The organism is Myroides marinus, assembly GCF_900109075.1.
In the GTDB taxonomy this organism is placed as follows: domain Bacteria; phylum Bacteroidota; class Bacteroidia; order Flavobacteriales; family Flavobacteriaceae; genus Flavobacterium; species Flavobacterium marinum_A.
The window spans coordinates 1-171,630 of the sequence record NZ_FNYS01000007.1 but is presented as its reverse complement, the minus strand read 5'-3'; the positions used below and the strand labels follow the sequence as shown (position 1 = coordinate 171,630).

Sequence of the window (171,630 nt, the reverse complement as noted above, 5' to 3'; positions counted from 1 at the left end):
TTGAGATACTTTTTGTAGAAGTTGTCATTTCAAACACAATCATAAATGCTTTTTGCAAACCAAATTTGACTTTGTGAAATAAGGTATTAGCCGTTGAACTCTCAACATGTTCACAATTATAACAATAGTATGAATGATTAGTTTTTAAACAACCTTTTTGGTGACCACATTTTACACATGTAAAACCGTTTGACCACTTTATTTTGCTTAAATAAGCTTTACAAGATTCGTCATCTGGTAGTTCTTTTACTAAGTTCAGAAGGTTTTGACCCTTAAAAATTTCCATACTATTGATTTTAAGATACTAAAATACGGAAGTTAATTTAATAACTCAATGGATTCTTATTGTTTTTACTATTTACAGATCAGTTAAACTCAGAAACCTTCTGGTTGATGTTGTTGTTCGTATATATGGTAGGAGCTACGATGTCATTAGTTTCTATTTCATTTGATGTAATGGTTAAGAAGCAGTACGATTCATATTTCCAATATTTTAAGTTAATCTTCTTATCTGCTTTTGAAGCCATCCTATACCATCCATTTATTGTATTCTTTAGCCTTAGAGGATATTGGCAGTATATGACCAAAAAGAACTTTAAATGGGGAGAAATGACTCGTCAAGGGTTTACACAAGAGACTACTTCCAAGCCAATGGAAACAACTATATCTTAAATTGAAAAATCTTAAGTGAACAAATGAATAGAATTAAAAGACGCATAAGTAACCTAAGTATATTATTAGCTTTTTCATTGGCTTCTAGTTTTAGCTACGCTCAGACTAAAAGTGTTGAACAAGATAAAGGCGATTATGTAACCCTTGCTAATAAAGAGTTTAATAACGGAAAGTGGGAGACAGGAAAGAGTATTCTAGATAAAGGAATAGTGGAGAATCCTAATGATTCTGATCTACATATGTTATTGGGTAAGTATTATCACCATTTAAAACAGTATGATAAAGCTCGTTATGAATTAAATAAAGCTATAGAAATAACACCTGAAAATATAGACGCTAAACATATTCTGGTCAATGTCGAAACAGAGACTAAGCGATATTCAAGTGCTATCTGTTATGTAAATGAAATATTAGAAGTTAGTCCATATTTAAAGAGTCTTTGGAAAAAGAAGATTCATTTATATGAGTTACAAGGAAATCAAGTTGAGGCAGATCGCCTTAGAAAGAGGCTATTTCAGATCTATCCTAATGATCAGGAGTTAAAGAAAGACTATACATATAGTATCGAAGTAGAAGCTTCTAAGAATAGAATTAGCGGAGATATAGATAAAGCTATTTCTTTAAATAAAGAACTAGTTAAGAATTCTCCTGACAATTTAGAATATCATCTTGTTTTAATAAATGATTTTATAAAAGGTGGTGATACTCCAAATGCTTTAATGTATACAGAGAGAGCATTAGCTGTATTTCCACATAATTCAACTCTATTAAACAAGAAAATAGGAATTTTAGCAGATCAGAAAAATTATGATGTACTCCTTTCTTTTTTACAACAGAATAAATTAAGTAAACAGTATGATTACTATGTCTTAGAAGCAGCAAGACATGCTAAGTTAAATGATCCATTTACTTTGTATAGTTCTGTACTTAGTAAAAACCCTCGTAATGAAGAAGCATTTAATTATGTGTTTAATCAGTTAGTCGCTGAACAGCAATATGAAGAAGCGTTAGTGTATCTAAATAAATTCAAAAGTAGTAATGGTAACTCTAAGAAATTAGCTTTAAAAGAACTACAAGTATATACTCGTTTAGGTAATCAAGGGAAGGTTTCACGCTTAGTAAAAGATTTGCATAAAGAGTATCCAGGAGATAAAGATGTACAGGATAACTATTATCGCATCATGCTTGGAGAAGCTAAATCAAGTATGCAGGATCAGCAGTACGATAAGGCTATTGTACTTTGGCAAACTGTTACGCAGTCTTTAGATAGAGAGATTAGTGATTTAGGGTATCTAGGACTTTATAATGCATATTTAGCTAAAGGGGATTACAGTAGTGCGTTACATACTTTAGGAAACTATGAATTAAACTCATATAATACTGAACAAGTAGGATTTAAGAAAGCAGATTTATACTTTAAATTGCATAATTATAACGCAGCTTTGACAGCATATGAAGAGGAACTTATTGCTAGTTCTGCTGATCAACGAGCACATTACATAAGTGGCTATGAGGAGTTATGTACAGCTATCGTTAAGAAATACAATGAAGATTTCATGTACAATGAAAGTTTGCATTATGTGAAGCGTTGGTTAGCTAATGATCCTAATAATAAAACCGCTCTAGTATATGCAGCTAATTTATCTACACAGGTTAATAAGCAGCAGGATGCTATAAAATACTTAGAACAAGGTATTAACGCTTATCCAGATGATATATATTTTAAATTAAAATTAGCTGATTATCAAGGTAAAGTTACTGAGGACTTTGCTGAAATCTATACTAGTGTATTGTCTCAGGTTATAGCTCAACCTTATCATCAATTAGCGTTGTCTACTTATGAAGAGATTAGTGAGAAGTATGCCTTACAATTAATGAAACAGAATCAAACAGATGAAGCTATTTGTATTTTGGATGAGACATTGACCTATTTGCCTAATAGTAAGATAATCAAGTATACTAAAGGGTTGGTATTAGAAAAGCAGAAGAAGTACAACGAAGCACGATATTATCAATCATTCTATGAACCTTCACTATTAGAATTAGATCAGCACAAAAAGCATCTTGAATTTTTAGGGTATAAATCACTTAAGAATGATATTGACTTACAGTATGTACGCAGTCATTTTGACGAAGAGTCAGGCAGAGATTATTCAATAGCTTCAGCTAATTATACTAGACATGCATTAAATAATAGTTATACAGTAGGAATTAACTATACTGGGCGTGAAGCAGGAAGAGGTATTCAGGGACATTTTGACTGGAGTCATCAGTGGAGTGATAAGTGGAGTAGTAAGGCAGATGTAGCTTTAGCAGATGCTTACTTTCCTAAGTTTGTAATTAATGGATCTGTTTTTAGAGACTTTAATGTATTAGGAGGGATGGAATTTGAGTTAGGAGCAGGTTATAGAATTTTTCAGAAGGATAAAGAAGTAGAGAATAGCAGTGATAAGATGTTTAATATAGTAGTTGGTGCTACTAAAGAAACAGAACAATATCGCTTAAACTTGAAACTAAACAACTTTTTCAGTGGAGGAGAGTATATGTATAACGTAGCATTAAATGCTAAGTATTTCTTATCATCCTCTAAACATTATATTTCTGCAATGGCAGGTGTGGGATCTTCTCCTGACATAGAGTTAATAGATTATCAACTATATGATACTTTCTCTGTTTTAAATACAAATGTAGGAGTAGGATACGGCACATTATTGTTTAAGAATGTTACTGGAAGTATAGCAGGAACATGGCATAACTATAAAGCAAATAATGCAGAGTATAAAAACTTCTATAATCTATATTTTAATATTAATGTAGCCTTTTAAGTAGATGAGATTCTTGTTGTTTATATGTTTATTATTTATCACTAGCTGTAAAGCAGAGAATAAAGTTTCTTTAGAATCAGAGAGTTATGTGATATATGTAGATCAGGGAAGTGTAAGTGAGAGATGGGGGCGTTACTTATATAAGCATTTACAAAATCATACTTTAGACAAAACTATAGTCTCTTTGTCTCTTGAGAAGGATAAAGTTAAGATAGAAGGTGTTAAACACATATACATAGAACTAGATATTAAACTAGATAAAGATTTTTGTATTGCTCATAATAAGGAAGAATTGAGAATCAAAACTAGAGATATTGCCTCTACTGAATGGGTTGTTTATCAACTTATAGAGGCGATTTCTCAAGTAGATAAGCGTTTTAAAACAGATGATTTGCCACCTGCCATATTAGATTTTAGCACTTTCTGTGGTACTCATGATTTTGGATATAGAGAACCATATTATCAAGAGAATTTATTAGTTGATCAATCTGGCGTATTAGGCAATAATAACGTTGAACTTGATTGGGGTATTTGGGGACATAATATTTTAAAAGCCTTACCTAAACCAGTTAAGAATTCTATTTATGCTAAAGTCGATGGAGTGATAAATAAAGAACAATTATGTTTTACTTCAGGAGATTTATATGCAGCATTATCTGAATATATAATTGATAATTATGGATATGGGGTAGAAGAAGATGAGCGCTATCGATTTATGATTGCCCCCTTAGATAATAGTATTGTTTGTAATTGTGGAGGTTGTTATGATTTTAATAAGTCAAGTAACAATGCTTCTGAATCAGTTGCATTTCTTATCAATAAACTAGCTAGACGTTTTCCTAAGTATGAGTTTTATACTATTGCTTATTTATCCACTAAGACAATACCGAAGGTAGGGCTAGAAGCCAATGTAGGGGTGTTTATTAGTACTATTGATTTTCCAAAGGGAATAGCTATCGATAGTGATTATTTAAGTAAAAAGGAAGTAAAGAACTTATTGTATGATATAGAACAGTGGCATACTAAAACAAGTAAAATATTGCTATGGGATTACAGTTCTAATTTTGATGATTATTTAAGTCCTATTCCTGTGCTTTATGGAGCACAAAAACAATTTAAGTATTTTAAAGATAAGGGAGTAAGTGGGGTATTTATGAATGCTAGTGGATATGATTATTCTTCTTTTTCAGATGTACATAATTATGTTTTAACTGCACTAATGAAGAATGTAGAGTTAGACGTAGATACTCTTATACAAAGGTATTTTGAAAAGTTCTATCCTAAAAATGCAACTCTACTAACAACTTATTATACTAAACTAGAAAAGACTTATGAGAGTAAAAAGACACCTTATAATCTGTATGGTTCTCCTAGTGAGATATTTAATACTTATCTAGATGAGCAAGAGTTTGTAGTATTCTACGAAGCAGTAGGGAAGAGTCTAAAAACTACTACAGGAGAGGAGTTAAAACGATTAAATAGGCTATATAAAGCCTTAACATTTACTCGTTTACAATTAGCTTATTATAAAGGTATTGAAGCAAATGGGACAGCTTTATTAAAAGGGCACAAAGTGGTATTTAAAAGTGAAATCAAACAATGGGTTGAAATTCTTAAATCATCTAGTAAATCTGGGATATCTAGTTATAAAGAAGCAGATGGAGACTTAAGTGTTTATACCTCTGTTTGGGATGATATGCTATTAAAAGGCGAGTTCGAGAATTTACTTTTGACTGAAAAATTACTTTTTAAAAATGAAAAAGGTCAATTAATCGAACAAAGTAAGCTATTAAACGATGGATTAATAGGTTTTAGATCAGACTATCATTTTGGATGGTATATAAGTAATGCGAAGGAACTTCATGTAGAGTTTAGTACTAAGCATATAGAGGGAATCAAGAGTTTAAACCTTCGCTTCTTAGTTGATAAAAGGCATCGCTTTAAGGCTCCTACACATATCGAAATATGGTCAGATGGATTACTGATTAAGACTGTTAATGCCTCTTCTTATCATTTATTAGGAAAAACAGCTGAAGCTTCTATTAATCTTGATTTTAAAGGAAGTAATAATATGAAACTCATTTTCTTTAAAAGTGTTGGTGATCGCATTACAACTGCTTTAGACGAGGTTCAAATAACAAATTAAACGAACTATGAAAAAACTAAAATATATAATTCTAACAATGTTTGCACTTACCATTTTAATAGGGTGTAAAAAACAGAAGATAGAGAATACAACTATAGAAGTAGTAGATAATAATAGACATTATTATCCCGTGTTACAAGGTCAAGAGAAAACAATGGTTTTTCCTTTAATTAATAAAGGAGAACATCCATTCTTGTTGACAGATATGATTGTTTCTTGTGGATGTATTATCGCTAAAAAAGAGTCTTTAATGCGTATTCCTGCAGGAGGTGAAGGAAAGCTTATTTTAAAGTTTGATACTACTAAGAATGTAGGATTTGTCAAGCATTATGTAACGCTTTATGGCAATTTTGCCAATACTGATAAAATAGAAGTTTCTTTTGATTTAAACGTTGTGCCTGATGCGCATTATACTAAGGATTATGAAGAGCTTTTTGAAGAACATAAAGGAGATAATGTAAAAGACTTGGTCGATGGAAAGATTGATAGAGATTATTACCTAGACCTTAAATAAAATGCTATGAAGAAAATATTAGTTACAGGTGGATTAGGATATATAGGTTCACATACAGTAGTTGAGTTAATTAATAGCAACTATGAAGTAGTTATTATTGATGATTTGTCAAATTCTCAAGTAGAGGTATTGCAGAATATCAAAAAATTGACAGGAGTAGAACCATCATTTTATTGTTCAGATCTAAAAGACAGAGCATTAGTGAGTAAGGTTTTTGAAGAACATGCTATAGCAGGTGTTATTCATTTTGCCGCTTATAAATCAGTAGGCGAGAGTCAGCAGATTCCTTTAGATTATTATGAGAATAATATATGTTCTCTAATTAATCTTTTGCAAGAAATGAAAACAAGATCAGTAGATAACTTTATTTTCAGTTCTTCATGTACTGTTTATGGACAAGCTGACCATATGCCAATAAGTGAAGAAACACCTCTTAAAATGCCAGAGTCATGCTATGGAAAAACGAAGCAGATGGGCGAAGAGATTATTAAGGATTATATCGAAGCAGAACGTAAAAAAGCTACTCTTTTGCGCTATTTTAATCCTATCGGTGCTCATCCTTCAGGTTTGTTAGGAGAGCTTCCTAGAGGTATTCCTAATAACCTAATTCCTTATGTTGTTCAGACAGCTGCAGGAGTAAGAGAGTGCCTTAGTATTTTTGGTGATGATTATCCTACAGAAGATGGTACGGCTATTAGAGATTATATATATGTGATAGATTTAGCTAGAGCACACGTAGCAGCTTTAAATAAGCTATTACAAAGTGAAGAGTTAATGTGTTTAGATATTTACAATCTTGGTACAGGTAAAGGAACTTCGGTTCTAGAAATAGTTAAAAGTTTCCAAAAGATAAATAAACAGGTTGTACCGTTTAAGATGTGTGACAGGAGACCTGGAGATATAGTTGTGGCTTATGCTGATGCTTCTAAGGCTGAGAAAGAATTAAACTGGACAGCAGGTACTTCTATAGAAGAATCATTGAGAACAGCATGGAATTGGCAGCAGACATTAGTCTAGATTATTAGAAAAAGCTGACTAATAAATCGATTGTAATTTTCGTTAAAATGAGTGTGAACGCAGTGTTTGGAGCTGTTAACCCCTTTTTTTTAATGTTAAGTTTAAGTAGTTTTGCGTATTAAACGAAAAAGAAAATAAATAGAGTTTTCTCTTATTAATATTGTTTTTTACAGCGGTTGACATTAGATTATTTAATAGTTTATCAATAGTAGTAAAGATATATGTTAATGACACTAAGTATCAGTAAGCTTTAGGTAAATGTATAGCATTTTGAAATTCCCCCGATTCAACGTGTTGTACCATCTATAGTTTCATCTTTATGATAATCCTCCATAGACTTGAGATATCAAATCTGTAGTATTGTAAGGATCTCACTGGTGGTTGTTAATTTAGAAGTTGACACAACTTAGGTGTATAGAGAAGGAAAAAAGAATAAAAAAATGAGTGTTTTATTGGTATGGTTCTTAAGCATATTTTCAGGGGGAAGTATGAATCTAGAATGCAGTGTTAGTAATCTAAGCGATGTGAGTAATTACATCCAGGTAAGTAAGAGAAAACTGTTAACTAGTGAAGAAGAAATAATGTTAGGTGTGCCTAGTAACTTAAATATAAGTTTGCTAAATGAGAGAGATGAGTCAGATCCTACTTTATTTAAAGTTCTAGTTGCTTTTTACAGTATTGCCTTACTGATTGTTGGTTCTGTGGCGTTATTTTATTTTAAACGATCTAAGGAGTTAAAGCGGGTTATTAGAGAACTGTTTGATTCAGATACTTCCGAAGTAACAGTGGTTCAAGAGGAAGTTGTAGATGAAAAAAGATATATTACGCAGGAAAAGGAAGATGCTATATTAAGTAAACTAACAGACTTCGAAAAAGAAAAGGGATTCTTAGATAAGGGAGTTTCTTTAAATGCTTTAGCTAGTAATATAGGAGTCAATCATAGATATTTATCCTATGTAGTCAATAAGAATAAGAAATGTGATTTTGCATCTTATGTCAATGAATTGAGAATAGGTTATATCGTGGATTGCTTAAAGACTGATTCAAAGTATGCAAAGTATAAGATAAGTTATTTGGCAGACAAGTGTGGTTTTGCCTCACATAGTCGTTTTACAGTTACTTTTAAAAAAGTAACTGGTGATTCTCCTTCTAACTTTATCAATAAATTAAAAAGAAAAAAAGAAGCTGCATAAATAAAACCCTCTACAAGGGAGTTGTAGAGGGTTTGTTGTTTATATAACTGTATTTCCTTGCCAAATCTAGTATTGAGAAAGGGTAACAAATAATTGTGCGCGTTTATTTGTAAGTAGTAAATTACTATTTTTAGTATGGAATCCTTTTATACAGTTACACTGTTAAGCGATTTCTGAAACCATTATTTTGAATATTTATATAAGTATAATATGTATTCTTTTGACTATTTAGTGTGTGTATAAAGTCACCACTTTGACAACTATTATAAGAGTAGTTGTTAGATCATGTACATGTAATCTTGTTAGAAAACTATTGTAGTTTTTATTTGTAGTACAAAATAAGGTATTATAAACGAGGGAAAATATGATAAATAATAGCTTTTGTAGATATATTTAAATGTATATTACTCGACTGTGTAAATGGTTGTAATATAGATTGTTGTTTCTGATTATTTATCATATTCTCATTTTGTGTATATTAAAGATACACGAGTTTTTACTCTATTTGTTTTGCAACAGCTTATCAGCTACAGCATCATAGTCAAGTATGATGTTATTCTCTGGCTTATATACTTGTTGCCAAGGGAAATTAAGAATTGTTATTTTCTGAGTAGCAGTTTGACCCCAGTCTGTTTGTAGTCCATTTTTATTCAAAGTAGCTACTATTGTTTTTCCTACTGCTATTGAATCTTCATCTTTCTCTGAGTGTAAGTCGTGAAAAGAGAGTCTTAGTACAGGTTCTATATCTCTAAATGCACGTTGCAAGTCTTGTTCATGGTAAAAACATACTCCTGTAGATCGTTTGCCTTTGTCTAAAAGTAAGGCTTCTATTTGATCTATTTCATAGTATGCATCATCAGCACTATATCCCGCATAGTGTAGTGCAGTAATATTTTGTTCTATTAACTGATCAAATGCTTTGATAAGTTTCTGCGTAGTAGTAGGAACATGCCAATTCTTACTAGCTTTAAGAAGAATTCTTTGTTCTTTTTCTATCGTTTCTTTCACCCATTTTTCGCTTACTTGGCGCTGTAGTTCGTTTACTTGGATTTCTTCAGCTATAAACTCTTCAATTTCTTCAGTATCCCAAAAGCCCGATTTAACTAAAGCACTAATGGATTCTAGAATGAATTTTTGTTCTTCTGACATGATATGTTATTGTTTTAAATTACTAAATGGATGTGTGTCTTCAGACCATAGTGGAGAGAAGTGACTCTCTACCCATGCTGAGGTAACTTTAGAGATGCTATTAGGAGACCATTTAGGTGATTGATCTTTATCTATTAGTAAAGCTCTCACACCTTCTGAGAAGTCTGGATGTATAGTAAATTGACACGTTAGATTTAATTCTGAACGAAATACTTCCTCTAGACTATAGTGCTTACTATCCATCAACTGTTTAAAAATAACAAATACCGAGGAAGGTGAGCCTTTAGTTAAGAAAGAATAGCCATCTGCTACCCATTGATCCTTCTCTGCTTCTGGAGATATTATATCTAAGAATTCTTGTACAGATTTTACTTCTTCTAGTTTAGATATTAAAGCATGGTGAGCCTTAGCCTTAGATTCAGGTATATCTGCTTTGTTTACACTAGCGTTTGTTAGGATATTAGCAATAATATCTTCTATATTAGCCTTATCATTTTCTTTAGCTAATGCTGATATTATTTCTTCTTTTACAGTAGATGGTAAATAGTAATCTGCTATTCCTAAGAACATAGCATCGGCTCCATCAAATCTAGTTCCAGTCATACCTAAGTATAATCCATATGCAGAAGGCATTTGATTTAAGAAGTAAGACGCTCCCACATCTGGATATAATCCAATACTAATCTCTGGCATTGCTAAGATACTTCTCTCTGTTACAATGCGGTGAGATGCTCCTGCTAGTAGACCTAGACCTCCACCCATAACGATACCATCTCCCCAAACTACAATAGGTTTAGAGTAAGTATGAATTAAGTAATCAACACTATATTCAGTAATAAAGTACTTAGTGCACAATGGGGGAACCTGGTTAGGATCTATGAGTTTTTGTTCTTCTATTGCTTGTCTAACTTGACGAATATCTCCTCCTGCACAGAATGCTTTAGTTCCTGCTCCTTGTAAGAAGATACATTTGATACTATCATTGTTTTGCCACTCGAGTAGAGTTTGTTGTAATGCTTCTACTATTTCTAAAGATAGAGCATTAAGTGACCTTTCTGAGTTAATGGTTATTATACCTAGATGATTGTTTATGTCTGTTAATACTACACTCATAGTTTTATTTTTTAGGATATTAGAGATGTGATTCTGCAAGAATAATAATCGTATAAAAAGTATATAAACGTATTCTTTTCAGATCAAACATAATTTGGGTATAAAGTACGTAATTTTTTTATAATTATACGTTGTACTGGACAAGGATGTTCAGGTGAGAAGAGTTACTTGCTGTAAAATGTAATAGAACACAGAGGTACATATATCAATATAAAACGGCCGTTGGTCAAATTATTTTTACTGCTTCTTTGAGTTGTAGTTTGTTTGTGACAAATTAATAAAGATGAAAACAGTATTTAGCGTTATTATTTTAACCACATTGTTGTTAAGTGTGAGTACAATTCAAGCACAGAAGAAAATTCAAGGAGAGTTTAAAGTAGATTATGTACCGATGTCTAACTATATTAGACCTATTGATAGTTTAAAAACAGACTCTAAGAGTGATTTTAAAAAAGTAGAAATAGCTATAGAAATTCCATTATCTATGAAAATGGATCACAGAGATAAACCTCGTATTTGGTCTATTATTGGATATGGTGGTTATGCAAAGATGCAGCATAAAGATTACGAGGAAAACTTGTTGCCAGAAGAGTTATTAAATGCTTATGTTGGTGTTAAGCACTTTAGGTCTATTAGTGATTCATGGTCGTTATTGCTTATGGGAACAGTAGGCGTTTACACTGATATGACAGATATTAATAAGGACGCAATATTAGGCCAGGGAGGCGTCTTTTTTATTAAACACTTTAATCCTAACTTATCATTAGGAGCAGGGCCAGTATTGACTAATAGTTTTGGTGTACCTATGGTTTTACCAGGTATATATTTAGATTGGGAGACTAGAGGTGATTTTTATGTCAAAGTAACCTTTCCTAAAGGAGCAGAAGCTGGATATAAGTTTACCGAAGCTTTCACACTTAGCGCAGCTATAGATTTACAAGGGATGACAGCTATTGTAAAACAAGACAATCAAAGTAAACTATTAGGGCTACAGCAAATAGTTGCTGGAGTTAGACCAGTTATCAAGTTCTCAGATAATATGGTATTGTCTTTTACAGCAGGTAGTACACTAGTGAGGTCTTTTTCGTACAATGAGCGTAAACTAAAAAATATCTTTAAAGAGAAAAAAGAAGCTGACCCTAGATTCTCTACTACATTTTATGCTGGAGCATCGCTTAAATGGAGTTTATAAAAAATAAAAAGTAGCGATTATGGCTTTAATTAAAGAAGATAATAAAGGGAGTAAGATCTTGTGATTTTACTCCCTTTATTTGTTTTATATTTTGTCTTGTTGACTTTTAAGGTGTTTTCTATTTGCTCAATAAATTTTTAAAGACAATCTCGTTAAGCAGTGATTCTTTTCGCATACGAGAGATTGGTAATTCTACTTTTTTTATTTGCACTCTATTTCCTGTTATAGAGTCTATGTGAGTAATATTAATAAGATAAGATTTATGTATTCTATAAAACTGATCTTTAGGTAGTAATTCTTCTATAGCCACCATTGTCTGATGTATAATTAAGCATCTGTCTTTTAAGTGTAGCTTAATATAGTTTTGCATCGCTTCTATATATACGATATCTGACCATTCTATCTTTACATAGCTATCATCATGTTTTACAAACACGGAGTTATCAGCTACTTCTAATCTAGCGCTATTACGTAGTGTGAAAAGTTCTTTCGCCTTAATAGCAGCCTGATAAAAACGATTAAAAGCAATAGGTTTTAGTAGATAATCAACCACTTGTAATCTATAACCTTCTAAAGCATATTCAGAATAAGCAGTAGTAAAGATAACTAAGGGTGGTTGTTTAATAGATTCTAAGAAATCAATACCAGTTAGATAAGGCATATTAATATCTAGAAACATCAAATCATAAGTATTGTTCTCTATGAGTTCTTGAGCTTCTAAAGCAGAGGCACATGATTCACTAGCTTCTAGAAAATCTACTTTGTTTATATATTCTATTATTGCTCTTCTAGCTAACGGTTCATCGTCAATTACTAAACATTTTAAAGGAGCTGTTTTTTTACTGCTAGTCATTTTTATTCACTTAATTTAATAGACAGTTCTACTATGTGTTTCTCATCTGTATGTGTGATATCGAATATATGTGAATCAGCGTATTGCATAGCTAATCTCTTTCTTACATTTTCAATACCTATTCCACCTTGAGCTTTTTCTATTTTAAATCTAGTACTATATGAATTCTCAATGTATAAAGTTAAGGTATTATCTTTTTCGATACAGTTTATTAAGATATAACCTTTTGTATTAGGAAGCCTAGATACGTGTTTAAAGGCATTCTCTATTAAAGGCACAAGTAGGAGTGGGGTGATCTGTAATTTCTTGTTAGACAGCTCCCAATTGCATTCTACATCTAATTCATCTCCCCATCTTACTTTTTCTATATCTACCAGATCTTGGAGATATTGAATTTCTCGATGCAGTAATACTAATTTATGATTGCATTCATAAAGCTGATATCTAAGGATATCAGAGAATTTTAATAGTACAGTAGAGGCTAACTCTACATTGCTTTGCATAAGGATATGGATGTGATTAAGTACATTAAACATCAGGTGTGGATTGATTTGATCCTGAAGTAATTTAAGATGTGCTTCTAAGTGCTCTTGTTTTAGCTTAGCATTTACTTGTTCTATTCTATGATGTTCTTGAAAAGCTCTAAGCCCACATGTTGTTGTTATAATTGCCATAGCAGATGGTATGTTCTTATAGAGTTGTGTTGCAAACTTTTCTTTGAACATTATAATGTGTTGGGCAGAGAAGTAATCAATATCATTAGGGTAATGAGGAAACAATGTTGATCCCAGTGCTAGTAGTATATCTAGTATTATGATAAATATAAACGCAATAATAACGAAACTCTTGATGTTATTCTTTTTCAGAGCTTTTGGTAGCACATACTCACTTACATATAGAGATATTCCCATAAAGAAAAACATTATGATAAGGGTAGGAATTAAGGATATCCAAGGGCTCTCAGGGACAAGCATACTTGTCCATATTGATAGGGTTAGAGTTGTACCAAAAACAATGTAGAATAGGTTCTTTATTAGTTTAAAGTTTGTAGTCATTATCTTACTGGTGTAATGTTAGTCTATTTATTAATATACAAAGGTTATACTATTAAGTAGATGTAGTGTGAAATATTTGACTAATGGCTATTATTTTTTGACGAACTGTTTAGACTATTGGCGACACTAAAGTATTAGATTGCTGTATACAGGGAATAGAAAGTTTAAAAAAATCCGAGTATTATGGATACTCGGATTTATAAAGCGCTAGTAAGAAAATTAAAATACTCTTTATTGTTAAGATATACTATTTACTATCTGTATTAATAAATAGCGGATCTATGTTTTTTGTTAAAATGTGTGCAACAACAAAAACTACATTAATTACCCAAATATAGTGTAATTAATAATATGTAGATAGAATTATTGTATTCTTAATGAAGAATTATTTTTAAAGTTAAAGAATTAATAATATATATTTTTGTTAAAAGAATGCTTGTTGACTCTATTTGTCATTTAATAGATGCGTTTATTATCTGTAATTTGAGAATCTGATGTATTAATGTAAAAAAAACAGAGGTCAATAAAGTGAAAATGTAACTATACTTAACAATTATATTAAGAAGAAGTAAAAATGTTTCCTTGTTTGATGTGATATGTCTTCTAAAGGGGAGTTTTACTATGTTTTCTCTGTTTTAGGTTATGTCTAGATAAGTGAAAATTATTAAATAAATATTGTAGAAATAAACGTATTGCTTTCTTTTTTTATGCGAAAAGTTAAAGAATAGGGTAATATTGTAATTTTATGAAAAAAGTAAGGTTAGCTGTTGAGTAGTATGTTATTTGTTGTAATTTTAATCAATCAAAATATAAAAAAAAAATAAAGACATGAAAGGAAAAAAAATGTTAGCATTAGCTGTATTAGTTACAGGTATCGCCTTTGTTGGATGTAAAAATGATAAAAAAGAAGAGACTGCTGCACCAACAGAACAAACAGCAACTACTCCAGAAGCTGAAGCTCCAGTATCAGGTGATACATCAGAGACATCTTTAGACTGGGCTGGTACTTATGTAGGAAATCTTCCAGGAGCTAATAGCGACATGGAAACTACTGTAGTTTTAAATGCAGATAAAACATTCGCTATGACAACTGTATACGTTGATAAAGCAAGTGAGAAATTCGAAGAAAAAGGTACATTTACATGGAATGCTGAAGGTACTATCGTTACTTTAAAAAATGAGAAAGGTGATGCTACTCAATTTAAAGTACAAGAAGGAAGTATCTTAAAATTAGATCAAGACGGTAAAGAAATTACTGGTCCTACAGCTAACCTTTATGAACTTAAGAAAAAATAATAAACACTTTTAGTGAATATGGAAAAACCTTTCGGAAGAAAGGTTTTTTTTGTTTATAATAGTTTCTATTCTTTTAGTCTTTTTGATTTGTACAGAAGTACAGAACCAATACTCAGTGTTAGGAGGCTTATAAATATCTCCTTGTTTAACTCTCTTGAATCTATGTGATTGATAGTATTTAATCGGTCATTATAGTTGTACAGTAAACTCCCTAATATTATTAGTGAGGTTAGTATAATCAAGTAGCTTGTAATTTTTAATTTTGTCTTCATAACATCTTTCTTTTTAGTGATTAATGTACTGAACTTGTATTTGTTTAAGAGGTAAAATGTTAAATAGTGGACATGTATTACCTTAATAATAGGTGTTTTATGTATTGTAATCACGTTGTTTATACTAATAATACAAAAGTTAGGCCAAAAAAAAACTCCACTAAGGGAGTTTTAGTATTTAGTAAATGATTTATAATTTATTTTTTCATAGCTTATTTTATAGAGATAAGTTCTATAGATAATAAATCTTTATGTCCTATAGCAGTCAGATATATTTCATTAGGAGTTAACTTATCTATTTTTAAACGTAATGTCTCTTGATTTTCTGTTGATACTAGTGTAAGTATATTTTTGTCTAGACTATAAGTTCCTTTGTCTTTTTTCTCACTATATCTATCATACATAGTATAGTTACCATTATTTAGATCTACTTCAACAGAAGACAATTGATATGCTGTTTTGCTAGCTTGGCTAACACTCGGGGTAAAAGCATAAAAAGTAGTCAACCATTTCTTATCTAGGTTTACTTCATTAATACCTACGTTTTGTGATTTTGGTAGGTTGTTACTATCATCTGTAGAAGAGCAGCTTTGTAGCATTGAAACCGACAGAATCGATAATAAGGAAACGGAAAAAGCGATAATTTTCTTCATAGTTTGTTAGGTTTACTGCAACCATAGTGGTGGGTATGATTGCGATTTGTTATTAAAATTATGATAAAGTTTTGGTAATAACAAATTATATTTCAAAAAATGTTATTAAATAGTAGGCCTAATGTATTATGATGTGGGGAATGTATTTCCGTAGTATTATATAGTGGGGAATCTATAATGTCAAGAAATGACGTCTAAAGATACAAAAAAAGGTTTTTAGAATTTCTAAAAACCTTCTATAATTTATCGCGTTAGGCGACTTTATTAGTGTTATGTCTTCATATAGAGACTATTCTATACAAGGAATATTATCTATAAAAAATCTCGTTGGACTTGTTTTTACATCTACTATTGTAGATTTTAACTCACTTTCTATTACAAATAGTTCTGTACTACCTGCAAATCTAATTTGGACTAGCGAGATAGGAGATTGCTTCAGTAGTGCTAAGTGCTCTTTTTTGATATAGAAATTAGCGTCTAGTATTCTGATGTTTTTTTGTCCCTGCTGATCATACGTGTACGTATCACATTTGTCTTCATCTATGTAATGTGCAGATATGGTAGTACCATTAACTAACTTGATTGATACCATACTTTTTCTCGCCACACAATTAATTGGTATAAAGTCTGGACTTTTCTGTAAGTACTGTATGTTTAAGAATGGTACTCCATTAGTGGTAATTAGCGAAAAGAATAGAGAACTAGTAGAAGATACTCTATCAAATTCATAAACTAGTACATTGTTAGTTTTCTTGATAGAAAGAGAATCTGTCACTTCTTCATAATCAATAGAGCAATTCTTTGTTTGTGCTTGGCTGATAGTTGTGCAAAGCAAAGTGATAAGTAGTAAAAAAGTTAGTTTTTTCATTGTTAATTAGGTTTGCAACCAAATTATAATAATTTTTTAATATACCAATCAAATTATATGAAATACTGATAATAAACTTGAGCCTCTGCTGTGATTATACTAAGTGCTAGTAGAGTATACTAATCTGACTTTTTAAGTTATTCATTCTTGTAATATCTATCTGTAAGTGGTTTTTTATTAAAGTTGTGTTTTTTAGAGATTTAGATGTAGTGTAAGTATAGTGCTAGTATAGTGTAAGTATAGTGCAAGTACCAAAATACCGTAAAATGGTACTTAGACTATACTAGAATTGCTTTAAGAGTTTACTTGTACTAGCATAAAGCTAGGTGTACTAATTATCAATATGCTAGTTAACGAGTAAACTAGAGTAGAGTGATTTTAGAGAATAAAAAAAGCCCAATTACATTGTGTAATTGGGCTTTCATTGTATAATTTTAAGCTTTTGTCGTGACGATTATGATCTTTTCGTTCTTAAGATTGGTTGTAAAGAATAAGTAGGTATCACCTCCATCCTTTATTTTCCATTTTTTTCTTATTTCTTCTACCTTGAGAGGAAAGTTTCGAATGGTTACATTGGCTTTAAGATTAGTTAGATATTCTTTAGCTGTCTGTTTATTATAAGGTAGTATTTGTTTTATCTTAAAGCTTCTTCCTGCGAAAGGAATTAATTGTTCGTTAGTATATAGATGACTATGTGGGTGTAGCTTATACAGCTCATAGTTAGTACTTACCTCATTAAACTTTCCAGTCTTTAAGATAGCAGCATTAGGTTCGTATAGATACTGTAGTGGCTCTGAGAATTTAGCTTCAGAATCACTGTCTAATGTAGTACTGAAGATCTGAGTTTCTTCTTTTGTAATATTAGCAGCTATTAATGATATAGGACCAGTATAGTCTTTCTCTAAATGCCATAATAACTCCTTAACTTCATTTTGAAGCGCAACGATATGAATTGATTTAACGTTAGTTAATTCATTTATACCTGCGTGAATATCTAGTAGAGGAGACGTCTTGATAACAATATTGTTGCTGCGAGAGAATAACAAGTCTAAGTGTTCTGGAACATTAGGAGCACAGTCACTTAAGAAAAACACTTTTTCTTTAGCATCATTTCGTCTATGCGGATCCACATAGATATAGTCCCATGTATGGGCGTTATCTTTTAGGTATACTAAACTATCTCCTGTATGGCATTGAATATTTTGCACCGCTAGTGCCGAATTATTTAGCCTTACTATTTCGCTTAAGTCTTCTTGCATCTCACAATGCAGAACGTGTTTAAAGTTTTTGCCGAAGTAATAGCAGTCGATACCAAATCCCCCTGTAAGATCTATAATAGATTCTCCTCTAAAGAGTGAAGCTTTATAATGAGCACACTGTTCAGAAGAAGTCTGTTCGATAGATAACTTTTTAGGGAATAAGATATTATTAGTGTTAAACCAGGTAGGTAGTTTATCTTTTGATTTCTTTTTGGACTCTATTTGTGTCAAAAGATCAATCATATCTATATCTTCAAAAGGGCTTTTTTTGAAAGCCATTTTAGAGATATCACTATCTAAGTGGTTGTGTATATATTGTTGTACTTCTTGTTGTAAGAATAACTCGGTTTTCAATATAGTTTTTTTGTAAGTAGTTGTACAAATCGATTGTTAGGTAAGAACTCTTTACCAATTACCTTAAGACAAGTATAGATAGGTATAGCTGCAATCATACCAAATATACCTCCAAACATACCACTAGCTAAAATAACAATGAATATCTCAAGCGGATGAGACTTTACACTATTAGAGAAGATGATAGGCTGGTTTATTACATTGTCTATTAGTTGTATCGCTAAGAAGCCTAGCATCACTGTAATGGCTTTAGGAAGAGTTACCTCGCTAAAGTTATCTCCTATAAAGCTAAGCATCGTAAATACTACTGATAGTACATTTCCGATAAGTGGTCCTATATAAGGGATAATATTTAGAATAGCTACTAAGAAGGCTATCATTAGGCTTCCTTTTACACCTACTACTGCTAGTAAGATGAAGGATAGGACAAAAATTATTGTCATCTGGGCTACCAAACCTAAGAAATAACGCGATAATAGTGAGTTAATCTTATCTATAGAGGTTAATACTTTATTCTCATGTTTAGATGGGAACATCTTTTTGAATTGGTATTCTAATAATACTTGATCTTTCAAGAAGAAGAAAGTGATAAATAGAATAGCAAATACTCCCATACCAAATTCACTTAACAGTCCTAAGATTGTATTAAATAAGTTAGGAACAAAGTCTAGCTTTAGGTGTGAGCGAAAGTTAGAACCTTCTATGATTTTGTCTAAACTAAAACCTTTAGTATCTAGGTAAAAATCAATCTTCTGAATAAGTCCATTGAAATCTTCTTGTAAATGAGAAGTGTTTAATACAGAAAGGTTTTGTGCCTGTGTAGTAAACAATGGGATAAACATAAAGATAAAACCTAAGAAAAAGGTTAGGAATAAAAAGACAGTAACAGTTACTGCAATTACTTTAGATAGGCGAAGCTTCTTTCTAAGGAATTCAACAATTGGTTTACCAATTAGGGCTAGTACAAATGCAAATCCTGTGTAAACAAAGATGGAACTAATTTGTAAAAGCATTGAACCTAGTAGTGCTAGTGCAAATAATATCAATACAGCACGTACTATTCCTTTAGAGATTGTCTTAGCATCTATCATAAATATGAGTTTTATTCGTTTGTAAATACGAAACTGTGTACTGCTACTAGAGCAGCTGTCTCTGTTCTTAATCTTGTGTGTCCTAGTGATACTGGGCGATACCCTTTCTCTAAAGCTAAATTGATTTCACTAGTAGAGAAGTCTCCTTCTGGACCTACTAAAAGTAAGTAATTTTTATGAGTGTCAATGCTGTCTTTTAACAATACTTTTTCGGTTTCTTCACAATGAGCTATGTATAATTCTCCTTCGTGATTTTTATTAAGAAAATCCTTTAATGAAATAGGCTCGTTTAAGATAGGTAAATGATATTGTAGCGATTGTTTCATCGCTGACTGAATGATTTTCTCAAAGCGTTCTGTTTTCACTATCTTTCTCTCAGAGTGATCACAGATGATCGGTGTGATCTCGTGTATACCTATTTCTGTTGCTTTCTCTAAGAACCACTCGTAGCGTTCATTCATTTTAGTGGGAGCTACAGCTAGGTGTAGACGAAATGGAGTAGGAGCTTGATCCTCTGAAGATACAATCTCAGTGACACATTTCTTATCAGAGTCTAGTGTAATCTTAGTGGTAAATAGTGTTCCTTTTCCATTAGTAACATGTAAGATATCTCCCATCTTACGTCTTAGTACTTTAATGATATGTTTGCTTTCATCTTTGTCAAAAGTGAAAGTTGGCTGTCCTTTTTCTATCTCAGGTGAATAAAATAATTGCATAGCGAGGTTTTAAAATTCAATACGTGCTTTAGAAACTACTGAAGAATCAGCAAAAAGAGATTCTTTAAATCTATAGTAACCTACTATACCAATCATAGCAGCATTATCAGTAGTATATTCAAATTTAGGAATAAATGCTTTCCACTTGTATTTCTTCTCTCCGTCTTTTAGAGCCTGTCTGATACCTGAGTTAGCAGATACACCTCCTCCGATAACAATCTGTTGTATACCAGTTTCTTTGACAGCTAGTCTAAGCTTATCGATTAGGATTTGTATGATAGTATGCTGTATAGAGGCACAGATATCGGCTTTGTTTTCTTCTATGAAATTAGGGTTAATGGCCACGTTCTTTTGAATGAAATAAAGAATCTGTGTTTTTAATCCACTGAAGCTAAAGTTCAGACCATCTACTTTTGGTTTAGTAAATTGAAAAGCTTTAGGATTACCTTCTTTAGCATATTTGTCTATTAATGGACCTCCTGGGTAAGGAAACCCTAATACTTTAGCTGATTTGTCAAAAGCTTCACCTACAGCATCATCAGTAGTCTCTCCTAAGATTTCTAAGTCAAAGAAGCTATTTACTTTTACGATCTGAGTATGTCCTCCTGATATAGTCATTGCAAGGAATGGGAACTCTGGTTTATCATACCCTTCCTCGTCTATAAAGTGACATAGGATGTGAGCGTGCATGTGATTAACAGCTACCAATGGAATGTCTAATGCTAAAGACAAACTCTTAGCAAAAGAACCACCTACTAATAGTGATCCCATAAGACCAGGACCTTGAGTAAATGCAATAGCACTTAATTGGTCTTTAGTAATACCTGCTTTTTTAAGAGCGATATCTACTACAGGTACAATATTTTGTTGGTGAGCACGAGAAGCTAGTTCTGGTACTACACCTCCATACTCTTCATGAATCTCTTGTCTAGCTACGATATTAGACAATACTTTGTTGTCAGCCATAATTGCTGCAGAAGTATCATCACATGAGCTTTCTATGGCTAAAATATAGTTGGGTTTTGAAGACATTTTTTTATTCTATAATTAGATAATTTATTAGGCGTAATTCTACTCAACCCTATGGAAAATTATTTAAATTTGCTAATTGTTACGTTATTTTACGAACGTATGAGTAGATTGGGGCAAATTTAAAACATAAAACGTTATCAAAAAATTTAATAAAATACTTTTTCGCTTGATTCTAGGTGTGTTTGGCTTGATTATTATAATCATGGGAGCCCTTACTTTACCTATGGTTCAAACGTTTTTAGCTCAACAAGCTGTCGAAAAAATTAACAGTGAGTTTGGAACTAAGCTAGAGATAGAGAAGTTAGCGATAAATATATTCGGACGTATTACTTTAAAAGAGGTTACGGCTAAGGACAATCACGATAATAAATTTATAGAGATACAGGCATTCTCAACTAATATATTAGACTTTAACGAACTAATCCAAGGGCGACTATACTTTGGTAGTGGTACTGTTGATGGTTTATATTTAAGAATACACAAGTACAAAGGGGAAGAGTTGACGACTCTAGATCACTTTATCAACGCTTTTGACGATGGTAAAGAGGGACAGGGGAAGTTTAGATTGAAGTCTTCTAATGTGACGATTAAGAATACTCGATTTACAATCTCAGATGATAATGCAGCAACACCTATAGCTGTTGATTTTAAAGATATTAATGCCGAGGTAAAGGACTTCTTTATCAAAGGGCCAAATATATACGCCAATATCATAAAATCTAGTTTTACGGATAATTGGGGGATGGGTGTTACCAACCTTTCAGGTAACTTTACACATACTAAGACTAGTATCTCTATGGAGAAACTAGATCTTCAAACTAGAAAATCTGCTATAGAGGGGGACTTAGAGTTTACTTATGCTCTAGGTGATATGAAATATTTTACTGATAAAGTAAATTGGAATTTCGAAATACGCAAAGCAGTATTAAACTCTTCTGACTTAAATGCTTTTACAGGGATATTTGCAGAGAATAAGATGGTTTATGTCTCAGGTCATATAGATGGGGTGATGAATGATTTCTATATGAAGAATGTTGGACTAGTAGATCAGAACTCTTCGAATATTAGGGGATTGTTTCACTTTAAAAATGTTTTTGATAAAGAGAAGCCGTTCTGGATGAATGCTAATGTTGATAGATTATATATTACTCGCGATAACATAGTAGGTTTAATGCCTGAGTTGTTATCAGATAAACTGCCTGCTGAGTTGTCTAAGCTTGGTAATGTTGATATAGTAGGGGATATAGAGATGACTAAGCGTACGCTTAATACTAATATCAATATGCTTACTTCTATTGGTAAGGGAAAAGCTGTTATAGAAATAGAGAATTTAGACAATCCTGACTTAGCTGCTTATAAAGGAAATGTAGTATTAGAACAGTTTGATTTAGGAGGATTGATTGGCAATGATAATTTTGGTGTTACTTCACTAGATCTTGATATTGATGGGGTAGGATTTAATCAAAAGTCATTGAATACTTCTATAAAAGGGGATATTTTCTCATTTGTGTTTGCTAAGTATAAATATACTAATATAGCAGTAGACGGATTGATGAAGATGCCGTATTATCGAGGTTTAGTGCATAGTGAGGACCCTAATCTTAAGATGGACTTTAACGGAATGATAGATCTTAGTTCTAAGATTAAGAATTATGACTTCGTTGCTCAGGTTGATTATGCAGATTTACATGCATTGCGTTTAGTAAATGATACTTTATCTAAGTTTAAAGGAGAGTTTGAGTTTAAAGCTACTGGAAATTCATTAGATGATCTAGCTGGAACATTCATAATGAAGAATACAGAGTATATTAACTCTAAGGATACCTATATGTTTGATCACTTTATATTAAACTCTGTGTTTAATGAAAAGAGTGAGAGAGATATCACCTTTAGCTCTAGCGAAGCAATAGATGGGTATGTGAGAGGAAAGTTCTTGTTTAAAGACTTAAAAGCACTCTTTACAAATGCCTTGGGAAGCTTATATACAAACTATTCTCCATATAAGATAAAAGAAGATCAATACTTAGATTTTGATATTACAGTCCACAATAGGCTGATAGAGGTATTCTTGCCTCAGTTAACTGTAAGTGCTTCTACTCATGTGGAAGGAAGTATTGATAATGATAATAATATCTTTAAGCTTAATTTCTCTTCTCCAAGTATAGGTATTGCAGACTTTAATTTCTTTAATATTTTATTAGACGTAAATAATTCTAACCCACTGTACAACGCTTATGTGTCTGTGGATAGTATGAAATCTAAGTTCTATAAAGTATCTGACTTTAATCTTTTAAATGTAACTCATAATGATACTCTTTTTGTTCGTTCAGAGTTTAAAGGAGGGACTCATGGTAAAGACAAGTTTAATTTAAACTTATACCACACTATTAATGAAGAGAATTTATCAGTAGTAGGATTTAAAAAATCGGATGTATTCTTTAAAGATTTCTTGTGGAGCATAAACGAAAAAGAGAATAAAGAGAATAAGATTGTCTTTAATAAAAAATTAGAGGACTTCACAGTTGATAATTTGTCTCTTTCTCACAATGGGCAAGAGGTAAATCTAAAAGGAGCAGTACGCGATTCTACATATAAGCATTTTGACTTAGAGTTTAAGAAAGTTGATTTAGCAAAGTTTACTCCAGATATGAATAATCTTGAGTTTGCTGGTAATATTGACGGGGAGGTTCACTTCTCTCAAGTAAAAGATGTGTTCCAACCTAAGGTAGATTTAGCAATTGAGGATTTAGCTATTAATAAGGTTAGATTAGGTAACCTAGTACTTAATGTAGATGGGGATGATCGATTAGAGAAGTTTAGAGTAAAATCTAATATTGTAGATAATGATAAGGAGAAGTTCTATCTTAATGGAGATCTTGATATCGTTAATAAACAAATGCAGCTTAATCTAGAGTCAGGCTTTAAAGAGTTTGATGTGAAAGCGATTGAACCATTATTGGCTTCAATTGTGTCTAATGTTCGCGGTACCACATCAGGTAAGATAAATATTCAAGGGACGGCTAAAAAACCAGAGGTAAATGGTCGACTGCATTTGAATAATGCCGGTATGAAGTCTAAGTTTACAGGAGTAGATTACAACTTCGAAGAAGATGCTGCTCTTGACTTAACAGAGAGACAGTTTATTCTTCGCAAGGTTCGTATTATTGATTCTAAGTATAAAACAGAGGGAATTATAGATGGTGATATTTCTCATAAGATGTTTAATGATTGGGCTTTAAACCTTTCGTTGTCATCAGCTAATTTACTTGCATTAGATACGCAGTATGAAGAGGGAAGTATTTATTATGGTACAGCTTTCATTAATGGTATGGCTAAGTTAAGTGGGCCTGTGGAGATGCTGGCTATTAGTATTAATGCCACTTCTAATAAAGGGACAGCAATTAAAATACCGTTAAAAGAAGCGCAAGGAACAGGAGAGAATAACTTTATTTATTTCTTATCTCCACAGGAGAAAGCACTTAGACAGAAAGGAACGAATTACGATCCATATAGATATAGAAATAGTGGAATAGAGCTTGACTTTGAATTTGTCTTGACTCCTGATGCTTTGATAGAGATTATCTTAGATAGAGAATCTGGACATGCTATGCGTGGTAGAGGAGCAGGATTTATTACTATGGAGATTAATACTCTAGGTAAGTTTAATATGTGGGGAGATTTCCAAGCATATGAAGGGGAGTATAACTTTAGATATGGAGGACTTATTGATAAGAAATTTGTAGTGAAGAAATACGGTACTATTCGTTGGGATGGAGATCCTATGAATGCGATCTTAGATCTACAAGCAATCTATCATACAGATGCTAATCCAAGTGTAATTATAGATAACTCAATTATCAATAGGAAAGTACCTACAGATGTAGCGATTGTCTTAAATGGTAGTTTAAGCAGTCCTGAGGTTGACTTTGAGATTAACTTCCCAACAGTAAGTTCTGTTGTTAAGTCTGAGTTAGATTATAAGTTAAGTGATAGAGATACTCGTGAGCGTCAGGCTATGGCATTATTAGCCACTGGTGCATTCTTTTCATCAGATAACTCTTCTTCTACATTAGCAGGAAGTTTGTTTGAAAGAGCTAGTAGTATTTTTGACGACTTATTCTCTGATGAGGATGATAAGTTTAAAGTAGGTCTAAACTATGCCCAAGGTGAAAGAAACCCATATACGCAAACAGAGGGACGTGTAGGGGTGACCTTCTCAACTAAAGTAAATGATCGTATCTCTGTCAATGGTAAACTAGGGGTGCCAGTAGGAGGAGTAGAGCAATCTGTTATCGTAGGAGATGTAGAAGTAATGCTTCGATTAAACGAATCTGGTTCGTTAAGTGCGAGAGTATTTAATCGTGAGAATGATATTAACTACATCGGAGAGGGTATCGGTTATACACAAGGTGTAGGATTGTCATATGAGGTAGATTTTGATACATTTAAGGAATTACTGTCAAAAATCTTAAATAAGGCAGAGCAAGATAGCAAAGACAATAGCAAGAAAAACAAACAAGATAACGATCGATCAGAGGAATTGCCAGATTCTGATTTTAATCGCGATTTCATTAAGTTTTATGAGAATAGACGCAAGTCATCAGAAACTTCTACAGAGACATATAATTTAACAAAATAATTGAAATTTTAAAGGTTTCTATTTTTGTTAAAATGGTCTATTATTCGTAAATTTACTCAAAACGATAAAATATGAGTAAGGCGATTAAAAAGATCGGTGTCTTGACTTCTGGGGGAGATGCTCCAGGGATGAATGCAGCAATTAGAGCAATTGTTCGTACTTGTTCTTACCACAACGTGGAGTGTATAGGTATATTTAGAGGATTCCAAGGATTGATAGATGCAGATTTCGAAGTGTTAGGACCTAGAGATGTAAACTATATCATTAATAAAGGAGGTACTATTCTTAAGACAGCACGTTGTGTGGCTTTCCGTACTGAGGAAGGTCGTAAAGTAGCTTATGATAATTTAAAGAAAGCAGGAGTAGATGCTCTTATAGTAATAGGAGGAGATGGAAGCTTTACTGGTGCGATGGTATTGAGTAAAGAATTCGATATTCCTATTATGGGTATCCCTGGAACTATAGATAATGATATTCACGGTACTAGCCATACTATTGGGTTTGATACAGCATTAAATACAGTGGTAGACGCAGTGGATAAAATTAGAGATACTGCAAGTTCACATAAACGTCTATTCTTCGTAGAGGTTATGGGACGTGATGCTGGGCATATTGCTTTAAATGCTGGTATCGGTGCAGGAGCAGAAGAAATCCTTATTCCTGAAGAGAATATGGGGATGGAACGTCTGTTAGAATCACTTAAAAAGAGTAAAAAGTCAGGAAAATCGTCTAGTATTGTTATCGTAGCAGAAGGAGAGAAGTTAGGAAAGAATGTATTCGAATTAGGAGAATACGTAGAGACTAACTTACCAGAATACGAAGTGCGTGTGTCTGTATTAGGACATATGCAGCGTGGAGGTGCTCCATCTTGTTTTGACCGTGTTTTAGCAAGTAGATTAAGTGTTAAAGCAGTAGAAACATTATTAGAAGGTGGTAGTAACTATATGGTTGGATTAATTAATGATCAGGTAGCTCTAACTCCATTAGAGCAAGCGGTTAAAGGTCATTCACCAGTAGACCAAGAGTTGCTAAGAGTTTCTGATATTATCACAATTTAAAGAAATAATAAAATATAAAGATTATGAAAACAAGAATTGGTATTAATGGTTTCGGACGTATCGGACGTTTAATGTTAAGAGAAGCTGCTAAAAATTCTAATGTAGAGATTGTTGCAGTAAATGATTTGATGGCTGTAGAGCACTTAGCATATTTAATTAAATATGATTCTGTGCACGGACGTTTTGACGGAACTGTTGAGGTTAAAGATGGTCATTTAGTGGTTAACGGACAAACTATCCGTGTAACAGCTGAAAAAGACCCTTCTCTTCTAAAATGGGATGAGGTAAAAGTAGATGTAGTTGCTGATTGTACTGGTATCTTTAAAGAATTAGATAGCGCTCAAAAACATATTGATGCTGGTGCAAAAAAAGTATTAATCTCTGCTCCATCAGCTACTGCTCCAATGTTCGTAATGGGAGTAAATGAGAAAAAACTAACTGCTGCAGATACTATTATCTCTAATGCGTCTTGTACAACTAACTGTTTAGCACCTTTAGCTAAAGTTGTTAATGATAACTTCGGTATCGTTGAAGCTTTAATGACAACTATTCACGCTGCTACAGCAACACAGTTCACAGTAGACGGACCATCTAAGAAAGATTATAGAGGAGGACGTTCAGCGTTAAATAATATTATTCCAGCTAGTACTGGTGCTGCTAAAGCAGTAGGTAAAGTTATTCCTGAGTTAAAAGGAAAATTAACTGGTATGTCTATGCGTGTTCCTACAGCTGACGTATCTGTTGTTGACTTAACAGTGAAAGTTGCTAAAGGAACAACTTACGAAGAAATTATGGTTGTGCTTAAAAAAGCAAGCGAGAACGAACTAAAAGGTATTATGGCATTCGTAGAAGACGATGTTGTGTCTCAAGATTTCGTATCTGATACACATACTTGTATTATCGATGCTAAAGCTGGTATTGCTTTAAATGATACTTTCTTTAAGTTAGTTGCTTGGTATGATAACGAGTATGGTTATTCAGCTAAGATGGTTGATATGGCTATCTTATTAAACAGTGTAAAATAATATAGATTTTAATGAAGATAATCGTCGATAGTGGTTCCACTAAGGCTGATTGGATCTTCTTTGACCAAAATAATAATGTTATAACTTCGGTGACTAGTCTTGGGCTAAATCCCGAAGTTATTACTTTAGAAGAGTTCTTTACCCGTGTTAATACAGTGCCAGATATCTGTAAAAACAAAGATGAGGTTAAAGAACTTTATTTTTATGGGTCAGGGTGTGGATCTGATCGAACAAAGAATATTGTAAAAAACTTTGCAGAGGAGTACTTTACTAATTGTACTAATATCAACGTTCATGAGGATACTTATGCTGCTATTTATGCAACTGTAGGTAGAGGTGAGACTGGGATTGTGTGTATCAATGGTACAGGGTCTAATGTCTCTTATTTTGATGGACAGAAAGTGTATCAACGCATTCAATCTTTAGGCTTTATGGCTATGGATGACTGTAGTGGTAGTGCTTTAGGAAGGCTGATGATAAAGAGTCTCTTTTTAAATATGATGCCAAAAGATTTAGCAACATCATTTAAAAGTAAATATGACCTAGATGCTGATGTCGTAAAGTATAACTTCTATAAAAAAGAAAATCCTAATGCCTATATGGCTTCTTTTTTACCATTTTTGATTGAGCATAAGGATAAACCTTTCTTTAAAGAGATGATAAGAGAGCAGGTTACTTTTTTTGCAGAGCATTATATTAAGAATAATCCAGAGTATGATAAAGTGCCTGTGCACTTTGTGGGATCTGTGGCTTATTTTTTACAAGATGAGTTTAGAGAGGTGATGGCGGAACACAATATTCAAGTGGGTAAAATAATACAAAAGCCATTGGATGGTTTAATCGAATATCACAAATAAGATAAATTATGGAGATAGCAATTGTAGCACACGATGCTAAGAAGAAAGAAATGTTGGAGTTTATCAAAAAAAACAGAGATATCCTTTCAGCTGAAGGTATTTCTCTTATTGGTACTGGTACAACTGGTAGTATGGCAGAAGATGCTGGATTTACAGTTAGAAGAATGCTTTCTGGTCCATTAGGAGGGGATGCTCAGATAGCTGGACGTGTAGCTGAAGGTAAAACAGAGATGGTCTTATTCTTTAAAGATCCTCTAGGTAAACATCCACACGAACCAGATATTAATATGTTATTACGTGTATGTGATGTACACAACGTGCCATTAGCAACAAATGAAGCATCAGCTCAGTTGTTGTTAAACGCAATCAAAGCTAATTTTTTAATCAAAGAATAGGTTTTACAGATATATAGAGGTGCTAGTAAGCACCTTTTTTTATGCTCTAAATTGAGATTGTGGATAGTTAGATCTATATTTTGCTCTTTAGAAGTATAAAAACTCTAAATAATCTAGTATGAATAACTCTATAAAGTAGTTTTGTTGCATAAGGAGGATTTAAGCTAGATAATTTATATAGATGGTGTTCTTGGTTTATTTCTGCTCAATCGTTTCTCTAATGGCTTAAAAATACTTTTAAAAACTATGCTGTTTTGTCTTTTACAATCTAATTATATAAAATGAGGTTGTAAAGTATGTTTTCTTCGGAGAGTCATCGGGCAAGTATTTGAAGTTCTTCGCAAAACAGTACTTCGTTCCGAAGAAATACTGAAGTCTTCAAAAGAGCTTCCGATAAAACGAATGTGTTTTATTTGTTATTGTATTGTTTTATAGAGTGTTATGTTTTTAAAAGTGGAAATAAATGGTCTTTTTAAGAACTAAGTGGTAATAAATGGATATTTTAGGTAATAAATGGAAGTAAGTGGAAGGGAGTTAAAAAACATAAATTTATTTGATGTATTTAGGGACTTGGAATGACTTTTGTTTGAATCAATAGGAGTAATAATTCGCAATATTATATTTTATTGAATTATTTTTAATTAGAAGATAAAAAACTTAATTTAGTAGTACTTAAACTTGATAAATTATGAAAAGAATAAAAAGGATATTAACAGGGGCATTTGTTTTCGGTGCGTTTGTTTTAGGAACAAATGATGCTGATGCGTGTACACGTGTAGTTTATAAAGGACCTAACAATACAGTGATTACTGGTAGGTCAATGGATTGGAAAGAGGAGATTATGCCTAATATTTGGGTGTTTCCTAAAGGAATGGAGCGAAATGGAGAAGTAGGAAAAGCATCTATTAAGTGGAAGTCGAAATATGGAAGTGTTATTACTTCTGCTTTTGATATCGCTACTACAGATGGTATGAATGAGAAAGGACTAGTGGCTAATATTCTTTGGTTAGTAGAGTCTAAGTATCCTGAGTATAATCCAGATGGAAAAGATAAGGGGATTAGCTTAGCAGCATGGGCTCAATATGTATTAGATAATTATGCTGATGTGAATGAAGCAGTAACTGATCTTCAAAAGAATCCTTTGATAGTAGTGACAGCTAATACTCCTGGTCGTACGACATTAGCGACTGTTCACTTAACTATTTCTGACGCTAAAGGTGATAATGCTGTTTTTGAATTTATAGATGGAAAACTTAAAGTATATCACGATCCTTCATATACAGTAGTGACTAATTCACCTACTTATGATAAACAGTTAGCGATTAGAGATTATTGGAACTATCTACCAGGTAATAAAGTTCTGCCAGGAACAGGTAGATCAGAAGATCGCTTTGCTCGTGCTTCTTACTATGCTACAGCAGTAGAGCAGAGTGCGGATGAACGCGTTTCTGTAGGATCTGTATTTAGTATTGTTCGTAACGTATCAGTGCCTTATGGTGTGCATATTGATGGAGAACCTAACTTATCTTCTACTAAGTGGAGAACAGTGTCTGATCAAAAGAATTTAGTGTATTACTATGAAGATCCGATTGCTTTAACTCCAATGTGGTTAGATTTAAAAGCAATTGATTTTAGTGAAAAGTCAGGTGTGCGTAAATTGGATGTTTCTAAAAAACAACAACACTCAGGATTAGTTAATAATAAACTAGAAAAAGCTAAAGCATTTCAGTTTTTGGGTATTTAGTGAAATAACAATAAATAAAAAGCGTGGTTATCTTACTTAGATAACCACGCTTTTTTATTTCTGTATTTTAGTTTATTTAGAAGCGATCATAGAGATTTCTACGTTCACATTTCTAGGTAATTTTACTACTTGGATACATTCTCTTGCAGGTGCTGTAGCAGCAGTAAAGAAACTTCCATAGATCTCATTTACTTTAGAGAAGTCATTCATATCAGTTAAAAAGATAGTTGCTTTTACTACATTTTCAAAAGTCATATTAGCTTCTTCTAAGATTGCTTGAAGGTTAGCCATTACTTGTTTTGCTTCATCTTCAATTCCTGTTGTTACAAGAGTTTCTGTAGCTTGGTTAAATGGAATCTGACCAGAGATAAACAATAGGTCACCTGTCATTACAGAGTGGTTATATGGTCCGATAGGAGCAGGAGCTTTGTCTGAGTTGATTATTTTTTTCATCGTATTATGGTTTAAAAAAAGAGGAAGAATATAAATATGCTTCCTCTTTATGATTATTTGTTATCTGTATATTTTGTCTGGAGCTTTTCGTTTTTCCCACTTGATATCGCTCAACATTGAAGAACGGATACCGATAAAGAATCCCCAGCTAGTATATGTTCCGATAGGTACCCATGAGAAGTCCATACGCCAACTCTTTAAATCTCTCTCAAATCTTAATTGAGTGAAGGTAACCCCTTTTTGAACAAAGTCATAACCTGTAGAGAAACCTACTTTCCAGTTAGGGGTAACATCAATATTACCAGAAACCATAACTGAGTTATTGACTATTTCATTTTGCCTTGATGAGTTGTTATAGGTCATCGAATAAGCAAAGGTCAAATCCCACGGGAGCTTGGCGTTAAAGAATCCGCCAAAAGGCTTGTCTTCATCTTCATCTCCTAGTGTACTCTTTTTCTGATTACCTAGTTCAACTGCTCTACCAAAAAGGTCGTCATTACGTCCACCATTGTCTACTGAGTTTTGGTTCTTCTTGTCGTCAGAACCTCCAAACATAGCATCTTTACTAGACATTGACCAGTTAACTGTAAGGTTGGCACTCGTCAAACGGAATAAGCTACCTCCGTTATTAATATTGTAAGTGTCTATACGACGGTTGTTATTGTCTAATGCATAAGGGTCTAATGTAGCTCCTAAGTTAATCTGCATCTTATCTTTAAATAACGCTGTTCCTGTACTAATACGCATTGGAGCCCATTTTAAAGAGTCAGCAGACATATTATAACTAGTAGAGAAGTTTAAGCTATTTAAAAGCATTACTTTCTTAGGTTCGCCTTTCTCATTCTCATCATCTCTTACTTTAGCTTCAAAGGTGTTACTTAAGTTAAAAGACATCATATTAGAATTATACCTACCTGGTGCTCCGAATATACCATTTTGGAATCTAGTATAGTCTTGCATAGTTTGTCCTGTGGCATCTATTGCATAAGTATCATAGTACTGCTCAAAGCTTGGTGTATAAGAGTATCCAACACTTGGTCTCATTACGTGACGAATAGCTTGTAACTTTTTATCTTCACCAAAGTTGAATGTTCCGTATACTGTAGTACCTATACTAGCATTAGCACTATAGGTTCTAAAGCTATCAAAACCGTTAACTCTAATGTCATCAACTTTATTTGTCTGAGCGTTGTATTCTTTCTTGATTGTATTAAAATACCATACTTCATTATATGAAGCTCCTGCTGTAACTGAGAAGTATTTAAATATCTTAAAGTTAGTAGCAATTGGAATACTATGTTGGAAAGCAGTATTTAAACTGTCAAACATTTCTCTTTTAAAGAAGTAATCTTCATGTGTTTTAACACGGTTTTCTCCACGAACAGAGTAAGAGAAGTTTAAGTTTTTGATAATACCTTTTTTAGAACCGTATTTAGGAGCAAAAGGGAATACACGATCTACGTTAACTTGTAAAGTAGGTAAGGTCATGTTGATCTCTTTTGTGTTTGTCGATTGTGAGTGAGTAGCTGTCAGGGAAATATTCACTTGTGGTACACTTTCGAAAGTTCTTTGGTAACTAATAGATGAACTCATTGTGTTGTTCAATGATGAACCAACGTTGTATGAGTTATTCGATTGTCTAAAGTATTGGCTACTACCTAAGTTAACGGATGCAGAGAATCTTGAGTTAGGATTGGCTTTACCGTCTTGACTGTGATTCCACTGAATGTTATATAGTTTACTAGAAGCGTAATCAGGTAATCCTTTTTCTGAGAAGATATTGTTCTCGTAACGGATTAACACGCGCCCATTGTATTTATATCTCTGTGCGTATGAACTGTTAAGGCGTAATCCCCAACTTCCGTTAGTGTAGTAATCCCCTAAAACGTTTAAGTCCATCTTATCACTGATAGCGAAATAATATCCCCCGTTTTGGATATAGTAACCTTGTTGGTTGGTATCTCCGAAACTAGGAATGATAAATCCTGACTCTGCTTTTTCTGACATTGGGAAGAATGCGAAAGGCAATCCAAGAGGAGTAGGTACATCAGCAATAACCATGTTCGTAACTCCAGTTACTACCTTCTTTCCAGGTACTAACTTTACTTTATTTGTGCGGAAGTAGTATTCAGGATCATCTAAGTCTTTGGCAGTAGTAAAGATTACATCTTTCATAAAGTAAACAGAGTCATTCTCTTTTTTACTTATTCCAGCTTTAATTCTAAACTCTCCTTGTGAAGTACGTGATTTAAATACAATTGCTTTTTTAGTTTTAGTATTAAAGCGGATTGAATCTGGTTCTACTACTTGACTCCCTTGTTTAAATACAGGATATTGACTCATATTACCTACGCTGTCTTTAATACCTCCAGCATAGATTTCATTCTTCTCGTAGTTAAATATAATCTTACCAGCAGTTAATTCGTAATCTTGGTAACGAATCTCTGCTTCATTATATAGAGTGATTTCTTTTTTTGCTAAATTAAGTGCTTCGTAATCTTTAGCCTTTCTAAATACCAATCCTTCTAATAAAGGTTTTGTTTTAGGAGCTAAAGTATCTTGAGCTTTTTTTGGGGATTTTAAAGTGTCTCTTACAGGCACAGTTGAGCGTTCTATAGTATCTTTAGGGGTAACTATAGAGTCTTTTTTTATTGTAGTATTTACAGTAGTAAATTTTTTATTGTAGTCTTGTGCAGTACTTTTTTGTGTTAAAGTTGCTCCGAAAACAGATAAAATGAAAACGATATTAAAAATATTTGTTCGCAAACCTATATATATGCTATTTTTGTAAAATTAAGCGCGTTGTTTTTAACGTGTCAAACTTACATATATTTTTTCTGAAAAATGTATTTTTATTTAAATTATAAAACACTATAAATATCTTTTATATGAATTACAGTAGTTCTAAACTATTTGCTTTGTTAGCCATTTTAATGTTGTCTTTTTCTGTGAGTGCGCAGAATGGTAAAAAGTTTAAAGTTGTATTAGACCCTGGACATGGGGGAAAAGACACTGGTACTAATCATAAGAAAAATGTAGAAAAGGATATCGTACTTGCTGTTGCTTTAGAAGTAGGGAAGATATTAGAAAAACAATCGGATATCGAGGTGTTCTATACACGTAAGACGGATGTATTCGTGCCAGTAAAAGAAAGATCAGTATTAGCGAATAATAATAATGGTAACGTATTTGTATCTATTCACTGTAATGGAGTGAATACAGAATCTGCTTCTGGAACAGAAACTTATGTGATGGGTCTTAGTAAGAATAAATCAAACTTAGATGTAGCGAAGACAGAGAACTCGGTTATTATGATGGAGGATGATTATAAAACTAAATACGCTGGTTTTGATCCTAAGTCACCAGAGTCTATTATTGGACTAACATTAATACAAGAAGATTATATTCATCAGAGTATTGATTTAGCTAGTAGAGTACAAGACGGTTTTACAAATGATTTGAGAAGAAAGAATAGAGGAGTGAAACAAGGGCCTTTCTGGGTGCTTCATGGAGCATTTATGCCTAGTATCTTAATTGAGTTAGGATTTGTATCTAATACAGAGGAAGGAAGCTATTTAAGTTCAAGTAGAGGGCAGAAAGAATTAGCAAGCTCGATAGCACAGGGAATTATTAACTATAAAGCTGCTTACTATGGAGGTAGCAAAAATGTAGTAGTAACTGCAAGTGATAAAGCTGTAGCTAAAGATTCAAGTAGTTCTAAATCTAATGTAACAGTAACTCGTACATCAACAAAAGATACAGCTAAAGAAACAAGTTCAGTTTCTACAAAAGCAACTGTTTCATCTAATAAAGGTATCGTATTTAAGGTGCAGATTGCGGCTGGATCATCTATTTTAGCTTTAAAACCACAAAATTTTAAAGGACTTAGAGGTGTGACAAGTATTCGTACTAACGGAACTAGTAGATACTATTATGGAGAGACAAGTGATTATGAGACAGCAAAAGAGAATTTAAGAGTTGCTAAAAGCAGTGGGCACACATCAGCATTTATTGTTGCATTTAAAGATGGTGTTAGCATCAGTGTAGAAGAAGCATTAAAATAATATCAAGCGCTTTAGAAATAAAAGTTTATTTTTGCGTGTTATAAAAAATGAAAGTTTTGAAAATATCAAGAGAAATTAAAACAGCGATTTTAGTATTAGGAGCAATAGCTTTATTCATTTGGGGATATTCATTCTTAAAAGGAAGAAACTTATTTGATAATAGTACTAGATATTATGTAGAATATGATAATGTAGAAGGATTGACTATGTCTTCTACTGTTACGATTAACGGTTTAGTTGTAGGTAAGGTATCTAAAATAGAGTTAGACAATGCTACTGGGAAATTGAAAGTAGAACTTTTAATGACTCAAAAAATAGATATTTCTAAGAATAGTATTGCTAAGATATATTCTCCAGGTCTATTAGGGGCTAAAGGAGTTATGATTGATCCTATGTTTGGGGATACTAATTATGCTGAATCAGGTCAAACATTAAAAGGAGAAGTAGTGAAAGATATGACTGAGAAATTAGCTAGTCAAATCGAACCATTACAAGTTAAAATAGAAGAGGCTTTAGCTAACTTAAATAAAATGTTAGCATCTGTAAATAATATTATGGATGAGAATACTCAAGCTAGTCTTAAAAGTGCAGTAAACCAATTAGATGGTACATTAGCAGGGGCAAACCAGTTGATGAGTTCTACTAATAAATTGGTTGCATCTACTCAACCTAAATTAGATGGTACTTTAACTAACTTAAATACAATGAGTAGCAACTTTGCTTCTCTATCTGCTGATTTAAAAACTTTGGATATCAAATCTACTTTTAGTAACTTAGATAATGCTACTGCAAGTATGGATAAAATGATGAGTGATATTCAAAGTGGAAAAGGTTCTGTAGGTAAGTTATTAAAAGACGAACAATTATACAGTAACTTAGAAGGAGCTAGTAAAGAACTAGAAGGATTATTAAGAGACTTAAAAGAAAACCCTAAACGTTATGTTCACTTCTCTTTATTTGGTAAAAAGGCGACACCTTACCAAGAGACAAAAGAAGAGGTGAAAGAGGTTAGGGAATAATACTATAACAAACAAACCAACTAACAAAAACTAACAATTTACTGAAACAATTATTACAACTATGGAGTATTTAGGCCAAGTATTATTTTTACTTCTATTAGTTGTTGGGTTTGGGTTCTTTATTAAGAATATAAAGAAACTAATACGCAACATCAAATTAGGAAGGGATATTGACAGAACTGATAATTCTTCTGCTCGCTGGAAAAATATGATTCGAGTGGCATTAGGACAATCAAAAATGGTGAAAAGACCTATTCCCGCTATCCTGCATATTTTTGTATATGCTGGTTTTGTGATTATCAATATTGAGATGTTAGAAATCATCGTTGATGGTTTGTTTGGTACTCACCGTGCATTTAGCTTTTTAGGAGCTGGATATAATGCTTTAATTGGAATCTTTGAGGTACTTGCTTTCTTAGTTATCTTTGGAGTAGTAGTATTCTGGATTCGTCGTAATGTGATTAAATTAAAACGTTTTAATCAACCTGAAATGGAAGGTTGGGCTAAACGTGATGCTAATAACATTATCTACATCGAAACTACGTTAATGTGTTTCTTCTTAATTATGAACGCTGCAGATTATTACTTACAGGGTATTAATCATACACATTATACAGCAGTAGGATCTTTTCCTATTTCTAGTTTAATCAGCCCTATTTTTGAAGGAGTTAATCCTGCTACAGTTGCTTTTGTTGAGCGTTTTTGTTGGTGGGCACATATCGCAGGAGTGATGGTGTTTATGAACTACTTATACTATTCTAAACACTTACACATCTTCCTTGCTTTCCCTAATACATATTACGCTAATTTAAAGCCTCAAGGAGAGTTTAATAACTTAGAGTCTGTAAAGAAAGAAGTTTCTTTAATGATGGACCCTAACGCAGATCCTTATGCTGCACCTGTAGAACCTGTAGGTGAGCCAGAGAAATTTGGAGCACAGGATGTAATGGATCTAAACTGGGTACAGTTATTAAATGCTTATTCTTGTACAGAGTGTGGACGTTGTACTTCATCTTGTCCACAGAATACTACTGGGAAGAAACTTTCTCCACGTAAGATTATGATGTCTACACGTGATCGTTTAGAAGATGTAAGCAAAATATTAGATGCTAATAACGGTAAGTTCGTTGATGATGGTAAGACATTGTTAAACGATTATATTACTCCAGAAGAACTTTGGGCTTGTAATACGTGTAATGCGTGTGTAGAAGAATGTCCTATCGACATCAGTCCACTTTCTATTATTATGGATATGCGTCGTTTCTTAGTAATGGAACAAAGTGCTGCTCCTGTTGAATTAAACAACATGATGCAAAACGTAGAGAACAATGCTGCTCCATGGCAATATAACCAAATGGACAGATTGAACTGGAAAGACGAAAACTAACAAACATTAACTATCATAATCCGAATTAGGATTATCTCAATAAACACAAGATTATGTCAGCAAATTTAGTTGTGCCTACCATGGCCGAAATGATGGCAAGAGGAGAACAACCAGAAGTTTTATTCTGGGTTGGTTGTTCAGGAAGTTTTGACGATAGAGCAAAAAAGATTACAAAAGCATTCGTAAAGATATTAAATAGAGCTAACGTTTCATTTGCAGTACTTGGTACAGAAGAAGGATGTACTGGTGATCCAGCAAAAAGAGCAGGTAACGAGTTTGCATTCCAAATGCAAGCAATGATGAATATCCAAGTTTTAGATGGGTATGAAGTAAAGAAAATTGTTACTGCTTGTCCTCACTGTTTTAATACACTGAAAAATGAATACCCTGATTTAGGAGGAAAGTACGAAGTGGTTCACCACACTCAATTCCTTAAATCTTTATTAGACGATGGACGTTTAACTATAGAAGGTGGTCAGTTTAAAGGAAAGAGAATTACTTTCCATGATCCTTGTTATTTAGGACGTGCTAACCAAGTTTACGAAGCACCTCGTCAATTGATTGAAAAGCTAGACGCAGAGCTTGTGGAAATGAAGCGTTCTAGACAAAATGGTTTCTGCTGTGGAGCTGGAGGAGCACAACTTTTTAAAGAACCAGAACACGGAACTAAAGAAGTGCACGTAGAGCGTACAGAAGAAGCTATAGGAACAAATGCAGAGATTATCGCTGCAGGATGTCCATTCTGTAATACAATGCTTACAGATGGAGTTAAATTCAAAGAAAAAGAAAGCTCAGTAAAAGTGTTAGACGTAGCTGAGTTAATTGCAAACGCAGAAGATTTATAAAATTATGTATAAACCATTTGAAGAAATGCCTGATCATTCGAGAGTTTGGATTTACCAATCTAATCGCAAGTTCTCAGATGAAGAGGTTCAAGATATAGATAAGGATCTTTCAGCTTTCGTAGCAGAGTGGGCTGCCCACGCTACACCGTTGGAAGCTTCTTATAAAATATTCTACAACCGTTTTATTGTATTAGCAGTAGATCAAGATATTCATCCTGCTTCAGGATGTTCTATTGATGCATCTGTACGCGTAATACAAGATATAGAACAACGTTATAGCGTTGATCTATTAGATAAGATGAATGTGACTTATAAAACAGGTGAATTCATTGCTTTTAAAACTTTAATTGAATTTAAAGATTTAGTAAAGTCAAAATCTGTATCAGCTAATACTATTGTTTTCAATAATTTAGTTAATGATTTAGGTGAATTTAGAGAATTTTGGGAAGTTCCTGCTTCAGAAAGTTGGCATTCACGCTTTTTTAAATAGAATGTAATAATTACATTTACGATATCAAAATCATCATCAAATAGACTTTTGATGGTGATTTTTTTTTGACCTAAAATGAAACTAATGAAAAGACTGACTGTTGTACTACTTTTAATTGCTTCAAGTGCATTTGGCCAATCTAAGGTAAATGTGACTAGACAAACGCAATGGGTAGATAGTGTATATAATAAATTAAGTGTTGAAGAACGCATTGGGCAGCTGTTTATGGTGGCTGCTTATTCTAATAAGAATGAAGCTCACGTACAGAGTTTAGAAAAGCTAGTACAAGAACAACATATAGGTGGATTGATCTTTTTTCAGGGAGGACCAGTACGCCAAGCGAATATGACTAATCGTCTACAGGCATTAAGTAGTGTACCTATGTTAGTAGGTATTGATGGAGAATGGGGACTTAATATGAGGTTAGATGATACTTATCGCTTCCCTTTTAATATGACTTTAGGTGCTGTTCAAGATTTAGACTTGATCGAACGTGTAGGGGTAGCCATGGCGTTACAGACAAAGCGTCTAGGCATGCAATTTAATTTCGGGCCAGTATTAGATATTAATATTAATCCTAAGAACCCTATTATTGGTGTACGCTCATTTGGAGAGACTAGAGAAATAGTAACAGAACGAGCTAGTGCATTTACTAAAGGATACCAGAGTCAGAATATTTTCGCAACAGGAAAACACTTTCCAGGACACGGAGATACTTCTACTGACTCACATCACAAATTACCAGTTATTGACTTTGATAAAGGTAGATTAAACAGAGTTGAGCTATACCCTTATAAGAAACTATTTGAAGAAGGGTTATCGAGTGTTATGATTGCGCATTTAAACTTGCCTGCATACGAACCTAACGATATACCAACTTCATTGTCTTATAACATTGTTACAAAGCTTTTAAAAGAAGAATTAGGTTTTGAGGGACTTATCTTTACAGACGCTTTAAATATGAAAGCTGCGGCTAATTATTTAAAACCAGGTGAAGTGGATCTAGCAGCTTTTAAAGCAGGAAATGATTTGTTGTTGTTCTCTGAAGATGTACCTACTGCATTGACTAAGATCTTAGAATCTTATAACACAGGCGATATTACAGAAGAGCGTCTATCACATTCAGTAAAGAAAGTATTGGCTTATAAATATAAGTCTGGTCTAACTAAATTTACTCCTATTGAAGTGAATAAGTTAGTAGAAGACCTAAATGCTCCTGTTTATGACGATTTAAATCAGAAGCTTTACCAGGAAGCAATGACTGTTGCTAAAAACGAAGATAGATTGTTGCCATTTAAGAATCTAGAGAAGCAAAAGATAGCTTATATGAGATTAGGTGACGATAGTGGAGCAGACTTTTTAAATATGTTACGCAACTATGCTGAAGTAACTGAATTAACGGATGTGAAACCTGATAGTTTAGGAGATTTATCGCAGTATAGTAGTGTGATTATTGGGTATCATAAAGTTGATAATCCTTGGCGTAAGCACGATATGTCTGATGCAGAAAAAGCAATGGTTAGAAACTTATCCGCTAAAACTAATACGGTATTAGTATCATTTGCCAAACCATATGCTTTAGAGACTGTACCATTAGATAAAGTAAATGCTTTAGTCGTAGGATATCAAAACAATAAGTTTGCTCAAGAGGCAGCAGCACAAGTTATTTTTGGAGCAATTGAAGGGAAAGGAAAATTGCCTGTATCGATTAATAAAAACTTTACAGTAGGAACAGGTATTCATACCAAAGCGATCAATCGTTTAGGATTCTCTACTGCAGCTAACGAAGGAATGGATCCTAATGTATTGTCTAAGATAGACGCTATTGCTCAGCGTGCCATAGATAAGAGATATACACCAGGTATTCAGGTTTTAGTAGCTCGTCACGGTAAAGTAGTTTATCAGAAATCATTTGGATATCATACCTATGATAAGAAGACAACAGTACAGAATACAGATATATATGACTTAGCTTCATTGACTAAAATTTTAGGAACTTTACCTGTATTAGTTAAGATGTATGATGAGCATAAAGTAAGAATGGATTCTAAGCTAGGACAGTTAGTACCAGCTATGAAGCATACAGATAAAGAAGATATTACGTTCAGAGATTTATTGACACATCAATCAGGGTTAACTGCTTGGATTCCTTTTTACAAGAGAACGTTAGCAGATAATAACCGCCCTGATCCTAGTCTGTACAGTTATTTCTATACACCTGAGTATCCTACACAAGTATCAGAGAATTTATATATCAAAAAAGGATATACAGATGAAATGCTAAAACAAATAGGAGAATCTACCTTATCTACTAAGAAAGATTATAAGTATAGTGATTTAGGCTTTATAATGATGAAAGAATTCATTGAAAGCAAATATCACAAACCATTAGATCAAGTAGCAGATAGCGAGTATTTCAGTAAAATAGGAGCTTGGAGAATGACTTATAATCCGTTACGCAAGTTTGATATCAATGTAATTCCACCTACAGAAGAAGACAATTACTATAGATATACTACTGTTCAGGGGTATGTACACGATATGGGAGCAGCTATGCAAGGTGGAGTATCTGGACATGCAGGATTATTCGGTAGTGCTTTAGATGTGGCTAAGATGATGCAGTTATACCTTAACAAAGGAGAATATGGTGGAGATAGATTCTTCTCAGTAAATACTTTTGACGCGTTTAACGAATGTGTTTATTGTACTAAAGGAAGTAGAAGAGGAGTAGGATTTGACAAACCTCAGAAACCTGGATCAGCAGGACCTACTTGTGGTTGTGCTTCTATGTCTAGCTTTGGACATACTGGATTTACAGGTACAATGGCTTGGGCAGATCCAGAGAAAGACTTAGTATATGTATTCTTGTCTAATCGTACTTACCCAGATAGCAATGTAAATAATCTATCTAAGGGAAATACAAGAGAAGATATTCAACAAGTAATTTATGAATCGATTAAGAACTAATACTTAATGGATAAAAATATAAGCGTAGCTGATAAGGCTACGCTTTTTTTATGGAGTAAAATGTAATAGTTCTTCTTGTATAAATTATTTAAAACATTGTTATTGAATAACTTGATATATTCTGTCAATGTAATGATTTGTATTATTCTGTGATTTGTTTGAATTGCTAATGTTTTATAAAACAACCATTTATATATTTTATTAGTCAATTAATTAGACTTGTTAAAAATAAAGTACTGTATTCTTTGGTTTTTATTAACAATGCCAATACCTTTGTTATTTATAACAAATTTAAATAATGAGACCGTTTAAGGAAATATTTTTCTGCTTCTTACTGCTTTTGTTACCTAGTCTTTTAAGTGCTCAAGGTACAGTAGGTAAAGTGAAAGGAATCGTTCTAGATTCACAAAGTACTCCAGTGATAGGAGTTTCTGTTACAATCAAAGGAAGTACAACAGGAGTTCAAACTGATCTAGATGGTAAGTTTGAATTGCAATACAAGGAAGGTCAGCACACACTGATCTTTAGTTATGTTGGCTTGTTAGAAGAAAGCCGCAATGTTCAATTCAATTCTAGTCCTAAATCTTTGACTGTAGTAATGAAAGACGAAGCATCAGTATTAGATGATGTGGTAGTGAGTGTTAAAGGAAAGGTGGACGCACTAAAAGAGCAAGCTTTTGCGGTAAGTGCCGTAGATATGAAGAAGCTAGCGAATAGTACTTTTGATTTAAATCAAATCTTAAACAAAAGTAGTGGTATTAAGGTTAGACAGCAAGGTGGTGTAGGGTCAGATTATAACTTCTCAGTAAACGGAATGTCTGGTAAGGCAGTTAAGTTCTTCATCGATGGTGTACCATTAGAGATGTTAGGAAAAGGAGTAGATATGAACACGCTACCTGTAAATATGGCTCAACGCGTAGAGATATATAAGGGAGTAGTACCAGTGCATTTAAGTACAGATGCTATGGGAGGTGCAGTTGATATTATTACAAGTGGTAACTCTAAAGATTATTTAGATGCTAGTTATACTACAGGTTCTTTTAATACGCATAAGGTTAACCTTAATGGCCAATTAAAAGATAAGAGTACAGGGATTATTATGAGATTAAACTCATTCTATAATTATTCAGACAATGATTATACAATGCGTAATATGAAGATCTATAACCCAAGTGCAGAGAAGTATGAATATAGAGATGTAAAGCGCTTTAACGATCGTTATAAGTCTATGTTTGTGATGGCTGAGTTCGGTATAGAAGATAAGTCTTGGGCTGATATGTTGTTTGTAGGAGTATCACATTCTCTTTTTGATAAGCAAATACAGACAGGGTCTAATCAAGATATCGTTTATGGAGGTGTTAATCAAGACGGATCAGCTAATAACTACTTCTTGAAGTATAAAAAGAAGGATTTGATAAATGGACGTTTTGATGTGAATTACTACGTAGGTTTATCTAAGAGTTTAGATAAGGGGACAGATACTTTAATGCGCAAATATAGTTGGGATGGAAGTTATGTTCCATCAGCAGCGAGTGAGTTGGGAAGCCCTTCATTAAGTAGACAAAACAGAGACCGTGTATTCTCTCAATTAACGACTGAGTTTAGATTAGGAGATTTTCATAAGGTGAACTTTAATCATATGTTAGATTATGTGAAGAACAGATCTTATAACGAACTTCACGAGTCTAAGTATGATGTATATCCAACGAAGATGACTAAACAGATCTTCTCGTTTAACTATCAACAAGATTGGTTTGATAGACGTTGGACTAATGTATTCTTTGCTAAATATTACTTAGTAGATTTAGAAAAGACAGTGTTTAATTCGTCTACTCGTAAAGATAAATTAGTGAGTAGTCAGAGTGGTGATTGGGGATATGGTATAGCAAGTACTTTTAAAATAACTAAAGAGTTTGGTTTAAAAGCCTCTTTTGAGAAATCATATCGTTTATTAGAACCAGAAGAAATCTTCGGTGATGGTATATCAGTGACAAGTAACTTAAACTTACGTCCAGAGAATAGTTATAACTACAACTTTGGAATGTATTACAGTCAGCGTTTTAACGATCATTTCGTACGTGTTGATGCAGCAGGATATATCAGAGACACGAAAGATTATATCTACACTGTACCAAACTTATTCAATAGTACATTTAAGTACGAGAATTTATCTAATATCTTCACTAGAGGAGTAGAGGCGGAGTTTAACTATCAGTATAAGAATATAGTGAATGTAATGGCTAATATTACATATAACTATGCTTATGACAATACGAAGTATGCCAATGGTAGTGATAATGTAGAGTCTGCAACTTATAAAAAAGAAGTGCCTAACCAACCTTGGTTATATGGTAATATAGATGTTAGTATTGGACAAGACAATTTATTCCAAAAAGACTCTCGTATCGAATTAACTTATGGAGTATCTATCACAGAGTGGTTCTATAAAAACTGGCAGTCTTATGGTAATAAAAAGAATATACCTACTATTCCACGTCAGACATTACACGATGTAGGTATTAACTACTCAGTAGCAAAAGGAAAGTACAACTTTGCTTTGAACTGTACTAATATTGGTAATGCTTTAGCTTATGATAACTTTAAGTTACAAAAACAAGGTAGAGCTTTTTATTTCAAATTTAGATATTCTTTAAAATAGACATTTACAGATGAAACTTAAATCATATTCAATTACATCTATTCTTCTATTATTACTAACTGTTGTAGGGTGTAGTAAAGAGCCTTCACAAGGAGGAGGATTTGAAGGAGAAGAAACTTATAAATACTTCTTGTTATCAGCTTTAGGAAGTTGGCCTAATACTGTTCATTATATCACAGCTACTAATGATGTTACACAAGGAGAAATGAACCTTAATAGAGAAGGAGATGAGATCAACTCTAAAGGTACATACTCATACATAGTAAAGAACGGATATATCTATAACTATAAAACAGATCAACGTGTATTTAAGAAAATGAAGTACACGAAAGATAAGTTAGTTACTGAACTAGAAATACCTTTCTCATATATCAATGATATAAGTGCATTTACTTGGGTAGATGATAATACTTTATTAGTATTTGGAGATACTAGTGATGTAGAGCGTATTCGTTATACTGTATTTGATGTTAGAACTCTTAAAGTTATTAAACAAGGAGATGTAACAGGCTTAGAACCTTTCCCACAAGGGTATGAATATTATTCAATTGGTTCTGCAGCATATATAGACGGAGTAGTTTATCTACAATATAGCTTTAGAAGTGCTAAGTGGGTATATCCTAGCTTCTATAACTTCGCTACTATTTCTTATAACGACTTTAAAGTAATTAAGTCAGAACCAGATAATCGCAGTAGCGGTGCTAGTAGTGGATCACCTTATTTTAGAACCTCTTTTATTAAAGATAACAATAGTTTCTACTATTCTTGTTTTACTAGAACTAACTCAGAGAATAATGATATCTACTTGTTTAGAATTATAGCAGGACAAGAGACAATTGATCGATCTTATGAGATTAACCTTACAAAGACTTTAGGAGGATTAAAACCCGAGACGGCAATGGATTATATCGGAGATAATAAGATGATTATTTCATATAGAGATCCAGCTAAAGGAAGTAGCTATAATGCTAGGTATGCTATTATAGACTTAGAGACAAAAAGAGTAGTAAGAGTATTGACAGAGTTACCACTAGATGAGCCTTATGAATTAGGATTCTTTACACAAGATCAAAAGGTATATATGGCAATTAACAGTGCAGAAGAAGGTAACTATGTATGGATCTACGATCTTAAAACAGATAAGGTAACTAAAGGAATGACATTACCTGATAAGATATCTGGGTTCGCACGTTTTGATAAATTCTACGATAAATAATATATCGTTTTAGGATACTAAGATTACTAATCTTAGAAATAACTTTTATAGAAGGACGAAGGTAGTCTTACTATCTCCATCTATTAGTTTGGTTAGATTTTGAGCCACTTCGCAAGGAGTGGCTTTTTTTGTGACAGTAATTCTTGTAATTATAAGTTGTTTTTGTTGCTATATTGATATTATTTGTTAAAAATATGTATATATTTGAGAGTATATAGCTATTCTATTGGTAGCATCATCAATATGTACTTATGAACGAAAACCTTATTAAGGAGATTATAAACAAGGTGCTGAAGTCAGCACAGCTTGTATTAACCTTAGCCTATCTAATGGCTATAGGTGTAGGAATGCTGTTTAATTATCATAAGTATGATGCCTTCGGTATTAATATCTTTGACTATTCTTCTATTTTTGACTTTTTGATAGCGCCATTTGCAGACTTTAAAATAGTTGTTTTTACTGTTGTTACGCTTTGTCTTACTTATTTATTATTTAAAGGAGATGCTTATTGGAAGAAGAAGTTTCCCAATAGTTATAGTAAATCAATATTCAATTTAGAACAATATTCATGGTATAGGAATTTAAGACATATAATGCACTTTGTTATATTTATTTGGTACTTAGTGATGGCAGCTCAGTATTATGGGAGATCAAGCTATAAGAATACCTTAATACAAGAGCCCGTAAAGATAGAGTATGCAGGAGGAGAGATACTAGAAGGTGTCATGATAGGAAAGACAAGTGATATGCTATTTATGTATAGTGATAAAGAAGTAAAAGCTATCCCTATCTCTGCTAACCTAAAGACTATACAGATTAAGTAATTGCTTAACGTTATAAAACAAACAAGGCTGTCGATTGACAGCCTTTGTTATTATTTCTTAGGAGTGTTCTCAGCGAACATCTTTTTTACTTTAGCAGCATCATAGCTCTTACCTGATTCTAAGTCACCAGAAGCGATTACTTTAGTTGTTTGTCCTTTTCCATTAATAACGATAAAGAATGGATATCCTAACTTTTGTCCTTCAGGAGCATATTTTTCGAATGCCTTAGCGTTCTTGTTTTTTGTAGTATAGTTTAAGTGGTAGTACACAAAGTTTTTATCTACTAACGCTTTGATATCTTTATCCTTTTGAACGAAGTCGTTAAAACGTAGACACCAGATACACCAGTTACCACCCGCTTGTACGAATACGTTTTTACCTTCTTTCTTAGCTTTAGCGATCAGCTGCGTAAGTTTAGCATCAGCATCTTCTTCTTCATTATAAGGTTTAGAGAAAGTCTCTTTCTCTTGTTCTACAGCTACTTTACCTGTTGCTGCATTAGACTTAGTGTTGTCCTTTGGCAATGCAAAAGATAAACCTACAGTCAATAATAAGGCAGATAGAATTAATTTCTTCATAAGTTTCAAATTTCAATAATGTTGTTTTGTAGTCGAAATATGGCGAAATGTAGTAAAAAATAATAAGATATTACTCATATAGGTTTACATTTACCATAAATATGGTAGAAGGTATGCTGAATACATTTTTTAAACGTTTCGATTTATTTACAGAAGAGGAGATTACTTCAATAGGCTCTTTATTTGCTAAACGCGTTTTAACTAAGAATAGTTTCTTAGTTAGAGAAGGAGAAGCTTGTGAAGAAATAGCTTTTATTGAGTCAGGAGTGTTCAGATCATTTTACACCAGTGAAGAAGGGAGTGAATTGACATATTGTTTCCGCTTTCCTGACGATTTGATAGGAGCTTATTCAGCATTTATTACAGGAGGTAAGAGCATAGAAAGTATTCAGGCGATTATGAATACAGTAATCTGGACCATACAGAAGAAAGATTTAGATACACTAGCCAAAAAACTACCACAGTGGAACACCTTTTTAAAGATGATAGCAGAGCAACAGTATCTCGAGTTAGAGCAACGCGTTATACAGTTTCAACGCTTGACTGCACAGCAGCGCTATAACAATCTTATTGTCAATCATCCTAACTACATTCAATATCTACCTTTACAATATTTAGCTTCTTATTTAGGAATTACACAGAGGCATCTAAGCCGCATCAGAAAAGAAATTACTTTTTAGACATTTGTCCAGTATTTAAGGATACCCTCTAGATTAGTTTTGTCTGCAAATAAATCAACTATGCAGAACAACATCTTAATTATCGGAGGCAAAGGATTAGTAGGGAGTACTATACACCGCATCCTAAAAGATAGAAATCCTAACTACAATGTATTAGTAGGAACGCGCTCACCTAAAGACTTAAAAAGCGAAATCAAAATAGATGTAAATACCCCTAGTTCATTAGAGGTAGTCTTATCTCATCATATCAGTTTAATTATCTTATCAGTTAATGATACAGATGACAACGTATTGCGCTTTGCCATTGAACATGGTATAGATTATTTAGATATTACCAAACCTACGCCTGCATTAAACAGAGCATTACAAGTAGTAACGAGCTATACAGCCTTTAATAGCCGTATTGTATTTGGTTCAGGTTGGATGGGTGGTATTGTACCAGGCTTAGTTAAGTCTAGCGTATCATCTAAAGATACTATTGACAGTGTGAAGTTAATGGTATATTATTCTATAAAAGACAAAGCAGGCGAGAGTTCAGCCCACTTTATGGCAGAGCACGTAGCCACTCCTTTTGTGAGATATGAAAATAACCAAACAGTAGAGATTAAACACTTTCTAGACAGTGAGAACTATTGTTTTTCATTTGGTTTGCGCAATCGTCAGATGTATAACTTTGATACACCAGATTTATATATCCTAAATCAAATAGAAAAGATACCTACGGTTAGTGTCAAGATGACTTATAATTCAAAAATAGTAACTAAGATATTGGGTTGGATGCAACAGTATGGCATCTTTAAACGTATGTCATTAAAGACTAGACGCAAAGTATTTGGAGGTAGTGGAGATGGAGATGTTTCTGTATTTGAAGTGATTATTAAAGCCACTAGCGGAGCTAAGAGAGTGTTGGTTAAGAGTGATAAAGGCCAAGCTGAATTAACTGCTCTATCCGCTGTATTACACACAGAAGCTTTAATGAATAAGAGTATTGCTACAGGTAAGTATTTTGCACATGAGTTATACCAATCACAAGAGCTATTGAAGGGACTACAGGGCTATCCATCTATAACAATAAAAGAAATCTAATGAAGAAAATAACAATAATCAACGGACATCCCAATAAGGAAGCTTTTAACTTTGGAGTAGTAGAAGCTTATGTGAAAGGAGCTATTTTTAGTGGAGCAGAAATAAGACATATCACATTAGCAGAAATGGAGTTTGACGCTAATCTGAAGTATGGCTATCAGAAGCGAATGAACTTAGAACCAGACTTGCTAAGAGCCATTGATGATATTAAATGGGCAGACCATTTAGTATGGGTTCACCCAGTATGGTGGGGCGGAGCACCAGCTTTGCTTAAAGGATTTATCGATAGAGTATTCCTACCAGGGATCATGTATCGCTATAGAGAGAACAGTATGTTATGGGACAAATTGCTGAAAGGAAAAACAGCACATATTATCACTACTTTAGATCAACCAGGATGGTACTATCGTATGATGTATGGCCGTCCTAGTGTAAATCAGTTAAAGAAGTCTACTTTACAGTTTTGCGGAGTATCTCCTGTAAAGGTAACATATATAGGTATTGTCAGAAACTCTAAAGAAAGTCAGAGAGCGAAGTGGTTGACTAAAGTACATCGTTTAGGAGTAGCACTGAAGTAAAAAATAATTATCTGTATTTTGTCCTATTTTATCTCCTATTAGAATAAGAATATTAAATGAGAACGCTATTAGTTTTGTAATGTCAAAATAATAGCGTTTTTTTATGTTATACAACGTTATTATTAATTTAAACAAGTAATTAGAATATGGAAAGTACAATAGACTTCGACAATTTAGAGAGACCTATACTATTACAGTTTTATGCTGATTGGTGTGCACCGTGTAAGATGCTATCAGGAGTATTAGATCATATAGAAGGTGATATAAGAGAGAATGTCGACTTTGTGAGAGTTAATATTGATCACGATAGAGAGTTAAAAGATGAGTTCTTTGTTCGTTCAGTTCCCACGATGATTTTATTAAATAAGAGGGGAGATATCTATTGGCGTCAGACAGGAGTTGTTCCGCCTCAAGAGATTATGAAACACGTACATCAAGTAGAATAGAATAATAATAAGTAGAATTAATAATGGATAACGTTGTATTGTTACTAGTTTATGCTTTAATACTAGGTATTGGAGCGACTATATTTATGGATATATATGCAGTATTAAATAAGAAGTTGTTTAATATCCCTTCTTTAGATTACGCATTAGTAGGTAGATGGATAGGTTCTTTTCCAAAAGGAGTATTTAGCCATCCTAATATTATGCAGGCTACTCCTGTTAAGTATGAGAGAGCGATAGGATGGATCGCACATTACAGTATTGGTATTACTTTCGCCTTTGTATTATTGATACTTTATGGTTTAGAGTGGGCAAGTGTACCTACGCTTTGGCCAGTATTAATTATCGGAATTGCCACTACAGTATTTCCATTCTTTATGATGCAGCCAGCTTTCGGATTTGGTATTGCAGGAGCTAAGACACCTAAGCCGATGACAGTGAGAATTAGAAGTTTATTGACACATACTATTTTCGGTATAGGACTTTATGTGGCAGGATTAATCTTATCAATGATAATAAGATAGAAGAACAAAAGGATGATTGACAAAGAGAAAGAAATAAGAGAGATAGTAACTATTAAGGAGTTTAAAGAACACTTTTTAGTACCAGAAGACAGTAGTTGTGAGGAGTGTAGTACCCTTCGATATAAAGAAGGTGCAGGCTATATGGAAGTGCTGTCTTTAGCAGATCTGAGACAGAGAGATGATTTGTTTTTAGGAAGTCGTACCCGCAAGCGCTTTTACAGCATGGTCTTAATCACTAAAGGAGAAGTAACCGAAATGATAGGACCTAGAGAGTATCAGTTTAAAGAGCAAACGATGTACTTTATTTCTGACAACCAATTACATCAGATAAAAGAATGGACAGAAGACCTAGAGGGAATTATGTGTCTATTTGATTCAGATTACTTTCTATTATGTCTTAAGCACCAGATAAAGTTAAATAGCTTTCCTTTCTTTCAGATGGATCAGCCTCCTTTTGTCAAGTTAAACGAGAGAGAAGTAGAGATGATGAGACATTTGTTTTGGAAGTTAAACCAAGAACAATGTCAAAAAGAAACATTTAACGATGACTTATTGGTAAGAATGTTCTTAAATATCATTCTTATTGAAGCAGAACGCATCTATAATAAGCAGTCTAGTAGTACACCTTTTGTCTTAACTAGAAAGGAACAATTAGTTGCTAAATATCAGCTTCTCGTAACTCAAAAAGCAATAGAACTCAAGCAAGTTAGTCAATATGCAGACCTTCTAAATGTACATCCACATTATCTAAATGACGTAGTGAAAGAAGTTTCTAATCAACCAGCGAGTTACTTTATTCATAAACATTTGATAGAAGAATCTAAGTCAAGATTAATACAGACTAACGCAACTGTATCTCAGATAGCAATAGACCTGAACTTTACAGAAGAGTCTTACTTTGGTCGTTTCTTTAAAAAGAAAACAGGAGTAACTCCTTTGCAATATAGAAAACAACATAAACAGCATTAGTGTGAAACAAAAATAGAGACCACAAAGGGTCTCTATTTTTTGTTATATAGTAGCTCAGCTTTTACATTTATACTTTTGGAATAAGAACATATTAATGCTATAAAGCAAATTTTTTAATTCTTCAATTCTTTTACTTTTTTGCCTTGATAAAGTCTGCGCGAGCAGAGTATGTGGGAAAGTAACAAAAAAAGTCAAGGCTGTAACCTAGTTAGCGGTCAAATAGACTTTCAATTTTTAAACTAGCCAAATGCCATTACCCCTTCTAGCTCCTTCGTTAAAAATATCCACAGGATATTTTTATACACTCGGCCCTGGTCAAACACTGGCTAGTTTTCAAAAATCTTCAAGTATTTGACGCTCGTTAACTAGCTGATGCCGTTATGTCGCTTCGCAAGGTTATTTCGGTTGAATAGTTCATTAACAAAATGCTTCGAAAGATTAATTTGTTGTATTCATTATAAGGTTGAGTATCTAATTAAAATAAAAGAATAGAGACCACAAAGGGTCTCTATTCTTTTATAATATATTAATGTCCTGCACCTGCTATAATTTTACCTGCACCTTTTTTGATAAGGATCAGGATAAATGGAATACAGATAAGGAATAAAACTCCTAAGAACATAAACACATCCATATAGGTTAATACAGTAGCTTGTTTGGTAACACCTAAATCAAGTAGGGTATAAGCCTTCTGCAATGCCTCATCAGTAGTAAATCCTTTAGCCATAAAACTCTGTTGTAATGTAGCTACTCGGTTTTGTACTTCTAATGATGCAGTATCTAAGTGACTCACTAAACCTAATCTGTGGTTTACTGTCCATCTAGAGATAAACGTCGTAATTAAGGCAATACCAAATGACCCTCCTAACTGACGCATCATACCTGTAAATGCAGCTCCTTCACCAATTTCTCTATTGCGTAGATTAGACAGAGATAATGTAGTAATAGGTACAAATAATAGTCCTAAACCAACTCCACGTACTACTAATGGCCAGAAGAAGTGTTCACTACCTGTATCTGGTGTAAGTATGTTGCGCGCCCAGAAGCTGTATATAAAGAATACTAAGAATCCTGTAGCTACTAAGTACTTCGGAGGAATTCCTCTCTGTAACATTCTAGCGATTAATGGCATCATTAACGCTGTCATTAATGAACTTGGCACTAATAACATCCCAGCATCTGTAGCTGTCCATCCTAAGATAGACTGTGTATAGATAGGAATGATAAAGGTAGAACCGTATAACCCAAAACCAAGTATAAAGGATAATACCGTACCTATAGCTAGATTAGAGTCTTTTAGTACTCGTAAGTTTACAATAGGTTTAGTACAAGTCAATTCTCTCCAGATAAAGAAGAAAAATCCTAATACAGACGAAATGGATAAGGTCAGAATAGTACTGTTCTCAAACCAATCGTCCTGTTGACCGTGTTCTAATACATATTGAAGTGATCCTACTGCTATAGCTAGTAGTATAATTCCCAAGAAATCCACCTCATTTAGCTTGCTCTTCTCTGCGTACTTCGGACTTTTTACATACAGTATTGTTAATACTGTAGCAAGTATACCGATAGGTACATTGATATAGAAGATAAAAGGCCAAGAGTAATTGTCTATTATATAACCTCCTAAAGGAGGTCCAAGTGTAGGTCCCACAATAACACCCATACCATAAATGGCCTGTGCCACACCTCTTTTTTCTACAGGGTAACTCTCTGTTATAATTGTTTGAGAAGTAACAAGTAATGCTCCTCCTCCTAAACCTTGTATAAAACGGAAAAGTATAATCTCCCATAGGGTAGTGGAATATCCACATAAAAAAGAAGCAACAGTAAAGATGATAATAGAAGCCGCAAAGTAATTACGTCTTCCGAATTGTTGTGAGAGCCAGCTAGTCATCGGCACTACTATTACATTGGCAATAGCATAAGCAGTCACTACCCAAGCGATATCGGTAAGTGATACTCCGATACTCCCTTTCATGTCATTCATAGCTACGTTAACGATAGTCGTATCGACAATCTCTAGTAACGCACACAGAATAGCTGTAATGGTAATGATTACTCGACGATAACCATGTTCTACTAAGCTTTCTTCACTCATAGTTATATCGTTTATCGTCCGCTTTTAATATTCACATCGATATCCACATTCATACCAGCTTTAACGTGTACTAACATCTCATCTTTAGGATTAGTGAATGTAATTTTTACAGGGATACGTTGTACAGTCTTAACGAAGTTACCAGAAGCATTATCGGGAGGAAGTAAAGCAAATTTAGCACCAGTAGCAGGAGACATAGAGTTTATTATTCCCTCAAACTCGTGTTTAGGAAATGCATCAACCTTGATTTTTACAGATTGTCCCTCGCGCATATACTGCATTTGTGTCTCTTTAAAGTTAGCCACTACCCAGATATTCCCTTTTTGTACTGTGTTGAATAATCCTTGTCCAGGTTGGATTAATTGTCCTATCTGAAGGTTGATTTTAGAAATCTGACCGTCTTCTTTAGCTGTAATTACAGTGTATGACAAGTATAATTCTGCATTGTCAAGATTAGCCTTAGCCTGATCTACCATTGCCTTAGCAGCATCTATCTGAGAAGTAGAAGCCACGGCCTGAGATCTGCTGATATTTACTTGTTGAGCTACTGCATTAGCTTGTTTTTCTGAAGCTTTCAGTTGTTCTTGTAAGACCACTAATTGCTTTTCAGCAGTTTCTTTAGCAGCTAGAGCTTGCTCATATTGCTGTTTAGTGATAGATTGACTCTCGTAAAGGCGATTGTATCTTTCGTAGTCATTTTTAGCTCTCCACACTTGGGTTTTAGCAGCGTCTATATTAGCCTTAGCTGTAGCTACATTAGCGATTGCTGTAGAAGCTCCAGCTTGAGAAGATACCACAGTAGATTCACTAGTGTTCTGACCAGCTTCGGCTACTCTTAATTGACTTATTGCAGCTTGGTAATTAGCTTTAGCCTGTTCTACTTTGATCACATATTCAGTGTTGTCTAAAGAGATTAGAGTATCTCCTTTTTTTACTGTTTGGTTATCTTGTACATAGATATTCTTGATATATCCAGGTATTTTAGATACGATAGGAGTGATTTTAGTTTCTACTTGTGCATCATCAGTTGTCTCATGAGACATAGAGTGGATATATTTATACACACCATATCCACCTCCGAATAGTATGATAGCCCCTAAAGCAATGATAAATTTTTTGTTTAGCGGTTTTTTATAGTCGTTATTATTTGCTTCCATTTTAGTTTTTTGATTGTAAGTTGTCTAATAATTTACCTGTTTTGTACGCATATTGATACAGTGTCAAAGTCTCATCTGACTGACCTAACATATTGTCTATCTGAGCCTGTAATTGCTGTACATCAGCCTCTAATAGATGGTCTGTGTCTGTTAATCCATTGTCGTACTTATCTTTTACGATGCGGTAGTTCTCATTAGCTTGAACAAGAGCTTTAGCCAATACAGCATTCTTTTTTAGAGATAGTTCATAAGCATTATAAGCTTCTTCTATTTCTACTTTAGCTAGATCTTCTACCAATTGTACTTGATAGTCCATTTCTTCTTTTTTAGCTTTTGCTTTGTGTACTTCAGCTCTGTTTTTGAATATTTGAGTCAAATCGTATTTTAACCCAACACCTACCATAGTAGCATTAGTAATATCTACTACTTTATCTAGTTGAAAAGCAGCATATCCACCTGTAATACCAATAGAAGGGAAGTAATTACCTTGTGCGATTTTTACTGCAGTTTGAGCAATCTCATCCATTGTTTGAACACTCTGTAGATCTTTGCGCGATGAGATATCACCAGACTTAGTTGGCAACACATCTATAGAACTAACTTTCTCAGCAGTGATAAACTCTCCTTCTGGCAAGTCAATCAAAGTGCTAAGACGTGTATTGATGTTTTTTAATGTGTTTTTGATTTCCTCTAGAGATAACTCTACGTTAGCTTCCTGTAGTTGAGTTCTTAGATAGTCGTTACGAGCTATTAACCCATTGTCCAAGAACTGTTTGAAGTCAACAGTGCGTTGATGTGCTCTTTTTAAGTTCTCGTTTAATAATTCGATGGACTGTTGAGTTTTGTACAGTGCAAAGTATAAGTTGATCGTTTGGTAAACTACATCTTCTGTAGTTGATTCTTCTGTTAACTGAGCAAGTGAGTAGTATTGTTTGCTTTGGTTAACAGCGTTTGTGATTTTAAAGCCACTGAATAGAGGAATATTCGCTTTGGCTTGTGCTATAATCAAATGCTCAGGAGTGATTTGAGGCATTTGGTTCTCTCCTTTAGCTGGAGGTAAGGGTACTTTAAGGTTGACATCAGTACCATTAAAAAGGCGATTGTAAGTTGCAGAAACTTCGAGTTCGGGGTAACGCATATTTTTAGCGCTACTGATTTGAAGTCTTGAGGCTTCTGTACTAGCTTTTACTTTTTTTATTTCTTTGCCATTTTTTAAACTTAACTCTATGGCCTGGTCCAAAGTTAGTGCTTTTGAAGAAGGTGTCTGAGCGAATGCTTGACAAATAAATAATGAAGCAAGTAAAATGTAATTACTTCTGTTCATTGTAGATTAATATTGATTTAAAGGATTGTATTAGATAAGGATACACATGTAGTTTGATGTGTTCACTGTATTCTTCACGGTTATTTATATTCCAGTAGTTTGTCAGTGTGCGTTCGTGGTGTATTAGATAACTAATAATACCTAGGGCAAAAATGACAAAAGTGATAGGATCTGGTTTAGCTTGAAACAAGCCACTGCTATATCCTTCTTCTATAAAGCCATTGATATTCTGAAGTATCTCTCGTTGTAGTAGTGTAATACCCTCAGTTATTTCTGGTGCATTTTCTTTCTTAGATAATTGGTTCATTAAGATAATGTGGAAGTCAGCATTCTGTAGCTGAACGGCCATCATATGTTCTACGAATGCTAGTAACTTATCCATAGGGTTTAAGTTAGTATCATCTGTTAACGTCACTAGTTTTTCACGTGTACGTGTAAGCCTAATTTCAAATAAAGCAGAAACCATAGCACTCTTTGACCCAAAGTAATAATTGACCATGGCAACATTGATACCAGCAGCTTTAGAAATTTCACGTATGCTAGTACCATCGATCCCTTTTTGAGAGAACAATTCTTCTGCTATTAGTAGTATTTCTTTCTGTTTGTCACTTAGAGCCATAGCTTTTTTACTTTTTTGAGAGGACAAAATTAAACAAACGTTTAATTAGTTTTTATGTTTTTCGTAATTATTTTACGTTAAAATAGTTTTAATGCAATGATTTAAGTAATTAGATGAGTTTAATGTATTTTATAACTTTTTGATTTACTGTGAATTAGAAGTATAAGGTATATTTGGCGGATAATGTTAGAAAGAGATAGGGTAGCTAATTCTTTTTGAAGTATATGGTAAAGTAGAGAACAATAATGTACTACTACCTTCTCAATGAATACGATAGCTTCTAGTAGTGATAGCTATTTTTAGTATTGTATTATTGTTTGAATACTATAAGAAGTGCAAGAGTTAAATTGTTAAAATAAGTGTTAATTAGAATTATTTACTTCTTGTTAAATTTTTAACAAATAAGTGTTTATTGTGAGTTTTGTGGTCTCTTGAAACGCAGTGATTACGTAGGTTTATAGGGATTTGTTCGAGTGTTGTTCGGGAACGCTTCAGAAACTCTTCGCAAGATAGGGGGTGTTTCCGAACACTTCCCGAACAATGCTTGGACGATACCGCATGAATACTCGGATTTTGTCTTTTTTAGAGCGTTAAAACAACTGTTAAAATGTGATTGTGTTTTTTAAAAAAGTTAGTGTTTTTAACTTTTGAATAGGTAGAAAGTACTACTTTGAATATTAAAAGAATTACTCAATAGAAAGAGTTGATTCAAAGTGAATTACAGTGCAAAGATAACGCTTTTTTTTCGTGATTTTGTTTTTTTGTGATTTCGTGTTTGCCTACGGCATTTGATTACATGATTTGCGTTTATGTAGAGGTGAATTGCAATTGTGGATATACTGTGTATGATAATGGTTATGGATATTAACCATCCTAAAACAATAATTCCATAACAGCAAGAAATGGATTGCAGGAAGTAGTTAGAATGTATTTCTTTGTAATGTTATTTAATACAAGGCAAAGATGGAAGTAAATAGACAATATGAAAAAGCAAGAGAAGCGATAGCCTATATCGTGGCTAATCAATACAGACAACCTAGTCTATCAGAGATCGCTAGTGCTGTGGGATTAAGCGACTTTCACTTTCAACGATTATTTACAGAATGGGTAGGTAGTAGCCCTAAGCAGTTCTTGAGATATATTACACTTAACTATGCCAAGTATCTGTTACAAGAGAAATCAGTAGGTAGTTTATTTGAACTTGCAGATGAGGTAGGACTGAGCAGTAGTAGTCGTTTACACGATATGTTTGTGTCTATAGAGGGGATGACTCCTAATGAATATGCTAATGGAGGTGCAGCCTTGACGATATCTTATAGTTATTGGGATACGTTATTTGGGCGTGTCGTTGTAGCTTCTACTGCTAAGGGAGTTTGTCATATTGCCTTTGTGTCTGAACATACTACAGGATTAGACAGAGTATATCACGATTTTCCTAATGCAACTTTATTAGAAGAAGAAAAAGAGGTACATAGAGCAGTCAGTGAAGTACTCAATAGACAAGGTGATTTAGGTGAGATCAAACTTCACTTAAAGGGTACAGCCTTTCAATTGAAAGTATGGGAAGCCTTGCTACAAGTTCCTATGGGTGAATTAACCACATATGGAAAAATAGCGAATGACTTAGGTAATGCAGGTGCTAGTAGAGCTGTAGGTACAGCTATAGGTCGCAATCCTATTGCGGTACTAATACCATGTCATCGTGTGATACAACAGACCGGGCTACTAGGTGGTTATATGTGGGGACCGGAGAGAAAACAATTGATTGTAGGATGGGAACTTAGTAAAACTCGGGAGTAGTCATTATACTGTAGTCTTATATTATAAATTAAGAGAGCATTGAATTTATAAAACACTTCTTCTTTCAGAGCATTTTATACGTAAACTAATCAATAGAAATAGTCTTTACGAAGCATTTCATAAGTAAACTAATTAATCGAAATAATCTTGCGAAGCGATCTTATGGCATTAGCTAGGTTATAGCCTTGACTTTTTTTTTACTTTCACACATACTCTGCTCGCGCAGACTTTATCAAGACAAAAAAGTAAAAATCAGGCTAAGTACAATTTACTTAGCCTGATTTTTTACATTTTATTCTTACTTATTCTCTAGTTTTAGAGAACTCCAATAAGACAGTCCTAATAGGACACCAGCGAATAGCACAAAGCCTAAAGATGAAATGGGCTCACCTATGGCCAAATGGGCTACAGCAGCTGAAATTATATTAATCGTAAAGCCAGCATAAGCGAAGCCTCTTACTGTCGAAGGTAAGAAAGGGAGTAATAATACTATAGCTCCTAATGTCTTAGCTATGGCTAGTTCGATTCTAAAGTAATCTGGAAAACCTAAATGTACGAAAGCTCCTTTCATCTCTTCTGATGAGATATAGTTATATGCACTAAATAGCATAAATAAAGAGAATAGTACAGTAGATACCCAGAATATAATTTTGTTACTTTTCATTGTTTTATTATTTGAGACAAAGCTACTGCTATTAAATAGGGAGAGAGGTATTGCTTTCCTTTAGGGAACTAGTTCCCTTTTGTACAGTAGGGTAGAAATATGTAACTTTAGGGTACTTAAAAATAGATAAGAGATGAAGAAAAAGGAGGTAATGAATAGTAGTACTCAATGCCAAAGGAGAATAGTAGCTATAAAGGACACGATGAGCCTCTTATCAGGTAAGTGGAAGGTGTATATCATCGGTACACTGCTATATGGAGGTAAGATGAGGTATATGGATTTAATGAGAGAGGTAGATGGGATAGGTACTAAAATGTTGTCTAAAGAACTTCAAGATCTTGAAGCAAATCTTCTGATTAGTCGCACTGTAGTTAACACTAAACCAATTACAGTAGAATATGAGCTGACGGAATATGGAAGAACGCTAGAGAAAGTGATAGATGAGATTATGGTCTGGGGGCAGCAGTATAGAAATACTGTCTTTAATCAGGACAATGAAATTGTCTAATCTTTTTTACAAATTGTTATAAGTATCAGTGTTTTGTATCTAAAAACAATGTAATTTTAGTATAGAAAATAAAGCACAGTAAAATAACAAATAATCCTAGTTATGAGCTACAGTTTATCAGGCATTGCTATAGGGAAGAATTATAAAAACTCCTTTGATCTGTTACAGAAACAGGCCAATATGGAGTTAGAGTTGATTAAGGAGATCTCTTTTGAAGAAGCATCTGCAGGTAATACCGATGAAGGATATTGCGATATATGCTATACGGATAAAGGAACTTTACTATTCATAGCACAAGATAAGTGTGATAAAGCTCTAAAAGTCAAAGAGACTAAAGTACTTACATTTACGCTATCTGAATCTATGAAGACTTATAAGATGATGTACTGTGAGGGAGATGTAGAAAAGCGCACACTGATGACTAGTGGAGGTCGCATATTAGTTGATGAAGGAGAGAAGCTAGCGATAGAAGGAGATATTAGCGATGTTTCAGAATTGATTTGGAAGAAGATAGGAGATATTCTAGGAGATGATATTGAGGAGTTAGAGGAACACGTGAGTTGTTATCGTTATAAACTAAAGAGTAAAGTTGTAGATAAGTCTGCTATTCGCCAAGCGGTAATTAAGGGAAAGAATGAATATTGTCACTTAATTATTGAACCAAGTGAAAAGCTAGTCTTTACTCATGATGGTAATATCACACATAAGAAAGCTATCGTATTAGGTAAAGAGGATGGTTTCTATAAGTGGATTCAGTTTATTGCTGTCTTGATGTTAGGTATCGCTGTCTTGACTTATATTTATGTAAGTGTTTATTACGCGTTAATTCCTATAGCAATCATGTTGTATCTGATCTATAGTAGTTATACAAATAAGGATTTGTCTAATGTCAACGCAATAGATAAAAAGGATATTATAGAAGTAGAATTAGTCAAGCGATCTTATAGTAATACAGTAGGCTTTGATATTCGCTTTAAGGATAGTGAAGGCAAGCGTAAGGTGAGAAGATTTACACTGCCTAATCAATCTGCTAATCAACTAGAATTTTATGAAAAAGCAAAAGAGATATTTAAACATAACGGTTATATGAAATAGAAAAAAGGTATTCGTAAGAATACCTTTTTTGTTTAAATCCGATATAAAGTGTGCTATAAGCTTACTTCCACCAATAGTAATAGTTATGTCCTCCATCATATACAAAACCACAACGAGGGTAAAGTGTATTACCAATATCATTAGTTTTTTCTGTTTCTAACATAAGCCCACAAGCATTTGTTTCATCACACCATTGTTTTGCTCTGTCAATAATAGCTACAGATAATCCAATACCTCTGTACTCTGGATGAACAAATAAGTCACTTAACAACCATTGTTTCTCTAGCTTGATATAGTGGAATAACTCGTATAACTGAACAAACCCAACTGCTTGACCATCTACATATGCTAGGAAGATATGAGACTGATCATTAGATAATCGGTCTTGTAAGAACTTTTTTCCTCTTTCGTAATCAGATTCTTGTCTGTAGAATACGCGGTACATATCGAATAGCATAGAAGCATCTTCTAGGTGTTCTAATGTTGCTTTTACTAATGTTGCTGTTGTGTTTTTAAGCGCTACTTGTTGTTTAGTCACCCCTGTGTTAGTTGTTGTCATAAGTACTTTTGTTTTTTAAAATTATGGGGCAAATGTCTAGTAAAATAGGTATGTACTTATAGACCAGTTTTTAAATAGTTGGGTAGTCCAAAGCGTGTTGTCGTTGCAAGCGATTTAGCGACTAAATATTCTAGGTAGATATATCAATCTCTTTCTATTAGCAAAAGATTAAGAAACTGTGTAGTCATAAGGGGTGTGTAAGTTTCTTAAAAAGTATTAAATCCAAAAATTATACAACAACTATACAAAATGGTATAACAACTCCTATTACTCAGAGTAGTACTTTTGACCCTGAGATTATGAAAAAACTATTCGTCATATTATTCGCACTTTTGTACACAGCACTGGCTTCAGGCTTTAGTACATATCAGCACATCTGTAGAGGATTAGTGCAGCAGACGAGTATGTCTACATCTCAAGCTGATGAAAATAACTGTGGTTTCTGTACTCTAAAAGGAAAGACGGTAAAAGAACCTAAGAAAAACTGCTGCGAAGAAAAAGTAGAAGTTGTAAAGGTAAAGTCAGAAGTTCAAAATAGTTCACTTAAAGTTTTAAAATTAAATTTCTTTACAGATGCGATACTACACCGTTACTTCGGTGCGGTATACGATTTTATTCCTGCTGTAAAAGAGAACAACTATACTACTTATGCAAATTATGTGTACAAGGTCAGACAAGTGCCTCTGTATATAAAGAATTGCGTCTATAGAATATGATTTTTATACCCTATTAATATTCCTATTATTTCAGTAATAGGCCCCATTAATATTGTATAATTAATCACAACATTTCACATGAAAATTAATAGGATAGCACTGTTTGTCCTATTGGGTACAGCGTCTATGTATGGTCAAGAACTAAAATTAGATGCTGCCTTAAAACAGGCTATAGAACGATATGACCTAATCAAGGTCAAAGAAGCGAGACTTGCTGCTTCTCAAGAAAATACTACCAATCAAAAAGGAAATTACTTTCCAGACTTAACATTCGGTGCTCAACAGAGTTATGGTACCATTAACGCGCAGAACGGTCCTTTATACGCCTATGGAGGATTAGGTTCGGCAGCCACATCTATGCCTTTAGCAGAACAGAATTGGAATGCTGCTTTTGGTTCATTGTATTTTGCCAATGTCAATTGGAACATCTTTTCTTTTGGAAAAACAAAGGAGGGAATAACTATGGCAAAGGCTCAACAGGAGGTTAATCTTAAGGATTTAGAACAAGAGGTTTTCCAACAACAAGTAAAAGTAAGTGCTACGTACTTGAACCTATTAGCAACGCAGCGTATTAAATATGTGCAACAAAAGAATTTAGAACGCGCTAAAGTATTCCATGAAGTTACAGCTGCTAAGGCTAAGAGTGGCTTATTACCTCAAGTAGATGAGCGTCTAGCAATGGCTGAGGTAGCTAATGCAGAAGCACTACATATCAAGGCTTATGACAAAGAAATAGAGTTTAATAAACAGTTAGCTGTTTTATTAGACGAGGATACTAAACTGTATCAGTTAGACGATGTCTTTGTATTAGATAAACCACAGATATTAGAGGAGGAGGTAAAGAGTAGAGACCAACATCCTATGTTGTTACTACAAGAGAGTAAAATAGCACAGAGTGAATCAATGGAGCGCTTAGTGACTAAGGGAAGTTTACCTACACTTAACGGCTTCGGAGTATTACAAGGTAGAGGATCTGGCTTTGACTACAACTATGTACAGGATAATAGTGCTTACTCTACTGCTTATGGCAAGGGAGTAGGAATTGATAGAGGAAATTACTTAGTAGGTCTTCAATTAACATGGAATGTATCTAACTTTTTTAGAACGACATATAAGCGTAAACAACAAGAATACATCACAAAGAGCTATGAGCATGAGTTCTTACAAATGGACAAAGAATTGGCTAACCAAATTACTTTGACCAAAGAGAAGTATGCTAATGCTCAGGCTGTATGGACACAGTCTAAGATTCAATTAGAAGCAGCAGAAGTTGCTTTTAAACAGCAGAAAGCTTTATACGATAATGGATTGAGCAACTTAGTTGATTTCACTCAAGCGCTTTATACCCTACAGCGCGCTGAGATAGACTATGAAATCGCTCAAAACAATGTGTGGCAATCTCTATTGCTACAAGCTTCTGCACATGGTGATATTCAATATTTGTTAAACGCTATTCCCCTAAAATAAGATAGTATGAATTTAATTCGTTTTGCCTTGCGCAAGCCGATATCTATTATGGTATTGGTAATAGGACTGCTATTCTTCGGAGTGAAGTCTTCTAAAGAAATTCCAGTAGATATACTTCCAGAGATGAACCTGCCAGTGGTATATATCGCCCATTCTTTTAATGGGTACACACCACAACAAATGGAAGGTTACTTTACAAAGATGTATGTAAATATGATGCTTTTTGCCAATGGTATTAAAAGTATCGACACTAAAAATACACAAGGGTTAACCCTGATGAAAATAGAGTTTTACGAAGGTACAGATATGGGAGAGGCTATTGCGTCTATCTCAGCACTGTCTAACCGTTCGGTAATCTTCTTACCACCAGGAGCACCACCACCGTTTATTATTCGTTTTGACGCTTCTTCTCAACCAGTTGGGCAGTTAGTATTCCGATCAGAAACAAAGACAAATAATGAGCTACAGGATATTGCCAACTTTGCTGCACGTCCGTTCTTGATTAAAATACCAGGATTGACAACAGCACCGCCATTTGGAGGTTCGCCACGTACGATAGAGATCAACATCGATCCTAACAAATTACGTACACACCACATGAGCCCAGAGCAGATTGTAGAAGCAATCAGCAGACAAAACGTGACTATGCCTTCAGGTAACGTATATGTAGGAGATAAAAACTATTTGACACCTACTAATAATACTTTAAAAACAGTAGAAGAGTTTGGAAACATTCCATTGTTTAAAGGACAAGTAGACAACGTATATCTACGCGATGTAGCAACAGTAAAAGATGGAGCTGATATCACGACGGGATATGCATTAGTAGATGGTAAGCGTTCGGTATATATTAATATCGCTAAGTCTGGTAAGGCATCTACTTATGATGTAGTGGAGAAGTTAAAAGAGTCATTGCCAATGATTCAAAATAACTTGCCAGATGATGTAAAGATATCTTATGAGTTTGACCAATCTGTAAACGTAATTAATGCTGTTAAGAGTTTAATTGTAGAAGGAGTATTAGGAGCATTGTTAACAGGATTAATGGTAATGCTATTCTTAAGAGATCCAAGAGGGGCGCTTATCGTAATTATGACTATTCCGATTGCGATTATATCAGCTGTTCTATTCTTAAAAATGTTCGGTCAGACGATCAACATTATGACTTTATCAGGATTAGCATTAGCGATTGGTATTTTAGTAGATGAGAGTACGGTGACCATTGAGAATATACACCAGCACTTTGCCCTCGGTAAGACTAAAGTACAGGCTATATGGGATGCATGTAAGGAGATTGCTTTCCCTAAGTTACTGATCTTATTTAGCATCTTGGCAGTGTTTGCACCAGCCTTTATGATGACAGGAATTCCAGGAGCATTATTTATGCCTTTAGCGATGGCTATTGGATTTGCGATGACAGTTTCATTCTTACTATCTCAGACGTTTGTACCTATTATGGCAAACTGGTTGATGAAGTACAATCCAGAGAAACATGCTATTCCAGATGAAGCAAAGGGATTTGACAAGTTTAAGAATAGAGTAATAGCTGGTATCGAGAAAGTGATGCCAATGAAAAAGATGATTGTGATAGGTTCTATTCTATTAGCTCTTTTATCAGTTGGTTTTATGTACCAAAACATCGGTAAAGACGTATTGCCAACAGTAAACTCAAGCCAAGTACAGATGCGTATTACAGCTCCAGAAGGAACGCGTATAGAGCATACAGAGATGAAGGTTAAGAAGCTGTTAGCGGAGTTAGAAGATTTGTTTGGAAAAGAGAAGATCGCTATTTCTTCTGCCTTTGTAGGACAACACCCTTCTTCGTTTGCAGTAAGCCCAATTTACTTGTATAACGCTGGACCACATGAAGCTTCTATGCAGATAGCATTCAAAGATTTTAGTGGTAATACAGATGAGTTAAAAGACCAGATACGCGAGCGTGTAAAAGAGAAATTACCAGAGTTAAAACTGACGTTTGAGCCAATCGAATTGACAGAGAAAATTCTAAGCCAAGGGACTAATACGCCTATTGAGATTAGAGTATCTGGTATGATGCGTAAGATGAATATGATGACGGCTAATAAGTTATTAGCGAAGTTAAATGAGTTGGACTATATGCGTGATGTGAAGATGCCTATCTCTATGAATTATCCAGCTTACGAAATCAATATAGATAGAGTACGCGCTGCTCAGTTGGGATTAGATGCTATGGATATTGCTAAGTCATTAGTGGCAACTACTGCTTCTTCTCGTTACACCAATAGAAATATGTGGGTAGGAGGTATGATGGGTATCGCTTATGATGTACAGGTACAGATGCCACAAAACCAATTGAATAGCAAAGAGGAATTAGAGAATATTCCATTGAGTAAGAATGCTGATAGACCAGTATTAAGTGATGTTGCTACAGTAACAGAGAGCAAAGCCCTGGCAGAGAGTTATAATGAAGGAACGATGGGATATATAACTGTTATTGCTAATGTGCATAAAACAGATTTGAATAGAGCTAAGGCTGATGTAGAAAAAGCAATTGCTGAATTAGGAGAATTGCCAAAAGGGGTAAATGTAGAGTTACAAGGAATGGCGCCAGTATTAGATGATACGATGAATAGTTTGGCTAATGGTTTATTGGTAGCTGTTATCGTGATCTTCTTGATGTTGACTGCTAATTTCCAATCGTTTAAAGTGTCGTTTGTAATCTTAACTACAGTGCCTTTCGTAATGTTGGGATCGCTATTGTTGTTAAAAGCGACAGGATCTACAGTGAACTTACAGTCTTATATGGGAATTATCATGTCTGTAGGGGTATCCATAGCCAATGCAGTACTGCTGATTAACAATGCAGAAACACTGCGCAAAACGGGTTGGACATCTACAGCTGCGGCAGTAGAAGCAACGAGATTGCGTCTAAGACCAATTGCGATGACTACGATTGCGATGATTGCTGGTATGTTGCCTATGGCGATAGGACACGGAGAGGGAAGTGAGCAAGTAGCTCCTTTAGGACGTGCTGTAATTGGAGGATTATTAGCTTCTACAGTTTCAGTACTTGTCATCTTGCCAATGGTATTCGCATGGGTAATGAATAAAGTTAAGACAGAGTCACCATCGTTAGACCCAGAAGATACAGAGAGCATTCACTATTCACCTATTGAAAACAAATAAGAAAATGAAAAGAATATATATAGCCCTAATTAGCCTTGTAGTATTAACTGCATGTGCAGATAAGAAATCTCCAGAAGTAACAGATAAGAAAGACGAAAAAGGAGGAATGAATATGGCCATGAATAAGATGGAAACAATCTCTTTAGAGTTGATGAATCCTGATGTGCCATTACAATTACCTGGAGAATTAAGAGCAGATCAACGCACAGAGATATTTGCTAAAGTGAACAGTTATGTGACTGATCTAAAAGTAGACATCGGAAGTGTAGTAAAGAAAGGACAAGTGCTAATGATATTAGATGCTCCAGAGATACAAGCACAGGTAGCTTCTGCACAGTCTAAGTGGAAAGCGCAAGAGGCAATCTATGTTTCTACTAAAGCTACTTATGATCGTACGATGAAGGCTAATCAAACAGAGGGAGCTATAGCACCAGACTATTTAGAGCAAGTAACAGCGAGAATGTTAGCAGATAAAGCACAAGTAGCTTCAGCTAAGTCAGCTTATGAAGAGACGAGAAATATAGATCAGTACTTAGTTATCAGAGCTCCTTTTGATGGGGTGGTTACCGATAGACAAGTGGATAAGGGAGCTTATGTAGGGCCGATGAGTAAGCTACCTTTATTGACAGTAGAAGATACGAGAACATTGAGATTAAACTTATCTATTTCTGAAGCGAATACACCTTATGTAAAAGAAGGAGATATAGTGAAGTTTAAAGTGCGTACACTACCACAAAAAGAGTTTACAGGAGTAGTAACACGTAAAGCGGGAAGTTTAGATTTAAAGCTTAGATCAGAGCAGATACAGGCTGATATCAACAATGCAGAGCATTTGCTAAAACCTAATATGATTGCTGATGCAACTGTCAATTTGAAAGGGGCTGAGCCGAGTTTCTTTGTTCCTAAATCTGCATTAGTAGATAGCAATCTTGGGATGTATGTGATAGAAGTAAAGAATGGAACAGCTTATCATCGCAAAGTCGCTAAAGGGCGTGTAAATGGAATGATGATAGAAGTAATAGGTGAGTTAACAGCAGGTAGCAAAATATTAAAAATGGCTACTGAAGAAATAATGAATGAACAAAAATTAATGTAATTAAAAATGATGATTATGAGAACATTTGGAATGAAAAGCTTAGCAGTAGTAGGGGTAAGTTTATTAACTATCGCTTGTGGAGAAGCTAAAAAAGAAACAGTAGAGGCTGCGCCAGCACAAGAGAACCACGCAGACCACGCTAATCACGATATGCATGCTATGCATAATGATACTCCAGCTATGGCTGCTAGTGGAACCTATAAAAAAGGGGATGCTGTACCAAGTGACCTAGTATGTATGGTGAATGATGCTTATATGGGTAATAAACAACTAGAAGTAGAGGTAGAAGGAAAGATGTACTACGGATGTTGCGAAATGTGTAAGACTAGAATTCCACAAGATGCAGCTGTACGTGCCGCAGTAGATCCATATACATTAAAATCTGTAGATAAGGCAACTGCTTATATTGTGATTATTGGAAACAATGGAGAAGTAGCTTACTTCGAAAATGAAGATAACTACAAAAAGTTTGTAGCAGAAGGAAAACAAGGTTAATCTATTGAAGAATTAAGAGTGCCGAGCTATCGGCACTCTACTTAAAAAGGTGATGTATGGAGTACTCAGTTGTGTTGCACGTTAAGAATATGGTTTGTTACAGATGTGTCTTAGTAGTAGAGCAAGAGTTAAAGAAATTAGGAATACTAGAAGCGAAGGTACAATTAGGTAGAATAGCTTTATTGTACACTTTAAATGAACAAACGTTGAGGAGTTTTGAATTAAGGTTAAAACAGTTAGGTTTTGAATTGTTGATAGAAAAACAAGAAATATTAATTGAGAACATAAAACAATTGATAATAGATATCGTACAAAAGGATAGTAGGCTGTCAACAAAGCTATCTTACTTGATATCAGAATCTCTAGCTATAGATTACAGTTATGCAAGTAAGATATTTTCTGAAAGAGAGTCTATAACTATCGAAAAGTATTATATCTATCAACGTATAGAACGCGTGAAGGAATATATCTCTTATGGCGAAATGACCTTATTAGAGATCGCTAGTAAGATGTATTATAATGATTTAAGTCATCTGAGCAAACAGTTTAAAAGTGTAATGGGTGTGTCTCCATCTCAGTATAAAAAAGAACAGAATTATAATAGAAATTATATTGATAAGATTATTACTTAGTTTGATGCGCTATGCAGGTGAGAGTGCATAGTATTTTTTTTCCCCAGAGTATGCGATAGACCGATAAACGAGAGTGAATTATACAAAATAGCTCTGAACTTATGAAAAAAACATACTATAGTATGGTTTTAGAAGAAGTGATAGAGATATAAAGTAGAATTAGCTCGTAGTATTGAGCTAATGCAGAATCTGGGGGTATTTGTACTTGTAAGAGGACGTCGGGAGACTGTCCTCTTTTTTTGTATGTTATATTTCGTGATAAAAACTACTTATTGAAGGGAATTAGACGTCTTCAAGTCATATTTTGTTGTTTAGGAGGAAATTATAAGAGAATTTAAGCTGAAAGAAGAGTAATAAATTAGCTTATTGTGATTAAGTCACTAATTGAGATTATAGCTAGGTAGGTAAAAAACAAGAATTGTGATAATCGCAATTGGTAGTTTTTTTTAATGTAAAGATTAGTTAGATGTGTTTTATTTGATTTTTATAAGGAATATGTGAATAAGGCTTCTGCGTTAAATTATAGTTTTTTATTGATTAAAAACCGATAATATGTTGTTTTTATTGAAAATATAATGCTTATGTATAGTGTGTTGATGATTATTTTATGTTTGTAGGGAGAAAGTTTTAATTCTAGAGTAGTAAGTTTTTACCTGTAGAGTTAGTGTTGTTAAGTGGCCTCTAAATAGCTATGAATAGGAGGTTTAAATTATAATTGTTAGAATGTTTTATCAAGTCCAGTAGGCTAATATGGAGGAGAATTCAGGTATAACATTGTGTTAAATCAGTGATATGATTTATTTCTATGAAATAGGAATAGTGCAATAGTCAATATTGATACGCCTGCCTTATTTGTGAATATAATAAGGAGATAACTTCACTGTACTTTCTTTAAAAAGACGGTGAATTATTTGTTTTTGTAACTTTCTGTTATAAGTTTTTTTAAGTATTTAATTTATTGTTATTTAGGTGGTTGTGTTTTTTTAAGGATGAAAAAACACAGTTTGTTTTGAAAAAAAATAATTACTTTTTAATTATTGGCACAATAGTTGTTTTATTGTCAATATGCGAATAAAGTAGTAAAGAATAGTCGAATTAAAAAAAAATGAGCAAGTATGAAAAATAGTGAAAGTGTAATCAAAAAGTTGAAACAGTTATTAGGTATTAAAACAGATTTAGAATTGGCTAATATTCTAGAAGTAAAACCAAATACAGTTTCGTCATGGAAGTCAAGAGAAACTTTACAGTATGAAAAGATTATGAATTTATGTAAGGAACATAAGATTGATTTAAATGAATTATTCTTTTCTAACACACATAAAGTTTTTAATACTGACTTACAAAAGAGAAAAGTAAAGATGATATCAGTAGATCATCATTTTGAATATTTCTTAAACCCAGAGAGAACATGGGCTACATCACCTAGTTTTGTATTCCCTACAGAAGAAGAGGTAGATACAGCATTTCAGATTTCAGCTGATAATATGTACCCAACTGTAAAAGTGTCTTCTTATGTGTTAACAAAGAAAATAGACCTAGAAGAGATCAAACCATGGGGTATTTATGTGGTTGTGATAGAAGGTAAAGGAGTATTGTGCTATCGTTTTAAACGTTACACAGAGACAGGTGATCTAGCATTTATCTGTGATAATGAGACGTATGAGAATATCGTGGTGAGACCAGAGGATGTTAGAGAGATATTCTGTGTAAGAGGTGCATTCCTTGGTAATATTAAGAATCTTTCATAGTTTTTATATTTTATGAAGAAGGGCTTTCGTATTGCGAAAGCCCTTCTTTTATTTCACCCAGATTTAGAGAAGTACTTCTACAACTCGTGTGAAATGACTTTTCTATGAGAGTGTCTTATTCTACACATTATTTCTTTAATCTTATAATATTGTAAGAAAATCTTTACACTCTATTGCTTTTTATCTTTTACTTTTTTGCTTGATCAAAAAAGTAAAGCAAAAAAATCAAGGCTGTAATTCCTAAACGATCAATTACGACACAAATTCTTAGAACTAAACAAACTCGCTGCGCTCAGACACTGTTTAGTTCTTTAGAATTTGCATCTATTGATGCTCGTTTATCCATTAAGGCCGTCTTGTCGCTTCGCAAGATTATTATAGTTAAATAGTTTACCTATATAGAGTGCTTCGCAAGATTATTATAGTTAAATAGTTTACCTATATAGAGTGCTTCGCAAGATTAAGCCGTTTTTATTAGTTAATTCACTGTGATTACAGTGTTGGTTATTTTATGAATAAATTCAGGAAGAAGGCTAAATTGTTGACTATGCTAAAGATAAGTGGGTAAATTGAAAAGTGGTAAAGGAGATAGTTTTTGATTTAATTCTTTTTTATTAGGGAATAGCCTTGTATTTATTTAGAATGTCCTAAATTTGAAGGAATATTTTGAATAATTAAAGAGATTAAGAATATGAGTCAAGAAGTTAGAGGATTAGAACCTAAGAACTTATGGAACAAGTTCGCTGATCTAAACGCAGTACCACGTCCTTCTAAGAAAGAAGAGCGTGTGATTGAGTTCATGATGAACTTTGGTAAGTCTTTAGGTTTAGAAACTATAAAAGATGAAGTAGGTAACGTGATTATCAAAAAACCTGCTACTAAAGGAATGGAGAACAGAAAGACTATTGTGATGCAATCACACTTAGACATGGTTCACCAAAAAAATAATGATACCGTATTTGACTTTGACACTCAAGGAATTGATATGTATGTTGAGGATGGATGGGTTAGAGCTAGAGGAACTACATTAGGTGCTGATAATGGTATTGGTGTAGCGTCTATTATGGCTATCTTAGAAAGTAATGAAATTCCTCACCCTGCTATCGAAGCATTGTTCACAATCGATGAAGAAACTGGAATGACAGGTGCTAAAGGTCTTCAAGGTGGAATGTTAGAAGGGGAGATCCTTTTAAACTTAGATACAGAAGAAGATGATGAAATCGATATCGGATGTGCTGGTGGTGTAGATGTAACTGCATCTGCTGAATATGATGAAGAAGATACTCCAGAGGGATCTGTAGGATATAGAATTACTGTAAAAGGTCTTAACGGAGGTCACTCTGGTATGGATATCCACAAAGGATTAGGAAATGCAAATAAGATCATGAACAGATTGTTATTTGACGCTTTTGATAACTTCGGATTACAGATTGCTAAGATAAAAGGTGGAAGTTTAAGAAATGCTATTCCTAGAGAAAGTGTTGCTGAGGTAATTATCGCAAGTACTTTTGACGAGGCATTCGTATTTGATATGACTTCTATCGTTGATGAGATTAAAGCTGAGTTACATACTGTAGATCCTAACTTCGAAGTAGTATTCGAAAAATTAGAAGCTGCTGAAACTCCTAAGAAAGTAATGCCATCTATGGCTCAGTACTTCTTCGTGAGATCTATGTACACTGCTCATAATGGTGTATTCCGTATGAGTCCTGACTTTGACGATTTAGTAGAAGCTTCTAACAATATCGCTAAAGTAGATTTAGGAGAAGGTAAATTAGTAGTTAAGTGTTTAACTCGTTCTTCAGTAGAATCATCTAAATTCGATGTAGCGAATAGTCTGCGTTCTGCATTTGAATTAATGGGATGTGAAGTAGAGTTCTCTGGATCTTACCCAGGATGGACACCTAACTCTGAGTCTGAAATCTTAGATGTATTAGTAGATATCTACGAAAAGCAAATAGGTGAGAAACCAAACGTAGTAGCATGTCACGCTGGATTAGAGTGTGGTATCTTAGGAACGAATTATCCTGATATGGATATGATTTCTTTTGGACCTACTATCCGTGGAGCTCACTCTCCTGTAGAGCGTGCTAATATCGCTTCAGTACAGAAATATTGGAAATTCTTATTAGAGATTTTAACTCAGATTCCTGAGAAGAAATAAGCTAATAATTAGATTGTAAATGAAGGGTGTTCAGTTAATGGGCACCCTTTTTTATTATACCTAGTTCCATTATCTTTGACATTGGTGGAATATCAAGAAGAAAAGATATTGAAAAATACAATGGTTTAGCAGTCTATGCGATACCAGTAGCATATTTAATATGAAAAAATTAAAAGATAGATGGAAAGATGTGGAGTTTACCAATACTCTTCAGAAAGAAATAGAATCACTGCATCATAAAAATATAACTGATTTAAGAGATGTTGATTTAGCTGGTATTCATTTAGAAAATCATTCGAAACTAGTAGACCATCCATCGCTAGCTCACTCTAAATTATATAATGTTGATTTATCATATTCTATTATTGAAATTCCAACATTTGAAAGTGAATGGATATTAGTCAATTTTACTAAATCTAAAATTGATCGATCTCTATTAGATAAGTCAATAATTAAACAATGTAATTTTAGAGATTCTAAGTTAGTATTTAATGCAGATGATACAGTTTTTGAAGATTGTTCTTTTGTTAGTACTAAGATAGGTATAGGTACTTATGGGCATGAATATGGTGGACGTAGAACAAAGTTTTATAATTGTGATTTTACTGATGCTGTGTTTAAGAATGTAGAGTTTAGAGCTTCGAAATTTATTAATTGTAATTTTACTAATACCACATTTATTAAGTGTGATTTTAGAGGAGTGAAAATGGAAAATTCTATTCTTCCAAAGCTATCTCAGTTTAAGGATATGGATGTGCCTGATTATATAACAGAATAGAAGATTTTAAAAGAAGACTTAACTATCACAGTTAGGTCTTTTTTTATATCAGATAGAAGTGATCTGTTCTTTAATGGATCTTATGTCATTAGTTTTTGATAAAACTTAGTAGGCTGATATCATCTTTTTTATTTGATTAAGAGGTTTTATAAATAAGCTATAAGTTGTGATAGATAGACACACTCTTGGGAGGTATAGAAAAAATTAATGTTTAATTAAGAATTAAATGTACTGAAAGTAGTACTTTAGACGTTATCAAATTAAAACTCAATATTTATGAAAAAATCCTTTTTGGCTTTAGCTCTAATCGGGGCTTTTGCAATCTCTTGTGGAGAGAAAAAAGATGCTAATACTGAAACTACAACAGAAACAACAACTGAGCAAGTAGAAACTGAAGCTCCTGCAGCTAAAGAGTTAACTTACTCAATGGAGTGGACTGCGTTTAAAACTCCTAAGAAAGTTGGGGTTAAAGGAACTTTCTCTTCTATTAAATTAAATGAAGTGAAAGCTGATGCTGCTACTTTAGAAGAAGCTTTAAAAGGAGCTAGCTTCGTAGTAGAAACTGCTACTGTAAGTACTAATGATGCTGGAAGAGATGAGAAACTTAAAGCTGAGTTCTTCGCTAAGATGGTAGGTAATATCAGTGGATTCTTTGGTGAGTTCAAAGATGGTAAAGTTATCGTAAACTTAACAATGAACGGAATCAGCAAAGAGAAAGAGTTTACTTATACAGTAGAAGGAGATGCTCTTAAATTAAATGGAGCTATCGATATTATCGCTGACTTTACAGCTCAGTCTGCTTTTGATAGTTTACACGCTGCTTGTAAAGATTTACACGAAGGAAAAACTTGGTCTGATGTAGAGATTTCTGCTGAGATTAAAAAATAATAGCTACTTTTGTAGTGTAATTGGAGAGGAATATATTGATATATTCCTCTTTTTTTGTACCTTTGCGAACCAAATAAATTATCTATTTTAGGATATGTTAGATAGACTACAAATTATAAAGCAACGTTTTGACGAAGTTTCTGACTTAATTATTCAGCCAGATGTTATTGCTGATCAAAAACGTTACGTACAATTAAATAAAGAATATAAAGATTTAAAACAATTAGTTGAAAAACGTGCTGAATATGTAAATCTTAGAGGTAATATGGATGAGGCTAATGAAATATTAGCTGATGGAAGTGATGCTGAAATGGTCGAAATGGCTAAAATGCAGTTAGATGAAGCAAAAGGACGTTTACCTGAATTAGAGGAAGAGATTAAATTCTTATTGATACCTAAGGATCCAGAGGATGCTAAAAACGTAATGGTTGAGGTACGTGCTGGTACAGGTGGAGATGAGGCTAGTATCTTCGCAGGAGACTTATTCAGAATGTACACTAAATATTGTGAAGGTAGAGGATGGAGAACTTCTGTGGTAGATGTAAATGAAGGTACTTCAGGTGGATATAAAGAGGTAATCTTTGAAGTTACTGGTGAAGACGTTTATGGTACATTAAAGTATGAGGCTGGTGTGCACCGTGTACAACGTGTTCCTCAGACAGAAACTCAAGGACGTGTACACACGTCTGCGGCTACTGTTATGGTATTGCCAGAAGCTGAAGAGTTTGATGTACAGATTGATATGAATGATGTACGTATTGATTTCTTCTGTTCGTCAGGGCCTGGAGGACAGTCAGTAAATACAACTAAGTCAGCTGTGCGTATGACACACATTCCAACTGGATTAGTGGCTCAATGTCAGGATGAGAAATCTCAACACAAGAATAAAGATAAAGCTTTGACTGTATTGCGTTCTCGTTTATATGAGATGGAATTAGCTAAAAAACAAGCTGAAGATGCTACAAAACGTTCGTCTCAAGTAAGTAGTGGTGATAGATCTGCTAAGATTAGAACTTATAACTACCCACAAGGACGTGTTACTGATCACCGTATCGGACTTACTTTATACGATCTAGATGGTGTTATGAATGGTAACATCCAGAAAGTTATCGATGAATTACAGTTAGTAAGTAATACAGAGAAATTAAAAGAAGGAGACGTTTATTAATCGTCTTTCATAAATATAATAAACCACACTTGCTTTTGTATAGTGTGGTTTTTTTTAAACTACAACTACTAGATATGACTACACAACAATTAATTGAGCAAATCAAACAAAAGAAATCCTTTCTATGCGTAGGGTTGGATGTTGATTTAGATAAGATTCCTACTTTCCTTTTAAAGGAAGAAGATCCTATTTTTAGTTTTAATAAAGCCATAATAGATGCGACACATCAGTATGCTGTAGCTTATAAACCGAATATTGCTTTCTATGAAGCATATGGTATCAAAGGATGGATGTCATTAAAGAAAACGATAGAGTATATCAATGAGAATTATCCAGAGGTATATACAATCGCGGATGCAAAACGTGGAGATATCGGTAATACAGCTTCTATGTACGCTAAAGCATTCTTTGAAGATATGTCTTTTGATAGTGTTACAGTAGCTCCATATATGGGGAAAGATTCAGTAGAACCTTTCTTAGCATTTAAAGACAAACATACTATACTTTTAGCTTTGACTTCTAATCAAGGGGCATTTGACTTCCAAACAAAAGAGGTTGATGGTAAACCATTATATCAACATGTATTAGAAACGTCTCAACAGTATGAGAATGCTGAGAACTTAATGTATGTAGTAGGGGCAACTAAGGCTGAGTATTTTGAAGAAATCAGAAAGATAGTTCCTGATAGTTTCTTGTTAGTACCTGGTGTAGGTGCTCAAGGAGGTAATCTACAAGATGTTTGCAAATATGGTTTAAATAAAAATGTAGGATTGTTAATCAATTCGTCAAGAGGGATTATCTTTGCATCTAAAGCAGAAGACTTTGCTGAGAAAGCAGGTTTAGAAGCTAAGGCCATTCAGATAGAAATGGAGGAGATATTAAATAAAATGGTATGATTGTATTAAAAGATCAAATAGGGCAAGAGCACCGCTTCGAACAAGCACCAAAGAGGATTATTTCACTAGTTCCGTCACAGACAGAAACACTATGTGATTTAGGATTAGAAGATGAGATTAAGGGAATTACTAAGTTCTGTGTTCATCCTTATCACTTAGGTGTTGTGAAGATCAAAGTAGGTGGAACGAAGAAGGTTCATATCGAAAAGATAAAAGCACTTAATCCAGATATTATTATTGCTAATAAAGAAGAAAATACACTAGAGATAGTGGAAAGTCTTAAAGATATCTGTCCAGTATGGGTAACAGATGTTGTTACTTTAGAAGATAATAAGCAAATGATAGAGGACTTCGGTGTGCTGTTTAACAAACGTACTGAAGCAAAGAAATGGAATGATAAGATAGACTTTGCAATTAAGGATTTTATGTCCTTTGTAACGACAAAGGATTCGTATAAAGCAGCTTATTTTATCTGGAGAGAACCTTATATGGTGGCAGGTGATCACACTTTTATCAATACCCTTTTGACTTTAAACAAGTTTACTAATGTATATGCTAATAGAGAAGAGCGTTATCCTGAAGTAGAGATTAGAAAAATAAGAATACAAGGGGATCCAGAATTGGTATTCTTGTCTTCAGAACCTTATCCCTTTAAAGAAGAACATGCTTTCGAATTAGGAAGACATACTCATCATGGTAAAACAATTTTTGTAGATGGAGAGATGTTCTCTTGGCATGGTACCCATTTATTCAATGCCTTTGAATACTTTAAACAGATACATAATAGAATTGCAGACAGCGGAACATTTTAATGTTTTGACATATAGATCTAAGCGATCTCTTGAAAAAGAGGTCGCTTATTTTTTTTGTATTTTTGTTATGAAAAAGATATTTAAAATGAAAAATTGCTTGTTAATGGTACTGCTGATGGTTAGTACTGTGATGATGGCTCAAAAAGTGAGCATGAAAAAAGAGAAGATACTTTATGGTAAAGACCCCATAGGAACTTTAGTAGAAAAGAATAAGAAAATCACTGTTTCTACTATAGAGAATGAGGTTCTGTTTACTGTGGAAGTAAATGCATTGATGTTAGATCTTAAGAAATACATACAGTATTTTAAAGTTACAACTCCTAAAAGTGCTAAGGATGTCTATATAGAAACTCCTTATAGAGGTAGTATTCAATCTAGATCTAAGTTGATATTAAAAGAGTTTTCATCTGTTAGTTATCCTGTATTTACAGAAAAAGGAATAGATAGTGAGGTTGTTAAAAAGATTATGGATACAGATGATGGAAAACTTAGTGCTATAGTTAAGAAGATAACTGATGCAGAAAATGGGTTTAAAGAGAAGTTGAAGTCATTTAACAGTCTGGGCATAAGTATTAATCAAGAAGGGGAGTATGGTACTATAGAGTTAGGCGAATTTAGTACAAAAGGTAAAGTAGAGAGACGTGAAGAAAATGATAGATTGGTGTATGAGTTATTTGATGAATATGATAAACAATTGGCAATATGGAATGAGGAAGGGGATAGTAATCTAGAATTTGCAAATGGAAAAAAGATCTATGTACCTGCTTCAATAGCTTCTCCTTTTCTAGGGGTTAGTACAGATGATCTAGTAGAATTAATGATCGTATTGACACGTAAATAAACTGTCAGTATTTATATAAAAAAGAAAAAGCCGAGTAGAACCACTACTCGGCTTTTTTAACTAACCCTAACTATTATGAAATCAATCATTTTTGATACTACAAATATCAAAAAAATATTTGGATAGGGCAGTTAATTGAATGTTATAATAATGTTATATTTATATTTTTAAATAAAAAACATTTTAATGTTTAAAGAATTTAGGTTTTTATTATTTATTCTTTATTTGTTTCTTCTTAGAATTATTCGATGTGTTATTTTTAGTAGAGTTTGTTAGATTATCTTGAATTGCGAATACATCTTTCAATAACTTCGTATCTCGTGAACCTGTTATATTTTCTCTAATATTTTTCTCCTCTACAGCGATAGCTTTAAATACTCCATCCATCGTCTGAGTAGTGATGTAGTCTGTCAAATCAGTTGTTACTGGCGAAACTAATGGAAGAGAATTGTAAGTACTAGACATTTTTTCCCAGATAACATCTGCACCTACATTTGATAATGATGTGTTAATAACAGGACTAAATTTCTCGTAAAGACTTTTAGTCGTACTTTTCTTTAAGTAATCAGTTGCAGCAGATTTACCACCAATAAGGATGTCTTTAGCATCGCTGAAAGTCATATTCTTTATTGCATCAACAAAAATAGGTGTTGCTTCTTTTACTGCGTTTTCAGCTGCACGGTTAATTAATACTGTACCTTGATCAGCTAAGCTACCCATACCAAGTCTTCTCAAAGCTTTGTCTACTTTTTGGAATTCTTCTGGCATAACAATTTTCACAAGCTCATTCTTTAAGAAACCATCAGGTTTAGCTAATAGATTAACTTGCTCTGTAATTCCTTTGTCAAGGGCTTCTTTTAATCCTTTAGCAACTTTATCTTGAGAGATACTGTTGATTAGATTAGTTGTTTTGCTATTTTGAGCAGTAACGATTGGGGAGTTGGCTAAAGCACAAATCATAAGTGCAGTAGCAATCATTGTTTTATTCATAGTGGTTTTTATTATTCTGTAATTGTATTTGCTTCAAGTTTTATTGCCTTTCTAACTACTTCAAGTTTTTGTTCTATCTGAGTAGTTTGGCTAATTAAAGCTTGTCTTAGTTGTGTAGCGTCTAAGATATTTGGATTGGCACTAGTAATCTGAATTAGTTCAGTAATATCATTTTTAGTTTGCACTAGTATTTGCCATAGTTCGCTACTCACATAAACTTGTTGTGAAACATTGTAATCAAATTCTTGATCTAAATGAGTGATAAGATTAAGTAAATATAAAGTCTTGTCCTCTGAGTTAGGGTTAACTCTTAAAACAAGTTTTTTTAAGTCAATTCTTTCTATTAGTATAATTAGACGCTCGAATGCTTGCAGCTTTAATGCTTGTAAGTCAACAGTAGTCTGAGTTTTTAGTTGTTCTAGTAGATAGAGATCCTTTCTGGTTTGTTTCTCTAAAAGTTTGTTGAAGGACATATAAGCTATAGCTGCTGTAATTAAAGCAGGAATAGTATAAGCGACTAATTGTAAGATGAAATCTGTATTCATTGCGAACTTTTTTTGACAAAAGTAGGGAATATTATGTTTTAAGGGAGAAATTTTTATGGTGGTAAAAAACTTGTTATAAAGGTATAGTAATTGTAATTTTGACACTTTCGAGTAAATTAGATATGCAAAATTATATAGATCAGTTAAATGAGGCTCAGAGAGCCCCTGTGCTTCAAAAAGATGGGCCAATGATAGTAATCGCTGGTGCGGGTTCAGGAAAGACGAGGGTGTTGACGTTACGTATAGCTTACTTGATGCATCAAGGTGTTGATGCATTTAATATTCTATCGTTAACGTTTACGAATAAGGCTGCTCGTGAAATGAAAGTGAGGATTGCTCAAATAGTGGGTAATTCAGAAGCAAAGAATCTATGGATGGGAACATTCCACTCTGTATTTGCTAAAATACTTAGGGCAGAGGCTGATAAACTAGGATATCCTAGTAATTTTACTATTTATGACTCTCAGGATAGTCAGCGACTTATCGGTCAGATTATTAAAGAAATGCAGTTAGATAGAGATATCTATAAGCCTAAAGAAGTATTGGGAAGAATCTCTTCTTATAAAAATAGTTTGATCACTGTAAAGGCTTATTACAATAACCCAGAACTACAAGAAGCAGATGCGATGAGTAAAAGACCTCGTATTGGTGAGATATATAATAATTATGTAGAGCGTTGTTTCAAATCTGGAGCAATGGATTTTGACGATTTATTATTAAAGACAAATGAGTTACTTACTCGTTTTCCTGACGTGTTATCTAAATATCAGAATAGATTTAAATATATTCTAGTGGATGAGTACCAAGATACAAACCACTCGCAATACTTAATCGTTAGGGCTTTATCTGACCGTTTTCAGAATATATGTGTAGTTGGGGATGATGCTCAGAGTATCTATGCATTTAGAGGGGCGAATATCAATAATATCTTGAACTTCCAGAAAGATTATGAAGGAGTGCAAACGTATAGACTAGAACAGAACTATCGTTCTTCTAGAAATATTGTAGAGGCTGCTAACTCTGTTATTGATAATAATAAGGTGAAACTAGAGAAAGTGGTTTGGACTGCTAATGAGTTTGGACCAAAGATTAAAGTACACCGATCTTTAACGGATGGTGAAGAAGGTCGTTTTGTAGCTTCAACCATCTTTGAAGAGAAAATGCAGAATCAAAAAAATAATGGAGATTTTGCTATCTTATATAGAACCAATGCACAATCTCGTGCTATGGAGGATGCCTTACGTAAAAAGGATATTCCATATCGTATTTACGGAGGGTTGTCATTCTATCAACGCAAGGAGATTAAGGATGTATTGTGTTATTTGAGAATGGTAATCAATCCTAAAGATGAAGAAGCGTTAGTACGTGTGATTAATTATCCTGCAAGAGGTATTGGTAATACTACAATGGATAAGTTGACTATTGCTGCTAATCACTATAAGCGTTCTATATTTGAGGTGATAGAGCACATTGATAAGATTGATTTAAAGATTACTGCTGGTACTCGTAATAAGTTGAGTGACTTTAGCAATATGATTAAGGCATTCCAAGCATTAGAATCTACGATGGATGCTTATCAATTAACTGAACATATAGTAAAGAAGACTGGTCTAGTTCAAGAGATGAGAAAAGATACTACTCCAGAGGGTATTACTCGTATGGAGAATATCGAAGAGCTTCTAAATGGTATCAAGGATTTTATCGAAGGACAACGTGAGGTAGATGGTGCTAGAGGTGCACTTAGTGAGTTTATGGAAGATGTGGCATTGGCTACTGACTTAGATAAAGATACTGGAGATGATGATAGAGTAGCACTTATGACTATCCACTTAGCGAAAGGTCTTGAATTCCCTACAGTGTTCTGTGTGGGGATGGAAGAAGATTTATTTCCAAGTGCGATGAGTATGAATACACGTAGTGAGTTAGAGGAGGAGAGAAGGTTGTTTTATGTAGCTTTAACTCGTGCTGAGCATCAAGCTTATTTGACATATGCTCAGTCTAGATATAGATGGGGTAAATTAGTGGATAGTGATCCGTCTCGTTTTATCGAAGAGATTAAAGATGAATATCTAGAGTATCTGACACCTGTAGAGACTAACTATAGATATAAACCGACTATTAATGCTGATATCTTTGGAGATGTAGATAAGAGTAAGTTGAGATTAAATAAGCCTATAGCAGGTACGCCTCCAGCTTATGTTACAGATAATGAAGAACCGAAAGAAAATAGAAATATCAGAAAGCTGAAGCCTGTAGATATGTCTACTTCTAAACCTAGTAGCCTAACAAATGGTAATCAGAATCTAGAAGTAGGAAATACTGTTATGCATGAACGTTTCGGTAAAGGGGTAATTATAAATCTAGAAGGTGTAGGGGCAGATAAAAAGGCTGAAATACGCTTTGATGTTGGTGGAATTAAAAAACTACTTCTAAGATTTGCGAAGCTTCAAGTTTTATAGTAAATTGTATAGTATATAATTATAAGAGTATGGCTCAGTTTATTAAGATCTATCCAGAGAATCCTAACGAGAAAGAGATAGATAAAGTAGTAAAGGTATTGAGAGATGGAGGATTAGTAATCTACCCAACGGATACTGTATATGGGTTAGGGTGTGATATCTCTAATTCAAAAGCGTTAGAGAAGATTGCGAAGATCAAAGGAATAAAACTAGAGAAAGCTAACTTTTCTTTTGTTTGTCATGACTTGAGCAATATCTCACACTATGTAAAACAAATAGATACTTCGACTTTTAAAATATTGAAAAAGGCTTTGCCTGGACCATATACATTTATCTTACCTGGTAATAATGATCTACCAAAGGATTTTAAAAAGAAAAAGACAGTTGGTATACGTGTGCCTGATAATAATATCGCGAGAGAGATTGTGAAGAAGTTGGGTAACCCTATTGTGTCAACTTCTATATATGATGAGGATGAAATACTAGAGTATACTACTGATCCAGAATTAATCTTCGAAAAGTGGCAAAATATTGTAGATGTGGTTATTGATGGTGGATATGGAACTAATGAAGCTTCGACAGTAATTGACTTGTCAGGTGACGAGCCAGAACTTATAAGAGAAGGAAAAGGGGATACTGATATCTTCTAAAAGATTGAAATAAGATTACGAATTAAATAATTAACATGGTTAATTTACAGTTACAAGGGATATAACCTTAATTAAATTAGGGATTTTCAAACTGAATTGTTATTTTTGTAACTGTTTATATTAAAAGCTAAACGTATCACACTATGAATTTACATGAATTTCAAGGTAAAGAAATATTAGCTAGCTACGGTGTAAGAGTACAACGTGGATTAGTAGCTAACAACGCGGAAGAAGCAGTTGAAAAAGCAAAACAACTTACAGAAGAAACTGGAACAAGTTGGTATGTAATTAAAGCTCAAATCCATGCAGGAGGAAGAGGTAAAGGAGGAGGAGTTAAGTTGGCTAAAAACTTAGACGAAGTAAAAACAATCGCTGGTAACATTATCGGTATGGATTTAATTACTCCACAAACTCCACCAGAAGGTAAAAAAGTTAACCGTGTTTTAGTAGCAGAAGATGTTTACTATCCAGGAGAAAGCGAAACTAACGAGTTCTACATGTCTGTATTACTTGATAGAGCTAAAGGACGTAACATGATTATGTATTCTACTGAAGGTGGTATGGATATCGAAGAAGTTGCTGAACACACTCCACACTTAATCTTTAAAGAAGAGATTGATCCTGCTGTAGGATTACAAGGATTCCAAGCTAGAAGAATTGCTTTTAACTTAGGATTATCTGGAAACGCTTTCAAAGAAATGGTTAAGTTCGTAGATGCTTTATACAGAGCATACATTGGAAGTGATTCTTCAATGTTCGAAATCAACCCTGTGTTAAAAACTTCAGATGATAAAATTTTAGCTGTTGATGCAAAAGTTACTTTAGATGACAACGCATTATACAGACAAAAAACTTATGCTGAATACAGAGACGTAACTGAAGAGAGACCAATCGAAGTAGAAGCTAAAGAGGCTGGATTAAACTATGTTGATTTAGATGGTACTGTAGGATGTATGGTTAACGGTGCTGGATTAGCAATGGCTACTATGGATTTAATTAAGTATGCTGGTTTCGAACCTGCAAACTTCTTAGACGTAGGAGGAACTGCTGATGCTAAACGTGTTGAAATCGCTTTCCGTATTATCTTAAAAGATCCTAACGTAAAAGCTATTTTAATTAACATCTTCGGAGGTATCGTTCGTTGTGACCGTGTTGCTCAAGGTGTTGTTGACGCTTACAAAAACATGGGTGACGATATTAAAGTGCCAATCATCGTTCGTTTACAAGGAACTAACGCTGAATTAGCTAAAGAAATTATCGATCAATCAGGTATGCCAATCTTATCTGCTATCGCTTTCCAAGAAGCTGCAGACCAGGTTAAAGTTGCATTATCATAATTGATTTAAAGTCATAAATAAGAAGGCTAGCTCTATATAGAGCTAGCCTTTTTTAATTATAGTTACTTCAGGTATTTCAGTTGCAGGTATAAAAAAAGCTATTCAAAAAGAATAGCTTTTGTTTTATTTTGATTTTTTACCATTGTTGAATTTGATTCCAGCTAATGGTGATTTTGTTACTGTTTTCTTTGTAGTGTTTTTTTTCTTATTATCCACTGCTTTATTGTCTTTAAACTTGCTAACAGGCTTTGTGTTAGGTTTGTTCTTTTTGTCTGCTCCTTGCTCTTTAAAAGGCTTAACATCAGCTTTGTTAGCAGCAAGTACTTCTAATGGGTTTTTAGGAGCTTCTTTTGTTCCTCTTAAATGAATAACTAATCCATTTAGGAAATTTCTCAATACTTGATCACCACATTCTACGAACTTAGGGTGTTCTGCATTTCTAAAGAAATTACCTATTTCTCCTTTTGAAATTCTAAAATCAACTAGTTCTAAAATTTCTACTATTTGATCGTCGCGTAATTGTAAAGCAACTCTCAGTTTCTTTAATATATCGTTATTGTTCATTCTGATTCTTTGTACAAAGGTAATTAAATTTTCTACAGTTTATCTTTTAAAGCTTTTATTTCGTCTCTTAAACGTGCTGCATTAATGAAATCTAAATCTTTAGCAGCCTTTTCCATTTCTTTTCTCTTAGTACGAATGATCTTTTCTATATCACCTTTAGTTTTGTATTTTAATGTTTCTTCAGCTGCTTGCATGATAGATTCTTTCTGTATGTCTTCATAAGATGCTTTGACTAATTCACTAGATATCTTTTTAACGATAGCAGTAGGAGTCATGTTGTGCTTCTTGTTATAGTTCATCTGCTTTTCACGTCTATAGTTTGTTTCGTCAATAGTACGTTGCATACTTGCTGTAATCTTATCAGCATACATGATAGCTTTACCATTAACGTTTCTAGCGGCTCTTCCTACGGTCTGAGTTAAAGATCTATGACTTCTTAAAAAACCTTCTTTATCTGCATCTAAAATCGCTACAAGTGATACTTCAGGTAAGTCTAGTCCTTCTCTTAAAAGGTTTACACCAATTAATACATCAAATAATCCTTTACGCAAGTCTTGCATAATCTCCACACGTTCTAATGTGTCAACATCAGAGTGAATATATCTACAGCGAATACCTACACGAGTAAAGTACTTAGCTAGTTCCTCAGCCATTCTTTTGGTAAGGGTGGTTACTAGTATTCTTTCGTCTTTTTCTACTCGTGAATGAATTTCTTCTATTAAATCGTCTATTTGGTTCTCTGTTGGTTTGATTTCGATGATTGGGTCAAGTAGACCTGTTGGACGTATTAATTGCTCTACATATATACCTTCAGACTTTTGTAATTCGTAGTCAGCTGGCGTTGCAGATACATAAACCACTTGATTTTGCATTGCTTCAAATTCTTCAAATTTTAAAGGTCTATTATCTAGAGCAGCCGGAAGTCTAAAACCGTATTCGACTAAGTTTTCTTTACGAGATCTATCTCCTCCATACATAGCGTGAACTTGAGATACTGTTACATGACTCTCATCAATAACCATAAGATAGTCATCTGGGAAATAATCAATCAGACAGAATGGACGTGTACCTTGTTCTCGACCATCTAAATAACGTGAGTAGTTTTCTATTCCTGAACAATATCCTAGTTCTCTAATCATTTCAAGATCAAAGTTTGTACGTTCTTCAAGACGTTTTGCTTCTAAGTGTTTTCCAATTTCTTTAAAGTAATCCACTTGTTTAACAAGGTCTTGTTGAATCTCCCAAATGGCTCTTTGTAACACATCAGGAGAGGTTACAAACATATTGGCTGGGTATATAGTAAGATTAGTGTACTTTTCAATAACAGCGGATGTAGAAGGGTTAAATACTTCTATATCTTCTATTTCATCACCAAAGAAATGTATTCTAAAAGGATTGTCTGCATAGCTAGGGAATACTTCTACTGTATCGCCTTTAATTCTGAATGTACCAGGAGTAAATTCTACCTCTGTACGTGCATATAAACTTTGTACTAATCGATGTAGTAGTTTAGTTCTACTAATTTGTTGATCAAGTTCTAATGCAATAACGTTCTTTTGAAATTCCACAGGGTTACCAATACCATATAGACATGATACAGATGCTACTACTATGATGTCTCTTCTACCAGATAATAGGGCAGAAGTAGTGCTTAGTCTCATCTTTTCTAATTCTTCATTGATAGATAAGTCTTTTTCAATATAAGTACCCGTTACAGGGATAAAAGCTTCTGGTTGGTAGTAATCATAATAAGAAACAAAATATTCTACAGCATTATTAGGAAAGAAGCTTTTAAACTCAGTATATAACTGCGCTGCTAGGGTTTTATTGTGTGCTAATATAAGGGTAGGTCTGTTAACTTCTTGAATAACATTAGCAACTGTAAATGTTTTTCCAGAACCAGTAACTCCAACTAGTGTTTGATATTTTTCATCTGCATTGATCCCTTCCGCAAGCTTTTTAATAGCTTCTGGCTGATCTCCTGTTGGACTATATTCTGAATTAAGTTTAAATTTCATAGTTGTTTAATAAATAATACAAAGTTACTTATTAAAAACAAAAAAAGCGCAAGAATAATCTTGCGCTTTAATATGATTAGATTGAATTCTAAAATTAGTTAATTTTGAATACAACTTTTCTTGCAATTCTACGAGCTGCAGCTGAATCTTTAGAAACTGCGTCATCGATTCCGTTTCCTTTAGCAGAAACTTTAGAAGCGTCAACACCAGATTTAACTAAGATATCTTTAACTGACTTAGCACGTCTTTCTGATAATTTGTTGTTGTAAGATTTGTTACCTACAGCGTCAGCATATCCGATAACTTCTACAGAAGCACCTGGGTTAGCTTTCATATAGTTAACGATGAAGTTGATTCCGTCAACGTTTGATGGTTGAGATTTATCAAAATCAAAGTAAGCAGCAACGTATCCTTTGTTGATTAATTCTTTAATCATGTTAGAATCTCCAGAAGCAACTGCTTTTTCTGGTTGGTTACCATATTTCTCAGCGATGAAAGCTTCGATGTTATCAGCGATACCGTTGTTGTTTTTATCGATATTTCTACCTCTAGAATCAACTAAAGCACCAGCTGGAGTGTTAGGCTCTAAATCTAAGTAATCAGCTACACCGTCTCCATCAGAGTCAACAAGCATACCTTCGATTTTACCAACTCTTCCTTCTAATTCAGCTAACATTTTGTTATCTTCTTCAGCTTCAACATACCAGTCAGCGTGTTGAGCGTTTTTACCTAAGTAAATAGATACTCCAACAGAAGCATTGAACATAGTTCCTTGAGCAATAGAACGTCCAGTTGTACCTCTACCATCCCAAGTTCTGTTTTGTTCTAAACTTTGAATAACTGTGAAGTCAGCGTTTAAAGCTACACGTGGGTGTACTTTTACTTGACCAGTTAATCCAGCCATTAAGTGTCCCATGTTGTCAGTTCCGTTGAATGCGTCTCCGTTCATCCAAGAGTAACCTCCCCCTGCGTGAGCTTGTACGTTTAATACTTTAGTCCAAGTTTCGAAGTTTAAAAGTCTTCCCACGTTAACAACCCCTTCTAAGCTTGTTCTGTAGTGGTTAGTGTTTAAATCTTGGTCATTAACCCAGTTATCAAGTTTGTCATAACCAAACGAAGCTTTAATACCAAACTTGTTGTTTAAGTTGTAACGAACACCTCCATCTAAGTGTAGGTTTTTGAAAGTTTCTGCAGCGTTTCCATTTCTAGCTGGTTTCGCAAATCCTCCATTTAAGTCAACAGACCATTTGTTGTAAGGACTTTGAGCATGAACAGCACCAAAAGCTAATACAGAAGCCAATAACGGTAATGTTAATTTTTTCATAGTTGTCTTTTTAATTTCCATTAAATGTGATCAAATTAAATCACATTTTTTTACTAATCGCTTATAAAGCAAATATAAGGCAAAGATTTATATTAGAAAGCTAAAATGTTCTTTTTTTGAAAAAAGGTGTATTTTATTTACATTTGTTGACTTAAAGATATATAATATGGGATATATTTCGAAGATATTCGTTACTGTTGATGTGGTTTTGTTTAAAAAATATGCAGACTTTTTGCATATTTTATTAATAAAACGTAAAAATGAACCATTTCGCGATTATTGGGCTTTACCTGGTGGTTTTGTTGATGAAAATGAGGCTTTAGAAGTAGCAGCTAAACGCGAATTAAGTGAAGAAACGTCAATTAGTGTTGAAGAGGTGACTCAAATTAAAGCTTATGGTAAGCCATTTAGAGATCCTAGATCACATATGGTTACTGTTGCTTTTTATGGTGAAGTAGGAGAGGAAGTGGTAGGTCAGGCAGCTGATGATGCTAAAGAGTTAAAGTGGTTTAGGATTGATGAATTACCTCCATTAGCATTTGATCATTTGGATATTGTGCGTGATGCAATCGATTTAAAAACAAAAAAGTAAGTCTATATAGACTTACTTTTTTTATGCTTTACTTTCAAGTAGTTTTTTTTCCATAACAAATGTACCGAATGGGATAACTGAAGCAATACATATTAATCCGTATTTTTTCCAACTCCATTTTTCGTCATTTTTAAGTACTGTTGCCATTACTATATATAGTATAAATAGTACTCCATGAGCCATACCTACTTTACTTACCATTTCTGGTTTGTCTAACCAGTATTTTAAAGGCATAGCGATAAACAAAAGAACAAGAAGTGAAATACCTTCAAGGAGTGCAATAAATTTAAATGTCTTTAGCATCTTGATTTAAATTAGAAGTTTTAAGTATGCTAATATAGTTGTAATATGAAAATAAAAAAAGCCTAACAGTAATTCTGATAGGCTTTTATGTTATGATTAACATTTTCAATTAGAAAGCTAATAAACGAGCATTGTAGTCTCTTAAGTCTTCTAGATTGTGTTTGTTATTAATGTCTTTATATAAAGATAATAAGTACTGTAAGCTTTCGATATCATTTTTAGCTTCTTGCTCTGTTGCAGTAGCTCCTTCTTCATCTTCGATTGGCTCATCAGATGGGATAGCAATTAAAAACGCATTGTTGTTTAGGATGTGTTCGTAAGCTAAACGAATAGACTTAACTAAAACAGGTTTCTCTTCTAATAGAGCAAATTCTCTAAGTTTTTGTAAATCTGCTACAATGTTTTCTACAACAAGACCATCAGAGATTAAATCTGACTGGATCTTTTTAATCAATTTTAAAGCATTTGCGTTTTCCACAGTAAATATCTTTTAAGTATCAAAAAATTATGGTGCAAAAGTAATCTTTTTAGATGATTATAGTGAAATAAAAGATGAATTATTTTGTAATAATTTGCGTAAATAATTGATTTTTAGTTTTTTATTCTGTTTTTAATTCTTGTTTCAGTAAGATTATAGTGAGATAAGAGTAAGGTTAAAATAAAAAACCGCCCTTTTCCGAAGAAAAGAAGCGGTTTTTTTCAAACAAACTAAACCAAATTGTTTGTATCCTTATTAGAATACATATTCGTTAGACTCTACCAATTTCGTTGCAATAGTTTCTCTAAGTGCATTAATATTTGGTAGGTTTACATATTTTGTAAATCTGCGTAGTCCCATTAACATCACACGTTGTTCGTCACCTTCTGCAAAAGAAGCAATACCTTCTTTACCTTTTGCACCGATGATATCTACAGCGTGGTATAAGTATAACTGAGCCATAGCGATTTGTTCTTTAATATTTTCTTCTCCTTTTAACTTCGCTAATTTCTCAGTTCTAAGGATAGCACTTTCTGCCATATAGATTTCGATTAGCATATCAGAAGCAGCCATTAATAATGCTTGGTGTTTTTCTAAGTCTGGTCCGAATTTTTGAACAGCACTACCAGCTACCATTAAGAAAGCTTGTTTTAGTTTACTAACCATTTCTTTTTCTTCAGAGAATAGTTCAGAGTAGTCAGGAACATCAAAGCTTGGAATACTCATTAATTCATCAGCAACCTTCATTGCAGGTCCTAATAAATCTACGTGTCCTTTCATTGCTTTTTTGATTAACATTCCTACTGTAAGCATACGGTTAATCTCATTAGTACCTTCATAGATACGAGAAATACGAGCATCTCTCCATGCACTTTCCATTGGAGTATCTTCTGAGAATCCCATACCACCAAAGATTTGGATACCTTCATCAGCACATGCTTGTACGTCTTCAGATACCGCAACCTTAAGGATAGAACATTCGATAGCGAACTCTTCTACACCTTTTAATTCAGCTTCTTGGTGTGTATTTCCTTCAGCAATACGTTGGTTAATTCTCTCTTCAATAGAAGCAGCAGCTCTGTATGAAGCAGCTTCACCAACATAAGCATTAGTAGCCATCTCAGCTAATTTAGTACGGATAGCACCAAAAGAAGAGATAGGTGTTTTAAACTGGATACGCTCATTAGCATATTTTACTGATTGAGAGATTAAGCGACGTTGTGAATCTAAACAAGCTGCAGCTAATTTGATACGTCCAACGTTTAATGCGTTCATTGCAATCTTGAAACCATTACCTCTCTCAGATAACATATTCTCAACAGGAACTTTAGTTTCGCTAAAGAATACTTGACGAGTAGAAGAAGCTCTAATACCTAATTTGTGCTCTTCTTCTCCTAATGTAATTCCGTTGCTTGGATCGTTTTCTACGATAAATCCAGTGATGTTTTTATCATCCTCGATACGAGCAAATACGATAAATACATTACAGAACCCTGCGTTAGAGATCCACATTTTTTGTCCAGTGATAGAGTAGTGGCTACCATCAGCTGATAATACAGCTTTAGTTTTTCCAGAATTAGCATCAGATCCTGCGTCTGGCTCTGTTAAACAGTAAGCACCGAACCACTCACCAGAAGCTAATTTAGGAACGTATTTTTTCTTTTGTTCTTCGTTACCATATAATGTAATAGGCATTGTACCAATACCAGTATGAGCACCAAATGCAGTAGAGAAAGATCCAGTAGCTCCAGAGATATAATCACAAACTAACATAGTAGAGATGAATCCCATCTCTAATCCTCCATAAGCCTCAGGAACAGCTACACCTAATAATCCAAGTTCTCCTGCCTTACGCATAGAAGCTTCAGTAAAAGCGTAATCTTTTTTCTCAAAGCGTTCTTTGTTTGGCCATATTTCTTTGTCGATGAATTCTTTTACAGAATCACGCATCATGATTTGCTCTTCAGTGAAATCTTCAGGAGTAAATACATTTTCGTATTTAGTTTCTTTTACTAAGAATTGCCCTCCTCTTGTGATATCTTTACTCATAATATATTTCTTTTTTTATTGGTTTATAGCTTATAATAATTCATAGATTCCAGCAGCACCTTGTCCTGTACCCACACACATTGTTACCATTCCGTATTTAGAACCTCTGCGTTTCATCTCATCAAATAATTGTACTGAAAGTTTAGCACCTGTACATCCAAGAGGGTGTCCTAAAGCAATAGCTCCACCGTTTACGTTTACGATATCAGGATTGATGCCCAACTCTCTGATTACAGCTAATGACTGAGAAGCAAAAGCCTCGTTTAATTCAAATAAGTCGATATCTTTAAGTTGTAATCCAGCTTGTTTTAACGCTTTCGGAATAGCTTTAACTGGCCCAATACCCATGATACGTGGCTCAACTCCCGCAGCAGCATAGTTTACCATACGAGCAATTGGCTCTATGTTTAACTCTTTTACCATTTCTTCTGACATAACCATAACAAAGGCAGCTCCATCGCTCATTTGAGAAGAGTTACCTGCAGTTACAGATCCATCAGCAGCGAATACTGGTCTTAGCTTATTTAAAGCCTCAATAGAAGTTCCAGCTCTTGGACCTTCGTCCTTAGTTACTGTATATGATTTACTATCTTTTTTCCCTTTTTCATTAATGAATACTTCATTGATGGTAATAGGAACGATTTGATTGTCAAATTTACCTTCAGCTTGTGCTTTTAACGCTTTCATATGTGAGTTATAAGCAAACTCATCTTGATCTTCACGAGAGATTACAAATTGGTTAGCTACCGCCTCAGCAGTAAGTCCCATTCCCCAGTAATAATCTTCATGTCCTTCTTTAGCTACTCCATAATCAGGAGTTGGTTTATAACCACCCATCGGAATGTAGCTCATACTCTCAGCACCACCAGCGATAATACAATCAGCCATACCAGCTTGTATCTTAGCTACAGCCATACCGATAGTCTCTATACCAGAAGCACAGTATCTGTTAACTGTTACACCAGGTACATCATCTACTTTTAATCCCATAAGAGAAATTAAACGTCCCATATTTAACCCTTGTTCTGCTTCAGGCATTGCATTTCCTACCATCACATCATCAATACGTGATTTATCGAATTCAGGTAGTTTACTCATTAAGTATTCAATAGTCTCAGCAGCAAGCTCGTCAGGTCTTTTAAATCTGAATACTCCTTTAGGAGCTTTACCTACAGCTGTTCTATATCCTTGTACTATATATGCAGTTTTCATATTCTTTGTCGTTTTAATTGGTTAAAGATTAGTTTCTTAATGGTTTACCATTTTTCAACATGTATTGTACTCTTTCCAGAGTTTTGCGCTCACCACATAATGATAAGAATGCTTCTCTTTCTAAGTCAAGTAAATATTGCTCAGTCACTAATGTAGCTTCTGATAAATCTCCACCAGCCATAACGTAAGCTAACTTATTAGCAATCTTACGATCGTGTTCAGAGATATATTTACCAGCCATCATACTATCTGTACCTACTAAGAACATACCTAAAGCTTGGCGACCTAATACTTTAATATCTTTGCGTTTAGCAGGTTGTGTATATCCAGCTTGTGCCAGTACTAAAGCTTCGCGTTTAGCTTGAGCTAATTGTAAGTCCTTATTAACTACTACTACGTCTTTACCTTTTTGTAATATATTTAAATCAAAAGCTTCTTGTGCAGATGTAGCTACTTTAGCCATACCTATAGTTAAGAAGTGCTCTTGTAATGTATTTAACTCTACATCATTTTTGCGGTATAAGTCAGATGCTCTTACTGTCATCTCTTTAGAACCACCACCACCAGGGATAAGTCCTACACCGAACTCTACTAATCCGATATATGTTTCTGCAGCAGCAACTACTTTATCAGCATGTAAGCTCAACTCACATCCACCTCCGAAAGTCATACCATGAGGAGCAGCTACAACTGGAATACCAGAGTAACGCATTTTCATCATTGTATCTTGGAATGTTTTAATCGCAATGTTTAGCTCGTCCCAATCTTGCTCAGCAGCCATCATGAATATCATCATAAGATTAGCTCCTACAGAGAAGTTGCTACCTTGGTTACCTACTACAAGTCCTTGGAAGTCTTTCTCAGCGATTTCAACCGCTTTGTTTAATCCTGCTAAAACACCACCACCGATTGTATTCATTTTAGAGTGGAACTCTAAGTTTACGATACCATCTCCTAAGTCGATTAATGAAGCTTCACTATTACCCCATACTTTATTAGTTGTTCTAATATTGTCTAAGATGATGAATGCATCTTGTCCAGGAATAGCTTCAAATGTTTTAGAGTTTTGGTTGTAGAATAATTTTTTACCGTTCTCTACTTTATAGAAACTCTTCTCTCCAGAAGCAGCGAGTTCTTTAACCCAATCAGCTACAGTGTAACCTTCTTTTTCGATTAATGCAATACCTTTCTCAAGACCAACTAAATCCCAAGTTTGGAAAGGTCCATATTTCCATGCATACCCTGTACGCATAGCATCATCGATAGGGAATAGGGTATCTGTAATTTCTGGAACACGTTGTGAAACGTATGCAAATAGAGAAGCGAAGTGTTTTCTGATTAATTCACCAGCTTTTGTTTGATCTGCTAATAGTAAAGCAAGTTTAGCTTTAGTACCACCAGCTTGTTTTGCAGTTTCTAAAACAGCTATTTTAGCACGTTCTAATGGGCGGTATTCTAACTTCTCTAAGTCTAAAGCATAGCGATTAGTTTTACCTTCTTTGTCTACTTCTTTATAATAGAACCCTTTTCTTGATTTATCACCTAAGAATTTGTTTTCTAATAAGAAGTTTAATGGTTTACTGTCTTTTACCTCCTGGATCATAGCGTCAGCAGGGCAGTTTTGTTTTAAACCATTAGTAACATTTATAGCAGTGTCAAGACCTACTAAGTCTCCTAACTTAAAAGTACCAGTCTTAGGACGACCTAAAATAGAACCTGTTAATGTATCAGCTTCTTCTATAGTTAATCCAATTTCTTGAGCTAATTGCATAACCATAGCCATAGAGTAAACTCCTACGCGGTTACCGATAAATCCTGGTGTGTCTTTACACAATACTGGAGTTTTACCTAAGTATAAGCTGCTGTATTTTTGGAAGAACTCGATAACCTCAGGTGCTGTTTGTGGCCCAGGGATTATTTCGAATAACTGTAAATATCTTGGAGGGTTGAAGAAGTGTGTTCCACAGAAGTGTTTTTGGAAATCTTCTGAACGACCTTCAACCATTAATTTCATTGGAATACCAGATGTGTTTGAAGTAATTAACGAACCTGGTTTTCTGTATTTCTCAATTTGTTCGAATACAGATTTTTTAATATCTAATCTTTCGATTACAACTTCGATTACCCAATCGCAATCTTTTATTTGTACTAAATCGTCTTCTATATTCCCAGTCGAAATGCGAGAAGCAAAAGCTTGAGAATAAATAGGAGCAGGTTTAGATTTAAGAGCATTGGCTAAATGTGTATTAGCTATTTTATTTCTAACGACTTTACTTTCTAAAGTAAGCCCTTTTTTTTCCTCTTCAGGAGTTAATTCTCTAGGTACAATGTCAAGAAGCAATACTTCTAGTCCGATATTAGCAAAGTGACATGCAATAGCAGATCCCATTACACCAGATCCTACTACCGCTACCTTTTTAATTATTCTTTTCATATTTATTGTTCTTTGGTTTAATACTATAATTACACTTTCTTAAGATACAAAAATTATTTGTCTTCGAATATACTTTTGTCATTGATTAACTGATTGATAACTTCAGTTACTTCCATAAAGTGTTGAATCTTTTCTTCTGATATTTGAGATCTGATTTTTTCGTTAAAGCGTTTTACTTTAGCTTTAGACAATTCTCGTTTTTCTAAGCCTAGAGGAGTTAGTTTTATAATTACACCACGACCATCATTAGGGTTTTTTTCACGAGTAATTAATTTATTTTCTTCTAACTTTTTTAGAGTACGAGTAAGACTAGTAGCTTCCATACCCATATTTGGACCTAGTAGAGTAGAAGGAGTTCCTTCTTTGTCTATACTTAAAAGTGCAAATGCTAAGGACATGGTAGCATCATATTTAGCAGCTTCTTCATTGTACATTCTAGCTACGGCTTGCCATGTTGCTCTTAGTATATAGTCAATTGTTGTGTTCTTCATATTGTTTTGAATAATTCAAATATAAAAAAAAATAGTATGCGTGCATACTATTTTTAAAATATTTATTCTTTAAATGTTTTTTTATTTTTTAAGATCTATATATTTTCTCGTATAAATCTTTATGTTTCTCTAAAATAATTTTTCTTCTCAATTTTAAAGTAGGAGTAAGGTGTTCACTGTCAATAGTCCATACGTCAGGAGTAAGTTCAAATTTTTTCACTTGTTCCCACTTACCAAATTTTTTATTTACAGTTTCTACTTCTTCAGCTATACGTTCGATAACTTTAGGGTTAGTCACGATTTCTTGATTAGTAGTACCAATGTCATAGCGTTTACGACGAGCCCATTCTTTAACGAAATCAAAATTGATTTGAATAAATGCAGCAGGCATTTTTTCTCCTTCACCGATAACCATTATTTGTTCTATGAAGCGAGATTGTTTCATCATATTTTCAATCATCTGTGGAGCTACGTATTTACCACCAGAAGTTTTAAACATCTCTTTTTTACGATCAGTAATATGTAAGAAACCATCTTCGTCTATCTTACCAATATCTTCAGTATGAAAGTAGCCGTCTTTGATTACACTGTTTGTTTTTTCTTCATCCTTGTAGTATCCTAACATAATGTTTGGTCCTTTGCAAAGAATTTCACCATCTTCAGCAATTTTAACCTCTACATTACTTAGTGGTCTACCTACAGTACCCATTCTAAGACCTCCATTTCTTTTGTCATTTACAGAGATAACAGGTGAAGTCTCAGTAAGACCATATCCTTCCATAACTGGTATTCCTGCAGCGTTAAATACTTTAGATAAGCGAGCTTGAAGTGGAGCACTACCAGATACTATAATTTTCATCTGTCCACCTAATCCTTCTTGCCATTTACTAAACACAAGTTTTCTAGCTATTCCTAATTGGAAGTTATAGAAGAAGCCTCTATTGTAAGGTTTGTATTGGAATCCAAGCTCTAAAGCCCAGAAGAAAATACGTTTTTTAATTCCAGTTAAAGCTGATCCAGTAGCGAAGATTTTATCATACACTTTCTCTAATAAACGAGGAACAACTGTCATGACATTAGGACTAACTTCTTTCAGATTATCTCCCATTTTATCAATAGACTCTGCGTAGTAGATTGATGTACCAGAGTACTGATAAAGATAGATTAGCATTCTTTCGAATACGTGACATAACGGTAGGAAACTTAGTGCTTTATAATGATCTTCACGACCAAATGGAACTCTCTCCCAGCTACCTAATACATTAGATAAGATATTGTTATGAGATAACATAACTCCTTTAGGTTTACCTGTAGTACCAGAAGTATAAATTAATGTTGCCAAGTGATCAGGAGTAATAGTAGCTTTAATCTTTTCTACTTCCTCTTGATTAGAATTATCTTGCCCTAACTCTAAAATTTCATCAAAAGTTTTACAACCTTCTATTTTATCAAAAGAACATATACCTTTTAATAGTGGTAATTGATCTTTAACGCTTATAAGTTTGTCATAAATTTCTTGGTCTGATACTACACAATACTTTGCTTCAGCATGACTAAGAATATATTGATAGTCTTCAGCCGAAATAGTAGGATAGACAGGTACATTCTGAGCACCTATTTGTAATATACCAATGTCTAATAGATTCCATTTAGTTTGGTTATTACTAGAGATAACAGCTATTTTATCATTCGCTTCTATACCTAAACGCAATAAGGCACGCGAAACCATGTTTGCTTTATCTATATACTCCTTAGAGGATGTTTTTTCCCATACTCCGTTTACTTTAGTAACTAAAGCGGCTTCCAGAGGAAAATGTTCATTCTGGAAATAAGGAATATCAAAAAGTCTTGTAGGATTTACCATGTTTACATTAATTAGCTAACGCAAAGTACAAAAAAAATATAAGATTTTCTGTATTTAGTGTGTACTTGGCAATTTTTATCTGTATTAATTGATATTATTGTAGTTGATTTTCTTCTAAATTACATTATTCGTTATTGTATGGATTATACTTATGAAGCTAAATGTAATTTATAATATATTGAAAATCACGTTTTATAAATATAACAAAAAAATAAATAACTACCTTTATATGAATAAAAAGAATATTTGTAATATCTGAATAAAATGAAAGCTTAACAGTTTTTCTTTTATGGGTATTTACCTGTTTTTATATTAGTTTATTCTAATTTATCTTTATGCACGGCTTCAAAGCTGTATGTCTTCATTGTTAATTAAGTTTTGAATGACTCCGCTGTGACTCCGTTATAAGTCCGCTGTAACTCCGTTAAATTAGTGGAAATAACGGCTTCACTACGGAAACAGTACATACTCTCTACTCTGTTATTTAATATGGACTAGATATAGATCAAGAATATATATAATGCGGATACTATATTATATGTAGGATGAATTTTTCAATTGATTTAAAATGCACTAAATGCTAGTACAATTCATCTTAGAAATGATTAAGTTTGTGTTTCTAAAAAAATACAACTTATGATTTCTAATCGTTATCGATTAAATGAAGTATTGGTATTGGGGTATAGACTGTTCTTAGCCTTTTTCTTTTATTTCATAGCTCGTACACTATTCTATTTTTACAATAGTGATTTATTAAATGTAGATTCTTTTGGTCAGTATTTAGAACTGTCATATCATGGTCTTACTTTTGATCGAATGGCTATTTTCTATGTCAATATATTATTTATATTGTTATCTATATTGCCACTTTTTATAAATACTAAAAAAGGGTATCAAAAGGTAGTCTTTTGGGTTTATATTATCCCCAATTTGATAGCATATTCGACTAACTTTATTGATTTTATTTATTATAGATTTATATATGCCCGTACTACTATTGCGGTATTTGATAGTTTAGAACATGAGTCTAATAAAGGGCAATTGTTTTTTAATTTCTTAGTTAATTATTGGCATGTGTTTTTATTGTGTATCGGGTTATGTATTGCCTGGATATACTTATATAAACGCGTGAAGTTTAGTAGACCAATAAAAGTTGAAGCAAAAAAATCGTATTGGTTATCTAGTGTTCTTATTATAGTTATTACAGGTGTTGGATTTGTAGCTGGAGTAAGAGGAGATCTAAAAAAATCGACACGTCCTTTAAATATTATAGACGCTAGTAGATATGTAGAAAAACCTGAGCATGCTGATATTGTATTAAATACTCCGTTTGCTATATTACGTACTATAGGTAAGACTAGTTTTAAGAAGGTAGATTATATGGATGATGCTACTCTTAATAAGTATGTGAGTGGTGTTAAACAATATAATACAAATGAACCTAGTACTCCTAATATTGTATTGTTTATTACAGAGAGTTATGGACGTGAATATATAGGAGCGTTTAACGAGGATATGAATATTAAGAACTACAAGAGTTATACGCCATTCTTAGATTCATTATCTCAGCATAGCTTGATATTCCCTAATGCATTTGCTAATGGATATAAATCTATACATGGTGTTTCATCTGTAGTAGCTGGTATTCCTTCATTTAAAGATGCATTTACATCATCACCATTCCCTAAACAAAAGATAGAATCTCTAGTATCTACATTAAAATCTAAAGGATATGATACTTCGTTCTTTCACGGAGCTCCTAATGGATCTATGGGATTCTTAGGCTTTGGTAATATCTTAGGTTATGATCATTATTATGGGAAGACTGAGTATAACAATGACGATGATTTTGATGGAACTTGGGGGATATGGGATGAACCGTTTTTTCAATATATGAAAAAGACTTTAAGTGAAAAGAAAGGACCTTTCTTCGCTACATTGTTCTCAGTATCTTCACATGAGCCATTTAATATCCCTGCTAAATATGAAGGTAAATTTCCTGTTGGTAATCAACCAATTCACAAGACAGTAGGATATACAGACTATGCATTTAAACGTTTCTTTGAAGAGAGTAGTAAAGAACCTTGGTTTAAGAATACAATTTTTATAATTACTGCAGATCATACTAATCAAATTGATTATGAAGAGTATGTGAAACTTGTTAACCGCACTGCTGTACCTATACTTATATATACTCCAGATGAGCGATTAAAGGGTGTTGATAAACGACTAGCTCAACAGATAGATATTTATCCTACTGTATTAGATTTGATCGGATATGATAAACCATTTAGAAGTTGGGGAAGAAGCTTGGTTAATGATACGATAACTAAACCGTTTACAATTAATTATGGTAGTAATGAGTATACATACCAAGAAGGTAATTATATTGTTCGATTTAATGGTAAGACAGTTACAGGATTTTATGATATTAATGATAAAGGATTAAAGACTAATCTTATCAGTAAGAAGAATAAAGAAATGGAAGAGATTGAGATGAAATGTAAAGCATTTGTACAAGATTACTTTGAACGTATTATAGATAAAAAATTAGATAAATAAGAATATGAAAAGCACCTTAATCAAGGTGCTTTTTTGTTTTTGGAATAATAGTAAAAAGAGAAGTGCTGAGCTCTGTTTTAATTGAGTTTATTTGGTTAAATTGTAAAATATTAAATATAATTACTTTTATTTTGAAATTTATTAAATAATATGTCTTTGGACGTTTGATATTAACAGTATTAGAGCCTATTATTGATAAAAACTTTATTTCAAAAGGATTTATTGTTTTATTGAATTGTTATTTTGTTTTTTAGTTAAGTGTTTTATTATTAGCTGTTTGGGGTTTTTATAGATGCCTAAAAGTAAGATTATATGTCAATTTCAGTAGAATTAATCAAACTTTTGGTATTTGTTTTTTGTGAAAATTGTATTAAAAAAAAACAATAATCTTAAACTTGTCTTAGGTTAAGTTATTAAGGGGGTGTTTTGGTTAAATTAGCCTAGAATTTTTCAATTTAACCTTACAATTTATGACCCACAATACGTTTAGAACGTATGAAATAAAGATTATGCTATATAGATTATTATTAGCTTATGTCTTTTATTTTGTAGTTCGATTATTGTTTTATTTTTATAATGCAGATTTACTTAATATTGATTCAATAGGGCAGTTATTATCTTTAGCATTTTATGCTTTACCTTACGACAGTGCTTCTATATTATACATGAGTATTTTGTTTATCCTGTTGTCTATAATACCAGTATTTATCAACACTAAACCTGGATATCAAAAAGTAGTTTTTTATGCCTATTTTATTCCTAATCTCTTAGCATACGCTACTAACTTTATTGATCTTATCTATTATAAGTATATTTTATCAAGGACTACTATAGCCATATTTGATAGTTTAGAACATGAAGATAATAAAGGACAACTATTTACTAACTTCTTGGTTAATTATTGGCATGTACTAATTCTGTACATAGTATGTGTTACTTTATGGGTACTCTTATATAAAAGGGTTAAGATGAAACCTGTAGTTATAGGTCCGAGAAAGAGCTACTTCATATCTAGTATAGTTATTTTAGGGGTATCTACATTTTGTGTTATAGCAGGAATACGAGGAGGAATTACCAAAAAGACTAGACCTATCAATATAGTAGATGCTAATAGATATACTGATAAACCAGAGCATGGAGATCTAGTTTTAAACACTCCATTTGCTATTTTGCGTACCATTGGTAAGACTAGTTATAAGTTAGTAGATTATATGGATGATAAAGCTGTGAGTCAATATGTAAGTGGTGTAAAGCATTATAATACAAACGAACCTAGTAGACCTAATATAGTATTGTTTATTACAGAAAGCTTTGGTCGAGAGTATATAGGTGCGTACAATAAAGACACAGATATACCTAATTATAAAAGTTATACTCCATTTTTAGATTCTTTAGCCAACCATAGTTTAATATACACGAATGCTTTTGCGAATGGATATAAGTCCCTTCACGGTGTATCTTCTATTATAGCTGGGATACCTTCGTTTAAGGATGCTTTTACATCTTCACCTTATCCAACACAGAAGATAGAATCTTTAGTTTCAGTGTTGAATAGTGAAGGGTATGATACTTCTTTTTTTCATGGAGCAGTTAATGGTTCTATGGGCTTTTTAGGCTTTGGTAATATACTTGGTTATGACAATTACTATGGGATGACTGAATATAATAATGATGATGATTTTGACGGTACATGGGGAATATGGGATGAGCCATTTTTTCAGTTTATGCGAGAGACTTTAAATAAGAAGAAAGGACCTTTTTTTGCCACTATGTTTAGTGTTTCTTCTCATGAGCCTTATATAGTACCGGACAAATATATTGGAAAGTTTCCTTTAGGGAATGTAGAAATACACAAAACAATTGGTTATACAGATTATTCATTCAAGAGATTTTTTGAAGAGAGTAAAAATGAACCTTGGTTTAAGAATACAATATTTATTATAACAGCTGATCATACTAATCAGATTTATTACGATAAGTATAAAGAGCTAGTTAATCGAACCGCAGTCCCTATAATGATATACTCTGCAGATGAACGATTTAAAGGTGAAAACCGAAGCTTAGCACAGCAGATAGATATTTATCCAACGGTGTTAGATATTATAGGATATAATAAACCTTTCAGAAGTTGGGGGAGGAGCTTGTTAAACGATTCTGTTTCTACACCGTTTACTATTAATTTTGGAGGGAATGAGTATACCTATCAAGAAGGTGATTACATTGTAAGATTCAATGGAAAAGAAGTAACAGGTTTTTATGATATCAATGATAAGGGGTTAACGAAAAATCTAATTAGTAAAAAAAATAAAGAAATGACTAGGCTGGAAGTTAAGTGTAAGGCATTCTTACAAGATTACTACGATCGTATCATTAATAAAAAACTAGATAAATAATTATAGTAAATACGCGACTCAGAGGAGTTGTTAGCAATAAAAAAGCACCTATTAAGGTGCTTTTTTATTCTCTTAAATCGTTTTCTTCTAGTAAAGCTTTTGCTCTATCTAGCTTTTCTTCTTCTACTAATACATGTACAGCCTTATCTAATGTTCCATATCCTACTCTGATAGCAGATTCGATATCATCTCTGATAATATAAGGAATATTGTTTTCTTCGAGTAAGTTACGTACAGCTAGTACCATTATTTCACTCCCTGCAAATAGTTTTTTGTGGCTCATAATTGTAGTATTTTCTTCGAATATAGAACTTTTATTAATGCATATCTTCTAAGAATAGGTTAAAATTAGATTTTAGAGCCCATTAAATTTTGTATTGATTATAAAAATTCTTATCTTAATAAAAGATTTAAAATTTTAAGACTTTATCGGTAGATCTAATGAAAACGTAGGATATCATATTGTAAAATAATTATTTTTTATCAATTATTTTTTTTGTTTTTATGATATAGTGTTCTTACAAACTATTAGGTTTAGATGAAGAAGGCAAGGATAAATAGAATTAGAATAAATGAATAAGTATTGAATATTTATTGATTGTTCTTGTAAGTTTTTTTTAAAATAAATGAGATGCGATTATGAGAATAGAGGAAACCAAAGCATTCGGACAATTAACTAGTATAGCTCAAGCAATAGTAAATAAAAGTGCTTCCAGAAGACAGATTTCAGAGGCAGTGGTTATTGTTAAAAATATTGGATTTGAAAAATGGAAAAGTATAACTAATTTGCCCCCTATGTGGCACTCCATAGTAAAAGAACTGACCGCTTAGGTTATATATAAATAAAAAAAGCACCATAAATACTTAGTATTTATGGTGCTTTTTTTATTTAATGCATTTAGAATAAATATTTGAATATTGTAGTTTTTAAATGTTATTATTTTATAAATTTGTTATCAAATTGTGTTAAAAGTTTGTTTCTTGTTTTGATGTCAGATGAAGATTGTTTGTATCTATAAAATAGAGAATGAGCTTAGTTAAATTAAAAAAATGAATCAGAATAGTAATTATTACAAAGTTTTAGGTATTGATCCTACTGTGTCAGATGAAGAATTACATCGTGTGTTTAAAGGATTGTTTGCAAGATATAATCCTTCTAGCAACCCTAATAGTATGTATTTAAAGACTATGTATCAGCAATTAAATGAGGCTTTTGAAGTTTTAGGGGATAGAACTAGGAGGGAGCAGTATAATTTAGAAAGAGGATTTGGAGCACCAATCCGTAGTGAAGTAGTTACTCCTGTAAATAATGCTCCACCAGCTTTGCCTAACAGAGAACATTCTGTTAGCGAGAGTCGCGTCACAACAGTAAAGGAAAGTAATACTGCTTATATTTTTTTATTTGTTTTGATTGGAATTCTCGTTATTGGAGGAGGAGGGGTTGCTTATTTTACTTTAAATGGTGATAAAGGAAAGTCAAATGAGGTAGTAACTGAAGAAGCAGTGAAAACACCTTTAGTTAATAATGATGCTGAATATGAAAAATCAAAAGGTGAAATTATTGTCGCGAAAGAGAAGCAGCAGCAAGTTTTAGTAGATAAAGAAGAAGAAAAACAAGCAACTGAAATAACAGTAAGCAAATCGAATACTGAGCAAATAGTAAAGAACGAAGAGAAAGTGGTAAAAAAAGCTACTGAATCTGTAAAGAGTGAGACTGTAGCAAAACTGAATGATCGCAAAGAGCAAACACCTGCTAAAAGAGCATTTAGATTAGGAGCTAGTAAGAATGATGTATGGGCTGCTAAAGGTGATCCTACAGATATAACTACAAGTGGTGATCTAGAGATATGGCACTATGGAAAAACTCGTATCAAGTTTAGAGATGGAAAGGTAGTTGATTAATGTGTTAGACCGCTTGACAAGTGATAGCAGTTACTATTATAGCTATTTGTAAATAATATTTTAAGTTTTATTTAATTGTTTAAATTATTTAATATAATTTAGTGTTTAGTTATAAAAGTTTTATAATTTATTGGGAGTGTGTAGTATTGTAAGATGAGGAGATAGGTATAATTTAAAAGATGATAATAAATGGCAATTAATTTAGTAAAAGGTCAAAAGATTGATATTGGTTTAAACAATTTAACTATTGGTCTAGGTTGGGATCCAAATGAAGGTACAGGACATGACTTTGACTTAGATGCTTCAGCTATCATGATTGATGCACAGCGAAAACTTGTTACTGAAGAGTACTTTGTGTTCTATAATAATCTTAAATCTCCTGATGGTGCTTTAACTCATACAGGAGATGATCCTAGTGGTAAAAACAGTGATGGTGATGATGATGAGGCAATAATTGTGGATTTAGGAAAAATAGACAATCGTGTAGAGGAAATTCTTTTTGTAGTTACAATAGAAGGTTTTAAAGAGAGACGACAAAACTTTGGACAGGTTAGAAACTCTTATATCCGTGTAGTAGATAATAACACAAGAGAAGAAATTGCAAAGTATGAACTGGATGAGGATTTCTCTATAGAAACGGGTATAGAATTCGGAAGATTATATAAAAGGAATGGAGGATGGAAATTTGAGGCTTCAGGGATTGGTTATCAAGCAGATTTAGGATTCTTCTTAGAGAAGTATTATAGTGGAACAATTATTAAATAAAACATAATTAAAAATGGCTATTAATTTACAGAAAGGTCAAAAGATTGACCTAAGAAAAGAATCAGGAGAATCACTTACTAATTTTTGTATTGGTGTAAACTGGGGAGCAATTGAGACAACTAAATCAGGACTATTTGGTTTTGGTACCAAGAAAGTTGTTGAAGATGTTGATTTAGACTTGAGTTGCGTAATGCTAGATGGATCTGGTAATGTTGTTGACTGGCTATATTCACCAGATTACAATGGATGGTTAGCTCAAAATAATTTGCCTTTAGGTAAATTACAATCTTACGAAGGAGCACTTCGTCATAGTGGAGATGATCGTCAAGGAGATGTTGGAGGAGATGATGGATTAGATAATGAAGTTATTACAGTAGATTTAAATAGAGTAAATACTTCAGTAGAGAAGATATATTTCTTTATTAATATCTATTTAAATCAAGGACAAAGTTTTGACTTTGCTCAAATACCTTTTGCTAAGATTAGAATGTATGAAGGAACACCATCTAGAGTGAACAGTGTGTTCTCTAATTTTGATATAGTTACAGATAGTAACTTTAGAAATAAGCGAGCTATAATCTTAGCTAAGTTATACAAGAAAAACGGAGAATGGAAGTTTGATGCAATAGGTGATCCTACAGAGGATAATATATTCGTTCAAACTATTGATAGAATTTCAAGAGATTATAAATAGTAATGAATTTAGATTCTAGGGTGTATAAACACTATTCTTTCGATCTCTGGTTAACATTATTTCGTTCACATCCTGATTTTAAGACAAGAAGAGCTCAGTTATTTAAAGACTATTTTTCTATAAATGAATCTATAGAAGAGGTTAGCTCAGTATTGAGATACTATGACGTATTGTGTAATAAAATTAATGAGACAACAGGTGGTAATATAGATACTTTAGAAATTTACCTTTTAATTCTTGGTAGATTTAATGTATTACCATCTTTTAAAGAGCTAGAAGAGTTTTATCTAGAATCTGAAAAGATGTTTTTTAATTATCCTCCTGTATTATTAGATCACTTTAATTCAACAGATTTCTTAAGGTTAAGAGATCATGGGTGTACACTTAATATATTAAGCAATACAGGATTTATAAAAGGGAGGACAATTAAAAAATATTTAGAAGAAATCGACTTACTTCAATATTTTGATTTTTTGATTTTTTCTGATGAAGTGAATTTATCTAAGCCTAATCCTGAGATTTATAAATTAGTTCGCAATCAAGTAGATGTATCTATAATGGATAAACAAATTGTTCATATTGGAGATAATAACTTATCGGATTATCAGGGGGCTTTAGATTTTGGTTTTAGTGCATATTTAGTTAAGAATGGTTGATAGATATAGTTTATATAAAATAGATAATGAGGTGACATTTACTTTTAGTCCCTCTGATTATAGCGTGTTTAAATTTGGAAATACTAATGTAGCAGAACAATTTGCTAAAGAACTGTTTCAAGGTTTTATAGAAGAGTATGCAGATAGTATTTTGGGAGAAGATATTTACATCTTTCCAAGTCCATATATGTCTATTCCAACAGCGTCGAACTATTTGTGTTATTATTTCAAAGTTGAGTTAGATAGATTTCTATTCCTTAGAGGTTTTGGATCTTCTAAGTTGGGTAAGATTCATAGAAAACAAACTTATACCATAGATTATGGCAATCTATCTTTTGAAGATAGAAAGAATTTAATAGCGAATGATACTTACTATATAGATAAGGAATTACTTAAGGATAAGCTATGCATCTTTTTAGATGATATTAAGATCACAGGTAGTCATGAATATACAGTTAAGAAAATTCTTAATGAGTATAAAGTAGAAGGAACCTTTTTATTTCTTTATTACGCAGAAGTGGTTAATGCCAATCTTGATCCTAGAATAGAGAATTTCTTTAATTACTATACCATTAATAGTGCTGAATCATTAGTAAATCTTATTAATTCAGATAGTTTTAGATTTAATACACGTGTTATTAAATATATCCTTAATCTAGACTACAATCAGTTTAATTATGTGGTAAATCATATAAGAGAAGATAGAAAGGCAAAGATGTTTGACTTGGCGATCAGTAATGATTATCACTTATTAGAAGAGTATCAAATAAATTTAAAAAAACTTTATTATGGCAATTAACTTACAAAAGGGGCAAAGACAAAATATTAACGCTCCAAAATTTACAATAGGATTAGGATGGGATGTTAATGAAACATCTACAGGAGGTGCTTTTGATTTAGATGCATCGGTATTTTTATTAGGAGAAAATAAAAAATTAGTTAGTGATAGTCACTTTATTTTTTATAACAATCTTAAATCACCTGAGGAAGCAGTTATTCATACTGGAGATAATCTTACTGGAGATGGAGATGGGGATGATGAACAAATTTTAATTGATTTGACTAAAATAGATTCAAAGGTAAAAGAGATTATTGTGGTAGTAACTATTCATGAAGCAGAATCACGAAAACAAAACTTTGGACAAGTTAGGAACTCATTTATACGTATTGTAGATACTAATTCTAAAGAAGAATTATTAAAATATGAGTTAGACGAGGACTTCTCTATCGAAACTGCTGTTGAATTCGGAAGAATATATGAAAGAAATGGAGAATGGAAATTCGAGGCTGTTGGTAGTGGACAACGCGATGGTTTAGGTGCATATGTAGAAAAATATCAGTAAAACTTCTGAATATGGATAAGCAAGAATTAATATTAATAGATAAAGAAGGAAATGTAGCGCTTGATAACCTAGCACAAGTAGATACTAGTGAATATGAAATTGTTGCTAATTCTATTGATGAGAGTAATCCTAATTCAATACTGAACTATGGATCAGAATTGCAATCTAGTTTAGCAAGTCAAAGTGATTCTTTTTTAAGTAATGTGAGACGTTCTAATTCTGGAGAAGTAGGAGAATTAATTAATGGATTGTTAATTGAGCTTAACTACGTAGATGTAGATGAATTACAGCAAAATAAGCTAAAGGGTTTTTTGCGAAAATTACCTTTCATGAAAAAAATAGTTACTGAGGTGGAAAACCTTTTTGCTAAATATGATAAGATTGTAAACAATATTGACTCTATATCTCATAAGGTAAATGCTGGAATTATCAATTCTGCGAAGGACAATGCTGTTTTACAAACTATTTTTGATTCTAATGTTCATTCAGTAAAAGAATTAGAAAAGTATATCATAGCTGGAAGTATGCGTTTAGAGCGTTCTAGAACAGAGTTGATGGAGATGGAAACTAAACCAGATCAATATCAGGATTATGAAATATCTGATAAGAGAGACTTTGTTAATAGGTTAGATCGAAGATTAGCAGATTTAAAAGTAGTTCGTCTTATTATTCTACAGTCATTGCCACAGGTAAGATTAGTTCAAAGTAATAATATTTCTATAGCTGAAAAAGCACAGACTATTCTAACGACTACATTACCTGTATGGAAGAATCAGTTAACTCTAGCTGTAGCAATGCATAGACAACAGCAACATATAGAGATACAAGAAAAGATATCTTCTACTACAGAAGAGATCTTACGTAAGAATGCAGAGCGATTAGGACAAAATAGCCGACAAGTGGCTCAAGCTAACGAACGTACTATTGTATCTGTTGAGACATTGAGAGAGACAACAGCATCATTAATTAATACATTAAATGATGTGAAGAAAATTCAGAATGAGGGAGCCCTTAGCAGAAAACAGTTAGATAGTGATTTGCAAAAGCTTGAAACAGAATTGAGAAATAATTTAAAGAATTCATAGTATAAGTAATTGACTCAAAATGATTTAATATTAAGAGATAGTCAGAGAAGAATCGTAAGATTAAAGCTTCTTAGCAATTTCTATAAACAAGCTGATCTGATTAGTGTCTTTATAAAAACAGAGTTAATACATACAATCTTTAAAGAAAGTGATGATGAAACTTTAGATTATAATAAGCTAGAACTCTTTCATATTCAATTTACAGATAGTTTATTAGAATTACTTACTAAAATTAAAAGGCGTAAAGAGTCTCAGATAGTTCTAAACCTAAAAGAGATAGAGGTTAATAATAAGTTTATTAATAGATATGCTCAGATTAGTAGAACAGAAAATGATTTTGAGATTGAACGAAAGTTTTATAGTTCTAAAGTAGGAGACTATTTAGCAGATGTCTATGATAGATTAATTGGAGAGGATTCAGAAAATATAATAACAGATCTTTCTTCTTTTTCAAGTATGTATGCTGCTGATTATTACCGTGATTGGGAGGATAGTGCAAGCTTTGAAAGAGAAGAGGATCTTCGTTATTATGAGTATAGAAATGTTAAGGTTGAAAGTAGATTGATGGGAAGGCTAAACATAAGTGGATTTAAAGTTCGATTTGTGTGTGGGTATATTTGTAATACAACGTATTATGAACTGTTTAGAATTTTTCAGAGTGATGATGAATTTGTATTCAATGTTTATAATAATACATTTTATTTTCTAAATGAGGATAAAGGTGGTGTGTTGGATAAATCCCATAATGTTTATAAAAATGACATAGTTCAAGATTTAACAATAAAAAACGAGAGACTTGTTCTAGAAAATAAAAGAGTTAGAGAGGTTCTTTCAGTTGAAGTACTAGATGTGCTAAGTAAATATCGAGAGATATTAGATAATATGAATTTTTTAAGTAACTCTTTTTCAATAGATGAAGAGACGAAAGTCCTAAAAGCTATGCTACAACTGAATTTAGACGGACGTGGTTTTTAAGATGCTATTACTTAGTTCAGTTAGACAAAAATGTATTTATACTATAATAAATTATGAATAGAAGATTACTAACGTATTTTTTACTAGATACATCTGGTTCTATGTATGGAGAACCTATACAGGCATTAAATAATGCATTTAATGGACTTATTAATATGTTACGTATGGATCCTCAAGCTATGGAGTCATTGTGTTTAAGTGTTGTAACTTTTAATAGAGAGGTTGAAAATATTGTTCCATTAATAGAACTTAGTAAGTATCAACCAATCGAAATTATGTGCCCTCAAAGTGGACCTACACATACAGGAGAGGGGCTAGAAATGGTTTATAATTTAGTTGAAAAAGAATTGATAAAAGGAACAACAACTCAAAAAGGAGATTGGAAACCGTTATTATTTATTTTTACTGATGGAAAACCTTCGGATTTATTAAAGTATAGAGAGTTTGTGCCTAAGATTAAAGACTTAGATTTTAGTGTGATAGTGGGGTGCGCTGCTGGACCAAAAGCAGAGGTTTCATTTTTGAAAGAATTGACACCTAATGTTGTTAAACTTGATACGACAGATGCTAGCACGCTTACTTCTTTCTTTAAATGGGTTAGTTCCTCTATTGAAATGGGGAATAAATCACAAGGTACAGGAGAGTCTTTAACATTACCAGCTCCACCTTCAGAGTTAAACTTTAATTTTTAATTATTGTAGATAATACTTCCTAATTAGCGTTATGCTCTAGTTAGGAAGTATTATGTATTTAAATCATATAATAATGAGAAGACTACCTATATATTTTTTGATTGATGTATCTGAATCAATGGTTGGAGACCCTATTGAACAAGTGCAAGAGGGAATAGCAACGATTATCAAAGAACTTAAGACAGATCCATATGCGTTGGAAACGGTTTCTATTTGTATTATTGGATTTGCAGGTAAAAGCAGTATAATTACGTCACTACAAGAGGTTATTACATTCTATCCGCCAAAAATACCTATTGGGAGCGGAACATCTTTAGCTAATGGATTGGAGGAGTTGATGAAGTCTTTTGATAATGATTTGATTACAACAACGTATGAACGCAAAGGAGATTGGAAACCAGTAGTGTTTTTATTTACTGATGGTGTACCTACTGATAGTGTGGATGTAACAGAAAGGGTTATTGCTAAGTGGAATGATAGTTATAGAAAGAAAGCTAGTTTAGTAGCCATATCTATTGGAGATAATACTAACTATAATTTATTAGGTAAGTTAACTGAGCATGTTCTTCAATTTAATAATACAAATTCAGAATCTTATAGTACATTTTTTAATTGGGTCACTGCATCTATAAAAGCTACAAGTGTGAATGTTAATTCTAATGTGGACTCAATAGATTTAGGTAAAATAAACTCCAATGTAGTAGAAAAAATTGATTTAACTAAGAGTCATTCTATTGCTGATGATCAATTTGTTGTTTTAAATGGGAAATGTTCTAAGACAGAGAAGATGTATTTAATTAAGTTTAAGAGAGAATTTACAGACTCTGGCTTTTGGGGATTACAATCGAAGAATTATGTTGCGGAAGGAGCATTCAGAATAGATGAAAGTTCTTATAAGGAGTTTTCTACAGATAGAGACTATTCATTAAAAGTATCATCACAAGAACTTCGTGGTAATCCAAGTTGTCCTTGTTGTGGAAATAATTACTCTGTAGCAACTTGTGTTTGTGGTGGTGTCCATTGTTTGTCTGGTGACGGTTATAATGTATGTCCTTGGTGCGGAAATGAAGGACATTACGGACTTTCGGATTCAGATTTTGATATAAATAGAACTTTAGGTTAATATGAGTGATTTTCTGAGATATGTTTTAAGTAAACATACTCATATAGATGAGAAACTGCATGAGAAACTTGTTGTAAAAGCACTAGAGAATCAAGAAGTAAATAAAGCATTGGAATGGATACATTTGTTCCAAGATAAAATGATTAGGTATTTTATGATGTATCAAGAAATAGAGGAGTTTAAGGAAGAACATTTAGTCTTACCTAATGGAGAGGTAGATAGATACTATGAATACAACTTTGAACTAATAAATTACCCCAATTTAATAATTACTAGAATTATAGGTTTAGAAGAAGTGAATTTAAATTTTGACTTAAATAGTAATACTATTTCAGGTATACCAAGTATGATGACTTCTTCTAAATTAGACATTTACTTTAACCATAAGAAAGATTCAGAATCAAAGGAAGAAAAAAAATCTATTTATTTTATGATTAATGCTAGCCCTCGTAGTTTGTGGAAAGATTTACCTAGTGATAGAGAAGGATTATATGCTAAGGAAGATAGAATAATTGATAGAGGAACTTTTTTAGATAAGAAGATTATTTCGGCATCTGTTAGGGGACGATCTCATGCACATGTTGGGAGTTATCGAGATGATTCTTATAGTTTTATTGAGTTGAGTAATGGCTGGTCATTGGCAGCGGTAGCAGATGGTGCTGGTTCGGCACAATACTCTCGTCAGGGAGCACATTTAGCTACTACTTTTATTAGGGATTATTTCCGAAATGAAGAAGTATTATCTAGGCTTAATCTATTAATAGATAAGTATTTTGAAGAGAATAGTAACAGAGTAATAGAAGAGGAGTTGAATATACCAGATGATATATCAAGTATTTTATCAACAAGTATTCTAGATTTATTTTCTTATCTACAATCATTCTCTGAAGAAAATAATCTTTTATTAGAAGATATACATACAACATTAGCACTAACACTATGTAAGAAGTATGATTGTGGTTATCTCGTGTTAACATACAGTGTTGGCGATTGTCCAATTGTTGTATACTCTGAAGATAGAAATACAGTAAATGTGTTAAATACTCTGGACGTTGGAGAGTTTAGTGGAGGTACTAGGTTTGTGACAATGAAAGAGATTTATCAAGATTCATTATCTCCTCGTTTAAGGATGTATTTTATTCCTAGTTTTACCTACTTATTTATAATGAGCGATGGAATTTACGATCCAAAATTTGGAACAGAAAGCAATCTGATGAGTATAGAACATTGGAATAGTTTTATTCTCGATTTAAAAGGTGATAATGAAGATGGAATAGGTATTGATTTTTTAGTGGACACAACTGCTGAAGAAAATTTATTACAGTGGATGAATTTTTGGAGTAAAGGAAATCATGATGATAGAACTTTGCTAATCATTTATTAATAGAAGAAAGATGAGTATAGTAAGAGTTTATTCGATTGTAGATTCTACAAAAATGTACGAATATGTAGATGATGGAAGACCAAAGCAGGGAGGTGTTAAGGATGTTTACTTTTCACCTAAAAGGGAGTATGTTGTTGCATTTTTTAGAGAAAAACAAGATACTAACCAGAAAGAAAGGATTAAGAAGATAGTAACGCTGTACCATGAAAATATTAAAAAAGGTAATGCTTCAGAGTATTATCTAAATGATATCTTTAGATGGCCTTATGATGCTGTAGAGAAGAATGGGTTAATAGGGGTGATTGTACCTATATATAAATCAGATTTCTTTTTTACTAAAGGATATCAGATGCATACTACATTAGTTGGAGGTGAGAAAGTAGGTAAGTGGTTTACTTCTCCTTCTTTTAGAAATAAGCAGTTTCCTTTTAATCTAGACAAGAGCGAATTAGGAGATTGGTCTAGTTATTTGTTTATATCGTTGAATATTGTTAGAGGTATAAAGAAGATGCATCAAATGGGGTTAGCTCATTCTGATTTGTCCTATAATAATATTCTAGTAGATCCAATTACAAAATCAGCTAATATTATTGACCTAGATGGATTAGTGGTACCAGGTATGTTTCCTCCTGAAGTCATTGGAACAGCAGACTTTATTGCACCAGAAGTATTAAAAACAAAACATTTATTACTTACAGACCCTAATAGAGTTTTACCTAATCAGAAGACTGATTTACATGCTCTAGCAGTATTATTATATATGTACTTGTTAAGGAGGCATCCTTTGCGAGGAGGGAAAATTTGGGATATCGACTCTGATCGCGATGAGATTATGGCCATGGGAGAAAGAGCTTTGTTTATAGAGCATCCTGATAATGATAAGAATAGAGTAAATATAAACCAATTAAGTAAATGGGATAATTTTTGGGGAGATCCAGCAAAGGTACCTTATACGATATTAGGTCCATATCTTATAGATTTAATGAATCGAGCTTTAATAGATGGACTTCATAATCCGCTCTTAAGGCCTATGGCAAATGAATGGGAAGCCGCATTATTAAAAACTATTGATATTTTACTAGAGTGTGTAAATCCACATTGTTCTGAGAAATGGTTTGTATTTGATAATACATCTAAACCAACTTGTCCTTTCTGTGGGGAGAAAATACAACACAGTGTACCTATAATTGATATTTATAGTAAGAATAGAGAGGGGGTATGGAAGTTAGAAAATCATCGTATTCTAGCAAGTGATAAAAAAGCATTGCATAAATGGCATATTTCAAAAAATGTAATTAATAATGAAAATTTGACAGAAGAAGATAAGGAGGAAGTGGCAGTTATTAATTATGATGGAATACAATGGATATTGACTAATAAATCTGTATTAGGAATGAAAGATATGTCTGATCAAGTCGATGTGTTAATTGGGGGTAAGGTTGTTCTCCAGCATGATAAGAAAATTCTTATGTCAGCAGAAGAAGGAGGAAAATTATTATATGTGACGATGGTTTAAAAATAGGTATAAAAAGCAAAATAGTTTAAAAAAGTAGTATGTGTGATATCACAGAATAATTAATTAAAAGTTATGGAAAGAAGTATTTTAGATACACATCCTGGTTTAGTATGGGGATTTGGTATTGTTGTAATCATTATGTTGTTACTAGATCTAGGTGTTTTTAATAAGAAAGCACATGAAGTATCTTCAAAAGAAGCAACTATTTGGACTATTGTCTGGATATCATTAGCAATGGCTTTCTCAGGAGTAGTGTATTGGGTATTTAATCACGATGAAGGAGGACATGCTTTAGCAGTTGAAAAAATAACACAGTTTCAAGCAGCTTATTGGATAGAGAAGGCATTATCAGTAGATAATTTGTTTGTTTTTATTCTTGTTTTCGGATTCTTTAAGGTTCCCAAGTATTTACATCATACAGTTCTTTTCTGGGGAATTATAGGAGCACTTATCTTTAGAGCTATCTTCATTTTTGCAGGTGTAGGAATTATTAATGTTACTTACCTTCCAGAGATGACTATATTCGGATCAGTTGTAAAGATTAATGTTGTAATGACATTGTTTGGTTTATTCCTTGTGTATGCTGGTATTAAATCATGGGGTGGAGACGATGACGATGATGATAAAGATTTTAGTGAGTCTGCTGGAGCGCGATTAGTAAAAAGATTTTGGAAAGTATCTGATAACTATGATGGTAATAAGTTCTTTACCATTCAGAATGGTATAAAAATGGCTACACCCTTATTAGTAGTGGTGGCTGTTATTGAGTTTACAGATGTATTATTTGCAGTGGATTCTATTCCTGCGATTTTCGCTATTTCTAATGATCCTTTTATTCTCTATACATCAAATATATTTGCTATTCTAGGGTTGCGTTCATTGTATTTCCTTTTAGCGAATTTTATACATATGTTTAGCAAACTGCCTTATGGATTAGCAGTTGTTTTAAGTTTTATAGGTGTTAAGATGTTGATATCACCATGGATCCATATCCCTTCACCTGTTTCTTTAGGCATAGTAGGTTCTATTTTAGTTATCTCTGTGGTAATTTCAGTTATGTTTCCTGATAAGAAAGAGGATGATATAGAAAAAGCTTAGTTTTTTAAATATAAAAACCGCCTTAAGTCATGATAACTTAAGGCGGTTTTACTTTATAACTATTCACTAACTAATCCGATAATATTATTGTTGGTTTCTGAAAACCAATTCGTTGTTAAACGAATCTAATAAGATCATACTATCTGCTTTAACATTACCAGATAAGATTTCTTTAGACAATCTATTTAGTACTTCTTTTTGTACCACACGTTTTACTGGACGTGCACCAAATTCAGGATCAAACCCTTTAGCAGCTAAGAATTCTTTAGCTTCCGCAGTAGCTTCCATATGAATGTTTTGTTGTGCTAACATTTTAAATACACTGTGTAATTGAATATCTACAATTTGTAAAATGTTGTCTTTGCTCAACGGTGTAAACATCACTACTTCGTCTATACGGTTTAAGAACTCTGGACGTACTTGTTGTTTCAATTCATTTAGTACTTCTACTTTAGCGTCTTCAGATGCTTGCTCCATATTTGTTGCATTCTCAAACTTCTCTTGGATAATGTGACTACCCATATTTGAAGTCATGATAATGATGGTGTTTTTGAAGTCAGCCAAACGACCTTTGTTGTCTGTTAAACGTCCTTCATCTAATACTTGTAACAAGATGTTGAACGTATCAGGGTGAGCTTTTTCAATCTCATCTAACAATACAACAGAATACGGTTTTCTACGCACAGCTTCTGTCAATTGTCCACCTTCATCATATCCTACGTATCCTGGAGGCGCTCCAACTAATCTACTTACACTGTGTCTTTCGCCATACTCACTCATATCAATACGAGTCATTGCATTTTCATCGTCAAATAGATATTCGGCTAACGCTTTTGCCAACTCTGTTTTACCAACTCCTGTAGTACCTAAGAATAGGAACGAACCAATCGGTTTTTTAGGGTCTTGTAATCCAGCACGGCTTCTACGTACAGCATCACTGATTGCCTCAATAGCTTCTTCTTGTCCTACTACGCGTTTGTGTAATTCACCTTCTAAGTGAAGTAGTTTCTCTCTTTCGCTTTGTAACATTTTAGTTACAGGTACTCCTGTCCATTTAGCTACTACTTCAGCGATATCATCACTTGTAACCTCTTCTTTAATTAACGATTGACCGCTTTGGTTTTCGTCTAATTGTTTTTGAGCTTTCTCAAGTTCTTCTTGAGCTACTTTTATCTTACCATATCTAAGTTCAGCTACTTTACCATAGTCACCATCGCGTTCTGCTTTTTCAGCTTCTAATTTATAAGTCTCTATTTCTTGTTTAATAGCCTGTACTTTATCAACAACTTCTTTTTCCGATTGCCATTTAGTATAGATATCGTTTCTTTCTTCTTTTAAGTTTGCAACTTCTAATCCAAGAGATTTAAGTTTAGTCTCATCATTCTCACGCTTGATAGCCTCAATCTCAATTTCTAACTGCATGATCTTACGATCAAGTACGTCTAATTCTTCTGGTTTAGAGTTGATCTCCATTCTCAATTTAGCAGCCGCCTCATCCATTAAGTCAATCGCCTTGTCTGGTAAGAAACGGTTGGTGATATAACGCTCAGATAGATTAACTGCAGCAATAATAGCCTCGTCTTTTATACGTACTTTGTGGTGAGCTTCATATTTCTCTTTAATACCACGAAGGATAGAGATAGCGCTCTCTGTATCTGGTTCATCTACGATTACTTTTTGGAAACGACGCTCTAAAGCTTTGTCTTTCTCAAAGTATTTTTGGTATTCATCTAGAGTTGTTGCCCCGATAGAACGCAGTTCTCCACGTGCTAATGCTGGTTTTAAGATATTTGCAGCATCCATAGCTCCGTCACCACCTCCAGCACCTACTAAAGTGTGAATCTCATCGATAAATAAGATGATATTTCCTTCAGCAGAAGTTACTTCTTTTACTACAGATTTTAAACGCTCTTCAAACTCTCCTTTGTATTTTGCACCTGCAATTAAAGCTCCCATATCTAAAGAGAAGATTTGTTTGTCTTTTAGATTATCAGGTACGTCTTGTTGTACAATACGGTGTGCTAATCCTTCTGCAATAGCTGTTTTACCAACCCCTGGCTCACCAATAAGCATTGGGTTGTTCTTCGTACGACGACTCAAGATTTGTAATACACGTCTGATTTCTTCGTCACGACCAATTACAGGGTCAAGTTTTCCTTCGTTAGCTAATTGCGTCAAGTTATTAGCATATTTGTTTAGTGAGTTATATGTATCTTCGGCAGAAGCAGAAGTTACTCTTGCTCCATTTCTAATTTCGTTTATAGCTGCCTCAAGTTGTTTTTCTGTTACACCTTGATCTTTTAATATCTGAGCTACTTTACTTTTTGATTTAAAAATAGCTAAGATTAAATGCTCAATAGAAACATATTCATCCTTCATCTTTGTAGCAATGGCTTGTGCCTCTGTAATAGCTGTACCAGCTTCTCTTGACAATCCCATCTGACCTCCGTCAACTTTTGGGAAGTTAGAGATAGTAGCATCCAATACAGATTTAAAAGTCTCTACATTGATGTTTAGTTTCTTCAAGATAAATGGAGTAACGTTTTCGTCAACTTCCATAATAGCTTTAAAGATGTGTTCGTTTTCTATTTGTTGTTGTCCAAGCCCTTGCACGATTACTTGTGCTTGTTGTAGAGCTTCTTGTGATTTTATTGTAAAATTATTTAAGTTCATATACTAAATCGTTTATTTGTTTGATTAATTCCTAAAAGACAAAAGGTGTTCCAATGTTTAAATTAAGACTTTTTGGCAATATTTGAATTATTCACAGTAGTAAAAGATGTCAAAAAGTCATAAATTCGCATTTATATAAAGAACCACACTAACATTTTGTCGTATGAAATGGATTAATATAACAGAAGGCGATCAAGTAAAAGAGCTTATCGCACAGTCAAATGAGAAAGCAGTTATTATTTTTAAACATAGTCCACGTTGCCATATTAGCAAGTTTGCACTGAGAAACTTTGAAGCTAGCTTTACTAATCCTACAGATGTAGCGTGTTATTTAGTAGATGTGGTAAATAATAGATTAGAATCTATGGAGGTTAAAGAGGCTTTACAAGTACAGCATGAATCTCCTCAGTTGTTGATTGTATCTGGAGGTAAAGCTGTTTATAATACTTCTCATGAGAGTATAGACGGTGCAGATACTGATAAACTATTATTAAGATTGTAAACATGAGAAGAACACTAGTCTATAAGACAGTTACATTAAATGGAATTAAAACACCTGGAATTATTCACAATGGAGGATATCATTTTACTTGTTTTGATGTATATGAGAATGGAAGAGTAAATGATTGGAACTTTGAAGATTTTGAGCATTTTATAAAAGATGTTCAGAGTGGATGGGTTGTGACTAGTATTCCTGATGGAGAAGAGATTTCTTGTTTTCATCTAGGAGCTTGGAAGATTTCGGATAGTAAATGGTACTTTACTCCAGAGACTTATATTGACTATATCAAGAGTTTAGTACTAGAGTTAAATCCGACTTGGGCTAATATACATACATATCAGGAGAAAAAAGTAAATGGTATAATAGTAGGGGAGTCTGGTACTGGGACAGTGTATAAAGTAGATACTGAAAATGTGGATAAATTCTTTCCTAAGAAAGTAGTAGGGGAAGATCGTAGTTTATTCTATATACTAGACGGATGCTATTACCTAGTTCGCCTGTTGTTGTTTAAAGATAAGTCAATCTTGATTCACGGTTGTGGAGAAGAAAAACTGTTAGACTTAAATAGCTTGGAAGAGCTTATTAAGAATGGAATTGTATGTAGTACACCTCCTTTAGGAGCTAAAGTGATTATCGAAAACCTTGGTGAATTTACTATTGCTGAAGAAGGGTATAGTAATGATATTGAAGAGATCTTTGCGGAATTAGAAGATGATTATCGCAAGCTCAATGGGGAGAAGACTTTAAATGAACTGTGTTTAGAAGTTTTTGAAGCTTATAAAGCTAATCCTTCAGACGAATTAAAAGAAGTCTTAAAAGAAGCTTATGAACGAGTACCAGAGCACTTGCGTATGTACTTAGGTGATATGGATACTAAAGACGGTGAGATTATCGATATTATTTATGGCCCAGAATATTGGAATCAGTGGAATGAAGATAAGTAATATATAAATAAGAAAAGAGGCTTGAGGCCTCTTTTTTCATAAATAGTGGGGGGTGTACAATTATATTGAAAGCGTATTATAATCGTTTTCTTGTAATTGGAACATATATTTATGAGCATTAGGTGTTCCGATAAAGTACAAAGGCAGGTCATTCAATGTTACACCGTAAACTTTTAAAGCGAATTCGCATACTACTAATTTAATACCAGCTTTGTTAGCAGCATCAAGTTCAGAGCGAAGTTCTTTGTTGTTTAATTCTTGAACCATTTGTCCCATGATAACAATTTGGAAATCAGCTTTAGGATTAGTCTTTTTGATTTCACTTCCTGTCATAATAGACGAACGAAGGTTTTTTATAGATTGTACTAGAATAGCATATTTATCACCCTTTGTTTCTTGTTCATAAACTATATTAGATAATTCATTATTCACTGTATGAGCTACAGCCTGAACACTTACAATAGAACATAACGCGATTGCTAAAACTAATTTTCTCATTATTTACTTTATTATGGTTTATATTGAGGCTAAAGTAGCCTTATAAAGGAGATAGGGGAGTAACAATTGTTACACAACATTGAAATAGTTGTGTAAAGTTAGATTTGTAACAAGAGTTACATTTGAAGAGAGAAGAATACTTTAGTTTTGAGGAATTAAATAAATTAAGATTATGATTACCTATTTTAAACAATGGACTGTAATGAGATGGATCCGACTAGCATTAGGAGTACTATTAGTATTTCAGGCCATAGATGCTTCACTATGGGTTTTAGGGATTCCTGCTTTGTACTTGTTTTTACAAGCTTTCTTTAATTTTGGATGTAAAAATGATAGCTGTAAGTTATAAGTTTTTTAGTGGAAATCAGCTATATTATATTAAGTAGGAATATCCTATTTTAGCACCGTTTTAAAAACTCGCATAATATGAAAAAGAGACTGATGTCTATATTCGCTTTTACAGTATTAGTAACTTTAACTACTTCTTGTAAAGATAAAGAAATAGAAGCTCCTTCTACTGATATAACTCCTAAAGAAGTAGCGACGGCTACAGAAGAGACAGAAGAGGATCCGTCTGCTATAGCTGAAGATGCAGCAGCAGTAGAAGGTGAAGAAGATTATGATGACCCTACTGTGTTTCCTACGTCATTTAAGTTTAAATATGATTTGATTATGACTGGAGAATATCACGATGGAGAAATAGTATCTGGTGTAGAAAACAAATCGTGGGTAGGTTTGGTAAAAGAGAGTGATGATACTTATAGCGTATATAAGCTAAATCCAACAACAAAGAAAGTTTATGATGTTGTCTTAGATGAAGCAGGAGAGATGACAGGTACTAAAGTATCTGTAAAGAGTGTAGGAGAGGTAGTGTTTATGACTAATGAGGGGATTCTAACAAAAGGAACTGATCTAGCTAGCGTTGATTTGCCTAAAACAATTTATCCAGGAGAAAGTAAAGAGTTTTCGTATAAAGGAAAGGTATATACATTGTATGCTGAAGGGGAGAAGGGAGAGCCTTATAATTATGAAAATAATGAAGGAGAGCAGATTAGAGCTTATACAATTAAGAAGTATAGTTTATTTATGAAGATTAAGGGACAAAGTACAGCTATCAAGTTGTTAGACTTAAGTAGTTTAGAAGAGGCAACACCGACTATAGAGTTTGCAGGTGATTTAAATGGAGATGGAGTGATTGATTTCCTAATTAACACAACCTATAATTATAATATGAGTCGCCCTACATTGTATATATCAGAGAATAAGTCTGGTACAATTAATATAAAAGCTGTTGCGGCTCTAACAAGCTTAGGTTGTTAGTTTACTTTTTAAGATATATAAGAAAGCCCCCTGAAAGAATTCTTTCAGGGGGCTTTTCTATTTAGACTATTAATTAGCGTTTTACATATTACTATCTTTCATAGCAGGCATATTGATTTCTTTTACGCAGCTAGCTTTTGAAGTAGAGGTGATAAATCGAATAGCTTGTAATACATCTTGTAGAGGGATAAGTTCTCCATTAGATTGTTCTATGATTGTTTCTATAGGTTCATCGCATCCATATTCCGTTGCTAAGTAACCTAAGTTTAGAATAGATACTCCAATGCTATCTTCTCTTAGATTCTCTCTTAAAGAATGAATGATACCTCTTAAAGCAAATTTTGTCGCTGAGAATGTCACTTCTTTACCATTGTGATTATCTAATCCCCAGGTCGATCCAATTAGAATGATTTTAGCATTATCTGATAACTTTAAGTTTTCAATAAATACTTGTATATTTAGAATACAAGAAGATATATTAGTATTAATCATATTTAATATTTCTTCCTGTGTATTGTCATTAAAATTATAATCTTCTGAGAAAGCGTTATGTTCCCATATTCCAACATTGTAGATTAGATAATCTATTTTTTGATTACCTATCTGTTGTTTTAATTCTGTTGTAGCTTTTACAGGATTTGATAAATCTGCTGATACCCAGTGCTTATTAGGTAGAATATTATCTAGGTAATCGGGCTTACTACGAGATACACCATATACTGTATCTTGTTTACTAGGAAGGTGCTCTGTAATTGCTTTACCCAAGCCTTTACTTACACCAAATATTAAGTAAGATTTAGAATTCATTGTTTGTTGTGATTTACAGTAATATAGTATGATGATTTGTCAGTCATTTACAATATTATTTTATGATAAGCAATTTACAAAAAGTTGATCAAATATTAGTTTCCAAGAGGTTGTTTTAAGAGAGTTGACAGATTATAACAGTTTATTATTGATTGTTTGTTTTTAATTTATTGATTTTTAAGTTTTTATATGTAGTGTTAAAATGTGTTTTTTGTAATATAGATAGAAGTAGAAGGTATACTTTTGCACCACCTTAAAAATACGAAATAACGATGAAAAGAAAATCACTTTTTGCAGTGATGGTTTTAGCAACTGGTTTAACTATGAACAGTTGTAAAAACACAGAAGTAGAAGAGAAATCTACTGAAGGTGAGCGGAATACTAATTCAGTAAACTTTCAACCTGAAGAGATTGTTTTTACTAATTTAGGTACAGATGATGACGGCTTTGAACACTTTAGCCTAGTATCTGGTGCTGAAAATATCAAAGATTATCCTATAAACTTTTCTTTCTCTAGTGCTATGATTACACCAGGGGTATTTCATACAGAAGAAGTTCCTGAAACTATAGAATCTAAAGAATGGTTAGGTTTAATCTCTGACAAAGATAATACTTATAAGCTAGTATCTATTAAACCTATTGTATCTAAACTTTTTGATACAGAACACAGCGAGTCTGATGTTGTAAGTGAAGTAGAGATTACACAAAAAGATCAACAAAACTGTCTTTTGTATATCGAAAAACAAAATAACCTTAAAGAAACAAATGTAGAGGTTGCTAATATTCCATCTTATATCTACCCTGGAGAGAAAGTAAACTTTGCTTTTAAAGGGAAGGAGTATACCCTTTATGCTACTGGTACTAGGAAACTAAATGGTGTAAATGAAGCAGATTTCCTTAATTCTGTTGAGAATGGATATGATATGCCTAAGTATTATGTAAAGAATTACACTTTGAGATTGGAAATAAAGGATGGTGATAAGATTAATGAAGTAATGTTACTTTCTCAACGATACTTTGAAGAAGGTCAAGTGCCTAAAGTAATGTTTGGAGGAGATATCAATAATGATAATATTGTTGATATTTTAATCAATACTTCTACTGAGTATAATGTTTCAAGACCAACATTATATCTATCAGATACTACGAATAATAACGTATCTATACAGCCAGTAGCGGCTCATGAGAGTATAGGATGTTAATTATAGTTTATTTCATATAGTAAATAAATGTACTTTTTTTGAAAGCCATTAAGTGTTATGCTTAATGGCTTTTTTAGTGACTCTATATTTTTTTTATGAAGTATTGTTTTGTTTGTGAAAAAGTTAAGTGTTTTACTTTGAATATTGACTTGTCTAGTGTTAACTTTTTTACTAAAAAGCACTAATTTATTTAATAACTTTAGTTAAGTTTAGAAAAAATATTAATATGAGAAATTTACTAGTTTTAGTGCTTGCCTTACAGGCAGTATTTGCTTTTGGTCAAAAGGCTTCTAATAATTTAAAAGGAGTTTTTAAAAACCAATCTAGCTGGAGTAGCTACACTACTTTAGACTTTAATGGAAAAGGGAAAGTAGTAATAAATGACAAAGATCAATATGAGTTTTTTGAGAGAAATGACTCTATATTTGTTTTGTATGAAGATGGACCTTTACTTTTTTCTAAGTTAAATAATAATCAACTTAAAGGAATAACAAAAAAAGTAGCTAAGTATACATTCACTTCTAAAGACAAAGAATTTAGTTATGAAAAAGCAGCTGTTGGAGTTGATAAACGTCTTGACTTAATTCAACAGTATTATATAGTGAATTATGTAAATCCAGATAAGTTATTTGGAAAGAAGAAAGGAAGTTTTAAATCTTCAATGCAAGTAATGAGAGCAGAGAATCAAAAGCTTTGTGACTTAGATCTTGACTTAGGATGTATACAAATCTTTGCATACGGGTTAACAGAGAAATCTTTAGGTGCATTATCTGTACTATTAGCTCCAAAAGAGAAAAAAGTTGAGGATATAAAAGAAGATAAAGACATGGAGAAGTTGGGTAATAAGATTATCAACTTAGGAAACCCTGAAGGTTATGGACTATTATATTCTTACTATACTTTAGTAGGTCAAGATGATAAAGCTAAAGAGATAAACGAAAAAGGTATTAAAGAAGGTTGTAGAATGTGTAAATCAAATAAATACTAATCTATTTTTGATATATCAGTAAAAGACAAACCCTGATTGATTGTTAAAAGTGAACAATTAATCAGGGTTTGTTGTTTTATGTTTGTATCGATTGCTTATTCAAATTCAGCAATCGAATTATCTAACCATAATTCATACCAGTCTAAGAATGATAAATTAGCTGTGTTTTCTAGTTCAATACTAGGATATAGACCACCGTCATTCATTCTATCGTCAGTCCACATGATTCCTTTTTGTTCACCAGTCACAACTAAAAATAGAGTAATTCCGCAACCATAGTCACATAAGTTTAATCTTCCATAGTCATGTTCTTCTCCACCTATAATTTCTAATCTTTCTTCATACAATTCTTCCTCTAGTTCTTCATCTCCTTTGTCATAAGCATCAGCGATTTTATCATCTAAAGCTCCTAGCTGTTCTAGTGGATTCCAAGCTATAGTATGAGGAAAAGGCTTTTGTAAGAGTGCAGAAGTACTATTTCCCATCACTAACATTTCTTCTTCATTAATACTTGCTTCAGCTAAAGTCTGTAAACCATAGAATGGGCCAACACCACCATTTCCAATCTGTGTGATAAAAGCAACATAATCTTTAGGTAAAGTTACCTTGTGTTCTTGTTCAAATTTAGAAACTTCTTTTTCGCCTAGTATAGGGTTTAATGTATATTCATGAGTATCTGCTCCAAAAACTTCTAAATCTTGATCTAAGTCCTCAAGTTGGCTAATTTTATCTTTGATACGTTTAATTTGTTCTGTGTACATAAATCTGTGTATTGAGAGGCTAAAATTAAGTAATTATTCGTTAATAGAGAAGATGTAAGAGGCCATAAGTAGTAGTTGTTTGTGGTAACGTTGATTTTACTATAACTTAATTGTTTCGTAATCTACTAGATTGAAGTTGTATATGGTTTTATGAGTAGTTTCGGCATAAAATAATTGAAATGAAAACACACAGAGATTTAGAAGTTTGGCAAAAAAGTAGAGAATTCGTTACAACTGTTTATACACTTACGAAAGACTTTCCAAAGGATGAGATATATGGGTTGACAAATCAAATCAGACAAAGTGCTGTTTTAATACCTTCAAATATAGCAGAGGGGAGTGCTAGAAGAAAGAATAAGGAATATAGACAGTTTCTTTATATAGCATTAGGTAGTTTAGCAGAACTTGAAACGCAATTGATTATAGCGTATGATTTAAAGTATATCGAGAGTATTGCGGAGTATGACTCTTCCATTGCAAATCTCCGAATGATGTTAGAGAGCTTAATTAAATCTTTAAAAGATAAAAAAGTAGATTAACCTCAGAATTGCACTGATTCAATAGTTAAATAAAAATAGAAAAGCGTGAACCAATCTAGTTCACGCTTTTTATTTTGAATAGTTTTTTAAGTATTAAAACTTGATTGTAGCAGGTAATAATGTACTTCTTACCTCGCCAAAACCAATTCTTACATCTTCATTCTGACAGAAACCTTTCATCGTTACAGTATCATAGTCATGTAAGAATGTTCTAGTAGTGCCATTAGGCATTTCAATTGGTTTACTTCCAGCCCATGTCAATTCTAAAAGAGAACCATAACTATCAGGAGTTGGACCTGAAATAGTTCCTGATCCCATTAAATCACCTGAATTAACTTTACATCCGTTTACTGTGTGGTGAGCTAATTGTTGACTCATCGTCCAGTACATATATTTAAAGTTAGATACTGATACTAATTTATCTTCACTGTTTTCTGGTTGAATATATACTTCTAGTCTGATATCAAAAGCTCTATCTTCAGTTTGTTGTAGATACGGAAGAGGAGTAGGATCTTGTTTTGGTCCTGCTACTCTAAACGGTTCTAAAGCATCTAATGTAATAATCCAAGGAGAAATAGAAGAAGCAAAGTTCTTTGCTAAGAATGGACCTAGCGGAACATACTCCCAAGTCTGAATATCTCTAGCACTCCAATCGTTTAATAAAACCATCCCAAAGATGTGCTCTTCAGCATTATCTACTAAAACACTATCTCCCATAAGGTTTGCATCAGTAGTAATAAAAGCAGTTTCTAGTTCGAAGTCTACACGTTGTGAAGCTCCAAAGATAGGAGTGGTAGCTCCTTTAGGTAAAGTTTGTCCTACAGGACGCTTTACATTTACCCCTGAAGGAACAATAGTAGAACTTCTACCATGGTAACCTATAGGAATATGAAGCCAGTTAGGAAACAAAGCATTTTCAGGATCTCTAAATAGTGTACCTACATTAGTAGCGTGTTCTCTACTAGAGTAAAAATCAGTGTAATCCCCAATATATACAGGTAGTTGCATTTCTACATCTTCCATTTTGAATATTACTACATCTTTGTGTTTCGTATTGTTTTTTAACTCATCGTTGTTTTCGTCAAATAATTCAGCGATTCTATTTCGAACACTTCTCCATGTTTTTTGACCACAAGATATAAAGTCATTTAATGTGTCTTGTAAAAAAACATCATCTGTAAGTTCAATACCTTTAAAGTACCCTAGCATTTGTAAGGCACTCAAATCGATAGCATAATCTCCGATACGAGTTCCTATTGTTATTATATCTTCTTTGGTGATAAAAACGCCAAACGGAATATTCTGAATTGGAAAGTCAGAATTTTTAGTAACCGGTAACCACGTCTTCCTCATCGGATCATTCGCACTTATCATCATAATTGTTTTTAGTTGTTTTAAGACCTCTTATTTTAAGTATCACAAAAGAAAATATTTAAAAAGAGGTACTTTGTTAATAGTATATTCAAATATATAATTAAGACTGAATATAACAAACGTTTTTTGTACATTTGGAAGCAAATTAACGAAACACACAAACTAAATGAGAAGAGATTCTGAAATTTTCGATTTGATCGTAGAAGAGCAAGATAGACAAATTCATGGTATTGAATTAATTGCTTCTGAGAACTTTGTAAGTGAAGAAACTATGGAAGCAGCAGGTTCTTGTTTGACTAACAAGTATGCTGAGGGATATCCTAATAAACGTTACTATGGAGGATGCGAAGTAGTAGACGTAGTAGAGCAAATCGCAATTGATCGTGCTAAAGCTTTATTCGGTGCTGAATATGTGAACGTACAACCTCACTCAGGGTCACAAGCAAATACAGCTGTATTCTTCGCATGTCTTAAACCAGGTGATAAAATCTTAGGATTTGACTTATCTCATGGAGGGCATTTAACTCATGGATCACCAGTAAACTTCTCAGGGAAGTTATATAACCCTGTATTCTACGGAGTAGATCAAGAAACAGGATTATTAAATTACGACAAGATACAAGAGGTAGCTACTAAAGAGCAACCAAAAATAATAATCGCTGGAGCATCTGCATATTCTCGTGATATGGACTTTAAACGTTTCAGAGAGATTGCTGATAGCGTTGGAGCTATTTTAATGGCAGATATCGCTCACCCAGCTGGTCTAATCGCTAAAGGTTTAATGAATGACCCTGTGCCTCATTGTCACATCATTACTACGACTACTCACAAAACATTGAGAGGACCTCGTGGAGGAATGATTATGATGGGTAAAGATTTTCCTAATCCATTTGGATTAACTACTCCAAAAGGTGAAGTACGTATGATGTCTTCTTTATTAGACAGTGCTGTATTCCCTGGAAACCAAGGAGGACCATTAATGCATATTATTGCAGCTAAAGCGGTAGCTTTCGGTGAAGCATTAACTGACGAGTACTTCCAATACATGATGCAAGTACAAAAGAATGCTAAAGCAATGGCAGCAGCATTCGTTAAGAGAGGATATAATATTATTTCTGGAGGAACTGATAACCACATGATGCTTATTGACCTTAGAAATAAGAATATCTCTGGTAAAGATGCTGAACAAGCGTTGGTAAAAGCAGAAATCACAGTGAACAAAAATATGGTTCCATTCGATGATAAGTCTCCATTCGTAACTTCAGGTATTCGTATTGGTACACCAGCGATTACTACTAGAGGTTTAGTAGAGGCAGATATGGAAACTATTGTTGCTCTTATAGATAGAGTAATTGTAGCTCACACTGATGAAGCTGTATTAGAAGCTGTAGCTGATGAAGTAAATGAAATGATGGAAGAACGTCCTATGTTCGTTTGGTAATTCATTATCATATAAAATTAGAAAAGGGAACCTGATTAGAGGTTCCCTTTTTTTATAATTTTAATTCCCAAAAATTAATGGTTAAAATGCTTTTCTTCGGGAAATGGTTTAGAAGGGTGTGCAAGTCCTTCGGAAAACTTGCCATCCGTCCGAACAATTACTGAACTCTCCCGCAGACCTTCCGAAGGAATGGACATGTTTAAAATATTAAGGTGTTGATTTGTAGGTTTTTGTGGTATTTGAAATGGAAATAAGTGGAACTTATTGGAAGAAAAGAGTAAAAAATGGATATTTTAGGTAAAAAATGGAAGAAAGTGGAAGAGAAATAGAGATGATAAAAATATATTTCTATTCTATAGTAGTTGTGGTTTTGAGTAATTATTAATTTATTAAGGTGTTTTTATAAGTAAGAATATGGCTATTAATAATAATGAATATTGGTCTGAGTTTAGTAATTTCATTGGAGGAGGATTTCATGAAGCAGCCTATTGGTATTCAGCAAAAACAGTTATTAACTACAATGGTTTTTGTATAACTTTTGATGGATTTGGAGAATCTAAAAAGGTATATTGTAGATTTTCTTATGGTGAGAAAATAGCATTGAGAATAGATAAGAGAAGTTTTATCAATAAACTTATTAACCTATTTATTAGTAGGCAAAAGACAAATGATAAACGTTTTGATGAACAGTATTTAGTACATTCTCCTAACCAAGGTATAACAAGCATTCTAAATTCCCTAGTTAGAAGAATGTATTTAGATCTTGATATAGCAGGACTTTTTATAAGTACAGGTAAAGCAGGATCAAGTGAGGAAGTACTATTTGATAATAATTATGAATTGATAGTTTACACTAAAGGAATAAGATCGGATTATGAATATCTTAAAGAAGTTTTGGTGCTTTTTAAGCATTTAGTGGACAATCTATCAAGTAGATATAATATCACTCCTGTTAATTTAGAATAAGTGTTTGTATGAAAAGTATCGTTATATATAGTTGGGTAGAAGGATTTAAAAAGGTATCTTTTACAAAATGGCAACTTAAAGTTATTAAAAACACGTTTGTCAACTCCTAAACCACAAAGAATATATACCTTTTTCATTTGTAAGTTGATACTTAAACAACATCATTTTCAATATTATACTTACATAAAGCAATCTGTTTCTTCATTGCTTTAAGTTCCTTCATTTTTTCATCTATCTGTTTTAGTTTTAGATTTAATACTTCAAGTTTTGCTTTTTTGGTAAACTGCTTTTCATACCAAGCGTCTATTACTTCCTTAATTTCAGATAAAGTAAACCCTACAGCTTTTGCCATTTGTATAAAGCGAAGCTTATCTACTACATCATCTCCATAATAAGCATAGTTATTAGTAGTCACCTCTTCTTTGGTGGTACTACTAAATAAACCTGTCTTTTCGTAGAAGCGAATAGTAGGTATCGGTACTCCTGTTTCTTTAGAAAGTTGACTGATTAGCTTCATTGTGTTAAAGTATATTTAAAAAGCAAAGTATGAACTATACTTCATGGTTGTGTAGTGTAAAAATACTATTTAGTTTTACATCAATCAAATGAAAATAAGTAATATTTAAAACCTTAATAAGATGAGTGCAGAATCATTAAATAACGAATTAGTAGGTTTATTACCAGGGTTTAAAAGTGAATGCGCAGAGGTGAATGGAACGCAAATACACTATATAATAGGAGGTCAAGGAGAACCTTTAATATTAATACCAGGGTATCCAGAAACTTGGTGGGCCTATCACAAAGTAATGCCTGCTTTAGCAGAAAAGTACTGCGTGATAGTTGTAGAAATGCGAGGAATGGGTAATTCTGCGAAACCTACATCGGGCTATGAAAAAAAGAATATGGCAAAGGATGTTTATGAGTTGGTTCAGAAGTTAGGTTTTGATACAGTTTCTATTGGAGGACACGATATAGGAGCACATGTAGCTTTTAGTTTTGCAAGTAACTATCCAGAAGCGACAACAAAGTTGATTATGTTAGATACTCCTCATCCTGATGCAGGAATGTATCAATTGCCTATGCTTCCTATCTTAGGAGGGAATTATACTTACCCTTGGTGGCTTGCTTTTAATCAGGTTAAAGATTTGCCCGAACAATTACTGGAGGGGCGTATGGACTTAGTTATTAATTGGTTGTTCGATCATTTAGTTTACAATAAGGAGAGTATTACTGATTTTGATAAACAAGTGTATGCTACGGCTTATAATAGCAAAGAGGCTATTCGTGCTTCTAATGCATGGTATCAAGCTTTTCCTCAAGATATAGAAGATAGTAAAAGTTATGGTAAGCTTACAATGCCAGTATTGGGGATAGGAGGCAGTGGTTATGAAATGCTGAAGATGTCTCTACCACATACTACAAGTAATCTAACACTGAAAGAAGTAAAAGAATGTGGACACTTCTTGTTAGCTGAAAAGCCTGAAGCAGTAAGCAAAGAAGTAATCCATTTCTTAGAAACGGTATAAAGATATCTGTTTTATAAGTTATCTTTGATTAGTTATGTATAGCCTATGAACACAATAACCTCTGTATTTAGCACACAAAAGTCTTATTTTGATAGTAATGCTACTAAAGATATTTCTTTTCGTATAAAGCAGTTAAAGAAGCTTAAACAAGTGTTGCAAACAAATGAGCAACGATTAGAAGAAGCAATATACCACGACTTTGGTAAATCTGCTTTTGAAACCTATTTGACAGAGTTGTCTATTGTATACGCAGAAATTAACTACTATATCAAGAATGTAAAGAAATTAAGTAAGCGTAAACGCGTTTCTGTAGGCTTAGCTAACTTCCCTGCTAAGGGATATATTATACCAGAACCATTAGGGGTTACTTTAGTTATTGGTGCTTGGAATTATCCATATCAGCTTTCTTTACTACCAGCTTTAACAGCAATGGCAGCAGGCAATACAGTGATTATAAAACCAAGTGAACTACCTATGCGTACTTCTCAAGTATTAGCCGAATTAATAAATGAAAACTTTGATAAGGAATATCTTTATGTAGTAGAAGGAGGAATAGATGAAACTACTGAATTATTATCATTACCTTTTGATAAGATATTCTTTACAGGAAGTACAACAGTAGGAAAGATTATTTATGAAGCAGCAGCTAAAAACTTAGTACCTGTTACTTTAGAATTAGGAGGAAAGAGTCCTGCGATTGTACTGAAAGATTGTGATATTCCGATGACGGCTAAACGTCTCGTATGGGCTAAGTTATTGAATGCTGGTCAAACTTGCGTTGCTCCTGATTACATCGTAGTTGAGGCTTCTATAAAAGAGGAGTTGATAAAGTACCTAAAGATTGAGATGGATAACTATCCACAACAAGCAGATAACTTACCTACACACTATTTGCAAATTATCAATACCAAGAACTTTGATCGATTAGTTAGTCTCATTGATACAACTAAGGTATGCTATGGGGGCAATACCGATAGAGATAAACGCTTTATTAGTCCAACTATATTAGATGAGGTTGTTTGGGAAGATGCAATTATGCAAGAAGAAATCTTTGGACCACTATTGCCTATACTTACTTTTAAATCTTTAGATGAGGTTATTAGTCAAATAAAGAAACGACCTAAACCATTAGCTTGTTATGTATATGGAAAAGACAAAGTATTAATTGATAAAATACTAAAAGAAGTTTCTTTTGGAGGTGGAGCAGTCAATGATAGTTTGATGCATTTAAGTACTAATACACTGCCTTTTGGTGGAGTAGGAGCAAGTGGTATAGGAAACTATCATGGTAAATATGGTTTTGAAACATTCTCTCATTACAAGAGTATATTGCACAAACCTTTTTGGTTTGAGTCAAGTATAAAATATCCTCCTTACACTAAGCAGAAAGAGGGATGGCTAAGGAAGTTGTTTAAATAAAAGAAGAGTTTTTAATTGTTTATTATGGTAGATTTTAGTTTTTTTTCAAGGTACGATGCAGAGCAAGTATTATATGATTTGAAAAAGTTAGGTTAAGTACATTTGGAGTAAAGTCAATAGTTAGTTTTAAATATATTTGGAACAATCGTTCTAAATATATACATTTGTCCCAATTATGGCACGTAACAAAGAATTTGACACAACTCAAGCTTTAGAAAAAGCAAGAGATTTGTTTTGGGAAAAGGGATATCAAGCAACTTCTATGCAGGATTTGGTTAGTCAGATGCAGATTAATAGAGGTAGCCTATACGATACCTATGGAGATAAACATCAGTTATTTTTAGAGAGTTTACAGAATTATGCCAATGAGACTTTTGAGGAATATAAAGCAATTGCAAAGAGAGAGAAATCACCTTTAAAGGCTATCGAAAAAATTGTAAAGAAAGCGATAGATCGCTCTTTTGATCAAAATAAGGTTTGTATGATTGTAAAATCTTCTTTTGAAATGGCTCCTTTAGACGAGCAAGTTAAAAATAGGTTGATACAGTTAAACAATATATTGGTAAGTATTATACAAGAGCTTATTGTTAAAGCACAAGATGTAGGAGAGGTTTCTAAAGAAAAGAATGCTCAATATACAGCACAGTTTATTGTAGGTAGTTTTGCTGGGTTATGGCAAATGCAAACCCTTTATGATGATAAAAAGATATTGTTACAGATGGCAAAGAGTATAGTTAATAGTTTAAAGTAAAATATAAGAAAACTGGAATGGGTAGTTTCAGTTTTTTTAGATACTATTTTGGAATGAATGTTCAATAATAGATATGATAAAGAATAATAAGATGGTGCTATCGTATGTGCTAAAACATCAGCAGAATAAGAATCTAGATGAGATTGTACAGATTCTTGAAAAGAATAAGTTTTGGGAGGTATTTCCTCCCAAAGATGTCGAAGTGTTAAGTTGGCAAGTATTAATAGGGTTAGGACATGTAGTAACGTTGGCGTTTAATCCAGAATTGTTGCGTACAGTCAATTTAAGTATAGAAAAAGGAGCCTGGGGAGCATTTGATACCACAGCTTATGCCACCTATGATTATATGAATCAATGGAAAAGTAAAAAAGAATAATTTTTTTAACCAATAATAGAACGATTGTTCAACAATAGAATAACCAATATGGAATTAGGAATAAGTATGTTTGGTGATTTACATGTAGATAGTCAAACAGGTAAAATACAATCTGCTCAACAACGTTTAGCAGAGCTGATGGAAGAGATTAAGTTAGCTGATGAAGTAGGGCTTGATATTTTAGGAATAGGTGAGCATCATCGTGCAGAGTATGCTGTTGCTACTCCAGAGATAATTTTAGCAGCAGCGGCTGCAGTGACGAAGAATATCAAGTTGACTAGTTCGGTCACTGTATTGAGTTCGTCAGATCCTGTTAAGCTTTACCAAAACTTTGCCATGGTAGATTTGCTTTCCAACGGAAGAGCTGAGCTTATGGCGGGAAGAGGAAGTTTTACAGAGTCTTTCCCTTTGTTTGGATATAATTTATATGATTATAATGACTTATTTGAGGAGAAGTTAGCTCTTTTACTTCAGGTTAATACAGAGACAAAAGTAAATTGGCAAGGGCGTTTTAGGGCTTCTTTATTTGGACAAGAGATATATCCCCGTACAGAGGACAGGCCTTTACCTATATGGATAGCAGCTGGTGGTTCTCCTGATTCTGTAGTAAGAGCAGGGAAATTAGGTCTGCCTATTATGTTTGCTATTGTTGCAGGCACTCCTTTAATGAGATTTAAGCCTCTATATGAACTGTATAGAGAAACATATATTGAGGCAGGTCATGAGATGTCTGATTATCAGGTAGGAATGTTCTCTCATAGTTTGTTTGGAGAGGATGAAAAGGAAGTAAGTGAATATTATTACCCGTTGTACAAAGAGCAAATGGATAGAATAGGTAAGTCTAGAGGCTGGTCTCCATTTATTAGAGAGCAGTTTGATTATGGTCAATCTCCAGAAGCAGCCTTATTTGTAGGTGAGCCATCTGCTATGGTGGACAAAATATTATATTCAGAAGAGAACTTTGGACTGACTCGTTTTATAGCTCATTTAGATGTAGGAGCTCCAAGTCATAAGCATTTAATGAAGGCGATAGAACTATACGGAACTAAGATAGCACCTCAGGTAAGAGCCGCTTTAAACAAAAACTAACAAATAATAAATATGAAAAACGTAAAGAGAATAAGTTTATGGAATGGAAATCCTCCTTCTGTAAGTGGGCTAGTAGGGAACGAAGTTTTAGACCCTACAGCTGTACTAGAATTAACTAATGTATCTGATGCCGAATTGATAATATATACTCCTGAAGCTTCTATAAATACAGGTACAGCAGCTATTATTTGTCCAGGAGGAGCTTATATGGGCTTAGCGATTACATCACAGGGACATGATTTTGCAGAATGGTTAACTATACTCGGTATTACTGGTGTTGTACTAAAATATAGAATGCCAAATGGGCATAGTGATATACCTCTAAGTGACGCAAAAGCAGCATTTGATTATGTCAAAAATAATGCAGCTATTTTAGAAATAGATGAGAATAAAATTGGGCTAGTAGGCTTTTCAGCTGGTGGTCATTTAGCTGCGACATTATCTACATTCGGAAGTAAAGAAGATAGTAGGTATCGTCCTTATTTTTCTGTGTTGTTTTATCCTGTTATTTCGATGGATGCAAAATATAGACAAGTAGATACCTATCAGAATTTATTAGGAAATAATCCTGATCAAGGTAGTATTGACCAATTCTCTTGTGAGAAACAAGTACACGCAAATACACCTCCTACATTGTTGTTTGTAAGTACAGATGATCAAGTTGTTTTACCTGTAAATAGTGATGTCTATTATAGTGCTTTAATAGAAAAGCATATACCTGTAAGCTTACATCAATTTCCTCAAGGTGATCACGCTTGGGGAATCAAAGGAGTAAATATGTTTGGACAAGAATTTAAATATATTGAAGAGGTAAAAATGATACTTCAAAAATGGTTAAGAGAATACTGTTAATGTAAAAAGATGTTTTTATTGTTAAAATTTGCTTTTTGTTTTTATATTTGTTGTTAAAATATGTTTTTAATATGAGGTTAGTTGGTTTGTTTTTAGTTTTTGTTAGTTTGTTTTTAGTTTCTTGTTCTACAGTGATAAAAGAACCTAAAGTAAGAATACTAAAAGAGAATTACTGTTCACCTACTATTGCTTACACAGATTATGAGGTAGAAGTTATTGATATAAAGAGAGACTCCGTCTTAGCTAATCAACTCTCATCGCATGATTATATCTTGGCAACGCATATTGGAATAAAGTCTTTACTATCTAAACTTGGTGAAAGCAAAGACCCTTTCGAAAAATTAGAACTCAAACAACAGATAAATACTCGGATTCTATTGTTTCAGACAGAAATAGATGCTGTGGCAGCTGAGTTAGATTGCAATGGAGAGCGTTTTGATCAATTGGCAAGAGTTTTAGATTCAAAAAACAACAAAACAAATACAGAGTTAACAGTTGCTACTATAGCTTTAGGAGCAGCTATAACTTTATCTACTGCTTTGATAAAAAATGATGACTTAAATAAAGGGATTAATATTACAGGAGGTATTGCTGGTGCTGGATTAGGTTTTTTACTTTTAAATCCGAAAGGGAAAAAGGTAGAACTAAATAACAACAGGAACCTTCTGCGCAATGTATGGGAAAACAACAACGAAGATATTGCTTTTCCTCCTGCACTATGGAGAGTTATGAATGAGAAATCATTTAGTAATGAAGGTGAGTTATCTCTATTACAAACATTAAAAAATAGATGGATCACATTTGCCTTTGAAGATAATATAAGTAAAAAGCAAGAGGAATTGTACTTCGGGAAAGGAGGATTGTTTTCTTCTGATAACATTCATCTTATGTCAGATATGAATAATGAATTACAAGCAACCGTAAGAACTGTACAACAAGATTTGCGTAGTTTGGTTTTCAATATTAGTCTTTTAAAATAGTATTTGTATAGAAGAACTATTTAGTTATTTTAGAAATGTTACTTAATATAATAATTCAAAGATTTGTAATTGTTAAAAAACAACTACCTTGTGCTGTAATTAAGATTTAGTTTATGAAAAAAGTAATGTTTTTTGTTGGCTGTGTATTTGCCTCTTTACAGACGTATGCACAAGAGTCACTGCGTATGAATTTTGATCTACAAGCAGGTACAAGTTATGAAGTTAGTATAACAGGTAAGAATAGTACTACTTCCAATTTAATGGGGAACCCAGAAATGATAGAGAAGATGAAGAAGGAAGGCGGTGTGTATCCCCGCTATGAGACTACGGATATGAATGGACAGTATATTGTACATTGGAAAGATGGTGGAAAGAAGAAGTCTAACTTTCAACTTGATTTAGTCAATAGTACAAGCAGATCTTTTGAAGGGAGTAAACAAAAAGATGTTGAGAAAATAGATGGACTACAGAATGTTGCTACAGGAGTAGCAGAAAGACGAGGGGTGAAATATACAGAGGTAATAAACGAGCAATTTAAACCATCAAGTAAAGAAGTGATAGAAGCGTTAAACGAATTGTTCTTTAACGGTTTTGGTAATACAGCACTTAAAGTGAATGAGGTTTACAAAGGAAATAGCAAGAAGAAAATCGCATTATCAGATGAGAATGTAGTAGAAGTTTCTACGTTAGAAGAAATGAAACTGTATAAGATAGTAGATGGAAAGGCTTACTTCACGATAGACTCTAAAATTTCTTCAACTAGTAAATCTACTAAGTATTCTGAGATGAATGGAATAGGAAAGAAAGAAGTAGTTTATAATATCGAGAAAGGTTTTATTGAGTCAATGGAAGATACAATAGATATTACAGTGAATATGGCTACAGAAGAAAATATGACAATAAATATGATTAATAAAGTCTATCAAAAATTAGAGTCAAAAAAGAAATAATAAAAGCAAACGCCTAATAGATGATATTAGGCGTTTGCTTTTATTATAAGTTCTTAATAATTTCTAACTGTATTAAAACGTAGTTGCTATTAATTAGTTTTAGAAGTCTTTTTCAAAAAACCAATTAATAAGACAACAGGGTATTGACAAAAGATTAGAAGAGCCAAGCCATAGCGGTCGTACTTAATAAAACCATGTATTTCTCTCATAGACTTATTGGTTATTGCATCAATAATCGAATATTCTAAAGGTGAGTAGAATCGCTCCATATTCGCGTAAAAACCTTCATATTTGAAAGTACTTGTGAAATTGAGAATCTCTTCTTTCTCTTTCGTATTGAAAAGATAATAAATTTGATTCCATAAAAAATCTAAAGAGTATAAAAGAATCGGTAGTCCAAAAGCAAAAATGAAAAGGTAAAAAGTCTTTATTCGATAAGTTTTATAATACTTAAACAAATAAAGAACTACACTACTAAAAATCAGAGAATGAATAATAGTATAGAAGTAAATGTTTCTTGAAAATAACATCAGAAAATGAGGTAATATCCATACTATTAGAATACCAATCACTGTTATCTTAATTAATTGATTTTTGTTCTCCATGATTTATTCTTTTATTATCGCATAAGCTATAAGATCTAAATACTTTTCATTCTTCAATATTTGTCCTTTTAATACACCCTCTTGTTGCATTCCTATCTTTTGCATAATGCGTCCCGAAGCTTCGTTGTAAGTAAAGTGAGTGGCAAATATTTTGTGTAATTGCAAAGTGTCAAAACCAAACTGTATTAAAGCTTTTGCAGCTTCAGTTACCATTCCTGTATTCCAATATTGTTCATCCAGCCAATAGCCCATTTCGGCTTTGTTGTTAGCCTTGTCTATTCCCAGACCTATTCCTCCTATGATAGTAGGATTGTCTTTTAGGCGAATAGCAAAGATATACGCATTCCCAGATGCTAAATTATCTACCACTAAGTTTACCCAAAACTCACCATTCTCCTTAGTGTAAGGAAAAGGGATATTGGTTGTGTTTTTGTTATAGATAGGGTTTTTCATAATCTCTACTAAACGAGATATATCGTCTGTATGAGGCTGATTAAGTATTAATCTCTCCGTTTGTAAGGTATATGTTTTCATGGTGGTAGTTTTCATAAAAGTAGTAAAACTTCCCTGTATTCCGTGAAGGTGCTATTTAAAAATAGTAGTATTTTAGCCCACAAAGAGAAAGAATATGATACGATTTGATTTTACATCAAATGGATTTGAGATAAATGGGACAAAGTATAGTTTTCCTATTTCTAAGGAAGAATTATTTAATCTGTTTGGAGAAGCAGAGACATTTGTAGGGCTGTATAATGAAGCTTATATCTGGCATACATTGGGCTTACGTGCTTTTGCAAAAGATGGAGCATCAATAGATACTATCGAAGTAACCTATATAGTAGAAGATTACAGTAGCGCTGCCAAATATCCTTTTGTAGGACAGTTATACCTAAATGGAGAGACAGATCCAATGGCGTATTACAACAACCATAAAAAAGAACGCATCAAACTTTGGGACAGTGATGATACTGGAGCCTTTGTCTTTGATGACGTAACAGTGTGGTATAATATTAGAAATGATCAGTTTATCTCTTTATCTCTTCAGAAATATGAAGAGGCTGTAGAAGAAGTAGTTGATACCTTACCTTTAGAAGAAGGATATGAATACTTAGAAGTTGTGTGGAAAGAATGGAAGACTGCAATAGAGAATAAAGTAGGAGTAGATAATAAGTATTACAACCCTACGCATGGTATTACACAAGAACAATTGAATGCTGTAGAAGAGCAGTTAGAAGAAGAAGAGGTTGTACTGCCTGAGCTATTAGTTAATTTCTATAAAGCAGGTAATGTCAAGTGGAACGCTGTGACTTCAGCTATTCGTTTAGGAGCAAATGGTTGGGGGTACGACTTGCTGCCATTTGAGAATATAGTCAATGAGTGGGAGGAAGTGAATGGACTATTTGACGAGGATGAAGAAGTAGACGAGGAGCTGTTAGCTAATTTCGATAGTCGACTAAAGTGTACAAGTTATGCTAATCCGAAGTGGATACCTATTGCAGAAGGAAAGAATGGAGACTATCTTCTAATGGATACAGACCCAAGTGATACAGGAACATACGGGCAGATTGTAGAACTGCAAAATGAGTCGTGGGAACGCACTGTTGTTGCAATGAGTTTAGAAGAGCTTATTTATAGAGAGATTGCCATTTTAGAAGGTAATGATGACGAGGGGTATCAGTTTATAATTGAAAACGGAGCATTCTAATGAAATATATATGTGCAGACTGCGGTCAAGAACATGAAGATTGGCCAGCATTAGTATTTAGAGCACCTGATCCTTATTTAGCCTTGTCTGAAGAGGAGCAGGCTAATGCAGAATTGACAAAAGAAATTTGTTGTATCGAAGAAGGAGAAGAAACGCAGTGGTACTTGAGAGGAGTATTAACGCAATATGTGTATGATGCTTGTCAATACTTGGATTACGGTGTTTGGGTAAGTGTAAGTGAGACAAGTATGAAAGATTACTATGAACACTACGAAGACAAAGAGTACAAGACTACTTATTTTGGTTGGTTAGTCACTAATCTACCCAATTATCCTGCTAATACCTCATTTGGATTACCAACTAATGTTGAGGTAGATAATAGCAAAGGAATACCAACGATACTGCCACATCAAGGAGATTCTATCTTTGTCAAAGAGTTTTATGAGGGTATCTCTACCGAAGAGGCATTAAGTAGAATAGACGCTTTATTAAACAAGTAACTTTATGAACAAAGGAAAGCAATTAGCTGTTGATTTTAAATTGACAGAGTGGAAGACACCAGATGTGTATAACCAACTGAGAGCATTGATGAAAGACGAAGAACAGATGTATACCTTTTGTTTGGAGTTTTTGACTAATAATACGAAGAGTTCAACGCTTTTTGATAGTGCATTGAGCTATATTAGTGAAGAGCATTTTGCCGAGTTGGTGAAGACAGCGATTACACTGTTACAACAACAAGAAAGTAAATTAGCAGAGAGTGTAATCGAATATGCAAGTATTCAATTGCCTCTTATTCTACATCCTTATACAAAAGAACTATTGGAACTCAATCCCAACGGAGAGAGTTATTACGCAGATTACTATTGGCGTTATTTACCTACAACTCAATTACAACCCTATTTAGAGCGTTTTTTGGCTGTAGATACAGATAGAGCGACTAAAGAGAAACTATTTAGCTGTTTGATAGAGTCAAGAGACATTTCTATAATAGAACAACTTATTCCTCATGCTTTAGAGATTGAATTAAGTAGTTATGGTAGTACAGACGATTATATTGATGGGTACTTAGAAATGGTAGGTTTGTGTAGAGAGAATGGTGTGGTAAAGCGTTATTGTCAAGACAAGGTTTATCACATCTTGTTTCAACCAAACTATATGAACAAGCCCAATAATGTACACCTCAATCGCACAGATCACCCTACGTGGAATGGTACACCTACAGGACTACACTTTGCTATGGGAGGTTATATCACGGAGGACGAAAACAATCCTATGATGCATATGATTACGTTTGATTATATTCTTGATGGTTTGCCTATTACAGGATTACCAAAACTGGTATTAGGCTGTCATTTAAGAGAATTAAACGAAAATGGTATAGTATTCTATCAACACGACGAACAAGGAAATCCTCATAAGATAGGAGACTTAATGACTATCGAATGGGTAGAAGAAAATGCGATGGTACCTACACAAGTACAAATAGCTCCTGCTGATGCCCGTTGGTATTTCCAGTCTTGGGCAAGTAGTAATAGCCGTGAGAACTTATTTAGAATAGGTGGAGAACCTTCGTGGATACAGAATGGAGATGTATTGACTTGCCCGATTAGTGGAGAGAAGATGCAGTTCATTATGCAGCTAGACTCTGAAGTTCCTGATGTAAAAGGTAGCGAAGTGTACTACGGCAGTGGTGGATTGTGTTATGTCTTCTGGTGCGATAAGACCAAGGTTAGTGGATATATTATCCAACATACTTAAGCCATAAGTAGATAGGGCTGTTTTATGAAAATCAACTCAAGCAATTAGCCTAATATAAAATCAAGAGTAAACATCAGTAATTCATATTGACGTTTCAGCGGTTATTTTGTCGGTTTTGATTAATTAAATCATTGTTTTGTTCATAAACACCGTATTGTTGTATAGTTATTTTAAAATTATATGACATTATTATTAGTTTACTTGTTTCTTGCTTTGGCAGTATCATTTATCTGTTCTATTGCAGAAGCAACATTACTTTCTTTATCAACATCATTCCTAAAATCAAAGGCAGAAGCTGGAGATAAGAAAGCTGTAAAGATGATTGAACTTAAAGGAGATATTGACAAGCCCTTATCGGCAATTTTATCTCTAAACACAATTGCACATACTGTTGGTGCAGCAGGAGTAGGAGCTCAAGCAGCGATTGTATTCGGAGAAGCTTATTTCGGAGTAGTATCTGCTGTATTAACCTTACTAATCCTTGTATTGACAGAGATTATTCCTAAGACATTAGGCGCTAACTATGCAAAAGATATCTATGGATCTATGACAAGTGTTATTTCTGCTATGGTTGTAGTAAGTTATCCGTTGGTCGTAATGTCTTCTTTTTTAACTAAGCGATTAAGTAAAAAGAATGTAGAGTCATCTACCAGTAGAGAAGAGATTGCTACATTAGCAAGTATTGGAGAACAAGAAGGAATCTTAGGTGTAAAAGAAAACAAGATCATCCAGAACGTATTTAAGCTAAACGCTGTGCGTATTGATGAGATTCACACGCCTCGTATTATGATGGTAAGCGCAGATGAAGAGATGACCTTAAGAGAGTTCCTAAAGAATAAAGAGTTTTTACACTTCTCTCGTATTCCCGTTTATAGTGATTTAAAAGATAATATTACAGGTTATGTACTAAGAGAAGTCGCTTTTGAGTACTTAGCAGAAGATAAGTTCGATGTACAACTAAAGGATATTAGGAGAGACATTTTGTTTGTGTCTGAAAAGCTCAATGTCATCAACACATGGAACAAGATGAAGGAGAAACACGAGCATATTGCTATTGTTGTAAATGAGTATGGAGAAGTAGATGGCTTAGTCAGTATGGAAGATATTATCGAAACCTTACTTGGTTTTGAAATTATAGATGAAAAAGACAAGATCGTTGACCTTCGAAAATACGCAGAAGAAAGATGGCAAAATAGACAAAAGAAGTACGCTTATTTAGCAGAAAATGATGTTTAACATCACATAAAATAAGACAAAAAAAGGAAGAACCTCATTGCTTTTAGTGATGAGGTTCTTTGTTTTTATATGCTTTTAGTGATTTTTTTTAAATATTTTCAAAGACTCTGTATCCGTTGATATTGTTGAGTTTGAATAGTTTTTAGTTGAATAATTTTAGGGAGTCATTTGAATTCTTTCAATATTTTATTGGTTTATTTAAAAAATGATTTGGTAACTTAGCCTTATCAATGAACGCGAATTTTAGAACATATAACCCAGTTTTAAACACTGCTATTTTTAGTAGTGAGACTTCTCGCGTTTCTAACTTTACCACTTCTACGGTAACTACTTCTACGTTGACATCATCGTCATCGTTGTCATCTACATCAACCCTGTAAAGGGGGAAATTATTACATATAACCATAGTCTGTGGTCGTTTATATATTAACGGCTGTATTTTTTATTGTCCAAAACCAATAGTATCAATTAGTTACTGATTTTTTGGAAAAAACAAATCAATGAAATTTTATGAAAGTAATAAAGTTTGGCGGGTCATCAGTAGCTAATGCCGTGAATATAAAGAGATGTGTTGACATCATTAAGAATATTAATGAACCTGTGATAGTAGTTGTATCTGCCTTAAGTGGAGTAACAGATTTATTACAACTAGCAGCTGTACAAGCAGCAGCTCATAACGAGGAATATATCAATCAGTTTAAAGAGATTAGCCACCGTCACTTAGAAGTAGTGAGAGCGTTAATCCCTGTTAATCAGCAGGCGGGTATTCTTAGTAGCGTTATACGAGATTTGAATGAATTAGAAGTATTGCTACAAGGGTGTTATTTGTTAAGAGAGTTATCACCTCGAATTAAAGATTTGATTATGTCTTTCGGTGAGCGTTTATCATCTTATGTAATTGCAGAGGTGATGAAGGCTCAGGGAGAGGATTGTCGTCAGGGGTATAGCGGAGCATTTATCAAGACAAATGACAAGTTCGGAAAGGCAGCTGTAAACTTTGAAGTTACTGATGCTTTGATTGTAGAATACTTTAAACAAAATCCTGCAGCTATCACTATAGTACCTGGATTTATAGCAGAGTCAGCAGCTGATGAGGTTACTACATTAGGTAGGGGAGGTTCTGACTACACAGCTGCAATTATCGCTGCTGCTCTTGATTTGAAAGAATTAGAGATTTGGACAGACGTGAGCGGTATTTATACAGCTAATCCAAGAGTAGTAAAGCAAGCAAAAATTATCAAGCATATCAACTTTCAAGAGGCTATGGAGCTATCTCACTTTGGAGCAAAAGTGTTATATCCTTCAGCTTTAGCACCTATATTACCTAAAGGTATTTCTCTGATAGTGAAGAATACTTTTGAACCAGAAGCAGAGGGAAGTTTAGTGAGCACAATAGGTAGTACTGATCCTAATCCAGTTAGAGGAATTACAAATATTGATAACCTTGCTTTATTGACATTAGAAGGACCAGGGATGGTAGGAGTAGCAGGTATTTCTAAGCGATTATTTGAGGTGCTTTCTCTTGAGGATATCAATGTGATTTTCATTACACAGGCTTCTTCAGAGCACTCTATTTGTTTTGCTATTATCGCAGCAGATGCAGATAAAGCAGAGCAAGTGATTAACGCCGCTTTTGAATTCGAAATACAAAACAAGAAGGTTAAACCAGTACGCGTAGAATTAGGAATGTCTATTATAGCAGTAGTAGGAGATTATATCAAAGGGCATCAAGGGGTGAGTGGTAGAATGTTTAGTGCTTTAGGGCGTAATAATATTAATATCTGTGCCATTGCTCAGGGGGCTTCTGAGCGTAATATCTCTGCTGTTATCTTAGAAAAAGATGTCAAGAAAGCATTAAACGTATTACACGAAGCTTTCTTTGAAGAAGTAGTAGTACAGTTAAACCTATTTGTAATGGGAATAGGAAATGTAGGAGGTAAGTTTTTAGAACAAATAGTAAAACAGCATCATTATCTAAAAGAACATTTAAAAGTAAATATTAGAGTGGTGGGGATTGCTAACTCTAAGTTGATGTGTTTTAATGTAGATGGTTTTAATCTATCAGAAGTTAAAGATTTGTCTAATTGTGGTGTACCGATGACACAGGTAGGCTTTTTAGATAAAATCAAAGAACTAAACTTGCGCAATAGTGTATTTGTGGATAACACTGCTACTGCTGAGGTTGCAATGACTTATGGAGAGTATCTTAAGAAGAGTATCGCTGTTGTGACTTGTAATAAGATAGCATGTTCATCTACAATGGATTATTACAAAGAATTAAAAGGACTTTCTAAGAAATATAATGCTCCTTTCTTATACGAAACTAATGTAGGAGCTGGATTGCCTATTATAGATACAATCAAAAATCTAGTAGCATCTGGAGATCAGGTAAAAGAGATTCAGGCTGTATTAAGTGGAAGTCTGAACTTTATCTTTAATCAATACAATGGTACTAAGCTCTTTGCGGATGTGGTAGCATTAGCAAAACAAGAGGGATATACAGAACCACATCCACTGATTGACTTGAGTGGTGTAGATGTGAAGCGCAAGCTGATGATTTTAATGAGAGAGAGTAATTACTGGGTAGAAGAAGAAGATATAGAGGTAGCTAACTTTTTACCAGAATCATGTATGCAAGCTAAAGATGCAGATACTTTTATAGCTGCCTTAGCGAAGGAAGAATCTCACTTTAAAGGACTATATGATGCCGCTAAGGCTAAAGGAGCTTGTCTTAAAGTTGTTGCAACATTAAAAGATGGTAAAGCTTGCGTAGGCTTACAAGAAATCAAATCTGCTCATCCGTTCTATCACTTAGAAGGAAAAGACAATATCGTATTGTTCTTCACAGATCGCTATAAAGAACAACCTTTATTAATCAAAGGAGCGGGTGCAGGAGCAGAAGTAACAGCATCAGGGATATTTGCTGATGTAATAAGAATAGGAAGTAAACTAGTATAAGATGAAACAAATTAAGATATTTTGTCCTGCTACAATCGCAAATCTATCATGTGGATTCGATGTATTAGGAGTGTGTTTAGACAATGTGGGTGATGAAATGATAATCGCCAAAACAGAAGAAAAAGGAGTACGTATTAAGGCTATCATTGGAGCTGACTTACCACTTGAGGTAGAGAAGAATGTAGCAGGAGTGGCTGCCTTAGCTTTGATAGAGAAGTTGCAACCAGATTTTGGCTTCGAGATTACAATCTATAAAAACATTAAGGCAGGTAGTGGTATAGGAAGTAGTGCTGCTAGTAGTGCTGGTGCTGTATATGGAATTAATGCTCTATGTGGTAGTCCGTTGTCTAATAAAGAGTTGATTTATTATGCTATGCAAGGAGAGGCCTTAGCAAGTGGTGCTCCTCATGCTGATAATGTAGCTCCTGCTTTATTAGGAGGGTTTGCATTTATACACAGTTATGACCCCTTAAATATTGTGCATATTAACGCTCCTGAGGAACTATATGCTACTGTTATTCATCCACAGATAGAGTTGAAGACAAAAGATGCTCGCTCTGTATTAAAACAAACAGTAACGCTAAAACAAGCCATTAAACAATGTGGTAATCTAGGTGGTTTGATTTGTGGACTATACACTTCAAATTACGAATTAATAGGAAACTCATTACACGATGAGTTCGTAGAACCAAAGCGTTCTTTATTAATTCCTAATTATGCAGAGTTAAAACAAGCTGCTTATGATGCAGGAGCATTAGGTGGAGGTATTTCAGGGGCAGGACCTTCTGTGTTTGCCTTGAGTAGAGGGAAAGAAGCTGCAGAGAAAGTAGCCCAAGCTATGCGTGAGGTAGTGAAAGATGCAGATTACGAATGTGATATTCACGTATCACCTATTAATTCACAAGGAATAAAAGTATTGCCATGAGATATTACAGTTTAAATAACCCACAGATTACGACTTCTTTTAGAGAAGCTGCTATACAAGGTATTGCGGAGGATAAAGGACTGTACTTTCCAATGGAAGTCCCTCGATTAGACAAAGCCTTCTTTGACAATATAAAACAGTTGAGTAAAGAACAAATAGCTTTAGAGGTTATCACCCCTTTTGTTGGAGATGATATTGACCAACAGGAGTTATTGCAAATCGTAACAGAGACTTTAGCTTTTGATTTTCCTGTAATACCTATAGATAAAGATGTCTATACGTTAGAGCTATTTCATGGACCTACATTGGCATTTAAAGATGTCGGAGCAGGGTTTATGTCAAGATGTTTGAGAAGCTTTGTCAAAGGCAAAAAAGAGAAAGTGACTATTCTTGTTGCTACTTCAGGGGATACAGGAGGAGCAGTAGCACATGGTTTTTATGATGTAGAGGGGATAGAGGTTGTGATTCTTTATCCAAAGGGAAAAGTGAGCAGTATCCAGGAGAAACAGTTGACTACATTAGGTAAGAATATTAAAGCTATTGAAGTAGAAGGTAGTTTTGATGATTGTCAAGCAATGGTAAAAAACGCTTTTTTGGATGCTGAGTTAAAAGAATGTAGATTGACTTCAGCTAATTCTATTAACGTTGCACGTTGGTTGCCACAGATGTTCTACTACTTTTTAATGTATAAAGAACTTCAGCATTTAGATAAGCCATTAGTTGTCTCTGTGCCTAGTGGGAATTTTGGCAATATCTGTGCAGGAATGCTAGCACAAAAAATGGGCTTGCCAATAGCTCATTTTATTGCAGCTACGAATGCCAATGATACGATACCGCGTTTCTTTTCTAATAAAGCTTATGCACCTAAGCAAACTATAGAGACGATATCGAATGCAATGGATGTGAGTGATCCAAGTAACTTTGTGCGTATTCTAGAGCTATTTGCTAAAGATGCTGAGGAGTTACATCAGGATTTATCAGCTTATTCGTTTACAGACGCACAGACTCTAGCGATGATAAAGGAACAGTATCAGAAAGATGGTTATATGTTAGATCCTCACGCAGCTGTAGGATATCTTGGAATAAAGGAACATGCTAAACAACACGATGATTTCACAGGTGTATTCTTAGGGACAGCACATCCTGTTAAGTTTCCTGAATGTATAGAGGATTTATTAAAGATAGAAATCCCAATACCTGAGGGATTAAAAGAAATTATGAATGGAGAAAAGAAAAGTACAGTGATTAAGAACTATGAGGAACTAAAGAATGTACTATTGAAATAGAGTGAAATTTTAAATGTTTTAAAGGCTTGTTTTATCATTAGATAGAACAAGCCTTTTTTGTGTATATTTGTTGTAAATCAACTGTTTATTTCTGTGTTGGCCTAACATAAAATCCTTTCTTTTCTTCACCTCGAAAGGTTTAATTATTTTTTTGACTTTATGTAGTAGCTCTAATCGTTAAGTTTTTTTAGGGTTTTAGTTTGAATAACTCCGTTGTGAGTTCGTGATGAGTCCGTAGTGAGTCCGTTAAAATAATAGAAATAACGGAGTTACTGCGGACACATAGTTAAGTCACTATTGAATCATTGTGTATAAAACAGAACTGAGACTAAATGGGATATAGAATAATAAAGGAATTGAAAATAATAGAGTGTTCTTTTGAAAGGATATAGAAAGAAGTAATCCCTTGTTGTTGAGGTAATACAAAGGTACGTTTTTTATAAAGATGATTAAGATATATAGTATATTCTATGTTCAATCTTAGCAATTTGGTGATTCTCCTTATCTTTGTATTCTTAAACTCACAAAGACAATGATTAAAGTAGTTCCTCTAAAAGAAGGAGATTTTTATGAAGATGAGGTAAAAAACTTTTTGCCAATAGGAGATAAAGTATTAACCACAGAAATACAGTTGGCTGTTCAGCCCTTCTTAATAATTACAGATACACATAACACGCTTTTAGATGTAGGATTAGGGTATAATGAAGATGGAAAGTACAAGATAGATGAGTTATTAGCAAAGGAAGGATTAACTCCTCTGGATATAGACAGAATACTATTATCACATTTACATAAGGATCATATCAATGGATTGGTAGAAGAGACAGATAGTGGATATGTATGCCGTTATCCCAATGCGAAGATTTATATACAGCGTAGAGAAGTTGCTTTTGCAGAATTATCCATGGATGATGTGTCTTTTGATTACGATATTTTAGATGAGGTATTAGCATTGCCTAATATTATTTGGATGAATGAGGATAAAGGAGATATTGATGAGCATTTCTCATATCAAGTAGTAGGAGGACATTCACCTTATATGCAGGTGTTTTGGGTAAAAGAGGATGATCAAATTATCTTTTATGGAGCAGACAATTTACCAAAATACAATTACTTAGAATACAATATGGCCTTTAAGAGTGATTATGACGGTAAGCTAGCCATGAAATGGCGTACAGAGTGGAAGATACAAGTGGAAGCAGAACATTGGACTGTGCTGTTCTATCATGATATGGAGAAGACAATGTATAGTTGTGAGTAGACAGGGTAATACTGCTAAAAGAAGTAAGATAAGCATTAATAATTAGCTTAATCCCCTTGTAAGTAATTATTAAAAGAGGATTAATACTAAAAGACTACTTAAAACTGATGCTTAATATTGTTGTTTATTAACCATGTATCCAAATTATAAATACATCCTCTTACAACTTCAATTTCCTTATAATATGGAATCCTACTAGGGCTTTCTAAAATAATGTTATCAATAATAATACTTTTTATTAATTGTAATTGATTATCAGAGTAAACTTTTTCAATCTTATTGATAAGGTTTATAAGGTTATTTGCTACGTAAGCAGTGCGTCTTATTTGATCCAAGTATTTCATCATAAAAGCATTTTCTAGTTTTGCCATAACGTTATTGTTTAAAATATTATTCTACAAAATTATTTCTTATTGGAAAATGAAAAAAGGACACTAAATCTCTAATTAATAAATTGGCAATATGTAAATCATTGTAAATTAATGTGTTATTTTTTGTAAAAGGGACAGTTTTTTGACCCCCCCCCTTCAAACCCTTATAAACACTGGGCTTAGAATAGGGACACTTTTATAATTTTTAAGAAGCCTTTATTAGGTATAATTCTGAAAATAGTTAAGCTTATTAAATAATACCATCTTCTACGATATAGAGAAGACAATGTATAGTTGTGAGTAGATAATATATAGGTAAATCCCTTAAACTGTTGTATATTAGGTACTCTAATACCTTAAAAGAGTAGCTATGAGCAAGAAAGATCTGTTTACTGCATTATTAAAATTGATAGGGTTTTATACCTTCTTTACTTATCTAGTTTCGTTACTAAATACAGTGTTTTATACAATAGTTCAGGATGGAACTTCACTTAGTGAACAAAAAATAGAGATAGGGTATTACCTTATTTTTATAGTGTGTTCACTTGTCTTGATGTTATTTGCAGAAAAGATAGTCGGGGTATTTCGTTTAAATAAAGGATATGAAAGAGACTTTATTGCCTTAGATAATATGAAAAATGTCGATATTGTCAAGATAGGAATTTTTATTCTAGGTATAATACTTGTAGCAAGTAATCTGTCTTATATGATATTGTGGATTATACAGCGATTTGCTACAGCAGTCAGAAATGGAAATATGCTTCCTTTTGACATCTATAGTTCTTTTACTGCTTTTGCTAATTTAATATTAGGGTTCTTAATGATTACCAACTTCGGTAGAATAGCAAAGTGGTTTGTCAAGTGGAATAAAGAAGAAGAATAGGGATAACGATAATGCTAATGGCTACTCTATTACAGAGTAGCCATTTTTTATTGTTTAGAATGGCTTAAAGTAAATAAATAGTGATTATTTTTTTAGTGATTGATAACTTTTAAAAGAAATTGACTTATTATTATTGAAAATAAAATAATTTGATTTTGTATTGTAATGTTTTTTGTTTTTCTTCGTTTTAATTAAACAAAATACCAAAAACGAAATTTATGAGATCTTATTCACTAAATGAATTAAACGACGTTCTTAATGGAACTGTTATAGGCAGTACATTAAAACAAATTAAAGCAGCAGAGCAACTGGAGAAGGCAGAGGACTGGCAGATATCTTTTATTGGAAATAAAAAATATGAAAGATTATGGAATGATTCAAAAGCTTCTGTAGCTATTGTAAATAAGGACATATCAATCTTACCTGGTGATGATAGAGCTTTTATAAAAGTGGATAATGTAGATCTTGCTTTAGCGAGATTATTAACTTTATTTGCACCTAAGATGCCTGAGTTCATAGTAGATATTCATGATAATGCGAGTATTGCAAGTTCTGCAGTGATTGGTGAAGGAGCTAAGATCGGTGCTGGATGTGTTGTAGGAGAAAATGTAGTTATAGGAAAGAATGTTATTATGTATCCTAATTCTACTGTTTTAGATGATAGTAAAATAGGTGATCACACTGTCTTATGGTCAGGAGTGGTAGTTCGTGAACGCAGTAAAATAGGATCGCACTGTATTTTGCACCCTAATGCAGTAATAGGAGCAGATGGTTTTGGTTTTTGCCCATCTCCTGAGTTTGGATTAGTAAAGATTCCACAGATAGGAAATGTAGAAATAGGAAATTATGTAGAAATAGGAGCAAACTCTTGTGTAGATAGAGGTAAGTTTAGTGCTACTATTATAGGTGATGGATGTAAGATTGATAATTTAGTGCAAATAGGACATAACTGTGTATTAGGTAAGTTCTGTGTAATGGCTGGTAACAGTGGATTAGCAGGTTCTGTAACGTTAGAAGACTTTGTAGTTATCGGAGGTAGTGCTTCTATCAAAGATCACGTTACGATAGGTCAAGGAGCTGTAGTAGGTGCAGGTTCTGGAGTGACTGGTGATGTAGCTGCTGGTAAGACCGTATTAGGATATCCTGCTCAAGAAGCAAAGACTACTTTAAGACAATGGGCTGCTTTAAAACAGTTAGTGACAAATAGAGGAGTGAAGAATTAGTATATTCATATTAAGATCAAAAGCGATTAATCTTTGTAGGTTAATCGCTTTTTTTTATAGGTGTTTATTTCCCCCTAACTAAGAAGTTGGATACTCTTATAGCATCTTAGTAAAATATGGGATTATTTATAGAGTTATCTTCCTTTCTTTATACCTTTAGCACGTATTATTATTTAACTATAAATATGGCTCTACAAAAGATTTTAGTGGTTGATGATGAAGAGAAATTGCGCAAGCTGTTATCTCGTATTATTGAGTTAGAAGGTTTTGAAGTTCATCAGGCTGAAGATTTAAAATCTGCTACTAAAAAGTTGGCACAAGTACCAATAGACGTTGTTTTATGCGATGTGAAGTTACCTGATGGTAATGGAGTCGCTTTTGTAGAACAAGTTAAGTTAACGCATCCTACAGTTGAAGTTATATTACTTACAGCGTATGGCAATATTCCTGATGGGGTACAAGCGATTAAGAATGGTGCTTTTGACTATATTACTAAAGGAGATGATAATAATAAAATACTTCCTCTACTATATCGTGCCTTAGAGCGTGTAAGTATTAATCGCAGTCTGGAACAGACTAAGGTAGTTGAAGAAGAAGATACAACAGGCTTTGATCAAGTAATCGGAAAGTCACAGGCATTTATGGCTGCTATTCATTTGGCAAAAAGAGTAGCTCCTACTAATGCTACAGTATTACTAACTGGTGAAACGGGTACCGGAAAAGAGGTATTCGCTCAGGCAATACACCGTGCAAGCACAAGAGCTAAACACAACTTCGTTGCTCTAAACTGTTCTGCTTTTAGCAAAGATCTGTTAGAGAGTGAATTGTTTGGTCATAAAGCGGGTTCTTTTACTAATGCAACTAAAGATCAAAAAGGATTGTTTGAAGAAGCACATCAAGGAACAATCTTCTTAGATGAGATAGGAGAGATGCCTATAGAGCTCCAAGCTAAGTTACTTCGTGTGTTAGAGACAGGAGAGTTTTTAAAAATAGGGGAAACTAAACCAACTAAAGTAGATGTACGAATTATAGCAGCTACGAATAGAGATTTCGAGAAAGAGATAAAAGAAGGACACTTCAGAGAGGATTTGTACTACCGTATTTCTGTATTTGAAATTGGGCTACCTGCTTTGCGTGAGCGTATAGATGATATTCCTCTGTTGGCTGAACGTTTCAGAAAACAGTTTACAGAAGAACAACGCAGTACTGTAACTTCTATATCTAAGGAGGCTTTAGAAGCTATGAAACTTTATTCTTGGCCTGGTAATATCAGAGAGTTACGCAATGCTATGGAACGTGCTATTATCTTGTGTATGCACACTTCGCTTCAGGTAGAGGATATGCCTTATGAAGTACAACAAAAGCATATACCTACGGGTGATAAGAATATTGCTTTGGATTTAGCAACAGTAGAAAAATTACATATCCAAAAGGTATTGCAACACACCAATGGTAACAAGACAAAAACAGCCGAACTGTTAGGTATCGCTTTAACGACGTTATATCGTAAAATGACTGAATATAATATTGGTTAATAGTAATTGGTTTAAAATGACCAATTATTGCAAATAGGTCTAAAAAAGCCAATTTTTATAACTTGGCCTTTTTAGGCCATTTTTTTATTATATTTGTATATAGATATGTATGATTATGATAGCAGTTATAACAGGTGATATAGTAAATTCAAGGAGCGTTAGCCCTCATGAATGGCAACCTCAGTTAAAGTCTTTTCTAGGAGAGAGGATTGATGATTCATCTAAATGGGAGATATATAGAGGAGATAGTTTTCAAATAGTAACTACGATAGATACAGCACTTGAATTAGTTTTGATTATAAAGGCACTTATTAAGCATATCAGTAGCCTGGATGTAAGAATGAGCATCGGTATAGGAGAACAAAGTTATACTTCTGATAAAGTGACAGAATCTTATGGACAAGCATTTATTTATTCAGGAGAGGCATTTGAGGAGTTAAGGGATAAAACATTACATATTAAAACTACTAACAAAGACTTTGATGAGTATTTTTATCCTATTCTTAGATTAGTTAGTTTTATTGCTGATCAATGGAAACCTGCAACAGCAGAAACAGTGTTTTATGCTTTGAGTAATAAAAGTATGTTGCAAAAAGAGATTGCTGTACTGATGAAGAAAGATAGTACTACCATCAATAAGGCTTTGAAAAGAGCGGCTTATGATGAGATCAACGATGTATTAAAATTATATTCTAATAAAGTAAAGTTATGCTTCTCCTAATTGTAAAAATAGTATTTGCTCATTTGTTAGGTGACTTTGTGTTACAGACAAATAAGATGGTAAAAGATATCAATGAGAAAGGAATAAAGTCAATAGCCTTATTTGCGCACACTGCTATTCATTTGATTCTTTTATTGGTTGTTACTGGTTTTGAGAGTAAATATATTTTAGGCGTGTGGATGTTGGGGTTCTCTCATTTAGTTGTAGATATATTTACTAAAATATACTTGGCAAAAAAGATAAACTCTATTAAGGTATTACTACTTGATCAAGTACTTCACGCATTGTGTATAGCAGGTTTTGTTTACTATTATTATCCTTATGCTATTGATTGGGATATAGTGATAGGTAAAAGTGCTATAGCTTTGTATAGCGCATTAGTATTGTTAGTGTACGTTTCTCCTATTGTTATAAAGAAAATAATAGAACAGTTTAAGTTTACTGTGCCAAATAATGGTTTAGATAACGCAGGAAAATACATTGGTATTTTAGAACGACTATTCATCTTCTTGTTTGTGGTATTACAGCGATGGGAAGGAATAGGTTTTCTATTAGCAGCTAAGTCTATCTTTAGATTCGGTGATCTGAAAGCAAATAAAGAAATAAAACTAACAGAATATATATTGATTGGTACTCTAATCAGTTTTGGAATGGGTATCGGAATAGCTTTACTGTATAATTTGATTGTATCGCTTTAGATAGTTTGTTATCAAATATTATGTGATTTGAGATGCTGTACAATCAGAAAATATATTCATTTCGTATGTCTAGAGACCTAAAGTATTTTCATAAACAATTTATTATAATCTTCGAACGGATTGCAAATCCACACGATTACTACCTTATATAAATAAATTCCTTACCGAAAACCTTTCGTTTTGAAAGGCTAAAAAACATAAAACCCTATCGTTTTGATAGGGTTTCTTTTTTGGTATCTGTGCCAAGTATTTATAACTGACTGGAAGATAGCGATGTGTGTTTTTTGTGCCAAACTGGTATGGCATTCGCTTATACATTGGCAAAACAATACATAATGAAAACACTATACCCATTACAAAGTAGGCGTAACAAAGCGTTAGTAGCCCAACAAGAATTAGCGAAAGAAGCTATACCAACCAATCAAAACTTAACTTAAATAGAATATCAATGACAATTTTAGTGTGTATCGTTTTAGGCGTTGTGTGCTTTGTTTTGTTTTACAAAGCCATTCAGTTTTTTGAGAACTTATAATCTATTAATCCAATGATCTTATTATTAATTATTGCTTTAGCAGTATTTGTTTATCTGTGTTATGTCTTACTCAAACCAGAGAAATTTTAAAGACACCTTAACAGAAGTAGGTGTAACTCTATTAGTATTTACGATGGTATATGGCATCGTATGGCTAATTCATCAGATTTTATTATTAATTGATTAATTAAAATGAATACAGAAATAATCGGAATCATTGTCACATTTATATTGGCAATTGGAATTTCAATTCCCTTAGGGAAATATATAGCAAAGGTTTACGCAGGTCAATCTACGTTCTTAGACAAAGTAATGAATCCTCTCGAAAAACTGTTCTATAAGAGCAGTAAGATAAATCCTGAGGAAGGAATGGACTGGAAACAGCATTTAGTTGCTTTATTAACAATCAATGCCGTGTGGTTTGTAATGGGATTTGTCTTGTTATTGACACAAGGAGCACTGCCTTTTAATCCGGATAACAATCCAAGTATGTCACCAGACTTAGCATTTAACACTATTATCTCGTTCTTAGTAAACTGTAATTTACAACACTATGCAGGAGAGACAGGAGTAACTTACTTAACACAAATTTGGTTGATGTTCCTTCAGTTCGTAAGTGCAGCAACAGGTATGGCAGCAGCTATTACAGTGTTTGAAGCGTTTAAAAATAAAACAACGACACTATTAGGTAACTTCTATGTGTATTTCGTAAAATCGATTACACGTATCTTATTACCTATCAGTATCATTGTAGCAGCTATCTTAATCTTCCAAGGTACACCAATGACTTTTGAAGGAAAAGATAGTATTACAACAATAGAAGGACAACAAATAGAAGTATCAAGAGGACCAGCAGCAGCCTTTATAGCAATTAAACACTTGGGAACTAACGGTGGCGGATTCTTTGGAACTAACTCAGCTCACCCATTCGAGAACCCTACTTACTTAACGAATATGACTGAGATGATCGCTCAGTTGATTATTCCATTGGCTATGGTATTTGCTTTTGGATATTATATTAATCGCAAGCGTTTCTCGTGGATGATGTTTGGTGTAATGACATTGGGCTTCTTGTGTTTGGCAGTGCCTAACGTAATGATGGAAGCTAATGGTAATCCTAATATTGCTGCAATGGGAGTAGATAACTCTATCGGAGCGATGGAAGGAAAAGAAGTGCGTATAGGTGCGGCAGCATCAGGATTCTGGAGTATAGTAACAACGGTTATTTCGACAGGTTCGGTTAACTCTATGCACGATAGCTCAATGCCATTGTCAGGGATGAATCAATTGCTTGCGATGATGATTAACTGTTTCTATGGAGGGGTGGGAGTAGGTATTCTTAACTTCTTTGTGTTTATCGTATTAGCTGTGTTTATTAGTGGATTAATGGTAGGTAGAACACCTGAATTATTTGGTAAGAAGATAGAAGCAAAAGAGATGAAGATAGCGATGGTTATCGCATTAATACATCCTTTCTTAATATTGAGTAGTACAGCATTAGGAACAGCTTTCCCAGATATGACAAGAGATACTTTAAATAACCCATCGTTCCACGGATTTAGTGAGATACTGTATGAGTACACTTCATCTGCCGCTAATAATGGTAGTGGATTTGAAGGTTTAGGAGATAATACTCCTTGGTGGAACTTCTCTACGGGGATTATCTTATTAATGGGACGTTTCTTACCAATTATCGGACCTGTAGCATTAGCAGGTTTCTTAGCACAAAAAAGATATGTACCTGAAAGTGCAGGAACTCTGGCTACAGATACAACAACATTTGGAACTATAGTATTAACTGTGATTTTAATTGTAGCAGCATTAGCATTCTTCCCAGTATTAACCTTAGGACCAATTGCTGATTTCTTTACAACAACAAGTTTATAAAAAATGGCAACTCAAAATAATCAAGCTCTTTTTCAAAAAGAGGTAGTGATGAAAGCATTAAAAGAAGCTTTTATCAAATTAGACCCAAGAACACTATTCCGTAATCCTGTGATGTTTACAGTAGAAATAGGAACAGCTATTATGCTTAGTGTGTGTATATGGATATTATTTGGTGAAACAAGTCAAGGTAGCTTTGGCTATAATTTTACCATCTTCTTATTGTTATTTGTAACGCTGTTGTTTGCCAATTTTGCAGAAGCTATTGCAGAAGCAAGAGGAAAAGCACAAGCAGATAGCTTGCGAAAAACAAGAGAAGAAACACCAGCAACATTAGAAGATGGAACAAAAGTATCTTCTTCAGCTTTATTAAAAGGAATGGTGTATGTGTGTGTGGCAGGAGATGTAATCCCTGTTGATGGAGAAATTATAGAAGGGTTAGCAACTATTGATGAAAGTGCTATTACGGGAGAAAGTGCTCCTGTGATTAGAGAAGCAGGAGGAGATAAAAGCTCTGTAACAGGTGGAACAAAGGTCTTGTCTGATCGTATTAAGGTAAAAGTTACTGCACAAGCAGGAGAGAGTTTTTTAGATAAGATGATTGCTTTAGTAGAAGGGGCTAATAGACAGAAGTCTCCAAACGAGATAGCATTGACTATCTTATTAGCAGGATTTACTTTAGTATTTACTATTGTTATCATTACACTAAAACCTTTCGCCGACTTTGCTAATGTAGCAATCACTATTGGAGCGTTGATATCTCTATATGTTTGTTTAATTCCAACTACTATTGGTGGTTTATTATCTGCGATAGGTATTGCAGGTATGGATAGAGCATTAAGAGCTAATGTGATAACTAAAAGTGGTAAAGCTGTAGAGACAGCAGGAGATATAGATGTGTTGTTATTAGATAAGACAGGGACAATTACTATTGGTAACCGTAAGGCAACAAACTTTCACCCTGCCAATAATGTAGATAAGAGTGTATTAGTAAAAGCAGCTGTGTTGAGTTCATTAAGTGATGATACACCAGAAGGTAAGTCAATTATAGAATTGGCAGGAGTAGATCCTACTGATTTTACAGTAAACAACCCACGTTTTATTTCTTTTACTGCAGAGACGAGAAGTTCTGGTATTGATTATGACGATGTACGCATTCGAAAAGGAGCAGTAGATGCTATTAAAAATATCTGTGTGAATGCAGGTAATGTATTCCCTACAGAAGTTTCAGACTGTGTAAGAAAAGTAGCAGAGAATGGAGGTACACCTTTAGTGGTCTCTCAAAATGAGCAGGTGTTAGGAGTAGTAGAGCTACAAGACGTAATAAAACCAGGTATTCAAGAGCGCTTTGCTCGTTTGAGAAAGATGGGGATCAAAACAGTAATGGTGACAGGGGATAACCCAATGACAGCGAAATACATTGCTACAGCAGCTGGTGTGGATGATTTTATTGCAGAGGCAAAACCAGAAGATAAGATGAACTACATTAAACGTGAGCAAGCTGAAGGAAGATTAGTGGCGATGATGGGAGATGGTACTAATGACGCGCCTGCTTTAGCACAAGCCAATGTAGGGGTAGCTATGAACAGTGGAACACAAGCAGCCAAAGAAGCTGGTAATATGGTTGACCTTGATAATGATCCTACTAAGCTAATTGAAGTTGTAGAGATAGGTAAACAGCTATTAATGACTCGTGGTACACTGACTACTTTTAGTATTGCCAATGACGTAGCGAAGTACTTTGCTATTATACCAGCTTTATTTATTACAGCTATTCCAGCGTTACAAGGATTGAATATTATGAATCTACACAGTCCTGAAAGTGCTATCCTATCAGCTGTTATTTTTAATGCGATTATAATCCCTTTCTTGATTCCTTTGGCATTAAGAGGGGTAGCATATAAACCGATTGGAGCAAGTGCTTTATTGCGTCGCAACTTATTAATCTATGGATTAGGTGGAGTTATCGTACCATTTATCGGTATTAAGCTTATCGACCTATTCGTATCACTATTTATGTAATAAACAAATGAAAACAAATCTATTACCCTCTATTATATTAACGACAGTATTATTAGTGTTGTTGTGTGGTGCTTACCCTTTACTGATGTGGGGTATTGCTAAAGTTTCTCCTAATTCGGGAGAAGGATTTACGGTAGAAACTACTAATGGAAAGAACTATGTAAACATCGGTCAGACATTTAATTCTGATAAATACTTTTGGTCTCGACCATCTGCTGTGGAATATAATGCAGCAGGTTCTGGAGCAAGTAACAAAGCAACTACTAATGCAGAATATTTGGCAGAAGTAGAGAAACGTATTGAGGACTTTATGATTAAGAATCCAGAGGTGAAAAAAGAAGATATACCTGTAGATTTAATTACTGCCAGTGGTAGCGGATTAGATCCTAATATTTCGGTTCAAGCGGCAAAAATACAAATAGCTCGCATTGCTAAAAGTAGAGGAATAGAAGTAAGTCGTTTAGAGCAATTGGTTGCTGAACAAACACAACAACCTCTATTAGGAATATTAGGTCCACAAAAGATAAATGTATTAGAACTGAACATAGCATTAGATGCTTTAAAATAATATGAAAGAGAGAATTACTTTAGCGAGTGCACTTGTCATCGGTGCGCTTGCTTTTACACCTGTTCAAGCACAAGAACGCAAGTGGACAGATGATCTAAAGGTACAAGCATATGGAGAGTTGTATTATATGTATGACTTTAATCAACCTAAATCAGGACAAACAAACAATTTTTTATACTCTTATAACCGTCATAATGAGGTTAACTTAAACTTCGGAATGGCTAAGTTGAGTTACAATAAGGAGAGAGTAAGAGCGAACCTTGCTTTTATGGCAGGAACTTATGTGAAATCTAACTTGGCAAGTGAACCAGATGGTTTAAAAAATATTTATGAAGCAAATATTGGAGTGAAGTTATCACCAACACAAGAGCTGTGGTTAGATGCAGGTATTATGCCTTCTCATATTGGATTTGAGAGTAATATAGGGGCTGATATTATGACAATGACACGCAGTATGATGGCGGAGAATTCTCCTTATTTCTCATCTGCTGTTAAGTTATCCTATATCACTCCTAATCAAAAGTGGATGATGGCTATTCATGTAATGAATGGTTGGCAACGCATTCAACGTCCAGAAGGAAACTCAACAATAGCAGTAGGTCATCAGTTGACTTATACACCTAATATGAGATGGATGATAAACAGTAGCTCGTTTATAGGAAGTGATACTCCTGATGTAGAACGCAAGATGAGGTATTTTCATAACCTATATGCGTCATACCAGTTTGATGAAAACTTAAAGTTATTAGCTGGTTTTGATATTGGAGTTCAACAAAAGGAGAAGAATAGCCATGCGTATAGTAACTGGTATGCTCCCTTGATAATGGGACAGTACAAATTAAGTGATAAATGGCGTGTGGCAGCAAGAGCAGAATATTACTGTGATAAAGATGGAGTAATTATTAATACAGAGACAGCCAATGGCTTTCAAACTTTGGGGTATTCTGTCAATATAGATTATCAAATTACAGATGAGGTATTATGGAGAATAGAGGCAAGATCTTTAAATAGCAAGGATGCAATCTTTATCAGAAATGATAATCAAGTATCTGGACAAACATTTGTAGGAAGTACTATTTCAATTCGGTTATAAATGGAAGGAGAAACTCGTCAAAGTGCAGAAGATTTTTTAGCGCTTATTCGTCGTTCTAAACGAGGTAAGTTTAAGGTGTATATAGGTATGAGTGCTGGAGTGGGCAAAACCTATCGCATGCTATTGGAAGCAAGAGATTTGCAACGCAACGGCATCGATGTGAAGTTGGGGTTCATTGAAACACATAATCGCAAAGAAACTCATGCTCTCTTAGAAGGATTGACTATTATACCACGTAAAGAAGTTTTCTATAAAGGGAAGATGGTTGAAGAATTAGATTTAGAGGCAATTCTGAAAGACCGACCTGAGATAGTCATTATTGACGAATTAGCTCATTCTAATATAGCTGGAAGCAAGAATGCAAAACGCTGGCAAGATGTAATGGAAATATTAGAGGCAGGTATCAACGTGATATCTGCCTTAAATATCCAGCATATAGAGAGTTTAAATAATGCTGTGAAAGAAATTACTTCTATTGATGTGATGGAACGTGTACCTGATAAGGTATTACAAGAAGCAGATGAGGTAGTGAATATAGACCTTACTGCTGATGATCTTAGGGAGCGTTTAAGAGAAGGGAAGATATATCCTCCAGATAAAGTACCGGCAGCCTTACAAAATTTCTTTACATCATCAAATATTCTTCAACTGCGTGAATTGGCGTTAAAGGAAGTTGCTTCTCATGTGGAGAACAAGGTGGCATCTGAGGTTAGTATGTCTGTTTCGGCTAAACCAAGTCGGTTTATGGCTTGTATTAGTTCAAATGATAAGAACGCTAAGAATGTAATTCGCAAGACTGCTCGTTTGGCAAGTTATTTGAATTCTAAATGGTATGTACTCTATGTACAAACTCCTAAAGAACACCCTGATAAAATAGCCTTAGACAAGCAACGACATTTGATTAATAATTTTAAATTAGCTACAGAATTAGGGGCAGAGATTATTAAGAGTGAGCATCCAAATATTGCTAAAGCTATAATGACTCAGGTAGAACAACGACAAGTAACAACAATTTGTATAGGGAAACCTCGATTGCGTTTGTATCAGATTATTTTGGCAACTAATGTATTTAATCAATTGCTGAAGAAGTTGACTTCATTGCCAATTGATATTATAATCTTTTCGAAATGAGAATTAAAACAAAACTAACATTAGGATTAGGTTTATTATTTACACTGATTATCTTTTTAGGAGGTATAGGAGCAGTGTATATCCATTTTTTAAAATTAGATACGCGCAATATCTTACACGACAACTATAATTCGCTGTTATATGCGAAGAGTATGTTACGTGTATTAGATAAGTCTGGTGATAGTCGTTTGATACAATTTGAAGAGCAATTAAAAAAACAAGAGGGAAATGCTACCGAGGTTGGAGAGAAGGAAATGAATATAACCTTACGTGCTTATTTTGAAGCTTATAAACAGAATGGACAGAAGTTAGAAGACTTACTACAGATAAGAGAATGGCTGATTGAGGTAATGGAAGTGAATATGAAAGCAATTGAATTTAAGAGTGAGTTGGCCAATAAGACAGCTATACAAGCTACGATATGGATTGCTATAGCTGGAACAGCTTGTTTTGTGATTGCCTTGGGATTACTTATTAACTTACCTTCTAATATTGCAGATCCTATTCAGAAATTGACAGCCAGTATCAAGCAGATTGCCAGTAGTAATTATAAAGAAAGGGTGTTTTTAGATAAGAATGACGAGTTTGGTGAGTTGGCACAATCGTTTAATACGATGGCTCAGAAGTTAGAGGAGTACAATAGTAGCCACTTAGCTAAGTTGATGCGTCAGAAAAAGAGAATAGAAGCGCTGATTAATAGTATGTCTGATGTAGTAATTGGTTTGGACGAGAATATGCAAGTGATCTTTGTGAATGAAGAAGCATGCAAGGTGTTGGGATTGGCGGAAGAGGAGATGATAGGGAAGAATAGTAAAGACATCGCTATTTATAACGATCTGATGCGTATGTTATTGAAAGATTTAAATATTGATCAAATAGATAAAGAGCCACTTAAGATTATTCACAATGAGAAAGAGAATTACTTTGATAAGCAGTTTTTACACATTGAGATTACTCCGACAGGCGAAGAGCATAAAGAATTAGTTGGTCATGTTATTATTCTGAAAAATATTACTGAGTTTAAAGAATTAGATGCTGCTAAGACGCGCTTTATAGCCACTGTTTCACATGAGTTTAAGACACCTATCTCATCTATGAAGATGAGTTTACAATTGCTTAAAAATGAGCGAATAGGTGCATTGAATGAAGAACAGGGTACTTTAATAGATAGTATTCAAGATGATGCAGGTCGCTTATTAAAAATAACATCTGAGTTACTTAATCTAACACAGATAGAAAGTGGAAAAATAATGATGAATATGAAACCTGTTGATGTAAAGCAGGTTGTGCAATACGCTGTTGAAGCTAATCATATTCAGGCAGAACAAAAGGCCATAAAAATAGAAGTAGCCCTTCCTGAGAACTTGCAAACGATTAATATTGACTTGGAGAAAACAACTTGGGTGTTGACTAACTTAATTGCTAATGCGATTAACTATTCTCATGATTCTTCTGTTGTTGAGGTTTGTGTAGAACAAGAAGAACAAACAACTACAATAAGAGTGAAAGATGAAGGTATGGGAATACCTCCTGAGTATTTAAGTAAAGTATTTGATCGCTATTTTAGAGTGCCAGGTACACATAGAGAAGGTACAGGATTAGGACTTGCAATTAGCAAAGAGATTATTGAAGCACAAGAAGGAACAGTTAATGTGCTTAGTGAATATGGAGTAGGAAGTGAGTTTGTGCTGAGGTTTTAGTGTAAGAAAGATTAAAGAAATATATAAGCCTTGTAGTTAGTGTACTACGAGGCTTTTTTCATAACTGTTAAACAGTGATACTAAACTTTAACTTAAATAGATTATTTCTAGTTGATAATGGTATATTTTGATTTATATTTTTTCTATTTCTATACTTTTTATTTTTAATCATTCTTTATTGTGTATTATTTAGATTTGTTATAAGTCATATTAGTTTGTTATTTAGAATTATTCTTGTTAGTGATGTAAAATGATATACATTTGTCATTATTTAAAATAATTATAAATAACAAGTGAGAGCACTTTCTAAGTTTACATTGCTGATGACCATTGCTGCTACATCCTTAGGGTGGGCACAGGTAAGAAAGAGTATTATCATTAGAGATTACAATAATCAAGTGATAAAAAATGCTGTTGTTAGTATCAATGATCAACAACAGAAAACAGATAATCTAGGAAGAGTACAGTTTGACTTGAAGATAGAGGATGATTACACGTTGCAAATCTTCGCTGATAATTATCGCAGTGTTTTACAGACATATGCTACTGTAGATTTAATTATGAACTCTTTTTATTTAGAGGTAGATAATACTGTATTGTCAGATATTATAGTACAAACTAAAGACGAGCAGAAGAATAGCAATAGAGGGATTATTCGCGCTGTTACAGTAGATACTAAGAGTGAGGTACTACGTCCTACTTCTCTAAACGACATGATGAATAAAACCACAGGAGTACGTGTGAGGCAAGGAGGAGGACTGGGGTCAGAAATGAGTATTAACTTAAACGGTTTTCAAGGGAATGCAATACGCTTTTTTAAAGATGGTATTCCACTAAATTATTTAGGACAAGGCTATAATTTGTCGAATGTACCACTAGATGTTCTAGATAAAGTAGAGGTGTATAAGGGGGTTATTCCTGTGCATCTTGCAAGTGATGCTTTGGGGGGAGCAGTTAATCTAGTTTCTTCTAATGTACAAGCCAATCAGTTAAGAGCTTCTGTAGAATATGGCTCTTTTAATACAGTACGTTCAGCTGTTAGAGGGCATTATAATTTTAATGATCATCTGTATGCAGGTGGTGAGGTATTTTATAATTATTCAGATAATGACTATAAAATAAACAATCCAGATACTGAACTGACAAAGACACATAGTAAAGTAAGGTTGTTTCACAATCGCTATAAACACTTCTATGCTAATGCTTATGTAGGGGTTAATAATCTATCGTGGACAGATAAGGTAGAGTTAGGACTTAGCTACTATAACATAGACAAACAACTTCAGAATAGCCCTACTTCAATGGCTGTTCCTTATGGAGGTATTCAAGATAAACAACACAGTGTTATTCCAACACTGAGATATAAAAAGCAGTTATTTAACGACAAACTTTCGATAGATCAGTTTCTTTCTTATAACGTAGTAAAATCACAAGCGATAGATACGCTAAAGGGAAGGTATAATTGGCTTGGGGAGTTCACACCGAGAGGGTATAGAGGAGAGGGAGATATGCCTATGGATGCGGATATAGATATGACTTTCTTTACTTCTCGAACTTTAATAGGATATAAGATAAATCCTTCACATCAGTTGTGGTTAAACAATACCTATAACTATACTAAACGCGAAGGTAATGATCCTTATGGACGAGTGATACAAGATTTAAATCAAACTGTGATAGAATTGCCTACTCGATATAAAAAGAATGTATTAGCGGTAGGGATAACTAGTCAGTGGTTGGGTACTAAGCTAGAGACTAATGCAATCATGAAGTTGTATAATTATTCGAGTAGAGGATTAAATACGGCGAGTAATGTAGACTTATCAGCTAGAGATATTCACGAGGTGTCAGACAATGCTCTTGGATGGGCATTAGGATTAAAGTATAAGTTAAACGATCAATTAAATCTTCGATTTTCTATAGAAGATGCCAGAAGATTACCAGGATACACAGAGTTATTTGGGGACTATATTTTTATAGCATCTAATTTTAACTTAAAGCCAGAACAGAGTGTCAATTTAAATTTAGGAATAGAGAAAGAGGTGGGTAACTTCCAGTATAGTTTTAATAGTTTTTTCAGACATACAAAAGATATAGTTGTTTTAGTTTCGGGTAACCCACCTCTCTCTGTTTACGTGAATAAAGAAAAAGCAAATGGTTATGGATTTGAAGGAGATCTTAGCCTAAAAGTAGCAAAGCATTATAAATTTTATGGAAACTTTACTTGGCAGAGTATCCGATATGGCGAGTTTAAACAAGCTGCAGATAAATGGCTAAAAGGCAATCGCGTACCTAATATCCCATATTTCTTTGCAAACGTAGGAGCAGAAGCTAAGTTTGATAATGTTATCAGTAAACAAGATCGATTAACAGCTTATGCTAATTTAAACTTTGTACGTGAGTTCTATATTCAGCCTATTGATAAGTCAATGGAACCAGATGGTTTCTTAGGATTATTTGGAAAGAGCAAAGGTGATGTGAAAAACATTGTACCTGACCAAACTTCTCTAACTCTGGGAACATTATATGAACTAAAAAAAGATGGAATATCTGTAGGAGTTGAGGTTCGAAATTTATTAAATCAAGACTTATACGATTATTTTAAAATACAAAAAGCAGGAAGAAGTATCTATTTAAAACTTAACTATAAACTAAATTAACATGAAGCTTATAAAACCACTATTATCACTGTCATTTGCTTTTGCATTAACGATGACATCTTGTTCTTCATCTGATGACAATAGTCCTGTAACACCTATAGATCCTGAGGTAAAACAGAGTCAATACTTTTTAATGACTTTATCGGAAGGAAAAGGACCTATTAAAAATGGTTTCTTAAAAGCATATAACACGTTACCTAAAGGGGCAATAGATAATGCAACAGGAAATACTACTGCAACCGGAGGAATGGGAGGTTACCGCCAGTATGGTAATCGCGTGTATAGAATGTTTGACGATAATAATTCGAGAGTATTAGGGCAGTTTGTATTTGATGAGAAAGGGTTTTATACAACTAAGAGTATAGCTGTAGAACCTAAGATAGCTGGATCAGGAAACTTTACCTTGACTAATGATTATACTACAGGTTATTACTTTGAAGGAGCTCAGCCTACACAGATACAGATATTTGATCCTGTAGGAATGGCAAAAAAAGGAATGCTAGGAGACTATACAGATCAGATTAATGCTCTAGAAATGAAGTTAAATCTACAAGGAGTAAACTTTAAAGCAATAGGGCAACATTTCTTAGCTATCAATGGGAATAAGTTATATGCTGATATCACATTCGGTAAAAATCAAGGAGCTCAAGGTGGAATGTTTGATGGAGTGTCTAAAGATGTACATATAGCAGTTATTGATTTGACTAATGGTAAGTGGATTGGAGATACTAGTGTTAAGAATACTGGTAATATCGCTTTCGTAGATGAGAATCCTCTATACTATTTTGACGAAAACAAAGATTTGTATTTCGTATGTCAAGGTATTAAAACAGGTGGTTTAGGAGATCAATCTAAGATAGCTCGTATTAAAAACAATTCAAATGAGGTAGACCAAACATGGGAGTTAGATTTTAATACCATGTTCAGCAATGTGTCTTCAGGTAAATTCTCAACTATCTATGTAGAGAAAGGTAAGATAGTAACTTTAGTAAATGATGTGCCATTAACTAATCCACAGACGATAAACTTAACGCCTATCTGGAAGTATGTGGTAATCGATATTAAGACTAAAACAGTTACACCTATTGAAATTGAAGGAGTAACATTAGTAGAAACACCTGCTGCTGCTTTAGGTGTATCTAAGATAGATAATAAGAAGTTTATACGTGTAGTAAATGACACGAAATTAGGTTACTATGAATTGTCAAACGATCTATTAAAAGCTACGCCTTCTATCGAAATTCAAAAAGGAGGAAAACCTCAAGGATTGTTTAAAGTTGATAAGTTATAATTAGAATTCGATGAAGAAATATGTGTTTATTGTTTTAATGATGGTTATGAGTATGCAAGCACAAAATAGTTATAAAGTAAGGTTTGAAGTATCAGTAGAAGATTTTGCTCATACAGATGAACGTATTTATCTAACAGGGAATTTTAATCAGTGGAATCCTCAAGATGAGAGGTATTTACTACAACGTGATAGTCAGGTTGCTAATCTATATACTATCGAGGTAGAGAATATTCCACATGGAGTACTTGAATATAAATTCACAAGAGGAACTTGGCAATCATTAGAGTCATCTAATGAAGGAAGGTTAGTTAATCTACATGATGTAGTAATTACTAACGATACAATATTACACAATACAATTCCTGCTTGGAGAGATCAGTTTAAAGCCTCTACCGCTCCTGATGATTTGATTGTTCTAAAGAACTTCTATATGCCTGAGCTTAATAGGGTGAGAGATATACGTATATACTTGCCTAAGGATTATGAATCTAGTCATAAAGAATATCCAGTATGGTATATGCACGATGGTCAAGATTTATTTGATGAAGCTACATCTGAAGGTAGGCTAGGGCCTGTAGAATGGGAAGTAGATGAGACAATAGAGCAGTATGGAGATCAATATATCATAGTTGGCATCGATCATGACTATGAAAAGAATTTGAGAGAGGTCGAGTATTCTTTCTTTTCTACGCAGAAAAATCCAAAAGTAGAAGGACAGCAGTATATTGCGTTTGTAGTTAAAACGTTGAAACCATATATCGACGCAACATATAGAACAAAGAAAGAGGTTAAGTACACTGGAATAGCAGGAGGATCCTTAGGCGGTTTGATATCACTATATGCAGGATTGACTTATCCTGAAACGTTTGGAAAGGTTGGTGTATTCTCTCCATCTATTTGGCAAGACGATGAGAATTTAGACAAGTATGTAGCTAGCTTAACATCTACTCAATTAGATAAAATACAACAACAAAAGTATTATATCTATGGAGGAGGAAGAGAAAATAGAAAGAAAGGAGATGGAAAAGTAGTGAAGATGGATGAGGATATCTTGAGGTTTCTAGAGACTAATCAAGGAAGATTAAAATTAAATCATCAATTAAATATTAATCCAAAAGGAAAGCACGGAGCTTGGTATTGGCAACAAGCTTTCAATTGGATGATCAAAACAGAAAGTAATAATTTTTAACCATAACAATTATGAGATATATTAAATCACTAACATTTTTCAGTGCTACAGTATTAGCAGCAATAGGAACAACTGCTACAGCACAATCTATAGATAAGAATAAGCAAGTAGGTAAAGGACTGTATGAGGTAACTTATAACAGTAAGGACAATGGAGTATATGTTGCTTCTGTACTTGACTTTAAAACTAAAGAGGGAACAATCTTTAAACTTAATGGGAATGATCTATCTGTAGAGAAAGAATACAGTGTGAATGGAAACCCAGTATTTGGGATTGCAGTGAATGAGACTTCTCAAAAAGTTTACGGAACTAATACAATTACAAATGCTGTAACAGTATTGGATCTAAAAACAGGGGCTACTAAAGTAATTCAAGGAACTAATGAAAGTGGGCATAATAGAGAGATTGCTATTGATGAAAAAACGAATACTATCTATGCTTCAGATACGCAAGAAGATGGTAAAGTGTGGATCATTGATGGAAATAAAGATGAATTAAAAGGATACATTGACAATACAGGAATTTTTACAGCAGGATTAACTTTTGACACTAAAACGAAGAAGTTATATGCTGTGAATATGGGAACAAATGAAGTAGCTATTATTGATCCACAAAGCAAAAAAGTGATTAAGAAGTTCGCTTCTGGAGGAGAAAGCCCAATTAACGTGTCTATTGATGAATCAGGAAGAAGATTATTTGTTACGAACTCTTCTACAGGGTTGACTGTATTAAATGCGGATAGTGGTGAGTTACTTAAAGTAATCAAGTTTAAAGGAGGTTCTCTAGGAGTAAATTACCTTCCAAAACAAGATAAAATCATTTTAGCAAATAGAGAAGGTGGTAAAACGGTTATTGTAGATGGTAAATCTTATGAAATCGTAAAAGAATTAGAAACGGGAAGTCATCCTAATACTGTAGCTGTAAATAAAAATACAGGTGTTGCATATGTTACAAATAAGACGAAACGTATGCCTAAAGTAGAAGGACAAGAAGCTCAGATAGATACTAATGGTGATACTGTTAGTAAGATTCAATTGTAAAATCAAAGCTCATCTATTATAATTAGGAAGTGGCTACTCTGTAATGGAGTAGCCACTTTTCTTTATTAAGAATAGCTATATTAAGCTTGTTTTTGTTTTTTTCCAAAAAGGAACTTGAAGATTAGTTCAAGTTTAGTTGATAGAAATAGTTTTTTATCACTTAATATAGAAGCTATAGTTATTTGATCTTTATCAATATTAAATCTCATTCTTTTTCTTATAAGATAACTTTTTCCATTGTTATATACTTCGTTAGCCTCATTGATCATTCCTTTTTTTAAGAAAAATTCTTCTCTTTCAAGACAAGCTTGATAATAGTCATTTATTTTGGTATAATTTATTGAATTGGTTATACTTCCACATCTATCTTGTCTATAGTAATACAATGGTAAATCAATATATTTTATTTTTTTAGATTTATCAATAAAATGATGGACTGTGGCCTCATCTTCATGATATTTCCCATGTGGATATCGTAAATCTTCCCATATTTCTTTTTTAAAAAGTTTACCCCATGAAACAATTACTAATGGTCTTTTAAAATTATTAAAAGCTTTTAGTAATTCTAGTGATGTAAATGATATAGATTTTACTTTATTGCTCTTATTCAAATAAGATGAAAGAACAGGGGAACCTGTTATATAATAAGTTGCATCACAAAAAATAAAATCATTATCGTCTAAGTTTTTGAAAAGAATTTCAAAATAATGATGATCAATGAAGTCATCTGAATCAATGAATGAAATGAAATCTCCAGTAGCATGATCTAAACCAAGATTACGAGCAGAAGAAAGTCCTCCATTTTCTTTCTCTAGGAATAAGATTCTAGCATCTTTAAGAGCATATTCTTTGCAAATTAGAGCGGAGTTGTCTTTTGAACCATCATTGACAACTATGATTTCGAGATTTTGATAGGATTGGTTAATAATAGAATCTAAACATTCTGCAACATAATCTTGTACATTATATACTGGAATGATGACAGATATCAATGGGGTTTTTTCCATAGAAAGTATTATATTAAAATACTGAGTAACTAATTTTCGTTAAAGGTATAAAGTATTTGAAAGGAATGAAAGTAAGAATGATTAATTATTTTTAAAAGACTTGTTAATGCTTTCATTATTATCTAGTATAGATGTCTAATATAGTATATAAAAAGACAAATGTTGATTAATTAAAACAAGCTATTTACTAAGTTTATTCAAATTGAATAGTGTTTTTAAGAGTAAAGACTTAAATTTGTTGACAATCTTAACAGTCATAAGTGATCTGAGAGTATTTTGTAGTAAAGGTTATTTGTATCTAAATGAATTAATGTATTATAATTAGTTAAATGAAAAAGATAGTAATTACAGGGGGGGCTGGGTTTATTGGATCCCATGTTGTTAGACAATTTGTAAATAAATATTCAGAGTATCACATTTATA

General features: G+C 33.5%; 150 protein-coding genes. 108 read left to right on the top strand and 42 right to left on the bottom strand.

What is annotated here, in order from left to right:
* On the bottom strand, positions 1–286 hold a 286-nt coding region (locus BMX53_RS09680; RefSeq protein WP_143061416.1), incomplete at its 3' end, for a transposase.
* A 59-nt stretch (positions 287–345) separates the two neighbouring features.
* On the opposite strand from BMX53_RS09680, the gene BMX53_RS09675 reads away from it, so the two are divergent.
* The 6 genes from BMX53_RS09675 to BMX53_RS09650 all read left to right on the top strand — a co-directional run bounded on the left by BMX53_RS09675 (position 346) and on the right by BMX53_RS09650 (position 8,367).
* Positions 346–672: a hypothetical protein gene (locus BMX53_RS09675; RefSeq protein WP_244154493.1), complete on the top strand. Its 327-nt coding sequence runs from the start codon at positions 346–348 to the stop codon at positions 670–672.
* Positions 673–695: 23 nt separating this feature from the next.
* Positions 696–3,497 carry a tetratricopeptide repeat protein gene (locus BMX53_RS09670; RefSeq protein WP_074746001.1) on the top strand — a complete coding sequence of 934 codons (2,802 nt, stop codon included), beginning with the start codon at positions 696–698 and terminating at the stop codon, positions 3,495–3,497.
* Positions 3,498–3,501: 4 nt separating this feature from the next.
* A complete protein-coding gene (locus BMX53_RS09665) occupies positions 3,502–5,643 on the top strand; it encodes a DUF4838 domain-containing protein (protein ID WP_074745999.1) in 2,142 nt (713 codons plus the stop codon).
* 7 nt (positions 5,644–5,650) lie between these two features.
* A complete protein-coding gene (locus BMX53_RS09660; protein WP_074745997.1) occupies positions 5,651–6,157 on the top strand; it encodes a DUF1573 domain-containing protein in 507 nt (168 codons plus the stop codon).
* Between the two features lie 6 nt (positions 6,158–6,163).
* A complete protein-coding gene (gene galE / locus BMX53_RS09655) occupies positions 6,164–7,174 on the top strand; it encodes a UDP-glucose 4-epimerase GalE (protein ID WP_038986843.1) in 1,011 nt (336 codons plus the stop codon).
* A 440-nt stretch (positions 7,175–7,614) separates the two neighbouring features.
* Entirely contained in the window at positions 7,615–8,367 is a 753-nt protein-coding gene (locus tag BMX53_RS09650) for a helix-turn-helix domain-containing protein (protein WP_074746016.1), read from the top strand.
* A gap of 501 nt (positions 8,368–8,868) precedes the next feature.
* On the opposite strand, the gene BMX53_RS09645 is transcribed toward BMX53_RS09650, so the two are convergent.
* Both BMX53_RS09645 and BMX53_RS09640 read right to left on the bottom strand, forming a co-directional pair.
* Positions 8,869–9,516 (bottom strand): DUF6891 domain-containing protein, encoded by a 648-nt coding sequence (locus BMX53_RS09645; RefSeq protein ID WP_074745995.1) that lies wholly within the window; start codon positions 9,514–9,516, stop codon positions 8,869–8,871.
* A gap of 6 nt (positions 9,517–9,522) precedes the next feature.
* Complete coding sequence (locus tag BMX53_RS09640) at positions 9,523–10,629, bottom strand: enoyl-CoA hydratase/isomerase family protein (protein ID WP_074745992.1); 1,107 nt, start codon at positions 10,627–10,629, stop codon at positions 9,523–9,525.
* Between the two features lie 283 nt (positions 10,630–10,912).
* Here BMX53_RS09640 and BMX53_RS09635 point away from each other — a divergent pair, with 283 nt between their 5' ends.
* Positions 10,913–11,821: a DUF6268 family outer membrane beta-barrel protein gene (locus BMX53_RS09635; RefSeq protein ID WP_074745990.1), complete on the top strand. Its 909-nt coding sequence runs from the start codon at positions 10,913–10,915 to the stop codon at positions 11,819–11,821.
* Between the two features lie 118 nt (positions 11,822–11,939).
* On the opposite strand, the gene BMX53_RS09630 is transcribed toward BMX53_RS09635, so the two are convergent.
* Positions 11,940–12,674: a LytR/AlgR family response regulator transcription factor gene (locus tag BMX53_RS09630; protein ID WP_063175917.1), complete on the bottom strand. Its 735-nt coding sequence runs from the start codon at positions 12,672–12,674 to the stop codon at positions 11,940–11,942.
* A 2-nt stretch (positions 12,675–12,676) separates the two neighbouring features.
* The gene (locus BMX53_RS09625; protein WP_074745988.1) at positions 12,677–13,729 is read right to left on the bottom strand and encodes a sensor histidine kinase; all 1,053 of its coding nucleotides are present in this window, start codon (positions 13,727–13,729) and stop codon (positions 12,677–12,679) included.
* A gap of 828 nt (positions 13,730–14,557) precedes the next feature.
* On the opposite strand from BMX53_RS09625, the gene BMX53_RS09620 reads away from it, so the two are divergent.
* Positions 14,558–15,025 (top strand): copper resistance protein NlpE, encoded by a 468-nt coding sequence (locus BMX53_RS09620; RefSeq protein WP_074745986.1) that lies wholly within the window; start codon positions 14,558–14,560, stop codon positions 15,023–15,025.
* Positions 15,026–15,509: 484 nt separating this feature from the next.
* On the opposite strand, the gene BMX53_RS09610 is transcribed toward BMX53_RS09620, so the two are convergent.
* The 6 genes from BMX53_RS09610 to tsaD form a co-directional block, all read right to left on the bottom strand.
* Positions 15,510–15,950, bottom strand: coding sequence for a hypothetical protein (locus BMX53_RS09610; RefSeq protein ID WP_038986850.1), 441 nt, complete (start codon positions 15,948–15,950; stop codon positions 15,510–15,512).
* 289 nt (positions 15,951–16,239) lie between these two features.
* Positions 16,240–16,818: a hypothetical protein gene (locus BMX53_RS09605; protein WP_038986851.1), complete on the bottom strand. Its 579-nt coding sequence runs from the start codon at positions 16,816–16,818 to the stop codon at positions 16,240–16,242.
* Positions 16,819–17,252: 434 nt separating this feature from the next.
* Positions 17,253–18,431, bottom strand: a complete 1,179-nt coding sequence (locus BMX53_RS09600) for a THUMP-like domain-containing protein (protein WP_074745984.1) — start codon at positions 18,429–18,431, stop codon at positions 17,253–17,255.
* Positions 18,428–19,522 (bottom strand): AI-2E family transporter, encoded by a 1,095-nt coding sequence (locus tag BMX53_RS09595; protein WP_038986853.1) that lies wholly within the window; start codon positions 19,520–19,522, stop codon positions 18,428–18,430. Before BMX53_RS09595 ends, BMX53_RS09600 begins: the two co-directional genes overlap by 4 nt.
* Before the next feature lie 11 nt (positions 19,523–19,533).
* Positions 19,534–20,238 (bottom strand): 16S rRNA (uracil(1498)-N(3))-methyltransferase, encoded by a 705-nt coding sequence (locus tag BMX53_RS09590; protein WP_074745982.1) that lies wholly within the window; start codon positions 20,236–20,238, stop codon positions 19,534–19,536.
* Positions 20,239–20,247: 9 nt separating this feature from the next.
* Complete coding sequence (gene tsaD / locus BMX53_RS09585) at positions 20,248–21,270, bottom strand: tRNA (adenosine(37)-N6)-threonylcarbamoyltransferase complex transferase subunit TsaD (protein WP_038986855.1); 1,023 nt, start codon at positions 21,268–21,270, stop codon at positions 20,248–20,250.
* Between the two features lie 202 nt (positions 21,271–21,472).
* On the opposite strand from tsaD, the gene BMX53_RS09580 reads away from it, so the two are divergent.
* The 6 genes from BMX53_RS09580 (at position 21,473) to BMX53_RS09555 (ending at position 30,988) form a co-directional block, all read left to right on the top strand.
* Positions 21,473–25,909 (top strand): translocation/assembly module TamB domain-containing protein, encoded by a 4,437-nt coding sequence (locus tag BMX53_RS09580; RefSeq protein WP_244154492.1) that lies wholly within the window; start codon positions 21,473–21,475, stop codon positions 25,907–25,909.
* A gap of 71 nt (positions 25,910–25,980) precedes the next feature.
* Positions 25,981–26,967 carry a 6-phosphofructokinase gene (gene pfkA / locus BMX53_RS09575; protein ID WP_038986857.1) on the top strand — a complete coding sequence of 329 codons (987 nt, stop codon included), beginning with the start codon at positions 25,981–25,983 and terminating at the stop codon, positions 26,965–26,967.
* 23 nt (positions 26,968–26,990) lie between these two features.
* Positions 26,991–27,992, top strand: a complete 1,002-nt coding sequence (gene gap, locus BMX53_RS09570) for a type I glyceraldehyde-3-phosphate dehydrogenase (protein ID WP_063175910.1) — start codon at positions 26,991–26,993, stop codon at positions 27,990–27,992.
* An 11-nt stretch (positions 27,993–28,003) separates the two neighbouring features.
* Positions 28,004–28,849, top strand: a complete 846-nt coding sequence (locus tag BMX53_RS09565; RefSeq protein ID WP_063175909.1) for a BadF/BadG/BcrA/BcrD ATPase family protein — start codon at positions 28,004–28,006, stop codon at positions 28,847–28,849.
* Between the two features lie 8 nt (positions 28,850–28,857).
* On the top strand, positions 28,858–29,244 hold the full coding sequence (locus tag BMX53_RS09560; RefSeq protein WP_038986860.1) for a methylglyoxal synthase: 387 nt from the start codon (positions 28,858–28,860) through the stop codon (positions 29,242–29,244).
* 688 nt (positions 29,245–29,932) lie between these two features.
* Entirely contained in the window at positions 29,933–30,988 is a 1,056-nt protein-coding gene (locus tag BMX53_RS09555; protein ID WP_038986861.1) for a linear amide C-N hydrolase, read from the top strand.
* A gap of 72 nt (positions 30,989–31,060) precedes the next feature.
* On the opposite strand, the gene BMX53_RS09550 is transcribed toward BMX53_RS09555, so the two are convergent.
* Positions 31,061–31,441 carry a RidA family protein gene (locus BMX53_RS09550; RefSeq protein ID WP_038987897.1) on the bottom strand — a complete coding sequence of 127 codons (381 nt, stop codon included), beginning with the start codon at positions 31,439–31,441 and terminating at the stop codon, positions 31,061–31,063.
* Positions 31,442–31,501: 60 nt separating this feature from the next.
* On the bottom strand, positions 31,502–34,207 hold the full coding sequence (locus BMX53_RS09545) for a putative LPS assembly protein LptD (protein WP_074745978.1): 2,706 nt from the start codon (positions 34,205–34,207) through the stop codon (positions 31,502–31,504).
* Between the two features lie 122 nt (positions 34,208–34,329).
* Here BMX53_RS09545 and BMX53_RS09540 point away from each other — a divergent pair, with 122 nt between their 5' ends.
* The 9 genes from BMX53_RS09540 (at position 34,330) to BMX53_RS09500 (ending at position 46,912) form a co-directional block, all read left to right on the top strand.
* Positions 34,330–35,505 (top strand): N-acetylmuramoyl-L-alanine amidase family protein, encoded by a 1,176-nt coding sequence (locus BMX53_RS09540; protein WP_063175907.1) that lies wholly within the window; start codon positions 34,330–34,332, stop codon positions 35,503–35,505.
* A 47-nt stretch (positions 35,506–35,552) separates the two neighbouring features.
* Entirely contained in the window at positions 35,553–36,524 is a 972-nt protein-coding gene (locus BMX53_RS09535) for an MlaD family protein (protein WP_240485469.1), read from the top strand.
* Positions 36,525–36,585: 61 nt separating this feature from the next.
* Positions 36,586–37,911, top strand: coding sequence for a 4Fe-4S dicluster domain-containing protein (locus tag BMX53_RS09530; protein WP_063175906.1), 1,326 nt, complete (start codon positions 36,586–36,588; stop codon positions 37,909–37,911).
* A gap of 53 nt (positions 37,912–37,964) precedes the next feature.
* Positions 37,965–38,756, top strand: a complete 792-nt coding sequence (locus BMX53_RS09525; protein WP_038987893.1) for a (Fe-S)-binding protein — start codon at positions 37,965–37,967, stop codon at positions 38,754–38,756.
* Positions 38,757–38,760: 4 nt separating this feature from the next.
* Positions 38,761–39,246 carry a hypothetical protein gene (locus tag BMX53_RS09520; RefSeq protein ID WP_038987892.1) on the top strand — a complete coding sequence of 162 codons (486 nt, stop codon included), beginning with the start codon at positions 38,761–38,763 and terminating at the stop codon, positions 39,244–39,246.
* 84 nt (positions 39,247–39,330) lie between these two features.
* Entirely contained in the window at positions 39,331–42,213 is a 2,883-nt protein-coding gene (locus BMX53_RS09515; protein ID WP_063175944.1) for a serine hydrolase domain-containing protein, read from the top strand.
* Between the two features lie 298 nt (positions 42,214–42,511).
* Complete coding sequence (locus tag BMX53_RS09510) at positions 42,512–44,872, top strand: TonB-dependent receptor (protein WP_038987891.1); 2,361 nt, start codon at positions 42,512–42,514, stop codon at positions 44,870–44,872.
* Positions 44,873–44,882: 10 nt separating this feature from the next.
* Positions 44,883–46,088 (top strand): hypothetical protein, encoded by a 1,206-nt coding sequence (locus tag BMX53_RS09505; RefSeq protein ID WP_038987890.1) that lies wholly within the window; start codon positions 44,883–44,885, stop codon positions 46,086–46,088.
* Positions 46,089–46,339: 251 nt separating this feature from the next.
* Entirely contained in the window at positions 46,340–46,912 is a 573-nt protein-coding gene (locus BMX53_RS09500; RefSeq protein ID WP_063175905.1) for a hypothetical protein, read from the top strand.
* Between the two features lie 50 nt (positions 46,913–46,962).
* Here BMX53_RS09500 and BMX53_RS09495 read toward each other — a convergent pair whose 3' ends face one another.
* Positions 46,963–47,490 carry a thioredoxin family protein gene (locus BMX53_RS09495; RefSeq protein ID WP_038987888.1) on the bottom strand — a complete coding sequence of 176 codons (528 nt, stop codon included), beginning with the start codon at positions 47,488–47,490 and terminating at the stop codon, positions 46,963–46,965.
* Positions 47,491–47,603: 113 nt separating this feature from the next.
* On the opposite strand from BMX53_RS09495, the gene BMX53_RS09490 reads away from it, so the two are divergent.
* From BMX53_RS09490 to BMX53_RS09470, 6 genes are all read left to right on the top strand, one after another.
* A complete protein-coding gene (locus tag BMX53_RS09490; protein WP_074746012.1) occupies positions 47,604–48,170 on the top strand; it encodes a Crp/Fnr family transcriptional regulator in 567 nt (188 codons plus the stop codon).
* 60 nt (positions 48,171–48,230) lie between these two features.
* Positions 48,231–49,256 carry a saccharopine dehydrogenase NADP-binding domain-containing protein gene (locus BMX53_RS09485; RefSeq protein ID WP_074745976.1) on the top strand — a complete coding sequence of 342 codons (1,026 nt, stop codon included), beginning with the start codon at positions 48,231–48,233 and terminating at the stop codon, positions 49,254–49,256.
* Positions 49,256–49,834: an NAD(P)H-dependent oxidoreductase gene (locus BMX53_RS09480; RefSeq protein ID WP_074745974.1), complete on the top strand. Its 579-nt coding sequence runs from the start codon at positions 49,256–49,258 to the stop codon at positions 49,832–49,834. Before BMX53_RS09485 ends, BMX53_RS09480 begins: the two co-directional genes overlap by 1 nt.
* Positions 49,835–49,980: 146 nt before the next feature.
* Entirely contained in the window at positions 49,981–50,280 is a 300-nt protein-coding gene (locus BMX53_RS09475) for a thioredoxin family protein (protein ID WP_063175902.1), read from the top strand.
* Between the two features lie 23 nt (positions 50,281–50,303).
* Complete coding sequence (locus tag BMX53_RS18925) at positions 50,304–50,804, top strand: DUF2938 domain-containing protein (protein ID WP_063175901.1); 501 nt, start codon at positions 50,304–50,306, stop codon at positions 50,802–50,804.
* Positions 50,805–50,816: 12 nt separating this feature from the next.
* Positions 50,817–51,773 (top strand): AraC family transcriptional regulator, encoded by a 957-nt coding sequence (locus BMX53_RS09470; protein WP_063175900.1) that lies wholly within the window; start codon positions 50,817–50,819, stop codon positions 51,771–51,773.
* Positions 51,774–52,299: 526 nt separating this feature from the next.
* On the opposite strand, the gene BMX53_RS09465 is transcribed toward BMX53_RS09470, so the two are convergent.
* From BMX53_RS09465 to BMX53_RS09450, 4 genes are read right to left on the bottom strand one after another with little or no spacing between them, the layout of a single operon-like run.
* Positions 52,300–53,874 (bottom strand): DHA2 family efflux MFS transporter permease subunit, encoded by a 1,575-nt coding sequence (locus BMX53_RS09465; RefSeq protein WP_074745972.1) that lies wholly within the window; start codon positions 53,872–53,874, stop codon positions 52,300–52,302.
* An 11-nt stretch (positions 53,875–53,885) separates the two neighbouring features.
* The gene (locus tag BMX53_RS09460) at positions 53,886–55,031 is read right to left on the bottom strand and encodes an HlyD family secretion protein (RefSeq protein WP_038987875.1); all 1,146 of its coding nucleotides are present in this window, start codon (positions 55,029–55,031) and stop codon (positions 53,886–53,888) included.
* Position 55,032: 1 nt separating this feature from the next.
* Positions 55,033–56,355 carry a TolC family protein gene (locus BMX53_RS09455; protein WP_074745970.1) on the bottom strand — a complete coding sequence of 441 codons (1,323 nt, stop codon included), beginning with the start codon at positions 56,353–56,355 and terminating at the stop codon, positions 55,033–55,035.
* Complete coding sequence (locus BMX53_RS09450) at positions 56,342–56,974, bottom strand: TetR/AcrR family transcriptional regulator (RefSeq protein WP_038987873.1); 633 nt, start codon at positions 56,972–56,974, stop codon at positions 56,342–56,344. The genes BMX53_RS09455 and BMX53_RS09450 overlap by 14 nt, the downstream gene beginning before the upstream one ends.
* Positions 56,975–57,937: 963 nt before the next feature.
* On the opposite strand from BMX53_RS09450, the gene BMX53_RS09445 reads away from it, so the two are divergent.
* A complete protein-coding gene (locus BMX53_RS09445; protein WP_074745969.1) occupies positions 57,938–58,774 on the top strand; it encodes a bifunctional transcriptional activator/DNA repair enzyme AdaA in 837 nt (278 codons plus the stop codon).
* Positions 58,775–59,072: 298 nt separating this feature from the next.
* Here BMX53_RS09445 and BMX53_RS09440 read toward each other — a convergent pair whose 3' ends face one another.
* Positions 59,073–59,438, bottom strand: a complete 366-nt coding sequence (locus BMX53_RS09440; protein ID WP_038987871.1) for a DoxX family protein — start codon at positions 59,436–59,438, stop codon at positions 59,073–59,075.
* Between the two features lie 133 nt (positions 59,439–59,571).
* On the opposite strand from BMX53_RS09440, the gene BMX53_RS09435 reads away from it, so the two are divergent.
* Together BMX53_RS09435 and BMX53_RS19250 are read left to right on the top strand one after the other, a co-directional pair.
* Positions 59,572–59,946, top strand: a complete 375-nt coding sequence (locus BMX53_RS09435; RefSeq protein ID WP_074745967.1) for a winged helix-turn-helix transcriptional regulator — start codon at positions 59,572–59,574, stop codon at positions 59,944–59,946.
* Between the two features lie 102 nt (positions 59,947–60,048).
* Complete coding sequence (locus BMX53_RS19250; protein WP_244154491.1) at positions 60,049–61,041, top strand: hypothetical protein; 993 nt, start codon at positions 60,049–60,051, stop codon at positions 61,039–61,041.
* A 61-nt stretch (positions 61,042–61,102) separates the two neighbouring features.
* On the opposite strand, the gene BMX53_RS09425 is transcribed toward BMX53_RS19250, so the two are convergent.
* Positions 61,103–61,600: a GNAT family N-acetyltransferase gene (locus tag BMX53_RS09425; RefSeq protein WP_038987869.1), complete on the bottom strand. Its 498-nt coding sequence runs from the start codon at positions 61,598–61,600 to the stop codon at positions 61,103–61,105.
* A gap of 299 nt (positions 61,601–61,899) precedes the next feature.
* Here BMX53_RS09425 and BMX53_RS09420 point away from each other — a divergent pair, with 299 nt between their 5' ends.
* The 14 genes from BMX53_RS09420 to BMX53_RS09355 all read left to right on the top strand — a co-directional run bounded on the left by BMX53_RS09420 (position 61,900) and on the right by BMX53_RS09355 (position 78,466).
* Complete coding sequence (locus tag BMX53_RS09420; RefSeq protein ID WP_038987868.1) at positions 61,900–62,316, top strand: HYC_CC_PP family protein; 417 nt, start codon at positions 61,900–61,902, stop codon at positions 62,314–62,316.
* 78 nt (positions 62,317–62,394) lie between these two features.
* Complete coding sequence (locus BMX53_RS09415) at positions 62,395–63,783, top strand: TolC family protein (protein WP_074745965.1); 1,389 nt, start codon at positions 62,395–62,397, stop codon at positions 63,781–63,783.
* A 6-nt stretch (positions 63,784–63,789) separates the two neighbouring features.
* A complete protein-coding gene (locus BMX53_RS09410) occupies positions 63,790–66,948 on the top strand; it encodes an efflux RND transporter permease subunit (RefSeq protein ID WP_074745963.1) in 3,159 nt (1,052 codons plus the stop codon).
* Positions 66,949–66,952: 4 nt separating this feature from the next.
* Positions 66,953–68,044 (top strand): efflux RND transporter periplasmic adaptor subunit, encoded by a 1,092-nt coding sequence (locus BMX53_RS09405; RefSeq protein WP_074746009.1) that lies wholly within the window; start codon positions 66,953–66,955, stop codon positions 68,042–68,044.
* A 15-nt stretch (positions 68,045–68,059) separates the two neighbouring features.
* Complete coding sequence (locus tag BMX53_RS09400; RefSeq protein WP_063175889.1) at positions 68,060–68,539, top strand: hypothetical protein; 480 nt, start codon at positions 68,060–68,062, stop codon at positions 68,537–68,539.
* A 56-nt stretch (positions 68,540–68,595) separates the two neighbouring features.
* Positions 68,596–69,171, top strand: coding sequence for a helix-turn-helix domain-containing protein (locus BMX53_RS09395; RefSeq protein ID WP_074745961.1), 576 nt, complete (start codon positions 68,596–68,598; stop codon positions 69,169–69,171).
* A gap of 1,115 nt (positions 69,172–70,286) precedes the next feature.
* Positions 70,287–70,919 (top strand): LexA family transcriptional regulator, encoded by a 633-nt coding sequence (locus tag BMX53_RS09390; RefSeq protein WP_038987862.1) that lies wholly within the window; start codon positions 70,287–70,289, stop codon positions 70,917–70,919.
* A gap of 691 nt (positions 70,920–71,610) precedes the next feature.
* A complete protein-coding gene (locus BMX53_RS09385) occupies positions 71,611–73,083 on the top strand; it encodes an aminoacyl-histidine dipeptidase (RefSeq protein ID WP_038987861.1) in 1,473 nt (490 codons plus the stop codon).
* Positions 73,084–73,243: 160 nt separating this feature from the next.
* Positions 73,244–73,861 (top strand): pentapeptide repeat-containing protein, encoded by a 618-nt coding sequence (locus BMX53_RS09380; RefSeq protein WP_083394407.1) that lies wholly within the window; start codon positions 73,244–73,246, stop codon positions 73,859–73,861.
* A gap of 276 nt (positions 73,862–74,137) precedes the next feature.
* Positions 74,138–74,749 carry a YceI family protein gene (locus BMX53_RS09375; protein ID WP_063175886.1) on the top strand — a complete coding sequence of 204 codons (612 nt, stop codon included), beginning with the start codon at positions 74,138–74,140 and terminating at the stop codon, positions 74,747–74,749.
* A gap of 94 nt (positions 74,750–74,843) precedes the next feature.
* On the top strand, positions 74,844–75,917 hold the full coding sequence (prfA, locus tag BMX53_RS09370) for a peptide chain release factor 1 (RefSeq protein WP_038987856.1): 1,074 nt from the start codon (positions 74,844–74,846) through the stop codon (positions 75,915–75,917).
* A 74-nt stretch (positions 75,918–75,991) separates the two neighbouring features.
* The gene (gene pyrF / locus BMX53_RS09365; protein WP_038987855.1) at positions 75,992–76,813 is read left to right on the top strand and encodes an orotidine-5'-phosphate decarboxylase; all 822 of its coding nucleotides are present in this window, start codon (positions 75,992–75,994) and stop codon (positions 76,811–76,813) included.
* Positions 76,810–77,625, top strand: a complete 816-nt coding sequence (locus tag BMX53_RS09360; protein WP_038987854.1) for an ABC transporter substrate-binding protein — start codon at positions 76,810–76,812, stop codon at positions 77,623–77,625. Before pyrF ends, BMX53_RS09360 begins: the two co-directional genes overlap by 4 nt.
* A gap of 85 nt (positions 77,626–77,710) precedes the next feature.
* A complete protein-coding gene (locus tag BMX53_RS09355) occupies positions 77,711–78,466 on the top strand; it encodes a hypothetical protein (RefSeq protein WP_074745959.1) in 756 nt (251 codons plus the stop codon).
* A gap of 210 nt (positions 78,467–78,676) precedes the next feature.
* Here the strand turns inward: BMX53_RS09355 and BMX53_RS09350 are convergent, their stop codons facing one another.
* The gene (locus BMX53_RS09350; protein ID WP_074745957.1) at positions 78,677–79,456 is read right to left on the bottom strand and encodes a DUF4197 domain-containing protein; all 780 of its coding nucleotides are present in this window, start codon (positions 79,454–79,456) and stop codon (positions 78,677–78,679) included.
* An 11-nt stretch (positions 79,457–79,467) separates the two neighbouring features.
* Complete coding sequence (locus BMX53_RS09345) at positions 79,468–80,001, bottom strand: DUF7935 family protein (protein ID WP_074745955.1); 534 nt, start codon at positions 79,999–80,001, stop codon at positions 79,468–79,470.
* Positions 80,002–80,123: 122 nt separating this feature from the next.
* On the opposite strand from BMX53_RS09345, the gene BMX53_RS09340 reads away from it, so the two are divergent.
* From BMX53_RS09340 to sucC, 3 genes are all read left to right on the top strand, one after another.
* Complete coding sequence (locus BMX53_RS09340; protein WP_063175882.1) at positions 80,124–82,460, top strand: ATP-dependent helicase; 2,337 nt, start codon at positions 80,124–80,126, stop codon at positions 82,458–82,460.
* Positions 82,461–82,489: 29 nt separating this feature from the next.
* Complete coding sequence (locus BMX53_RS09335) at positions 82,490–83,110, top strand: L-threonylcarbamoyladenylate synthase (RefSeq protein WP_074745953.1); 621 nt, start codon at positions 82,490–82,492, stop codon at positions 83,108–83,110.
* Positions 83,111–83,253: 143 nt separating this feature from the next.
* The gene (gene sucC, locus BMX53_RS09330) at positions 83,254–84,447 is read left to right on the top strand and encodes an ADP-forming succinate--CoA ligase subunit beta (RefSeq protein ID WP_038987847.1); all 1,194 of its coding nucleotides are present in this window, start codon (positions 83,254–83,256) and stop codon (positions 84,445–84,447) included.
* A gap of 123 nt (positions 84,448–84,570) precedes the next feature.
* Here the strand turns inward: sucC and BMX53_RS09325 are convergent, their stop codons facing one another.
* From BMX53_RS09325 to BMX53_RS09315, 3 genes are all read right to left on the bottom strand, one after another.
* The gene (locus BMX53_RS09325; protein ID WP_074745951.1) at positions 84,571–85,011 is read right to left on the bottom strand and encodes a DUF1456 family protein; all 441 of its coding nucleotides are present in this window, start codon (positions 85,009–85,011) and stop codon (positions 84,571–84,573) included.
* A gap of 32 nt (positions 85,012–85,043) precedes the next feature.
* Positions 85,044–87,029 carry an excinuclease ABC subunit UvrB gene (uvrB, locus tag BMX53_RS09320; protein WP_074745949.1) on the bottom strand — a complete coding sequence of 662 codons (1,986 nt, stop codon included), beginning with the start codon at positions 87,027–87,029 and terminating at the stop codon, positions 85,044–85,046.
* Between the two features lie 94 nt (positions 87,030–87,123).
* Positions 87,124–88,353, bottom strand: coding sequence for an OmpA family protein (locus tag BMX53_RS09315; RefSeq protein ID WP_038987878.1), 1,230 nt, complete (start codon positions 88,351–88,353; stop codon positions 87,124–87,126).
* A gap of 166 nt (positions 88,354–88,519) precedes the next feature.
* Here BMX53_RS09315 and BMX53_RS09310 point away from each other — a divergent pair, with 166 nt between their 5' ends.
* Complete coding sequence (locus BMX53_RS09310; RefSeq protein ID WP_063175878.1) at positions 88,520–88,945, top strand: NUDIX domain-containing protein; 426 nt, start codon at positions 88,520–88,522, stop codon at positions 88,943–88,945.
* A gap of 21 nt (positions 88,946–88,966) precedes the next feature.
* Here the strand turns inward: BMX53_RS09310 and BMX53_RS09305 are convergent, their stop codons facing one another.
* The 7 genes from BMX53_RS09305 to BMX53_RS09275 all read right to left on the bottom strand — a co-directional run bounded on the left by BMX53_RS09305 (position 88,967) and on the right by BMX53_RS09275 (position 97,776).
* Positions 88,967–89,248 carry a DUF3817 domain-containing protein gene (locus BMX53_RS09305; protein WP_038987843.1) on the bottom strand — a complete coding sequence of 94 codons (282 nt, stop codon included), beginning with the start codon at positions 89,246–89,248 and terminating at the stop codon, positions 88,967–88,969.
* Between the two features lie 109 nt (positions 89,249–89,357).
* The gene (locus tag BMX53_RS09300; protein WP_074745947.1) at positions 89,358–89,726 is read right to left on the bottom strand and encodes a hypothetical protein; all 369 of its coding nucleotides are present in this window, start codon (positions 89,724–89,726) and stop codon (positions 89,358–89,360) included.
* A 255-nt stretch (positions 89,727–89,981) separates the two neighbouring features.
* Positions 89,982–91,775 (bottom strand): acyl-CoA dehydrogenase family protein, encoded by a 1,794-nt coding sequence (locus BMX53_RS09295; protein WP_063175876.1) that lies wholly within the window; start codon positions 91,773–91,775, stop codon positions 89,982–89,984.
* Between the two features lie 30 nt (positions 91,776–91,805).
* Positions 91,806–92,987, bottom strand: coding sequence for an acetyl-CoA C-acyltransferase (locus BMX53_RS09290; RefSeq protein ID WP_038987838.1), 1,182 nt, complete (start codon positions 92,985–92,987; stop codon positions 91,806–91,808).
* Positions 92,988–93,015: 28 nt separating this feature from the next.
* Positions 93,016–95,421 (bottom strand): 3-hydroxyacyl-CoA dehydrogenase/enoyl-CoA hydratase family protein, encoded by a 2,406-nt coding sequence (locus tag BMX53_RS09285; RefSeq protein ID WP_074745946.1) that lies wholly within the window; start codon positions 95,419–95,421, stop codon positions 93,016–93,018.
* Between the two features lie 53 nt (positions 95,422–95,474).
* Complete coding sequence (locus BMX53_RS09280) at positions 95,475–95,912, bottom strand: MarR family winged helix-turn-helix transcriptional regulator (RefSeq protein WP_038987835.1); 438 nt, start codon at positions 95,910–95,912, stop codon at positions 95,475–95,477.
* 88 nt (positions 95,913–96,000) lie between these two features.
* Positions 96,001–97,776: an AMP-dependent synthetase/ligase gene (locus tag BMX53_RS09275; protein WP_038987833.1), complete on the bottom strand. Its 1,776-nt coding sequence runs from the start codon at positions 97,774–97,776 to the stop codon at positions 96,001–96,003.
* A gap of 636 nt (positions 97,777–98,412) precedes the next feature.
* Between BMX53_RS09275 and BMX53_RS09270 the strand changes: the two genes are divergently transcribed.
* Both BMX53_RS09270 and BMX53_RS09265 read left to right on the top strand, forming a co-directional pair.
* Entirely contained in the window at positions 98,413–100,338 is a 1,926-nt protein-coding gene (locus BMX53_RS09270) for an LTA synthase family protein (protein WP_074745944.1), read from the top strand.
* Positions 100,339–100,808: 470 nt separating this feature from the next.
* Positions 100,809–102,731, top strand: coding sequence for an LTA synthase family protein (locus BMX53_RS09265; protein WP_074745942.1), 1,923 nt, complete (start codon positions 100,809–100,811; stop codon positions 102,729–102,731).
* 64 nt (positions 102,732–102,795) lie between these two features.
* Here BMX53_RS09265 and BMX53_RS09260 read toward each other — a convergent pair whose 3' ends face one another.
* The gene (locus tag BMX53_RS09260) at positions 102,796–103,014 is read right to left on the bottom strand and encodes a putative signal transducing protein (RefSeq protein ID WP_074745940.1); all 219 of its coding nucleotides are present in this window, start codon (positions 103,012–103,014) and stop codon (positions 102,796–102,798) included.
* A 356-nt stretch (positions 103,015–103,370) separates the two neighbouring features.
* Here BMX53_RS09260 and BMX53_RS09255 point away from each other — a divergent pair, with 356 nt between their 5' ends.
* From BMX53_RS09255 to BMX53_RS09190, 14 genes are all read left to right on the top strand, one after another.
* Positions 103,371–103,562, top strand: coding sequence for a hypothetical protein (locus BMX53_RS09255; protein WP_038987827.1), 192 nt, complete (start codon positions 103,371–103,373; stop codon positions 103,560–103,562).
* Positions 103,563–103,781: 219 nt separating this feature from the next.
* A complete protein-coding gene (locus BMX53_RS09250) occupies positions 103,782–104,633 on the top strand; it encodes a J domain-containing protein (protein ID WP_074745938.1) in 852 nt (283 codons plus the stop codon).
* A 189-nt stretch (positions 104,634–104,822) separates the two neighbouring features.
* Positions 104,823–105,398, top strand: coding sequence for a TerD family protein (locus BMX53_RS09245; protein WP_038986812.1), 576 nt, complete (start codon positions 104,823–104,825; stop codon positions 105,396–105,398).
* A gap of 13 nt (positions 105,399–105,411) precedes the next feature.
* A complete protein-coding gene (locus BMX53_RS09240) occupies positions 105,412–106,092 on the top strand; it encodes a TerD family protein (RefSeq protein ID WP_038986811.1) in 681 nt (226 codons plus the stop codon).
* Between the two features lie 2 nt (positions 106,093–106,094).
* A complete protein-coding gene (locus BMX53_RS09235) occupies positions 106,095–106,748 on the top strand; it encodes an HAD family hydrolase (protein ID WP_074745936.1) in 654 nt (217 codons plus the stop codon).
* Positions 106,741–107,547 carry a phosphoribosyltransferase family protein gene (locus BMX53_RS09230; protein WP_074745935.1) on the top strand — a complete coding sequence of 269 codons (807 nt, stop codon included), beginning with the start codon at positions 106,741–106,743 and terminating at the stop codon, positions 107,545–107,547. The genes BMX53_RS09235 and BMX53_RS09230 overlap by 8 nt, the downstream gene beginning before the upstream one ends.
* Positions 107,537–108,091 (top strand): TerD family protein, encoded by a 555-nt coding sequence (locus BMX53_RS09225; RefSeq protein ID WP_038986808.1) that lies wholly within the window; start codon positions 107,537–107,539, stop codon positions 108,089–108,091. The genes BMX53_RS09230 and BMX53_RS09225 overlap by 11 nt, the downstream gene beginning before the upstream one ends.
* Positions 108,092–108,102: 11 nt before the next feature.
* Positions 108,103–109,176, top strand: coding sequence for a toxic anion resistance protein (locus BMX53_RS09220; RefSeq protein WP_038986807.1), 1,074 nt, complete (start codon positions 108,103–108,105; stop codon positions 109,174–109,176).
* A gap of 9 nt (positions 109,177–109,185) precedes the next feature.
* A complete protein-coding gene (locus BMX53_RS09215) occupies positions 109,186–110,151 on the top strand; it encodes a hypothetical protein (RefSeq protein WP_074745933.1) in 966 nt (321 codons plus the stop codon).
* Between the two features lie 53 nt (positions 110,152–110,204).
* A complete protein-coding gene (locus BMX53_RS09210) occupies positions 110,205–110,843 on the top strand; it encodes a vWA domain-containing protein (protein WP_038986805.1) in 639 nt (212 codons plus the stop codon).
* Positions 110,844–110,916: 73 nt separating this feature from the next.
* Positions 110,917–111,966 (top strand): TerY-C metal binding domain-containing protein, encoded by a 1,050-nt coding sequence (locus BMX53_RS09205; RefSeq protein ID WP_074745931.1) that lies wholly within the window; start codon positions 110,917–110,919, stop codon positions 111,964–111,966.
* Position 111,967: 1 nt separating this feature from the next.
* Positions 111,968–113,350, top strand: coding sequence for a PP2C family serine/threonine-protein phosphatase (locus BMX53_RS09200; protein ID WP_074745929.1), 1,383 nt, complete (start codon positions 111,968–111,970; stop codon positions 113,348–113,350).
* Between the two features lie 10 nt (positions 113,351–113,360).
* On the top strand, positions 113,361–114,866 hold the full coding sequence (locus BMX53_RS09195) for a helix-hairpin-helix domain-containing protein (RefSeq protein ID WP_074745927.1): 1,506 nt from the start codon (positions 113,361–113,363) through the stop codon (positions 114,864–114,866).
* A gap of 72 nt (positions 114,867–114,938) precedes the next feature.
* Complete coding sequence (locus BMX53_RS09190; protein ID WP_074745925.1) at positions 114,939–115,964, top strand: TerC/Alx family metal homeostasis membrane protein; 1,026 nt, start codon at positions 114,939–114,941, stop codon at positions 115,962–115,964.
* A gap of 84 nt (positions 115,965–116,048) precedes the next feature.
* Here the strand turns inward: BMX53_RS09190 and clpB are convergent, their stop codons facing one another.
* Complete coding sequence (gene clpB / locus BMX53_RS09185) at positions 116,049–118,637, bottom strand: ATP-dependent chaperone ClpB (RefSeq protein ID WP_074745923.1); 2,589 nt, start codon at positions 118,635–118,637, stop codon at positions 116,049–116,051.
* A gap of 163 nt (positions 118,638–118,800) precedes the next feature.
* On the opposite strand from clpB, the gene ytxJ reads away from it, so the two are divergent.
* A complete protein-coding gene (ytxJ, locus tag BMX53_RS09180) occupies positions 118,801–119,139 on the top strand; it encodes a bacillithiol system redox-active protein YtxJ (protein ID WP_038986799.1) in 339 nt (112 codons plus the stop codon).
* A 2-nt stretch (positions 119,140–119,141) separates the two neighbouring features.
* Positions 119,142–120,083: a DUF7638 domain-containing protein gene (locus tag BMX53_RS09175; RefSeq protein ID WP_074745921.1), complete on the top strand. Its 942-nt coding sequence runs from the start codon at positions 119,142–119,144 to the stop codon at positions 120,081–120,083.
* A 60-nt stretch (positions 120,084–120,143) separates the two neighbouring features.
* Here the strand turns inward: BMX53_RS09175 and BMX53_RS09170 are convergent, their stop codons facing one another.
* Complete coding sequence (locus tag BMX53_RS09170) at positions 120,144–120,581, bottom strand: hypothetical protein (RefSeq protein WP_063175868.1); 438 nt, start codon at positions 120,579–120,581, stop codon at positions 120,144–120,146.
* A 172-nt stretch (positions 120,582–120,753) separates the two neighbouring features.
* Between BMX53_RS09170 and BMX53_RS09165 the strand changes: the two genes are divergently transcribed.
* Both BMX53_RS09165 and BMX53_RS09160 read left to right on the top strand, forming a co-directional pair.
* A complete protein-coding gene (locus BMX53_RS09165) occupies positions 120,754–120,930 on the top strand; it encodes a hypothetical protein (protein ID WP_240485471.1) in 177 nt (58 codons plus the stop codon).
* Positions 120,931–121,007: 77 nt separating this feature from the next.
* The gene (locus BMX53_RS09160) at positions 121,008–121,901 is read left to right on the top strand and encodes a hypothetical protein (protein WP_063175867.1); all 894 of its coding nucleotides are present in this window, start codon (positions 121,008–121,010) and stop codon (positions 121,899–121,901) included.
* A gap of 81 nt (positions 121,902–121,982) precedes the next feature.
* On the opposite strand, the gene BMX53_RS09155 is transcribed toward BMX53_RS09160, so the two are convergent.
* Positions 121,983–122,708: an SDR family NAD(P)-dependent oxidoreductase gene (locus tag BMX53_RS09155; protein WP_074745919.1), complete on the bottom strand. Its 726-nt coding sequence runs from the start codon at positions 122,706–122,708 to the stop codon at positions 121,983–121,985.
* 272 nt (positions 122,709–122,980) lie between these two features.
* On the opposite strand from BMX53_RS09155, the gene BMX53_RS09150 reads away from it, so the two are divergent.
* Both BMX53_RS09150 and BMX53_RS09145 read left to right on the top strand, forming a co-directional pair.
* On the top strand, positions 122,981–123,910 hold the full coding sequence (locus BMX53_RS09150; protein WP_074745917.1) for a hypothetical protein: 930 nt from the start codon (positions 122,981–122,983) through the stop codon (positions 123,908–123,910).
* Between the two features lie 226 nt (positions 123,911–124,136).
* Entirely contained in the window at positions 124,137–124,898 is a 762-nt protein-coding gene (locus tag BMX53_RS09145) for a hypothetical protein (RefSeq protein WP_074745915.1), read from the top strand.
* A gap of 95 nt (positions 124,899–124,993) precedes the next feature.
* On the opposite strand, the gene BMX53_RS09140 is transcribed toward BMX53_RS09145, so the two are convergent.
* Entirely contained in the window at positions 124,994–125,659 is a 666-nt protein-coding gene (locus BMX53_RS09140) for an SMI1/KNR4 family protein (protein WP_074745913.1), read from the bottom strand.
* Between the two features lie 179 nt (positions 125,660–125,838).
* Between BMX53_RS09140 and BMX53_RS09135 the strand changes: the two genes are divergently transcribed.
* Positions 125,839–126,198, top strand: a complete 360-nt coding sequence (locus BMX53_RS09135; RefSeq protein ID WP_074745911.1) for a four helix bundle protein — start codon at positions 125,839–125,841, stop codon at positions 126,196–126,198.
* A 93-nt stretch (positions 126,199–126,291) separates the two neighbouring features.
* On the opposite strand, the gene fahA is transcribed toward BMX53_RS09135, so the two are convergent.
* Positions 126,292–127,575, bottom strand: coding sequence for a fumarylacetoacetase (gene fahA / locus BMX53_RS09130; protein ID WP_074745909.1), 1,284 nt, complete (start codon positions 127,573–127,575; stop codon positions 126,292–126,294).
* Positions 127,576–127,738: 163 nt separating this feature from the next.
* On the opposite strand from fahA, the gene glyA reads away from it, so the two are divergent.
* Both glyA and BMX53_RS09120 read left to right on the top strand, forming a co-directional pair.
* Complete coding sequence (gene glyA, locus BMX53_RS09125; protein ID WP_038986788.1) at positions 127,739–129,013, top strand: serine hydroxymethyltransferase; 1,275 nt, start codon at positions 127,739–127,741, stop codon at positions 129,011–129,013.
* A gap of 414 nt (positions 129,014–129,427) precedes the next feature.
* Positions 129,428–129,979 carry a hypothetical protein gene (locus BMX53_RS09120; RefSeq protein ID WP_074745908.1) on the top strand — a complete coding sequence of 184 codons (552 nt, stop codon included), beginning with the start codon at positions 129,428–129,430 and terminating at the stop codon, positions 129,977–129,979.
* A 151-nt stretch (positions 129,980–130,130) separates the two neighbouring features.
* On the opposite strand, the gene BMX53_RS09115 is transcribed toward BMX53_RS09120, so the two are convergent.
* On the bottom strand, positions 130,131–130,496 hold the full coding sequence (locus BMX53_RS09115) for a MerR family transcriptional regulator (RefSeq protein WP_074745906.1): 366 nt from the start codon (positions 130,494–130,496) through the stop codon (positions 130,131–130,133).
* Positions 130,497–130,617: 121 nt separating this feature from the next.
* On the opposite strand from BMX53_RS09115, the gene BMX53_RS09110 reads away from it, so the two are divergent.
* From BMX53_RS09110 to BMX53_RS09075, 8 genes are all read left to right on the top strand, one after another.
* Positions 130,618–131,505, top strand: a complete 888-nt coding sequence (locus BMX53_RS09110; RefSeq protein ID WP_074745904.1) for an alpha/beta fold hydrolase — start codon at positions 130,618–130,620, stop codon at positions 131,503–131,505.
* A 45-nt stretch (positions 131,506–131,550) separates the two neighbouring features.
* The gene (locus tag BMX53_RS09105) at positions 131,551–132,924 is read left to right on the top strand and encodes an aldehyde dehydrogenase (protein WP_074745902.1); all 1,374 of its coding nucleotides are present in this window, start codon (positions 131,551–131,553) and stop codon (positions 132,922–132,924) included.
* Positions 132,925–133,099: 175 nt separating this feature from the next.
* Positions 133,100–133,675, top strand: a complete 576-nt coding sequence (locus BMX53_RS09100; RefSeq protein ID WP_074745900.1) for a TetR/AcrR family transcriptional regulator — start codon at positions 133,100–133,102, stop codon at positions 133,673–133,675.
* A gap of 73 nt (positions 133,676–133,748) precedes the next feature.
* The gene (locus BMX53_RS09095) at positions 133,749–134,051 is read left to right on the top strand and encodes a hypothetical protein (protein ID WP_074745898.1); all 303 of its coding nucleotides are present in this window, start codon (positions 133,749–133,751) and stop codon (positions 134,049–134,051) included.
* Between the two features lie 48 nt (positions 134,052–134,099).
* The gene (locus tag BMX53_RS09090) at positions 134,100–135,140 is read left to right on the top strand and encodes an Atu2307/SP_0267 family LLM class monooxygenase (RefSeq protein WP_074745896.1); all 1,041 of its coding nucleotides are present in this window, start codon (positions 134,100–134,102) and stop codon (positions 135,138–135,140) included.
* Between the two features lie 12 nt (positions 135,141–135,152).
* Complete coding sequence (locus BMX53_RS09085) at positions 135,153–135,992, top strand: alpha/beta hydrolase (RefSeq protein WP_083394406.1); 840 nt, start codon at positions 135,153–135,155, stop codon at positions 135,990–135,992.
* 71 nt (positions 135,993–136,063) lie between these two features.
* Complete coding sequence (locus BMX53_RS09080) at positions 136,064–136,972, top strand: hypothetical protein (protein WP_074745892.1); 909 nt, start codon at positions 136,064–136,066, stop codon at positions 136,970–136,972.
* Positions 136,973–137,085: 113 nt separating this feature from the next.
* Positions 137,086–137,922 (top strand): hypothetical protein, encoded by an 837-nt coding sequence (locus tag BMX53_RS09075; RefSeq protein WP_074745891.1) that lies wholly within the window; start codon positions 137,086–137,088, stop codon positions 137,920–137,922.
* A gap of 608 nt (positions 137,923–138,530) precedes the next feature.
* Here the strand turns inward: BMX53_RS09075 and BMX53_RS09065 are convergent.
* A complete protein-coding gene (locus BMX53_RS09065; RefSeq protein WP_074745887.1) occupies positions 138,531–139,061 on the bottom strand; it encodes a GNAT family N-acetyltransferase in 531 nt (176 codons plus the stop codon).
* A gap of 94 nt (positions 139,062–139,155) precedes the next feature.
* Between BMX53_RS09065 and BMX53_RS09060 the strand changes: the two genes are divergently transcribed.
* From BMX53_RS09060 to BMX53_RS09020, 8 genes are all read left to right on the top strand, one after another.
* Positions 139,156–140,232, top strand: coding sequence for a DUF7738 domain-containing protein (locus BMX53_RS09060; RefSeq protein WP_074745885.1), 1,077 nt, complete (start codon positions 139,156–139,158; stop codon positions 140,230–140,232).
* Positions 140,232–140,732: a DUF2199 domain-containing protein gene (locus tag BMX53_RS09055; protein WP_074745884.1), complete on the top strand. Its 501-nt coding sequence runs from the start codon at positions 140,232–140,234 to the stop codon at positions 140,730–140,732. Before BMX53_RS09060 ends, BMX53_RS09055 begins: the two co-directional genes overlap by 1 nt.
* 4 nt (positions 140,733–140,736) lie before the next feature.
* Positions 140,737–141,993, top strand: coding sequence for a hypothetical protein (locus BMX53_RS09050; RefSeq protein WP_074745882.1), 1,257 nt, complete (start codon positions 140,737–140,739; stop codon positions 141,991–141,993).
* 180 nt (positions 141,994–142,173) lie between these two features.
* Entirely contained in the window at positions 142,174–143,229 is a 1,056-nt protein-coding gene (locus BMX53_RS09045) for a CNNM domain-containing protein (RefSeq protein ID WP_074745880.1), read from the top strand.
* Positions 143,230–143,739: 510 nt separating this feature from the next.
* Complete coding sequence (gene thrA / locus BMX53_RS09035; protein WP_074745877.1) at positions 143,740–146,187, top strand: bifunctional aspartate kinase/homoserine dehydrogenase I; 2,448 nt, start codon at positions 143,740–143,742, stop codon at positions 146,185–146,187.
* 1 nt (position 146,188) lies between these two features.
* The gene (locus BMX53_RS09030; protein ID WP_074745875.1) at positions 146,189–147,112 is read left to right on the top strand and encodes a homoserine kinase; all 924 of its coding nucleotides are present in this window, start codon (positions 146,189–146,191) and stop codon (positions 147,110–147,112) included.
* The gene (gene thrC / locus BMX53_RS09025; RefSeq protein ID WP_074745873.1) at positions 147,109–148,398 is read left to right on the top strand and encodes a threonine synthase; all 1,290 of its coding nucleotides are present in this window, start codon (positions 147,109–147,111) and stop codon (positions 148,396–148,398) included. The genes BMX53_RS09030 and thrC overlap by 4 nt, the downstream gene beginning before the upstream one ends.
* A gap of 532 nt (positions 148,399–148,930) precedes the next feature.
* Positions 148,931–149,659 (top strand): MBL fold metallo-hydrolase, encoded by a 729-nt coding sequence (locus BMX53_RS09020; RefSeq protein WP_074745871.1) that lies wholly within the window; start codon positions 148,931–148,933, stop codon positions 149,657–149,659.
* 98 nt (positions 149,660–149,757) lie between these two features.
* Here the strand turns inward: BMX53_RS09020 and BMX53_RS09015 are convergent, their stop codons facing one another.
* Positions 149,758–150,030: a hypothetical protein gene (locus BMX53_RS09015; RefSeq protein ID WP_074745869.1), complete on the bottom strand. Its 273-nt coding sequence runs from the start codon at positions 150,028–150,030 to the stop codon at positions 149,758–149,760.
* A gap of 370 nt (positions 150,031–150,400) precedes the next feature.
* Between BMX53_RS09015 and BMX53_RS09010 the strand changes: the two genes are divergently transcribed.
* The 16 genes from BMX53_RS09010 to BMX53_RS08935 all read left to right on the top strand — a co-directional run bounded on the left by BMX53_RS09010 (position 150,401) and on the right by BMX53_RS08935 (position 170,200).
* The gene (locus tag BMX53_RS09010) at positions 150,401–150,913 is read left to right on the top strand and encodes a hypothetical protein (protein ID WP_074745868.1); all 513 of its coding nucleotides are present in this window, start codon (positions 150,401–150,403) and stop codon (positions 150,911–150,913) included.
* Positions 150,914–151,131: 218 nt separating this feature from the next.
* Positions 151,132–152,136, top strand: a complete 1,005-nt coding sequence (lpxD, locus tag BMX53_RS09005; protein ID WP_038987373.1) for a UDP-3-O-(3-hydroxymyristoyl)glucosamine N-acyltransferase — start codon at positions 151,132–151,134, stop codon at positions 152,134–152,136.
* Positions 152,137–152,321: 185 nt separating this feature from the next.
* Positions 152,322–153,671, top strand: a complete 1,350-nt coding sequence (locus tag BMX53_RS09000) for a sigma-54-dependent transcriptional regulator (protein ID WP_074745866.1) — start codon at positions 152,322–152,324, stop codon at positions 153,669–153,671.
* A gap of 115 nt (positions 153,672–153,786) precedes the next feature.
* A complete protein-coding gene (locus BMX53_RS08995) occupies positions 153,787–154,392 on the top strand; it encodes a hypothetical protein (RefSeq protein WP_074745864.1) in 606 nt (201 codons plus the stop codon).
* Positions 154,380–155,090, top strand: coding sequence for a DUF3307 domain-containing protein (locus BMX53_RS08990; protein ID WP_074745862.1), 711 nt, complete (start codon positions 154,380–154,382; stop codon positions 155,088–155,090). Before BMX53_RS08995 ends, BMX53_RS08990 begins: the two co-directional genes overlap by 13 nt.
* A gap of 544 nt (positions 155,091–155,634) precedes the next feature.
* Positions 155,635–155,712, top strand: coding sequence for a K(+)-transporting ATPase subunit F (gene kdpF / locus BMX53_RS19435; protein WP_074746005.1), 78 nt, complete (start codon positions 155,635–155,637; stop codon positions 155,710–155,712).
* A 102-nt stretch (positions 155,713–155,814) separates the two neighbouring features.
* Positions 155,815–157,509, top strand: coding sequence for a potassium-transporting ATPase subunit KdpA (gene kdpA / locus BMX53_RS08980; protein ID WP_074745861.1), 1,695 nt, complete (start codon positions 155,815–155,817; stop codon positions 157,507–157,509).
* A 3-nt stretch (positions 157,510–157,512) separates the two neighbouring features.
* A complete protein-coding gene (gene kdpB, locus BMX53_RS08975; protein ID WP_074745859.1) occupies positions 157,513–159,528 on the top strand; it encodes a potassium-transporting ATPase subunit KdpB in 2,016 nt (671 codons plus the stop codon).
* Positions 159,529–159,535: 7 nt separating this feature from the next.
* Positions 159,536–160,096, top strand: a complete 561-nt coding sequence (gene kdpC / locus BMX53_RS08970; protein WP_074745857.1) for a potassium-transporting ATPase subunit KdpC — start codon at positions 159,536–159,538, stop codon at positions 160,094–160,096.
* A gap of 1 nt (position 160,097) precedes the next feature.
* Positions 160,098–161,189 carry a porin gene (locus BMX53_RS08965; protein ID WP_074745855.1) on the top strand — a complete coding sequence of 364 codons (1,092 nt, stop codon included), beginning with the start codon at positions 160,098–160,100 and terminating at the stop codon, positions 161,187–161,189.
* Positions 161,190–162,320, top strand: a complete 1,131-nt coding sequence (locus BMX53_RS08960) for a histidine kinase (protein WP_074745853.1) — start codon at positions 161,190–161,192, stop codon at positions 162,318–162,320.
* Positions 162,317–164,020 (top strand): sensor histidine kinase, encoded by a 1,704-nt coding sequence (locus BMX53_RS08955; RefSeq protein ID WP_074745851.1) that lies wholly within the window; start codon positions 162,317–162,319, stop codon positions 164,018–164,020. Before BMX53_RS08960 ends, BMX53_RS08955 begins: the two co-directional genes overlap by 4 nt.
* 293 nt (positions 164,021–164,313) lie before the next feature.
* Complete coding sequence (locus BMX53_RS08950; RefSeq protein ID WP_244154490.1) at positions 164,314–166,680, top strand: TonB-dependent receptor domain-containing protein; 2,367 nt, start codon at positions 164,314–164,316, stop codon at positions 166,678–166,680.
* A 1-nt stretch (position 166,681) separates the two neighbouring features.
* A complete protein-coding gene (locus BMX53_RS08945) occupies positions 166,682–167,971 on the top strand; it encodes a hypothetical protein (protein WP_074745849.1) in 1,290 nt (429 codons plus the stop codon).
* 10 nt (positions 167,972–167,981) lie between these two features.
* Positions 167,982–169,160 (top strand): alpha/beta hydrolase-fold protein, encoded by a 1,179-nt coding sequence (locus tag BMX53_RS08940; RefSeq protein ID WP_063175836.1) that lies wholly within the window; start codon positions 167,982–167,984, stop codon positions 169,158–169,160.
* An 11-nt stretch (positions 169,161–169,171) separates the two neighbouring features.
* On the top strand, positions 169,172–170,200 hold the full coding sequence (locus BMX53_RS08935; RefSeq protein ID WP_063175835.1) for a YncE family protein: 1,029 nt from the start codon (positions 169,172–169,174) through the stop codon (positions 170,198–170,200).
* Between the two features lie 80 nt (positions 170,201–170,280).
* On the opposite strand, the gene BMX53_RS08930 is transcribed toward BMX53_RS08935, so the two are convergent.
* Entirely contained in the window at positions 170,281–171,207 is a 927-nt protein-coding gene (locus BMX53_RS08930; protein WP_063175834.1) for a glycosyltransferase family 2 protein, read from the bottom strand.
* A gap of 329 nt (positions 171,208–171,536) precedes the next feature.
* Here BMX53_RS08930 and BMX53_RS18990 point away from each other — a divergent pair.
* The coding region (locus tag BMX53_RS18990; RefSeq protein WP_143061415.1) for an NAD-dependent epimerase/dehydratase family protein at positions 171,537–171,630 on the top strand (94 nt) is incomplete at its 3' end.

Excerpts from the sequence above, each read along its gene's own strand:
- BMX53_RS09435 (WP_074745967.1), top strand. The coding sequence starts at position 59,572 with ATGAAGAAAAAGGAGGTAATGAATAGTAGTACTCAATGCCAAAGGAGA.
- BMX53_RS09595 (WP_038986853.1), bottom strand. The coding sequence starts at position 19,522 with ATGATAGATGCTAAGACAATCTCTAAAGGAATAGTACGTGCTGTATTG.
- pfkA (WP_038986857.1), top strand. The coding sequence starts at position 25,981 with ATGAGTAAGGCGATTAAAAAGATCGGTGTCTTGACTTCTGGGGGAGAT.
- BMX53_RS09335 (WP_074745953.1), top strand. The coding sequence starts at position 82,490 with ATGGCTCAGTTTATTAAGATCTATCCAGAGAATCCTAACGAGAAAGAG.
- BMX53_RS09560 (WP_038986860.1), top strand. The coding sequence starts at position 28,858 with ATGGAGATAGCAATTGTAGCACACGATGCTAAGAAGAAAGAAATGTTG.
- BMX53_RS09090 (WP_074745896.1), top strand. The coding sequence starts at position 134,100 with ATGGAATTAGGAATAAGTATGTTTGGTGATTTACATGTAGATAGTCAA.
- BMX53_RS09415 (WP_074745965.1), top strand. The coding sequence starts at position 62,395 with ATGAAAATTAATAGGATAGCACTGTTTGTCCTATTGGGTACAGCGTCT.
- BMX53_RS09565 (WP_063175909.1), top strand. The coding sequence starts at position 28,004 with ATGAAGATAATCGTCGATAGTGGTTCCACTAAGGCTGATTGGATCTTC.
- BMX53_RS09455 (WP_074745970.1), bottom strand. The coding sequence starts at position 56,355 with ATGAACAGAAGTAATTACATTTTACTTGCTTCATTATTTATTTGTCAA.
- kdpF (WP_074746005.1), top strand. The coding sequence starts at position 155,635 with ATGATCTTATTATTAATTATTGCTTTAGCAGTATTTGTTTATCTGTGT.
- BMX53_RS09490 (WP_074746012.1), top strand. The coding sequence starts at position 47,604 with ATGCTGAATACATTTTTTAAACGTTTCGATTTATTTACAGAAGAGGAG.
- BMX53_RS09290 (WP_038987838.1), bottom strand. The coding sequence starts at position 92,987 with ATGAAAACTGCATATATAGTACAAGGATATAGAACAGCTGTAGGTAAA.
- BMX53_RS09525 (WP_038987893.1), top strand. The coding sequence starts at position 37,965 with ATGTCAGCAAATTTAGTTGTGCCTACCATGGCCGAAATGATGGCAAGA.
- BMX53_RS09065 (WP_074745887.1), bottom strand. The coding sequence starts at position 139,061 with ATGAAAACATATACCTTACAAACGGAGAGATTAATACTTAATCAGCCT.
- BMX53_RS09550 (WP_038987897.1), bottom strand. The coding sequence starts at position 31,441 with ATGAAAAAAATAATCAACTCAGACAAAGCTCCTGCTCCTATCGGACCA.
- BMX53_RS09270 (WP_074745944.1), top strand. The coding sequence starts at position 98,413 with ATGATTTCTAATCGTTATCGATTAAATGAAGTATTGGTATTGGGGTAT.
- BMX53_RS09015 (WP_074745869.1), bottom strand. The coding sequence starts at position 150,030 with ATGGCAAAACTAGAAAATGCTTTTATGATGAAATACTTGGATCAAATA.
- BMX53_RS09385 (WP_038987861.1), top strand. The coding sequence starts at position 71,611 with ATGAGTCAAGAAGTTAGAGGATTAGAACCTAAGAACTTATGGAACAAG.
- BMX53_RS09495 (WP_038987888.1), bottom strand. The coding sequence starts at position 47,490 with ATGAAGAAATTAATTCTATCTGCCTTATTATTGACTGTAGGTTTATCT.
- fahA (WP_074745909.1), bottom strand. The coding sequence starts at position 127,575 with ATGATGATAAGTGCGAATGATCCGATGAGGAAGACGTGGTTACCGGTT.
- BMX53_RS09580 (WP_244154492.1), top strand. The coding sequence starts at position 21,473 with ATGGGAGCCCTTACTTTACCTATGGTTCAAACGTTTTTAGCTCAACAA.
- BMX53_RS09000 (WP_074745866.1), top strand. The coding sequence starts at position 152,322 with ATGGCTCTACAAAAGATTTTAGTGGTTGATGATGAAGAGAAATTGCGC.
- BMX53_RS09450 (WP_038987873.1), bottom strand. The coding sequence starts at position 56,974 with ATGGCTCTAAGTGACAAACAGAAAGAAATACTACTAATAGCAGAAGAA.
- lpxD (WP_038987373.1), top strand. The coding sequence starts at position 151,132 with ATGAGATCTTATTCACTAAATGAATTAAACGACGTTCTTAATGGAACT.
- BMX53_RS09170 (WP_063175868.1), bottom strand. The coding sequence starts at position 120,581 with ATGAGAAAATTAGTTTTAGCAATCGCGTTATGTTCTATTGTAAGTGTT.
- BMX53_RS08935 (WP_063175835.1), top strand. The coding sequence starts at position 169,172 with ATGAGATATATTAAATCACTAACATTTTTCAGTGCTACAGTATTAGCA.
- tsaD (WP_038986855.1), bottom strand. The coding sequence starts at position 21,270 with ATGTCTTCAAAACCCAACTATATTTTAGCCATAGAAAGCTCATGTGAT.
- BMX53_RS09460 (WP_038987875.1), bottom strand. The coding sequence starts at position 55,031 with ATGGAAGCAAATAATAACGACTATAAAAAACCGCTAAACAAAAAATTT.
- BMX53_RS09110 (WP_074745904.1), top strand. The coding sequence starts at position 130,618 with ATGAGTGCAGAATCATTAAATAACGAATTAGTAGGTTTATTACCAGGG.
- gap (WP_063175910.1), top strand. The coding sequence starts at position 26,991 with ATGAAAACAAGAATTGGTATTAATGGTTTCGGACGTATCGGACGTTTA.
- BMX53_RS09120 (WP_074745908.1), top strand. The coding sequence starts at position 129,428 with ATGGCTATTAATAATAATGAATATTGGTCTGAGTTTAGTAATTTCATT.
- BMX53_RS09345 (WP_074745955.1), bottom strand. The coding sequence starts at position 80,001 with ATGAATACAGATTTCATCTTACAATTAGTCGCTTATACTATTCCTGCT.
- clpB (WP_074745923.1), bottom strand. The coding sequence starts at position 118,637 with ATGAACTTAAATAATTTTACAATAAAATCACAAGAAGCTCTACAACAA.
- BMX53_RS09405 (WP_074746009.1), top strand. The coding sequence starts at position 66,953 with ATGAAAAGAATATATATAGCCCTAATTAGCCTTGTAGTATTAACTGCA.
- BMX53_RS09420 (WP_038987868.1), top strand. The coding sequence starts at position 61,900 with ATGAAAAAACTATTCGTCATATTATTCGCACTTTTGTACACAGCACTG.
- BMX53_RS09295 (WP_063175876.1), bottom strand. The coding sequence starts at position 91,775 with ATGAGTAAAGATATCACAAGAGGAGGGCAATTCTTAGTAAAAGAAACT.
- BMX53_RS09115 (WP_074745906.1), bottom strand. The coding sequence starts at position 130,496 with ATGAAGCTAATCAGTCAACTTTCTAAAGAAACAGGAGTACCGATACCT.
- kdpB (WP_074745859.1), top strand. The coding sequence starts at position 157,513 with ATGGCAACTCAAAATAATCAAGCTCTTTTTCAAAAAGAGGTAGTGATG.
- BMX53_RS09285 (WP_074745946.1), bottom strand. The coding sequence starts at position 95,421 with ATGAAAAGAATAATTAAAAAGGTAGCGGTAGTAGGATCTGGTGTAATG.
- BMX53_RS09360 (WP_038987854.1), top strand. The coding sequence starts at position 76,810 with ATGATTGTATTAAAAGATCAAATAGGGCAAGAGCACCGCTTCGAACAA.
- BMX53_RS09445 (WP_074745969.1), top strand. The coding sequence starts at position 57,938 with ATGGAAGTAAATAGACAATATGAAAAAGCAAGAGAAGCGATAGCCTAT.
- BMX53_RS08965 (WP_074745855.1), top strand. The coding sequence starts at position 160,098 with ATGAAAGAGAGAATTACTTTAGCGAGTGCACTTGTCATCGGTGCGCTT.
- BMX53_RS09440 (WP_038987871.1), bottom strand. The coding sequence starts at position 59,438 with ATGAAAAGTAACAAAATTATATTCTGGGTATCTACTGTACTATTCTCT.
- BMX53_RS09350 (WP_074745957.1), bottom strand. The coding sequence starts at position 79,456 with ATGAATAAAACAATGATTGCTACTGCACTTATGATTTGTGCTTTAGCC.
- BMX53_RS09520 (WP_038987892.1), top strand. The coding sequence starts at position 38,761 with ATGTATAAACCATTTGAAGAAATGCCTGATCATTCGAGAGTTTGGATT.
- BMX53_RS09425 (WP_038987869.1), bottom strand. The coding sequence starts at position 61,600 with ATGACAACAACTAACACAGGGGTGACTAAACAACAAGTAGCGCTTAAA.
- BMX53_RS09100 (WP_074745900.1), top strand. The coding sequence starts at position 133,100 with ATGGCACGTAACAAAGAATTTGACACAACTCAAGCTTTAGAAAAAGCA.
- kdpC (WP_074745857.1), top strand. The coding sequence starts at position 159,536 with ATGAAAACAAATCTATTACCCTCTATTATATTAACGACAGTATTATTA.
- BMX53_RS09500 (WP_063175905.1), top strand. The coding sequence starts at position 46,340 with ATGAACGAAAACCTTATTAAGGAGATTATAAACAAGGTGCTGAAGTCA.
- thrA (WP_074745877.1), top strand. The coding sequence starts at position 143,740 with ATGAAAGTAATAAAGTTTGGCGGGTCATCAGTAGCTAATGCCGTGAAT.
- BMX53_RS09515 (WP_063175944.1), top strand. The coding sequence starts at position 39,331 with ATGAAAAGACTGACTGTTGTACTACTTTTAATTGCTTCAAGTGCATTT.
- BMX53_RS09485 (WP_074745976.1), top strand. The coding sequence starts at position 48,231 with ATGCAGAACAACATCTTAATTATCGGAGGCAAAGGATTAGTAGGGAGT.
- prfA (WP_038987856.1), top strand. The coding sequence starts at position 74,844 with ATGTTAGATAGACTACAAATTATAAAGCAACGTTTTGACGAAGTTTCT.
- BMX53_RS19250 (WP_244154491.1), top strand. The coding sequence starts at position 60,049 with ATGAGCTACAGTTTATCAGGCATTGCTATAGGGAAGAATTATAAAAAC.
- BMX53_RS09080 (WP_074745892.1), top strand. The coding sequence starts at position 136,064 with ATGAGGTTAGTTGGTTTGTTTTTAGTTTTTGTTAGTTTGTTTTTAGTT.
- BMX53_RS09480 (WP_074745974.1), top strand. The coding sequence starts at position 49,256 with ATGAAGAAAATAACAATAATCAACGGACATCCCAATAAGGAAGCTTTT.
- BMX53_RS09250 (WP_074745938.1), top strand. The coding sequence starts at position 103,782 with ATGAATCAGAATAGTAATTATTACAAAGTTTTAGGTATTGATCCTACT.
- BMX53_RS09135 (WP_074745911.1), top strand. The coding sequence starts at position 125,839 with ATGAAAACACACAGAGATTTAGAAGTTTGGCAAAAAAGTAGAGAATTC.
- BMX53_RS09240 (WP_038986811.1), top strand. The coding sequence starts at position 105,412 with ATGGCTATTAATTTACAGAAAGGTCAAAAGATTGACCTAAGAAAAGAA.
- BMX53_RS09535 (WP_240485469.1), top strand. The coding sequence starts at position 35,553 with ATGAAAGTTTTGAAAATATCAAGAGAAATTAAAACAGCGATTTTAGTA.
- BMX53_RS09410 (WP_074745963.1), top strand. The coding sequence starts at position 63,790 with ATGAATTTAATTCGTTTTGCCTTGCGCAAGCCGATATCTATTATGGTA.
- BMX53_RS09030 (WP_074745875.1), top strand. The coding sequence starts at position 146,189 with ATGAAACAAATTAAGATATTTTGTCCTGCTACAATCGCAAATCTATCA.
- BMX53_RS09390 (WP_038987862.1), top strand. The coding sequence starts at position 70,287 with ATGAAAAATAGTGAAAGTGTAATCAAAAAGTTGAAACAGTTATTAGGT.
- BMX53_RS09400 (WP_063175889.1), top strand. The coding sequence starts at position 68,060 with ATGAGAACATTTGGAATGAAAAGCTTAGCAGTAGTAGGGGTAAGTTTA.
- BMX53_RS09210 (WP_038986805.1), top strand. The coding sequence starts at position 110,205 with ATGAATAGAAGATTACTAACGTATTTTTTACTAGATACATCTGGTTCT.
- BMX53_RS09155 (WP_074745919.1), bottom strand. The coding sequence starts at position 122,708 with ATGAATTCTAAATCTTACTTAATATTTGGTGTAAGTAAAGGCTTGGGT.
- thrC (WP_074745873.1), top strand. The coding sequence starts at position 147,109 with ATGAGATATTACAGTTTAAATAACCCACAGATTACGACTTCTTTTAGA.
- kdpA (WP_074745861.1), top strand. The coding sequence starts at position 155,815 with ATGAATACAGAAATAATCGGAATCATTGTCACATTTATATTGGCAATT.
- BMX53_RS09665 (WP_074745999.1), top strand. The coding sequence starts at position 3,502 with ATGAGATTCTTGTTGTTTATATGTTTATTATTTATCACTAGCTGTAAA.
- BMX53_RS09590 (WP_074745982.1), bottom strand. The coding sequence starts at position 20,238 with ATGCAATTATTTTATTCACCTGAGATAGAAAAAGGACAGCCAACTTTC.
- BMX53_RS09605 (WP_038986851.1), bottom strand. The coding sequence starts at position 16,818 with ATGAAAAAACTAACTTTTTTACTACTTATCACTTTGCTTTGCACAACT.
- BMX53_RS09140 (WP_074745913.1), bottom strand. The coding sequence starts at position 125,659 with ATGTACACAGAACAAATTAAACGTATCAAAGATAAAATTAGCCAACTT.
- BMX53_RS09355 (WP_074745959.1), top strand. The coding sequence starts at position 77,711 with ATGAAAAATTGCTTGTTAATGGTACTGCTGATGGTTAGTACTGTGATG.
- BMX53_RS09475 (WP_063175902.1), top strand. The coding sequence starts at position 49,981 with ATGGAAAGTACAATAGACTTCGACAATTTAGAGAGACCTATACTATTA.
- BMX53_RS09055 (WP_074745884.1), top strand. The coding sequence starts at position 140,232 with ATGAAATATATATGTGCAGACTGCGGTCAAGAACATGAAGATTGGCCA.
- BMX53_RS09205 (WP_074745931.1), top strand. The coding sequence starts at position 110,917 with ATGAGAAGACTACCTATATATTTTTTGATTGATGTATCTGAATCAATG.
- ytxJ (WP_038986799.1), top strand. The coding sequence starts at position 118,801 with ATGAAATGGATTAATATAACAGAAGGCGATCAAGTAAAAGAGCTTATC.
- BMX53_RS09635 (WP_074745990.1), top strand. The coding sequence starts at position 10,913 with ATGAAAACAGTATTTAGCGTTATTATTTTAACCACATTGTTGTTAAGT.
- BMX53_RS09465 (WP_074745972.1), bottom strand. The coding sequence starts at position 53,874 with ATGAGTGAAGAAAGCTTAGTAGAACATGGTTATCGTCGAGTAATCATT.
- galE (WP_038986843.1), top strand. The coding sequence starts at position 6,164 with ATGAAGAAAATATTAGTTACAGGTGGATTAGGATATATAGGTTCACAT.
- BMX53_RS09230 (WP_074745935.1), top strand. The coding sequence starts at position 106,741 with ATGGTTGATAGATATAGTTTATATAAAATAGATAATGAGGTGACATTT.
- BMX53_RS09095 (WP_074745898.1), top strand. The coding sequence starts at position 133,749 with ATGATAAAGAATAATAAGATGGTGCTATCGTATGTGCTAAAACATCAG.
- BMX53_RS09280 (WP_038987835.1), bottom strand. The coding sequence starts at position 95,912 with ATGAAGAACACAACAATTGACTATATACTAAGAGCAACATGGCAAGCC.
- BMX53_RS08945 (WP_074745849.1), top strand. The coding sequence starts at position 166,682 with ATGAAGCTTATAAAACCACTATTATCACTGTCATTTGCTTTTGCATTA.
- BMX53_RS09020 (WP_074745871.1), top strand. The coding sequence starts at position 148,931 with ATGATTAAAGTAGTTCCTCTAAAAGAAGGAGATTTTTATGAAGATGAG.
- sucC (WP_038987847.1), top strand. The coding sequence starts at position 83,254 with ATGAATTTACATGAATTTCAAGGTAAAGAAATATTAGCTAGCTACGGT.
- BMX53_RS09610 (WP_038986850.1), bottom strand. The coding sequence starts at position 15,950 with ATGAAGAAAATTATCGCTTTTTCCGTTTCCTTATTATCGATTCTGTCG.
- BMX53_RS09160 (WP_063175867.1), top strand. The coding sequence starts at position 121,008 with ATGAAAAAGAGACTGATGTCTATATTCGCTTTTACAGTATTAGTAACT.
- BMX53_RS09315 (WP_038987878.1), bottom strand. The coding sequence starts at position 88,353 with ATGAAAAAATTAACATTACCGTTATTGGCTTCTGTATTAGCTTTTGGT.
- BMX53_RS09175 (WP_074745921.1), top strand. The coding sequence starts at position 119,142 with ATGAGAAGAACACTAGTCTATAAGACAGTTACATTAAATGGAATTAAA.
- BMX53_RS09380 (WP_083394407.1), top strand. The coding sequence starts at position 73,244 with ATGAAAAAATTAAAAGATAGATGGAAAGATGTGGAGTTTACCAATACT.
- BMX53_RS09220 (WP_038986807.1), top strand. The coding sequence starts at position 108,103 with ATGGATAAGCAAGAATTAATATTAATAGATAAAGAAGGAAATGTAGCG.
- BMX53_RS08940 (WP_063175836.1), top strand. The coding sequence starts at position 167,982 with ATGAAGAAATATGTGTTTATTGTTTTAATGATGGTTATGAGTATGCAA.
- BMX53_RS09050 (WP_074745882.1), top strand. The coding sequence starts at position 140,737 with ATGAACAAAGGAAAGCAATTAGCTGTTGATTTTAAATTGACAGAGTGG.
- BMX53_RS09510 (WP_038987891.1), top strand. The coding sequence starts at position 42,512 with ATGAGACCGTTTAAGGAAATATTTTTCTGCTTCTTACTGCTTTTGTTA.
- BMX53_RS09190 (WP_074745925.1), top strand. The coding sequence starts at position 114,939 with ATGGAAAGAAGTATTTTAGATACACATCCTGGTTTAGTATGGGGATTT.
- BMX53_RS09630 (WP_063175917.1), bottom strand. The coding sequence starts at position 12,674 with ATGACTAGCAGTAAAAAAACAGCTCCTTTAAAATGTTTAGTAATTGAC.
- BMX53_RS09305 (WP_038987843.1), bottom strand. The coding sequence starts at position 89,248 with ATGCTAAAGACATTTAAATTTATTGCACTCCTTGAAGGTATTTCACTT.
- BMX53_RS09165 (WP_240485471.1), top strand. The coding sequence starts at position 120,754 with ATGATTACCTATTTTAAACAATGGACTGTAATGAGATGGATCCGACTA.
- BMX53_RS09085 (WP_083394406.1), top strand. The coding sequence starts at position 135,153 with ATGAAAAACGTAAAGAGAATAAGTTTATGGAATGGAAATCCTCCTTCT.
- BMX53_RS18925 (WP_063175901.1), top strand. The coding sequence starts at position 50,304 with ATGGATAACGTTGTATTGTTACTAGTTTATGCTTTAATACTAGGTATT.
- BMX53_RS09255 (WP_038987827.1), top strand. The coding sequence starts at position 103,371 with ATGAGAATAGAGGAAACCAAAGCATTCGGACAATTAACTAGTATAGCT.
- BMX53_RS09375 (WP_063175886.1), top strand. The coding sequence starts at position 74,138 with ATGAAAAAATCCTTTTTGGCTTTAGCTCTAATCGGGGCTTTTGCAATC.
- BMX53_RS08930 (WP_063175834.1), bottom strand. The coding sequence starts at position 171,207 with ATGGAAAAAACCCCATTGATATCTGTCATCATTCCAGTATATAATGTA.
- BMX53_RS09555 (WP_038986861.1), top strand. The coding sequence starts at position 29,933 with ATGAAAAGAATAAAAAGGATATTAACAGGGGCATTTGTTTTCGGTGCG.
- BMX53_RS09265 (WP_074745942.1), top strand. The coding sequence starts at position 100,809 with ATGACCCACAATACGTTTAGAACGTATGAAATAAAGATTATGCTATAT.
- BMX53_RS09045 (WP_074745880.1), top strand. The coding sequence starts at position 142,174 with ATGACATTATTATTAGTTTACTTGTTTCTTGCTTTGGCAGTATCATTT.
- uvrB (WP_074745949.1), bottom strand. The coding sequence starts at position 87,029 with ATGAAATTTAAACTTAATTCAGAATATAGTCCAACAGGAGATCAGCCA.
- pyrF (WP_038987855.1), top strand. The coding sequence starts at position 75,992 with ATGACTACACAACAATTAATTGAGCAAATCAAACAAAAGAAATCCTTT.
- BMX53_RS09540 (WP_063175907.1), top strand. The coding sequence starts at position 34,330 with ATGAATTACAGTAGTTCTAAACTATTTGCTTTGTTAGCCATTTTAATG.
- BMX53_RS09105 (WP_074745902.1), top strand. The coding sequence starts at position 131,551 with ATGAACACAATAACCTCTGTATTTAGCACACAAAAGTCTTATTTTGAT.
- BMX53_RS09660 (WP_074745997.1), top strand. The coding sequence starts at position 5,651 with ATGAAAAAACTAAAATATATAATTCTAACAATGTTTGCACTTACCATT.
- BMX53_RS09310 (WP_063175878.1), top strand. The coding sequence starts at position 88,520 with ATGGGATATATTTCGAAGATATTCGTTACTGTTGATGTGGTTTTGTTT.
- BMX53_RS09075 (WP_074745891.1), top strand. The coding sequence starts at position 137,086 with ATGAAAAAAGTAATGTTTTTTGTTGGCTGTGTATTTGCCTCTTTACAG.
- BMX53_RS08990 (WP_074745862.1), top strand. The coding sequence starts at position 154,380 with ATGCTTCTCCTAATTGTAAAAATAGTATTTGCTCATTTGTTAGGTGAC.
- BMX53_RS09650 (WP_074746016.1), top strand. The coding sequence starts at position 7,615 with ATGAGTGTTTTATTGGTATGGTTCTTAAGCATATTTTCAGGGGGAAGT.
- BMX53_RS09195 (WP_074745927.1), top strand. The coding sequence starts at position 113,361 with ATGAGTATAGTAAGAGTTTATTCGATTGTAGATTCTACAAAAATGTAC.
- BMX53_RS09275 (WP_038987833.1), bottom strand. The coding sequence starts at position 97,776 with ATGGTAAATCCTACAAGACTTTTTGATATTCCTTATTTCCAGAATGAA.
- BMX53_RS09395 (WP_074745961.1), top strand. The coding sequence starts at position 68,596 with ATGGAGTACTCAGTTGTGTTGCACGTTAAGAATATGGTTTGTTACAGA.
- BMX53_RS08955 (WP_074745851.1), top strand. The coding sequence starts at position 162,317 with ATGAGAATTAAAACAAAACTAACATTAGGATTAGGTTTATTATTTACA.
- BMX53_RS09670 (WP_074746001.1), top strand. The coding sequence starts at position 696 with ATGAATAGAATTAAAAGACGCATAAGTAACCTAAGTATATTATTAGCT.
- BMX53_RS09640 (WP_074745992.1), bottom strand. The coding sequence starts at position 10,629 with ATGAGTGTAGTATTAACAGACATAAACAATCATCTAGGTATAATAACC.
- BMX53_RS09505 (WP_038987890.1), top strand. The coding sequence starts at position 44,883 with ATGAAACTTAAATCATATTCAATTACATCTATTCTTCTATTATTACTA.
- BMX53_RS09625 (WP_074745988.1), bottom strand. The coding sequence starts at position 13,729 with ATGACTACAAACTTTAAACTAATAAAGAACCTATTCTACATTGTTTTT.
- BMX53_RS09530 (WP_063175906.1), top strand. The coding sequence starts at position 36,586 with ATGGAGTATTTAGGCCAAGTATTATTTTTACTTCTATTAGTTGTTGGG.
- BMX53_RS09340 (WP_063175882.1), top strand. The coding sequence starts at position 80,124 with ATGCAAAATTATATAGATCAGTTAAATGAGGCTCAGAGAGCCCCTGTG.
- BMX53_RS09010 (WP_074745868.1), top strand. The coding sequence starts at position 150,401 with ATGAGCAAGAAAGATCTGTTTACTGCATTATTAAAATTGATAGGGTTT.
- BMX53_RS08960 (WP_074745853.1), top strand. The coding sequence starts at position 161,190 with ATGGAAGGAGAAACTCGTCAAAGTGCAGAAGATTTTTTAGCGCTTATT.
- BMX53_RS09235 (WP_074745936.1), top strand. The coding sequence starts at position 106,095 with ATGAATTTAGATTCTAGGGTGTATAAACACTATTCTTTCGATCTCTGG.
- BMX53_RS09620 (WP_074745986.1), top strand. The coding sequence starts at position 14,558 with ATGAAAGGAAAAAAAATGTTAGCATTAGCTGTATTAGTTACAGGTATC.
- BMX53_RS09245 (WP_038986812.1), top strand. The coding sequence starts at position 104,823 with ATGGCAATTAATTTAGTAAAAGGTCAAAAGATTGATATTGGTTTAAAC.
- BMX53_RS09060 (WP_074745885.1), top strand. The coding sequence starts at position 139,156 with ATGATACGATTTGATTTTACATCAAATGGATTTGAGATAAATGGGACA.
- glyA (WP_038986788.1), top strand. The coding sequence starts at position 127,739 with ATGAGAAGAGATTCTGAAATTTTCGATTTGATCGTAGAAGAGCAAGAT.
- BMX53_RS08995 (WP_074745864.1), top strand. The coding sequence starts at position 153,787 with ATGATAGCAGTTATAACAGGTGATATAGTAAATTCAAGGAGCGTTAGC.
- BMX53_RS09225 (WP_038986808.1), top strand. The coding sequence starts at position 107,537 with ATGGCAATTAACTTACAAAAGGGGCAAAGACAAAATATTAACGCTCCA.
- BMX53_RS09145 (WP_074745915.1), top strand. The coding sequence starts at position 124,137 with ATGAGAAATTTACTAGTTTTAGTGCTTGCCTTACAGGCAGTATTTGCT.
- BMX53_RS09325 (WP_074745951.1), bottom strand. The coding sequence starts at position 85,011 with ATGAACAATAACGATATATTAAAGAAACTGAGAGTTGCTTTACAATTA.
- BMX53_RS09260 (WP_074745940.1), bottom strand. The coding sequence starts at position 103,014 with ATGAGCCACAAAAAACTATTTGCAGGGAGTGAAATAATGGTACTAGCT.
- BMX53_RS09470 (WP_063175900.1), top strand. The coding sequence starts at position 50,817 with ATGATTGACAAAGAGAAAGAAATAAGAGAGATAGTAACTATTAAGGAG.
- BMX53_RS09150 (WP_074745917.1), top strand. The coding sequence starts at position 122,981 with ATGAAAAGAAAATCACTTTTTGCAGTGATGGTTTTAGCAACTGGTTTA.
- BMX53_RS09200 (WP_074745929.1), top strand. The coding sequence starts at position 111,968 with ATGAGTGATTTTCTGAGATATGTTTTAAGTAAACATACTCATATAGAT.
- BMX53_RS09645 (WP_074745995.1), bottom strand. The coding sequence starts at position 9,516 with ATGTCAGAAGAACAAAAATTCATTCTAGAATCCATTAGTGCTTTAGTT.